The 230,686-nt window shown below is 45.5% G+C and carries 192 protein-coding genes, 2 tRNA genes and 1 pseudogene (2 of these 195 cut by a window edge); 115 read left to right on the top strand and 80 right to left on the bottom strand.

The annotated features are described in order from the left end of the window. Positions 1-999, bottom strand: the 5' portion of a protein-coding gene (locus tag ABQ275_RS20605) for a 3-hydroxyacyl-CoA dehydrogenase family protein (RefSeq protein ID WP_349315040.1). 9 nt of this gene lie to the left of the window's left edge; the window shows 999 of its 1,008 coding nt (coding positions 1-999); its start codon is at positions 997-999; the stop codon falls past the left edge of the window. 190 nt (positions 1,000-1,189) lie between these two features. On the opposite strand from ABQ275_RS20605, the gene ABQ275_RS20600 reads away from it, so the two are divergent. Continuing rightward, positions 1,190-1,837, top strand: a complete 648-nt coding sequence (locus ABQ275_RS20600; protein ID WP_349315039.1) for an START domain-containing protein — start codon at positions 1,190-1,192, stop codon at positions 1,835-1,837. On the opposite strand, the gene ABQ275_RS20595 is transcribed toward ABQ275_RS20600, so the two are convergent. The 4 genes from ABQ275_RS20595 to ABQ275_RS20580 all read right to left on the bottom strand — a co-directional run bounded on the left by ABQ275_RS20595 (position 1,830) and on the right by ABQ275_RS20580 (position 8,441). After that, a complete protein-coding gene (locus ABQ275_RS20595) occupies positions 1,830-2,468 on the bottom strand; it encodes a DUF5710 domain-containing protein (RefSeq protein WP_349315038.1) in 639 nt (212 codons plus the stop codon). The genes ABQ275_RS20600 and ABQ275_RS20595 overlap by 8 nt on opposite strands. 58 nt (positions 2,469-2,526) lie before the next feature. Further along, on the bottom strand, positions 2,527-5,217 hold the full coding sequence (locus tag ABQ275_RS20590; protein ID WP_349315037.1) for a CHAT domain-containing protein: 2,691 nt from the start codon (positions 5,215-5,217) through the stop codon (positions 2,527-2,529). A gap of 22 nt (positions 5,218-5,239) precedes the next feature. After that, positions 5,240-7,234: a PKD domain-containing protein gene (locus ABQ275_RS20585; protein ID WP_349315036.1), complete on the bottom strand. Its 1,995-nt coding sequence runs from the start codon at positions 7,232-7,234 to the stop codon at positions 5,240-5,242. Between the two features lie 118 nt (positions 7,235-7,352). Further along, positions 7,353-8,441: a hypothetical protein gene (locus ABQ275_RS20580; RefSeq protein WP_349315035.1), complete on the bottom strand. Its 1,089-nt coding sequence runs from the start codon at positions 8,439-8,441 to the stop codon at positions 7,353-7,355. A gap of 131 nt (positions 8,442-8,572) precedes the next feature. Between ABQ275_RS20580 and ABQ275_RS20575 the strand changes: the two genes are divergently transcribed. Together ABQ275_RS20575 and ABQ275_RS20570 are read left to right on the top strand one after the other, a co-directional pair. Next, a complete protein-coding gene (locus ABQ275_RS20575) occupies positions 8,573-9,151 on the top strand; it encodes a sigma-70 family RNA polymerase sigma factor (protein ID WP_349315034.1) in 579 nt (192 codons plus the stop codon). Between the two features lie 3 nt (positions 9,152-9,154). Continuing rightward, a complete protein-coding gene (locus tag ABQ275_RS20570) occupies positions 9,155-9,889 on the top strand; it encodes a hypothetical protein (RefSeq protein WP_349315033.1) in 735 nt (244 codons plus the stop codon). A 2-nt stretch (positions 9,890-9,891) separates the two neighbouring features. Here ABQ275_RS20570 and ABQ275_RS20565 read toward each other — a convergent pair whose 3' ends face one another. Next, a complete protein-coding gene (locus ABQ275_RS20565; protein WP_349315032.1) occupies positions 9,892-10,356 on the bottom strand; it encodes a VOC family protein in 465 nt (154 codons plus the stop codon). Positions 10,357-10,391: 35 nt separating this feature from the next. Then, the gene (locus ABQ275_RS20560; protein WP_349315031.1) at positions 10,392-11,462 is read right to left on the bottom strand and encodes a hypothetical protein; all 1,071 of its coding nucleotides are present in this window, start codon (positions 11,460-11,462) and stop codon (positions 10,392-10,394) included. 162 nt (positions 11,463-11,624) lie between these two features. Here ABQ275_RS20560 and ABQ275_RS20555 point away from each other — a divergent pair, with 162 nt between their 5' ends. After that, on the top strand, positions 11,625-13,235 hold the full coding sequence (locus ABQ275_RS20555; protein WP_349315030.1) for a TPM domain-containing protein: 1,611 nt from the start codon (positions 11,625-11,627) through the stop codon (positions 13,233-13,235). Positions 13,236-13,300: 65 nt separating this feature from the next. Here the strand turns inward: ABQ275_RS20555 and ABQ275_RS20550 are convergent, their stop codons facing one another. After that, positions 13,301-14,113: a DUF6515 family protein gene (locus tag ABQ275_RS20550; RefSeq protein WP_349315029.1), complete on the bottom strand. Its 813-nt coding sequence runs from the start codon at positions 14,111-14,113 to the stop codon at positions 13,301-13,303. Positions 14,114-15,587: 1,474 nt separating this feature from the next. Here ABQ275_RS20550 and ABQ275_RS20545 point away from each other — a divergent pair. Both ABQ275_RS20545 and ABQ275_RS20540 read left to right on the top strand, forming a co-directional pair. Beyond that, positions 15,588-16,484, top strand: a complete 897-nt coding sequence (locus ABQ275_RS20545; protein ID WP_349315028.1) for an aldo/keto reductase — start codon at positions 15,588-15,590, stop codon at positions 16,482-16,484. Positions 16,485-16,535: 51 nt separating this feature from the next. Next, positions 16,536-17,240, top strand: coding sequence for a DJ-1/PfpI family protein (locus ABQ275_RS20540; protein WP_349315027.1), 705 nt, complete (start codon positions 16,536-16,538; stop codon positions 17,238-17,240). On the opposite strand, the gene ABQ275_RS20535 is transcribed toward ABQ275_RS20540, so the two are convergent. Beyond that, the gene (locus ABQ275_RS20535) at positions 17,188-18,219 is read right to left on the bottom strand and encodes a fatty acid desaturase (protein WP_349315026.1); all 1,032 of its coding nucleotides are present in this window, start codon (positions 18,217-18,219) and stop codon (positions 17,188-17,190) included. The genes ABQ275_RS20540 and ABQ275_RS20535 overlap by 53 nt on opposite strands. Before the next feature lie 45 nt (positions 18,220-18,264). Continuing rightward, positions 18,265-19,146 carry a lysophospholipid acyltransferase family protein gene (locus tag ABQ275_RS20530; protein ID WP_349315025.1) on the bottom strand — a complete coding sequence of 294 codons (882 nt, stop codon included), beginning with the start codon at positions 19,144-19,146 and terminating at the stop codon, positions 18,265-18,267. Between the two features lie 153 nt (positions 19,147-19,299). On the opposite strand from ABQ275_RS20530, the gene ABQ275_RS20525 reads away from it, so the two are divergent. The 4 genes from ABQ275_RS20525 to ABQ275_RS20510 all read left to right on the top strand — a co-directional run bounded on the left by ABQ275_RS20525 (position 19,300) and on the right by ABQ275_RS20510 (position 25,584). Further along, positions 19,300-20,133, top strand: a complete 834-nt coding sequence (locus ABQ275_RS20525; protein WP_349315024.1) for an N-acetylmuramoyl-L-alanine amidase — start codon at positions 19,300-19,302, stop codon at positions 20,131-20,133. Between the two features lie 188 nt (positions 20,134-20,321). Next, positions 20,322-20,711: a hypothetical protein gene (locus tag ABQ275_RS20520; protein WP_349315023.1), complete on the top strand. Its 390-nt coding sequence runs from the start codon at positions 20,322-20,324 to the stop codon at positions 20,709-20,711. Between the two features lie 249 nt (positions 20,712-20,960). Then, the gene (locus ABQ275_RS20515) at positions 20,961-24,143 is read left to right on the top strand and encodes a SusC/RagA family TonB-linked outer membrane protein (protein WP_349315022.1); all 3,183 of its coding nucleotides are present in this window, start codon (positions 20,961-20,963) and stop codon (positions 24,141-24,143) included. A 13-nt stretch (positions 24,144-24,156) separates the two neighbouring features. Then, the gene (locus ABQ275_RS20510) at positions 24,157-25,584 is read left to right on the top strand and encodes a SusD/RagB family nutrient-binding outer membrane lipoprotein (protein WP_349315021.1); all 1,428 of its coding nucleotides are present in this window, start codon (positions 24,157-24,159) and stop codon (positions 25,582-25,584) included. Positions 25,585-25,719: 135 nt separating this feature from the next. On the opposite strand, the gene ABQ275_RS20505 is transcribed toward ABQ275_RS20510, so the two are convergent. The 5 genes from ABQ275_RS20505 to ABQ275_RS20485 form a co-directional block, all read right to left on the bottom strand. Next, the gene (locus tag ABQ275_RS20505) at positions 25,720-26,307 is read right to left on the bottom strand and encodes an LUD domain-containing protein (RefSeq protein WP_349315020.1); all 588 of its coding nucleotides are present in this window, start codon (positions 26,305-26,307) and stop codon (positions 25,720-25,722) included. Then, positions 26,297-27,697, bottom strand: a complete 1,401-nt coding sequence (locus ABQ275_RS20500) for a lactate utilization protein B (protein ID WP_349315019.1) — start codon at positions 27,695-27,697, stop codon at positions 26,297-26,299. The genes ABQ275_RS20505 and ABQ275_RS20500 overlap by 11 nt, the downstream gene beginning before the upstream one ends. Before the next feature lie 11 nt (positions 27,698-27,708). Beyond that, complete coding sequence (locus tag ABQ275_RS20495; RefSeq protein WP_349315018.1) at positions 27,709-28,452, bottom strand: (Fe-S)-binding protein; 744 nt, start codon at positions 28,450-28,452, stop codon at positions 27,709-27,711. A gap of 68 nt (positions 28,453-28,520) precedes the next feature. Then, positions 28,521-29,306: an SDR family oxidoreductase gene (locus tag ABQ275_RS20490; RefSeq protein ID WP_349315017.1), complete on the bottom strand. Its 786-nt coding sequence runs from the start codon at positions 29,304-29,306 to the stop codon at positions 28,521-28,523. A gap of 96 nt (positions 29,307-29,402) precedes the next feature. Then, complete coding sequence (locus ABQ275_RS20485; RefSeq protein WP_349315016.1) at positions 29,403-30,524, bottom strand: DUF5009 domain-containing protein; 1,122 nt, start codon at positions 30,522-30,524, stop codon at positions 29,403-29,405. Positions 30,525-30,700: 176 nt separating this feature from the next. Here ABQ275_RS20485 and ABQ275_RS20480 point away from each other — a divergent pair, with 176 nt between their 5' ends. After that, positions 30,701-31,765: a cellulase family glycosylhydrolase gene (locus ABQ275_RS20480; protein WP_349315015.1), complete on the top strand. Its 1,065-nt coding sequence runs from the start codon at positions 30,701-30,703 to the stop codon at positions 31,763-31,765. Positions 31,766-31,768: 3 nt separating this feature from the next. Here the strand turns inward: ABQ275_RS20480 and ABQ275_RS20475 are convergent, their stop codons facing one another. Together ABQ275_RS20475 and ABQ275_RS20470 are read right to left on the bottom strand one after the other, a co-directional pair. Next, positions 31,769-32,599, bottom strand: coding sequence for a YitT family protein (locus tag ABQ275_RS20475; RefSeq protein ID WP_349315014.1), 831 nt, complete (start codon positions 32,597-32,599; stop codon positions 31,769-31,771). Between the two features lie 651 nt (positions 32,600-33,250). Then, positions 33,251-33,385 (bottom strand): hypothetical protein, encoded by a 135-nt coding sequence (locus tag ABQ275_RS20470; RefSeq protein ID WP_349315013.1) that lies wholly within the window; start codon positions 33,383-33,385, stop codon positions 33,251-33,253. A gap of 52 nt (positions 33,386-33,437) precedes the next feature. Here ABQ275_RS20470 and ABQ275_RS20465 point away from each other — a divergent pair, with 52 nt between their 5' ends. The 6 genes from ABQ275_RS20465 (at position 33,438) to ABQ275_RS20440 (ending at position 42,143) form a co-directional block, all read left to right on the top strand. Continuing rightward, positions 33,438-34,271: an energy transducer TonB gene (locus tag ABQ275_RS20465; RefSeq protein WP_349315012.1), complete on the top strand. Its 834-nt coding sequence runs from the start codon at positions 33,438-33,440 to the stop codon at positions 34,269-34,271. Positions 34,272-34,532: 261 nt separating this feature from the next. Then, positions 34,533-37,109, top strand: coding sequence for a phosphoenolpyruvate carboxylase (locus ABQ275_RS20460; protein WP_349315011.1), 2,577 nt, complete (start codon positions 34,533-34,535; stop codon positions 37,107-37,109). A 281-nt stretch (positions 37,110-37,390) separates the two neighbouring features. Beyond that, a complete protein-coding gene (gene gndA / locus ABQ275_RS20455) occupies positions 37,391-38,806 on the top strand; it encodes an NADP-dependent phosphogluconate dehydrogenase (RefSeq protein WP_349315010.1) in 1,416 nt (471 codons plus the stop codon). 29 nt (positions 38,807-38,835) lie between these two features. Further along, entirely contained in the window at positions 38,836-40,341 is a 1,506-nt protein-coding gene (gene zwf, locus ABQ275_RS20450; protein ID WP_349315009.1) for a glucose-6-phosphate dehydrogenase, read from the top strand. Positions 40,342-40,501: 160 nt separating this feature from the next. Then, positions 40,502-41,227: a 6-phosphogluconolactonase gene (gene pgl / locus ABQ275_RS20445; RefSeq protein ID WP_349315008.1), complete on the top strand. Its 726-nt coding sequence runs from the start codon at positions 40,502-40,504 to the stop codon at positions 41,225-41,227. Positions 41,228-41,375: 148 nt separating this feature from the next. Next, positions 41,376-42,143: an amidohydrolase family protein gene (locus ABQ275_RS20440; RefSeq protein WP_349315007.1), complete on the top strand. Its 768-nt coding sequence runs from the start codon at positions 41,376-41,378 to the stop codon at positions 42,141-42,143. On the opposite strand, the gene ABQ275_RS20435 is transcribed toward ABQ275_RS20440, so the two are convergent. After that, positions 42,140-43,591: an FMN-binding glutamate synthase family protein gene (locus ABQ275_RS20435; protein WP_349315006.1), complete on the bottom strand. Its 1,452-nt coding sequence runs from the start codon at positions 43,589-43,591 to the stop codon at positions 42,140-42,142. The two genes, ABQ275_RS20440 and ABQ275_RS20435, sit on opposite strands and share 4 nt — an antisense overlap. Before the next feature lie 345 nt (positions 43,592-43,936). Between ABQ275_RS20435 and ABQ275_RS20430 the strand changes: the two genes are divergently transcribed. The 3 genes from ABQ275_RS20430 (at position 43,937) to ABQ275_RS20420 (ending at position 49,764) form a co-directional block, all read left to right on the top strand. Then, complete coding sequence (locus ABQ275_RS20430; protein ID WP_349315005.1) at positions 43,937-46,540, top strand: family 20 glycosylhydrolase; 2,604 nt, start codon at positions 43,937-43,939, stop codon at positions 46,538-46,540. A gap of 159 nt (positions 46,541-46,699) precedes the next feature. Next, positions 46,700-48,880 (top strand): DUF5916 domain-containing protein, encoded by a 2,181-nt coding sequence (locus ABQ275_RS20425; protein ID WP_349315004.1) that lies wholly within the window; start codon positions 46,700-46,702, stop codon positions 48,878-48,880. Positions 48,881-49,488: 608 nt separating this feature from the next. Continuing rightward, positions 49,489-49,764 (top strand): HTH domain-containing protein, encoded by a 276-nt coding sequence (locus tag ABQ275_RS20420; RefSeq protein ID WP_349315003.1) that lies wholly within the window; start codon positions 49,489-49,491, stop codon positions 49,762-49,764. Positions 49,765-49,982: 218 nt separating this feature from the next. Here ABQ275_RS20420 and ABQ275_RS20415 read toward each other — a convergent pair whose 3' ends face one another. The 7 genes from ABQ275_RS20415 to ABQ275_RS20385 all read right to left on the bottom strand — a co-directional run bounded on the left by ABQ275_RS20415 (position 49,983) and on the right by ABQ275_RS20385 (position 58,044). Continuing rightward, positions 49,983-50,690, bottom strand: coding sequence for an AcvB/VirJ family lysyl-phosphatidylglycerol hydrolase (locus ABQ275_RS20415; protein ID WP_349315002.1), 708 nt, complete (start codon positions 50,688-50,690; stop codon positions 49,983-49,985). Between the two features lie 20 nt (positions 50,691-50,710). Then, on the bottom strand, positions 50,711-53,305 hold the full coding sequence (locus tag ABQ275_RS20410; protein WP_349315001.1) for a phosphatidylglycerol lysyltransferase domain-containing protein: 2,595 nt from the start codon (positions 53,303-53,305) through the stop codon (positions 50,711-50,713). 107 nt (positions 53,306-53,412) lie between these two features. Beyond that, positions 53,413-55,005 (bottom strand): T9SS type A sorting domain-containing protein, encoded by a 1,593-nt coding sequence (locus tag ABQ275_RS20405; RefSeq protein ID WP_349315000.1) that lies wholly within the window; start codon positions 55,003-55,005, stop codon positions 53,413-53,415. Between the two features lie 40 nt (positions 55,006-55,045). Beyond that, positions 55,046-55,684: a hypothetical protein gene (locus tag ABQ275_RS20400; protein ID WP_349314999.1), complete on the bottom strand. Its 639-nt coding sequence runs from the start codon at positions 55,682-55,684 to the stop codon at positions 55,046-55,048. Positions 55,685-55,715: 31 nt separating this feature from the next. Further along, on the bottom strand, positions 55,716-56,762 hold the full coding sequence (locus tag ABQ275_RS20395) for a hypothetical protein (protein ID WP_349314998.1): 1,047 nt from the start codon (positions 56,760-56,762) through the stop codon (positions 55,716-55,718). A gap of 222 nt (positions 56,763-56,984) precedes the next feature. After that, complete coding sequence (locus ABQ275_RS20390) at positions 56,985-57,422, bottom strand: universal stress protein (RefSeq protein WP_349314997.1); 438 nt, start codon at positions 57,420-57,422, stop codon at positions 56,985-56,987. 49 nt (positions 57,423-57,471) lie between these two features. Then, complete coding sequence (locus ABQ275_RS20385; protein ID WP_349314996.1) at positions 57,472-58,044, bottom strand: TetR/AcrR family transcriptional regulator; 573 nt, start codon at positions 58,042-58,044, stop codon at positions 57,472-57,474. 849 nt (positions 58,045-58,893) lie between these two features. On the opposite strand from ABQ275_RS20385, the gene ABQ275_RS20380 reads away from it, so the two are divergent. The 8 genes from ABQ275_RS20380 to ABQ275_RS20345 all read left to right on the top strand — a co-directional run bounded on the left by ABQ275_RS20380 (position 58,894) and on the right by ABQ275_RS20345 (position 71,635). Continuing rightward, the gene (locus ABQ275_RS20380; protein ID WP_349314995.1) at positions 58,894-60,684 is read left to right on the top strand and encodes an alpha-L-fucosidase; all 1,791 of its coding nucleotides are present in this window, start codon (positions 58,894-58,896) and stop codon (positions 60,682-60,684) included. Between the two features lie 61 nt (positions 60,685-60,745). Further along, positions 60,746-62,908 carry an alpha-galactosidase gene (locus ABQ275_RS20375; protein WP_349314994.1) on the top strand — a complete coding sequence of 721 codons (2,163 nt, stop codon included), beginning with the start codon at positions 60,746-60,748 and terminating at the stop codon, positions 62,906-62,908. Between the two features lie 24 nt (positions 62,909-62,932). Then, positions 62,933-64,276: an alpha-L-fucosidase gene (locus tag ABQ275_RS20370; protein WP_349314993.1), complete on the top strand. Its 1,344-nt coding sequence runs from the start codon at positions 62,933-62,935 to the stop codon at positions 64,274-64,276. 653 nt (positions 64,277-64,929) lie between these two features. Then, a complete protein-coding gene (locus ABQ275_RS20365; RefSeq protein ID WP_349314992.1) occupies positions 64,930-65,532 on the top strand; it encodes a response regulator transcription factor in 603 nt (200 codons plus the stop codon). Positions 65,533-65,811: 279 nt separating this feature from the next. After that, positions 65,812-68,355, top strand: a complete 2,544-nt coding sequence (locus ABQ275_RS20360; RefSeq protein ID WP_349314991.1) for a glycoside hydrolase family 95 protein — start codon at positions 65,812-65,814, stop codon at positions 68,353-68,355. A gap of 5 nt (positions 68,356-68,360) precedes the next feature. Beyond that, a complete protein-coding gene (locus ABQ275_RS20355) occupies positions 68,361-70,151 on the top strand; it encodes a glycoside hydrolase family 36 protein (protein WP_349314990.1) in 1,791 nt (596 codons plus the stop codon). A gap of 37 nt (positions 70,152-70,188) precedes the next feature. Continuing rightward, positions 70,189-71,346: an alginate lyase family protein gene (locus ABQ275_RS20350; RefSeq protein WP_349314989.1), complete on the top strand. Its 1,158-nt coding sequence runs from the start codon at positions 70,189-70,191 to the stop codon at positions 71,344-71,346. 52 nt (positions 71,347-71,398) lie between these two features. Next, on the top strand, positions 71,399-71,635 hold the full coding sequence (locus tag ABQ275_RS20345) for a hypothetical protein (protein ID WP_349314988.1): 237 nt from the start codon (positions 71,399-71,401) through the stop codon (positions 71,633-71,635). On the opposite strand, the gene ABQ275_RS20340 is transcribed toward ABQ275_RS20345, so the two are convergent. Continuing rightward, positions 71,636-72,931 carry a hypothetical protein gene (locus tag ABQ275_RS20340; RefSeq protein WP_349314987.1) on the bottom strand — a complete coding sequence of 432 codons (1,296 nt, stop codon included), beginning with the start codon at positions 72,929-72,931 and terminating at the stop codon, positions 71,636-71,638. Between the two features lie 89 nt (positions 72,932-73,020). Here ABQ275_RS20340 and ABQ275_RS20335 point away from each other — a divergent pair, with 89 nt between their 5' ends. After that, positions 73,021-74,025 carry a FecR domain-containing protein gene (locus ABQ275_RS20335; protein WP_349314986.1) on the top strand — a complete coding sequence of 335 codons (1,005 nt, stop codon included), beginning with the start codon at positions 73,021-73,023 and terminating at the stop codon, positions 74,023-74,025. Here the strand turns inward: ABQ275_RS20335 and ABQ275_RS20330 are convergent, their stop codons facing one another. From ABQ275_RS20330 to ABQ275_RS20315, 4 genes are all read right to left on the bottom strand, one after another. Next, complete coding sequence (locus ABQ275_RS20330) at positions 74,026-74,499, bottom strand: MarR family transcriptional regulator (protein ID WP_349314985.1); 474 nt, start codon at positions 74,497-74,499, stop codon at positions 74,026-74,028. Positions 74,500-74,715: 216 nt separating this feature from the next. Continuing rightward, complete coding sequence (gene uxuA, locus ABQ275_RS20325; protein ID WP_349314984.1) at positions 74,716-75,891, bottom strand: mannonate dehydratase; 1,176 nt, start codon at positions 75,889-75,891, stop codon at positions 74,716-74,718. A gap of 118 nt (positions 75,892-76,009) precedes the next feature. Next, positions 76,010-77,323: a glycerate kinase gene (locus ABQ275_RS20320; RefSeq protein ID WP_349314983.1), complete on the bottom strand. Its 1,314-nt coding sequence runs from the start codon at positions 77,321-77,323 to the stop codon at positions 76,010-76,012. A 126-nt stretch (positions 77,324-77,449) separates the two neighbouring features. Next, positions 77,450-77,881, bottom strand: coding sequence for a hypothetical protein (locus ABQ275_RS20315; protein ID WP_349314982.1), 432 nt, complete (start codon positions 77,879-77,881; stop codon positions 77,450-77,452). 205 nt (positions 77,882-78,086) lie between these two features. Here ABQ275_RS20315 and ABQ275_RS20310 point away from each other — a divergent pair, with 205 nt between their 5' ends. Together ABQ275_RS20310 and ABQ275_RS20305 are read left to right on the top strand one after the other, a co-directional pair. Continuing rightward, positions 78,087-81,134, top strand: a complete 3,048-nt coding sequence (locus ABQ275_RS20310) for an amidohydrolase family protein (RefSeq protein ID WP_349314981.1) — start codon at positions 78,087-78,089, stop codon at positions 81,132-81,134. Positions 81,135-81,159: 25 nt separating this feature from the next. Next, on the top strand, positions 81,160-82,455 hold the full coding sequence (locus tag ABQ275_RS20305) for an amidohydrolase family protein (protein WP_349314980.1): 1,296 nt from the start codon (positions 81,160-81,162) through the stop codon (positions 82,453-82,455). 151 nt (positions 82,456-82,606) lie between these two features. On the opposite strand, the gene tyrS is transcribed toward ABQ275_RS20305, so the two are convergent. From tyrS to ABQ275_RS20270, 7 genes are all read right to left on the bottom strand, one after another. After that, positions 82,607-83,896 carry a tyrosine--tRNA ligase gene (gene tyrS, locus ABQ275_RS20300; RefSeq protein ID WP_349314979.1) on the bottom strand — a complete coding sequence of 430 codons (1,290 nt, stop codon included), beginning with the start codon at positions 83,894-83,896 and terminating at the stop codon, positions 82,607-82,609. Positions 83,897-84,046: 150 nt separating this feature from the next. Then, a complete protein-coding gene (gene rfbD, locus ABQ275_RS20295) occupies positions 84,047-84,913 on the bottom strand; it encodes a dTDP-4-dehydrorhamnose reductase (protein ID WP_349314978.1) in 867 nt (288 codons plus the stop codon). A 9-nt stretch (positions 84,914-84,922) separates the two neighbouring features. Next, a complete protein-coding gene (gene rfbC, locus ABQ275_RS20290) occupies positions 84,923-85,483 on the bottom strand; it encodes a dTDP-4-dehydrorhamnose 3,5-epimerase (protein WP_349314977.1) in 561 nt (186 codons plus the stop codon). Between the two features lie 7 nt (positions 85,484-85,490). After that, a complete protein-coding gene (rfbB, locus tag ABQ275_RS20285; RefSeq protein ID WP_349314976.1) occupies positions 85,491-86,546 on the bottom strand; it encodes a dTDP-glucose 4,6-dehydratase in 1,056 nt (351 codons plus the stop codon). A gap of 21 nt (positions 86,547-86,567) precedes the next feature. Then, on the bottom strand, positions 86,568-87,512 hold the full coding sequence (locus ABQ275_RS20280; protein ID WP_349314975.1) for a UDP-glucuronic acid decarboxylase family protein: 945 nt from the start codon (positions 87,510-87,512) through the stop codon (positions 86,568-86,570). A 16-nt stretch (positions 87,513-87,528) separates the two neighbouring features. Continuing rightward, the gene (locus tag ABQ275_RS20275; RefSeq protein WP_349314974.1) at positions 87,529-88,842 is read right to left on the bottom strand and encodes a UDP-glucose/GDP-mannose dehydrogenase family protein; all 1,314 of its coding nucleotides are present in this window, start codon (positions 88,840-88,842) and stop codon (positions 87,529-87,531) included. Continuing rightward, positions 88,839-89,978 (bottom strand): DegT/DnrJ/EryC1/StrS family aminotransferase, encoded by a 1,140-nt coding sequence (locus tag ABQ275_RS20270; RefSeq protein ID WP_349314973.1) that lies wholly within the window; start codon positions 89,976-89,978, stop codon positions 88,839-88,841. The genes ABQ275_RS20275 and ABQ275_RS20270 overlap by 4 nt, the downstream gene beginning before the upstream one ends. 110 nt (positions 89,979-90,088) lie before the next feature. Between ABQ275_RS20270 and ABQ275_RS20265 the strand changes: the two genes are divergently transcribed. After that, positions 90,089-91,351 (top strand): glycosyltransferase N-terminal domain-containing protein, encoded by a 1,263-nt coding sequence (locus ABQ275_RS20265; protein ID WP_349314972.1) that lies wholly within the window; start codon positions 90,089-90,091, stop codon positions 91,349-91,351. Here the strand turns inward: ABQ275_RS20265 and ABQ275_RS20260 are convergent. Continuing rightward, on the bottom strand, positions 91,321-92,217 hold the full coding sequence (locus tag ABQ275_RS20260; protein ID WP_349314971.1) for a hypothetical protein: 897 nt from the start codon (positions 92,215-92,217) through the stop codon (positions 91,321-91,323). The genes ABQ275_RS20265 and ABQ275_RS20260 overlap by 31 nt on opposite strands. An 89-nt stretch (positions 92,218-92,306) precedes the next feature. On the opposite strand from ABQ275_RS20260, the gene ABQ275_RS20255 reads away from it, so the two are divergent. Beyond that, complete coding sequence (locus ABQ275_RS20255; protein ID WP_349314970.1) at positions 92,307-92,873, top strand: thymidine kinase; 567 nt, start codon at positions 92,307-92,309, stop codon at positions 92,871-92,873. Positions 92,874-92,891: 18 nt separating this feature from the next. Here ABQ275_RS20255 and ABQ275_RS20250 read toward each other — a convergent pair whose 3' ends face one another. Both ABQ275_RS20250 and accC read right to left on the bottom strand, forming a co-directional pair. Next, the gene (locus tag ABQ275_RS20250) at positions 92,892-93,392 is read right to left on the bottom strand and encodes a GtrA family protein (protein ID WP_349314969.1); all 501 of its coding nucleotides are present in this window, start codon (positions 93,390-93,392) and stop codon (positions 92,892-92,894) included. 56 nt (positions 93,393-93,448) lie between these two features. Then, positions 93,449-94,939, bottom strand: a complete 1,491-nt coding sequence (accC, locus tag ABQ275_RS20245; protein WP_349314968.1) for an acetyl-CoA carboxylase biotin carboxylase subunit — start codon at positions 94,937-94,939, stop codon at positions 93,449-93,451. A 108-nt stretch (positions 94,940-95,047) separates the two neighbouring features. On the opposite strand from accC, the gene ABQ275_RS20240 reads away from it, so the two are divergent. The 4 genes from ABQ275_RS20240 to ABQ275_RS20225 all read left to right on the top strand — a co-directional run bounded on the left by ABQ275_RS20240 (position 95,048) and on the right by ABQ275_RS20225 (position 98,226). Next, positions 95,048-95,716: a heme exporter protein CcmB gene (locus ABQ275_RS20240; RefSeq protein WP_349314967.1), complete on the top strand. Its 669-nt coding sequence runs from the start codon at positions 95,048-95,050 to the stop codon at positions 95,714-95,716. A 144-nt stretch (positions 95,717-95,860) separates the two neighbouring features. Beyond that, on the top strand, positions 95,861-96,523 hold the full coding sequence (ccsA, locus tag ABQ275_RS20235; RefSeq protein ID WP_349314966.1) for a cytochrome c biogenesis protein CcsA: 663 nt from the start codon (positions 95,861-95,863) through the stop codon (positions 96,521-96,523). Beyond that, positions 96,520-96,759, top strand: coding sequence for a CcmD family protein (locus ABQ275_RS20230; protein WP_349314965.1), 240 nt, complete (start codon positions 96,520-96,522; stop codon positions 96,757-96,759). Before ccsA ends, ABQ275_RS20230 begins: the two co-directional genes overlap by 4 nt. Before the next feature lie 48 nt (positions 96,760-96,807). Next, positions 96,808-98,226, top strand: coding sequence for a Glu/Leu/Phe/Val dehydrogenase (locus ABQ275_RS20225; RefSeq protein ID WP_349314964.1), 1,419 nt, complete (start codon positions 96,808-96,810; stop codon positions 98,224-98,226). A gap of 133 nt (positions 98,227-98,359) precedes the next feature. Here ABQ275_RS20225 and ABQ275_RS20220 read toward each other — a convergent pair whose 3' ends face one another. Next, positions 98,360-98,866 (bottom strand): type I restriction enzyme HsdR N-terminal domain-containing protein, encoded by a 507-nt coding sequence (locus ABQ275_RS20220; RefSeq protein ID WP_349314963.1) that lies wholly within the window; start codon positions 98,864-98,866, stop codon positions 98,360-98,362. A 27-nt stretch (positions 98,867-98,893) separates the two neighbouring features. Between ABQ275_RS20220 and ABQ275_RS20215 the strand changes: the two genes are divergently transcribed. The 4 genes from ABQ275_RS20215 to ABQ275_RS20200 all read left to right on the top strand — a co-directional run bounded on the left by ABQ275_RS20215 (position 98,894) and on the right by ABQ275_RS20200 (position 103,399). Continuing rightward, on the top strand, positions 98,894-99,664 hold the full coding sequence (locus tag ABQ275_RS20215) for an AMP nucleosidase (RefSeq protein ID WP_349314962.1): 771 nt from the start codon (positions 98,894-98,896) through the stop codon (positions 99,662-99,664). A 20-nt stretch (positions 99,665-99,684) separates the two neighbouring features. Further along, a complete protein-coding gene (locus ABQ275_RS20210; protein ID WP_349314961.1) occupies positions 99,685-101,433 on the top strand; it encodes an ABC transporter ATP-binding protein in 1,749 nt (582 codons plus the stop codon). A 99-nt stretch (positions 101,434-101,532) separates the two neighbouring features. Then, positions 101,533-102,582: a tRNA preQ1(34) S-adenosylmethionine ribosyltransferase-isomerase QueA gene (queA, locus tag ABQ275_RS20205; protein ID WP_349314960.1), complete on the top strand. Its 1,050-nt coding sequence runs from the start codon at positions 101,533-101,535 to the stop codon at positions 102,580-102,582. Positions 102,583-102,718: 136 nt separating this feature from the next. Then, positions 102,719-103,399, top strand: coding sequence for a 2-C-methyl-D-erythritol 4-phosphate cytidylyltransferase (locus tag ABQ275_RS20200; RefSeq protein ID WP_349314959.1), 681 nt, complete (start codon positions 102,719-102,721; stop codon positions 103,397-103,399). Here ABQ275_RS20200 and ABQ275_RS20195 read toward each other — a convergent pair. Together ABQ275_RS20195 and radC are read right to left on the bottom strand one after the other, a co-directional pair. Beyond that, positions 103,391-104,377: a Gfo/Idh/MocA family oxidoreductase gene (locus ABQ275_RS20195; RefSeq protein WP_349314958.1), complete on the bottom strand. Its 987-nt coding sequence runs from the start codon at positions 104,375-104,377 to the stop codon at positions 103,391-103,393. The genes ABQ275_RS20200 and ABQ275_RS20195 overlap by 9 nt on opposite strands. Before the next feature lie 151 nt (positions 104,378-104,528). Further along, complete coding sequence (gene radC / locus ABQ275_RS20190; RefSeq protein WP_349314957.1) at positions 104,529-105,236, bottom strand: DNA repair protein RadC; 708 nt, start codon at positions 105,234-105,236, stop codon at positions 104,529-104,531. Positions 105,237-105,516: 280 nt separating this feature from the next. On the opposite strand from radC, the gene ABQ275_RS20185 reads away from it, so the two are divergent. From ABQ275_RS20185 to ABQ275_RS20170, 4 genes are all read left to right on the top strand, one after another. Continuing rightward, positions 105,517-106,476 carry a ribose-phosphate pyrophosphokinase gene (locus tag ABQ275_RS20185; protein ID WP_349314956.1) on the top strand — a complete coding sequence of 320 codons (960 nt, stop codon included), beginning with the start codon at positions 105,517-105,519 and terminating at the stop codon, positions 106,474-106,476. Positions 106,477-106,515: 39 nt separating this feature from the next. Next, the gene (locus ABQ275_RS20180) at positions 106,516-107,106 is read left to right on the top strand and encodes a 50S ribosomal protein L25 (RefSeq protein WP_349314955.1); all 591 of its coding nucleotides are present in this window, start codon (positions 106,516-106,518) and stop codon (positions 107,104-107,106) included. Positions 107,107-107,208: 102 nt separating this feature from the next. Then, a complete protein-coding gene (pth, locus tag ABQ275_RS20175) occupies positions 107,209-107,790 on the top strand; it encodes an aminoacyl-tRNA hydrolase (RefSeq protein ID WP_349314954.1) in 582 nt (193 codons plus the stop codon). Positions 107,791-107,843: 53 nt separating this feature from the next. Then, complete coding sequence (locus ABQ275_RS20170) at positions 107,844-108,455, top strand: fumarylacetoacetate hydrolase family protein (RefSeq protein WP_349314953.1); 612 nt, start codon at positions 107,844-107,846, stop codon at positions 108,453-108,455. Between the two features lie 136 nt (positions 108,456-108,591). On the opposite strand, the gene ABQ275_RS20165 is transcribed toward ABQ275_RS20170, so the two are convergent. Next, the gene (locus ABQ275_RS20165) at positions 108,592-109,026 is read right to left on the bottom strand and encodes a MarR family transcriptional regulator (protein WP_349314952.1); all 435 of its coding nucleotides are present in this window, start codon (positions 109,024-109,026) and stop codon (positions 108,592-108,594) included. A 68-nt stretch (positions 109,027-109,094) separates the two neighbouring features. On the opposite strand from ABQ275_RS20165, the gene ABQ275_RS20160 reads away from it, so the two are divergent. Continuing rightward, positions 109,095-111,224, top strand: a complete 2,130-nt coding sequence (locus ABQ275_RS20160) for a thiamine pyrophosphate-dependent enzyme (RefSeq protein ID WP_349314951.1) — start codon at positions 109,095-109,097, stop codon at positions 111,222-111,224. Between the two features lie 132 nt (positions 111,225-111,356). Here the strand turns inward: ABQ275_RS20160 and ABQ275_RS20155 are convergent, their stop codons facing one another. The 7 genes from ABQ275_RS20155 to ABQ275_RS20125 form a co-directional block, all read right to left on the bottom strand. Next, positions 111,357-112,664 (bottom strand): DUF4302 domain-containing protein, encoded by a 1,308-nt coding sequence (locus ABQ275_RS20155; RefSeq protein WP_349314950.1) that lies wholly within the window; start codon positions 112,662-112,664, stop codon positions 111,357-111,359. Between the two features lie 24 nt (positions 112,665-112,688). Further along, positions 112,689-114,005: a DUF4302 domain-containing protein gene (locus tag ABQ275_RS20150; RefSeq protein ID WP_349314949.1), complete on the bottom strand. Its 1,317-nt coding sequence runs from the start codon at positions 114,003-114,005 to the stop codon at positions 112,689-112,691. 35 nt (positions 114,006-114,040) lie between these two features. Beyond that, on the bottom strand, positions 114,041-114,895 hold the full coding sequence (locus ABQ275_RS20145) for a putative zinc-binding metallopeptidase (protein ID WP_349314948.1): 855 nt from the start codon (positions 114,893-114,895) through the stop codon (positions 114,041-114,043). Between the two features lie 21 nt (positions 114,896-114,916). Beyond that, entirely contained in the window at positions 114,917-116,374 is a 1,458-nt protein-coding gene (locus tag ABQ275_RS20140) for a RagB/SusD family nutrient uptake outer membrane protein (protein ID WP_349314947.1), read from the bottom strand. A gap of 16 nt (positions 116,375-116,390) precedes the next feature. After that, on the bottom strand, positions 116,391-119,981 hold the full coding sequence (locus ABQ275_RS20135) for a SusC/RagA family TonB-linked outer membrane protein (protein ID WP_349314946.1): 3,591 nt from the start codon (positions 119,979-119,981) through the stop codon (positions 116,391-116,393). 180 nt (positions 119,982-120,161) lie between these two features. After that, a complete protein-coding gene (locus ABQ275_RS20130; protein ID WP_349314945.1) occupies positions 120,162-121,133 on the bottom strand; it encodes a FecR domain-containing protein in 972 nt (323 codons plus the stop codon). A 103-nt stretch (positions 121,134-121,236) separates the two neighbouring features. Beyond that, positions 121,237-121,875 carry an RNA polymerase sigma-70 factor gene (locus tag ABQ275_RS20125; protein WP_349314944.1) on the bottom strand — a complete coding sequence of 213 codons (639 nt, stop codon included), beginning with the start codon at positions 121,873-121,875 and terminating at the stop codon, positions 121,237-121,239. A gap of 114 nt (positions 121,876-121,989) precedes the next feature. Between ABQ275_RS20125 and ABQ275_RS20120 the strand changes: the two genes are divergently transcribed. The 3 genes from ABQ275_RS20120 (at position 121,990) to ABQ275_RS20110 (ending at position 128,826) form a co-directional block, all read left to right on the top strand. Beyond that, positions 121,990-123,261: a MutS-related protein gene (locus ABQ275_RS20120; RefSeq protein WP_349314943.1), complete on the top strand. Its 1,272-nt coding sequence runs from the start codon at positions 121,990-121,992 to the stop codon at positions 123,259-123,261. Positions 123,262-124,068: 807 nt separating this feature from the next. Further along, a complete protein-coding gene (locus tag ABQ275_RS20115) occupies positions 124,069-127,227 on the top strand; it encodes a TonB-dependent receptor (protein WP_349314942.1) in 3,159 nt (1,052 codons plus the stop codon). 27 nt (positions 127,228-127,254) lie between these two features. Beyond that, positions 127,255-128,826, top strand: a complete 1,572-nt coding sequence (locus ABQ275_RS20110; protein ID WP_349314941.1) for a RagB/SusD family nutrient uptake outer membrane protein — start codon at positions 127,255-127,257, stop codon at positions 128,824-128,826. Between the two features lie 134 nt (positions 128,827-128,960). On the opposite strand, the gene ABQ275_RS20105 is transcribed toward ABQ275_RS20110, so the two are convergent. From ABQ275_RS20105 to ABQ275_RS20090, 4 genes are all read right to left on the bottom strand, one after another. After that, a tRNA-Met gene (locus ABQ275_RS20105) sits at positions 128,961-129,032 on the bottom strand. Positions 129,033-129,363: 331 nt separating this feature from the next. After that, a complete protein-coding gene (locus ABQ275_RS20100; protein ID WP_349314940.1) occupies positions 129,364-131,055 on the bottom strand; it encodes a family 2A encapsulin nanocompartment cargo protein cysteine desulfurase in 1,692 nt (563 codons plus the stop codon). Then, positions 131,042-131,965 (bottom strand): family 2A encapsulin nanocompartment shell protein, encoded by a 924-nt coding sequence (locus ABQ275_RS20095; RefSeq protein WP_349314939.1) that lies wholly within the window; start codon positions 131,963-131,965, stop codon positions 131,042-131,044. The genes ABQ275_RS20100 and ABQ275_RS20095 overlap by 14 nt, the downstream gene beginning before the upstream one ends. Positions 131,966-132,145: 180 nt before the next feature. Then, positions 132,146-132,910 carry an NIPSNAP family protein gene (locus ABQ275_RS20090; RefSeq protein WP_349314938.1) on the bottom strand — a complete coding sequence of 255 codons (765 nt, stop codon included), beginning with the start codon at positions 132,908-132,910 and terminating at the stop codon, positions 132,146-132,148. Between the two features lie 112 nt (positions 132,911-133,022). On the opposite strand from ABQ275_RS20090, the gene ABQ275_RS20085 reads away from it, so the two are divergent. After that, a complete protein-coding gene (locus ABQ275_RS20085; protein ID WP_349314937.1) occupies positions 133,023-134,135 on the top strand; it encodes a suppressor of fused domain protein in 1,113 nt (370 codons plus the stop codon). A gap of 25 nt (positions 134,136-134,160) precedes the next feature. Here ABQ275_RS20085 and ABQ275_RS20080 read toward each other — a convergent pair whose 3' ends face one another. From ABQ275_RS20080 to ABQ275_RS20055, 6 genes are all read right to left on the bottom strand, one after another. Continuing rightward, positions 134,161-134,721, bottom strand: a complete 561-nt coding sequence (locus ABQ275_RS20080; protein ID WP_349314936.1) for a hypothetical protein — start codon at positions 134,719-134,721, stop codon at positions 134,161-134,163. Between the two features lie 28 nt (positions 134,722-134,749). Then, on the bottom strand, positions 134,750-135,142 hold the full coding sequence (locus tag ABQ275_RS20075) for a hypothetical protein (protein WP_349314935.1): 393 nt from the start codon (positions 135,140-135,142) through the stop codon (positions 134,750-134,752). Between the two features lie 323 nt (positions 135,143-135,465). Then, the gene (locus ABQ275_RS20070) at positions 135,466-135,678 is read right to left on the bottom strand and encodes a DUF2945 domain-containing protein (RefSeq protein WP_349314934.1); all 213 of its coding nucleotides are present in this window, start codon (positions 135,676-135,678) and stop codon (positions 135,466-135,468) included. A gap of 70 nt (positions 135,679-135,748) precedes the next feature. Next, positions 135,749-136,705: a HipA domain-containing protein gene (locus ABQ275_RS20065; protein WP_349314933.1), complete on the bottom strand. Its 957-nt coding sequence runs from the start codon at positions 136,703-136,705 to the stop codon at positions 135,749-135,751. Continuing rightward, positions 136,702-137,037, bottom strand: coding sequence for a HipA N-terminal domain-containing protein (locus tag ABQ275_RS20060; protein ID WP_349314932.1), 336 nt, complete (start codon positions 137,035-137,037; stop codon positions 136,702-136,704). The genes ABQ275_RS20065 and ABQ275_RS20060 overlap by 4 nt, the downstream gene beginning before the upstream one ends. Before the next feature lie 3 nt (positions 137,038-137,040). Beyond that, positions 137,041-137,472: a helix-turn-helix transcriptional regulator gene (locus ABQ275_RS20055; RefSeq protein WP_349314931.1), complete on the bottom strand. Its 432-nt coding sequence runs from the start codon at positions 137,470-137,472 to the stop codon at positions 137,041-137,043. A 431-nt stretch (positions 137,473-137,903) separates the two neighbouring features. Here ABQ275_RS20055 and ABQ275_RS20050 point away from each other — a divergent pair, with 431 nt between their 5' ends. From ABQ275_RS20050 to ABQ275_RS20025, 6 genes are all read left to right on the top strand, one after another. Continuing rightward, positions 137,904-138,311 (top strand): GreA/GreB family elongation factor, encoded by a 408-nt coding sequence (locus ABQ275_RS20050; RefSeq protein WP_349314930.1) that lies wholly within the window; start codon positions 137,904-137,906, stop codon positions 138,309-138,311. Between the two features lie 268 nt (positions 138,312-138,579). Beyond that, a complete protein-coding gene (locus tag ABQ275_RS20045; RefSeq protein ID WP_349314929.1) occupies positions 138,580-140,292 on the top strand; it encodes an IlvD/Edd family dehydratase in 1,713 nt (570 codons plus the stop codon). A gap of 16 nt (positions 140,293-140,308) precedes the next feature. Next, entirely contained in the window at positions 140,309-141,076 is a 768-nt protein-coding gene (locus tag ABQ275_RS20040) for a glucose 1-dehydrogenase (protein WP_349314928.1), read from the top strand. A 108-nt stretch (positions 141,077-141,184) separates the two neighbouring features. Then, a complete protein-coding gene (locus tag ABQ275_RS20035) occupies positions 141,185-141,946 on the top strand; it encodes an SDR family oxidoreductase (protein WP_349314927.1) in 762 nt (253 codons plus the stop codon). A 230-nt stretch (positions 141,947-142,176) separates the two neighbouring features. Further along, complete coding sequence (gene ppsA, locus ABQ275_RS20030; protein ID WP_349314926.1) at positions 142,177-144,630, top strand: phosphoenolpyruvate synthase; 2,454 nt, start codon at positions 142,177-142,179, stop codon at positions 144,628-144,630. 57 nt (positions 144,631-144,687) lie between these two features. Further along, entirely contained in the window at positions 144,688-145,743 is a 1,056-nt protein-coding gene (locus tag ABQ275_RS20025) for a sugar phosphate isomerase/epimerase (protein WP_349314925.1), read from the top strand. A 25-nt stretch (positions 145,744-145,768) separates the two neighbouring features. Here ABQ275_RS20025 and ABQ275_RS20020 read toward each other — a convergent pair whose 3' ends face one another. After that, the gene (locus ABQ275_RS20020) at positions 145,769-146,659 is read right to left on the bottom strand and encodes an AraC family transcriptional regulator (RefSeq protein WP_349314924.1); all 891 of its coding nucleotides are present in this window, start codon (positions 146,657-146,659) and stop codon (positions 145,769-145,771) included. 237 nt (positions 146,660-146,896) lie between these two features. Here ABQ275_RS20020 and ABQ275_RS20015 point away from each other — a divergent pair, with 237 nt between their 5' ends. The 19 genes from ABQ275_RS20015 (at position 146,897) to ABQ275_RS19925 (ending at position 180,462) form a co-directional block, all read left to right on the top strand. Further along, complete coding sequence (locus ABQ275_RS20015; RefSeq protein ID WP_349314923.1) at positions 146,897-150,193, top strand: beta-L-arabinofuranosidase domain-containing protein; 3,297 nt, start codon at positions 146,897-146,899, stop codon at positions 150,191-150,193. A 50-nt stretch (positions 150,194-150,243) separates the two neighbouring features. Then, positions 150,244-152,613, top strand: a complete 2,370-nt coding sequence (locus ABQ275_RS20010; protein ID WP_349314922.1) for a TonB-dependent receptor — start codon at positions 150,244-150,246, stop codon at positions 152,611-152,613. Positions 152,614-152,691: 78 nt separating this feature from the next. Next, positions 152,692-153,222, top strand: coding sequence for a hypothetical protein (locus ABQ275_RS20005; protein WP_349314921.1), 531 nt, complete (start codon positions 152,692-152,694; stop codon positions 153,220-153,222). Positions 153,223-153,539: 317 nt separating this feature from the next. Continuing rightward, positions 153,540-156,698, top strand: coding sequence for a TonB-dependent receptor (locus tag ABQ275_RS20000; RefSeq protein ID WP_349314920.1), 3,159 nt, complete (start codon positions 153,540-153,542; stop codon positions 156,696-156,698). Positions 156,699-156,728: 30 nt separating this feature from the next. After that, on the top strand, positions 156,729-158,345 hold the full coding sequence (locus tag ABQ275_RS19995) for a RagB/SusD family nutrient uptake outer membrane protein (RefSeq protein ID WP_349314919.1): 1,617 nt from the start codon (positions 156,729-156,731) through the stop codon (positions 158,343-158,345). Between the two features lie 38 nt (positions 158,346-158,383). Continuing rightward, positions 158,384-159,475: a glycan-binding surface protein gene (locus tag ABQ275_RS19990; RefSeq protein WP_349314918.1), complete on the top strand. Its 1,092-nt coding sequence runs from the start codon at positions 158,384-158,386 to the stop codon at positions 159,473-159,475. Between the two features lie 15 nt (positions 159,476-159,490). Beyond that, positions 159,491-162,526 (top strand): PVC-type heme-binding CxxCH protein, encoded by a 3,036-nt coding sequence (locus tag ABQ275_RS19985; RefSeq protein ID WP_349314917.1) that lies wholly within the window; start codon positions 159,491-159,493, stop codon positions 162,524-162,526. A 17-nt stretch (positions 162,527-162,543) separates the two neighbouring features. After that, positions 162,544-163,872, top strand: coding sequence for a neutral/alkaline non-lysosomal ceramidase N-terminal domain-containing protein (locus ABQ275_RS19980; protein ID WP_349314916.1), 1,329 nt, complete (start codon positions 162,544-162,546; stop codon positions 163,870-163,872). 52 nt (positions 163,873-163,924) lie between these two features. Beyond that, positions 163,925-167,155 (top strand): glycosyl hydrolase, encoded by a 3,231-nt coding sequence (locus tag ABQ275_RS19975; protein WP_349314915.1) that lies wholly within the window; start codon positions 163,925-163,927, stop codon positions 167,153-167,155. Next, complete coding sequence (locus ABQ275_RS19970; protein ID WP_349314914.1) at positions 167,155-168,084, top strand: 3-hydroxyacyl-CoA dehydrogenase NAD-binding domain-containing protein; 930 nt, start codon at positions 167,155-167,157, stop codon at positions 168,082-168,084. Before ABQ275_RS19975 ends, ABQ275_RS19970 begins: the two co-directional genes overlap by 1 nt. Before the next feature lie 6 nt (positions 168,085-168,090). Continuing rightward, entirely contained in the window at positions 168,091-169,485 is a 1,395-nt protein-coding gene (locus tag ABQ275_RS19965; protein WP_349314913.1) for a GntP family permease, read from the top strand. Between the two features lie 2 nt (positions 169,486-169,487). Continuing rightward, on the top strand, positions 169,488-170,261 hold the full coding sequence (locus tag ABQ275_RS19960) for a 3-hydroxybutyrate dehydrogenase (protein ID WP_349314912.1): 774 nt from the start codon (positions 169,488-169,490) through the stop codon (positions 170,259-170,261). Between the two features lie 23 nt (positions 170,262-170,284). After that, positions 170,285-170,977: a CoA transferase subunit A gene (locus ABQ275_RS19955; RefSeq protein WP_349314911.1), complete on the top strand. Its 693-nt coding sequence runs from the start codon at positions 170,285-170,287 to the stop codon at positions 170,975-170,977. Then, entirely contained in the window at positions 170,974-171,633 is a 660-nt protein-coding gene (locus ABQ275_RS19950) for a 3-oxoacid CoA-transferase subunit B (protein ID WP_349314910.1), read from the top strand. The genes ABQ275_RS19955 and ABQ275_RS19950 overlap by 4 nt, the downstream gene beginning before the upstream one ends. Positions 171,634-171,638: 5 nt before the next feature. Further along, positions 171,639-172,790: an acetyl-CoA C-acyltransferase gene (locus ABQ275_RS19945; RefSeq protein WP_349314909.1), complete on the top strand. Its 1,152-nt coding sequence runs from the start codon at positions 171,639-171,641 to the stop codon at positions 172,788-172,790. Between the two features lie 290 nt (positions 172,791-173,080). Continuing rightward, on the top strand, positions 173,081-173,665 hold the full coding sequence (locus tag ABQ275_RS19940; protein ID WP_349314908.1) for a sigma-70 family RNA polymerase sigma factor: 585 nt from the start codon (positions 173,081-173,083) through the stop codon (positions 173,663-173,665). A gap of 80 nt (positions 173,666-173,745) precedes the next feature. Further along, positions 173,746-174,942, top strand: coding sequence for a FecR domain-containing protein (locus ABQ275_RS19935; protein ID WP_349314907.1), 1,197 nt, complete (start codon positions 173,746-173,748; stop codon positions 174,940-174,942). Between the two features lie 181 nt (positions 174,943-175,123). Next, on the top strand, positions 175,124-178,705 hold the full coding sequence (locus tag ABQ275_RS19930; protein WP_349314906.1) for a SusC/RagA family TonB-linked outer membrane protein: 3,582 nt from the start codon (positions 175,124-175,126) through the stop codon (positions 178,703-178,705). A gap of 11 nt (positions 178,706-178,716) precedes the next feature. Beyond that, a complete protein-coding gene (locus tag ABQ275_RS19925; RefSeq protein ID WP_349314905.1) occupies positions 178,717-180,462 on the top strand; it encodes a SusD/RagB family nutrient-binding outer membrane lipoprotein in 1,746 nt (581 codons plus the stop codon). 267 nt (positions 180,463-180,729) lie between these two features. Here ABQ275_RS19925 and ABQ275_RS19920 read toward each other — a convergent pair whose 3' ends face one another. Next, positions 180,730-181,854 carry a Fic family protein gene (locus ABQ275_RS19920; protein ID WP_349314904.1) on the bottom strand — a complete coding sequence of 375 codons (1,125 nt, stop codon included), beginning with the start codon at positions 181,852-181,854 and terminating at the stop codon, positions 180,730-180,732. Between the two features lie 131 nt (positions 181,855-181,985). Next, complete coding sequence (locus ABQ275_RS19915) at positions 181,986-182,582, bottom strand: hypothetical protein (protein ID WP_349314903.1); 597 nt, start codon at positions 182,580-182,582, stop codon at positions 181,986-181,988. Positions 182,583-182,860: 278 nt separating this feature from the next. Between ABQ275_RS19915 and ABQ275_RS19910 the strand changes: the two genes are divergently transcribed. Beyond that, positions 182,861-184,024 (top strand): hypothetical protein, encoded by a 1,164-nt coding sequence (locus tag ABQ275_RS19910; RefSeq protein WP_349314902.1) that lies wholly within the window; start codon positions 182,861-182,863, stop codon positions 184,022-184,024. A 761-nt stretch (positions 184,025-184,785) separates the two neighbouring features. Here the strand turns inward: ABQ275_RS19910 and ABQ275_RS19905 are convergent. Beyond that, positions 184,786-185,565, bottom strand: a complete 780-nt coding sequence (locus ABQ275_RS19905; protein WP_349314901.1) for a hypothetical protein — start codon at positions 185,563-185,565, stop codon at positions 184,786-184,788. Positions 185,566-186,100: 535 nt separating this feature from the next. On the opposite strand from ABQ275_RS19905, the gene ABQ275_RS19900 reads away from it, so the two are divergent. Next, positions 186,101-186,682 (top strand): hypothetical protein, encoded by a 582-nt coding sequence (locus ABQ275_RS19900; protein WP_349314900.1) that lies wholly within the window; start codon positions 186,101-186,103, stop codon positions 186,680-186,682. Positions 186,683-187,166: 484 nt separating this feature from the next. On the opposite strand, the gene ABQ275_RS19895 is transcribed toward ABQ275_RS19900, so the two are convergent. From ABQ275_RS19895 to ABQ275_RS19875, 5 genes are all read right to left on the bottom strand, one after another. Then, positions 187,167-187,805, bottom strand: coding sequence for a hypothetical protein (locus ABQ275_RS19895; protein ID WP_349314899.1), 639 nt, complete (start codon positions 187,803-187,805; stop codon positions 187,167-187,169). A gap of 187 nt (positions 187,806-187,992) precedes the next feature. Next, positions 187,993-188,808, bottom strand: a complete 816-nt coding sequence (locus ABQ275_RS19890) for an IS3 family transposase (RefSeq protein ID WP_349318787.1) — start codon at positions 188,806-188,808, stop codon at positions 187,993-187,995. A 23-nt stretch (positions 188,809-188,831) separates the two neighbouring features. After that, complete coding sequence (locus tag ABQ275_RS19885) at positions 188,832-189,119, bottom strand: transposase (protein ID WP_349314898.1); 288 nt, start codon at positions 189,117-189,119, stop codon at positions 188,832-188,834. Positions 189,120-189,584: 465 nt separating this feature from the next. Further along, positions 189,585-189,658: transfer RNA gene (locus tag ABQ275_RS19880), tRNA-Met, on the bottom strand. 88 nt (positions 189,659-189,746) lie between these two features. Continuing rightward, positions 189,747-192,296: a mechanosensitive ion channel domain-containing protein gene (locus ABQ275_RS19875; RefSeq protein WP_349314897.1), complete on the bottom strand. Its 2,550-nt coding sequence runs from the start codon at positions 192,294-192,296 to the stop codon at positions 189,747-189,749. Between the two features lie 201 nt (positions 192,297-192,497). Here ABQ275_RS19875 and ABQ275_RS19870 point away from each other — a divergent pair, with 201 nt between their 5' ends. Beyond that, the gene (locus ABQ275_RS19870; RefSeq protein WP_349314896.1) at positions 192,498-194,066 is read left to right on the top strand and encodes a glycerol-3-phosphate dehydrogenase/oxidase; all 1,569 of its coding nucleotides are present in this window, start codon (positions 192,498-192,500) and stop codon (positions 194,064-194,066) included. Positions 194,067-194,074: 8 nt separating this feature from the next. Here the strand turns inward: ABQ275_RS19870 and ABQ275_RS19865 are convergent, their stop codons facing one another. Genes ABQ275_RS19865 through ABQ275_RS19850 form a run of 4 tightly spaced genes read right to left on the bottom strand, consistent with a single transcriptional unit; the run spans position 194,075 to position 196,238 of the window. Next, positions 194,075-194,668: a nitroreductase gene (locus ABQ275_RS19865; protein ID WP_349314895.1), complete on the bottom strand. Its 594-nt coding sequence runs from the start codon at positions 194,666-194,668 to the stop codon at positions 194,075-194,077. Positions 194,669-194,682: 14 nt separating this feature from the next. Then, positions 194,683-195,123 (bottom strand): thioesterase family protein, encoded by a 441-nt coding sequence (locus tag ABQ275_RS19860; RefSeq protein WP_349314894.1) that lies wholly within the window; start codon positions 195,121-195,123, stop codon positions 194,683-194,685. Between the two features lie 20 nt (positions 195,124-195,143). Continuing rightward, positions 195,144-195,725, bottom strand: a complete 582-nt coding sequence (rdgB, locus tag ABQ275_RS19855) for an RdgB/HAM1 family non-canonical purine NTP pyrophosphatase (RefSeq protein ID WP_349314893.1) — start codon at positions 195,723-195,725, stop codon at positions 195,144-195,146. Positions 195,726-195,740: 15 nt separating this feature from the next. Further along, the gene (locus ABQ275_RS19850) at positions 195,741-196,238 is read right to left on the bottom strand and encodes a hypothetical protein (protein ID WP_349314892.1); all 498 of its coding nucleotides are present in this window, start codon (positions 196,236-196,238) and stop codon (positions 195,741-195,743) included. Between the two features lie 126 nt (positions 196,239-196,364). On the opposite strand from ABQ275_RS19850, the gene ABQ275_RS19845 reads away from it, so the two are divergent. The 3 genes from ABQ275_RS19845 to rpsG all read left to right on the top strand — a co-directional run bounded on the left by ABQ275_RS19845 (position 196,365) and on the right by rpsG (position 198,632). Further along, on the top strand, positions 196,365-197,462 hold the full coding sequence (locus ABQ275_RS19845) for a branched-chain amino acid aminotransferase (protein WP_349314891.1): 1,098 nt from the start codon (positions 196,365-196,367) through the stop codon (positions 197,460-197,462). Positions 197,463-197,754: 292 nt separating this feature from the next. Next, entirely contained in the window at positions 197,755-198,135 is a 381-nt protein-coding gene (rpsL, locus tag ABQ275_RS19840) for a 30S ribosomal protein S12 (RefSeq protein ID WP_349314890.1), read from the top strand. 29 nt (positions 198,136-198,164) lie between these two features. Then, a complete protein-coding gene (gene rpsG, locus ABQ275_RS19835) occupies positions 198,165-198,632 on the top strand; it encodes a 30S ribosomal protein S7 (RefSeq protein WP_349314889.1) in 468 nt (155 codons plus the stop codon). A gap of 171 nt (positions 198,633-198,803) precedes the next feature. On the opposite strand, the gene ABQ275_RS19830 is transcribed toward rpsG, so the two are convergent. Genes ABQ275_RS19830 through ABQ275_RS19815 form a run of 4 tightly spaced genes read right to left on the bottom strand, consistent with a single transcriptional unit; the run spans position 198,804 to position 203,985 of the window. Then, the gene (locus ABQ275_RS19830; RefSeq protein ID WP_349314888.1) at positions 198,804-201,758 is read right to left on the bottom strand and encodes a hypothetical protein; all 2,955 of its coding nucleotides are present in this window, start codon (positions 201,756-201,758) and stop codon (positions 198,804-198,806) included. 32 nt (positions 201,759-201,790) lie between these two features. Next, a complete protein-coding gene (locus tag ABQ275_RS19825) occupies positions 201,791-202,225 on the bottom strand; it encodes a hypothetical protein (protein WP_349314887.1) in 435 nt (144 codons plus the stop codon). A gap of 37 nt (positions 202,226-202,262) precedes the next feature. Further along, entirely contained in the window at positions 202,263-203,432 is a 1,170-nt protein-coding gene (gene porV, locus ABQ275_RS19820; protein WP_349314886.1) for a type IX secretion system outer membrane channel protein PorV, read from the bottom strand. A 46-nt stretch (positions 203,433-203,478) separates the two neighbouring features. Next, positions 203,479-203,985 carry a T9SS type A sorting domain-containing protein gene (locus ABQ275_RS19815; protein WP_349314885.1) on the bottom strand — a complete coding sequence of 169 codons (507 nt, stop codon included), beginning with the start codon at positions 203,983-203,985 and terminating at the stop codon, positions 203,479-203,481. Between the two features lie 548 nt (positions 203,986-204,533). Between ABQ275_RS19815 and fusA the strand changes: the two genes are divergently transcribed. Both fusA and ABQ275_RS19805 read left to right on the top strand, forming a co-directional pair. Beyond that, positions 204,534-206,678, top strand: a complete 2,145-nt coding sequence (gene fusA, locus ABQ275_RS19810; protein ID WP_349314884.1) for an elongation factor G — start codon at positions 204,534-204,536, stop codon at positions 206,676-206,678. 690 nt (positions 206,679-207,368) lie between these two features. Then, a complete protein-coding gene (locus ABQ275_RS19805) occupies positions 207,369-207,983 on the top strand; it encodes a hypothetical protein (RefSeq protein WP_349314883.1) in 615 nt (204 codons plus the stop codon). Positions 207,984-208,886: 903 nt separating this feature from the next. Here ABQ275_RS19805 and ABQ275_RS19800 read toward each other — a convergent pair. Beyond that, a complete protein-coding gene (locus tag ABQ275_RS19800) occupies positions 208,887-209,249 on the bottom strand; it encodes a hypothetical protein (protein WP_349314882.1) in 363 nt (120 codons plus the stop codon). A 531-nt stretch (positions 209,250-209,780) separates the two neighbouring features. On the opposite strand from ABQ275_RS19800, the gene rpsJ reads away from it, so the two are divergent. The 32 genes and pseudogenes from rpsJ to carA all read left to right on the top strand — a co-directional run bounded on the left by rpsJ (position 209,781) and on the right by carA (position 229,094). Then, positions 209,781-210,086 (top strand): 30S ribosomal protein S10, encoded by a 306-nt coding sequence (rpsJ, locus tag ABQ275_RS19795; protein WP_012789286.1) that lies wholly within the window; start codon positions 209,781-209,783, stop codon positions 210,084-210,086. A 192-nt stretch (positions 210,087-210,278) separates the two neighbouring features. After that, positions 210,279-210,896, top strand: coding sequence for a 50S ribosomal protein L3 (rplC, locus tag ABQ275_RS19790; RefSeq protein ID WP_349314881.1), 618 nt, complete (start codon positions 210,279-210,281; stop codon positions 210,894-210,896). 1 nt (position 210,897) lies between these two features. After that, complete coding sequence (gene rplD, locus ABQ275_RS19785; RefSeq protein ID WP_349314880.1) at positions 210,898-211,539, top strand: 50S ribosomal protein L4; 642 nt, start codon at positions 210,898-210,900, stop codon at positions 211,537-211,539. Positions 211,540-211,605: 66 nt separating this feature from the next. Next, the gene (rplW, locus tag ABQ275_RS19780) at positions 211,606-211,905 is read left to right on the top strand and encodes a 50S ribosomal protein L23 (protein WP_349314879.1); all 300 of its coding nucleotides are present in this window, start codon (positions 211,606-211,608) and stop codon (positions 211,903-211,905) included. Positions 211,906-211,993: 88 nt separating this feature from the next. Further along, positions 211,994-212,827 (top strand): 50S ribosomal protein L2, encoded by an 834-nt coding sequence (rplB, locus tag ABQ275_RS19775; RefSeq protein ID WP_349314878.1) that lies wholly within the window; start codon positions 211,994-211,996, stop codon positions 212,825-212,827. Between the two features lie 71 nt (positions 212,828-212,898). Next, positions 212,899-213,165, top strand: a complete 267-nt coding sequence (gene rpsS, locus ABQ275_RS19770) for a 30S ribosomal protein S19 (protein ID WP_349314877.1) — start codon at positions 212,899-212,901, stop codon at positions 213,163-213,165. 95 nt (positions 213,166-213,260) lie between these two features. Beyond that, positions 213,261-213,611 carry a 50S ribosomal protein L22 gene (gene rplV / locus ABQ275_RS19765; RefSeq protein WP_349314876.1) on the top strand — a complete coding sequence of 117 codons (351 nt, stop codon included), beginning with the start codon at positions 213,261-213,263 and terminating at the stop codon, positions 213,609-213,611. 61 nt (positions 213,612-213,672) lie between these two features. Then, positions 213,673-214,467, top strand: a complete 795-nt coding sequence (rpsC, locus tag ABQ275_RS19760) for a 30S ribosomal protein S3 (RefSeq protein ID WP_349314875.1) — start codon at positions 213,673-213,675, stop codon at positions 214,465-214,467. Positions 214,468-214,524: 57 nt separating this feature from the next. Beyond that, positions 214,525-214,944, top strand: coding sequence for a 50S ribosomal protein L16 (rplP, locus tag ABQ275_RS19755; RefSeq protein WP_106527847.1), 420 nt, complete (start codon positions 214,525-214,527; stop codon positions 214,942-214,944). A gap of 69 nt (positions 214,945-215,013) precedes the next feature. Beyond that, positions 215,014-215,214 carry a 50S ribosomal protein L29 gene (gene rpmC / locus ABQ275_RS19750; RefSeq protein ID WP_349314874.1) on the top strand — a complete coding sequence of 67 codons (201 nt, stop codon included), beginning with the start codon at positions 215,014-215,016 and terminating at the stop codon, positions 215,212-215,214. 87 nt (positions 215,215-215,301) lie between these two features. Beyond that, entirely contained in the window at positions 215,302-215,562 is a 261-nt protein-coding gene (rpsQ, locus tag ABQ275_RS19745) for a 30S ribosomal protein S17 (RefSeq protein ID WP_349314873.1), read from the top strand. 75 nt (positions 215,563-215,637) lie between these two features. Next, complete coding sequence (gene rplN / locus ABQ275_RS19740; RefSeq protein WP_349314872.1) at positions 215,638-216,006, top strand: 50S ribosomal protein L14; 369 nt, start codon at positions 215,638-215,640, stop codon at positions 216,004-216,006. 169 nt (positions 216,007-216,175) lie between these two features. Next, positions 216,176-216,514, top strand: a complete 339-nt coding sequence (gene rplX / locus ABQ275_RS19735; protein ID WP_349314871.1) for a 50S ribosomal protein L24 — start codon at positions 216,176-216,178, stop codon at positions 216,512-216,514. After that, a complete protein-coding gene (rplE, locus tag ABQ275_RS19730) occupies positions 216,514-217,089 on the top strand; it encodes a 50S ribosomal protein L5 (RefSeq protein WP_349314870.1) in 576 nt (191 codons plus the stop codon). The genes rplX and rplE overlap by 1 nt, the downstream gene beginning before the upstream one ends. A 20-nt stretch (positions 217,090-217,109) precedes the next feature. Further along, entirely contained in the window at positions 217,110-217,379 is a 270-nt protein-coding gene (gene rpsN / locus ABQ275_RS19725) for a 30S ribosomal protein S14 (protein WP_349314869.1), read from the top strand. 148 nt (positions 217,380-217,527) lie between these two features. Beyond that, on the top strand, positions 217,528-217,926 hold the full coding sequence (gene rpsH / locus ABQ275_RS19720) for a 30S ribosomal protein S8 (protein ID WP_349314868.1): 399 nt from the start codon (positions 217,528-217,530) through the stop codon (positions 217,924-217,926). A gap of 128 nt (positions 217,927-218,054) precedes the next feature. Further along, positions 218,055-218,609, top strand: coding sequence for a 50S ribosomal protein L6 (rplF, locus tag ABQ275_RS19715; protein WP_349314867.1), 555 nt, complete (start codon positions 218,055-218,057; stop codon positions 218,607-218,609). A 92-nt stretch (positions 218,610-218,701) separates the two neighbouring features. Further along, on the top strand, positions 218,702-219,055 hold the full coding sequence (rplR, locus tag ABQ275_RS19710; RefSeq protein ID WP_349314866.1) for a 50S ribosomal protein L18: 354 nt from the start codon (positions 218,702-218,704) through the stop codon (positions 219,053-219,055). A 51-nt stretch (positions 219,056-219,106) separates the two neighbouring features. Next, positions 219,107-219,625: a 30S ribosomal protein S5 gene (gene rpsE, locus ABQ275_RS19705; RefSeq protein WP_349314865.1), complete on the top strand. Its 519-nt coding sequence runs from the start codon at positions 219,107-219,109 to the stop codon at positions 219,623-219,625. 95 nt (positions 219,626-219,720) lie between these two features. After that, complete coding sequence (gene rpmD, locus ABQ275_RS19700) at positions 219,721-219,906, top strand: 50S ribosomal protein L30 (protein WP_349314864.1); 186 nt, start codon at positions 219,721-219,723, stop codon at positions 219,904-219,906. Positions 219,907-220,031: 125 nt separating this feature from the next. After that, complete coding sequence (gene rplO, locus ABQ275_RS19695; RefSeq protein ID WP_349314863.1) at positions 220,032-220,478, top strand: 50S ribosomal protein L15; 447 nt, start codon at positions 220,032-220,034, stop codon at positions 220,476-220,478. Between the two features lie 78 nt (positions 220,479-220,556). Further along, positions 220,557-221,900: a preprotein translocase subunit SecY gene (gene secY / locus ABQ275_RS19690; RefSeq protein ID WP_349314862.1), complete on the top strand. Its 1,344-nt coding sequence runs from the start codon at positions 220,557-220,559 to the stop codon at positions 221,898-221,900. Between the two features lie 156 nt (positions 221,901-222,056). After that, the gene (gene map / locus ABQ275_RS19685) at positions 222,057-222,857 is read left to right on the top strand and encodes a type I methionyl aminopeptidase (protein ID WP_349314861.1); all 801 of its coding nucleotides are present in this window, start codon (positions 222,057-222,059) and stop codon (positions 222,855-222,857) included. A gap of 150 nt (positions 222,858-223,007) precedes the next feature. Next, positions 223,008-223,226: a translation initiation factor IF-1 gene (gene infA / locus ABQ275_RS19680; RefSeq protein WP_012789309.1), complete on the top strand. Its 219-nt coding sequence runs from the start codon at positions 223,008-223,010 to the stop codon at positions 223,224-223,226. 72 nt (positions 223,227-223,298) lie between these two features. Then, entirely contained in the window at positions 223,299-223,415 is a 117-nt protein-coding gene (gene rpmJ, locus ABQ275_RS19675; protein ID WP_073083232.1) for a 50S ribosomal protein L36, read from the top strand. 60 nt (positions 223,416-223,475) lie between these two features. Then, positions 223,476-223,856, top strand: a complete 381-nt coding sequence (rpsM, locus tag ABQ275_RS19670; protein WP_349314860.1) for a 30S ribosomal protein S13 — start codon at positions 223,476-223,478, stop codon at positions 223,854-223,856. Positions 223,857-223,969: 113 nt separating this feature from the next. Further along, the gene (rpsK, locus tag ABQ275_RS19665) at positions 223,970-224,371 is read left to right on the top strand and encodes a 30S ribosomal protein S11 (protein ID WP_127044295.1); all 402 of its coding nucleotides are present in this window, start codon (positions 223,970-223,972) and stop codon (positions 224,369-224,371) included. Between the two features lie 155 nt (positions 224,372-224,526). After that, on the top strand, positions 224,527-225,132 hold the full coding sequence (rpsD, locus tag ABQ275_RS19660; RefSeq protein ID WP_349314859.1) for a 30S ribosomal protein S4: 606 nt from the start codon (positions 224,527-224,529) through the stop codon (positions 225,130-225,132). 67 nt (positions 225,133-225,199) lie between these two features. Then, positions 225,200-226,195 (top strand): DNA-directed RNA polymerase subunit alpha, encoded by a 996-nt coding sequence (locus tag ABQ275_RS19655; RefSeq protein ID WP_349314858.1) that lies wholly within the window; start codon positions 225,200-225,202, stop codon positions 226,193-226,195. 197 nt (positions 226,196-226,392) lie between these two features. Then, positions 226,393-226,743, top strand: a pseudogene (rplQ, locus tag ABQ275_RS19650) (50S ribosomal protein L17); the annotation flags it as partial. A gap of 270 nt (positions 226,744-227,013) precedes the next feature. Further along, positions 227,014-227,841, top strand: a complete 828-nt coding sequence (locus tag ABQ275_RS19645; RefSeq protein WP_349314857.1) for a hypothetical protein — start codon at positions 227,014-227,016, stop codon at positions 227,839-227,841. A gap of 140 nt (positions 227,842-227,981) precedes the next feature. Further along, positions 227,982-229,094: a glutamine-hydrolyzing carbamoyl-phosphate synthase small subunit gene (gene carA, locus ABQ275_RS19640; protein ID WP_349314856.1), complete on the top strand. Its 1,113-nt coding sequence runs from the start codon at positions 227,982-227,984 to the stop codon at positions 229,092-229,094. A 681-nt stretch (positions 229,095-229,775) separates the two neighbouring features. Here the strand turns inward: carA and ABQ275_RS19635 are convergent. Continuing rightward, positions 229,776-230,686, bottom strand: partial view of a pyridoxal phosphate-dependent aminotransferase gene (locus ABQ275_RS19635; protein ID WP_349314855.1) — the 3' portion only. Its footprint extends 289 nt past the window's final position; the window shows 911 of its 1,200 coding nt (coding positions 290-1,200); its start codon lies beyond the right edge, outside the window; its stop codon occupies positions 229,776-229,778.

The raw sequence follows: 230,686 nt of genomic DNA, 5'->3' as shown, positions 1-230,686 counted from the left end.
TTCCTGCTCTTTCCTGGCTGCTTCCATTTTCAGCTCTACTACATTTGCGGGGTATTGTAATGCAAGCTCCCTGATTTTGTAACTAAAGTCTGCGAAAGTTTCTTCCCACATTTTTGCTTCTTCCGGGGTGTATTTATAAAAGCCTTTTGCATTGGCAATACCTCTGCCGCCTTCCTTAACGATGTCATCGATAAGTTTTGGAACCGTAGTGGAGTTATCGAGGTCGGGGAACAGGTCTTTCATTACATTGTGATAAGCGGCTACACCTGTCAGGTCCATCCAGCGGAAAATGCCGACCAGCGTCATAAAATAGCCCGCATTATTACGGCAGGATCTGTCTACATCTTCTATGGTAGCGTAGCCATTCTCAACAAGGTGGAATGCTTCGCGGTACATGGCGTACATTAACCGGTTGGTGATAAACCCCCGGATATCTTTACGTACCAGTATTGGTTCTTTGCCCCACTGATGCGATAGCTGATATAAATATTCACCCAGTTCAATACTGCTGAGATCTCCGCAGATCACTTCCAGGAAGCGGGTAGTATGCGATGGTTCGGCCCAGTGTAGTCCGAAAAAGCGTTCAGGATGGGTAGTGAGTTTTTGCAATATGCTGATAGGAATAGCAGATGTATTACTTACCAGCAAACAGGTAGTATCAATAACAGACTCAATTTTTCCATAAACTGTTTTCTTGATCTCCAGGTTCTCGATGGTGCTTTCAATCACCAGTCTGCAAGGTTTCAATGCACCAAAGTCTTCTGTAATTACCAGCGATTCCAGCAGGTATTCCGGTTGCTTTGTAGTGAGCCCTTCCTGGTAAGCCCTTTGTAAATGGGACAAAACCCGTTTGTGTGCATGTTTCATGTCATCCGGAATGGGCGCTACAGCTATCACAGGATGGCCCGCCATCAGTAAACAGGCTGTAATACTGCAACCCATTAAACCAAGACCGGCTACACCAACAGGAATATCTTTAGTTGCCATGATTTTATTCATTTACAAATGTTTTAAAGCGTTTTAGTGGCCTAAAATATTAAAATTAATAGGGATAAGCAGGTCTTTTTTTACCGATTTCTGAGCATAAACGTTATCTGTCATCAACGATTCAAGACGATAATCTGACAGCTCATTAGAAAATTGGCTGAATAAGGAATAATGGAGGACATTTTTGCATAAAACGTTTTACGTGGGAAGTCTAAAGTTATTAATGATGACGGGTACATTCATCTCTCAGCTGCTGCCGGCCAATCAACTGGGCGGGGATGATTTCAAGCTGGTGAAAGAGGAGAGGGGAATATCCCTTTATGAAAGGTGGATTCCGGGTGCTGAAAAAGAACCGGTTAGGGAACTGAAGGCTGTTTTCTTTGTGCATGCCAATAAAAAAGACATCCACCTGCTTTTAACAGACCAGGAAAGGGGCACCGACTGGAATATGGAAGCCAAAGCCTATAATGTACTACCGGCCGGAGATGAAAATACATGGATCACCTACATCAAGTACAGTATCCCCTGGCCGTTTGATGATCAGGATTGTTGTCTTAAATATCATGTCAGGGAAGAAGGTAAAGATGGTAAGCCGGCAGAAATTACTTTTGAAAGTACTTCGCATAGCAGGTTTCCTGTTTTTAATAAAGTAACCCGCATCACAGGAGTGCAGGGGAAATGGCTCTTACATGAGCAGGGAAACGGAAGTGTGAAGGTGATCTACAGCATCTCTACCAACCGTAGTAAGAAGGTGCCACGCTGGGTTTCCGACCCTATTGTCCGGGGAAATCTCTTTGAAACGATGAACAGGTTTAAAACGCTGGTGGAGAAAGCACATGGTGTCAGGTAACATTCACCCTGGCAGCGAATTCTGTTATCAGGCGGAGATGATTGCCGTAGATGTAACCTGCATCTATGCGTGGGGCATATTTCAGGGGGAAGGTCTTTAATGTAATAAGTATGGCCGCTTCCTGGGTGACCGGGTAAAATACGCTGCCAGCTTCATCAAACAGGAACCAGTCGCCCTGAATACTTTGACACGCAGCACAGTGGTTGCTCCAATATTGTCCGGCGGTATTTTTCGTATAGCCGGTCTTGTAGTTCGGATAATGATCCTGTAACAATGCCTGCAGGTTTCCGGATACAGCAGATACCTGTTGAAACAGCGTGAAGAAGCCTTGTTCCAGCCATACCGCTTCATCGCGCTCATTGATATCTTTCTCATAAAAATAATCGCTGCCAATAGCAATGACCAGGTTGGGCTGATGACATTTCCAGCAAGGTCTTTCTGCCTGTGCGATGGTGATTTCGTTAGACAGGATAATGGCAGTATCTTTTTCCGGAATCCATTTATCTACCTCCATCAGCCGGTCGTAGTGGGCTTCCGGCAGATACCAGGTTTGCAGATTGGCATCCCATAGCGCACCCTTTGATTTTGCTTCTTCGTTTTCTGCGAAAGGAACATTCAGTTGTAATGACATAAAGCTTGTATGAAGTAATTGAATATAACGAAAAAAGGGCAATACGCCTATCGTTGTATTATATATGCCGGTTATTACTGATTTTTTTTAGCAAGATAAATACCGGGATTCCTAACAATAACAACAGCCAGTACCAATAGTTTCCGCGGGCCGGCAATACGCCTGCCTGTAGCGCCTGTGTATTGCCCTGGTAGCCGAGTGCTGCCCAGTAATAAGGGAGTTTATGCATGTCCGTTACAGCGGGATCTTTCAGCCAGCTTAGTTTTGCTTGTTGCAATGCCGCTGCTGCATTGGCCGTTGTGGAAAGTGTTTTGTAAAAGGTTTGCATCAGTTGTGGTGTGGTCGCATCATTTACATTCCATAAAGCTGCTACAACAGCGGGGGTGCCTATAGCCATGAAGGCGTGCGCCAGGCTCTGAACGCCTTCGCCGGTGACCAGCCTGCCATCGGCGGTGCCACAGGCGCTCAATACCACCATGGCCGGATGCCGCGGGAGCGCATTTAGTTCAAATAAATAAAAGGGCGCATCATAAAATGCGATATGTGGCGCCTGCATACTGTCCTGTTTAAGAAAAGCGTGTGTGCTGATATGTACAATAGCCGATTCGGTTAAGGCTTGCCGGAAACTGGCCACGGTAGCCTGTGCGTCAGGAAACCACCGGCCATTGCTGATAACGGGCGCCATCAGTTCTTTTTCTGCTTCCACCCCTTGTAAGGCGGCTAATCCGTGTTGTTGCCGGGCTATAAAAAATCCGCTAAATCCTTTTTTGTTGGTATCTCCGGATAGTTGCGCCTGCCAGGTACGTAAGGAGTAAGCGTAGGCAATGGTCGCCTGTTTTACGAGGAACGGCCACTTGCCGATGGCGGCGGGATAAACGGAATCTGTTACCAGGGCTTCTAATGGAATGGTGCTTAACACGCCGTCCGGCATAAGCATATAAGTGTTGCCGGTTTGCAATGGCTGTTGCCGGAATAGTTGCGCATAAATGCGGTAGGCTGCGTCGTAATAGGCTTTGGGCGTATTGATCATCGCCTGTGCGCCGTTTTCAAAATAATGCTGCCGGAAGTACAGGAGGCTATCATGCCACTGTGTGGTAATAGCCAGCCTGTTGGTAAAACGGATGCCTTGTTTGTCAAGCTCTATGCTATATAAACCGGTTGTACCGGCAAAGTAACTGCGGATTACATGTTTGTCAGGCAATAATTTTGTGAGATGACCGACCGATAAAGTATCATTTGCCATGACCGGCATTTTTTTACGCAAGGTAGCCAGGTCCCACGCTACCCGTTGCTGGCGTACTTTCAGCAGGCTATCCCCGCCACCATTCTGGAGGGCTTCTTTGCGGTAATAGATCTGCGCCTGTTCCAGTAACCGGATACGTTTCAAGGTGCTGTCGCCGGTATGGTACTGGGCCTGTTGCAGCATTTCTTCCCATAGCAGTTGTGATTTACTGTTTTCCATGAACTGTAATATCACTTGCTGGTAGGATGTCTGACGGGTTTTTAGCCAGCAGTTGTAAGCTGTTTCAATAGCCATCTCATAACGGGAACGGCTATCTGAAACGGCCATTTCTTTTGCGGAGGCAGATATAAACTGGCTGCGTAATTTATGCTCGGTAGCGAAACATAAACGATAGGCTTGCAGGGCTGCATCGGGCTGCTGTAGCTGGTTGTAAGCGGCTGCACGGGCAAAGAGCATATCCAGTAAGGTATATTCTCCGTACATGTCCTCTTCTTTCAGTTGCCGGAAATCCTTACCCGGCAATAGTATGCGGGCGCAGCTGTCCAGCCAGGAGAGTGCGTGCTGCGGCTCCTCCAGTGCCACGTACAGTTGGCCGAGGCGCTGGTATAATTTGGCCTGTTCCCGCTTGCGTACTACCTGTTTGCGGCGCATATAATGCAAAGCTTCCTGGTAATATTGTTTGGCGGTGATAGGGGTTGACAAATAAATATCACCTGCCTGCTGATAGGCCATAAATAGCCAGTGAGCGGCTTCCTGGTCGCCTGCCGGTTGTTGTCGCAGGATACGGATACTTTCCCGGATGCTGCTTTTGGCAATATCATGTTGCGATAGTTTCTCACAAACATCTGCCTGTTCTGATAACAGCAATCCGTATAAGGCACTTTTTTTATCGGCGACTTTGAGTCCTTCCTGGCAATATAAGCGCGCCTGTTCCAGTTGCCCCATATTGCCGGCTGTATTGGTAAGGTTGCTGTAAGTGCCGGCCAGTGCGGATTGATCCTGCAGGCTGTTAGCCAGTGCAAGTGCCTTCTGATGAATGAAAAGCGCCTGCTCATAATCACCCAGCCGCGTATAGTTGTTGCCCAGTGGTTTGAGGATGTATTCCAGTACGAGGCTTTCATCTGTGGTGGACAGGTGTTGCCTGGCCCATTCAAATGCTTGCTGGTAGGCATCTGTAGAAGATACAATGTCTCCGCTCAGTAATAACGTATAGCCTTGGTTGATCAGCAGATCCTGCCAGGCCTGTACTTCTTCAGCGGTTTTTGGAAGACGCCAGATATGCGTGGTGGCTTGTTTTAGGATGGCGGCCTTTTCCAGCGGGGTGGCGGCGGGCCATTGCAACTGTGTATAGATCCATTCTGTGAGCTGATCTGCTGCCCGGTATTTGCGCAGGGTGTCGGGTAGCGCACCGGTGGTCGGCTCCTGCCAGGCTACTGATAGCAAGGCTATCGCCAGTAACAGCAGCCACCTTTTAACCAGGAATATGTGCACGCGTGCTTCAGCCATACAAGGCTGAAGTTATGATTTATTACAGTTTATAGCTAGCATATACGAAGAAACGGTTCGGCGTATTGCCCGCCAGTTGCCGGAGGTAGCGGAGCCCTATAGCAGGACCGGTTTTTACTTTGCCTATCTGCAAATCAACGAAGGGGGCTGCATTCCAGCCGGTAAACCATTTCGTTTCTTCTTTCACTGTATTGCGGAAGGTGTGTAGGGGCACATCCGGTTGCTGGAAGTCGCTCAGGTAGATATTGGATACCGTGCTTGTTTGTGTGGATACATCTACCTGCGCTAAAGCGCCTGCGCCGATACCAATCCACTTGCTGATGTTATAGCGGAAGTGTAAGGGCACTATTTGCAGGGTATTGCGGGTCAACGTTGTTTGCTGGCCCCTGCCGGAAATCAGATAGCCCTGCCCGTTATACATCGTATCCCTTTTGTCGCGGGTGAGTTGTTCCCTGCTTATTTCTTTTTCCTGCAAACCGGCGTAAGCTTCTGCCTGGAAATAAGGACGGTCCGGCGCAAATGGCGCCAGCGCCACACCTACCTGTAACGGCCCTTTCAACGTATAGTCGCGGCTGTTAGGTGTGAAGTTGTAGCCTGCTATAATAGTAGGGGAAATGCCTTTAATGAACCTGGCGGTAGCACGGTTGGTATAAATCGGCTCGTTCTTGTCAAAGATGATGGCGGCCCTGCTGCTGAAAGGGATCTTCCGGGGTTTCTTCTTAAACAGCACGGAATAACGGACAAACCCTTTGGTAGAATCCGGGTCCATGACACCTTCCTGTTGCAGCCCGGGCAGGTAAATGTTCCGGAACACAAAGTATACACTGTCGCGCGTGCGTACGGTATCAATACAGCTCTGTTGCTGATAGGCCGAATCGCAGCTGATGCAGGCCGGACTTATCTCCAGTAGTTTGATCGTTTCTGTATTTAGTTGCCGGGGTACTGCGATGCCAATGGCTACTTTCTTCGCAGGGCCCTTGCCGGTATTCTGAAACTGGACCTTGTAGGTCAGTTCTTTTTTCTTTCCCATAAACCGGTAGTTGATCCGGTGGCGTTTCAGTTGTAGGCGATTGGGGTCATGTGATGCTACTATGGCCATTTCCAGCTGATACATTTCCGGTTGCATAGCCGGGTTGTCCGGTACCAGCATGGCCGTCATGGTAACGGTGGCATTGGTGTCCTGGATCATTTCCGGCAGGGTATGCATATTCAGGAAAAGGAATTGCTCCTTGTCGGGTGCGGCGTTGCTGTAATGTAAAACCGTGTGTCCGTTGTAAGTACTTTGCATGGACTGGATCATCGCTTTGGCTGCTTCCCCGAAAGGGGCTGCCGCTGCGGCATGAGGGCCCCGTGCAAGGGCGATGTTCATGTTATCATCCGGTGGATTCAAAGCTGCCAGCAGTGTTTGTAAGGAGCTGCTGTCTTCCCCGTGATAGCTCCTTTTTTCCGTCATATGAAAGCCGTCGTGACCGAATTGCTTCTCATTAAAAAACAATACCAGTGAACCGCTGCCCACATCTCCGGACAGGTTACGGTAGCCTATCAGTGCCATGAAATCTTCGCCGGGCTTAGGATTGCGGTTGATCTTCATTTCTATATTACCTGCTCCGTGAAAGAAGTGGGATGCCCAGGTACTGTTCTTGACGGGCTTCTTCACTTTTATAGGACGGGGACTGGTAGGCGGCGCTTTTCCATCATCATAATTGTTGGTAGCGTATAGCCGTACCTGGTAGGTGCCGGTATCTTTGTATTGTGGCACCGGGTTTTTACTGAAGCTGAAGGTGCCGTCACCCATTTCCCAGAAGTAGGTATAAAAGGCGGCGGGTGCGCCGGCTATCTGTCGCAACGGGCGCAGATTAGCCACCAGCTGCATACTGTCATCATTGCCCTGCAAGGTAATTTCAGCAGGAACGGTATCCTGTGGAAAGGCCGGTGCTACCGGCTTCGGGAGCGATTGCGCCAGGCATATTACATGAAAGAACAGGAAAAGTGCGACAGCAGTAGTGGTTTTTTGCATAAGGGGATTATCTATATAAATGTAAATAAATATTATACAAAAAAGGCAATAAGTCAACCGGAGGATTGACTTATTGCTGTTCAACTTTGGGTGTACTTGTAAACGGATAACAGGCCGGTTATTTCGAATTCATACTATTGATCAGTGCTATTAAAGAATTGGCGTCAACAGCTTGCAGGTCAAAGCTCACAGTCGTATAGTCATTACCGGTAGCAGGCGTTCCTATTGTCACATCTTTCTGTTCTGCATAGAGCTGCCCGTTTACCGCGCTGATAGCCAGGAACGTGCCTTCCATGCCAACAGGGATAGAGGATTGGTAGCTATGGAACCCTTCTTTGCCAGTTGGTGCAGCCAGGATGACGTTATAAAATTTAACCACTGTATTGCTATAGCGGGGTTTGAAGAACAGCATGCTGGGTTGTTCCCCACCGAAGCCAACACCGGTTTCTGCATTGAAGTGATTGGTGAAATAAGCCATTACAGTGGTTTTAGGATTCGGGTCATAGTACAGCCCATCACAGTTTGTCCATTTGATCAGGCTATCAAGCCGAAAGTCCATAGTGCCATTGGCGGAGTTGAAGATGGCGTAGTTGTTATCAATCTGGGTCCACATCATCCCTTTGTTGAGCGTTACCTCTGAGCTAACTGTCACCGGTTGGTTAATGTGGTTAAAACCATTTTGGGTAAGGGTAACAGTGGTATCTCCATCCCACATGGGTACTTCTTTTACACCATCTCCGGGTTTGGCAGGTACCTGTACCTGTATAGCACGCCCGTTAGCATTGGGTTGCAGCGCGAGATTCTGTTTGTTTTGTTCGGCCTTCATGAAAAATTCTCCGTATGATACCAGTATCCGGCCATCACTGGTCATGGTAGGTTTATCTGATAAGATCATGGAACTGACATTCAGGATTTCCTTGATGCTGATGGCAACGGCTCCCGTAACAGGAACTCCGCTTTTAGTAGTAAATACATTCGGAGGAATTGTATATTTCGTTCCGTTTGTGGTGGTTATTACACCACCGGCGGCGGCATCCACGGTAAAGCTTTCGAATTTAGGTGCATAGCTGCTGAGGAGTGCAGACAACATTTTTCCATCCTCGCTGGGCGAGGGAAGCGGAACTTCATTGTTGTTTCTTCTGCAGGATGATACTGCCAGTGCTGCGGCCAATAAACAGGCGATAGATTTTAAGGAAAGCGTTTTCATACAAACTATTTTTTGATGAGTAATTTTTTTGCTTGTTTGTAAGTAGATCAACCGCCTTTTTATTTTGTTACCCCCCTTTTTGAAATTTATTTTTAGAAAGATGTATTTTTAGATGTGATATACTTCTGTCAATGCATGCAAATCAGCTCCCGATGACGATTCACCCCGACCAGCGATACCTGGATGGCCTGTTAAATAATGACACCCGCCTGGTGCAGGAGATCTATGAACGCTTTGCAGGAAAGATCAGGCACCATATTATGCAGCACCAGGGATCAGAAGATGATGCAGCAGATATTTTCCAGGAATCTATTATGGACCTGTATAACCAGGCGAAACACAAGGAGTTGCAACTTACCTGTCCCTTTGAACCTTTCTTTCTGTTGATCTGCAAAAGAAAATGGCTGAATGAACTAAAGAAAAGAGGCCGGCAACCGGTAACAAAAAGGCTGGATGATTTATATGAAGTAGGAGAAGATGTTTTTGCTTCCGCAGAACAGGTGATAAAGGAAGAGGCAGAAGCAAGTATGTTCCTGGCACAGTTTGAGCGGTTGGGAGAGAAGTGTAAAGAGATCCTCCGGCAGGCGCTGGCAGGGGAGGCGCAGGAAAAGATCGCGGCAGCAATGGGCGTTACCTATGGCTATCTGCGTAAGAAGAAATCCGAATGTATGGCTACTTTGTTATCCTATGTACAGGCTCAGAAAATTTAGATTATGACTGCTTATAATAATGATGATGTTATCCGTTATGTAGAAGAGGAGATGCTGCCGGAAGAAAGGCAGCGGTTTGAGGCTGCATTGAAAGCGGATGCAGAACTGGCTGCTGCGGTAGCTGCTTTCAGAACACTGAAAGATACGTTGGTCAGGCGCTTACCACCGGATGCAGAGGCGGATCTGTTGCAGGAAGAACTGCAGCGCCGGCGGGATACCTATTTTAAACATCCCCCGAAAGTGATCTCCATGAGAAAATACCTGGTGGGCTTCGCGGCGGCAGCGGCCATACTGATCGCGGCAGTGGTGGTGTTCCGCCATAACGGCGAAATGGATTACATGGCTATCTACGGTAATATCGAAATGCAGGCGTCTGTGGAACGTGGTGATAACAAGGATTCCTTACTCCGCTCCGCTGCACTCTTTTTTAACGAACGCGCCTATACGAAAGTAATTCCCTTACTGAATGAATACCTGGAACAGGACAGCAGCAGCCAGATGGCCCACTTCTACAGGGGGGTTGCGCAATTGCGGGGAGGCAGTGTTGAAGCGGGTTTAGCGGAACTGGAAACAGTATACGCAGGCGCATCACTGTTTAAATACGATGCCGCATTTTATACGGCATTATATTATGCGCAGCAGCATAACAAGAAAGAGGCACGCACCTGGCTGGATAAAATACCCGCTGATGCGGCGATTGCTGCTAAAGCTGCTGCGCTTGAAAAGGAACTGCGATAGGATTAATATTTATCGTCATTGATTTCCAGCCAGTATCCATCCGGGTCACGGAAATAAATCTGTTGTACACCGTCCACCCTTTTATTGATGGTATTCGGTTTGCCTGGCCAGTCTTCGTAGGCTATTTTGTGTTTGCCCAGTACTACCAGGAAATCTTTCATGGAAGGTACGCTGAAACAGAGGTGCATGTCTTTTGGGTGCTCTGTGGCTTTGGCGGCACCGGAAATAATATGTAGCTGGCTATGTTCGCCTACTTTAAACCAGCTGTGGCGGCCGTCTTTAAAAGGTTCTTCCATCCCTTCCAGTTGCACCACATCCCGGTAGAAAGACGTGCTACGTTCCAGGTCTACTACATACAGTGCAATATGATTCAGTGAAGGGCTCTTCTTCGTTTGTGCGCTCATGTTGGTGGATATCCCGGTTATTGCAATCAGCAAAAGGAAACCGGCTAAAAATAATTTTTTCATACAACAATATAGTAATTCATATCTTTTTAAGGAAGTTAATTACCCTTAAACGCTACGGACTGTATCACCACGTCCAGTTTTTTCAATACGGGGAGGTCAGACCTGATCTTTTTATCGCCTGTAACCTGGTCATATTGTTTGGGATCGCCGGTATTATTGGCTTTCAGCATAATGGTTACACCTTTTCCTTCCAGGGCGCCGCCCTGCCAGTCGGTTACGATGCCGCCATTAGTCCATTCAAAGGCATTGAGCCGGAAAGGCCGGCCGTTTACTTTAATGAGCTTATCCAGCGGGTCGCCGGCTTTAATGCCGTAGGGTGATTTCCACTTGGATGGATAGTGGGAAAAGGTGAGGATATTACCGTTTTCGCCGTCGAACTGCACTTCCAGTTCATCGTCTGTTTCGGGATAGATGGCATAGGCTTCTCCTTCCTTGTCGCCTGCGAGGTCGGTCGCATCGCGCTGGGTAACATTGTCTTTTCCGAACATTTCCACCAGTTGTTCCGGTGTACGAACCTGGAACAGCGGTCTTACTTCCCAGTTCCGTGTATCCGTTACCGTGGTTGCTGCCGGGGTAGTGGCGGCAGGTGAGGCGGCGGGTTGATCACCGGTAGGGGCAGTGGTGTTGCCGGCAGTTGCCGCGGGTACTGCAGCTACGCTTGCGGGAGCTCCCTTGCCGGTAACCGGACCGGTATATGTTTTCAGAAAGTCGGCTTTATCTTCCAGCAATGCTTTTACCTCGCTTTTATATTTATTGGCGGTATAGGTAGCCAGCGGAAATACACTGCCGGATTGCAGGTTCATAGCACGCAGGTTGCCGATAAACCGTTGCCGGTTGCAGTCACTGTACTGGTAAAGGTATTTCAATGCCGCATCCAGGGCCACCGGATCTTTTTTGAGATCAAAGATGGTTGAGTCTATATCCAGGCCGGCGGCGCCGCTGCGCGTCATCTGTTCAGCGATGTATCCGGTGATAGAATCATTTCTGAGTTGGTAATGATACGCTACTCTTGCCGAAAAATCGTCCGAAACGGGCTGTGCGAGCTTTGTCTGTGCGCTCAGTACCAGCGGGAAGATAAAGGCAACCAATGCAAAAAACCTTTTCATGTGCGCTGTATTGATGATGGTGTAAGTACTTTGAGAATCACTAATTTATGTAATATTTATCATTGCGGGCAAAAATCCTGCTAATAACAGCAGCAATATCTAAAACGTATGAAAACTAAAATATAGTATTTTTAGCCCCGGAATAAAGAGTCAACCATAACTATGAGATTTGTTTTGTTAACGCTGCTGGTATCATTACTCCTGTCATGTAATGATAAGAAAGGAAAATTTGATGTGGCCAATGTGCCTGACCCCAAACAATCCGGTGGGGGATATGTGAGCAATCCCGATCATATTATTTCAGATGCGACCGTGAATTTACTGAATAGCCAGCTGTCTGAACTGGACCATGCGCAGAAGGCCCAGGTGGCCGTTGTACTGCTGCACAGTATTGGCGGCTATGACTCCAAAGAGTACGCACATAAGTTGTTTAACTACTGGAAAATAGGGAACAGTGACACCAACAACGGCTTACTGATCCTCCTGGTGGAAGATGACCACAAGCTGGTATTTGAAACCGGGCGGGGACTGGAAGCCGATATGCCGGATATTTTATGCTTCCGGATCCAGCAGGAGTATATGATCCCACGGATCAAGGAAGGTTCGTTTGACCAGGCTTTCATAGATGGTATCCATTCCGTTTCATCTCTGATGAACAGCGGCAATTATGCCTATGATGCAGTGGATATTCCGGAGCAGATGGTACTGGATCATTCACTGATGGCGTCTGCTGATTCGGTTGTAGCCGACAACGAGCCGCCAATTGTGGAAATGGCGCCTTCCGCTTTCGCAAGCACGCCTACCACACCGGCTGATGATGCCGGTTACAGTGGCGCGCGGGGACCCGGTGATTTCTCTTTTTTTGCATTGATCGCTGCGGTGGTTATTTCCGCCATTATGATGGGGGCATTTTTTGGTAAAAAATTAAAAAAGATAAAGATTGGGGAAGATGAAATGCCGGTCATCACTGGTGTATTGCCCAATGAATTTCTGAGGCCCCGGTGGTTTGGGTTGCTGCTGATTCATTTAACGGCTGGTATCATCATATCCTATCTGATATTTGAGAAAAGAAGCGATGCAGGATTCTTTCTGACCTTACTGATCTATTACCTGGTATGGACGGTTTTTATGCATGTTGCTGTGCTGATTATGGCGCTGCGTGCCGGTATTGCACTGCGCGATGCAGACAGGCACGGGAAATGGTTGCGACTGGAGCCGGTATATAAACGGCTGTTGCCGGCGGGTTATATCTTCCCGTTACCTTTTCTGTTTATCTATCTGCGTACTATGAAATCCCGGCTGAATAGTTTGCGGGATAACGTGTATGATTGTCCGCAGTGTCTGAACCCCATGCATAAACTGGATGAAGTAAGCGACGATCATTACCTGGATAAAGCGCAGGTTATAGAAGAGAAACTGGTATCAGTAGATTATGATGTATGGAGATGTGATCCCTGCGATTACCAGCTGACACTGGATTATACGAATATAAGATCAACGGTTTCCGAATGCCCTTCCTGTGTCCATAAAACATTTGAATGTAAAAAAACGAAGACGCAGAAAAGGGCTACTACCCGTTCGGAGGGCTGGGGCATAAAATCATATCGCTGTGCTGCCTGCGCATTTTCGCATGATTACCGGTTTGAAATTCCACGGATCAGGGAGTCTTCATCGTCTTCCTCCTCATCGTCCTCTTCCTCTTCGTCCTCATCGTCCAGTTCCAGCTGGGGCGGTGGTTCTTCGGGAGGTGGAGGCGCCAGCAGCAGCTGGTAATAAAAATGGCGAAGGAAGGAAATACTATCTCCTTCCTTCGCCGGGAAAATGGGTACCAACCATGGCTAATTATCGGCATTCATCTTACCAACAATTTTATATCCGGTTGTATTATTTGTTTTTACTTCCTGGTAGTACATACCATCAGGTGACAGATAATACTGTTGTCCATTAATGTTCACTGTGCGACAGCCATCAGGCAGTGCTGAAATAATATTTTCAGCGGGTGCATTGGCGTTGCTGTCGTTATTGTCTTGCGGCGCTACTACTGTATTCCCGATCTTTCCATTTTCGCCTACTACTTTAAAACGTCTACCATTGTCGGTCATTATTTCCTGGTAGTAGGTACCATTTACTTCATAGTAGGTGTTACCATTCACCTGGATTTCCTGCGCACCATCCGGTAAGTCCGGAACTGCGGCATCCATTGGAGGTTCTACTACTTTGTATCCGTTGTCGTTATCAGATTCATAGTAGGTTCCGCCGTAATAATACATTGGGCCGAAGGCGGCGCCAAGTGTAAAATATCCGTAAGGCAGCGTTGATACATAGAATCCTAAAGGAGGAAAGAATGGGTTATATCCATAGAAGTGTCTGTATCCCGGTCTGTACCAGGGGCGTCTGTAATAGCCACCACTATGGTAAACAGGAGGCCGGTAGCTATGGCTATAATAGCCCCTGTTCATCACTGCTGGTGTGTGTGGCGAAGAAAATCCCCGGCTTACACTGCGTGGAGCAGAAAAATGTGGCGCTGACATATGTACCCGGCTTCCGCCACCTCCGCCACCACCATGACCACGCTGTGCGTATGTGCTTTTCGCTGTAGTTGTGCATAATAGCCCAATCAACACAAACAGCATGTAAGTTCTGTTTTTCATTGTTTTTAAATATAGTTATTAGACAGGGATGGGAGTCTGAAGTTTAACCCGCCTGTGCCACTGTCAGTCCGTAATGTGGTATTTTAACATTCCCATTTGTCTGTCTTTTGTTATGCCGCATTTTTTAAAAATCCTCCTATTCATTTTGTTCAACCGGCCCTTGATCTGTTCATTCTCATTCATTGGAGTTTTAGGCTTATAAGCTGATTTTTACCTCAGTTTGATAATTATCTTTGCATTATAACATTGTAACTGTTAGCGTATTTATACCATATCTGTTGATCAGTTGCTTGCTTCGTAGCATATTTTGTTAATCTCGGGATAGTATATCAAGTAACGCAGCAATGCGTATACAACCAACCAATATTTAACCCCGCCGGCTATATGCCAGGCATCATTTAATTGTTTTGAAATTTTTATCATGAAAAACCGACCCACATGCAAACTTTTCTTTTTAACCGACATTTTCAAACATGTACATTTCTGGGTAAATATCATTACCACCTGTTCTGCTTCTTTATGCTGAATTAGCTGGCTGGAACATCGTTTCCCGGTCATGGCCGCGTGACGTGTATGACCGTACACCAGCAGCGTAAAGAACTGCATCGCACGAAAAGAACAGCCGGCCATTGTTTATTTATCGCGGATGATCCTGCCCAACCGGATCATACAAGCAAATATTTATCCGGAAATATAAGAAGTCCGAATAGGCAATCAAGATGAACGTGCAGGGGACTGCCTTTCCAGGTGGTCCCCATTATAAACCAGGACGTCATCGAATACCTCAAACAGGCTCATTTTTTAAAACATTATTGGAATGCCCGGTAGTTGGGAAGTACCGGCAGGGACCGTCTTAAAAAACGGTCCCACTATTACAAATCCCGGCATGCACCAGGCGTGCAGGTTGGTCCATTATATATAAATGAATAAGTACCTACAGCGGCCATAATACTTACAACAAACCTGTTGTTGATCCAGGTTGTGTTGAAGGTTGCGTGGTTTTCACAACAGGGATCGTCTTTTCAGGCAATCCCCTTTATTTAGAAAAACAGACTGCGAACACAGTCCTCATCATATTTTTTTTCATAAGTGTAATCATGGCGAACTAACGGGACTGTTTTTCCAAACAGACCCCACTTTTAAAATTATTATAGATTGAACAGGCGTTTTATGTTGTTATTGAACCAATCGGGTGGCCTTTCCAGGCCGCCCGTGATTTAAACATTATCAGTTGCCTGTCCGCTTACAGGAACAGGTGGCTGTCAGCTATACTAATAGGGTGTTAATTGTCGAATTGGCGAATCTCCGGGCTGCTTTTCCAGGCAGCCCTTGTTTATGCTTGCAGCGAGTTACAACACAATTTTATTGCTCCCGGCATATAAAAGTGCGTGAATAGGCGCTATCTTCGTGACAGGTGCTGTCTGCAAAAGTGTGCCGGAAGCATTATCTGCTTACTATTAAATCCTCCCTGATCATGCAATATCAACTACTCGGAAAATCAACACTGCGTGTAAGCGAAATTACTTTTGGCTGTATGTCGCTTGGAAATGATGATACGGGTAACGCGCAGCTCATTCACCACGCCATTGAGAAAGGAATCAATTGTTTTGATACCGCCGATCTTTATAACCAGGGACAGAATGAAATAACGGTGGGTAAAGCGTTGAAAGGAAAAAGACAGGATGTGGTCATCGCTACGAAAGTAGGTAACCAGTGGCGGGAAGATGGCAGCGGGTGGGATTGGAACCCTACTAAAAAATATATCCTGGCCAGTGTGGAAGAAAGCCTGCAGCGGCTGCAAACAGACTATATTGATCTCTACCAGTTGCATGGCGGTACTATCAATGATCCGATCGATGATACCATTGCCGCCTTCGAAACCTTGCAGCAACAGGGTAAAATAAGATACTACGGTATTTCTTCCATCAGGCCGGATGTTATCAGAACATATGTGCAACGCGCCAATATAGTGAGTGTGATGATGCAATACAGCCTGCTGGACCGTCGACCGGAAGAAACCTGTTTCTCCCTGTTGGCCGAAAACGGTATCGGTGTATTGGCAAGAGGGCCGGTAGCAAAGGGGTTGCTGGTGAGTAAGCCCCCAGTGGCGTATCTCAATTACAACCCCGAAGAAGTGGCGACAGCCGCAGCAGCCGTACAACGTTTATCCGTAACCGGTAGAGATGCTGCGCAAACAGCACTCCGCTTTGTATTGCAGCAACCGGCCGTTACTACAGCCGTAGTGGGGATGCGTACCATGCAACAACTGGAAGACGCCATCGGAGCGGTGCAGGCGCCTGCGCTGACCGCCGCAGATTTGCAGCAGTTACAGGCGGCACTTCCCATAAATAAGTACGAACAGCACCTGTAGGGTAGTGCAGGCAGAAAATTTATTATTGTACCGCATTTAAAGTTCCGTTATATGCAGCAACTCAAAATAGGCATGCTCCTCTTTCCGGACGTGACCATCCTCGATTTTACAGGCCCCTATGAACTGTTTATAAGGGCCGCCTGCTTTGAAGTGATCATTATCGGGGAAAGTATAGCCCCGCTGAAAGCAGAAGGCGGATTGATGCTGCAACCCAATTTAGCCCTGGCTGATTGCCCCCAGCTGGATATCATCTTTGTACCAGGTGGCCGGGGCATCAATGCTTTGCTGACCAATGACACCGTGTTATCTTTTCTCCGCCGGCAGGCGGTTCAGGCAAAATATATTACATCTGTTTGTACCGGGTCACTGGTGCTGGCGGCAGCCGGGCTGCTACACGGCTATAAAGCTACTACGCATTGGCGCTCGCTGGAGCTGCTGCAGATGTTTGGCGTGGATACAGCGGAAGCGCGCGTAGTAAGGGACCGTAACCGGATCACCGGTGGCGGCGTAACTGCCGGCATCGATTTCGGACTGGTGTTAACAGCATTGATAGGTGGAGAAGAAATGGCTAAAATAATTCAGTTGCAGCTGGAATATAATCCGGCGCCACCATTCCGGGCAGGATCTCCCCATACAGCCGGTATACCGGTGCTGCAATCAGCCCGGGAGATGACACGACATATGCTGGAAACAAGGAAAAAAATTATCCGTGATATACTACAGGATCAGGTGTTGCCATCCGGGAAGCCTTCCTGATAGCATTGGCTTCACGGAGACTGATCATTTTATTCAGCTCGGGGTCCCATACTTTCAGGCGGAAACAGGCGCGGATATCACGTAAGCGGAAAGTCGTTGTTTTGGCTGTTTGCAGCTCGGGGATGCCCTGCATCACTTCCGGCAAACGATAAAAAGGAATGCGCGCATTCAGGTGATGGATATGATGATACCCGATGTTAGCAGTGAACCAGGCCATAACAGGATGCATCACCAGGTAGCTGGAACTATGCATCGCGGCTTTGTCATAACACCATTCCTTATTGTCATTAAAAGTTACACCCGGAAAATTATGCTGCGCATAAAACAGGTAAGCGCCGATACCACAGGCGATGGTAAAAGGAACCGCCACAAATAACAACCAGCTTTGCCAGCCCAGGAAGTACCAGATAGCCACGCTGCCTCCTATATGTATCAGGAGTGCCAGCAGGGAGTCTTTGTGCTTGCGCGGACTGCTTACAAAGGAATGAAGGGACATCCCCAGCATGAACATAGACAAGTAGCCGGCAGCCACGGTAACCGGATGCCGGGAAAAGAGATAGCTGCGTTTTTCACCCGCCGTCATCGTTTCAAATTTCCTGCGGGTAACAATCGGATAAGAACCGATGCTGGCACTGAAAAGTTTGGAGTTATGTTTATGATGATGATCGTGTGAACGCTTCCAGATACTGGTAGGGGCCAGTATATAGACCCCGAAAATATTCATGATAGCATCTGCGAGCCATGATTTATGCAGGATGGCATGATGCTGATGATCATGATAGATGACAAACATCCGTACGATCAGTAACCCTGAAAGAATGCTGCAGATGATCCTGAGCGCCAGATAGGGTAATACGAGGGTGCCCGACAGTGATAGCACTAAAAAACATAATGTTGATAGCGTATACAGCCAGCTTTTAGCTCTCTTCTCACTTGCATATGGCCTGGTGGCCAATATTAACTCTTTACCTTCCCGCATATTCGTAACTTCTGATCGAAAAATTGTTTTGTTGATTAAGCTTTATTAAATCAGGTTTGTACGCCTGTGTTTCCATCTTTTATGTGACCACAACCATGTTGCAGGTTGCGCTACAATATCCTCTTCCAGTTTTCGTGTGTGCGCTGCCGTTATATCCCCGTCTTTTTCATCAGCGGGGGTAGCGGTCAGCAGCTTTGCCACTACGGTATAATATCCTCTTTTTTCGCGTTGTACGGTTACATACACCACGGGATAATTCATTTTTTGTGCAATCTTTTCCGTGCCTTTGAAAACAGGGGTGTCCTGGTTTAAAAAGGTAAGCCATTGCGCAGTTTTGGGCTGTGGCGCCTGGTCGGCGATGAAAGCAGTGGCATTTACTTCGTCCCGGTTCTGTACCATGTCGCGGAAAGTATCCTGCATGGCTATCAGTTTGGTACCAAAGCGGGTGCGCATGCGATACATCAGGCCATTGAAATGTTTATTGGCCAGTGGGTGATAGATCACGTACAGTTGCTGTTTGCATAAAATACTAAAGGTATTGCCGGCCCATTCCCAGTTTCCTTTGTGCCCCATCACCAATACCACACTTTTTTTATCGTCTGCCAGCTTGTTGAATAGTGCCAGCGTATCATCCGTAAAACGGCAATGTTTTATCATCGCATCTTTACTGATCGTGAGCGTTTTAAATGTTTCCAGGAAAAGATCACAGAGATAGTGATAAAAATCCTTGCAGATACGTTTTATCTCGGCTTCATTTTTGTCAGGAAAGGAATTACGGAGATTCTGCAATACCACATTTTTGCGGTAGCCCATCACATAGTATAGCAATACATATACCAGATCACTCAGGAAGTATAATACCCGGAAAGGCAGTAATGACACTGCATAAATCACAGGTAGTAACAGGAAGTAGGCTATTATGGACAATATGGCATAGGTTTTTGATACTCCGGAGAGTACTAATGAAAACGTAAATATATATGATACCGGACACTTTTCATAGTGCCTGTTAAAAAAACGGTGGATCGGTACATTTAGTATCTTTATCGCCGTATGTTTGGTAAACTTTAACACCTGCAGATGAATACTATTCAACACTTTGTAAAGCTTTGCTGCCTCGCGGCGATCGTCTGTTTGTACACCTATTGCGCACGCACGCCGTATGCACAAACCAACAAAATGTACCGGCAACAGGCCAAAACCTACGCAAAGGTACTGCGGGAGCAACCGGGCGATTTGCCCGGAGACGCTGGTGTAATGCCGGCCTGGTGGGCAGGTACGGTGAACTTCAACCTGCGCAAACCAAACCTGGTAATTATTCATCATACAGCACAGAATTCATGTGAACAAACATTAAAAACGTTTACCATGCAGCGCACGCAGGTAAGCGCCCATTACGTGATCTGCCGCGATGGCACCATTCATCATATGCTCAACGATTATCTCCGTGCCTGGCACGGAGGAGCTGCCAGATGGGGCAATCTTACGGATATTAACTCTTCTTCCATCGGTATTGAGCTGGACAACAACGGATTCGAGCCTTTTCAACCTGCACAGATCAACAGCCTGATGATCCTGCTCGATACCCTGCAACACCGCTACAACATTCCTGCGGCCAATTTTGTGGGCCATGGCGATATTGCACCCGGCCGCAAAGTGGACCCCAGTGCTTATTTCCCCTGGCAACAACTGGCACGGAAAGGATTTGGCTTGTGGTATGATGATACTACAAACACAGCCGTACCGGCATCTTTTGATAAATGGCAGGCGCTGCGGATCATCGGATATGATATAAAAGACAGCACCGCCGCCCTGCAGGCCTTTAAACGGCATTTTATGCCACAAGACACTATTGCACCTTCCTCCGAGGCTGCCCAAAAGGTTCTTTTCAACGTATTCAGAAAATATCAATGACCTGTTTGTAAGACACTTTATGATGAAGATACCCCTATTATCTCCCGCCATTTATGACGGGTATTTTGTAATACGGGTTAAATAGATTATATTAATAATAAGTTAGGGAGATAAAAAACCAAAATCGACGAACCTTACAGCAACTTGTTATATATCTATTCTCCATCGTTATAATAATTTCTCTTACTATGAAACGTTTGATAAAATTCCCGTTAATGCTCATAGTAGCAGGATGTCTGCTGCTATCTGCCGCTCAGCAAAATGCTGCAGCAAAAAGTAATGAACAACTGTTGGTAACAGATACCACCTGCCTCGTGAAAAGTGAAGTGGCCTACGATTTTCCTGACAATATGCACAAACAGGTCAATGATCTCATTGAAGATAAAATGGCCGGTGGAATCGAAGAAAAAGGGAAGATCACCTGGGAAAATTCACCCGATGCCCCTGAGTATTATCAGATTGTTCTTCGTAAAACAAATGTTTCCGTCAAGTACAAAGGCACCGTATGCGAGGATAAACTTATCTGGGAAAATGTAGAGTCCTGCAAGGCGGACCTGAAAAAACTACTGAATCAATAGTACTGCGGGAAGCGCATGTAATAATGCTATTTATATCTCCCATTATCCGTTCCTTATAATACGGATGATGGGAGATTTTTTTACTATATCTAGTCTATGAATTTTGTAGATTAATAATTGTGTCATACTTTTGCATCCTGATCGGTAGTCAAATACCCATCAATAACCGGGTATAACAACCAGCCTGGGGCAACGGAAAAAGGCCATCATCCGCATCAACCAGCACTAGCAATAAATTAACAACAAAGCATGAAATACATGAAAAGGCTTTTATGCCTGCTGCCCGGCTTACTGTGGCTGCAGCAGAGTATTGCCCAGGAAATCCGTGTGAGCGGTGTAGTAACTTCCCGCAGCGATGCACAAAGGATTCCCGGCGCTACAGTAAGGATAAAAGGTACCAACCAGGGTACGCAGGCGGATGCGGATGGTAAGTATGTGATCAGCGCGTCTTCGGCAGATACATTACAGGTTTCTTTCCTCGGCTTCCAGCAAGCATTTGTAGCAGTTAATAATAATCGTGTTGTCAATATCGCGCTGGAAAGCAGTGACAGCAAATTGCAGGAAGTAGTAGTAACCGCGTTGGGCATCTCCCGTGAAAAAAAATCATTGGGATATGCAGTACAGGAATTAAAATCGAAAGATATTACGGAAGCAAAAGAAACCAACCTGGTGAATGCATTGTCCGGAAAGATAGCAGGGGTACAGGTTACCAACAGCCAGGGCAACCTCGGATCTTCCCGGATCGTGATCCGCGGTGAAACGTCTATCGCAGGAAATAACCAGCCGCTTTTTATACTGGATGGTATTCCCGTAGATAACAGTCAGCTCGGAATAGGCACTGGCCGCGACTTTGCCAATGCCATCGCCGATGTGAATGCAGATGATATCGCTTCCATCAGCGTACTGAAAGGCCCTAACGCTGCCGCATTGTATGGCTCAAGAGCTTCTAACGGTGTGATTCTTATCAAAACAAAAACAGGAAAAGATACCAACGGCGGGTTAGGTATTACCGTTAATTCAAACGCCACTTTCGAAGATGTATTGATCCTGCCCGATTTTCAGAATGTATACGGACAAGGCGCCGGCGGACAATTTTCCTATAAAGATGGTAAAGGCGGTGGTATCAACGATGGTACCGACGAAAGCTGGGGACCGAAGATGGATGGCCGTCTCATTCCGCAATTCTTCTCCAACGGCGAAGCCGTACCCTTTGTACCGCATCCGAATAACGTGAAAGATTTCTACGTGAGCGGCTATACGTTAAATAATGGATTGTCCGTAGGTGGCAGCAACGAAAAAATTGATTACCGCTTTTCTTATAACAATACCAAACAAACAGGTATCCTTCCCAACACCGGCATTACCCGCAATACATTTACTGCCAGCAATACTTTCCGTATCAGCCCTAAGCTGACACTCAGCACCTATGCGGATTATATACGCAGCAGCGCGGATAATCTCCCCGGCATTGATGGCAAACGTGGTAACAGCGTTACCCTTCAGTTCATCTGGTTTGGCCGCCAGGTAGATGTTAGCCGTCTGAAAGACTATAAAAATGCAGATGGTACCGACTACAACTGGAACCACAGCTACTATAGTAATCCATACTGGATCCAGCATGAAAATACAGTAGGCCAGTTGCGTAACCGCTTCTTTGGTAACGCCAGGCTTTCTTACGAAATACAGGACTGGCTGACGGCTAATCTGCGTATAGGTACTGACTATTACCAGGACAGAAGAAAATATAAAGTAGCATATTATACGAACGGTACTCCTTTTGGTTCTTATACAGAAGATAATTATGCTGTAGGAGAAACCAACGGCGAGTTTACACTGAATGCAAAGAAAAAACTCAGCAGCGATTTTAGTATTGATGTACTGGCGGGTGGAAACCTCCGCACCAACCAGTTTGAACAGAACTACCAACAGGCGCCCAAACTGGCCGTGAAAGATGTATATACGCTGAATAACTCCCGTGATCCGTTGTTATCTACCAGCTACTTCAGCAAACAAAAAGTATACAGTGCTTTCGGATCAGCACAACTGGCATTCCGCAACTATGCGTTTGTGAATGTTACTGCACGTAACGACTGGTCCTCTACTTTGCCAAGTGGCAACAACGCTTACTTCTATCCATCTATAAATGGAAGCCTGGTACTTTCAGATGCCTTGCATATTCAAAGCAATGTACTGACATTACTGAAGCTCCGTGGTGGATGGGCACAGGTAGGTAAAGATACCGATCCTTATCAGCTCATCAATACCTATCCATTTAACCAGCCATTCGGCGAAAATCCTTTACTGACGGTATCTGACAAGTTCCTGAAAAAAGATCTCAAACCGGAAATCACTACCTCAACAGAGGTAGGTATAGAAGCCGGGTTCTTCGAAAACCGCGCACGGCTGGATGTTACCTACTATAACTCTAATAGCCGCAACCAGATATTACTGGCGGATGTAAGTCCTACTACCGGCTATCTCAAAAAACTGCTCAATGCAGGGGAGATTAATAACCACGGGGTAGAAGTAATGCTTGGACTAACGCCCATCACTACACGCTCTGGTTTCCGCTGGGATGTAAACATCAACTACGCACGTAACGTGAGTAAAGTTATAGAGCTGGATAGAGAAGGTTTCCTGAATGATTATGTACTGGGTAGTTCCGGTAATATCCAGGTATTGGCCAGCAAGGGTAAAAAGTATGGCGCGTTGTATGGCAAGGCTTTTCTGCGTGATGGAGAGAACAGGATTATCGTGAATGGAGATGGTACACCGGCTATTGATCCCAATAAAAAAGTATTGGGTTACTATACACCGAAATGGACAGGTGGTATCTCCAACAGCTTTGCCTTCAAGGGTTTCAGCCTGAGCTTCCTCATTGACACCAAACAGGGTGGTTCTATCTGGTCAGGTACCAACTACACCGGTATTTACACCGGCGTACTGGAAGCGTCCCTGCCCGGCAGAGATGAAGAGCATGGCGGTCTGCCTTACTATGTAGACAACGGAAAGAATATTCAATTGGCTGATCACAATGCTACCGCACCAAATAACGCCGTGGTAAAACATGATGGAATGATCTTCGACGGATATAACAGAGATGGAAGCAAGAACACCACTATTCTGCCGGCAGCAAGCTACTATAAAGGCGTATACAACAGCAGTGTGAATGAAAGCAGCGTTTACGATGCTTCTTTCATTAAGCTGCGTGAAGTAAAACTGGGTTATGCCTTACCTAAATCATTGATCAACAGATGGGGACTACAAGCGGTGAATGTGGCGCTGGTAGCCAGGAACCTGGGATACCTGCAAAAGAATGTGCCTAACATTGATCCTGAAACTGCGTTTAATACCGGTAATGGCCAGGGCCTTGAAACCCTGCAGATACCTACTACCCGCAGCATAGGCTTTAACCTGAATGTTTCATTTTAATTTTTGACCGGATATGAAAAAGTTCTTGATACCTTGCTATATATTATTCACTGCACTCTTACTGGCCGGTTGCCAGAAAGATCTGGAGCGGGTGAACAAAAATCCGAATGAACCCACCAGCCTGGAACCCGATTACCTGCTGAGTAACGGCATAAAATCGAATGTGGATACCTACTGGGGAACAGATGCTTCGATGGAAAGTTCATTGCTCTACATCCAGTATTGGGCAAAGATCCAGTATACAGATCCCGATCGTTATATACCCGCTTCTACCAGCATACAAAATGTATGGAGTAACTTTTATGCACAGGGTGTAGAAGATTTTACTACCCTCGCACAATTGAGCGACAGCCTGCAAAACCCTAACTACAAAATCCCCGCTATTGTTATGCGCTCCTGGATTTTCCAGGTGCTGACGGATCTCTATGGGGATGTGCCTTATACACAGACCGCCAATATTGAAAAATATCTTACACCGGTATATGACAGCCAGCGTGTAGTTTATAACGGTATTCTTGCAGAGCTGAAATCAGCGGTGGATCAGGCTACCGGCCCTACTGCCATACAAGGGGATGTGCTGTTGCATGGTGATATACAAAAATGGAAGAAGTTTGCGAATGGTCTCCGCCTGCGTATAGCCCTGCGTATTGCAGACCGCGACTTCGCTGCTGCCAAAGCTGTATTTGATGATGTGGCTGCCGGCGGCAACCTGCTGCTGACAGATAAGGATGGTGATGTACAGCTCAACTACCTGGCTTCTCCCAATCAGAATCCTGTAGGACGTAACCGCGAAACCCGCAACGATTACCGCGCAAGTAAAACTATTGTAGATAAACTCACCGCATTGAATGACCCACGGTTAAGCATATACGTAGCACCCGCAAAAGATACCAATGTGTTCATTGGTGTAACCAACGGATTGGCTACTGATTCTGCGGCCAGGCTGGGTTTCACTAAAACTGTTGATGCAGGTGCTGTATTTACTGCCACCATGGCGCCGGCTGTATTGTTTAGTTATGCCGAGCAACAGTTTATCCTGGCAGAAGCTGCACAACGCAACCTGATCAGCGGCAATGCGGCTGATTACTACAAAAAAGCCATCACTGCTTCTTTCGCACAATATGATATTCCTGCTACGGAAGTAATTGCTTATATCGCACAACCTGGGGTAGCATACAATGCTGCTAACTATAAAAAGTCTATCGGAGAACAGAAGTGGCTGGCCCTTTTCGGAGAAGGACTGGAAGCATTTGCAGAATGGAGAAGACTGGATTACCCGCAACTGAAGCCTGCTTACACCGGTGCTTTAAATGGTAAAATGCCTTTGCGCTTCACCTATCCATCCAGCGAACAGGCACTGAACGGTAATAACTATAAAGCTGCCGTAGCCCGCCAGGGTGCGGATCTGCTAACCACGAAGGTGTGGTTTGATATGTACTAAACCAGGATTGAAGGATTAAAGAATTTGACCTGATTGATCTGGTAGATAGAAGAGATGACCAACCATGGTTTTCCACTTGTATCTATCTATTTCAATCAGGTTTTTTGTTGCCTGTATTAAAGCACGCAGGATATTTTAAAACAGGTATACACGCAGGCTTCTGGCGCCCTGTGCGCCATGTACCAGCACAGCCCCAATATCTGCGGTAGCAGAAGGTCCCATCATGAAACAGCCATACGCGGTATCTTCGAGATGTACATGTAAGTATGCATCGTACATATCTGTTACTATTTCAGCAGGAGAGAGTAGGATCACCAGGTGCTGGGAAAGAAATCCCAACGCATTGTGAACAAGGTCTTCCTGGGTAAGCCATACCATCCCGTTTTCCGCAACGCCAAACCTGGCGCGGATAACACCTACATCTACATCTGCCAGTTCATTCGGATTTTTAACCGCATGAATATCACGGTTACCCCTGATTTCAGGGGCAGCAGAACATATCACTTTTGCGTCAGGATATTGCTGTGCCAGCAAATCCTGTGCTGCTGCGGCTCCTGCGGGATGGAAAATTTCTCCGCCGGCTTCTTTTAACCGTTCTTCAAATGCCGGTAATAATGCGGTGATGGTTGTAGTAAACACCGGAATAACGGGATAGGTTACTTTTTCTGTTGGCTGTTGGCTGCGAACAGCAGCCAATACCTGGTTGCGGGCATTACTGTCCATTATCTTTTGTTTTATATTGTAAATACCATTCGCGGAAAGTTTGCTTTGCAAAATGCGGCAACTCACGGTGACGCCCCCACGGATTTAATACCCTGTTGTACAGCAGAAAATGCGGCGTGAAGCGCATCGCGCCACTGGCCGCCGCTTCTATATTGCGGAATAATTGCGGATGCTCAAAAATTTTACCGGCAGTACCGAAAGCCAACCGCCTGTTAATGGGCAGATATTTTTTGGCTGCCATCACTTTACGCCACTTCAGGATCTGATCACTGATATCAATTTTCACCGGACATACTTCCGTACAGGAGCCACATAACGAAGAATGATAGGGAAGCTCACTATACTTCGATTCATCGAAAGTAGGATCGAGTATGATTCCGATAGGACCGGAATACGTAGCGCCATATGAAAGGCCGCCGCTACGGCGGTATACAGGGCAGGTATTCATGCATGCACCGCAGCGGATGCACTTGAGGGAAGACCAGAAATCAGGCATGCCCAGCCGCTTGCTCCTGCCATTATCGGTGAGTATGATATGCAGCTCGCCCTCTTTTTTAGGCCCGCTGAAATGTGAGGTGTATTGCGTAGCCAGTGTGCCCAGCGCGCTGCGCGATAACAACCGGATGAAGATGCCAAGGTCCGTTACTTTTGGCAACAGTTTTTCAATACCTATACTCGCGATGTGTACGGGTGGTACGGAAGTACCGATATCTGCATTCCCTTCATTGGTACAAACAACAAAGCTACCGGTTTCGGCTATGGCGAAGTTGGCGCCTGTCATACCAGCGCCGGCGCTCAGAAATTTCTTGCGGGCATTGTCGCGCATGGCCTCATTCAGGTAATGGGGATCTTCATTAGCAGGATCGGTACCAATAGTGCGGGCAAATAAGGCGGCAACGTCTTTGGGTGTTTTGTGGATGGCCGGCATTACAATATGACTGGGAGGCTGATCGTCCAGTTGCTGGATACGTTCGCCCAGATCCGATTCTGTTACAGTGATACCACGGTTTTCGAGGAAGGCCGTCATGCCACATTCTTCCTGCAACATCGACTTACTTTTAATAACGGATGTTATATTTTTTTGTTGTAGAATGTCCCACACGTGTTGGTTGTGTTCTGCTGCATCCCTGGCCCAGTATATTTTTGCCCCTCTTTTAATGGCATTGGTTTCAAACATTTCCAGGTAATGATCCAGGTGGGTAAGCGTATGTTCTTTAATCTGGGATGCCAGCTGTCGCAATGTTTCCCATTCGGGCACTTCCCTGGCGGCATCATCGCGCCGCATGCGCGCTGCCCACAGGTTTTTATCATGCATCGGTTCATGAATATCGTCCTGGTTAATAAATGCAGCAGCGTGTGCAGCGACATCTATTTTTTTTTCATCTCCCATAAAAAAAATTATTAAAAGGGCCCACCATTTAATACCTGTGCCACGTGTAAGAATTTCATATCAATACCGGCTTTGCGTGCAATGCCCTGTTGGTGCATCAGACACGACATATCCGGAGAAACGATAAATTCTGCATCATGCCGTACATAGTCATGGATCTTGTCGATGCCCATGCTGGCACTCACCGCTTCATCAGTTACACAGAAGGTGCCACCAAAACCACAGCATTCATCAGGACGGTCCATAGGCACCAGTTCCAGCCCTTCCACCATTTGCAATAACCTGGCTGTTTTGTTGAAAGGAGTACCCATTATTTCGGAAGGCAGGGCAATACCTAAACCGCGTATGGAGCTGCAACTGTTGTGTAGTCCTACCTTATAGCGGAAATAAGCCCAGGGAAAACTTTCTACTTTCAATATATCATGAAGAAATTCTACCAATTCGTATGTGCGTGACCGTACGTTAAGTACATCCTGGTCCTGTGGAATGGCGTCCAGGTGGTGTTTTACATGTTTTACGCAGCTGCCTGCGGGGCCAACGATATATTCAAATTCACGGAAATTTTCTACGAAGAGTTTTTCAGCTGCGGCAGAATGCTCCTGATCCCCTTCATTGGCCATAGGTTGTCCACAGCAGGTTTGATTGAGCGGATAAACAACTTCCACGCCGAAACGCTCCAGCAATTCCAGCGTGGCAATACCAGCTTCGGGATAAATTGCATCAATATAACATGGAATAAATAAGCCAACTTTCATATCGAGATCGTTTGGTTGGGTATGTATCCATTAACACCGGAGCAGCCATTTAGTTTAATCCGGCGACTTTACATCACCGGTGTTTTGCCCCCATCCACCGCGGTGCTGGTGCCTGTAATATAGGCGGCGGCAGGCGCGGCCAGAAAAGCTGCCAATGCGGCTATTTCATGGGCTTCGCCAAACCTGTTCATCGGAATTTCTTTCAGCCATTCTGTTGCTACTACTTCCGGTGCTACATTCCGGGCGGCGGCGCTACTCTTGAACAAGCTATCCAGCCGGGCCGTGGAAGTGGAACCCGGTAAAACATTATTTACGGTGATACCGTGCGGCGCCAGCTCGGTGGCCAGTGTTTTGGACCATGCAGCTACTGCCCATCGGGTGGTATTGGATACGCCCAGATTTTTGAGCGGTGTTTTTACAGAAGTGGAAATGATATTGATGATACGACCATAACCTGCCAGGATCATACCCGGTACCAATGCCTGCGTTAATGCCTGGTTGCATAGCACATGCTGTGAAAAGGCATCCGTAAAAGCCGTTGCGGTAGCAGATAATATTGGTCCGCTGGCAGGCCCGCCGGTATTGTTTACCAGGATATGCACCGGCTCTCTGGCTGCTATGGCGATGGCCACTTTTGTAATGGCAGCAACATCGGAAAAATCTGCCGTTTCAATGCTATGTGTTTGTCCGGATGTGGTATCCAGTAATGCTACGGCGGCTTTCAGCCGGTCTTCATTTCTTGCCAGCAGGATACAACGCGCACCCAGCAACGATAATTCTATAGCGGTAGCAAGTCCTATGCCCTGTGAACTACCGCATACGAGCGCGGTTTTTCCTTTTAAAGAAAGATCCATAATAAAATATTTACGAATTTTGTGATGTACGAATTTTGCGATTTAGTTATTTACAACAAAACTCCTAAATTCCTACATCACAAAATTCGTAAATATTTACACTCTTACGTAAATGCGTTTTTTGTCCAGTATAAATCCTACCAGCCAGCATACCAGCATAAAAGCCAGCGAGAAGAGGAGTGACCCGAATTTTCCCGGTGATAAAGGCTGGAAAATATGTTCATTGATCCAATCGTATAACGAGGAACCATTGATCATAATAAAAAAGAGCACGGTGACCAGTATTTCAGACAGGAGATAGAGGAACAACGGATTTTTACCAAATACCGTAAAAAATCCGCTCCCTTTACTGAAGCCGAGCATATCTATTACAAAGATCAGCAAGGACAGCAGCAGCAGGTCGATGCCTACTGTGAGCAGTACGTAGGAGCTGGTCCATAATTTTTTGTTGATAGGGAATACAGTATTCCAGGCATATGCCAGTGCAATAAAGAGGATGCCGGCAAAAACGAGGCGCAACAATCCGGGTTTTGTTCTTCCCTGTTGTTGTATAAACAAACCGGTATAATAGCCTGCAATAACGTTCACAACAGCTGGAATGGTGCTCAGTATCCCTTCGGGATCAAAGGCGAAGCCTTCACCATGATACATATGCGGTTCGCCCATTACCCATCTGTCTAATGCCAGTCCGGCATTACCATGTATGCCATACTGGTCGCCGGGTGTGCCGGTATACCAGAGAATAGCCCAATACCCAAAGAGGAAGAGGGTACTGATGGTCCATACCATTTTTTTTGACAGATAATGAATCATGAGAGAGCCGATACAATAGCAGAGTGCGATGCGTTGCAACACGCCCAGGATGCGGGTATGACTGAATGGCGAAAAGCTCAGACCATCGGGTGTGTTCTGAACAAATGGAAACCAGTACATCAGGTATCCCAGTAAAAAAATAATAAGTGTGCGTTTGAAAATCTTTCCTAATACAGCCGAATTGCCAATCTGTTCGTATTTCCGCATACTGAAACTCATGGCATTACCTACGGCAAAAAGGAAGGAAGGGAATACCAGATCTGTGGGTGTCCAGCCATGCCAGGCAGCATGATCCAGTGGCCAATAGGTACCACCGGTGCCTCCGGTATTCACAATGATCATGAAACAGACTGTCATGCCGCGGAATACGTCCAGCGGTAGAAATCGTTGGGAGCCTTGTGTCATTTTCCCCTAATTGAGTTGGTTGATAAGATGGTAAGGTGTGCAATTAGCGTTTGAGCGTCTACAATATAGACATCTATCTTACAAAATCCAAAAACCTTTTTTATTTATCTGCACAATATCCGCACTGCGCTGGTGAAAATTTATTATTTTAAGTGTTCCTGATAAACCCGTAAAACATGTATAAAAGATTTTTCACGTTACTGATAATAGTTATTTCCCTCCTTCAGATGGGCTGTGCCCAAGAGGAGCGAACGGTATGGTCTAAAGAAAAGGCGGAGCAGTGGTATGCCGGCCAGGGCTGGCTGCGGGGGAGCGACTTTATCCCCAGCACTGCTGTAAACCAGCTGGAAATGTGGCAGGCCGCCACTTTTGATACCACTACTATCAACAGGGAGCTGGGCTATGCGGCTTCCATCGGGTTAAACTCCATGCGGGTATACCTGCATCACCTGGCCTGGCTAACTGATCCGGAAGGATTTAAAAAAAGAGTGGATACTTATTTGTCCATCGCAAACGGTCATGGGATCTCTACCATGTTTGTGCTGTTTGATGATTGCTGGAACAAAGAGTATCATGCCGGTACACAGCCTGCTCCCAGAACAGGCATTCATAATTCAGGATGGGTACAGGACCCCGGTCCGGCTTTGCAAAGGAATATAACGTTAACGGATACACTGGAAAGATATGTAAAGGATATACTGACCACCTTTGGTAAAGATTCCCGTGTTGTATTATGGGATCTGTATAATGAACCGGGTAATGAGGGTAGCGGCAATAAAAGCCTGGTATTACTGGAAAAGGCATTCCACTGGGGCCGCGAGGTAAATCCGCAGCAGCCTTTGTCTGCCGGTGTGTGGGATTGGAATTTAAAAGAGCTGAGTACTTTTCAGCTGGAAAATTCAGATGTGATCACTTACCATAATTATGGTCCGCCGGAACAACACCAGCGGATGATAGATACCTTACGCACATTTGGCCGTCCGTTGATCTGTACAGAATATATGGCCCGCACCCGTGGCAGCCATTTTGAAAACATTATGCCTTTGCTGAAAAAGGAAAATATCGGTGCTTATAACTGGGGACTGGTAGCGGGTAAAACAAATACCATCTACGCCTGGGATCAACCAATGCCGGATGGGGGAGAGCCCAATCCCTGGTTTCATGATATTTTCAGAAAGGATGGTACTCCTTACAGCCAGGAAGAAGTGGCGGTGATAAAAAAGTTGACGGGCAAGCAATAAGGATTACATAGAGAAGCCTTTTCCCAGTACCTCGTGCACTTCGTGGATCACAACGAATGCTTCGGGGTCTGCTTGCTTTACGAGGGCTTTTAAGTGCATCAGTTCCTGTTTACCAACTATTACGTACAGTACTTCTTTGGGAGCCTGTGTGTAGGCGCCGTGCCCATGCAGTACGGTGGCGCCGCGTTTCATTTCGCCGGTGATCTTTTCCGCGATGGCTTTTGTATTGGCGGAGATGATGGTGATGGCGCGTTTGGTGTTCAGGCCATCAACGATATAATCTATTACCCTGGCGCCGATGTAAACGGCAATAAAGGTATACATCGTTTTTTCAATGCCGATAATGAAGGCAGAACTGGCGATTACCACTACGTCAAAGATCAGCATGGCATTGCCCAGGGTCCAGCCCAGGTATTTGTTGCAGAACCGGGCTACGATGGCCGATCCTCCGGTGGAGCCACCGGAAAGAAATACAAGTCCGACGCCGATGCCAACCAGGAGTCCTCCAAAGATGGCTGCCAGCATGGAGTTGGTGGTCACCGGTGTAAGGTTGTTTTCCGTCATGTATAGGAACAGTGAGCAAAACAGGATGCCCAGGATCGTATAAAACATGCCACGTTTGTCGAGCAGTTTATAGCCGGCAGCAATCAGTACGGAATTGATGACCAGGTTGGTGATTCCCGGCGACCAGCCCCAATAATAATAGGTAACGATGGTAATACCGATCACCCCGCCTTCTGATAATTTGTTGGGGATAGTAAGATAGTTGATACCTACTGCGAAGATGAACGCACCGGCTATGATGAGTAAGATGTTCTTCAAATGCTCTTTCATGGCGCAAAAGTAAGGATTACCGGAATTGAATTGAAGGTGATGAGTACTATGAATTTAATAATTACCGGGATCATTGCCGGTAGAAATTATTTCAAAAAAAAGTTACCGGGTTATTTGGAATTATTAAAACCTGATGTATATTTGTCTACCAATTCAGTAGACTAATTAAGTTTACCACCATCAGGGAGTATAAGGCAACGCTCCCGGCAACCTTTGACCACCAGCAAGGTGCTGCTGCCAATATTGAAAAGAATCGTGTAAATACAATACACTATGACATGGCACACTCCTGTTTTTGGACGGCGTTCCCACGCGCAATTATCAGTGGAAAAAAATACCTGTTCCCGTTACATTCAGCCGGCGCGCTACTATTGTAGTTGTTGCTGTTGCTAATGCAAAGACTAGCGTTCTGTATGCTGTAAATAGAATGCCTGGCTTGGCTTGCGGGGATGGTATGCTGCAAATTTATTGGTGGTAAATTTTTCAGTAACGTACCTACCCGCATCCTCCTGGCATCCCCGCAGTTGCTTCCTTACTTTTCTGTTTCAATATTTTTTCTGCCATCAGTAACCAGCCATTAATATTTAATTATTACATCGCATTATCTATGCTCATGATATAACCCTAACGCTTATACGTTTTTCGGAAAGCCTAAATACATCCAAGGAACCATCTGCTTTCAGGTAAGGCTCCAAGTGCCAGTAAGTCCCGGTCGCGTGCCGGGACTTCTTTATATAACGCTCCCGGCAATACGGATACTGCTTTTTCCCCAACCTTCTTTTTCACAAATTTTTATGGAAAATATTTCTCCCTCACATCTAATTAGAAACATATTATTATGGACTCAATTAAAATCCCGGGGAATGATTTCCTCGACATCCTTTTTGATGGAAGGAACAAAGATTATGGGGCCTATGAATTGCGCAATCGTTATGATGTGCGCGTTCGCAATGCAATAATGGGCACCACTTCCATCTTGTTAATGATCATTGGTGGATATGTGCTGAATAATAAATTAATGGCTGCTGAAAATGTTATCCGCCCATTTATAGCAGAAAAAATAACGGAATTAATGACGGTGAAATTACCGGAAGAGAACCGGGTTATTCCTCCCCCGGCGGTGCATACGCCCCCTCCTGCTGCTACCAGCGTGCGCCTCGCAAAAATGGTGGTAACACCAGATAAAGAGGTAAGACCGGAAGACGAACCACCAAAGCTCAGCGACATCGGAAATAAAGCAATTGGTCTTGAAAATAAGGTAGGCAATCCGGATGGTTTGGCAGATGGATTACCCGAGTTCGGTAAGCCGGGTGGGAGTGTAGTGGAAGCACCGCTGGCACCTGATAGGGAAGGACCACTGACCTTTGTGGATATTAAGCCGGAATTTCCCGGTGGGCAAGCTGCGTTAATGAAATACCTGCAAAAAAATATGCGTTATCCTTCATTGGCCCAGTCCAATGAAATCCAGGGCACGGTGTATATCCAGTTTGTTGTAAATCGTGATGGCAGCATCACCGATGTTAAAACAAGGGGTGCAGTCAAAGGTGGCGGCCTGGAAGAAGAAGCGATGCGCGTAGTGCGGAATATGCCTAAATGGAAACCCGGTAAACAAAGCGGGCAACAGGTGGCTGTATTTTTTAACCTCCCCGTAAATTTCATATTAGCGCAATAGTAAAATTACTTATCCCGGCCTGCATCCATTTGCTGTAATCTGTAGGAATCTTTATTCGCCATTCTAACATATCCCGGTCTGCTTTTCGCGGCCGGGATACCTGTTTTTTAAAGTCTCATTAGAAAATATTCAAACATTTAAACCATCTGTGGGAAAATAATCAAGGAATAAAGCGTTTAATATATAAACAACTAAACGGAATAATTATTAATTTAACGGCCGCTTAGTTCTCTTCTTCAGCACTATAAACGGATTTTTAGTATGGAAGCGCCGGTAAATAACTCGTTGCAACAATTCAAGAACCTTGTTGGTACAAAGTTCCAGCTTTATAATAGCCTTTTCACCTCGTTACCTTTTCACCGGGTGGAAAAGACAGGTGTTTTTCTTTCCTTATTCCTCCTGCATTGTGAGGAGGGCTATGCCAAAGGCAACAGCCCTCAGGAAATAATGGATTCCTTTTTTAAACAGTACACTACCTTCCAGCAGGAAAAGCAGAAAACGGATCTTTTATTCCGCTTTGTACAATATGCAGAAAGGCAGGTGGTATTATTTGATGCACTGGAAGATGCCGCATTCCGCTATATCCGCGACCTCCAGGGTACGGGCACTCTCCGGCACCTGCAATCAGAAGTGATGCAGGAGCAGGCGCAGGATAAGCTAAAAGAGAAGCTGAAGGATTTTTCTGTAAGACTGGTACTCACCGCACACCCTACACAGTTTTATCCCGGCGAAGTACTGGGTATTATTAATGATCTCTCTAAAGCACTGATCGAAGAAAATACTTCGGAGGTAAATATGTACCTCCAGCAACTGGGTAAAACACCCTTCTTCAAAAAAGAAAAGCCTACACCATATGATGAAGCTATCAGCCTGGTATGGTTCCTTGAAAATATATTTTACCGGGCCGGCGGACGCATCCTCTCCTTTATGCGGGCGCAGTTCCCCGGTGCCATCAGTAGCGATAACCCGGTAATCCGCATGGGCTTCTGGCCTGGTGGTGACCGTGACGGGAATCCTTTTGTGAATGCTGCTATCACCGTGGAAGTGGCCGCTGCATTGCGCGCTTCGGTGATGAAATGCTATTTCCGCGAGGTGCGTAACCTCCGGCGCAGGCTCACCTTCAAAGGGGTGGAAAACGTAGTGGCCGCACTGGAAGCCAAATTATCCCGCAACCTGTTTATACCGGGACATAAAGCCGATATCAGCCGCCAGGAAATCCTGGACACCTTAACAGCTATTCGTCAAACAATTGTAACCGAACATAACGGACTTTTTGTTCACCTGGTAGATAACCTGATCAGCAAAGTAGAGATCTTCGGACTCTTCTTCGCTTCGCTGGATATACGCCAGGACAGCTCCATTCATGAAACATTGCTGAGTGCAGTGGCAGAAAAGACGGACGCATTACCCGACAATTATGAATCATTGGACGATGCGGCAAAAATTGAAGCCCTGTTACGTATTGATCATGCTATAGATCCTTTGGTGCTGGAAGATCCGTTGCACCGGGATTGCCTGCAAACCATTGCGGCCGTTAAGCAGATCCAGGAAGTAAACGGAGAAGATGGCTGTAACCGCTATATCATCAGTCACAGTACCTGTGTGCTGAGTGTGATGGAAGTATATGGCATGTTCCTGCTGGCTGGCTGGCAAAAGGATAGCATCACAATGGACATCGTGCCCTTGTTTGAAACAATCGATGACCTGCGTATGGCTGGGCAGGTGATGAAGTCATTATACGAAAATGTTGAATACCGCAAGCACCTGAACCGTCGTCAGTGCAAACAAACGATTATGCTGGGCTTTTCGGATGGTACCAAAGATGGCGGTTACCTGATGGCCAACTGGAGCATCTATAAAGCCAAAGAAGAATTGTCTGCTATCTCTAAAGAATATGATATTGATGTGGTGTTCTTCGACGGGCGTGGCGGTCCTCCCGCACGTGGTGGTGGAAAAACGCACCAGTTCTATGCTTCTATGGGCAGAAACATTGCCAACCAGGAAATTCAGCAAACGATCCAGGGGCAAACAATCAGTTCCAACTTCGGCACCGTGGATGCTGCACAGTTCAATATGGAGCAGCTGGTACATGCCGGCATCAGCAATGAGCTGTTCTCACCCAAGACGGTCACCCTCACCAAGGCAGAGGAAGGATTACTGCAATCCCTGGCAGATGCGGGTTATGAGTCCTATAATAAATTAAAGACCCATCCGCATTTCCTGGCTTACCTGGATCATGCGAGCCCGCTTCGTTATTATGCGGAGGCTAATATCGGCAGTCGTCCCAGCAAGCGTAATTCTTCTGCCAAGCTGAATCTCAATGATCTGAGGGCAGTGCCGTATGTAGGCGCCTGGAGCCAGCTGAAACAGAATGTACCAGGTTACTATGGCGTGGGTAGCGCGTTACAGCAACTGGAAGCCCAGGGACAATGGAAAGCGTTGACACATCTTTACCAGCACTCGCTGTTTTTCAGAACATTGCTGGATAACTGTGAGATGGCGATGAAGAAAAGCTATTTCCCGTTGACAGCCTATCTGGCCAAACATCCGCAGTATGGGGAAGTATGGCAGATGATCTATGATGAATTTGAACTCACTAAAAAATACCTGCTCCTCCTGACCGGCGAATCCGAACTGATGGAGGCCAGCCCTATAGATCAGCTCTCTATACAGATGCGGGAAAGGATCGTGTTGCCGTTGCTGACCATTCAACAATACGCACTGACCAGTATCCGCGAACTGGATACTGCACCTGATAGTCCGGATAAAGAAACATACGAGAAGCTGATTATGCGCTGCTCATTTGGGATTATCAATGCAGGAAGAAACTCAGCCTAAACCAGACCAGGATTAAAGGATTAAAAGATTTACCTGATAGGTGTTTTATTTTTTAAAAATCAAACAACAAAACACCCATCAAGTAAATCTTTTAATCCTTTAATCCTGGTATTTGTTGTTTGATTGTAAAAAATCTACACTAAACCGCTGATATAGCTGAAACAGCACATATATATAACTACAACCAACAAAACACCCATCAAGTAAATCTTTTAATCCTTTAATCCTGGTCTGCAATTGGTAATTCTTTTCTACTTTTACACTCTTTAAGTAACAACATTATGGCAAACAGCTTATATGACTTTGGAATGATCGGTCTTGGGGTAATGGGTAGAAACCTGTTGCTCAATATGGCGGATCATGGCTTTTCCGTTATTGGCTTTGATAAAGACGCTGCCAAGAACGCTGCGCTGGAATCGGCCGCTACTGCCGGTACAACTGTTAAAGGCGTTGGCGAGCTGGCCACTATGGTACAGCTGCTGGAACGTCCGCGCAAGTTGATGATGCTGGTACCTGCGGGTCAGCCGGTAGATGACGTGATCGCTTCCCTCTTGCCGCTGCTGGAGCAGGGCGATGTGGTAATAGACGGCGGTAACTCCCATTATACCGACACGTTACGCCGTGTAAAGTTCCTCCGCGAAAAAGGTATCCACTTTATGGGTATCGGTGTTTCCGGTGGAGAACAGGGCGCCCGTACCGGTCCGAGTATTATGCCGGGTGGTGACCTGGAGGCATATGCCAAGGTAAAACCTATGCTGGAAGCCATTGCGGCCAAAGTAAAAGAAACGCCTTGTGTTGCCTACCTGGGTAAAGAAGGAGCAGGGCATTACGTGAAAATGGTGCACAATGGTATTGAATATTCCATTATGCAACTGATCAGTGAAAGCTATGCTTTGTTGCAAAAAGGTGCAGGATTGACCAATGACCAGCTGCACGAAGTGTTTAAAAGCTGGAACCAGGGTGCTTTACAATCCTTTCTTGTTGAGATTACCGCAGATATTTTTAAACAGAAAGACGATAAAACCGATGCTCACCTGGTAGATGTGATTTCCGACAAAGCCGGCTCCAAAGGCACCGGTAAGTGGACTTCACAGGATGCGATGGAGTTGCCGGTAGCCGTACCGGTAATTGACACTGCCGTAGCGATGCGTACCCTCTCTGGTTTTAAAGACCAGCGCCTGCAGGCAGCATCCCTGTATAAAGCACCGGATGCTACCATTCATGCGGATACCGAAATGTGGATCAAACAAGTGCATGATGCCCTGTATTTTGCCACCATCCTGAGCTATGCACAGGGATTGGCGATGCTGTATGAAGCATCCCGCGACCTGCAAATGGAAATACCGTTGCCGGAAGTAGTGAAAGTATGGAGAGGCGGTTGTATCATCCGCTCTACCCTGCTGGAAGTATTTACACAGGCATATCAGCAAAATACAGATCTGGCCAACATTCTGCTGGATAAAGGGGTTGCCTACCTCGTTGCTTCTGTGGAAAGTAATACCAGGAGTGTAGTAGCACAGGCTGCACAGGCAGGTATTCCTGCCGCCGGATTCATGTCGGCGCTGTCATACTTTGATGCTTTCCGCACCGGAAGAATGGCTACTAACCTGATCCAGGCCCAACGTGATTATTTTGGCGCCCATACCTACCAGCGTACGGATATGGAGGGCACCTTCCACACGGAATGGCAGCAATAATAAAATAAAGTTCATCTTCAATTCAATATATGCAGATCCATAAACGCCCTCCTGCTTCGATTCTCTTTATTTTCGGAGGCAGCGGCGATTTAAACTACCGGAAACTAACACCTGCGTTATACAATCTTTTTTTAGATGATTGGATGCCTGAGCAATTTGCTATTGCAGGCCTGGGTCGCAGCCCTTATAGTAACGAAGAATACCACAACCACCTGCTGGATGGTATCAGTAAGTTTTCCCGCCGGAAGGGAGAGCAGAACGGTCACTGGAAGGATTTCAACAAACATGTATCCTACATCCAGATGGATGCAGAAGATGCAGCTTCCTACAGTAAGATCACAGACCTGGTAAAAGAAAAAGAAGAAGAATGGGGTGTACATCCCAATGTAATCTTTTACCTGGCCGTAGCGCCTCAGCTGGTACCGAACATCGCTACAAGACTGGGTGATCTTAACCTGTGCAGCGACAAACACTGTACCCGCATCGTTATAGAAAAGCCTTTTGGTCATGACCTGGACAGCGCACATGAGCTGAACAAGTTGCTGGGCGTGAAATTTACAGAAGAGCAGATCTATCGTATAGATCACTACCTGGGTAAAGAAACGGTACAGAACATCCTGGCTTTCCGCTTTGCGAATGCACTTTTTGAACCGGTATGGAACCGCAATTTCATAGATAACATACAGATCACTGCCGCAGAAAGTGTGGGTCTTGAAGGCCGTGGTGGCTACTATGAAAGAGCAGGGGCCCTGCGCGATATGGTGCAGAACCATATCCTGCAAATCCTCTGTATGGTAGGTATGGAAGCGCCGGTATCCTTTGATGCCAACGAAATCCGCAACAAAAAAGTGGATGTACTGAATGCTATCCGCCGCATTACGCCTGATAAAGTGCATGAAAGCGCGGTACGCGGACAGTATTCCGCCGGCTGGATGAAGGGAGATAAAGTACCGGCTTACCGCCAGGAAAAAGGAGTAGATCCGAAATCCAATATTGAAACCTATGCTGCTGTTAAGTTTTACATAGATAACTGGCGTTGGCAAGGCGTGCCTATCTACGTGCGTACAGGTAAATTCCTGCACCAGAAGGCCACCAATATTATCCTTCAGTTTAAAGAAGCGCCTCACTACGCGTTTCCACAGGAAGCTGCACAAACATGGCGCCCTAACAGGCTCACCATCAGCATACAGCCGGAAATGGATATCCGTATCCGCTTTCAGGCCAAACGCCCCGGTCAGACCATGACCCTGGACCCGGTAGATATGACCTTCAACTATGAAGCCGCCAACGGCGAACATGCACCGGAAGCATACGAAACACTGCTCCTGGATGTAATGGAAGGCGATGCTACCCTGTTCATGCGTGGTGACCAGGTAGATGCCGCCTGGAAAGTGATCATGCCTATCCTGGAAACATGGGAGAACCGCGTACCGCAGGACTTTCCCAACTATGCACCGGATTCATGGGGCCCGGATGATGCCGATGCACTCATCGCCCGTGATGGACATACCTGGATTAATTTACCTACTAAATAAATCAGCCTACAGATTAAACTGATTTATATAAAAATGAACCTGGTTAGCAGAGATAAAAAGCTGGAGAAAAATATAATATGATCCATTTCTATCTTCACTAACCAGGTTTATCATATAAATAAATCAAATAAATCCTGGTCTGATCAGTAATTACTTTTTTATGGAATTACATATCGCAAAAGATCCCGCACAATTAAGTGAAAACGTGGCTGCGTGGATCAGCAATTATATACAGGATGTATTGCAGGAGCAGGAGCGGTTTACATTTGTGCTGTCTGGTGGCAATACCCCCAAACAATTATATGCGTTGTTGGCTAAAGCGCCCTACAATCAAATTATTCCATGGGAAAAAATACATTTTTTCTGGGGAGATGAAAGAGCCGTTCCCTTTGAGGATGAGCGCAATAACGCCCGCATGGCTTTTGATGTTTTGCTGGATAAAGTAGGCGTGAATCCGGATCATATCCACATCATGCGTACGGACATTGAGCCGGAAGCTGCTGCTGCGGAATATGAAAAGATCCTGAAAAGCTATTTCAAAAAGGAAGAAAATACTTTTGATCTGGTGTTGTTGGGTATGGGAGATGACGGGCATACCCTGTCGCTGTTTCCCGGTACAGCCGTGGTTCATGAGCAAAAATCCTGGGTGAAGGCATTTTTCCTGCAGGCACAGGATATGTACCGGATTACCTTAACTGCACCGGTAGTAAACAATGCCGCCTGTGTGCTTTTCCTTACCACCGGCGCAGGCAAAGCGTTTACCCTGAAAAATGTGATCGAAGGCACCTTCGATGCCGAAAAATTCCCTTCCCAGCTGATAAGGCCCCAGGACGGTGAACTGCACTGGTTTGTAGATGAAGCAGCAGCATCCGCCATGGAACTATAATGAGATTTTTGGATTTGATTATTTAGTGATTTAGTTATTTTGTTTCAAAGGAACATATACCATTGAAACAAAATAACTAAATCACCAAATCCCCTTCCGTCTCCAATTCATAATTATTCTGTAGCTTGTGCTACATAAGCCATAGCGTATGTTTGATAAGCCCGTATTTGATGCACATTTGCATATAACAGACCACCAGTACCCCTTGCAGCCGAACCAGGGATATTTGCCACCTTCGTTTACTGTTGCTGATTACCAGCAGCGGGCTGCCGAACTAAACATTAGCGGGGGCGCTGTTGTATCAGGATCATTTCATGGATTTGATCAGCAATATCTGCTGGCTGCACTAAAAATATTGGGGCCGGATTATGTTGGCGTGACCCAGATCCCCGCCAGCGCCACTGATGAGGAAATTATCGCTTTACATAATGCAGGCGTACGCGCCGTGAGATTCAATGTGCAGAGTGGCGGTTCTGAAAACACCAAATACCTGGAAAAACTGGGATTGCGTGTACATGAACTGGTGAAATGGCATGTGGAATTGTATGTGGATTCCAGGCAGTTGCCCGGCCTGTCCAACACCTTGCAAAAATTGCCCAAAGTTGTGATCGACCACCTCGGATTATCCAAGGCTGGATTTAAATATTTGCTGCCCCTGGTAGAAAAGGGCGCCATTGTAAAAGCCACCGGTTTTGGCCGCTGCGATTTTGATGTGTTAACCGCTATGCGGCAAATCACTGCGATCAACCCGGCAGCTTTGCTTTTTGGTACGGATCTTCCTTCTACGCGTGCTCCCAGGCCGTTTGATGTGGCAGACCTGAACCTGATCATCAATAATTTTTCACCTGCACTGGCAGCGAAAATATGCCGGGAGAATGCATTGGCATTGTACCAACCAGGAAACGGAACCGTTTAACCCTGGCCCCAGCTATCAATTTCAATCATCCCTATATTATGTTCCGGTGTTTGCCCGTTTGCAAAGCATCCCGGAACCGTGCTGGGATAAATATCTTCAAAACTACGTACCTGGTTCATGAACACGCGGCGGAAAATATGCCTGCGTGTGATCTGGTGCGGATCTTTTAATCCTGCTGCAGCAGTAAGTTCTATGGCACTTTCAACAGTATCGCGGTGGTAATTGGCAACGCGGTGTTTTTTCTCATCTACCACGAGACCGGCAGAAAGCCATTTGTCTTGTGTAGCCACACCCGTAGGACATTTATTCGTATTACACACTAATGCCTGGATACAGCCAAGGGCCATCATCATGGCGCGGGCGCTGTTGCAGGTATCCGCACCGAGTGCAATGGCACGGAGGATGTGATAACCGGTGAGCACTTTACCGGAGGCAATTATTTTTACCTGTTTTCTGATGTTGAAGCCCGTGAGGGTATCGTGTACAAATGGTAGTGCATCCATGAGTGGCATGCCCACTGAGTTGGAAAATTCCGGCGGCGCTGCGCCGGTACCGCCTTCGCCGCCATCTACTGTAATAAAGTCGGGGTAAATGTCTGTTTCTATCATGGCTTTACAGAGTGCATAAAATTCACGCTGCTGACCTATACATAATTTGAACCCTATGGGTTTGCCTTTGCTCAGTGTGCGCAGGCGTGCAATGAACAACATCATTTCACGGGGGCTGCCAAATGCTTTATGAAAAGGGGGAGAGAATACAGTAGTATGAGGTGTCACGTGCCGGATGGCTGCTATCTCCGGCGTATTTTTGGCAGCCGGTAAGATGCCGCCATGGCCGGGTTTGGCGCCCTGCGATAATTTCAGTTCAATCATTTTAATTTGTGGCAGCGCACTTTTTTCTGCAAAAAGCGTCTCCGAAAAATTACCATCTTCCTGCCGGCAACCGAAGTATCCGGTGCCTATCTGCCAGATAATATCGCCGCCCTGTTTCAGGTGAAAATCGCTGATACCACCTTCGCCGGTGTTGTGTGCAAAGTTGCCGATCTTCGCACCGCCGTTTAATGCTTCTACAGCATTGGAACTGAGCGATCCATAACTCATGGCGCTCACATTTAAAATGCTGGCGGAATAGGGCTGCAGACAGTCTTTCCCGCCGATGATAACACGTGGATCTTTCTCCATCAGATCAAAATCATGTGGCTGAATGGAATGTGCCATCCACTCATAACCTTCTGCATATACATTAAACTGGGTGCCAAATGGCTGTGAGTCCAGCTCCCGCTTGGCCCGCTGGTATATGGTGGAACGGTCTACCCGGTTCACCGGACTTCCGTCTATATCACTTTCAACAAAATACTGGTAAATTTTAGGACGCAATGCTTCCATCCAGTAGCGTGCACGCCCCACAACAGGGTAGTTGCGGATGATGGCGTGTTTGGTCTGCGTCATATCCAGGACGCCCATAATAATCACTGGCAGCACGGGAATCAGTAGCCAGAATACCCACGGAAAAAATAAACCCAAGCCAATAATCAGAAGCAGACTTACACATGAAAATCCAATAAATGCCTTTGCCATAGATCAATCTTTATTTATTTAAAGTTAAAGAATAATACAGTAGCAGTGATCCACGTATTTGCATATTTGCATTATAGTATTTATCTTACGGAGCGCCACGTAATTACCGGTGGCAGTGATAACCTGGGTATAAATACTTTCATCAACCGCCTGCATTATTTATATTGCCACTTTTTGCATTTCATTATATCGATATTTCTCAAATCTAACCAAAACATGATCAGGCATAAGTTTTTAGGAAAACTGATGACAACCGGCATATTACTGGTAAGTACAGTAGCAGGTGCGCAGGCGCAGCAAACACCGTTTGATGCTGCCAGCTTAAAGTCCAGTTGGGAAGTGGTGGAAAACCACTACGAGGGAAAGGATAATTTTTTATCGGCATTTACATTTATTAATACCGGGAAGAAAGCTTTCCCTGCAAAAGGGTGGCAGCTTTATTTCAATTTTATACGCATGGTTACCCCTGGTATCTTACCGGGCAATGTGAAAGTGGAACATATTAATGGTGACTTGTACCGGTTAACACCGGCAGATAATTTTACAGGTATTGCCCCAGGAGATTCACTGAAACTGGGGATGACAGGCGATGCCTGGGCCGTAAATTTTACGGATGCACCCACCGGCCTTTACCTGGTATGGGACGCACAACCGGAGAAAGGACTGTCAATAAAAAACTATACCATCCGTCCTTCTACTACTGCAAAACAACTGATGCGTTATCCCGGCGATAAATCTGCCGTAGTAACGCCAACGGATATATTTAAACAGAATGCCGGGATCAAAAATATTCCGGCTGCTCAATTACCTTTAATATTTCCTACACCGGCATCTTATATCGCTACGGGCGGTAAACTGGTGCTGGATGCGCCTCCCGCTGTGGTAGCGGACCCTGAGCTGGAACCCAGTGCAAAATTTCTGGGTAATGAAATGGTAACGTTACTGGGTAAACGAAATCCCGGTAAAGCCACCATTACGCTGAAACAGGATGCTACCCTCGCGGCCAATGCCTATACGCTGGATGTAACACCACAGGGTATTACTATTGCGGCAGGCAGCAACGAAGGCGCTTTTTACGGTATACAGTCCCTGAAATCCCTCATAACACCTGCGGCATGGGCCGGTGTGCAGAAATCCATTAGCATACCGGCAGTGCAGGTGAAAGACTATCCCCGGTTCGGTTACCGTGCTTTCATGATTGATGTGGCCCGCAATTTCCACGACAAGCGTGATCTGCTCCGTATCCTGGACCTGATGGCCCTGTACAAACTAAACATATTACACTTTCACTTCAGTGATGATGAAGGCTGGCGCGTGGAAATACCTTCGCTCCCCGAACTCACAGAAGTGGGCGCCAAACGCGGTCACAACACCGGCTGGAAAAATATGTTGCAACCTTCCTACGGCTCCGGCCCTGATACCGTTAATGCCGGTTCCGGTTACCTGACCCGCAACGATTTTATAGAAATACTGCGTTATGCCACGGAAAGGCATATACGTGTATTGCCTGAAATAGAAAGTCCCGGTCACGCCCGCGCAGCGGTTAAATCCATGGAATCCCGCTACTACCACCTGAAAGCAGCAGGTAAAGAAAAGGAAGCAACGGAGTTCCTGTTGACAGATCTGGAAGATAAATCTGTATATCACTCTGTACAATACTGGAACGATAATGTGATGAATGTGGCATTGCCATCTACTTACCGTTTCCTGGATAAAGTGGTGGAAGAGTTGCAGGGGATGTACAAGGAAGCGGGTGCCCCGTTGCCTTCCATCCATATGGGCGGTGATGAAGTACCTAATGGCGTTTTCGAAAAATCGCCTGCCTGTATCGCCCTGATGCAACAGGATAGCACCCTGAAAAATGTAAATGACCTGTGGTATTATTACTTCCGGAAAGTGAATAACCTGCTCAACGCCCGCGGTATAGAAGTAGCCGGCTGGGAAGAGGCAGGGATGCGAAAAACCACGCTGGATGGCGAATCACAAAGTATTCCCAATCCTGATTTTGTGAATAATAATTTTCAGTTGAACGTGTGGAATAACGTGATCGGTGATGGACAGGAAGACTTGTCTTACCGTTTGGCCAATGCCGGTTATAAAGTTATTTTATCCGGGGTGAGTAATTTTTATTTTGATATGGCTTACATGAAAGCCTTTGATGAACCCGGGTTTTACTGGGGTGGATTTGTAGATGTAGATAAACCTTTTTACTTCATTCCTTTTGATTACTATAAAAATTCAAAGGTAGATGGCAGGGGTAACCCCGTAACGCCGGAGTTGTTTCGGGGTAAGGACCGGCTAACAGGTTTTGGTCAGTCCAATATCAGGGGCATTCAGGGCTTGTTATGGAGTGAAACCGTGACGACCCCCGATCGTATGGAATATATGATGCTGCCCAAGTTGCTGGGACTTGCAGAACGTGCATGGGCACAGGACCCGGCATGGGCTACCGAGAAAGACAGTGCCAAAGCAGCGGCATTATATGACCAGGCCTGGAGTGTATTTGCCAATGTACTGGGCAAGCGGGAGATGCCCCGTCTGGACTACTACAATGGTGGATACAACTGGCGCATTCCTACCGCCGGTGCAGCTGTGGATGATGATGTGCTGAGCGCCAATGTACAACTACCCGGTTTAACGATCCGCTATACTACTAACGGTGAAGAGCCTACGAATAAAAGCACCGTTTATACCGCTCCTGTAAAGGCCGGTGGTAAAACCGTTAAGCTCCGGGTATTTGATGCCCGTGGCCGCAGCAGCAGAACAACCACTGTGAAAGTACCGCAGCCGTCGGCGCAGTTGAAAGGCAATAAAAACTAAAGAAAATATTTAGAGATTTACGAATTTAGAGATTTACGAATTTTTGGGTTTTGTTTCAACAACTTGTTTACTGTTAAAAACAAAATCCCGAAATCCCGAAATCTCAAAATTCGTAAATCTCTTTTTGTATTTTGTCCGTTAAACCCATAATTACTGATTGTGCGAATCATCCCACGTATATTATGCTGTTGTTTGCTCAGTGTGCCGGCAATGGCCCAAAAGCAAAAGAAAAACGAGTCTTATCATCTGCAGATGCGCAAGGCTTCTTCACCTGTTAAGATTGATGGTGTTGTTGATGAACAGGCCTGGAGAGATGCAGATGTAACGACCAGTTTTCACATGGTATTACCTATGGATACCAGTGGTGCTAACTTACGCACGGATGTGCGTATGACCTATGATCAGCAGAATATTTACCTGTTGGTAGAGAACTACAAACAGGGTGACGGGCCTTATATGGTGGAGTCGCTGCGGCGTGATTTCTCGTTCCTGAAAAATGATAACTTCCTCCTCTTCATGGACCCTTTTGATGACCAGACCAACGGCTTCACTTTTGGCGCTAATGCTGCGGGAGCCCAGTGGGACGGATTGATGTATGATGGTGGAAAAGTGGATCTGAGCTGGGATAACAAATGGGCATCGGTTGTAAAGAACTATGATGATAAGTGGGTGTTTGAAGCGGCTATCCCGTTTAAATCTATCCGCTACAAAAAGGGAATCACCAAATGGGGGATCAACTTTAGCCGCAATGATCTCAAGACAACGGAGAAATCGGCCTGGGCGCCTGTGCCACGACAGTTTCCCACCGCTTCGCTGGCCTATACGGGCAGCCTGGATTGGGATGCACCTCCGCCGGAAGCAGGTCCCAATATTTCATTGATTCCTTATGCACTGGGCGGTATTTCCAAAGACTATGAAAAAGGAACGGTTCCAAAATACCGTGGCGATATAGGCATGGATGCCAAAGTAGCCATTACATCTTCCTTAAACCTGGACCTTACTGTAAACCCCGATTTCTCGCAGGTGGATGTGGATAAGCAGGTGACCAACCTGGATCGGTTTGAACTATTTTTTCCGGAGAAACGGCAATTCTTCCTGGAGAACGGCGACCAGTTTTCTAATTTCGGTTATTCTACGCTCCGGCCTTTCTTCTCACGACGTATAGGCCTTGGCGTGCCCATTCATTTTGGTGCGCGGCTTAGCGGTAAAATCAATAAGGACTGGCGTTTGGGCGTAATGAATATGCAAACGGGGAAGCAGGAGGAAACAGGTTTGCCTGCGCAGAATTTTACCGTGGCTGCATTGCAGCGCCGGGTGTTTTCCCGTTCCAACCTGGGATTTATGTTTATCAATAAAGAGTCTGTAAACTATGATCCTGAGAAGGTGGTGGATAAGCCGGTGTATTCACAATACAACCGTAACATGGGAATGGAATATAACCTGGCTTCTTCCAATAATTTCTGGACGGGTAAAGCATTGTTCCTGAAATCGTATAGCCCTGGCAAGAAAGGCCATGATATGGCGCATGCGGCTAACCTGCAATATACCAGCAAGGTATGGAACATCAGCTGGCAGCATGAATATGTAGGGCGTAATTACAATGCGGAAGTGGGCTATGTGCCACGGCAGGGTTATATTAAAATGGTACCGCAGGTTACCCGCCTGTTCTTCCCGTTGTCCGGCGCTGTGTTGAGTCATGGCCCGCAGCTGAGTACTACTTACTTTATGGACGAAAACTTCAAGAGCACGGATAATGAAACGTTGCTGAATTATGGTATCGTGTTCCGTAAGCGTAATACACTAAATATATGGGGATCTAATACTTATATCAAACTCCTGCTGCCTTTTGATCCTACCAATACCGGTAAGGACAGCCTGATGGCGGGTACCAAACATAGCTGGAGTACGGTGGGTGCGGATTATGTATCCAAACCGCAAAGCCTGTTTACATACGCGCTTTCTGCGCGCTATGGTGGCTACTATGCAGATGGTACACGGCTGATGACCAATACAGAGCTGGGGTATCGTTTTCAGCCCTATGTAAGTATTGCTTTAAGCGCCAACTACAATCATATTAATCTTCCGAAGCCCTGGGGGAATAATTCTTTCTGGCTGGTAGGTCCGAGGCTGGATGTTACTATGACCAATACCTTGTTCTTTACCGGCTTTATGCAGTACAACGGGCAGCAGAAGAACATGAATCTGAATACCCGTTTCCAATGGCGTTACAGGCCGGCCTCCGACCTGTTTATTGTGTATACAGACAATTACCTGCCGGAACCTTTTTATGTAAGGAACCGTGCGCTGGTGTTGAAGATGGTGTACTGGTTGAATTTATAAGATTTTTTCCGGTGTTATATACTGATATATGCTGATCGCTTTGCTGGCAGCGGATTTCGTGTGCCGGGCGGGAAAAGTTAAAGCAAGAACGTTTAGAAATCATTAACATTCTGCCAGAATTTTATTTTTATTATTGTAAGACGAAATAAGAGATATCAAACCATATATTATTTTTCATTTACTATCGTTGTAAAATAATTCCCCCTGGTTTTTACCACGGGGATTTTTTTTGCTACCTGTTTTTTTAGCGGGTTTTGTACCGGGAAAAATACCCTTCTCCTGCTGCTTGTTTTCCCTTGTATAAACAAATCGGTGCCTGCTTGAAAAGTGAGAAGCCTCGCGCATTAAAACCCTTGTTGATATTGTCTATGCGGCATTTTTGCAGTAGATTTATTTTTCTTGATATTTCAATATTTTTCCCATCTTTGTATGAGTATTATTACACGCAAAACAATCGCATCTGCACTATTTTCCTATTCCCTGTTTTTGTGAAACCCGTTTAAATCAGTCTTTTAATATTTAAATCCAAATATATATATGAGAATCTTGGTTTAATCATACACATTATCGTATATTCAGTATATAACCGTTAAGCCCCTCTATGCCACATGCCAAAGCGTTATTTTGACCGACTTCAGACCATTGATTACCTTATCAGGATCAAAGGCACCGGTAAGCCCGCTCAGTTAGCCAAGCGGCTTCGTATTTCCGAAAGAACACTCTATGAATTCCTCAAAATGATGAAGGAGTTAGGTGCTCCCATTGAGTACGACCGGTACAAGGAAAGTTACTACTACTCTGAAAAGGGTGGATTTAACATGCGGTTTGCCAGGAACCTGGCTTCCGTGAGTATGGTACTTTTTTTCCTGATGAATTTATGGTAAACATGGTCCGCGCCATGATCTGTTAACCGGCCTTCCCGTTAGCATCGCCGCGCCCGAGCCGCCCCAGGTGGGCACATGGATTTCACCCTGACTGCCTCACCAGTCACCGCGGAATCATTTGCAACTTTCATTTCAAAGAAATGGACAGAGCGGGTATTGTACAAAATACCGGCTCTGTCCAAATCAGTTCTCTAAAAACATTGTGATGGGCTGCATTTTTATTTCCCCTGCCCGATAGCAGCCAGGATCTTGCTGGCTACACCGCTGGCATCTTCATCATAGGTATGTCCGCCTGGTAAAATAAGTTTTCTGTAATGTTGAATCGTGAGATCCATCAGGTTGAAATCTTTTTCTTCTGCCCCAAAAACAAGCAGCATCGGCTTCTCCTTGATCTTATTGATTTCTGTGATGACGCTCATCCCTTTGCTGCCCGACTTTCCCAGCATATCAGCAATATGTACTTCCATATCAGTGAAGCGGGAGGGAGATAAAAACACCACCTGCTGCACCTGGTTTTCAATATTAGCAGGCAGATGATTGTAGATAAACGGCAACACATCGGCCCCCAGTGAATAGCCGATCAGCACAACGCCATGATTATGGTTCCATGTAGCCTGATAATGCCGGATCAGTGCTGTTACATCATCAGCAGCCTGCTGTGGATTTTTTTTATTCCAGAAATATTTCAGGGCGTTAAGGGCAACTACAGGATAGTTCTGCTGATAAAAAGCTTCTATCATATTGGCAGAAAACTTTTTCATGCCACCATCTCCTGTGATGTACAGGATCAACGGCGCTGTATTGCCGGCTGCCGGCGCTTTTATCAGCACCGGTAGGTTATTGATGCTGCTTTGCCCGCTTGCGGAAAGGAAGCCGGAAAATAATAAACAAACAAGCAGCTTACATATATTGCGCATCAAGGTCATATACAACGAATATAATCAGTTTAATCCTGGTTAGGTTGCATGACCTTGCTCAACGCAGCGGGTAACTGAATCAGATCAAAATCATGTCCATAGATAAGGTATTTGTTGGTCCACTCCGTTGCATATTTATCCTTGAACTCCCGCAGTCCCTGGTAGTGACGGAAGAAACGTAATTTCTCATAGGCATACTTCACCATCTTTTCTGCCGTGTTTTGCGGCTGAATAATACCGGACATAGGTACCATGCCCAGGTTGAGGAATTGCAACCCTTTTTGTTGTGCATCCAGGATCAGTGCAATGATCAGCGCATCCATCACGCCTCCCGGCGCACTGGTACGCTTACGGATCAGGTCATAAGTGCATTCTCCCGGCGCATAATCAGGGATAATATTCAGGAATGCGGCCACACTGCCGGTTGCATCTGTCACTGTAATAATATCCTGTTCATAGATGGCCGCTTCATCAAACAGTCCTTGTGAAAAAGTCATTTCTTTTACTTCATATTGCGCCAGCCATTCATCACTCACTTCCTTCAACGCTGCGATCATTGCTGGTGTTTGCGGAGCAGGATGCAGGGCGGTGACATAACCTTTATTAGCCAGGCTGTTCAGGCCGTTGCGCAACGATTTTTTATCTTTCCCACTCAGGGTAAACGAACGGATATCCATAATCGCTTCCTGGCCTATCAGCATTTTCTTTTTCTTCAGCTGGCTGAAGTAGTAGGTGCTATCTTCATCAACCCTGTAAAACGCGGGCCGCAGGCCCATTTTACGGCATTGTTGCTCAAACTCTTCCAACAGTGGTATTTTATGTTCTTCACTACACACCGGTTCTTCCAGCACAATAGCGAAGCTGCTGGCTACCCGGTAAGCAATAAACCCTTCATACTGTTTGGATACAAATAATAATTTATCCTGTCCTACTTTAAAATAATCCATGGGAGAATCGCCATGCTGGCTCAGGTAGAACCGGGCTTTTTCAAGTGCGGTATTTGTTTGCCGCGTCACATGCAGGTAAGGCCGGATGATCGTATAAAAAAGGAAAGCCCATGAGCTCACTCCCAGGAACCGGATGGCCGACATAAACTCCCGTCCGAAACGGGTTACCGGCTGTAGCCCGTCATCTTCCAGCAGCATAAAACAATGGAAGGCATGACGAAGGGATTGCAGCCATGTAAAATCAATTCCAAAATGACGCACATTCAGAAAATAAAAACCGATAGTGCCAAAAGTTAGCACCAGCAGGAAAGTGGCAACGGCGGTTACTACGCCGATATTTACCAGCTGCGGATTGCTTTTAACACGGTACTGCTTCGCTGTTATCAGCAGGATGATACATGTAATCAGTGCCAGTGAAGCTTCTTCATAATCCAGTGCTTTACTGATATGGCCTATTACAGACAGTAACGATACCGATAAAGCTACTATCCACGCACTACGCAAGCCCCTGAAAAGGAAGGTGGCAGTCACCAGCAGGATCAGCCCGAGGAATACCACGAGCAGGTTGGAAGCGTGAATAGAAGTGCCGGGAATGTAAGCGCGCAGCAGGTGCATACGACTGGCCAGTGGTGGTGTGAGTACTGAAAAAATATTCACCATCCCCAATAAAAAGATCAGGATAGGCGGCAGCAACCGCAGTACCAGGTCGCGGCCTTTTAATGCAAAGGCCAGCATACCGGCTATCAGCGGCAGCCAGAACTCAAACAAACGGAATAACAAGGTAATCTCCAATGCCTGTAAAGTAGTAAAGCCATAATTGCTCAACAGGTAAGCCAGCGATAATTCAATGGCGCCCAGTCCGCGTAAAAAAGGAGAAATTATGAGAAAGATGGTAGCAACAATATATCCTACGCAAGCCGCTTCCAGTGAGGGTGTTACGCCTACTGCCAGCATGCTCAGGTACAGATGCGCCACACCAGCTACTTCAATCAGTACGGAGGCAATGACGGTATTCATAAAAGCAGGTACAGATAGTTGAAAGGTGAATATTTCATCTACCTGTTGGGCGGCTCCCGGAAAATATTTTAACAGCAACTGATACGCTTTCCCTTTTGATTGCATGGAGCGTACCAACCATACCACCAATCCCAGCAACACACAAATGGCGGCCAGTCCCCATACTGCACCCTGTATGCTGGTAGTGTGCAGCATGGCATACAACACTACCGGAATACCCACAAGGAATACGGATAAGATCCCCACAAATCCATAAATACCGGATGCCTGGTGTATTTGCTGCTTATGCAACGAAGTGTGACGCAAACGCTGCGGCACATAGGCCAGCGAACTGATACCTCCTGCCGGCAGGAATACGGATAAAAGATTCCGTTTCAGAAAAAGTTCTGTACTCAGATAAGTATTTAACCTGGCGCCTATGGCCCGGAAGCTGAAGACATACATGAGTGCCTGTAAAAGTATATAGATAGCCGTTACCAATACGCCCATGATTACCCAACTGCGGTTTGCACTTTTTATGGCAGGTACCAGCGCGTATAACTCATGACGCTGTGAACGAAAGAAATAGATAGCTAATAAAATGAATAATACAGCTAGCAGCTCCTTCCAGTGGAGTTTTCGCAGAAAAGTTGCAGACAGCATTTTTTTTCCTATAGGCATGGTAAATTGGTTGTTCTTTATTTTTATTTAACTGCCAAAGTTACGCCAAGATTGAAAGGATGCCCGCTTGTAGAGAGAGTTTAAGCGGATTTTAATATTACCACGGATTATTCCTGTAAGAGGATTTTCTCGACATGAATAATCGTTCCGTCTTCACCCAGGAATTGAAGGAAATAAGTGCCCCTGGCAAGCCCTGCCGGTATATTCAGTTCGTAGTAATTGCGGGTTTGCAGTGGTTGTCCGAATTCCTGCCATAAGATTCTTCTGCCTGGAACATCCATTAATGAAAGGGCTTTTACATGTTGACTGGCGCCATAATAAATGTGAATCACCCCTCCGCGGACGGGGTTGGGCCATACAGCAATATCGGCTCTTATATTTTTGCCTTTCACGATACGTATCGGGCTATAGAAAAAAGTGCCATCGCTCATGCTGACTTTCAGCCGGTAGAAAATGAAGGATTCATTGGCCGGGAGGTCTACGGCATCATAACCGGTTGGATAAAAGCTGATGCCACCGGGCGCACTGCTTTTTACAAATCCGACAGAATCGAATGTGGCGCCTCCGGCGAATTTGCGTTCTATCGTAAAGCCAAGACAAAAGTATTCCCTGCTCATGATCCAGCGAAGGAGAACGCTGTCTTCATTTGTTTGGCTGCGATAGGCTTCAAAAAAAGCCAGCGTCGTTTTACCGGGACTGTTTACGGTTTCTGCTACCAGGCTGGTGAAATAATTGGTGGCTGTAAGATGTTGAAAGGAGCGTACCTCATACGTTGATTGATGATCCGTGACACCCGTAGTATAAGGGCTGGGCGATTTTGGTGCAGCACGCCGTGCGGCAACATCCCAGGCAGTGTCTATAAACCGGGCAATATAACTGGTGTTGCGGTTGGCTTCATAGGCGGGGCCTTCGTCACCGAAGCCGTGTACCAGCGTCAGGTTGATGGCCGCATCCGGTTGTGATATAGCTATCTGCCAGGTTTTGTTGATACTGGTGAGATAGAGATTATCACCTGTGGTGAGATGCTGGTACGTACTATCTGAAACGCCTACACGAAAATCAGCGGAGGCGCCGCGATTTTCTATGATGGCAGGGGTAAAGCTGGAAGGTTTTGTTCCTACGGGGAAAACAACCTCTTTATCACTGGCGGAAATATTATTTCTGTATAAAGATCCGCTACCCGTTGTAGTGCCTGTGACGATAAAATTCCGGGAAGAATAATTACGTATATCCCCTGCCGTATGATGTCCCATCACGAGGTTCCAGCCATTGAGGAACAGGTATCCTTTACGGAGATCCAGCATGTTTACTATTTTCAGGTCACTCAGGTCGTCGAGTACAACGCCTGGTGAATTTTCTATGCTGATATTCGGGAAGCTGGGACCCTCGTTCATGACGGCGCTGAAGCCGCCGCTGATATATTGGTATACAGCCGGATTGGGTTGCAGGAAACGAAACAGTCCACCACCTGCGCTGTAACCATCTGCGCTTTCATCACGTATTACGGCATGGCTGGTATTACGCCAGCGTAGTCCGTAAAAGTTGACAACCGATCCGGTGGGAGAAAGGATATTGCCCTCATTGATCATGTCGCCAAAAACGGCTATGGTATCGGCGCCAAAGACAGCGATGTTGCCGTTGGGATGGAGCCAGGTGGCAGACTGCGCCTGCATTCCCCGGAGGGAAAGGAAAAAAAACAAAATGGTTAATATGACGTGTTGCTGTCGTATGATGAATATGTTAATAGCCTATTACCGTGACAAATATTTTTGTAGCTGCTGCTGCCGCATTGTTATGTAATTCCAGTCCTTCAGCTGTATTCAGTAGCACGATGGGAGTTGTTTTACTTTCCATCAGGATCAGGTAGAGCCTTGATAGAGTATAGCCCAATACTGCTGCTGAAGGCGCGCTTGTAACATCCGTACCTCCCCTGGCCGTAACATTAACGCTCAGGATCTTGCTGAATCCTGCGCTGGAAATATCTACCTGTGGTAATCCTGCCGGGGTATTGGATACAGAATCGGCCCATATTTTTATGCGTTTGGAAATCATCCCTGCGCCATTATAAAATACAGGCCCCGCAGTAGAAAGGCTGTCGGCCACCCGTGACCAGTAACCATTCCGTCGCACCATCAGGCTTTTCAGCGGGGTGTAGTAAATAACCATGCCGTCGGGAGAAGTATTCAGCGGCGCGAGTGTTGTGTCCAGTATCCTTGGTAATAATAATCCCTGCTTACTGGCTTTTAGTTCCAGTAAGGCGGCTTTGCTGCTGCTCCAGATGGTATCACTCAGTAACAGCTGCTGTGCCTGCGCTTGTCCGCACAACAGCAGCCATAACAGGCAAGGGAATGCGCTGTATCTAAACATTGCTTTCAGCATGTATAACAATTTAACGGGTATAATAATCTTGTTACTTTTTGATCACATACCAGTTGTTACCATCTGTTTGCAGGGTTACGTACGTGTAATTATTATAGATGATATAGGAGCTGCCGCCTTCTATTTGTCCGCCGGTAGGCTGAATGGTGACGCTGTTGTCAATAGTACCGCCTATCTTTTTGATGGTGTACACACGGCCGGTGATATTGGTACCAGGCGGTAGTGTAATGGTTACTGCTCCGCCGGAAGCATCTACCAGCAAGGTGTTATCTGTTTCTGTCAGGGAGCCGGTGGCGCTGACAGACCGGATATTCATAGACATGGAGCCGCTCACCTGCAAGGTGGAATTAGCTTTTGCTACATCGCCAATGTTGGCAGCTTTACCTACGGACAGCGTGTCCCGCAGCGTTTTAAAACCTGCAAATGTTTGGGTGGTTGTAGATACGCCACCGGGGTTGGAAGCATCGGCAGGTGCGAGATGCAGGGTCCCCGTCGTATTATCCAGCAATAGTCCGTTTGCATTTGGTGCACCCAGGAATGCGCCGATAGTGATTGCCTGCTGTTTGCTGCTGAAAGCAGCCCAGTCGGCATAAGTGAGCAACCCTGTTTTTTGAGAGGCGCCGTTTACAATGGGGACATTCATTGTGATGGTACTATCCACTGGGGAAGTGTTGACCCCATAAGCTGCATCTGCCGTATCCGCCTTGATGGTGAAGCCCTGCCGCGCTAAGCCGTTGAGGCTGCGGATGGCGTCGGAGAAGGCTGCCGTAGAAAGATCCCGTTGGTTAACTGTTCCCGTAGTAGGATCAATCACCAGTACACTGATGAGAGAGGTACTGACCGGTACCTGTTTCAGAGCAACGGTTTGGGTAGCACTGATGTTGATGGCTTCCGCTGCGTTGGTCCGGATGGAAAGCGGTTGTCCGTCGGAAGTACCCAGGTACTGGGCGGCGGTAGTACCGGCATTTCCTTTCAGCTGCCAGTTGTTGTTGGAAACGGAGAGACTGTCTGCCAGTTTAGACCAGAAACCATTGCTTCGGATCAGCAGACTTTTGGTTCCGGTATAATAAATAATCATCCCGTCGGGCGCATTATTAAGCGGGGCAAGGGTAGTATCCGGAATCCGGGAGTGTGGGCGCTGGAATAGGGGAGTGGGGATGCAGGTAATGTTTTAATTATTCGTAATAAATATAACGCTTCTGTTATTAATCAGTATAAAAAAATCCCGGCAATAAAAGCCGGGATCTGTAACAGGCAGTTGTTATAGTTATTATCAGAAGAGATTGTACGGTGTTATAAACTAGTGTTCTTCCTGGTTATAGGGTACTACGAGTACGGGTATACGTGCATGACGGATGATATATTCTGCCGTGCTGCCAACCAGCATGTGATTGAGGCCGGTACGTCCATGTGTTCCTACTACGAGCATCGCCGTTTCGCCGGCATGTGTCTGGTCAAGTATTTCGCTTTTGGCATTGCCGGTAGCCACCAGTACTTTAATATCGGCATCGGGGTAACGGCTTTTATATTGTTGGAGGATGCCTTCTACCTCGCTGATCCTGGAAGGGATATCATCTGTAAAAACAGGTCCGGCTTCAGGAAGACCAATACCAATACCTATTTCCACCACTGAAAAAAGGGTAACAGGTGCATTCATTTTCCTGGCCAGTTCAACGCCGGTGCTGATCAGGGTTTCAGATTGGCTGCTCAGATCCACTGCAATTAATATTTCTGACATATCGGATTGTATTTATTGTGAATAATTATTCATTTATTATGATCAGGTATCAGGCTTTTAAGGCATCCCAGCAAAGATCAAAAGTGATGTTGATTTTTGTGCTGTTGAGGGTAATACCACTGTAATGTGTTTGCCTTACCAGTTCATTCATCGCGCCCATCATAAAGGTGAGCAACAGTCCTGGTTCCACCTTTTTAATCAGTTGTTCTGCCTGTCCTCTTTCTATCAGTGCATAAAAGGGAGCCGCCAGCTGCTGGGCCTTCTCCCGGGTGTCTGCCGTAATATAGGGAGAGTGGTAACATTGCTCCAGGAAAACGGCCTCCTCAAAATTTTGTAACCGGTACCTGAATATATTGAGCCAGATATTTTTAAATCCGGGCTTATATGGCAGTTGTGGATTATAACCTTTGAAAGATACCTGCACCGAGTTCTCCCGGCAGGCGGCAAACAAGGCATTGATCAGCTCATCCTTACTTTTATAGTAAACATACAAAGTACCGGTGGCAATACCGGCCTCCCGGGAAATGTCGCTCATGGTAATGCCGGAAAGCCCCTTCTTAGCCACAAGGCTGAGTACAGCACGGCATATTTCCACTGATTTTTTATCGTCTTTCAGTTTCACTATACAAATATAAGTGAATAAGTATTCACTAAAGAGATGAAAAACATGTTTTTTTAAACTTCGTTATGATGGCTCTTGTCATTGTGCATCCTTGAAAAATGGCCCGGGGCTAAAGCCGCGTGGTCGTTGCTATCAGGGAAGTATAAAATCCCCGTAGTGGAAACTGCGAGGAGCTATTCATCAGGTGATGAACCGAACGAAAGCCAACGGATAAGACTCTTGTCCGGACTTACGATTTTAGTCAACCTAATAAAAATCCCATCGGCCTGGATAAGCTGACAGGGAACTACAATATTTGTTAGATGTATGCATTAACTTCTTTTCAATAGCTGTAATAATTTTTTTCAGCAGATGATCATCCCGACAAACAATATTAAGTGCAATTCAAAACCAATTGGTTAATTAAATCTTAACGAAAACAGGATTAACAGAAAATGAACCGTTTTTTCGGGAAAGCTGTATGAGCGTGTAATTGGGGGAATAGCTCATGATGAGAATGGAGCAAAAAGAAACCCTTGCTGATGACAATCCAGCAAGGGTCATTAAAAAAACATTCACATGTCATCTGCAGTATTAGAGGGCAAGCTGGCAGATGTTGATATAGAATTGACGCCTAGTAATAATATTAAAATGATTGGTTAAGTCATCCTGATAGGTAGAATAACCGATCTTTACCTAAGATAACGGTTCCTGCCGGGATAATTAGTTAACCGTTCGTTAATATCAATACATGCCTGTTCCCCGTGTTTCCTCATACCATTTTCCCTTTCCCTGATAGCATTTTCCAAGCACTTGCACATACGGGTAGTAATGTATATTTTTTATGCGTTGCTTTAAAAAACAGTCTTTATGTTCCACAAAATCCCATTAGTATTTTTATTGTTGTGTACGTGCTGGCATGCGCAGGCGCAGGACGTGCCTGATATGTGGACTAAATCCGCTGGAAATAACAATTCCCATCCTGGTTTGCAGTGGTTTCAGGATGCTAAATTCGGCTTGTTTATTCACTGGGGGCTATATTCAAAACTGGCTGGCCGGTGGAAAGACAGCAGCTACTACGGCAGCGGGGAATGGATCATGAACCGCGCCAAAGCACCGGCAGCGGAATATGCCAGGGTGGCAAAAACATTCAACCCCACCGGCTTTGATGCAACAACGTGGGCGCAGACCGCCAAAGAATCTGGTATCCGGTACATGGTGATCACCGCCAAGCACCATGAAGGCTTCAGTATGTATGATTCCAAAGTAACCGATTTTGATATCGTAGACGCTTCCCCCTATAGGAAAGACCCCATGAAAGCATTATCCCGGGCCTGCAATGCAGCAGGCATCCGGTTCGGATTCTATTATTCACAGTTCCTGGATTGGCATGAACCCAATGGTGGTGGCAACAGCTGGGACTTTACCACCAAAGAAAAAGATTACCAGCAATACTACCGGACCAAGTCCATCCCGCAATTGAAAGAACTCCTAACCAACTACGGCCCCCTGGGTCTGGTATGGTTTGATATGCCGGGCGGCCTCACAACTGCCCAGACCAAACAAATGATAGACAGTCTCCGGCTGCTGCAGCCCAACTGCCTGTTCAGCAGCCGCGTAGGGCATGACCTGGGCGATTACCGCGATTTCGGCGACTCTGAAGTGCCGCCAGTGCCCATTGCCGGCGCATGGGAATCTATCTACACACATAACGACTCCTGGGGCTATATTCAACACGATCTCAATTTTAAATCTCCGGGAGAAATCATTCATCTTTTATCCAATGTGGCGTCTAAAGGCGGTAACCTCATGCTCAATGTAGGCCCCGATGGTGACGGGAAGTGGCCGGCCTATTCTATTGCCTACCTCAAAGCTACCGGCAAATGGCTGGAACAATATGGTGAAAGCATTTATGGTACCACCTATGGATTAATCTCCGCACAACCCTGGGGTGTTACTACCAGCAAACCCGGTAAATTATTCCTGCATGTATGGCAAAAACCATCTAATGGACAGTTACGTGTGCCGGGTATTACAGCGAAAATAAAGTCAGTGAAAATATTGGGTACGGCTAAAAAATTGACCTGGAAACAATTGCCGGAAGAAACTGTGATCACGCTGCCAGCTACATTGCCGGATAGCCGCAATACGGTACTGGTAATGGAATACAGCGGCATACAACCGGACCTGTCGCAGCTACGCACCCAAACGGTGAGCAGCGATTATCCACAGGCAGAAATACCCGCTGTATGGGCCGTATTCAATGGCGCTGCTAAAAATAAACTGTTTACTTATTCCCACTACTTCGGCGACTGGAAACACGACAACTGCGCTACCGGTATGCAGGATGCCGGCGATGCCCTGGTATTTCCCCTGGAAGTACAGGATGCCGGCGACTATAAAATAATACTCGATTATGCATGCGAACCTGCCAGTGCTTCCCAACAGGGCGTGGTAACACTCTACGGGCAACAATTGTCTTTCCTGACGCTGAATACCGGCACCTACAACAGTCATCAGCCACTGCTGTTTATCCAGCACGCAGTGGGGATTATTCATATAGATAAGGCGGGTAAACAAAACCTTGCAGTAAGACCTGTAGCCGGGAACAAAAAAGAACTTTTCTGGCTGCGGAAAATCATACTGCAACCGGTAAAATAATTTATCCTGACAAATAATACTCGTGGTGAAAGCATTCTTATTAAATAAGTATCGTGACCAAATGAAAATGATCCGTAAAATTACACTCGTAGCATGTAGCCTGTACGCCACTGTGGCGGCGGCACAAACAAAGGCTCCTCCCGCAAAGGACTGGCTGATAGATCATAGCGGCTATCGTGCCGTTATTGCGGAAAAGGGAAATGAAATTGTACTCAGTAATGGTTTACTGAGCCGCAGTTTTCGTATATCCCCCAACGTAATATGCGCAGATTACCGTAACCTGGTAAGTGGTGAACAACTGCTGCGGGCTGTTAAACCGGAAGCCCGGCTGGTTATTAACGGTCACGACTATATGATTGGTGGCGCTTACGGTCAGCCTCAAAATGCTTACCTGTTGCCCGTATGGCTGGATAAGCTCACCGCTGGCAAGTCGGATTTTATGTACACCAGCCACCAGGTTACTACTATTCAACCTTATTTAAAATGGCAGCCACACGGCTGGTGCGCCAATCCAAATCAGCCCACAGGAAAGGCTATCATCTTTACCTACAAAGCACAGGCGCCGGAACTGCAAGGCATTGCTGTAAAGGTGCATTACGAGCTATTTGATGGCATTCCGCTGCTGGCGAAATGGCTGGAAGTTATTAACCATAGCGGACAAAGCATAAAACTCAACCAGGTGGTAAACGAAATACTCGCCACCCCTGAAGAAGAATCTGCCGTGGTAGGGAGTGTGAAACATATGGCCACTCCACACGGTATTTATATTGAAAGTAACTACGCTTTCAATAATGCGATGAAGGCTAACCTGAGCGATCAGACAACACATTGGAAAGCCGATAGCACCTATACTTCACAGGTAAATTATGACCTGCAAACGCCTTGCCTGCTGGAAGTACATCCTATAGTACCTGTAGGTATCAGCATGGCTGCCGGTGAACAATACGAATCTATCCGCACCTATGAACTGTTGTTCGATGGCTATGATCGTGAACGTAATGGTCTGGCGCAACGTCGCATGTACCGCACCCTTGCCCCCTGGACAACAGAAAACCCCATCTTCATGCACCTGGTGAGCACAGACCCGGTGAAGGTGAAAAACATCATTGATCAATGCGCCGCTACCGGCTATGAAGGCGTTATCCTGAGCTTTGGCAGCGGATTGAATATGGAAGATACCAGCGCGGCCAATATCGGCAAATACAAGGCCCTGGCAGATTATGCGCATAGTAAAAATATTTTGCTGGGAGGCTACTCCCTGTTTTCGAGCAGGCGTATCAGTGATGAAGATGATGTGATCAACCCCGCTACCGGCAAGCCCGGCGGTGCTTTCTTTGGCAATGCTCCCTGCCTGGGTAGCAAATGGGGACTCGGTTACCTGGAAAAGATCAGGCACTTTATTACCACCACCGGCTTCGATATTTTTGAAAATGATGGACCCTATCCGGGAGATGTATGCGCATCCGTAACGCATCCGGGACATACCGGTCTTGACGACTCCCAATGGAAACAGATGGAATTGCAGAAAGGATTATACCACTTCCTGAATGAAAAGGGTGTGTATATTAATGCACCCGATTGGTACTTTATGGATGGTACCAACAAAATAGCACTGGGCTACCGTGAAGTAAATTTCTCCCTTCCCAGGGCTGAACAGCTGATCCTCAACAGGCAGAATATTTTTGATGGCACCTGGGAAAAAACACCCGCCATGAGCTGGGGATTTGTACCGCTGAGTGAATACCAGGGCGGCGGCGCCGCTGCCACGCTGGAGCCGCTCAAAGATCACCTGGATACTTATGAACAGCTGATGATGCAATATTACGGCGCCGGGGTACAGGCCTGTTACCGTGGTCCCCGTTTATACGATGCCGTTAGTACCCAACAATTGGTACAGCGCGTAGTTAGCTGGTACAAAAAATACCGGGATATCCTCAATACGGATATTATCCACCTGCGCCGTCCTGATGGCCGCGACTGGGATGGGATCATGCATGTAAGTGCGCAGTTGCCGCAAAAGGCAATGGTGATGCTGTATAATCCAACGCAGCAGCCGGTTACCCGCGAAGTTGCGCTGCCACTGTATTACAGCGGCCTTACAAGAACGGTACGTATCCGGGAAAAGGAAGGCGCTGCTAAAACGTATACCCTTGACCGTGCCTATACGGCACATGTAACTATAACTATACCAGCTGCAGGTTATACCTGGCTTGTAGCAGAATAATCAAATCTTTAAATTTTGGATGTTATGAAAAAAATGACACTCTGTGCGATCACTTTTTTACTGTTCCTGTTGCAGGTACAGGCACAGCATAAAAAGATCTTTAATGAAACCGACCAACAGAAAGAGCAACGGCTCGGCTGGTGGTTAAATGACCGCTTTGGTATGTTCATTCACTGGGGATTATACTCCATGCCTGCCCGTCACGAATGGGTGAAGAACTATGAACGCATGACCGACAGTGCCTATCAGAAATATTTCGAGCTGTTCAACCCGGACCTGTACAATCCCAAGGAATGGGCCCGCATGGCTAAGAACGCCGGTATGAAATATGCCGTGATCACCACCAAACACCATGAAGGTTTCTGCCTGTTTGATTCAAAATTCACAGATTACAAGGCCACTAACACCCCCATAAAAAAAGACCTTATAAAGGAATGGGTGGATGCTTTCCGCGCCGAAGGGCTGAAGGTGGGCTTCTACTATTCACTGATCGACTGGCATCATCCTGATTACACCATTGACCGCGTACATCCGCAGCGCCCCAAAGATCCAAAAGAATATGACGAGCTGAATAAAGGCCGTGATATGGCGAAGTACCGTACTTATCTTCAAAATCAGCTGAAAGAACTGATGACAAATTATGGTAAGATAGATATCCTGTGGACAGATTTCTCTTTCCCCGGCGAACATGGTAAAGATCATAACGACTGGAACTCACTGGAGCTGATCAAAATGGTGCGCAAGCTGCAACCGGGCATTATTATCAACGACCGCATGGATCTGAATGAATACGATGATGGCGGCGACTTTGTAACACCGGAACAGGTCAAAGTATCAGAATGGCCTACGCGTAATGGCAAGCGTATTCATTGGGAAACCTGTCAGACCTTTTCCGGTTCATGGGGTTACTTCCGCGATGAAACTTCCTGGAAAGATAACAAGCAATTACTGGTGCTGCTGATAGAATCAGTAAGCAAAGGCGGTAACCTGTTGCTGAACGTAGGACCTACCTCCCGCGGGCTTATTGATGCGCGGGCACAAAGCAGGTTGCAGGGAATGGGTGACTGGATGAAGGTAAATAGCCGTTCTATTTACGGTTGTACAGAAGCGCCGGCAGACATCAAACGCCCTGATAATACCTTGCTGACTTACAACCCTACTACAAAACGTTTGTATGTACACTTGCTGGATTATCCGTTGCAGCGTTTCGATCTGCCAGGTTTGAAAGGCAAAGTAAAATATGCACAGTTCCTGCATGATGGTTCTGAAATCAAGATGCGTACCACCGACAAAGGCGACATAACACTGAACCTGCCGGTACTCAAGCCGGATGTGGAAATACCGGTAATTGAGCTGGTGATGGAATAAATGATTGTACGCAAGCCGTATAGCTGGCAAAGAGGCCGGATTTTATTAAATTATTTTAATAAAATCCGGCTTCTTTGCTTTCTTTTTGTCCGTATAGGAACGATCTGTAAAGTTTTAATGTATTTCTTCAATAAATGTATATTTTTATAGTCACCATTATCTTTTTTGTTAAACATTCCTGATGAAACATCCAGTTCAGTTTATTGCAGCAATATTTCTATTGGCGGGCATTTCACTTAGTTTCTATGTTGCCGGTAACACCGGCTAAGCAACCAAATTGTGGTCGTCATATTGCCGGAAAGGTGCAATTATGATATATGTAGTTAAATATAATTTGTGATAAATGAAAGAAGTGTCAACTTTCAACTGGTTGATAGCTAGTTGATTGCAAGTCTGTTAATCCATTATTATATATGAATCACCACGTTATAATTTAGTTATTATCATAATATAAAACAAATTGTATATTAATATTTATTGAAAAACCATATACGTATCCGATTGACTGCTGCTTGTAATTGTTTCAAATTTGTTTGGGTATGGGAGTCGTGTGAACTTTCCATTATACAATTAATTAGCCATACCAGCTTCCGGATTTGTCATTTCAAAAGGGAGATTTTCATACGAAATATACATAACCCAAAAGGAATAATATGAAAAAAGTGCGGGCTATAAGTGCTGGTCATTTGGGAGAAGGGAGTGTTTATGAGGTTGCAGGATTGCACAGCGGATCAACCAAAGAGTTACAACAAATAGCGAAAGATATCTGTAACCTGGTTCTTATGGATATAGAGATACCTGGATTGACTGCGATTGAGGCTGCCAGTATAGTCAAAGCTGCATACCCGGATATAAATGTGATTTTGCTTACTTTGAACGAGAAAGGAGAGTCCCTGACGCAGGTGCCAATTTTAGAAGATGGTTTTGAGGTGGAGCATATTCCACCGGTTTCCCTGTCGGAATTTATTACGCAGGTGTATGAAACTGCGCTGCAATCAAACTTGATAGCAGTAAACAAAGTATTGGCTTTTTTCCGGAAAGAGCATATAAATTATCATGATCCCTATGGGCTGTCGCCGCGTGAAAAAGAAGTGCTGCGTTGCCTGGTAAATGGAAATACCTACAAACAGATAGCCACAGGTTGTCATATCAGTGTAGGTACTGTCCGTTCACACATCATGAATATTTATCGTAAGCTGGAAGTAAATTCCCGGTCAAATGCCATTGTAAAGGCTATGAAGGAACACCTGGTTTAATCCCAAAACCCCTGTCCCCCTTTACTTGTCTACCTGTTGCCGTATTATTTTATGGATGAACACAACCCGTTAGTAGTTACCTGCTTCCTGGCAGGTGATGTCCTGTGGGGTAACATGAAACAAAAAAATACCGGTAAAAGGTAAAATAATGGATAATAAATGCAAACGATTGCATAATTTCAACATGGTGATAATTTATGGGATTACCGCCACAGTGAAAGGAATGAAAAACGGCTTCTGCGCTGTTATTAATCGTTAGAACAGCAACAATTTATACGGATGATAAAATATTTCTTAGGATTCGGATGTTTGCTTCTCTCCTGGAATGCTTACGCAGCACAGCCGGCAGACTCCCTGTTGAAATTATGGTATAAACAACCGGCCACGCAATGGGTAGAAGCCCTACCCGTAGGTAACGGACGGATTGGCGCCATGGTTTTTGGCGGTGTACAACGGGAAGAACTGCAATTAAATGAAGGCTATCTGTGGTCTGGTGTGCCACGTGAGGGCGATAATCCGCTGGCAAAAGAAACACTTCCGCAAATGCGGAAACTGCTGTTTGAGGAGAAATATATGGAAGCCGACAAGCTGGCCAAAAAGATGATGGGCACCTACAGTGCCAGGTATCTGACGCTGGGCAGTATGTTTATCGATAGCGACATCCCCCGGGACGCTGTTAATTACAGGCGGGAGCTGAACCTGAACACCGGTATCAGTAAGGTGACCTATACTGCTAACGGTGTAGACTATACGAGAGAAGTTTTTTCCAGTTACCCCGCTCAGTTGCTGGTAGTACGTTATACAACCAGTAAGCCGGGCGCACTACGTTTTCATACATCGTTTGCTAACCCCATGCCGCATGTAAATCATGTAGTGAATAACCACTACCTGGTGATGAAGGGCCGATGCCCGGAATACGTTGCCAGCCGCGCTTATGAGCCTAAACAAATTGTTTATGGCGACAAAGGCATCAACTATGAAGTACATGTTGAAGCACGGGCTACCGGCGGGAAAGTAAGTACCGACACTGCGGGCATCACCGTGTCCGGCGCTTCTGCTGCGGTATTGCTGGTATCCGTAGGCACTGGTTACAAAAGCCCGGATGATTGGGTCGGTGACCCGAATGCTGCTGCTGTGGCCCCGTTGAAACGTGCACAGTCAGTTAGTTACGCGGCGCTGTTGCAGGCGCACCTGGCCGATTACCAACGGTTGTTTAGTAAAGTATCACTAAACCTGGGCGTGGACAATTCCGAAAAACTGCCTACCGATGAACGGTTAAAGTTATACACCGCGAATGGTGGTCACCGCGACCCACAACTGACCACTTTATTGTATCAGTATGGCCGTTACCTGATGATAGCCGGCTCCCGGAAAGGTGGTCCTGCCATGACTTTACAAGGGTTGTGGAATAAAGAGATGCAGCCACCGTGGGGTTCTAATTATACCATCAATATCAACACGGAAATGAATTACTGGCCTTCCGAAACGGCCAATCTGTCGGAGTGTGGAGCACCCCTGTTTGATTTTATTGGTAAGATGGCTAAAAGAGGACGTATAACCGCTGCCGTTAACTACGGCGCAAAAGGTTGGACCGCACACCACAATACAGACATATGGGCCATGACAAACCCCGCAGGTGGTTTTGATTTTGGAGATCCCAGCGGCAATCCCAAATGGGCTATCTGGCCTATGGGTGGCGCCTGGCTGAGTCGTCACCTGTGGGAACATTACCTGTTTACCGGCGATAAAAAGATGCTGGCTCAGGTATATCCTGACCTGAAAGGCGCCGCGGAATTTATGCTGGACTGGCTGATTAAAAACAAAGAAGGACAGTGGGTAACCAATCCATCCACTACGCCGGAAAATAATTTCTTAATCAATGGCAAACGGGAAGGCTCTGTAAGCATTGCCAGCACAATGGATTTGTCTATCATCCACGACCTGTTTACCAATACGATCCGCGCTGCGGAAGTGTTGCAGCTGGATACAGACCTCGTAGTACGTATGAAAAATAAGATGAAAGATATCTATCCTTTTCACGTAGGACAATATGGACAGTTGCAGGAATGGTATAAGGACTGGGATGATCCGGAAGATTCGCATCGCCATGTATCGCATGTGTATGGCTTGTTTCCCGGCAACTTCATTAATCCGCGCCGGGATGGGGTACTAGCGGCAGCGGCTAAACGTAGTTTGCTGTTGCGCGGCGATGGCGGTACCGGTTGGTCCAAATCCTGGAAAATCAATTGGTGGGCGCGCCTGGAAGATGGCAACCACGCCTATACTATGCTGAACAAACAGCTTTTTCTGGCCGGTGGGCAGGAAATGAGTGTAGCAGATAACAGCGGCGGTTCTTACCCCAACCTGTTTGATGCACATCCCCCTTTCCAGATCGATGGTAATTTTGGCGTAACTTCCGGTATCACCGAGATGCTGTTGCAGAGCCATGACGGTGTGTTACATCTGCTACCCGCGCTGCCGGATGCATGGCCTTCCGGCTCGGTAAAAGGGCTGAAAGCAAGAGGTGGTTTTGAAGTAGATATGACCTGGAAAGATGGTAAGTTGACGCATGCCGTAATCAGGTCAGCACTGGGTGGTAACTGTCGTATTCGTACGGCCGGTACCGTTAAGGTGAACGGCATTGCAGCTACGGTAGCTACCGGCGCGAATACCAACGCCTTTTATCCGCTACCCATTCCTGTTAAAACAATTGTGAAAGATCCGGGCAAACTACCTGCCCTGTCATTAAAAAAAGTACATGAATATGATGTACCTACCATGGCAGGTAAATTATATGAGATAATCATGCAACCAAATATCTGACCACGATGAAAAAAAATTGTTTCCTGTTATCGGTTGGTTTGCTGCTGTGTAGCCTACAAACATATGCGGGCGAAACAGACCGCTTTATCCGTTCGTTGAAAGGCAGTGCTGCCACTGCTTATCAGGCAGATGGGGCTGTGGCGCCTGCTTATATTAAAGTGATCCGCAAATGGAACGGTGATGTGTGTGATGTGCGTGTAGTCAACACCGGTAGTGTGCCGGTACGGCTGAAAGAAGTGGTCGTGGGATCGGTAGGTAAAGTATTGCCATCTTCCACACCCTTTTATGCAGAAGGTTTCCAGATGCTGACGCAAACCGCGGGCACACTGGAGAAACCGGTTACCCTTGGCAACTACACGGATGTCGGTCATTATAAAATACCGCAGCCGGCGGGCTACCTCGCCGTATACAACCTGTTACGCCTGTATCCCGCAGGGGATGCGGAGTTGCTGCTGGGCTATACTTCCAGCAATCGTTTCGTTGGCAGGTTTTATTTGTCGGCGGATACTATCAAGGCAGCGATAGACCTGGAGAACCTGGAACTGGCGCCGGGGAAGGAGTTTAAGCTGGAAGAACTAATGTTGCTGAGGGGCAGTAATGGCAACCTTTTACTGGATCGTTTTGCAGACCGTATTCATCATTTTCATCCACGCCTGGAATTTAAACAGCCACCCACCGGCTGGTGTTCCTGGTATTGTTTTGGTCCGAAAGTAACGGCGCAGAACATTTACGACAACCTCGACTATATCAAAAACAATCTTCCGGCCTTAAAATATATTCAGATCGATGATGGCTATCAGCCGCATATGGGCGACTGGCTGGAAGTAGGTAATTCTTTTGGCGGTAATGTACAGCAGGTGCTGCATACTATCCGTGAGAAAGGTTTTGAGCCGGCTATCTGGGTAGCGCCGTTTATCTGTGATAGCAATTCCACTATTTATAAAACGCATAAAGACTGGCTGGTGAAAGATGCAGCAGGCAAGCCTTTGCGAAGCGATGATGTTTCCTTTGGCGGTTGGCGGATGAAGCCCTGGTATGTACTGGATGGTACCAATCCGGCGGTGCAGCAACATTTGGAGAAACTGTTCCGCACCATGCGCAACGATTGGGGCGTTACCTATTTTAAACTGGACGCCAACTTCTGGGGCGCTATTCATGGCGGTTATTTTTATGATAAAAATGCTACGCGCGTAGAAGCCTACCGGCGTGGTATGACGGCTATTCTCAAAGGAAGCAGGGATGCGTTTATCCTCGGTTGCAATCATCCGCTGTGGCCTTCACTGGGGCTGGTGCACGGCTCCCGCAGCAGTATGGATATCAACCGGAGCTGGTCTGTGTTTGAACGTTCGGGCCGCGAAAACCTGTACCGCTCCTGGCAAAACGGCCGTTTGTGGTGGAATGATCCCGATTGCCTCGTACTGACCGGCGATATGCCCGACAACGAATTTAATTTCCATGCAGCACTGATTTATGCTACCGGTGGTATGTTATTGAGTGGGGATGATTTAACAAAAATCTCCCCTGAACGCCTGAATATTTTGCGTAAGGCGGTACCGCCAACAGCCCATGCAGCGGCATTTACCAATACCGGTTTTGAAGTAGGACAGATAAATACAGTAGCAGGTAAACAGGTCGTGTTACTCAACTGGCAATCATCTCCCAAAAAATTAACGGTAAAACTGGATAAACCTTGTGAAGTGCTGGATTACTGGACAGGTAAGAGTTTGGGCAGACATAACGGTAGCTTTACACTGGAACTCGACGGACATGACGGAAAAGTATTGACATTGAAATAGCGATACGCTACGTGAACTAGCTGTTTAAAATATTTTTATGCGCGGTTACTTATTGATCCTGTTACTGGGTGTTGCTGTAGGCATACAGGCGCAGTCGCCTTATGCGAAGCAGCTTATCAAAGACACAAAATCTGCTATCATGGCGCGTGCAGGCTGGGCAATGCAGCAGGTGCCACAAACGATAACTGCGTTTAGCTGTGACCGTAGTGCCGGCGGTAAACATGATTTTTATTCGGAAGGGGACTATTGGTGGCCGGACCCCGCGCATCCGGATGGCCCTTATGTGCAGCGTGACGGGCAAACCAATCCTGATAATTTTGTAGCGCACCGGCAGGTGATGATCCGGTTTAGCCGCGTAATGGGCGCACTGGCGGCGGGATACGTGGCAAGCAAGGATAAAACATATCTGCAACAGGCATTGCTGCATGCCAAAGCATGGTTTACAGACAGCACTACCCGCATGAATCCCAGTCTGTTGTATGCGCAGGCAATTAAAGGTAAAGTTACCGGGCGTGGTATCGGTATCATTGATACCATCCATTTCCTGGAAGTTGTGCAGGCTTTGCGTATCATGGAGAAAGCGGGTGTGATTCCCCCTGCCGACCTGGTTGCCATAAGGGAGTGGTTCACTGCGTATCTGCAGTGGCTTACTACCCATCCTTATGGTAAAGATGAAATGAATGCCGCTAATAATCATGGTACCTGCTGGGTAATGCAGGTGGCGGCATTTGCGCTGTTTGTACACAGCCGGGAGTGGACGGATTTCTGTATTAACCGCTACAAAACAGTGTTGTTACCGGCGCAAATGGCTGATAATGGCAGCTTTCCGCTGGAACTAAAAAGAACTAAACCTTACGGCTACTCGCTGTTTAACCTCGATGCCATGAGTACCATCTGCCAGCTGTTGAGTGATGCAGATCATGACCTGTGGCGCTATACGGCAGATAAAGAAAAGAATATGCGTAAAGGAGCGGCTTTCATGTATCCTTTTGTAAAAGATAAGAATACCTGGCCCTATGCAAAGGATGTGATGTACTGGGATGAATGGCCGGTAGCACAACCCTTCCTGATTTTCAGTGCAGCCGCTTTTAAAAACAATGATTATTACCAACTTTGGTTATCCGGGAACCATGATCCGCAGGTGGAAGAAGTTCTGAGAAATATCCCTGTCAGGAATCCGATAATATTTTTATGAAATAATGAATTTTATTAATATATTTAGGTTCCTATGAAAAAAATGTAGCGATATGAGCTGGATAAACCACTTGTATGTTATTTACCAGAAACTGGATGCTCCCGGTTGCGAAGAGGTAAAACATAACATTCTTAAAGCCCAGATTGATGGCTGTAACAGGGGCGAGATTTATTTCTCTGTATTACAGCAGCTGGTGCACATTAAAGTAGAAAAGGCGCCTGTATACGAACTGATTAAAGGAGAGGTAGAAAATATCATCCAGTACAGCAGGGAACAATACCTGAACTGATCACTTTAGTTCTTCTATCAGTTTCTGTACTTTGAGATAATTAGCAGCGCCCGGAGGAATTTTCATCAACCAGTCCAGGCACTCCTGCTTATGTCCTTCTTTCAGATAGCTTAATGCCATGTAAAACGCGGCTTCATAACGGAGGTCGGTGCTGTTGTTGTAAACAACGGCCAGGTCTGTGCGTGCAGGCTGCTGCTGGTTCAGGTCTATCAGGGCCACGCCGCGGTAATACCGTGCGTAGAGGTTGCCGGGATTTGCCTGGAGGGTTTTGTTGAGTACAACCACTGCATTATCGAAATGTCCGTGATTGAACTGGCTGATGGCTTCATCAGGCACTTGCAGGCTATCGATGTCAGGGATCTGCATTTCTGTGGAGGCAAACTGGCGGTAAATATTTTTCCGCCACGGGCTTACATATAACATGATCGCCAACCCTGCTGCAATGATAGCCGTCAGTATCACGAAATTGCGTATAGGCGTTGGCGTACTTCCTTTCAGGGTATACCAGGCGTTGCGGTGGGAGAACAGTTGTTGCATCAGTTCATCCCGGGCATTGTCGTTGCAGATCTTTTGTGAAAGCAGCTGCCGGAGCAGATCGAAACGTTTCACCTGCTGGTTGAGTGCCGGTTCTGCCTTGATACGTTCACCAAAGGCTTTCTTTTCACTTTCATTCATTTGCCCAGCGAGGAAACAGTCGCTGGTACGCAGATCTTCGGCAGAAAGACTACCTGTCTTGAGTTTCGTATCCAGGTTATTGAACAGGATACTATAGCAATCACATCTTTTAGCGGGTAAATCTTTTACGGGGATCTTTGTTTCTACGGAAATATCTTCCTGTAAACAGTCGGTGAGTGACCAGCGGAGGAGTTCTTTACAGCTATCGCTTAACTGGAGAAAATAGTAATAAACGAGTCTTCTTTTTTCGCCTTCTTTCAGAATATCTTCCACATCTTGGAGGTCTTCGCGGCTAAGGGCGGCATTCTCTTCTGCTTCCATGCCGGCTATACGTTGTCCCCGCCGTTCCAGTTCCCGCTCCCAGATGCGCTTGCACAGCAGTTGCAGAAAGGGTTCAAAAGAGCTTACTTTTAGTGTATGCTGGCGGGCGTAGAAATAGATATCCATCAGCGCCTCTTCAAAAATATGAGCTGCGTCTTTTACAGTACCGCTCTTTTGCAGGATGAAACGTTTTTCCTTGGAGGCAAAACGCTGGTAAATATTTTCAATTACTACCGGTGTATGATGCAGCAATCCCTCAATATATTCCTGGTCATTATTTAGCAAAGTTTCAGGTGACATATTTATCGTTTTTGCCTGTTCCGCTGCATTAAAAATATTAAACCTCACTGAGGTGACCTAATTATTTATTCTTTGCGAAGTTAAGTATCTTGCAAATCATCTACAGCATTGTACGGGACAGCACTATGGATCAACCTTCACCAGAAATAAATGAGCTGATAACACGCTTCATTCAATCACCGCAAGATCCTGTATTACAGGAACAAATTGCTGTATTGAAAGCTAGTGGACCAGCTCAATCGCGTTATCTGGAAAGCAGGCTGGAAGCCTGGTTGAAAGATGATGCGGGTGCTGTTATCACAACCGGTACATTGAAAAAGCGTGCCCCTTCCCGTGGCCGCAATCCCTTTACACATCGCTTTCCTGCCTATTCCCGCTGGTTGTGGATAGCAGCGGCTGCTGTTATCCTTGTAGCGGGCGGTATTACTTTTTATCACCTGCAGGCGCCCCCGAAAATGGCGGTGCGCAACAATACAAGCGATCATCTTGATTCCTTCCTGCTGGCTGATGGCAGCAAGGTTGTGCTGAATAAAAATGCGATTATCTCTCATGGTGTACGGCCGGAGAATGATCATGAGATAGCGGTATTGGCCGGAGATGTATATTTTGATCTGAAGCAGCAATCGGCTTGCAGGGTAACGGCCGATTCGCAAAACATCCTGCTGGCTACAGGCGCTGCTTTCAACGTTCATAAAACAAAAACAACCACCGGCGTTTTTGTTGCACGGGGAAAGCTGACAATCGTAAAGGAGGATGGAAAGGAAACGGTGCTTTCCACCAACATGCAGGGAAAGCTTGCTGATGCACAACCGTTGAAAACGCAACTGCTGAAAAGCCAGGCGCCGCTGGCCTGGAGAACAGGCGCCCTCCGTTTCAGGAACGTGCCGCTGGAAGAAGTACTGGATGCGGTAAGCGGCTACTATTCCATTGATATCCATGTGCCGCCGTCTGCTGCCAGGAAGCTGTATAAGAAAAAGCTGACCGTTGATTTCAGGACGAAATCTGAAAAAGAAATGATAGCGCAGTTGCAGAAAAGCTTGTTGGTATATATCGTTAAAGACAGTACCAATGCGTATTATGTAACCTTGAAATAATTACTTTTCATCCAGGCTGTTATACAGTTTTGCCATGATGCGCTTCAGCTGTAACATATCTTCTTCCCCGATCATGGCTGTATAACGGGCATGAATTTCTTCTACCGCATCTGATGCATTGATCATCAGCTCCTTTCCTTTTTCTGTCAGGAAAATGATACTGGCGCGATTGTCTGTATCGTGTTTGCGGGTACTGATATAACCTGCTGCCTCCAGGCTTTTCACCACCTTACTCATGGCTTGTTTGCTGATACGGGCCTTTTTGGCCAGTTCATTATTGATGGTGCCCTGGGCGTCTATATTTACCAGTAACACCATTTCTCCCAGCTTAAAATTGATGTATCCACGTTCCTGGATCTTTTCTATGAGGCGGAGGTCCACATCTTTTTTAAGGAGGTTTAGCAGGCGTGCGAGGCTATTGGGCCTTCTGGCAAGAGACGCCTCGTACTTTGCATCAATTGAATTGCTCATCATGTTGTAGGTTTAGTAAGCTATTAAAGAGGAAAGGGCTGACGTTGTGTCAACCCTTCTCCCTAATTATTTATTGGCAGTGCTTTTTGTACACGTAATCAGCCATTACGGTATTGTTTCAAAAACGCTTTCTGCCCTGGCATAGCATCTCAGTCCGACGATGGTATTGCTTATCCCCACCTTTACACGTTGTGTGGACCTGATGCTGGTAGATGTCAGTCAATCAACGCCTAAAGCTCCGGCAATGCCCATTTCCAGACCACGTATCTCTGCCAGGCCACGCAGACGGCCAATACCGCTGTAGCCTGGATTTGTTCTTTTATGTAAGTCATCCAGCATCTGGTGTCCATGATCGGGCCGCATCGGAATGGATACACGGCGTCTTTTCATGGTGGTGAGGATGTTCTTTACTACGGCAAACATATCGACGTTGCCTTCCAGGTGGTTGGCTTCGTAGAAGTTACCCTGTGCATCGCGTTGGGTGCTGCGCAGGTGAAGGAAGTGAATATGATCGCCCAGGCGTTCAATCATGCCGGGAAGATCATTATCCGCACGTGCGCCATAGGAGCCGGTACAGAAGCACAACCCATTGGCAGCATAAGGCGCTGCAATCAGCAGTTCTTTTGCATCCTGTTCCGTGCTTACCACACGGGGTAGTCCGAAGATAGGGAATGGAGGATCATCCGGGTGGATGGCCAGTTTCACGCCCACTTCTTCCGCTACGGGAGCTATCTGCTGTAAAAAATAAAACAGGTGTAGCTTCAGCTGTGTAGCGTCAATGCCTTTATATTTATCGAGAGCTGCCTGAAACTGCTGCAAACCAAAGCTCGCCTCTGATCCGGGCAATCCGGCAATAATGTTTTTCTGTAATAAAGCGCGGGCTTCTTCCGTCATGCTGTCGAAATGTTCCTTCGCACGGGATATTTCCTCGTCGGTATAATCTTTTTCAGCAGCAGGTCTTTGCAGGATAAACAGGTCGAAAGCCATGTAGGCGGCCTTTTCAAAGCGCAGTGCTTTGGACCCGTCGGCTACGGTGTAGGCGAGATCAGTGCGTGTCCAGTCAAGAACAGGCATAAAATTATACGTAACCACGGGGATGCTGCAGGCAGCCAGGTTACGCAGCGTTTGCTGATAATTGGCAATATATTCCCGGAAACGGCCGCTCTGCGTTTTAATATCTTCATGTACGGGCACGCTTTCCACAACGGACCAGGTAAGGCTGGCTGCTTCAATGATTGCTTTACGTTGTAATATCTCCTCTTTCGTCCACACTTCCCCATTTGGCACATGGTGCAACGCTGTAACAATACCGGTAGCTCCTGCCTGTTTAACATCAGACAAGCTAACCGGATCATCAGGCCCGAACCATCGCCATGTCTGTTCCATTCTCAGCATAATGCATATTGATTTAGTAAATCCAAAACAAAATTGATGAATTCAAGACCCAAAAATAAAATCTATCGGCAGATATTCAAACTTTAAATGAGAAAAGCTAAAAGCCGGCTACAGAAAGCTATTCAATTAATACGATCATGAGGTCCATTACATTGGTTTGTGTAGGGCCTGTAACGATCAACCCGCCTGCTTTTGAGAAGAAATGCCAGGCATCGTTGTTGTGTAAAAAACTATTTGCGTCGAGTTGTAATGCCGCCGCATTTTTCATGATGGCTTCATTTACCAGTGCGCCGGCTGCATTCGTTGGACCATCCGTACCATCGGTACCACCACTTAAAACGGTGATGTTGGCGTGGCCGGATAAGGCTATTCCTGCTGCCAGTGCCAGTTGCTGGTTACGACCGCCAACACCTGTACCGGTAACATTCACAGTAGTTTCGCCCCCCATCAGCAAACAGGCAGGCAGGGGGCCTTTATAGTCAATAGCTTTTTTTACCAGGGCTGTTGCCACCGTATGTACTTCACCGGTAGTACCGGAAGATAATACCTGCGGATGATATCCCAGCTCACGGGCTTTATCAGCCGCGGCTTCCAGCGCAATGTGGTTGGTACCGGTAAGATAATTGTGTACGTGCCGGAATCCTGCTGCCCCCGGTTTGGGGGTGTCGGGCAGTTTTCCCGCAACGCCTTTCTCGATATGTTGCTGTAAGCTATCAGGTATTTTTCCGGTGAGATGATATTTGCGGAGGATAGCCAGGGTATCAGCAAAAGTAGAGGGGTCGGGCACGGTAGGACCGGAGCCGATGATACTCATATCATCTCCTACCACATCGCTCAGTATCAGCGTGCATAACGTTGCCGGATATATGCTTTTTGCCAGCTGCCCGCCTTTGATCTGTGAAAGATGTTTGCGCACTACATTCATCTCCTGTATTTCGGCCCCGCTTTTCAGCAGCAGGTCAAACAGTTGCTGCACTTCCGCTAAATTGCTTCCCTCGGGGAAATCGGCCAGCAGGGCAGAGGCACCACCAGACAAAAGAAAGATCACCAGGTCGCCGGATTGCGCCTGTGCGGCTATTTCCAGCAGCTTAACGGTAGCGGCTACACTGTTTTCGTCCGGTACCGGGTGCCCTGCTTCCAGCAACTGAATGTATTGTAATGGTAAGGCGTGTTCATATTTGGTCACCACCATCCCTTGCAGGGGAAAGTGCGCGCCCAGGAGATATTCCAGTTCCTGCGCCATTGCTGCCGCCGCCTTGCCCGCCCCGATAACCAGGACCCGGCCATTGGCAGGCAACACATATTTATCTCCCGAAATAAAAATGATATTATCCTGTACGCGCACATTATTACGCATCAGCTGCGCCGGATGCACCGCTGCCACCGCATGAAGGAAAATGGATTGGATGTCCTTTATTGGCTGAAACCCCATGTGGAGATTTTTTGATTTAGTTATTTACGAATTTAGGGATTTGAAATGCAGCGGAGACCTAATTGATCATCTTCGCTGCATTTCAAATCCCTAAATTCGTAAATAACTAAATCTCTAAATATTTTTTTACTCCTGGATGCCCTCTTTTTTCTGTCTTTTCTTTTCCATTTTGGCTTCCAGTTGTTCTTTCTTGTTTATTTCCCAGTCGTTCCATTTCTTATACTGGGTGGCTGAAAACACATCTTTGAAACGTTGATTACGCTCTGTATCCAACACTTTCAGCTGTTGCATCCGTTCTTTTTTAGAGAGGATTTTATTAGCGTGGATGGCATCTGTGCGACGGATGATGTCTTCATTGATGACATATATTTTTTTATACTGGTCTTTGTTTAACCCCACCTGGCGTGATATCTTATCACTGATTTTGTCTGCTCTTCCTTCCACCCCCCAGCGGCGGCCGCCCGCGTTGGCGCTATCAGCGATTTGTGCTGTAGCCTGGATACTGATGCCGGAAAGCAGGCAAAAGAGCATCCCTGTAAAAACGGAAAATAACTTCATAGTCAGCAGTATTATAATAATTAGACAAACTTACTGGATAAACCCTTGTCAAATTATTTCTTTTTAGTGTGAATGCAAAAAACTCATTACAGCAAGATTGATACCATTCATAAAAAAAAGCGGAAATAAGCGGAACCTGCTTTAATGATTTCCTACATTTAACATTACAACTAAATCTGGATCGAAATAAAATAAAAAAAAGTACATGAAAAAAGCTTTTGAGAAACCCTGGATGGCCCTGTCATGCAGGGGTGTAGCCTATGCCTTGAACCGGCACCGCAGTAAATTGCTGCTGCTGTCGTTCTTGTTGGCAGGCTCCTACGTCCGTGCACAGGAAACCTATCCGGTCAACGGGATTGCAGACCCAAAAGAAGGGTGCTTCGCCTTCACCCATGCCACCATCGTAAAAGACGCACAAACAACGTTTAATAACGCTACGCTGGTGATCCGCGACGGCAAAATTGTAGCGGCCGGCCCTGCTGCCACCATTCCAAAAGATGCAGTAGTAGTGGATTGTAAAGGGAAGTATATCTATCCCTCTTTTGTAGATGCTTACAGCAGCTACGGCTTGTCGGAAGCCAAACACGGGGCCGCTGCCTGGAATGCGCCGCCGCAGTTTTTATCAAATACCAAGGGTGCGTACGGCTGGAACCAGGCCATTAAAAGTGAAGTGAATGCCGTAGAATTGTTTAATACAGACGAAAAAAAGGCTGCCACATTGCGGGAAGCGGGTTTCGGCATGGTGCTCACCCAGCAGGCAGATGGTATTGCACGGGGCACCGCAGCCCTGGTAACACTGGCCACTGCCAAAGAAAACAAGGTGATTATCCGGGAAAAAGCGGCAGCAGCCTATTCGCTTGAAAAAGGTAGCTCCACACAAAATAACCCAAACTCATTGATGGGGTATATCGCCCTGCTGCGCCAGACTTTCCTGGATGCCCGGTGGTATAAATCACAACCCGCAAAAGAAGGGGTAAACCTGAGCCTGGAGGCCTGGAATGCCAACCAGCAACTGCCACAGATCTTTGCCGTAACCGATAAATGGGATGCGCTGAGAGCAGATAAAATAGGTGATGAATTTGGTGTTCAATACATTATCAAAGCAGGTGGCAATGAATACCAGCGGATACCTGAGATGGCCGCTACCAAAGCCACCTTCATCCTGCCACTGAACTATCCTGGTGTTATAGATATGGAAGACCCCGGAGATGCACGGTTTGTATCGCTGGCAGCCATGAAAAACTGGGAGATGGCGCCCTCACAACCCGGCGCTTTTGAAAAAGCCAATATCCCGTTTTGTTTAACCGCCGCTGATCTGAAAGATGTGAAATCTTTTCCGGGCAACCTGCGCAAAGCCATTGAATATGGCCTCAGTGAACAGAAAGCTTTGGAAGCACTGACAAAAACGCCTGCCACCATTTTAAAGATATATGACAAAGTAGGTAGCCTGGAAGCCGGTAAACTAGCTAATTTCCTGATTACTTCCGGCCCGGTGTTCAAGGAAAATACCATCCTGTTTCAGAACTGGGTACAGGGCAACCGCTATGTTATCAAAGAGGATGGATGGAATGACATCCGGGGTATTTATACCGTGCGGCTTACACCCGGTAATAACGTCACCATTGAAATAAAAGGTACAGCTACCGCACCTTTGCTGGCAGTAATACAAAAGGATACCCTTTCAGGCCGCATTGATGTGGATGGTAAGCTGGTGTCTTTGTCTTTACCGCTGGCAAAGAACAGTAAAAAAAATGTACGCCTGAGTGGTGTGATCAGCGATAACGGCTGGACAGGTACCGGCTCGGATACAACCGGCACACCGGTAAGATGGGACGCCGTATTCGTAAAAGCCGGTTTGCCGAAAGCAGATTCCATCAAGAAAACGGAACCGGTGGAAATGGGTGCACTCTATTATCCGTTCAATGGTTATGGCTGGGATAAATTACCACAGCAACAGGATCTTATCATCAAAAATGCCACCGTATGGACCAGCGAAAAAGAAGGGAAGCTGGAGAATACAGATGTACTGGTGCGCAACGGCAAAATAGCGCAGATAGGTAAAAACCTTTCTGCCGGTAATGCCCGCGTAATTGATGGTACCGGTAAACACCTGTCTGCCGGCATCATCGACGAGCACTCACACATTGCCATTTCCAATGGTGTTAATGAATCGTCGCAAGCGGTTACCTCAGAAGTGCGCATCGCGGATGTAATCAATCCGGACGACATCAACATCTACCGGCAACTGGGCGGTGGCGTCACCACCTCGCATATATTGCATGGCAGCGCCAACCCCATCGGCGGACAGTCACAGCTGATCAAGCTCCGCTGGGGACAGAATGCAGAAGCGATGAAAGTAACCAACTGGGACCCATTCATCAAGTTTGCACTGGGTGAAAATGTGAAGCAATCCAACTGGGGCGAGCGTAATACCGTACGTTTCCCGCAAACAAGAATGGGAGTAGAGCAGGTGTACGTAGATGCGTTTACCCGTGCCCGTGACTATGAAAAACAAGGCGCTGACAAACGCCGTGATCTGGAACTGGATGCGTTGGTGGAAATATTGAACAGCAAACGTTTTATTACTTGTCATTCTTATGTACAGAGTGAAATTAATATGCTGATGCATGTGGCAGACAGCTTCCATTTTAAGGTAAATACTTTCACGCACATCCTCGAAGGATATAAGGTCGCTGATAAGATGAAAGCGCATGGCGCCGGCGCCGGTACCTTCGCCGACTGGTGGGCGTATAAAATGGAAGTACAGGATGCTATTCCTTACAATGCCGCTATCATGAGCCGTGTGGGGATTGTTACCGCGATCAATTCCGATGATGCGGAGATGGCCCGCCGCCTGAACCAGGAAGCCGCCAAGATCGTGAAATACGGTGGTGTAGCGGAAGAAGATGCGCTCAATATGGTCACCATCAACCCCGCGAAACTGCTGCATGTGGATAACCGCATGGGAAGTATCAAGGTAGGCAAAGATGCGGACCTGGTATTATGGAGTGATCATCCGCTGAGTATTTACGCAAAAGCAGAGAAGACCATCGTAGATGGTATCGTGGAGTTTGACCTGGATTACGATATACAACTGCGCAAACGTATTGCAGCAGAGCGTAACCGGCTTACCCAGAAACTGCTGGGCGAAAAGAAGAAGGGTACCCCTACACAGAAAGCAGCTTATGAACCGGATGAAACATACCACTGCGAAGATTTGCAGGGCGGTCATCAACTGGGTATTATCCGGTAAGCGTTTATCTTAAATAAATAATAACATGAGAAAATACAACTTATTATATCTGATGGTACTGGCTATGGGCTTACAAACGGCCCGGGCACAGGAAACCATCTCGCCGGCGCCTCCGCAGGATAAACCCGTGTACCTCACCAATGCTTTTATTCATGTAGGCAATGGACAGGTGATAGAAAACGGCACCATCGCTTTTGAAAAAGGAAAGATCACCGCCGTGGGCACCAATGTTCCCGCTGCGGGTAACAACGCTACTATACTGGATCTGAAAGGACAACATGTATATCCCGGCATCATCGCACCGGAATCCAGTCTCGGTCTCGTGGAGTTCGGAAGTGTACGTGCAACCGTTGACGTGAGGGAGGTAGGAGAGATCAATCCATCTATCCGGTCCATCATCTCCTATAATACTGATTCCAAAGTTATTAATACACTACGTTCCAATGGAATCCTGCTGGCACAGATTACACCGGAAGGTGGGATCATAAGCGGCACTTCCTCCGTAGTACAGCTGGATGCCTGGAACTGGGAAGACGCAGCTTATAAAACAGATAATGCCCTGCATTTTTATATTCCAAGGCTCATCAGCGTCGGCAACAATCGTAGTGCCACGCCACCCGCCATCGATCCGCTGAAGGTCAAAATGGAGCAGATCGAAAAGGTGCGTGTCTTTTTCCGGGAAGCAAAGGCGTACCTGCAAGAGAGCAAGCATGCGGCCACCAACCTGAAGTATGAATCCATGCGTAAACTGTTTAACAAGGAACAGCAACTTTTTATTCACTGTGAGCTGGTAAAAGAGATGCTGATTGCGCTCGATTTTGCGAAGGAATTTAATGTGAATGTGACCATTGTAGGCGGGTCTGATTCCTGGCTGATAGCGGATCTCCTGAAACAGCACAATATCCCGGTCATATTAACACAGCCGCATAGTTTACCATTGATGCAGGATGATGATGTGGACCAACCCTATAAAACGGCGGCGCAACTGCAAAAGGCGGGCGTATTATTTTGTATCAGTAATGAAGGCTTCTGGCAGCAGCGTAACCTGGGCTTTGAAGCTGGTACCACCGCCGCTTATGGCCTCACAAAGGAAGAAGCTTTATCTGCCGTCACCCTGAATGCCGCTAAAATATTAGGTATTGATAAAATGACCGGTTCCCTTGAAACAGGTAAGGATGCTAACATTGCAGTCAGCACCGGTGATATGCTGGATATGAAGTCGAGCAACATTACCCATGCATTTATCCAGGGCAGGGAAATTAACCTGGATAATAAACAGCATCAGTTGTATGAGAAATATGAGAAGAAGTACAGACCATGATTAAAGGATTAAAAGATTTGCCGGATGGGCGTTTTGTTGTTTACGGACCAGGATTAAAAGATTACAGGATTTAAAAGGATGGGTGTTTTGTTGTTTGTCTTTTTAAATTTTCAAACAACAAAACACCCATCCTTTTAAATCCTGTAATCTTTTAATCCTGGTTCGTTTTTACGAGATAATAATTCTTTTTCCCTTTCTGGAAGAGAATGTATTTACCGCGTAACAAAGCGGAAGTATCCACGATGGTATCGATGCTTTCTATTTTGTTTTTATTCATGCTTACGCCACCGCCCTGTACTGTTTTGCGGGCTTCTCCCTTACTTGGGAAGATGCCTGTTTCAGCAAGGAGGCTGATGATGTCTTTACCTGTTTCCAGTGCAGATTTTGCAATCTCATACTGGGGAACGCCTGACATCACATCCAGTAATTGTTCTTCTGTGAGTGATGCCAGCAGTGCTGCGGTGTCATTGCTGAATAATATGGAGGATGCTTTTACCGCAAAGTTGTAGTTTTCTTCGCCATGGATGAAAACAGTTACTTCTTGTGCGAGTCGTTTTTGTAGTTGGCGTTGACCCGGATTGAGCCGGTGTGCAGCAATCAGTTCTTCCACTTCCGGTTGTTCCATGAAGGTGAATATCTTGATATAGCTTTCCGCATCCGCATCTGTTGTGTTGAGCCAGAACTGGTAAAACATGTAAGGAGAAGTCCGGCTGGCATCGAGCCATACTGTGCCTTGTTCTGTTTTACCGAATTTGGTGCCATCTGCTTTTTTGATAAGCGGACAGGTGAAAGCAAAGGCTTCTCCGCCAGCTTTACGACGCACCAGTTCCGTACCTGTAACGATATTACCCCACTGGTCGGAACCACCCATTTGCAGCTTACAGTTTTTGGCTGTATACAAATGAAAGAAGTCGTAACCCTGAATGAGCTGATAAGTAAATTCAGTAAAGGACATACCGCTATCGCCTTCGATCCTTTTTTTAACGGAATCTTTGGCCATCATATAGTTAACGGTAATGTGTTTGCCGGTATCGCGGATAAAGTCGAGGAAGGAAATATGTTGAAACCAGTCGTAGTTATTCACCATTTCCGCCGCATTGGGTTTGGCAGGATCGAAGTCCAGGAAGCGTTCCAGCTGTTTTTTGATGCCGGCTACATTTATCTGCAGGGTATCGTTGTCCAGCATTTTCCTTTCTTCCGCTTTGAATGAGGGGTCGCCTACCATACCGGTAGCACCGCCTACCAGCGCCAGGGGCTTATGTCCTGCCTTTTGCAGGTGCACCAGCAGCAAGATAGGTACCAGGCTGCCAATGTGCAATGATGCTGCAGTAGGATCAAAACCTATATATGCAGTAGTCATTTCTTTTTGCAGTTGCTCTTCAGTGCCAGGCATCATATCCTGAAGCATACCCCGCCAGCGCAGTTCTTCTATCAGATTCATGATTTTAATAACAATTTTTGCAAACCTACACAAAAAATGTCTGAACTGCCGGATGATGGGGGAAGTTATCTGCCTGAAATTATATTTAATTGGTATTTGAATATCCATGTACGTTTCCTTCAGCAGGAAGCCGTACATGGATATTGCATGTTACATATTCTTCAGACACTTCGTGAGGCTGTCTCTCCAGTAAGGAATAGCGATGCCGAAGGTGTTTTTTATCTTTTCTTTGTTCAGTACACTATATGCAGGGCGTATTGCCGCTGTTTTGTATTTATCTGAAGTAACAGGGAGGATCGTGGTGGTGGCGTTGGTCATCTCTTTGATGGTAACGGCAAAGTCGTACCAGCTGGTAACGCCTTCGTTGCTGTAGTGATATACGCCACCAATGGCAGCATCAGGGTGTTCAGCCTTGTACAGTAACACATCCAGGATAGCAGCGGCCAGATCACCGGCATAAGTAGGGGTGCCGGTTTGATCAAATACTACATTCAGTTCCTGTTTTTCCTGCATCAGTTCGCGCATGCGTTTTACAAAGTTGACAGCATACTCAGAGTACAGCCAGGAGGTACGGATGACGATGGTTTCAGGGTTGTAGCCGGCAGCAGCTGCTTCCCCGCGCAGTTTGGATGCACCATAAATACTTTGCGGATCGGTGTCGTCTTCTTCTGTGTAGGGCACATTCTGTTTTCCGCTGAATACATAGTCGGTGGAGATCTGAACAAGCTGGGTATTGTGTTCCGCACACACTTCAGCCAGGCTTAATGCGGCCTGGAAGTTGAGCTGGAACGCTTTTTCTTCATCTGTTTCTGCTTTATCCACCGCCGTATAGGCGGCACAGTTAATACAGGCGTCAATGGTTTGGGCAGAGAAGTAACTGGCCAGTGCAGCAGCATCCGTAATGTCCAGGTCCTGGTAATCAGTATACAGCAGGTTGAACTGTGGATAAGCGTCAGCAGCCTTTTTCAGGGCTTGTCCTAATTGTCCGTTTCCGCCGGTAACAAGAATATTTTTCATAGCAAATAATCAGCTGTTAAAAACAAAATTATGGGTAATATCTGCCAGCTTTGGCAGGATCAGGTCTTTCTCTGATACTACGGCATCTTTGAGGTCAATACCCCAATCGATACCCAGTGCAGGATCATTGAAGATGATACCTCCTTCGCTGCCTTTCTGGTAGAAGTTATCGCATTTGTACATCACTTCTGCTGTATCACTGATAACGGCGTAGCCATGTGCAAAACCTTTAGGCACGAGCAGCTGCAACTTATTGTCAGCATTCAGTTCAATGGTAAATGATTTACCATAGGTGGGTGATCCTGTACGGATGTCTACCACTACATCAATGATACGGCCTTCGAGTACGCGGATTAGTTTCGTTTGGGCATAGGGTTCCAGCTGGTAATGCAGTCCCCGTAACACGCCGTAAGTAGAGCGGGCCTGGTTGTCCTGAACAAAGTTATAGTCAATACCTTCCGCCTGAAAGGTGTTGGCGTTATAGCTTTCAAAAAAATATCCGCGATGATCACCAAACACTTTCGGTTCATAAATTAAAAGTCCCGGTAATCCTGTTGCTGTAAAAGGCATAATAGTGCTATCTCTTTTGGTATTGGTCCTGGTAATACTTCGTATAGTCGCCACTGGTAACATGATCCAGCCATTCTTCATTGGCCAGGTACCAGTCTACTGTTTTTTCCAACCCTTCTTCAAACTGGAGGGATGGCTCCCAGCCCAGTTCCTTATTCAGTTTGGTGGCATCAATGGCATAGCGCAGATCATGTCCTGCACGGTCTTTCACATAAGTGATGAGCTGTGCAGAAGTACCTTCGGGACGTCCCAGCTTTTTATCCATGATGTTGCACAGGAGGTGAATAAGGTCGATGTTCTTCCACTCGTTAAATCCGCCGATGTTATATGTTTCGCCGGTTCTGCCCTGATGGAAGATGGTGTCGATGGCCCGCGCATGGTCATTTACAAATAACCAGTCGCGGACATTTTCACCTTTACCATATACCGGTACCGGCTTATTATTTTTGATATTATGAATCGCCAACGGGATCAGCTTCTCCGGAAAATGGTGAGAGCCGTAGTTGTTAGAGCAATTGGAAATGATGACAGGCAAATGATAAGTATGATAATATGCCATCACAAAGTGATCAGAACTGGCTTTGGAAGCAGAATACGGAGAGCGTGGGTCGTAGGCGGTTGTTTCATGGAAGAAACCTTCTTCGCCCAGTGAACCATACACTTCATCGGTAGACACGTGATAGAATAGCTTACCATTCATATCATCTTTCCAGTATTTCCTGGCTACATTCAACAATACAGCTGTACCCAGTACATTGGTTTTAATAAATGCCAAAGGCTCCATGATAGAGCGGTCTACATGGCTTTCTGCTGCCAGGTGTATCACCCCGTCAAATTTATATTGCAGGAAAAGCTGATCGATGAAAGCCTCATCTGTGATATCTCCTTTCTCAAAAATATAATTGGCCTTATCTTTTACGTCTGCCAGGTTTTCCAGGTTACCGGCGTAGGTAAGCGCATCCAGGTTCACAATCTGGTAGTCGGGATATTTGTTGACGAATAGCCGCACCACGTGTGAACCGATAAAACCTGCTCCGCCTGTAATTAAAAGTGTCCGCTTCATGCCGGTAAAAAGATTTAGAATTTATTTTAACAATGCTTCTTTAAAGTACTCATAGGTGATTTTTAATCCTTCCTGTCTGTTTACCTTCGGCTCCCATCCCAGTATGGCCCGGGCTTTGGTGATATCAGGCTGGCGTTGTTTCGGATCATCTTTTGGCAACGGATGATAAACAATTTTTTGTTTGGATCCTGTTAAAGCGATGATCTCTTCTGCAAACTGGTTCAGGGTGATTTCCTGTGGATTGCCAATGTTTACAGGCAGGTGATAGTCGCTCAGTAGTAAGCGATAAATACCTTCTACCAGGTCATCTACATAACAGAAAGAACGTGTCTGGCTACCATCACCAAAAACGGTAAGATCCTGTCCGTTCAGTGCCTGGCTCATAAATGCCGGTAAGGCGCGGCCATCATTGAGGCGCATCCGCGGACCGTAAGTGTTGAAGATACGGATGATACGTGTTTCCACACCATGGAAATTATGATAGGCCATCGTGATGGATTCCAGGAATCTTTTTGCTTCATCGTATACACCTCTTGGACCTACCGGGTTTACATTTCCCCAGTATTCTTCCGGTTGCGGATGTACATTAGGATCGCCATATACTTCAGAAGTAGAAGCTACCAGTATCCTCGCCTTCTTTTCCTTTGCCAGTCCCAGCAGGTTGTGTGTGCCCAGGGAGCCTACTTTCAGGGTCTGTATGGGCATCTTTAAGTAATCTATCGGGCTGGCCGGAGAGGCGAAGTTAAGGATGTAGTCCAGTTTACCGGGAACATGTACGAATTTGGTTACATCGTGATGATAGTATTCAAAATCCGGTGAAGGGAAAAGGTGTTCTATGTTTTTGATATTACCGGTAAGGAGGTTATCCATGCCAATTACATGAAAGCCTTCTTTTATAAAGCGATCACACAGATGTGATCCCAGGAAGCCGGCAGCACCAGCTATCAATATTCTTTTTTTCTCCATGAGGTAAGTTATAATATTATGATAAAACGGGTGTGCGGCCTACACTTTCATAGTGATATCCCAGTTCCTTCATGCGGGCCACTTCAAAAAGATTTCTGCCATCAAAGATCACATTATTGTTCAGTGAAGCAGAAATTTTATTGAAATCGGGCGTTCGGAAAACGCTCCATTCGGTGGCTATGATCAGTGCATCCGCATTATCAAGACATGTATATTGGTGATCTGCATAGGTGATTTTATCTCCCAGCAACTGGCGTACATTCTCCATTGCTTCCGGATCAAAAACGCTTACAGTAGCACCTGCTGCCAGTAAGGCATCAATAATATACAACGCCGGCGCTTCGCGGATGTCATCTGTATTCGGTTTGAAAGCCAGGCCCCACAAGGCAAAATGTTTGCCTTTAACGTCGCCGTTGAAATAGGCTTTTATTTTAGGGAGAAGAAAAAGTTTTTGTTTCTCATTCACATCCATTACGGCATTCAGTATTTTAAAGTCGTACTCTGCGTCTTCGGATGATTTCACCAGTGCCTGTACATCTTTTGGAAAACAACTTCCGCCATAACCGATGCCTGGAAACAAAAAGCGTTTACCTATACGGTCATCACTACCCATTCCCTTGCGTACCATGTCTACATCGGCACCCAGTTTTTCACACAGCACCGCCACTTCATTCATGAATGAAATTTTGGTTGCCAGGAATGAATTGGCGGCGTATTTGGTGAGTTCGGCCGACTTTTCATCCATGTATATGATTGGGTTTCCCTGTCTTACAAATGGGGCATACAGATCGCCCATTACTTTGCGGGCACGTTCTGAATTGGTACCTATTACCACACGGTCAGGTTTCATGAAATCATCCACGGCAACCCCTTCCCGCAAAAATTCAGGATTGGATACCACATCAAATTCCGTTTTGCAGTTTTTTGCCACTGCGGCGATTACTTTATCTGCGGTACCTACCGGCACGGTGCTTTTATCTACGATTACCTTGTAGTCGGTAAGGATAGTTCCCAACTGTTCTGCTACCCTGAGTACGAAAGAAAGGTCTGCCGATCCATCAGCACCCGGAGGTGTAGGGAGTGCCAGGAAAATAACTTCAGCGTCTTTAATGCCTTCTTCCAGACTGGTGGTAAAAGATAAACGCCCTTCTTTCAGGTTACGTTCAAATAGTTTTTCCAGTCCCGGTTCATAAATCGTGATCTGACCGGCGGATAGTTTTTTTACTTTGTTGGCATCTATGTCTACGCAGACTACTTCGTTTCCTGTTTCGGCAAAACAAGTGCCCGTTACCAGGCCTACATAGCCGGTGCCTACTACTGTGATCTTCATGCGGGGTGAGAGTTTAGGAATGATTTAACGGATTGAATAATGTGATCGAGTTGATCAGTGTCCATTTCAGTATGTATCGGTAAGGAAATCACCCTGGTGGTGAGATTATCGGTTACGGGTAAGTTGAAAGCAGCGCCGCCAAAATGTTCAAACATTTTCTGACGGTGAGCCGGTACAGGGTAATAAATCATGGCAGGTACCTGTTTTTCCTGGAGGTACTTTTGCAGTTCATTCCTGTCTGCTCCATCCAATTGAAGCGTATATTGGTGAAATACATGGTAGCTGTTAGCTGCCCTGTAAGGGGTAATGATCTGTGGGATACCGGCAAATGCAGCATCATAGGCATCGGCTACAGCACGACGGGCAGCCACGTATTTATCCAGTAAGGGTAGTTTAATACGTAATATAGCCGCTTGTACAGTGTCCAGGCGGGAGTTACAGCCTACTACATCATGATAATAACGGGCGGATTGTCCGTGATTGGCAACCATCCTGATCTGAGCGGCCAGTGCATCATCATTGGTGAATAAAGCCCCGCCATCGCCATAACAGCCCAGGTTTTTGGAGGGGAAAAAGGAGGTACAGCCAATGTGGCCAATAGTTCCTGCTTTCTTTTTGCTGCCATCTTTAAAAGTATAATCGGCGCCTATGGCCTGTGCGTTATCTTCAATTACATAGAGATGATGTTTTGCAGCTACGGCCATCAGCGGTTCCATATCGGTCACATGTCCGTAGAGGTGTACCGGCACAATTGCCTTTGTTTTAGGTGTGATGGCCCTTTCTACAGCCGCTACGTCCAGGCAGTAAGTCAGCGGATCAATGTCCACAAATACCGGTTTCAGTTGTAACAGGGCAATTACTTCTGCCGTAGCTATAAAGGTAAAAGAAGGAGTGATCACTTCGTCGCCGGGTTGCAGACCCAGTGCCATCATGGCTATTTGTAGCGCGTCGGTGCCATTGGCGCAGGGGATTACGTGCCTGATATCCAGGTACTGCTGCAACTCTTCCGTAAATTTTTGCACCGCCCCGCCGTTGATAAAAGCGGAACTTTCCAGTACTTCCTGGATGGCAGCATCAACCTGCGGTTTAATTTTCGCGTACTGGCGTTTCAAGTCGACCATCTGAATAGGCACCATATGAAATGTATATTTTTATTTTGTTTAAAGTGTGCAAATTTACAAATTTTGAGATTGGCTGGGGATTATCTTTGTAACACAATAAAAATTCAGTAAAAGTACGCAGGCGGATGATAGCAACAGCAATTTATAATGCAGCGATTCAATTATACAAAGGAGGCGTACGGCTGGCTGCTTTCAGCGGCAAGACCAAAGCGGCCCGCTGGCTCAAAGGCAGGCAGCACTGGCAGTTGCGTATGCAACAGGACGGGATAGGTACGCATCCGCTGGTATGGGTCCATGCGGCCTCCCTGGGAGAATTTGAGCAGGGAAGGCCCGTGTTGGAGGCTATCCGTGCCCGGTATCCGGCCTATAAAATTTTATTAACTTTCTTTTCTCCCTCCGGCTACGAAGTGCGAAAAGACTATAAAGGGGCTGATTTTGTGTATTATCTCCCCCTGGATACCAAAGGCAATGCCCGTGATTTCATGGATATTGTGAAGCCGGCGCTAGCCATCTTCATAAAATATGAATTCTGGTATCATTTCCTCACGGACTTGCATATACGTCAGGTGCCTACTTTGCTGGTGTCGGGGATCTTCCGGCAGGAGCAGGTATTCTTTAAAGGCTATGGCGGCATGTTCCGGCGCCTTTTGCAGCAGTTTACGCACATTTTTGTTCAAAATGAGGCTTCTCTTCATTTGTTGCAGGGTATCCGGCTCACTAATGTCAGTATCAGCGGGGATACGCGGTTTGACAGGGTATCGGCCCTGCCGATGGAACGCCAGACCCTGCCGCTGATTGAACAGTTTGCCGGTGACAGTACACTGATCGTTGCGGGCAGCACCTGGCCGGAAGATGAGCAGTTGCTGTCGGAATGGTGGTACCTGAGATCCCAGGCGGCGGTAAAGCTGATCATCGCCCCGCATGAAATCCATGAAAATCATATCAGCAGTATCAGAAGCCGGTTTCCAGGGGCTATTACCTGGTCGGAGCTGAGCAGCGCGGCTGCCGGAGCAGCAACTGTATTGATTATAGATAATATCGGGATGTTGACAACCCTGTACCGCTATGCCCATATTACGTATGTAGGTGGGGGATTTGGAAAAGACGGTATTCATAACCTGCTGGAACCAGCTGCCTATAGTAAGCCGGTGCTGATAGGGCCGGAGTTCAGTAAATACTTTGAAGCGGTGGAACTGGTGGCACTACACGGCGCCCTGGTGGTAAGCGGGCTGTCTAACTTTCATGCCTATATGAATTTGCTGCTGGACGATAGTGCCTTTTATCAGAAAACAGCTGCCATCGCCGGTAACTATGTACACGACAATAAGGGGGCAACAGCAAAAATATTAGATTATATTCAGGAAAACCGCTTTCTCAGCAATGAGTAGAAGTGTTGAACGAGGTGATGGTCATCCTGCCATCCCTGTATAATTTTTATTTCCCGCTGGATCCAGTAATCCGCTTCCTGCATGGAATTGCATTCGTTGATGGTTTTTACAGAACGTTCGTAAAGGTCTTTATCACCCCGGAAAAGTTCCTGGATAAACTGGTATTTATCATTGATGCCGATGGCATGACGCAGGTCGTTGATAGGCATTTCGCCCAGCTTTTGCGCTACTTCCACTTTTTGCTGCTGCCGCAGCTGGTCATTGATGGAGGCGTTGCTATTGCCAACGAGATCATTCAGGTCTTTGCGGATAGCCTTGGCGTCCTGGCCTTTATAGCCGTTTTTAGCGGGTGCTTCTGCCAGGTCAAAAAGGGTGGAAGTTGTGGCTGTTCTTTCTCTCTCCGTGGGAGGCACAGGTTTATGTGCTGCCAGCGTAGGTATGGGTTGCGGTGTCACTACCGGTTCCGGTTTGGCGGGTATTGGGTCCGCAGCTGCCGGTGCTTGTGGCAGATCTGTGGCTGGTACCGTCGTTTTTTCTGCTGGTAAAGTTGTAGTTTGCGCTGCGATAGTAGCAGGTGTATTTACAACTGGTTCCTCGGCCGGAGCCACAGGTGCTGGCGTTACAGGTGTAGTGGCCACAGGTTCCGCGGCGGGTGTAACAGGCGCAGGTGCCGGCACGCTATGTTGTGCAGGCATGATCACAGCGATCTGACCTTGCCTTTCCTGCATATCCTGCTGATGCTGCCGGTTACGGACATGTAACACCTCGGCCTGTAGCAATTGTACATAGTACGATATTGCCTGCAGGTCTGCGCCGGAATTTTTCAATTCCTGCAACTTCTCAATTAATGCACTTATTTTCTCCATGCCTTAATTGTTAACGCTTTGTGAGAGAATTTATTTTATTTGCATAAAATTAGAATTTTTTAATTAATTAATAATCAAAATACTACAATATGTTTATTGAACCTTCTCTTGCAGGAGGACGGAGGGGCTGGATAGAAGTAATTTGCGGCTCTATGTTCTCGGGAAAAACCGAAGAACTGATCCGCCGGCTGAAACGTGCGCGCATTGCCAATTTAAAGGTGGAAATCTTTAAACCCGCTGTGGACACCCGTTACGAGGAAGGTAGTATTGTATCTCACGATGAAAATAGAATTATATCTACCCCGATAGATAATTCTCAGCAACTTTTATTACTGGCGCAGGACGCAGATGTGATCGGTATTGATGAGGCGCAATTTTTTGATGCAGAACTCCCGAATGTATGTGATCAACTGGCGCTGCATGGCATCCGCGTAATTGTAGCGGGGCTGGATATGGACTATACCGGCAAGCCTTTTGGGCAAATGCCTTTCCTGCTGGCAAAAGCCGACTATATTACCAAGCTGCACGCTATTTGTGTAAAATGCGGCAATATTGCCAACTACTCTTATCGTAAGTCGGCAGAAACTGAAACCTTATTACTGGGAGAAATGGATCTCTATGAGCCCAGATGCCGGCATTGTTATTATCAGCAATAGTTTTCACGTTAGCTGATTTCAGGAAGATAATTTCCCGGGATGTGTTTGTTTTACTTTAAACGTAAATTTCTTTTGTGTGAGATAGCTGAACGTTACTACCAGGGCTGTAGTACAGATCTTGCCTACTGTAGGATAAAAGTGCAGGTGGTCTACAAACAGCTTCATAAAGGCATAATTGAGCAGGATACAAATCCCTACCAGCACAAAATAGCGGAAAAGCTGCGTGTGTCCGCGCAGGTTGGATTCGGAAAACACCACATATTTACTCAGGAGGAAACCGGTAGGAAAAGTAACTGCCATAGACATAAACAGGGCCGCAATGTGCGCACTCATATTGACGAAAGGCAGGTGTACCATTTGTTGATGCAATACAAAATTATAGCAAACAAAATAAAGTAATATATCCAATGCGGTATTTCCTCCGCCACAGGCAAGGTAGCGGAATGTTTGCAGCGGCATTACCTTTGCAAACGGCTGATAAAAAAAGTCAATTATCTGAAGTATGATCTTGCGTATCATATGTAAAATTGGCGCAAATTTAGTTGATTCCGGGTTTTATAGCAGCACTTTTAATCTTATCTTAACATATTTCTTTTTTTCCAGGCAGCGGGTTGTTGGTTTTCTGTACCGGCGGCCTGTTGTAAAGTTATCATTTGCTGCTGCCATACCTGTGCAGCCAGGATGGCTGCCAGTTTATCCACCTCTTCAGATCGCTCCTGTAGGGCTTGTGGCGTAAAATATTTCCCTATAAAATTAGTGTCGAAATTTCCTTCAATGAAAGCAGGTTGCTGCAATGCCCAGCGGCCAAAGGGAAGCGTGGTACGGATCCCTTTTATCTGGTATTCTTCAATGGCACGCAGCAGGCGGTGACGCGCTTCTTCACGGTTGCTGCCCCAGGCAATGAGTTTGGCAATCATCGGATCATAATAAATGGGAATGTCCATACCTTGTTCGTAGCCATCATCTACCCGTACACCATAGCCTTGCGGGCGGATATAGGTTTCCAGTTTACCCGTATCCGGTAGAAAGTTGTTGGCCGGATCTTCCGCACAGATACGTAACTCAATAGCATGACCGTTTATTTTAAGGCTTTCCTGTGTAAAGGAGAGCTTTTCACCACGGGCAATCTTTATCTGTTCCTTCACCAGGTCCAGACCCGTGATCAGCTCTGTTACCGGATGTTCTACCTGTAAACGGGTATTCATCTCCAGGAAATAAAAATTCAGTTTTTCATCTACCAGAAATTCTACCGTGCCTGCCCCGTAATAATTACAGGCTTTGGCTACCGCTACGGCACATTGCCCCATGGCGGCACGGATATCCGGTGTAAGCGAGGAAGAAGGGGCTTCTTCTATCAGCTTCTGATGACGACGCTGAATAGAACATTCTCTTTCAAAGAGATATACACAATTGCCCTGCTGGTCGCCCAGCACCTGTATTTCTATATGGCGGGGTGATCCCACGTATTTCTCAATAAAAACGGCATCATCTCCAAATGCGCTCAGGGCTTCACTTTTAGCCATCCTGATCTGTTCATCCAGTTCCTCCGGAACATTTACCACCCGCATTCCTTTACCACCACCACCGGCAGAGGCCTTGATAAGAATGGGGAATCCGGTTACCTTCACTACTTCGTGGGCTTCTGCTACACTGCGCAACGGTGTTTCTGTTCCGGGTACCATCGGTACACCAAACTTTTGTGCCGCCTGTTTGGCTGCCAGCTTGCTACCCATCACCTCAATAGAAGCCGCTGAAGGACCAATAAAAGTAATCCCGGCAGCAGTTACCTGTTCAGCAAAACGAGCATTCTCACTTAAAAAGCCGTAACCCGGATGAATGCCATCCGCGCCCTTTTCCTTTGCTACAGCGATGATCTTTTCTCCCAGCAAATAAGACTGGTTGGAAGGAGCCGGGCCAATACATACTGCCTCATCGGCGTATTGCACAAAAGGCATGGTACGATCGGCTTCAGAATATACCGCTACAGTTTTAATGCCCATCTCACGTGCAGAGCGCATAATCCGCAATGCTATTTCACCACGATTGGCAACCAGGATTTTTTCCATGCAAAAAATTTAAACCAACGGCTAATATACTATTAAACGGCTAATCATTAAAATCAGGCGGATCCCGGTCTGATTCGTAATCCGTAATTCCTATCTTTGCCGCTGATCATGAAGTCTACAAGTATTATACATCAGACGTTTACCCTTGTTAAAAAGGATTTATTGCTGGAATTACGCCAGCAGTATGCTTTTTACGGGGTGCTGCTCTATATTTTGTCTACCGTTTTTATCATTAACCTGATGACGGGCAAGCCGGAAGAGAAAATGTGGAATGCCCTTTTCTGGGTGATCCAGTTGTTTGTGGCGGTGAATGCGATTGCCAAAAGTTTCATGCAGGAAAGCCGGGGACGGTTGTTGTATTTCTATTCGTTGGTCCATCCCCGTTGTTTTATTGCTGCCAAGCTTATTTATAATGTAGTGCTGATGACGTTAATGAGCCTCATTGCACTGGTATGCAGCCTGATGTTCCTGGGCAACCCGCTCACGAATGCCCCTTACTTTATCGGTATTGTGCTGCTGGGAGGAGCCAGTTTATCGTTTTTATTCACCGTACTGGCGGCTATTGCGGCACAGGCCAACCATAATGCAGCCCTGATGGCGGTGATGGGGTTCCCCCTTATTATGCCGGTACTCATGTTGCTGGCAAATATCTCTTTGTCTGCTTTTGTAACCGTATATCAGCCAGGATTGCCAAAAATGTTCCTACTATTGGGTGGCATGGATGTGCTGATAGTCGCGCTCACGATGGTGCTCTTTCCTTTCCTGTGGAAGGACTAATTCGAAATATCCAATAAAAGGATCACTTATGTAAAGGATTTTTAATCAGGATTTAAGGATGTTTGATACACTTAAAATTCCTTAAAATCTTTGTGATTAGGTATAAAACGTGTAGGTTTGCCCCCGAATATAGCTGTTAAAAAAATGCCCAGACATTGGTGGAAAGCATTAGCGATACTGCTCCTGATTTACGTAATTATCGCCGGGTTTACTGTTAAGATACCTATAATAGGAACCAATGGACAATCATCCCGAGGATTGTTTTTTCATGTACCGATGTGGATATGTATGTATACCATGTTTAGCATATCTGTTGTAAACTCTTTACGTTACCTTTCAAAATACGACCTCCGGAGGGATGTGTATGCATCCAGTGCCGCTAACGTAGGTATTTTCTTTGGGGTATTGGGATTTGCAACGGGTTCCCTCTGGGCCACCTATACCTGGGGAGGTACGCTGACAGATGATCCCAAGCAGATTTGTACCGCTATTGCGCTGCTGATCTACATGGCATACCTGGTATTGCGGATGTCTATTCATGATATCGACAAACGGGCACGCATCTCCGCAGTTTTCAACATCTTTGCTTTCGCATTGCTCATTCCCCTCACTTATATTATTCCCCGTATGGTAGAATCCCTGCATCCGGGAAGTGCCAGCACACCGGGTTTTGCATCAAAAGATACCAGTGGGTCCATGAAAATGGTACTGTATCCGGCATTCATTGGTTGGACCTTGTTAAGTGTGTGGATCTATACCCTTATGGTACGCTTCAAAAAAATTGAGCTTAAAAATATTTTTAAATGATTAATAGAGCGTTTTCATTTTGCTTTACCCTGGCGCTGTTGTTTATATCAGTGCTGGCAAATGCACAACAGCAGGATACCGAATCAGGAGCCGTGAATGAATTTTTCCGGAGCAATGGTAAAATTTATGTGATTGTAGGTGTATTGTTGATCATCTTCCTGGGTATCATATTATTCCTCATCAGGTTGGAAAGAAAGATTAACAAGCTGGAACAGCGCGAGAAGAACACGCCATGATCTGAACAACTGTGATCATCTAATCGTTATACCAAAACAATACATATTATGTCGCAAGATCAGCATTATAGCTTTTTCCAGAGTGTGGAAAAGAGCTTCGACAAAGCAGCTGCATTCACCAAATGGGACAAGGGTATCCTGGAGCAGATCAAAGCCTGCAATGCGGTATACCAGATCAAGTTCCCGGTGAGGATAGGCGATTCCGTTCAGGTTATTGAAGCATACCGCGTACAACATTCCCATCACAAACTGCCTTGTAAAGGCGGGATCCGTTTCAGCGATGAAGTGAATCAGGATGAAGTAATGGCGCTGGCTGCCCTGATGACCTATAAGTGCGCCATCGTAAACGTGCCTTTTGGCGGCGCCAAAGGCGGTTTAAAGATCAATCCCCGCAACTATACCCCCTTCCAGCTGGAAGCGATTACCCGTCGCTACACCGCCGAACTGGTAAAGAAAAACTTCATCGGACCCGGTACAGACGTTCCTGCTCCTGACTACGGTACAGGTGAAAGAGAAATGAGCTGGATACTCGACACTTACATGAGCTTACGTCCCGGCGAAATTGATGGTTATGGCTGCGTTACCGGTAAACCTGTTTCCCAGGGTGGCGTGCGTGGTCGTACCGAAGCTACCGGCCTGGGTGTATTCTACGGTTTGCGCGAGCTGTGTAATATCAAGGAAGATATGGACCGTTTGGGCCTGTCTACCGGCATCGAAGGTAAAAGAGTGATTGTACAGGGGATGGGTAACGTAGGTTATCACGCTGCCCGGTATTTTCATGAAGCAGGTGCTAAAATTACCTGCCTGATAGAATGGGATGGCGCTATCTACAATGAAGCCGGCATCAACCCCGAAGAAGTACAGAAACACAAGAAAGAAACCGGTTCTATCGTCAACTTCCCCGGCGCTACCAACCTGAATAAAAATACCGATGGCCTGGAACTGGATTGCGAAATCCTGATCCCTGCCGCACTGGAAAATGTGATTGATCAGCACAACGCCCCTAATGTAAAGGCAAAGATCATCGGAGAAGCCGCCAACGGCCCTATAACACCGGAAGCCGATGAAATCCTGAATAAAAAAGGCGTGATCGTAGTACCGGATATGTTCCTGAATGCAGGTGGTGTAACCGTTTCATACTTCGAGTGGTTGAAAAACCTGAGTCACGTACGTTATGGCCGTTTAGGTAAACGTTTCGACGAGAATATGAATATTCATATCCTCCAGACAATCGAAGAGCTGACCGGTAAAAAAGTTTCAGACCAGGAAAGAAAATTCATAGCACATGGCGCTGATGAAGTAGACCTGGTTTACTCCGGCCTGGAAGAAACCATGCACACCGCCCTTCATGAAGTACGTGATGTAATGATTTCCCATCCACAGATCCATGATATGCGCACAGCCGCTTATGTATGCGCCATCAATAAAGTAGGCGCCGCTTACGAGCAACTGGGCATCTTCCCATAACATTTAGGGATTTTTTGATTTACGAATTTTTTGATTTTGAGATTTGAAATGCAGCGAAGATTAAATATTACAAATATCAGTCTTCGCTGCATTTCAAATCTCAAAATCAAAAAATTCGTAAATCAAAAAATCTCTAAATATTATACGGTGGTAACTCCTCCAGAAACCGCCACTGTTTTTCCCTGGCTTCGTAGTTGCCGCAAAAGGTATGGATGCCATTTGTAATGACCAGGTAGGTGGCCGGTATTACCATATTGTAGCGTATTACCTGCTGCATGGTTGCCTCAGTGAGAGGCACCTTCATTTCTTTGCATTCTACCAGCATCCAGGGCTGCATATTGCGATTGTAGATGATAATATCAAACCGCTTTTTCATCTCCCCTAAGTAAATTTCTTTTTCTACCCCTATCAATGCCTGCGGATACGATAATGTATGAACGAGATAGTTGAGAAAATTTTGTCTTACCCACTCTTCCGGGGTAAGTACTATATACTTTTTCCGGTAGCGGTCAAAGATCAGCTGCTTATCACCTTCTCTGGTAATTTTAAAATCGGGTGGCGGAAAGTTAATAGTAATCAATACGCAAACGTTTAATAGTGTTGCGAAGATAGGGATCATATTATTGAGAATAGTGAACAAAACCTTATATTTGCTTGTCAAAAGGCTATGAAGACAAAAGAAGAAATTGTAGCTAATTGGCTCCCCCGCTACACTGGTGAAAAGCTGAATCAATTTGGTTCACACATCCTCCTCACCAATTTCAGTAACTACGTAACAATGTTTGCAGAATGGAATGAGGTGCCGGTTGTTGGTATCGGCAAACCTATGCAATGCGCCACTGCCGGAGATATTACCATCATTAATTTTGGTATGGGTAGTCCGGGTGCAGCTACTGTTATGGATCTGCTCAGTGCTATCTCTCCCAAAGCGGTATTATTCCTGGGAAAATGCGGCGGTATTAAAAAGAAGAATAACATCGGTGACCTGATCCTGCCTATTGCGGCGATCCGCGGAGAAGGTACCTCCAATGATTATTTCCCTCCGGAAGTGCCTGCACTGCCGGCTTTCGCCTTACAAAAAGCAATTTCCACCACTATCCGCGATTCCGGTTACGATTACTGGACAGGCACCTGCTATACTACCAACCGCCGGGTATGGGAGCATGACGGCGTATTCAAACAATACCTGGAAAGTATCAGGGCGATGGCCGTGGATATGGAAACCGCTACCATCTTTTCGGTGGGCTTCTATAATAAAATCCCGACGGGTGCACTGCTGCTCGTTTCTGATCAGCCCATGGTACCGGAAGGTGTGAAAACAGAAGAAAGCGACCGGAAAGTGACGACCAAATTTGTAGAACGCCACCTGAAAGTAGGTATTGATTCCCTGCAAAAGCTGATTGACAGCCACATGACGGTGAAGCATCTGCGTTTTTAGAATTGTTGTATCTTCCGGGTATGCATTCCACGCGGGTAGAGATACAGGACATGGAAGTGACCTTCCAGACCAATAACACCATCACAACGGCTGTAAATCATCTTTCCCTTTCTATCGGAAAGGGGGAAATTGTTGGCGTTGTGGGAGAATCCGGTTCAGGGAAATCTGTTACCGCGCTCTCGCTGATGCGCCTGGTGCAGGCGCCGGGAAAAATTGCCAATGGCAAAATCATGTGGCATACTACCGCCGCTGCGCCGGTAAACCTGCTCCAACTCACTGATGCCGGCATGCGCGCTTATCGTGGCAATGAAATAGCCATGATTTTTCAGGAGCCCATGACCTCCCTCAATCCCCTGCATACCTGCGGTGCACAGGTAATAGAAGTGATCCGTCTGCATAAGCATATCTCCCGGAAAGCCGCCCGTATACAAGCCATCACATTATTTGAAAAAGTAAAATTACCTGATCCTGCTACGATCATGGATCGTTATCCACATGAATTATCGGGTGGTCAGAAGCAACGGGTGATGATTGCCATGGCAATTTCCTGCAGTCCGCGGCTGCTTATCGCCGACGAACCTACTACTGCACTGGATGTAACCGTACAAAAAACAATACTGGCGCTGTTGAAAGAACTGCAACAGCAAATGGATATGAGTGTGTTGTTTATTACACACGACCTGGGCGTGGTGGCTGAAATCGCCGAAAGGGTGGTCGTGATGTATAAGGGTGCTATTGTGGAAGAAGGTAAGGTGCAGGAGGTGTTCCTCCGTCCGCAGCACCCTTACACCAAAGGGTTGCTGGCATGCCGGCCCCCGCTGGATAAACGTTTGATAAGACTTCCTGTGACCCGTGATTTTATGGAGACAGACTCACAGGGACAGATATACGAAAAGGCCGGTGCCATCAATGAGCTGGTCAATACGCTGGTGGTCAGTGATGCCGCGTTGCGTGCCCGTCAGCAGGCTCTGGCTGTGGCCGAACCATTGCTGGAAGTACATCATTTGCAGACCTGGTTTCCGGTGAAGAGAAGTTTTACCGGCAAAGTATTGAAGTGGGCCAAAGCAGTGGATGACGTCAGTTTTTCAGTGGTAACCGGTGAAACATTGGGGCTGGTAGGGGAGTCGGGCTGTGGTAAAACTACGCTTGGCCGTTCTTTATTGCGGCTGATAGAACCAACCGGTGGAAGTATTGTTTATAAGGGACGGGAATTGCGGAGTTTATCACCCGGTGAAATGAAGGGGTTACGAAAAGATATGCAGCTTATTTTCCAGGACCCGTATGCCTCCCTGAATCCACGACAGGCAGTAGGAGCGGCTATCCTGGAGCCCATGCAGGTACATGGGCTGTATGGTAATGAGCGGGCACAAAAGGAAAAAGTGCTGGAGTTGCTGGAGAAGGTAAACCTGCAACCAGCACATTTCGACCGGTATCCGCATGAGTTTTCCGGCGGACAGCGGCAACGGATCGTTATTGCAAGGGCACTGGCCGTGAATCCTTCTTTTATTATCTGTGATGAATCAGTGGCGGCACTGGATGTGAGTATCCAGGCACAGGTGCTGAATCTCCTGATCCGCTTGCGGGAGGAGTTTGGGTTCAGTTGTATCTTTATTTCACATGATCTGTCGGTGGTGCGCTTTATCAGCGACCGGATGATGGTGATGCAGCAGGGGCGTATCGTGGAAACGGGGCAGGCTGATGATGTTTACAACCATCCGCAGCATGCCTACACGCAACAGTTGATTGCAGCTATTCCGAAGGGAATGTAATATATAACTATTTGATTATTATTAATTAACTATCATTTTTTGCTAAAATAGATAATAATCGATACCTTTGCACCCTCTAAAATTTATTCATACCGTAATATGAAACTATCACAGTTCAAATTCGATCTTCCTTTAAATCTGATCGCACAGCACCCTACCAAGACAAGAGATGAATCACGTTTAATGGTGGTAAATCGCGCTACTGGTAAAATTGAGCACAAAGTATTCAAAGACATCCTGGGTTATTTCAACGATAAGGATGTAATGATTGTGAACAATACCAAGGTATTTCCGGCAAGGTTGTATGGTCGTAAAGAAAAAACGGGAGCAAAAATTGAGGTATTCCTGTTGCGTGAGCTGAACAAGCAAAACCGCCTGTGGGATGTAATTGTAGACCCGGCGCGTAAGATCCGCGTGGGCAATAAATTGTATTTTGGTGACGATGAGTCACTGGTAGCAGAGGTGATTGATAACACCACTTCAAGAGGCCGCACAATCCGTTTCTTATTCGAAGGCAATGATGAGGAATTCAAACAGGTATTGGATACACTGGGTGAAACACCGCTGCCTAAGTATATCAAACGTAAACCGGAAGATGAAGATAAGGAACGTTATCAGACCGTGTATGCCAAGTACGAAGGCGCTGTTGCTGCCCCTACTGCGGGTTTGCACTTTAGCCGTGAGCTCATCAAAAGACTGGAAATCAAAGGTGTCAAGTTTGCAGAAGTAACGCTGCACACTGGTTTAGGTACTTTCCGCCCTATCGAGGTAGAAGACCTGAGCAAGCACAAAATGGATGCAGAGTATTTTCACATTGAAGAACATGCTGTAAAAACGGTGAATAAAGCGAAAGAAGAAAACCGCAGGATCTGCGCTATCGGTACTACTTCGGTACGTGCTGTAGAATCTTCCGTAACTGCACAGAACCTTTTGAAGGCTGCTGAAGGATGGACGAATACATTCATTCACCCACCTTACGATTTTTCTATTCCAAATGCACTGGTAACCAATTTCCACCTGCCTAAAACCAGCTTACTGATCATGACCTGTGCTTTTGCAGGATACGATCTGATCATGGATGCTTACCAGCAGGCAATCAAGGAGAAATACCGTTTCTTCAGCTATGGCGATGCCATGCTGATTATCTGATAAACGACCAGGATTAAAGCATTATAAAGGATTATCAGGATTTAAATTTTATCCCTGTTGTGTGAACAAATCACATGTGGAGCTAAGTAGAAATCCCGGTAATCCTTTTACATCTTTACATCCTGGTCCTTTTTTTATGGAATCACGAAAGAAAATAGCCATCATCGTAGCCGGCGGCTCCGGTACCCGGATGCAGAACGCCGTACCCAAACAGTTTCTCGAACTGGCGGGTAAACCGGTATTGTATCACAGTATGGCCGCATTTGCCGGCGCTTACCCCGATATGCAGATAGTGCTGGTATTACCGGAGGCACATTTCGGCTATGCCGATAACCTTTTACAGGCTTTTGATTCTATCCCGGCTGTTACTATAGTAAAAGGCGGCGAAACCCGCTTTCATTCCGTAAAGAATGGTTTGCAACAGGTAACCGGTAATGCAGTTGTGTTTGTACATGACGGCGTACGGCCACTTGTATCAACTTCGTTGATCCATACCTGTTATGAGGCCACTTTGAGCCATGGTAGTGCTATTCCGGTGATTGATATGAAAGATAGTATCCGGGAGATAACGGGAAACGCCAATGCTGCTGTTGACCGGGACCGGTTTAAAATCATACAAACGCCACAAACCTTTCTCTCCGAGCTGATCTTACCCGCTTTTGATCTGCCATACGATCCTTTATTTACAGATGAAGCCACGGTAGTGGAACGCCTGGGCCACACTGTACACCTGGTGGCAGGAGAAGAAGCAAATATAAAAATTACCAAACCACTGGATCTTGTGGTAGCAGCATCACTGTTGAAAATATCAAAATGATTTTGCTGTTTCGCTGAGGCCTTTATTGATTTTCTGAAGGATCTGGTGCGCTACATCCAGTGCCTGGAGGCCATCGATAGCGTTTACGGCTACTGGTTTATTTTCCAGGATGCTGTCGCGGAACATTTCCAGTTCCATGCGGATGGCATTGGATTGTTTCACCTGTGGGTTATCGATGGCGATAGTTTTTTTGCCGCTGTTGGTTTCGATATCCAATGTAAACAGCCCTTCGTCTTCGGGTGTTTTTAATTTGATGATCTCTGATTTTTTGTCAAGAAAATCGATGCCGATGTAGGCATCTTTCTGGAACAGGCGCATTTTGCGCATTTTCTTGAGGGATATCCGGCTGGAAGTGAGGTTGGCAACACAGCCATTATGAAATTCTATGCGTACGTTGGCAATGTCGGGCGTATCACTCATTACAGCGACGCCGCTGGCAGAGATACGGCTTACGGTAGATTTTACGATGCTGAGTACGATGTCTATATCATGGATCATGAGATCCAGGATCACACTGACATCGGTACCGCGGGGATTGAATTCCGCCAGGCGATGTACTTCAATGAACATGGGTTTCAGGTCATATCCTTTGAGTGCCAGGAAAGCGGGATTAAAGCGTTCTACATGTCCTACCTGGAATTTGATATTCGCTTCATCCACCAGTTTTACCAGTGTTTTCGCTTCTTCCATGGTATTGGTCATCGGTTTCTCTACAAAAATATGTTTGCCGTTGCGGATGGCCAGTTCACACAATTTGTAATGCATCGTGGTGGGAGCAACAATATCAATGGCGTCTACCAGCTGTATCAGCTCTTCCGCCAGGGTAAAACGGGGAATGTGATACTGCTCTGCAATGCTCTCTGCATTGGCATTGCTGGGGTCATAAAAGCCTACAACTTCCACATCCTTCATGGTTGTCAGTTGAGAGAGATGTATTTTGCCTAAATGTCCTACCCCGAAGATTCCTATTTTGAGCATAATGGAACTGAATAAATATTTTGCGAAAGTAATCACATTTAGGGATTTTTTGATTTACGAATTTAGGGATTTGAAATGCAGCGAAGACCAACGCGATAATCTTCGCTGCATTTCAAATCCCTAAATTCGTAAATCAAAAAATCCCCAAATGTTATATAACCCCTTCTTCCACGAGGCTATAATAGCCGGTTTCTGAAACGATGATGTGGTCAAGTACGTCAATATCAAATAGTTGTCCCAGTTCTTTTATTTTATGAGTGATGCGGATATCTGCCTGGCTGGGGCGTAGGCTACCGGAGGGGTGATTGTGGCAGAGCAGTAGTTTGGTAGCGTGTGCTTCGAGTGCTTCCCGGAAGATGATTTTGGTATCTACTACGGTGCTGGTCATGCCGCCGCTGCTGATACAGCGGTAATGGAGTACTTTATTGGCGTTATTGAGGAACATTACATAGAATGTTTCGAAATATTGATCTGCGAGCATGGGTTTGAAGAACAGAGCGGCATCTGATCCGTTGTGGATCACTGTTTTTTTGTCGATGGTGCCTGCCTGTCTTCGCCGGGCCAGTTCCATAGCGGCCATGATGGTGACGGCTTTTGCGCTGCCCATGCCTCTGAGCTTCCGGAGTTGTGTGAGATTAATTTTACCTAGTTGTGAGAGGTTGTTGTTGGCCAGGAGCAGGATCTCTTTTGCCAGGTCCAGGGCGGATTTCCGCTTATGGCCGGTATTAAGTAATATGGCCAGCAGTTCTGCATCGTTTAATGCGGAAGGGCCTTTACTGACGAGCTTTTCCCTGGGTTTTTCGCTATCCGGCCATTTACGGATGGCCAGGTGTGTGGGTGGGGTAACAGTAACAAACATGACTTCATTCCATTTAACCAAATATACGATTCCGTTGCCGGATAAATGTTCTTTCCCCCACATTTTTCTCCCACATTTTCCCTGCGTTCTTTATAAAAATGTTATATTTAGATTACGTCGTTATGGAAAAAATTAACTGCTATGAATGTTCTTTATGTATTTGGTATACATGTACTTATGCGTGTGTAATTAGCTAGATAAGCTTTGAACATGAAAAAAAAATCATGCTTATAGTCCCAAAAATCATAGTTTTGCCACCTCTTTTCCACTAGTATCTAGTATGCAACCTTCAGTAAAAATCTTCACAGGCAACAGTAATCCAGCATTGGCCGAGAAAATTGCCAAGAGATATGGCAATGGGCTCAATAGTCTTGGTAAATTAAAGATCCAAAAGTTCAGTGATGGCGAGTTTCAGCCCGTTTTCCTGGAAAGTATCCGTGGTGACTATGTTTTTCTTGTCCAGTGTACGAATGCGCCTTCAGACAATCTGATGGAGCTGTTGCTGATGATTGACGCGGCAAAGCGTGCATCGGCAGGGTATATCACGGCTGTGATCCCTTATTTCGGGTATGCACGGCAGGATAGAAAAGATAGGCCCCGTGTGGCCATCGGCTCCAAACTGGTAGCAAACCTGCTCACGTCAGCAGGTGCTAACAGGGTGATTACGATGGACTTACACGCACCGCAGATCCAGGGATTCTTTGATATTCCCGTAGATCACCTGGATAGTTCAGCTATTTTTATTCCTTATATAGAGAATTTAAAGCTGGAAAATCTTACCTTTGCGTCCCCTGACGTAGGTAGCACTAACCGTGTGCGCGAAGTAGCGTCCTACTTTAATGCTGAAATGGTGATTTGCGACAAACATCGCAAACGCGCCAATGAAATAGCATCAATGGTAGTGATCGGTGATGTGAAAGACAGGAACATTGTGCTCATTGACGATATTTGCGATACTGCCGGCACGCTGTCCAAAGCAGCGAATCTCTTAAAAGAGAAAGGCGCCAAAACCGTTCGTGCTTTTTGTACGCATCCCGTTTTCAGCGGTAAAGCATACGAAAATATAGAGAACTCGGTGCTGGAAGAGATAGTGGTATGTGATACCATTCCTATCAAAGCTGAAAGTTCAAAAATTAAAGTGATTTCTGTAGCAGAGCTTTTTGCTGTGGCCATCCGCAATATGCACGAGAACAAATCCATTACCAGCCTGTTCATTCATAGTCAGCGCCGGCAGGATTAAGACGACGTATTTTTATAATCAATATAAATTGTTTAAGCAATGAAAACAATAACCATCGAAGGACAACTCAGGAGCGAATTCGGCAAAAAAGCCACCCGCCAGATCCGTTCTGAGGAAAAAGTGCCTTGCGTTATTTATGGGGGTGCAGAAACTGTTAACTTTTCAGCTCCTGCAAAAGCATTCAAAACCCTGGTGTACACACCTGCATTCCAGATCGCAGAAATTAAACTGGGTGCTAAAACCTACAGATGCGTATTGAAAGATATGCAGTTTGATGTAGTGACGGATGCACTGGCTCACATCGATTTCATGGAGCTGGTAGAAGACAAAACGGTATCAGTTACCCTGCCTATCAAACTGGTAGGTTCTTCCGTAGGTGTTAAAGCCGGTGGTAAACTGGTTAGCAAACTGAAAGCACTGAAAGTAAAAGCATTACCTAAGTTCCTGGTAGAAACGATCGAAGTAAACATCGATAACCTGGAACTGAACGAAAACATCCGCGTTGAAGACGTGAAAGTAGAAGGTATCGAAATTACCAACTCTCCACGTATTCCTATCGCTTCTGTGGTAATGACCCGTCAGCTGCGTCAGGAAGAAGCAACTGCTGAAAAAGACACTAAAAAGAAATAATCTTTTAGCAATATTTTTCTTAAAAAGCCTCTCTTTTATAGAGAGGCTTTTTAATTTTGAAAAATTACGGATTGCAAACCTGTAATTAATTAAAATTGTACCATGAAATATTTAATAGCAGGGTTAGGTAATATTGGGGAGGAATACAAGCATACCCGCCACAACATCGGGTTTGATGTGGCAGATGCCTTTGTAGCCAAACACAATGCAACCTTTACAAACGACCGGCTGGCAGATGTGGCGGAATGCAAATGGAAAGGAAAAGTGTTCATCGTGATCAAGCCTACCACCTATGTGAACCTGAGTGGCAGGGCACTCAAATACTGGATGGACAAAGAAAAAATACCTGTTGAAAATATACTGGTGATTGTGGATGAACTGGCACTACCGCTGGATGTACTACGTCTCCGGCCTGGCGGCAGCGATGCGGGGCATAACGGCCTTAAAAGCATCCAGGAATCCCTGGGCACCAATCAATATCCGCGCCTGCGCTTTGGTATCGGTAATAATTTCCCCAAAGGCCGGCAGGTAGAATTTGTGCTGGGCAAATGGAAAAATACCGAAGTGCCTGTTGTACAGGAAAAGATCGATAAATGCACGGAAATTATTGAGAGCTTCGCCAGTATCGGTCTGTCACGCACCATGAATGACTGTAATAAACTTACTTTCCCTTCTGTAAAGTAAATTTGTAAATCTGACAGCTATCTGCTTAATTTATCTTTTAAAATAAACGCATTATGAAAATTATTTGCGTAGGTAGGAACTATGCCGACCATGCCAAAGAGTTAAAAAATGAAGTGCCGTCCGAACCCGTGTTGTTCATGAAACCCAAGAATGCATTACTTCAGAATAGCCATCCTTTTTACTACCCGGAGTTTACCAAAAATCTGCATTATGAATGTGAACTGGTACTGCGTGTGAGCAAAAACGGGAAACATATTCAGGAGAAATTTGCAGATAAATATTATGACCAGATGTCTGTAGGGATAGACTTTACAGCGCGTGACCTGCAGGATCAACAAAAAGCAAAAGGACTTCCCTGGGAAATAGCCAAAGCGTTTGATAACTCGGCGGTAGTAGGCAATTTTATGCCGATTACACCAGACATAGATAAGAAAGATATTAACTTCTGCCTCTATAAAAATAAAACACTGGCGCAACAGGGCAATACCAAAGACCTGCTGTTTTCTTTTGACTTCCTGGTTGCTTATATTTCCCGCTTTTTTACCCTCAACATCGGAGATCTTATTTTTACGGGAACGCCTGCTGGCGTTGGTCCTACTGAAATAGGAGACGCTTTTGAAGCATTTATAGAAAATGATAGCCTGCTGGAATTCTCCGTCAAATAAGACCAGGATTATAAGGACATAAAAAGATTAGCAGGATGGGTGTAGTAGATGGGTATAAGAAGAACAACAAATTTTGTTCTGCTACCATAGCTACTACACCCATCCTGCTAATCTTTTTATGTCCTTATAATCCTGGTCAGGGGATATTTTCATAAATCGTATCCAGGATTCTTGTCAGTTCCACGTAATCCGATTCGGAGAGCGTTTTCCAGCCTATTTTACGCATGTCATGCACCAGTGGTTTGGCTACTTTATACTTTTCTATCCCATCCGGGGTGAGTTGCAGGTATACTTTGCGACGGTCATAAGTATCGGCTTCCCGCCTTACCAATCCTTTTTTTACAAGCAGTTCAATGATCCGGGAAATGGTGGTGATATCCTTGGAGGTGTTACGGGCCAGCTCGTTATGCGTGGTTTTTTTGTGTTTGTACAGGTTTTCTATCAGCAGCCATTGGTCTACTGTGATGTCCATCTGTTGGGCGTCAAACATTTTTTGCCAGTAATTGCGCAGTTTTTTTAAAGTAGCATCCAACTTAAAAAAAGAGGGATTACTGACGAAAGTATCAGTCATATTAATTAATTTGCATTAGCAATAGTTGTTATAGCAACTATATAGCGTCACCACCAAAACAGTTTTACGTGTTTAAAGATAGTACAAGCGTTTCAACTTTAAAAACGCCAGGCAATAGCCAGGATGAAAAGAGGGACGAACTGGCTGAATTATTAACCGCTTACCGGCTGATGTGCCATGCTAAAAACATGACAGACATCTATGAAGCTAACCGGTTGGTGTGTAAATACGTACATTCTACCTCCCGCGGACATGAAGCTATACAAATAGCTACCGGTTTGCAACTACGGCCCTGGGACTTTGTAAGTCCGTATTACCGGGACGAAAGTATGTTGCTGGCCATGGGCTTTGAGCCCTACGAACTCATGCTGCAATTACTTGCCAAAGCAGATGACCCTTTTTCTGCCGGAAGATCCTATTACAGCCATCCAAACAGCTGCCGGGAGGACAGGCCGCGGATACCGCACCAAAGCAGCGCCACGGGCATGCAGGTGATCCCTGCCACCGGTATGGCACAGGGCATCCAGTACCTGGAGCAGATCCGTTCCGGCTTACTTAAAACCGGCCCGCAAGGAGAACTACCGGTTGTTGTATGCTCCCTGGGCGATGGCAGCGTTACAGAAGGTGAGGTAAGCGAGGCCTTTCAATTTGCCACACTCAAACAATTACCGGTTATTTACCTGGTACAGGATAACGACTGGGGCATTTCCGTAACCGGCGCAGAAGCCCGTGCCATGGATGCCTGCGAATATGCCGCCGGCTTCAGGGGACTGGAACACATGCGGGTGGATGGCAGCGATTTTACCGCCAGCTACGCCGCCATGGAAGCTGCCATCGGTTATGTAAGACAGGAACGCAGGCCCATACTCGTTCAGGCAAAAGTGCCCCTGCTGGGACATCACACTTCCGGCGTACGCAAAGAATGGTACCGCACCAAAGAAGATCTGGAAAAGCATGCTGCCAACGATCCCATTCCTAAAATGCGGGTGCTGTTATTGAAACATGGTATTACAGAAGATATTTTAACGGAGATAGAAAATGCTGCTGTTACAGACATAAAAGATGTCTTTGACAGAGCAGTGAAGGCAGCGGACCCGCTACCGGAAACCATTGAGGAGCACGTATTTGCGCCTGCTGCGATTACCGTGGAATCCGGCACACGTACACCTGTTGGTGGCAGCAAAGTAGTGATGGTAGATGCAGCCCTGCACGCCATCGAAGAAATTATGCTGCAATATCCCGAAGCCATATTTTTTGGACAGGATGTAGGCCGCAGACTGGGCGGCGTTTTCCGGGAGGCAGCTACCCTGGGCGATAAATTCGGTGATCACCGTGTATTCAATACGGCTATCCAGGAAGCTTATATTATTGGCGCCACGGCAGGATTATCAGCCACCGGCGTGAAACCAATAGTGGAAATACAATTTGCAGATTACTTCTATCCGGGGTTTAACCAGCTGGTAACGGAGATCTCCAAATCCTGCTATCTCAGCAACGGAAAGTATCCGGTGCAGGCACTGATCCGGGTGCCTATCGGCGCTTACGGCGGGGGTGGTCCCTATCACTCTGCCAGCATAGAATCTACCCTGCTGAACATTAAAGGCATCAAAGTAGTGTACCCCTCCAATGTGGCAGACATGAAAGGCTTGCTGAAAACAGCTTTCCTCGATCCTAACCCTGTTGTGATGCTGGAACATAAAGGACTCTACTGGAGTAAAGTACCCGGTACCCAGGACGCCATGATGATAGAACCCGCAGCGGATTACCTGTTGCCAATGGGTAAAGGAAATATCGTGTTGCAGGCACATCCCAGAGATATACAACAGGGAAATTCTCTCTGTATCATTACTTACGGTATGGGTGTATACTGGGCAAAGGCCGCAGCCAAAGCATTTCCGGGTAATGTGGAAATTGTAGACCTGCGTACTTTATTTCCGCTGGATGAAGAACTGGTATTTAATACCGTGAACAAACATGGTAAATGCCTGCTTCTCACGGAAGAACAACTGCATAATTCATTCACACAGGCATTGGGAGGACGCATTCAAAAAGAGTGTTTCAAACAACTGGACGCACCGGTGTATACACTGGGCGCCATGGACCTACCCGCCGTACCCCTGAATATCGGGCTGGAAGCCGTTATGCTACCAGACCCTGCAAAAGTGGAAGCAGTGATAAAGGAGTTGTTGGCCTACTAGACCAGGATAGACCAGGATTAGCAGGATTAAACAGATTAGCAGGATGGGTGTTATGTTGAATTGTTATTAATAAACAACAAAATACCCATCCTGCTAATCTGTTTAATCCTGCTAATCCTGGTCTATTCTGGTTTATTGGGGATCCGCATAAGACCCAAAGAATCCGGTACAATAAATCGCCGGGTTCTCTACACAAATTAATTTGCCTAATAATTGTTGTCCTGCAACGTCATCGTAATAATCTACCGTGAAATGATTCTGTGAAACCAGGTTGGTAAAATTTGTTACCAATGGTGCAAAGTAAGCAGCATTGCCACTTGTAGGCTGTGGTACAAAAGTATAAACACCCGTTGCCGACTTCGTATATTTATAAGGGTAAGTGGCCCTGTAAAGATCATTCCCTTCAGCAATGTACATATTCAGGTTGAGCTGATTAGTAGCCGTAAGGAAAACAAATTCCATCGTATACAGCAGGAACCCGTTATCGGAGAGGTCGTTGTGTGTTTGTATCCACATATTCATGAAGGTGGAAGACCACCCCGGAAGATCTTCATAAAGCGGTGTTACTGCAGATATCACGCCGGGGAAATCGTTGCCCAGCAGGTAGTGTAGCGGTGTAACAGGTAATCGTTTGTACATCACATATACCTTTTCTGAGCCTATCTGTACATATAAACCCTCCTTTGCTTCATCCCATAAAATCTCGCTGACTGCCTGTCCCGCTACGGTTAACGGCCTGCGTAGCCTGATACCGTTGAGGGTATAGGCAAAGTCTGTTAATGATTTATCCAGGGATAAGCCACTGTTAACGATATAAAAACCAAAGAACCGGATGGATTCACTCATCAGCACCAGCACCGAATCTTTGCCGGGGTATATGGCCATAAAATTTGCCTGTTGCAGGAAGGTACTGATGTCTGCAATGCTGGATGAGAGTTTCCCTGTTGTAATAGCGGCCTTGGTTTGCGAGGATGCTTTTACCAGTTTCAGCTCATCACCATAACGGTTTCCCAGCAGTACTACCGTATCTCCGGCTGCATATCTGAAAGCATAGGCAGTATCTACGCCGCGTTTACTATTTAAAACGATATGTTGTAACAGGGAACCATTGCCGAAGCTGAGTGTTGGATTTACTGATCCGGAAATACCGAGTGTATAGCTGGTCTTGCTTGGTTTGGAGGCGGCGTCTTCATTCTGATCGGTGTAAAGGGTCACCTGGTTGTTGTCCAGCTGAAAGTACACATGGAATATTTGTGCGCCCTGCGGTGTGAGCCAGCCTTCCCAGCCATCGGGCGCGGCACTCATGATTTGGATGAAGGAATCCAGGCTTTCCTGGGGAACAGGAAAGGATTTTTCTACCTCGTTACCGGTCATTTTATCTTTACGGCATGCCGTAAAAATAAGTGCAGAGAGGAGGATATATAAAGCTGTCTTTTTCATTACGTTTGATTAGGGTTGATAGATTTATTTGAGCGTACCACCAATAGCAAACTGCGGATCATCTATACTGATCAGCTGACCCATTTTTCCTGCACCGGGTGCGGTGAAATAATCCAGTTTAAATTTCTCTGTGTTGATTTTATTTAAGATGGTAGCAGCAGATGGGTACATGATCTCACTCAGCTGTCCCTGTACCCGTTGCATGGCAAATGTATAGGTGCCATCATCCGTTTTGGTATAGTCAAAAATGAAGGGCGCCGGAAATGAATTGCCGAGCTGTGTAAACCGGAAGGTGAAAGTCATCTGATTGGTATTGATATCAAACATAATGGTCAGATCCTCCAGGGTAAGCGGGTATGTATAGGGCTCTGCGGCCAGAGCGGCTTTGGCATCATTCCACATTGTTTTGTAGGAAGGAGAGAAAGCGACGCTGGTGGCATCTGATGTAAATATCTGCTTGAAGCTGATGCCCATTAAGAGATGCATCGGGAAAACAGGTACATTACTGGTGAGAATGTTCACAGTGTTGTTACCGGATTTCAGGTACAGGACATCTTTGGCATCATCATAAATAAGTTCCTGGAAAGTGTAGGCATCAATGGTGACTGGCTCTTTGAAGAAGATCCCCTTTATGGAATGTGCATAGGGATATGTTTTGGTTTTAAACATCCCGCTGTCCAGGTAAACCTGTGAAAATTCCCTGAAGTTGGCATCAATGCTCAGTTGCACCTGTTTATTATCCGCTGTTTTAAGGTATAAGGTATTATAGCGGTTGTTATAGGCATCCAGTTTTTGCTGGATGTCGTTCAACGCGCCTGCCTTATAGCTGCTTTCTTCGGGTGCGGCAGCCTTGATCATGATCATTTTACTCTGGTTGTAGTTACCGGTGAGAAAGATCGTGTCATTATGAGTGGAGTCATATCCGAATTCGAAATCTGAATCGTACCCGCGGCCACGTAGTCCGCCGTAAATATTCTCATCAGGATCTGAGAGCATGTGCAGATAGTTATAAGTGTCGAACACCAGGGAAGGCCGTTGCTGCGCTGCCAGGCGGTAGGAGCTTTCCTTCAGGTCGGTGGCGGTATTGGGAAGCAAATCTCCCAGCATGCTCACGCGGTTATTGTCGGTAAACTTAAAGTAGAAGCCGAAGCCTGCACCACCTTCGGGGTATACGTAGGCTTTCCAGCCGTTGGCGCCGGTGGTGAGCTGTGTTTTATATTCAGCGAGTTGCTTGTTCATCCGTTCCTCCGGCTTTTCACCGAAGATGGATGTATCATCCTGTTTACGGCAGGCTGTTGCAAGTGTAAACAACAGTAACCCGGCTATGATAATATTTTTCATATATGCGTATCTGTTATAGTCAGTATTCAAATGGGTTATCTGGTAGCTTCAACAATAGCTGTATATGTTTTTAGTTGCAGGCTGTCGAAGTTTATTTTCCAGGTATTGAAATAGTAATTCTTTACGATTTCAGCCTTTTCCCTGATCAGTGATTGTCCGTTGGCATCAGGAATATTATCCAGGATCGTTTCAAAACCATCTTTGCCTTCTGTAAGCATGGTAGAGGCCATTTCCACAAAATCCTCATCGGTGCTGGCCCTGGCATATGGCGTGATGAAACCCATGTTCAGCGCATCTTCTTCCGATGTATTATTCCAGTTGCCGGTATAGCCTCCCGGTGTTACCTGTTTAAATTCCCTGGGATAAAAAATTGTCTGATGCAGGATGTGTGCAAATTCATGATGAATAGTATGCAGCATCTGCTTCACGAATGCCTGGTCCTTCTGATCGAAATAATTTAACAGGAGCAGCTGTATGGTTTTCCCGCTTTCTGCTTCACCCAGGGTAATGGTACCATTGCTATTGTATTTGGCGCTGCCTACGAGTACAAATTGCTTGGGAGAATATTTCAGGAAGAAGTCGAGTCCCGCTTCTTTTATATAAGGTTCTATCCAGGTAAGCCGGATAATATCCATGACGGGGATTACCTTTTCTTCCTTTATCGGTACCATCGTTTTATCCGTTGCCAGTTCAAATGGTTGCCAGCGGTATTTTACGGCGATATTATATGGTTTGGTATAATTGGCGGTGATCCAGTTGTCGATAGCAGAGGGCGTCTCCGTTTCTTCCGGAAACAAATTGGAGATATCAAGGTCTTCTTTTTTCCTGCAACTGGCCAGTATGCCCAGGAGGCAAATAGCTAATACAGTTTTAAAGTATGTTGATTTCATCTTGTTAATTTTAAGCAATGATTATCTGGGATTTAATTCAAGTCCTGACAACTGGGCTTCCTGTGGTATTTGCACCATGCGGCGCGGGTCATTAGGACCCAGTACCAGCCTGGTTTTGCCGTCAAAGGAAATGTGGTTTACAGGGAGCTTGTGCCGGAGTATATCAAACCATCTCAGTCCTTCAAAGACGAACTCCATACGTTTGAAGTCCAGGATAGTACTGATAAGCCCGGCTTTAATATCCAGTGTCTGGTAGTAATTGCTGATTTTATCCGGTGTAAGGTTATGTTCAGCCGGATCGTAGTCAACGGCCCGCTGGCTCACAAAATCATTCAGGTCTTTGATGGCTGCATCGAAATTACCCAGTTCTGTATTGGCTTCTGCACGGTTAAACAATACCTCTTCTGCGGAGAACAGGGGAACCATATCATAAGGGTCACCGATGTTGGCATTCTGATCTACCCGGATAAACAGTTCGTTAAATTTGGGCAAGAAGAAATCTTCCGGATCACTATAATAGAAAGAATAATCAAAGCCGGTGCCGCAAACATTATTCGCTACGATGAAATTCCGGGCGAGGGAAGGCGTGCATCCATACCGGTTTGTTACAAGATCCCGTGCCCATACGGATTTTGTTTCAACCAGCAGCAGGTTAGCTTTGGTAGTAGCTTTGGTATACTCTGCCTGTAATACCAACCGCTCCATCTGTGCGTAAAGTGTATTTACAGGGCGCAGGTAGGGGAGCGCCTTTGTACCCACGAAAGTAAGATTGGCATGTTGCACTACTTTAGCATATTCTTTTTTAAAGAGATAAAAGCGGGAAGCAAAAGCATGCGCCGCTTTTGTGGTGAAATGAAAGGCGGGTGCACCGGTGTACGAGTTATCATCTATCAGTGATAATCCTTCCAACAGGTCTTTTTCTATCTGTTCATACACATATGCTACTGTTTTACGCTCATATTTTTCAATGACTACTTTTTCGGTTTTGGTAACATAGGGGATACCGGGATCTTTTCCGGCAGTAGCTGGATCATATGCTTTTGCAAAGATGGTTACCAGCATAAAATGTGCGTAAGCACGTGCCACCAGTGCTTCCCCGCGGGAAGCAGCGTAGGCTGACTGGTCTGTGGCATTGTCTATTACTTCCAGTGCCTGGTTAGCGGCCGCAATGGCAGCATAGGCGCTGTGCCAGTAGAAGTCCGGTGTATCTTCGTCCCTGTTTGTTACATCCTGAAAAAACCAGGGTTGGCGGTTAATGAGTGCATTCACATCTGTGCCTTTGTCTTCCGCATTGTCAGACATGGCTTCCAGAAAAGGAATATAATTGGCGCGGGGATAGGCGGTGCTTAGCAGCTCGGCCACCTTCACCGGGCTATTTACTTCTGTACGCTGGTCCGGCAATTGTTCCAGGTATTTTTTACATCCCGGAGTTATGGCCAGTATTGCTAACGTTGATATATATACGATTTTGTTTTTCATGTCAGAAACTTTCAGGTTAGAAACCAACTTTTACGGATAAGGTATATTGCTTGGGTATAGGCAATGCCACACCACCGGACTGGAAGAACTCAGGATCCTGCCCTTTCAGTTTAGGATCAGCATATATCAGCCAGGGGTTGTTAGCCACCAGGCTTAATGATGCATTGTTCAGTCCCACTACACTGGTGTACTTTAATGGCAGGCTGTAATTCAGCGATACCTGTTTCAGTCGTATAAACCCGCCATCCGCCACGCGCGGAGTGGAATAGTTGTAAGTATAGTAAGGAGTAACACCCCCCAACTTATTAATGACACGGAGATCCGATAAAGCCGGTATGTCTGTGATACTTTCGTCGCCGGTCATCATCCAGCGATCCAGAAATTCACGCGGCATGGTGGAGAGATCTGTATACTCCTGGCTGAAAGCAGGATTCAACCGGATCACATTACCTGCGCTGAATGTAAGTAAAGCAGACAGCGTAAGATTTTTGAAGCGGATGGAGTTGTAAAATCCGCCGGTTAGTTTGGGATCAATCGCACCATTGTATTTGAGGTTATCGATGACATCACTCTGTAAATTTACTTCGCTGATCTTTTCACCTTTTTCATTTACAAAAACCGGTGTACCATCGAGGGCCGACAGTTGATAGAGGTCAATGGAGTAAAGCCCTCTGTAAGGATGATCCAGCATGGGGCCACCATCCGGTGATACAAGGTCCCATATATTGGGATTGGTTTTAAGATTGGTGATCTTGTTTTCGTTCCAGGCCATCGTGAGCTGGCTTCTCCACTGCCAGTCTTTTTGCTGGATAATATTACCGCCCAGCGTTACTTCCACCCCATGCGATTTCATATCTGCATAGTTCGCATTTTTGATGAACTGTCCGCCAATACCGGAAGTACGAATAGGACTGATCAGGTCAAAACCATCCCGCTTGTAGCCATCGATGGTGAGTGATAGTCTTTCCTGGAACATACCGATATCAATACCGATGTTGGTTTCATATTGTTTTTCCCAGGTAAGTTCTGCGTTTTCCAGGTCTTCTATATTGATGACGGTTTCTATTTCCGGGAGATAAGGACGATAGCTTCTGCTGCTGCGTGTGATAAGACTGGAGTTGGTAGCTTTGCCCTGAAGACTGGCGGTAAGACCATAAGTAGCACGCAGCGTTAAGCGGTTGATCAACTCCTGATGCTTCATGAATTCTTCGGTGTCCACATTCCAGGAGCCGCTGATATTCCAGGTGGGTAGCCAGCGGGCATTCCGGGATTTGCCCAGCAGGTTGGAACCATCATATCTCACTGTACCGTTCAGGTTATATTTTCCTTTGTAGGAATAGGCCGCATTGCCCATGTAGGCGAGGAAGCGGTCGTAATAATTCTTCATACCATAAAAATCAAAATTACTTTCTACGGCTTGTTTGATAATCCTGGGATCTACATAAGGCACACCGCCTTTATCGTACTGGTAGCCATAGCCGTTGGAGAATTTATTCTGCCGGTCGGCATAGCGTAATTCCTGCGAAGCATATACCACAAACATGTGTGTGTCATGATAGGTTTTGTTCCATTCCAGGGAGTTGCGTACGTTATAGCTAACGAGATAATCATCGTTGGTATTGTAGAAACCGCCGTAAGGCAATACTACAACAGGATATGCTTCCGGATCGTCCGGATCACGGTACAGGAATTTATTCCGTTGGATCACATCTGCATTGTCTGCCGCCCGGTAGGCCATGGGCATGTTGGAATTTTCTCTTACTTTATGTTCCCTGTTTGTTTTGGCGTAGCGCAAAGCGCCGGTGAATGTATATTTCAGGGTAGGTGTTATTTTGTAAGCAGCTTCGCCCTGTAATTTCAGATCCACCATGGTGAGGTCCAGCGTATTATTATGCAGCTCATTGATGATGTTGAAGGGTGCATAGTTACGTCTGAAATATTCCAGTTCACCATTCTCATCGTAGGCCGTCATGGTGCGGCTGGTATTCAATGCATAGCTGAATGGATTGATATCGAAATCGCGGTCGTATTTACCTTCTACGGCATTGCTGACGCGGCCTACGCTGCCGGGAGCACGCTGGTCGCGGATAGAACCCTGCGTAATCAGGCCCACAGTCAGTTTCGGTGTGATGTTGAAGTTTGCACGGGCATTACCGGTGAAACGTTTCACCCGGTCGCCGATGGTCCAGCCGTTATCATCGAGGAAGCTGGTAGAGAAGTACAGCTGTGATTTTTCTGTACCGGAAGAGATGGAGAGGGAATGTTCCTGCATCAGTGAGTTGCGGAACAATACATCAAACCAGTCGGTATTAGCCAGCGCATATCTCTTCAGAAATTCGTTCTTTGATTTCTCGTCATTGTATACTGTTCTGTCGTTTATTTTTTCCGCCAGTTTGGTGAATACGCCTCCATCGGCTTTGGTGGCAATGTTGCCGTAATTCAGCCAGCCCCTGCTTTCCATGGATTTGTATACCGACATCTGATCGGCTGAATTCAGGATGTTATAATCGTTGTAGGTAGGTTTGATATAAGTAGAAAAATTACCGGTGTAGGAAACGAGTGGTTTACCGATACGTCCTTTCTTTGTGGTGATAACCACCACGCCGTTCATGGCGCGTGCACCGTACATGGCTGTTGCGGCGGCATCTTTCAGGATCTGAAAGCTTTCGATATCATCAGGGTTCAAACCTGCTACAGAGGAGCCCAGGAGGGTGGTGGGGTCTCCGGTAGATAATTGTTCATTGGACACATTTACCACATCTTCCAGTACAATTCCATCTACTACCCATAGTGGTTTGTTGTCGCCGGTGATGGACGTAGCACCACGTACACGGATTTTTGGGGCAGCTCCGAAAGTACCGGATACGTTTTGTATAGAAACGCCCGCTACGCGACCTTCCAGCATCCGGCTCACATCAGTGATGCCTTCGCGTTTTACATCGGAGGCTTTCAGGGTGGCGGCGGAACCGGTAAACAGTTTGCGGTCAATGGTCTGGTAACCTGTTATTACTACCTGGTTAAGGTTTGTTACGTTTTCTTCCAGGGTGAGTATGATGGGTTTGTCGGCAGTGGCTTTGGCTTCCTGTGATTTGAAGCCCACCATGCTGAATACCAGGGTGGCGCCGTGTTTTACTTTAATGGTAAACTCTCCTTTGGTGTTGGTAGCCGTTCCGTTGGCAGTACCTTTTTCCACTACGCTGATACCTGGTACGAAGCCGGCATCGCCGTTTTCAGAGCGGGTGCCTATCCTTCCTTTCACGATGATCTGTTCCTGTTGCCGGATGATGTTTTCGGCCGGGCGGGTGAGTACTATTTTATCACCGATCACTTTGTAGTTGATACCTTTATTTTCAAGTAAGGTGAGGGCCTGCTGCATAGACAGTTTATCGGGATCTATTTCCACGTTCATGTCTTTGTTGATGACAGCAGCATCATACACAAATACGACATTATACTTTTTCTCCATCCTGCCAAGGATGACTTCCAGTTTCTCTCTGATCTGCTCATTGGTAACAGGCATGGCCTGGCTTTCCAGGCATACCAGGGAAAGGAGTACGAGGAGTAACTTCGATTTTGGTCGCTTCTTTTTGTAAAGGATTTCAAACATCGTATTTGTTATTATAGGTTAAGCGTTGTTGTATACCGGTGGTGGCTGCGCTTCCTTCTGAAGCGCAGCTGCAGGCAGCGGATTTGGATGTTGGTTGCATTTACTGTACTATCTGCTTAAATGATTTCAGTTGACTGCACGGGTTTAAAAAACAATGTTGAAAGGCCAGCGGCTGCAGTATTACCTGCCCGTTATGATGATGTTATTGTTATGCTGTACTACTGATACCGGGTAAGTGGCCTGTAATATTTCCAGCACTTCTCCCAGCTTATTATCTTTAAAGGTTGCATTGAGTTTTTTTAGCGGAATCTTGCCTTCCAGTGTTATTTTTACCTGGTAAAGGGATTCCAACTTTTTGCATACTTCCGACAGGGATGCATCTACAAATACCAGTTCATGTGTGATCCAGGCATCTTCGTTGTTGTTGATGGCGTTGAATGCCTGTAATGTGCCGGTGGCGGGTGTATACTCCATTCCTTCTCCGGCAGTGAGGATCATTTCGTGTTGCCTGTTTTCTCCTGCTGCAAATCTTATCTTACCGGATTTAACGGTAACGCCTACACTATTTTCTTTCAGTTGGATATTAAATGAAGTACCGAGTACCGTAATGCTGGAGTGGGCGAGTTTTACAACGAAGGGATTAGCGGCTTCGTTGGTTACTTCAAAAAAAGCGGTGCCTTGTTCCATGAACACGGTCCGGTTTTTATCCATTTTATCGGGGTAGCGGATACGACTGTCTTTATCAAGGTATACGCGGGAGTTGTCGGGGAGCTGCACGGAATCAATGTTACCGGCGAGGGTACTCTTTTCCGTATAGGTGACACTGTTAGTGCTGTAGAGCCACGATGCAGCCACGATCACCGGTATGCCGATGGCGGCTACCCGGAACCACTTATAGCGGCGTTGCGGCAGTTCATAGACCATTTCTTCGGGCAGGGTGGCCTGCAGCCGTTCGGTTGCGGCCTGTATGTTCAGCTGGTCCAGTATTTTCAGATCGGGCGTCAGGTGCCAGACCTGTTGCAATTGCAGGAACGTGGCCTCATTTTCCGGCGATGCAGCCCGCCATTGCCGCACTTCCTGCTCCAGGGCAGGATCTCCGGGGTTGTCGAGGTGTTGTGCCAGCTGTTGCCAGTGAACCGGTTCTATTTTCATTTGCAATGCCTTTGTTACTTATACAAATAACGGAAACGGTTACCCCTAGTCTGGTAAGCATAATTATTACATATTTATTTGCTTAATGTGTTTTTAGGTGTTTTTACAATTGGGTCAGCAGTTCACCGGCAACGAGGAGGAATAGTTGCATCAGCTTTAGATTAGCGGTGTAGTCGCGGGAATTATGCTGCCTGTAAAACAGGTTTTCCCGCAATACCTTCAGTGCGTGAATGATGTGATTTTCCACTGTTTTTTCGGAGAGACTAAGCTGATCGGCTATTTCACGGTATTTGAGTCCATCGAAGCGACTCATTTTAAACACCTTGCAGCATTGCCTGGGGAGTTTTTCTATTTCCTGATAGATCAGCAGTTTCAGTTCCTGTTCTTCCTGGAGATCCTGTAGGTAGCTGTCTGTAAGAGATGCTGCGATGAGTGAATGATGGCGGGCAATATTTTTTTCTCTTTTGAGATAGTTAATGGCGTGGTTGATCACCGCCTTGTACAGATAGGCGCGTAGCGCGCCGTTTTCATCCAGCAGGGCGGGTTGTTCCCATATTTTTATAAATACTTCCTGTACCAGTTCCTGGGCGATGCCGGCATCTTTTACGTAGCGAAACGCTGTCATGGCCAGTTCCTGGAAATGACGTTCGTAAACAAAGGTAAAGACCAGCCTGTTTTTTGCATGGACTTCCCTGATCAATGCCGCCTCACTCAACTGGTTAATATCGCTGGTTTTCACCATTAGGTCGTCTCTTTTCCAGGTATTCAGACTATAAGATATAAAAAAAATACCAGGATTTAACGGATTAATTTGAGCGACTCGGGTCCCGGCATAATTCCTGCTGTAGGGGGGCTTATGCATCATGTTACTGACCTTGAAATCGAAAAGCAGTTGCTCCCGCTGTTAGACTTTACGGGGAATCCCTATGCCCTGCAACAGCTGAAGGATTTGTTGCTCCATTTGCCCGGAAGCAGTGCTGCGGTATATGAAAGACAAGCGATCATAAAGGCCCTGATAAATAACGGTTACGTATTAACAGGACCGAATTATTCCCGGCAGGATTTTGAAGAAGTGTACGCCTTTTTCGGGCGGTTGAACAGCCAGACCATTTATTATGACAGTAACCCCGCTATTGCCGCTTTCCAGCTGGCATGGCGCCGCCGTTACCGGTATGAAGTAAAGGGGAAGCTGATCCAGCTGGTATTGATGATGGAGCGCCTGCATCAATATTTTGATGGGGTGGAAGCAACCGTGTTTCCGGATGTATTGGCAAAGCGGATAACCGCGATGAAGGTCTTTCTGCAACAGTTCCGGGCAGCAGAAATGGCGGACCATATCCGCAACGATGCATTCGGCCTCCGGGACCAGGTATTTTTGCTGGATTTACTGAACCGGCAACTGGAAGAGGAAGAAGTGAAAATCCAATGGGAAACTTTTTTCCTATATGAAGCGTGGCTGTCGCTGGCGAAGGCGATGGTGAAACATAACTTCTCTTTTCCTGAATTTCAGGAAGGTGGGTTGACAATGAAGGCGTTTTATCATCCGTTGTTAAAGCAACCGGTAAAGAATGACCTTACTGCCACCGGTAATGTAATGTTGCTGACGGGGCCGAATATGTCCGGGAAGTCCACACTGCTGAAGGCTATCGGGCTATGTGTATACCTGGCGCATGCCGGTATGGGCGTGCCTGCTGCTTATTGCCGGTTACCTTTTTTCGGTAGTATTACCATCAGCATAAATTTATCGGATGACCTGAAAAACGGGTACAGTCATTTTATGATGGAGGTACAGCAGCTGAAGCAGGTACTGTTGCAGGCTAGTGCCGGAAAAAAATGTTTTGCCATTTTCGATGAGCTGTTCCGTGGTACCAATGTGGATGATGCGCTGGATATTTCCCGGCAAACAATCAGCGGCCTCGCTGCTTTTAACAATAGCTTTTTTGTTATCTCCACGCACTTGTATCAACTGAAACCTTTTGTCACCAGCGCCAGCGCCTATTATATTGATTGTGTGCTGCATGAAAACATGCCCCGTTTTTTGTACACGCTGAAGCCGGGATGGTCTGATCTTAAAATCGGCTGGATTATTTTTGAACAGGAAGGATTACCAGCTTTGTTGGGAATTTGATTGGTTATTTTTTATTACGGGAGATAAATATTCGCGGATATCATAAGTTGACTGTCCGGAGTTGTTTTTTTTAAGAAGATAATACCAGTTATTCCACTAAAAGAGGCACTTCCATGGTAAAATTATATCATCTTCGAAAAAAAATGCAAAATCGTTTTAGTTATCTGAAAATAATTATATTTTTATGTCCGGGCTGTGGTGCTCTCCCGGAATTATTTTTACAAAAATGCCAGCTCAGAAGCCTGAATCTAAAAATTATTCACTTGTTCATTTAAAGCTAAATCTAAAATTATTCACGTATTTAATTAAATAGTGCGGAAAGTAACAAACCGCTACGCTGGCCATAAATGCTAAATCGATTGTGCTAAGCGTATTTTCACGTTGAATGTAAACCTGTTTTTTCAAGTTATTTGTTTACTGTTTGTATTGTAGTGTTATGATGTACTGTAGTTATATGACAGAACGGGTTGGTATGCCTGGTAGTAGCAGCATGCCACTGTAGTTAACAACAACTTTTAGTTTAGTGGTACGCGTTATGAGAAAGGTTGCTATAACTCAATGGCGGCACGTCCATTGACTTCTTTCATTCATTCACTATTTATTTTTGCAGGATGGTATCGTCCTGCACTTGTTATTAACAAAATCAAGTTATGCCAAAATGTATGTAGTGTAATTAGCCGACTTATCTACGCCACGTAGTCCTGATGATTTATTTAAACTCATTCCAGCAAGCACGGAAGGGGTACTGTCCTTTCTATGAAAAATCGTTTTAGCATTCACTTTTTATAAACCAAAAAAACCAAACGTATGAAGAAAAAATTGACACTTCTAATGCGAACTGGCCTGCAAAGCACCTTGCTGTTGCTCATAACTTTGCTGGCCTTTTCGCAGGAGAGAAAAATTACCGGAAAGGTGTTTGATTCAAGGGACAACTCACCGCTACCTGGTGTATCTGTACAGATCAAAGGCACTTCTTCCGGTACATCTACCGGAGTAGACGGTAGTTACAGCATCACCGTTCCGGGAAACAACACCACACTCATATTTTCATTTATCGGTTATACATCCATCGAAAAACTGGCAGGTAACAATGCCAGCTTAAATGTGGCATTGAGTACAGATGTTACATCGCTGGAAGACGTTGTGGTAGTAGGTTATGGTACCCGGAAAAGATCCGATCTCACCGGCTCCGTTGCTTCTGTAAGAGCTGCTGCATTGCAGGAACGCCCGGCACCATCTGTAAACCAGGCATTGAGTGGCCGTATTGCCGGTGTACAGGTAAGTACTAACTCCGGTCGCCCCGGTGGTCAGACGAAAGTCCGTATCCGTGGTTTCAGCTCTATCAATACTACAAACAACCCATTGTATGTAGTAGATGGCGTAGCACTTCCCGTAGGTGCACAAACACAGAACAGTAACGCCATCGATTTTATTAACCCTAATGATATCGAATCTGTGGAAGTATTGAAAGATGCTTCTGCTACCGCTATTTATGGTGCAAGGGGTGCAAATGGTGTGGTACTCGTTACTACTAAAAAAGGAACCGCTACAGGTGGCAGGGTTACTTATGATACTTACCTGGGAGCCAACACCATCGGGCCTCACCGTGTAAAAATGCTGAATGCAAAAGAGTACATGGCTGTAGAAGATCTGGCCTGGAAAAATGCAGAAATATATGATCCGGCAGGATGGGCAAATGGTGACTATGTATCAAAAGATCCCAAACTGAAAAGAACCGATGAGCGTTTATTTGATAAACAAGGTAATCCGCTCTACGATACTGACTGGTTAAAGGAATCCGTACAGCATAAACTGTCACAGAGCCATCAGCTTGGATTTACTGGTGGAAACGCAGATACACAATATGGTTTGTATCTGGGCTACCTGGATGATAATGGCCTGTTATTAAACTCTTACCTCAAACGTTACTCTGCCCGTTTCAGCATCGACACAAAAATAAAAGAGTGGCTGAAAGTAGGTGGTTCACTGAGCTATAACAACCAGGAAGAAAACATTGTAGATATAGGTACCGGTGGTTTGAACTCTGTTCGTATGATTACGGAAGGATTACCTTTCCTGCCGATAAAATTTGAAGACGGTAGCTGGTCTAATAATAAAGTATATCCAGGTGCTGAAGGTGGTTCAAATCCCGTACAGATCTTAACGGACCGTAAGTATATCCTGAATACACAGAACCTGCTGGGTAATGCTTATGCAAATATCTCCCTGGCTAAAGGACTGGAATTACGCAGTGTACTGGGAACAAACGTGGTTACCCGTGGCCGCAATGAATATATGGGCAGATCATTGCTCGATATTTCTGCTTCACAGGGTGGTATCGCTATCCTTGATAACGGAAGGGAAAGTTTCTGGTCATTCGAAAATTATCTGACCTATAATAAAAAATTCGGTAAAGATCATTCCTTTAACGGTATGTTAGGTTTATCCTGGCAGGAGAACAATATGTTCGGTTTTAATACCCGTGCAGAAAACTTCTCTACCGATTATTTCCAGGAAAATAAACTGGGCGCCGGTTCTAATATCCCCGCCAGTGGTACCGATTCACGTCGTAACCGGTATGCATTTAATTCTTATTTCGGCAGGATTAACTATACTTATAAAGACCGTTACCTGTTAACATTAACAGGTCGTGCAGATGGTTCTTCCCGTTTTGGTAAAAATCACAAGTATGCGTTCTTCCCTTCTACAGCCCTGGCATGGAGAGTATCAGAAGAAGATTTCTTGAAAGGGAATTCCGTACTATCTAATCTGAAACTGCGTACCAGCTTTGGCGTTACAGGTAACTCAGAACTGGATCCGTATAAGTCACTGGCTACATTGGCTGCAAATACAAACTATGCTGCTGTGCTGGGTGGTGCAAAAGTACAGGGTGTAGGTACCAACAGGTTGGCCAATCCGGATCTGAAATGGGAAAAAACGGCACAATATGATTTTGGTGTGGAAGTAGGCTTACTGAATAACCGCATCAACCTGGAAGCGGATCTGTACTACCGCAAAACCACAGACATGTTGCTGGATGCGCCCGTGCCTTCCACCAGTGGTTACACCACTATCACAAGGAATATCGGTTCCATGGAAAACAAAGGGGTGGAACTGTCAATAAACGCCCTGGTCATCAACAAACAAGATTTCTCCTGGAACAGTACTTTTAATATCTCCTTCAACAGGAATAAAGTATTGTCACTGGCTACTCCTGCTGACATCTTCGGTATAGGTGGTCCTAACTTCACTAACCAGACCAACATTATTCGTGTAGGCGAACCCGTTGGATCATTCTGGGGCCTTGTGCGCCTCGGTACCTGGAGCACTGCTGAAGCAGCTGAAGCAGCGAAATTTAAAGACTACCGTGGTGGCAAACCCATTTTACCGGGTGATATCAAATACCTCGATGTTAATGGTGATCACGCTATTACAGATGCGGACCGTATGATTATTGGTAACGGTAACCCTAAAGGATGGGGCGGTTTTATCAACACCTTTAAGTACAAAAATTTCGACCTGACCATTGAGTTGCAATACATGTATGGCAATGATGTACTGAACATGACACACCACTCCGGTGAAGACCGTACCGGTCTTGCTAACAGCTTCAGCTCTGTGCTGGACTACTGGACACCTGATCATCAGAACACCATGATTGCTGCACCACGTAATCCATCTGCCGGTTATGTAACCAATGTGGATACACGCTGGGTAGAAGATGGTTCCTATCTCCGTGGCAAGAACCTGTTGCTGGGTTACACTTTCAACAGTTCAGTGGTGGAAAAATTACACCTGAGCCGTCTCAGGATCTATGGTTCTGTACAGAACTTCTTCCTGAAAACCAAGTTCAGCGGAAACGATCCGGAAGTAACTACTTATGGTGATGCATTTGCACAGGGACAAACCTTCTTCGACTATCCCAAACCAACTACTTACATGGTGGGATTAAATGTGGCGTTTTAATTTGTTCGTACTCAAAAAGATTAACTTATGAAGAGAAATATCATCAATAAAACATTGCAGCTGGTACTTAGTGGTGCCATGCTGATAGGCATGGGCAGCGGGTGCCAGAAATTCCTGGATGAGCAGGATCCTTCCAACCTGAGTCCGGACAGTTATTTTACCTTACCTGAACATGCGGATGCTGCTGTATATGCCGCTTATGCGCGTACCAGGCTGGTAGGATACGGCGCCGGTATATTTTCCAATAACTTTCAGCTGCTGGATGCACCTACCGGTACAATGACTACCGGTACTGCGCAGAACTCTGATCTGAATAACCTGTTAGGATTGGTGTACAACGGGGATAACCTGCATATCGGTCAGTGGTGGAAAGAGTTGTACCGCGAAATTGCACAAACCAACCTGGTGCTGGATAATGTGCCTAATATTAATCCTATGGATGAAGCACGGAAGAAAGCTGTGCTGGGAGAAGCTCATTTCCTGCGTGCCTGGGCTTATTTTTATGCTGTCAGACTTTGGGGAGATGTACCCTTGATCCTGAAATCGCAAACGCCCCTTTCAGAGGATTTTAATCCTTCCCGCGCCAAAACGGAAGATGTATACGCTTCTATTGTACAGGATCTGCAGACTGCTGAAGCTGCTGGCTTATCCTGGACTAATACCAGTGGTCGAGTAGGACTGGCCGCTGTTAAAGCGGAACTGGCAAAAGTATACCTGACCATGGCAGGGTTCCCGCTCAACAAAGGAGCTGCTTACTACAAGCTGGCTGCTGATAAAGCGAAGGAAGTAATTGATTATGCGAATGCACATCCGGGTGAAATAGGATTGTTTGCCAACTATAGTGATCTGCACAGTTCAGCTATGAATAACAAACTGGAACACCTGTTCCAGGTGCAGTACCTGACCGGTGTGGAAGAAAATCCGCTGCAATCAATTATGCTGCCTAACAACTCCCTGTCTAAAAACATCTCTGCTACCGGTAGTGGTGTAGGTAGTTCTATGCCTACTCACTCTTTCTATGACTCTTACAAAAAATTTGAGCCGACAGATAAACGCACAGATGAACAACAGTTCTTCTATACTTCTTATTTTGTTGATGGTAGCGGTGCCGCCTTTCCTTTAGGCGCTCCCTATATCTTCAAACATTTTGATGTGGAATCACATGGTATGCCTGGTAAACCTGGTACCAAACACAGTAACCTGAATGTACCGCAGATCCGCTATGCAGAAGTATTGCTGATATATGCAGAAGCACAGAACCGTTCAGAGGGAGCTGCTAACATAGATGCATACAAGGCTTTGAATGCTATCCGTCAGAGAGCTAACCTGTTACCGCTTGCTGGTTTGTCACAAACAGCATTTGAACAGGCAGTATGGCGTGAACGCTGGCATGAATTCTGTTTTGAAGGCATTATCTGGTTTGATATGGTGCGCCTGCAAAAAGTATACAATGAAGATACCAATGGCTTTGATGCCTTCATTGGTCACATCAATAAAAACTCGGGTTCTGCATTGGAGAAGAAACATTTACTGTTCCCGCTGCCAATATTTGAAATGAAGAACAACCCGAACCTGACACCACAGAACGAAGGGTACTAGCCATAATTGTTGAGGAATAAGAAAAGGGAGATGATTGTTTTCATCTCCCTTTTTTATTTTTAAAAAACGGGAATAGGAAAGGAGTAGGCGCCATAAAAAAGTCCTGAACAACCGTTCAGGACTTTTATTTTTTGTAGCGAGGAGCGGATTCGAACCACTGACCTTCGGGTTATGAGCCCGACGAGCTACCTCTGCTCTACCTCGCAATGAGGTGCAAATGTAGACAAATAAATCATTCTACAAAATTTAATACAAATATTTTTTGCAGTGAATAGAAATGGAGGATGTTTTTATGCCTGCTTTGTTTATGAAGATAATAATTTTTCTGAGCCTGATGTAACCCTTTATTAACAGGTGTTTCGGCAGATTTTAAAAAAGATATTCACCATGCTGATCAAAGACTTGCTATCCGGAAAAAAATCGTGGAAAATATTTTTCCGGATAGCATATTATCAGGAAAGACGGAATACATGCGAACTAACTGGGATGTATACACGCTTATTTAATTTATTTTTTCAGCGGCTCCCATAAAGAAAATCATATTCTGCTTCTGCGCAATCGCAGCAGCACATTCACTAATGCGTCAATATCGCCGCAGGTATTATAAAATGCGAGCGATGGCCGTACTGTGCTTTCCACACCAAATCGCCGGAGAATGGGCTGTGCGCAATGGTGCCCAGATCGTACGGCGATCCCTTCCTGGTTGAGTGCCGCGCCTACCTGTTCCGTCGTGAAGTCTTTAAAAACGAAAGACAGCACACTGGTCTTGTCGGGTGCGGTGCCTATCAAACGCAGTCCGGGTACCTCTTTCAGCAGTTGCGTGGCGTATAGCAGCAGGTAATGTTCGTACTGTTGGATTGCGTCAATGCCGATAAGGTTTACATAATCGATGGCGGCGCCTAAGCCAACAGCATCGGCTATATTACCGGTACCTGCTTCAAAGCGGGTAGGGGTGTTTTGATATTGCGTGTGTTCAAAGGTTACGTCTTTGATCATATTCCCGCCACCTTGCCACGGCTGTGTTTCATTGAGAAGGGCTTCCTTGCCGTAGAGCACACCGATGCCGGTAGGACCAAATATTTTGTGTCCGGAGAATACGTACCAGTCGCAATTTAGCAGTTGCATATCCGCACGCATATGAGACACCGCCTGCGCGCCGTCTACCAGTACCTTGGCGCCTGCGTGGTGTGCCATTTCCACCATTTTCTGTGCAGGCGTAACAGTACCCAGTGCATTGGATACCTGTGTGAAGGCTACCAGCTTGGTTTTGGGACCAAGCAGTTTGGCATATTCATCCAGCAGTACTTGTCCGTCATCATCCACAGGAATCACTTTAATGAGCAATCCTTTCCTGGTGGCCAGTTGTTGCCATGGTACGATGTTGGCGTGATGTTCCAGGTGGCTGAGAATAATTTCATCACCGGCTTGCAGGAACTGTTCCCCCCAGCTTTTGGCTACGAGGTTGATGGCTTCCGTAGCGCCGCGTACAAACACAATTTCACTGACGGAAGCCGCATGCAGAAAGGCGCGCACTTTTTCGCGGGCGCCTTCGTAAGCGTCGGTGGCGCGGGCTGCCAATGCATGTGCTGCCCGGTGGATATTAGAGTTTTCATGCGCATAGAAGTGGCTGATGCGGTCAATAACATGTTGTGGTTTCTGGGTGGTGGCCGCATTGTCGAGCCATATCAACCGGTGTCCGTTCACATGTTCCTGCAGGATGGGGAAGTGCGACCTGACCAGGTTTACGTCCAGCGGCGCGGTAGTGGCGCCGGTGGAGGCATGCTGAAAATCTGTCTGTGGCCGTGCTGCGATGCCGCTTGCCGGCACATGATCGGGCAAAAAATAATACGGTGCGCCATAGCCCTGTAGCTGACTGGAGAGGGGAGGCGACTGTATCTGTTTCAACGCCTTGTGCAGCTCCTCTTCAAATGACGGATCAAAAGAAGCGGGACGTTGCTGTATGGCGGATGGAGAGCTGCCGCTACCGGCTACAGATGCGGGTACCTGTCCGGTACCGGCAAAATGGGGGTCCGGTAAACTGGTGGGCGCTTGTGTAACATCGGCTACGCTGCCCTGCTGTAGAAGCGGGTCACCGGCTGCCACCGATGGCGGATATTGCGGTGTGGGCTGATCGTTACCGCTTTGCATCGCGCGGAATAACTGGTTAGCCAGTTGTTCCAGGGCTTTGGTATCCGGTAATCCATCTGCCTGAAAATTATTTGTATTCATGGTATTTTCCTATTTCTACATCATCGAGCACAGCGATGGCATCATCTACCAGTACCGCCAATGAACAGTAAAGAGAAACCAGGTAAGAAGCGATGGCCTGGTGGTTGATACCCATAAAGCGGACAGACAGACCGGGTGATTGCTCGCCGGGTAAATCAGGTTGATAGAGTCCGATAACACCCTGTCTGCTTTCGCCGGTACGTAACAGGATGATTTTGGATTTACCTTTATCAACAGGCACTTTGTCGGATGGGATCAACGGAATGCCACGCCAGGTAAGGAACTGCGAGCCGAATAAAGAAACCGTCGGCGGGGGTACCCCCCTGCGGGTGCACTCACGGCCAAAAGCGGCTATCGCCAAAGGATGCAGCAGGAAAAAGCCCGGCTCTTTCCATACTTTGGTGATCAATTCGTCCAGGTCGTCCGGTGTGGGAGCACCGGTACGGGTCTTAATACGTTGCGATGAGGTAATGCTGTGCAGCAGACCATACTCTTTGTTGTTGATCAATTCACTCTCCTGCCGCTCTTTGATGGTTTCAATGATCAGACGCAACTGTTCACTGATCTGATTGTAGGGCTTGCTATAGAGGTCGGATACGCGCGTATGTACGTCCAGCACTGTATTTACGGCGCTCAGATTGTATTCCCGCGGATTTTCTATGTAGTCCACATAGGTCTGGGGAAGTTCGCGTTCATCTCTGCCGGAACAATCTACGGTTACATTGCGCTCGTCTTTTACTTTGTTGAGACGGTACACACCAGACTCCACAGGGATCCAGCTCATTAAACGGGTGAGCCACCGGGGTGTGATGGTGGACATCTGCGGCACCGTACGGGTGGCAATGGCGAGTTGTCTGGCGGCAACATCACCCAGCGCCGTCTGTGTTTTGTTCTTACTTACTTCGGCCATGTGGAGATTGGTTTTTTAAGTTAAGAGAATAGCAGTCTTTAATCTTAGAGAGCATTGTGGTGGCTTGTCTCTCTTCCGATCGGCAGGTGTTGAATTATAATTTAATTTAAGCCTTTTTTAGTAGAAATAAAAAACCCCGTAAGTACATTACTTACGGGGCGCAAAAAGTTTATTTTTCTATCAGAGATCAGAGTAGTCGGTAGGCGTCAGAAACAGGATATCCGATTTGGACACATTGTGGCTGTACTCCGGTAAAGCGGAAAGCTTTTTCCATCTCTCATCAGCGGAAAATGATTTCCAGTGGGCATCCCTGTCTGCTTTATTATTAAAGGTGGTCATATACATCAGGTTGGGCATTCTGCCGCCAGACAATACTTCTCCATAAAAAACAGCATTAAAACCAAGACTTTTAAAGATACCTACTTCATCGCCATCATTAAACATTTTCACTTTGTTAACATAGTATTTCTCGGTCGGACCTTCATAACTGCGTAGTTCGTATACCCGTTCACTTTTAGGACCTGTCAATGCAGGGGCGGCCATCACCGGCATTCCGGAGAATGCCCGTAGTAAAATCGATTCTACACGCACGAAAGGTACATCATCATATACGGCATCGATATAAGATTGTCCGTCGCGCTGGAAAACCTTATCGGCGTTCAGTATATTATCTATGCTGTTAAATTGTTCCAGGCTGCGGAAAGGAATCAGCACATAGATCAGGATACCGGAAGTATCGCTGTCCACCGGTTTAAAAACACCTACCTGTTTGATGCCCGCACGATGTAAGGCCGGTAAATAGGCCGTTTGGAGAAAACTGTCTACACGCGCTTCCTGGCTGGCAGTTTTCAGGTGATAAATTTTAATCTGATAAAATTCTCTACCTTTTGCAAAGAGAGAAGAGCAACACAACATGAATGAAAAAGCGAGCGTTGAGATTTTCATGGTTTAATTGTTAAGTAGACAACAAAATAATCGAAAAAGTTCAGGTTTAATAGTCCTGAGATTTATGCCTTAATTTTGGGCAGTCAAAAGCTGTAAATTTTAAACTTATTATATGTCTGATCCGGTAATGTTGATAGAACAGGCTAACAGCCGTGGTACACTTTACGCCGTGGTTGAACAGGATGACAGGGTGGCTTATTTTTACCTTTATCCTTCCGAGTTGCTGAGTAGTAAATATTCTCCGCGGCCTTGCTGGTTGCGTAACCTGCAACCCGCGCCGGAAAAAAAGGATGTAGCGGCCATGAAAGAAGGGATGGCGCCAATGATGGAAAGGCGCTTCTGCAATCATCCGGAAGGAAAGGAGCCATTGCAGAAAGAACTGATCACAATTGTATGGATGGAAGAAGGCGATGGCGCCGCCATGATGTATGACGGTGAGCTACTGGGTGTTATTCCGGGCTGGGGGCTGTATTCAGAAGAAAAGGCAGTGGCCTATGCCGCAGATTGTATTGGTGCTGATGACGATGACCTGATTTTTCCGCTGGGCACTCCTGCTACCAATATATTGCATAAAAGAGTCACCCAGGCTATCGATTTCTGGAAGGGATGGGTGGAAGAAACCAGCCAGCAATGGAGCATTTTACAGGACCAGTTTATCCAGGCCTATGAGGCGGCATTCGGTAAAACACAGCAATACTATGCCATTGATGGCGGACAATGGCCGCCGATGGCATTGGCTAAATACGAACAGGATGACATCGTATACCTGATCACGTTAGGTGTCAGTATCCGCCCGATGCCGTGGGTGGAAATCCTCTACAGTGAGCGCGCGCCCGGCTTCCGGAGAATGGAACTGGCCATGGCCATCAGCAAAAAGGATTATCCCGAGGAAGAGATCATGAAGATGGCGGAAATCATGTCCGGCCTGGCAGACCGCCCCTGGAAACAAATTACCTGGCTGGGAGAGGGACATACAGTGAGTGCAACAGAGCTGCCTGATCCCTATGATAGCCTGATCCTTTCCGCCGCCTTGTACACCGGCCCTGTTATCAACCTGCCGCCTATGTATGGCGACGCGGTGAATTTATACTGGTTGGCGCCGGTTACAGAACTGGAACGCGCCTACGCACATCATAAAGCCAACGCCGGTTATGACCTGCTGGAGAAAATGATCAACAGCGGAATCACGCATTTGGTGAAGAAAAGAGAAGAAGTGGAGATTTAATATGGGTAGATAAAAGGAATACCGTTTATTGTGTGGGTGCAGTAGCCACGGGAGGCACATCTACCTGCTTGCCCGTGGGCTGACCGGTATCCACATTTATCGGATACACGAAATGCAGGTAGAAATAAAAAAAGATAATAGACATCGCGAGGATAATAACACCGAAAATGGAGGAGCTGAATTCTATGCCATCCTTTGATAATTTAAAAGTTGTGGGCTTATCTTCCGTGGCGGTATCCTGTTGTTCTGTTGTTCCCAGTACCTTTTTATTATGTCTTATTTTGAAATTAAAGGATTTGAGGCTGATGAAAAACTGAATCCCCGAAAATATCAGTCCCGCCCCAACAATGATCAGTACCATCCAGAAAATGATATTTGAATTCCGGTGATGGAGGTCATATGCTTTGATCAGGTGATTATAAGTGTATACGTGATAGGTATATTCCACCAGTTGCGCCTTTGCATAGTTAACCTGTAGCTGTCCATTATAATATTGTACACTGTCTGCCCAGTTCACAGCAACGGGTTTATCCTGCCCGTTTAGTGGCATAACGGCCCATAGCAGCGCCATTACACAAAAAAACATTTTTGAAGTACTTGTTTTTAGCGGGGTTTTATGCAGTGGCATGTGGTGTGTTATGTTTTTTATGTTTGGGTTTAGGAGGTGTTACGGGAGCGGGTTTGGGAATTTCCTTTCCTGCTGCCGGAAGAGGTGGAGGTGTTATCGTTGAATCTTCTGCTACCAGATCCGCTTTCGGTGCTGCCGGCGGCATTGAAATAGAGGTTGGCGGCTTTAGTCCCTGTGGTTTTGGTATTCCTTCCATAGTAGGAGCTGGTTTGGGCTCAGCTGCCGGAAGTGGTTGCGGGTAGGCATGCGCATCTTTCGGCCGGGATGCTGTGCTATCAATATGAGGGGACTTTACGGGTCTTTTTTGCGCCATAACGGTACTGCCGGTCAGTAATAAACAAGAACCGGTAAATATTATGAAGAGGAAGAGCGGTTTCATTGTTGAAGGATTTACTTCGTTTAGGGGATACCGAAACCTTACAATCTTACATATTATTGGCTCAGTGCTATCTGGGGGTAATAAATCCTGACTTATTTATAAGAAAGTTACGCATTTAAAAGGATTTTTCCAAATGAAAACCTGCCACTGGAGCGGATAAACGATATGAGAAATATTTTTCAGGAAACCTGTAACAAAATGAATTAACCACTTACTAACGCTATAAATAAAAACTAAAAAACGATGAGGAGTAGGTGAGATGTTCCGGTGATATTTAAAAGCGCAGTCTGCAAAGGGTGCGCTTTTTCGTGGGTAACTATCCTTCAATATTTTTTCAACGCCGATCCTTTGTGTGCCGCAATGTGATCTGTTTTATCACTCTTTATTTCATACTGTGGATCTTCTTTGGTGGCGTGATGTGTATATCCTTTGTAATCAAAATCCTTTGTATGTATTTTAATGATTGTGCCGGATACATGACCAGCCTCTGAATTCCAGGTAACATGATCGCCTATTTTGAATGTTGTTTGCATCATGATTTTTTATAGATTATCAGCACAAGTATTATACCATTTGAGTGATTGCTGCATGAGGCGTGCATCAACATTAAGCAAGTAGCCCGATTTTCTGTGCATTTCTGATCATCATAGCTTTATAGGCATCTTTCAGATCGGATGGCAGAAAGGAGATGTTGACAAATTCATTCAGTTGCGTTAAACGGGTTGAGAAACGTTTATAACTATTATTCATTGCTTTTTCATTAATGCCAAGGTTCCTGGCTAAACTATCAAAATCTCCTTTTTTAATTTTGTTCTTGCGGGCATTCAGGGTAAGTGCCATTTCCTCTTTATCTGCTGGCATGGCCAGGTGAGTAGACAATAAATCATATACGGGTGCAAGCCTGGTTAGTTGTTCTTTATCTGTTAAGAGGGAAAAATTCTTCAAATGCATATCTGCATTACCGGTAAGGAAACAAAATAATGTCAGATCAAAGAACTGAATGATATCTATTCCGGGTTGGCCGGAATAAGCATTGATAATTTTCCCCACTTTTTCCATGGAGCTCCTGTACTTATCTTCTGTGAGTGTTTCAGTAAGCTGGCACATGTCTTCCAAAGCGAGTTTGTTACCATTATCCCTGTCAAATCGCTTAGTGAGGTAAGCCAGTTCTCCTGATTTTAAACGAATGAGACTATGCGTTGCCGTTGGTATTTTCATTAACTGTGAGAGGTGCATCGTGAGGTCCTCATTTTCTGGTAATGAAGGAAACGATTGCGTTGGTGGTTTTAGAATAAAATCACCCCACATGCCTACAATAGTAAGCCTGTTTTTTCCCCGGCTGTCCGGTTTCTTTTCCAGGTTTAAAGAAAGCTTTGGTTGTACCCCGGTGACTGCAATGCTTTTTATTACGATCTCTTTAGCCAGCTGCTTCATTTGCTCATTATCATAATCCAACGCAGGTGGTGTAGGCGTTCCAAAGAACATCTTGCTGCATCGGGGATGAAAGTCTTTTTCTTCATCAGACAATGGTAAATAGCAATATAAACACCTGTTTTCTTTCATGTGATTTCATTTGATTCAATAGCCTGAATGCTTACTGCTCCGATACAATCACGACAAGCAGATAATAATAAACCCATCCGATCCCGTTCGTTCAACTTCCAGTTTTTTACAGCAATGTCGAGCAACCAACCTTCTGGTATCAATCCATCAAAAAAAGGAATCATGGTATTACTTCTGTATGCTTCACTGCGCAGGGGAAGTGTAAAGCTCACTGGTATCGGGTTTGCTGATTGAAGATACTGTTCGTCGTAGACAAATCCATAACCATCTTCGTCCTGCCAAACAATTCCTGCTATTATATCTTTGAAGAATACCTTTCCGGCCCTTTGCATAAATTATATGTTTACAATTCTTTCAATTTCGTGGTGGGGAATGGTTGTTATTAATTGTACATCTTTTGTTTGCTGATATTTGATGATATCATTTTTTTTCACAAACTGCCATGCTGATATTATTCCCCCTTCCTTGATTGTTCCGGTTATAAACCCATCCCAAATAGATTTATTCTTTAATGAAATACGCACATTCTGATTAAAGTTTTTTTCATAAACGTCAAAAGGATCTAATTCTTTCCCGGGGATCAGTCCATAACCGAAAAGCGATAGCACCTGGTTTACCTTATCCATTCTCAATGTGGTTTTCCCCTGTTCCAGTTCACGTATGAAACGTAAACCAACTCCGGCTCTTTCTGCCAGCTCAACCTGTGTTAAACCCAGGTTACTTCTGCTATGTCGAACGAAATTTGATAAATAATGTGTGTTAATCATCGCTTTAATATACCTTATAGGGTATAAATATAAGTAGAAAATATTAATTTATACCCTATGAGGTATAAACCTGTTTATTCTCGTTGTATTATACCCGATAGGGTGCAGTGTCGTTAGCAACCCTCTCCAGACTTCTCCATTAACTATATATTCCGTATCTTCGCAAGTCGTGAAAAATCTATATTCCATATTCGTCTTCTTTTCATCGGCCAATCTTCTTCAATTGGTCGGTGTGACCCCGTTTACCTGCGGACGACTGTACTTCTTTTCAAACTTTAAGGATTTCAATAATTTATCCCCGCTCCGTTAGTTTCATTTGCGGTTCGGGGTACTTTATGTTGCCGGAATAAATATTCCGGCGGATGAAACTTGCTGTTGCTTCCTCATTGGATAGCATCAGCATTCTTATTGTATTTAAATAAATCAGGACTATGACAACAGAAAATAACGAGCAACTCTTGATGCTGAAGGAAGACCACGACATTTTAACCCAATATCTTAAAAGTAATTCACCGAAATTGATGTATGATCAGCATCTGCAAAAAGAACATCTTGAAAAGATGAGTAAAGCAAATGTGCTGAGCAATGATGATTTCCCGAATACGGCTTCCCGCCTGTATTCTACCGTCATTATACGGGACACCATCACCAGAACAAATCTTGAATATAAACTGGTGCCTCCCAATGAAACCGACGAATGGAATGGCAATATATCTGCACTGACCCCATTTGGATTAGCATTGATGGGCCTGAAAAAAGGAGAAAGCTTTGTATGGCAACTCTCTAAAAAGAAGAAATTTTACTCCGTAGTAGAAGTCAGAAATTCTACTTTCGTATAAAAGAAATTTATAGCAGTTTCCTCCTGCTGAGAACAGAACGGGCTTTCTACACGGTGGGAATCCCGTTCTTTTTTTATAGCCATATTTAACCCTGCAACAGAAAGCTTGTTTTTAGCAACTCCCTGAAAAGCAACCGGGATTCCGTTATGGCGCGGAAAGATGATATAGTTAATAAGGTTACAAATATGGATAAGCCAGTAACATTTTTAACGCTTGCCAGGAGATACTTTTATTCGATGAATTTTTTATTTCGAATAAACTGTAGCAAATGCAAGGATCATTAAGAAGTCAACAATGGTTTGGAAAAGAGGGGAAAGACGGGTTTATATACAGAGCCTGGATGAAAAATCAGGGTATTCCTTCCGATGAATTTAAAGGGAAGCCTGTTATTGGAATTTGTAATACCTGGTCTGAGCTGACCCCTTGCAATGCGCACTTCAGGGAATTAGCGGAATCTGTAAAAAGAGGTATCCTGGAAGCCGGTGGTTTTCCTGTTGAATTCCCGGTGATGTCTTTGGGCGAAACCCTCATGAAACCTACTACCATGCTTTTCCGCAACCTGGTAAGCATGGATGTGGAAGAATCCATACGTGCCAATCCACTGGACGGTGTCGTATTATTATGTGGATGTGATAAGACCACTCCTTCCCTCGTTATGGGAGCCTGTAGTGTAAACCTGCCCACCATCGTGGTATCCGGCGGCGCTATGCTCACCGGCAAATACAATGGCAGGGATATCGGTACCAGCGATATCTGGCGCTTTGCCGCTGACCTGCGTTCCGGCGCAATGACGGAAGAAGACCTTAACATCGCTGAATCAGGTATGTGCCGCAGCCGCGGACATTGTGCCGTAATGGGCACCGCTTCTTCCATGGCCTGCATGGTAGAGGCATTGGGTCTTTCACTTCCCGGCAATGCTGCTATTCCTGCCGCAGACGCCAACAGGAAAGTATTAGCCCAGCTTTCCGGCAGACGCATTGTAGATATGGTGCGCGAAGATGTGAAACTCTCTGATATCTTAACCCGCAAAGCCTTCGATAACGCCATAAAAGTAAATGCTGCTGTAGGCGGTTCCACCAACTTTGTGATTCACCTCACGGCTATCGCCGGAAGGATCGGCGTACCGCTGGACATCCTTGATTTTGACAGGCTATCTGCCGCCATCCCGCTGATCGTAAACCTCCAGCCTTCCGGAAAATACTTTATGGAAGATCTTTATTATGCCGGCGGCTTACCTGCTGTCATGAAGGAATTGACGGAATACCTGGATACAGACCTCATGACGGTAAATGGTAAAACGATCCTGGAAAACATTCAGCGGGCATCGGCTATCAACCGGGAAGTGATCGCTGCTTTTGATGAACCGTTCAATCAGCAATCCGGCATCGTAGTTCTCAAAGGAAACCTGTGCGAAGCAGGCGCTATTATCAAACCCTCTGCCGCCAGCCCGCACCTGATGCAGCATACCGGCAAAGCAGTGGTGTTTGAAGATATTGAAGATTATAAGAAAAGAATAGATGACCCCGAATTGCCGGTGGATGAAAACAGTATCCTGGTATTAAAAAATGTTGGACCAAAAGGATATCCCGGTATGCCGGAAGTGGGGAATATGAGCCTGCCCAAAAAAGTGCTGGCAAAAGGTATTACGGATATGATCCGGATCTCTGATGGCAGGATGAGCGGAACAGGTTTTGGTACCGTTGTATTGCATGTTTCGCCGGAAGCCGCTGCCGGTGGTACATTGGCGCTGGTAAAAGATGGCGACATCATTGAACTGGATGTTCAGGGCAGAGTATTGAATTTACAGGTAGATGATCAGGAGCTGGCACAAAGAAAAGCTGCATGGGTAGCAACGGTTAGTCCACATGACAGGGGATACGTGAATATGTATGTAAACAACGTAGAACAGGCACACCTGGGCGCCGACTTAGGATTTTTGAAAGGAGGTTCCGGTAGCCAGGTATTAAGAGATTCACACTAAATAATATTAAACGGCAATGAATATAAAAGCATTTGAGGGAAAGGTGGCCATCGTTACGGGCGCAGGACAGGGAATCGGTTTTGAAATAGCTATGCAGCTGGCCGTTGAAGGCGCTGCGGTAGTATTGAACGACATTGATCCCGCCCTGGCAGAAAATGCGGCAGAAGAGATCCGGAAAGCACAGGGGAAATGTGTAGCTGTACCTGGTAATACAGCGGATCTCGGCATTATAAAAAAGATGGTGGCCACGGCTGTTGAAAAGTTCGGGCGGCTGGATGTAGCGGTTGCCAATGCAGGCATTACGCTGTTCGGTGATTTCCTCACCTACCCCATTGAATCTTTCAATGAAGTATTGAAAGTGAATCTCGGTGGTACTTTCTTCCTCGCACAGGAAGCTGCCAAACAAATGATCTGGCAGGGATTCGGCGGATCTTTGTTATTTACTTCTTCCGTAACAGGCCACCAGGCGCATAAACAACTTGCTGCTTATGGAATGACCAAAGCCGCATTGGAAATGCTGGCGAAGAGCCTCGTAATAGAATTGTCTGAACACAAGATCAGTGTGAATGCCATCGCACCCGGTGCAACGCTCACGGAAAGAACGATGGATGATGCCAATTATGAAAAGGTCTGGTCTACTATTACACCAATGGGAAGACCGGCTAAAACACGTGATATTGCTGATGCCGCGCTGTTTCTCGTGTCTGATAAAGCAAGACATATCACAGGTCAGAGCCTCATCATTGATGGTGGCTGGACGGCTGTGAGTTTGTCTCCTTTTTAGTTAAAATACTTCAACGCGAAAAAACACTTTTTTAGCCATTGCACTTCTGCCGATGTGGTGCAGGGCGGAGAAATCCGTTATAAATAATTAACCAGTAAATAAGCAACAATGTTTAGTTTGAAAAATAAAACGGCCCTGATAACGGGTGGTGGCAGTGGTATCGGTGCCGCAATTTCTATTTTGTTTGCCAGTCAGGGTGCAAATGTTTTCATCATTGATGTAGATGAAACCGGCGCCTCAAAAACGGTGGCTGAGATCCAGGAAACCGGTGGCAGCGCAACGTTCAGACAATGTAATATCAGCAACCAATCTCTCGTACAGCAACTCGTACAGGAGATCGGGAACGTGGATATCCTTGTCAACAATGCCGGTATTGCACACATCGGTAATGTGGAAAATACCACAACGGAAGATATGGACCGCTTGCTGGGCGTGAATGTAAAAGGCGTTTTTTATATGGTGCAAGCCGTCATCCCGTTTATGAAAAAACAAGGCGGCGTGATCCTCAATATGGCCTCTGTTGCTTCGCAGGTAGGACTGGCAGACCGTTTTGCCTATAGCATGACGAAAGCCGCTGTAGTTGGAATGACATTATCCATCGCCAAAGATTATCTGTCATACAATATACGCTGTAACTGCATTTCTCCCGCCCGCGTACATACACCATTCGTGGATGGATTTCTGCAAAAGAATTACCCCGGTAAGGAGGCAGAAATGTTTGCAAAATTATCTGCTACACAACCGATTGGCCGCATGGGCCGCCCGGATGAAATTGCTGCATTGGCCTTATATCTCTGTGCCGATGAAGCAGGTTTTATCACCGGTTGTGATTATCCTATTGATGGCGGTTTTATCAAACTTAATTCCTGATTTTAATCTTTAACTATTACCACCCCGTACATCCTCTTTGTTGACCCCAACAGTAATATAACGTTAATGGATAAACGTAACACGTAATGAGATAACTATATCGCAATAAATCAACAAAAAATAGACGTCAATTCTACATTCCGTACATGCATGACATAAAAGATAAGCATGTGAAAAAAGCGGGTAATACCAAGACATTTCTTTATATCAATCCCAATTAACTTTGAAAAATGAACACCAAAAGTTTTATCGTACCATTAAGCCAGGTAGGTATTAATAACATCGATTTTGTAGGAGGAAAGAATGCATCTCTCGGTGAAATGCTGCAGCATCTGAGTCCGCTCGGCATCAATATCCCCGATGGTTTTGTAATTACGGTGCACGCTTATAAAACGTTCCTGCAATCCAATAATCTTGAACCTGCCATTAAGGAGATCATCAATACTATCGACTTCGAAAATATTGAATCGCTCCGTAAATGTGGCAAGAAGATCAGGCAACTGATCAGGAATACAAAGTTTCCGAAAGAGATCGTTGAATTGATCATCGATGCCTACCATCTTTTATCCGAACAGTACAAGATTCCTGATACGGATGTAGCCGTACGATCTTCTGCTACCGCAGAAGACTTGCCTGATGCGTCTTTTGCAGGGCAGCAGGAAACATACCTGAACGTGAGAGGCCCCGGCGCCCTGATCGATGCCGTGCGGAATTGTTTTGCATCCTTATTTACGGATCGTGCTATCAGTTACCGCGAGAATTTCGGCTACCCGCATTTTGAATTGGGCTTGTCTGTTTGTGTACAAAAAATGGTGCGTTCTGATCTCGCCTGTTCCGGTGTTGCTTTTTCACTGGATACGGAAAGCGGTTTCAAAGATGTAGTGGTGATCAACGGTACATATGGTCTTGGTGAAATGGTGGTGCAAGGAACGATCTCGCCGGATGAATTTATTGTCTTCAAACCAAAGTTAACCGATTCCTTTCTCCCCATCATCGAAAAGAAACTGGGGAATAAAGATAAGATGATGATCTATGGTGATAACCCGGATGAAAGGGTGAGTGTGATACCGACAGAAAAGATCATGCAATCGAGATTTTGTATTGATGAAGAACGTGTATTGCAGATAGCCCGGTGGGTAACCATCATTGAAGAATATTATTCAACATTAAAAGGACATTGGTGCCCGATGGATGTGGAATGGGCGATTGATGGTAAAACAAACCAGTTGTTCATTGTACAGGCGCGCCCTGAAACCATTCACTCCCGCAAACGCGATAACATCTTTACGGAATACCATATTCATGATGAAAACAAAGCGGACAAACTGCTGGTGAAAGGTATTGCAGTGGGCGATAAAATGGGCGTGGGGAAAGTTAATATTCTCTATTCCCTGGATAAAAGAGTAGCGGAAGGGAGTGAGTTCATGCCTGGTGATGTATTGGTTACTGATATGACGGATCCTGATTGGGAGCCCATCATGAAAAAAGCATCCGCCATCATCACCAATAAAGGTGGCAGAACCTGTCATGCTGCTATTATTGCGCGGGAAATGGGCGTACCTGCTATTGTGGGTTGTGGTAATGCTACAGATATACTGAAAGATGGCCAGATGGTTACCGCCTCCTGTACAGAGGGTGATGTGGGCTATATTTATGATGGTGTCATTGAGTTCACGAAGTCAACTTTCGATCTTGCAGACCTGCCGGAAATAGCCACTTCCATCATGTTCAACGTGGGTTCTCCGAACATGGCCTTCCAGTTCTCACAACTGCCGAACAAAGGCGTGGGATTGGCACGGGAAGAATTTATTATCAATAATTATATCCAGGTACACCCGCTGGCATTATTGCGGCACCGGCAGTTGAACGATCCCGCTTTAACAGCGCGTATCAACCAGGTGATTGCAGGATTTGAAAATGAAGAAGATTATTTTATCAAGAAACTGTCTTACGGTGTTGCAAAAATAGCGGCGGCATTTTATCCTGAAAAAGTAATCGTTCGTTTTTCTGATTTCAAAAGCAATGAATACTTCAATATGCCGGGGGGCAAATATTTTGAGCCTTCAGAGGAAAACCCGATGCTGGGATGGAGAGGTGCATCACGTTATTATTCTCCGCAGTATAAAGAGGCATTCGGCCTGGAATGTAAAGCCATCCAGGAAGTAAGGGAAAAGATGGGACTATCCAATGTGGTGATGATGATCCCCTTTTGCAGAACGGTAGAGGAACTATTGCGTGTGCAGGCGGTGATGGCAGAATATGGACTGGAAAGAGGAAAGAACGGATTGGAAATATACCTGATGGCAGAACTGCCTTCCAATATTATGATGGCCGATGAATTTGCGCAACATATTGACGGGTTCTCTATCGGCTCCAATGACCTTACACAGCTGACACTGGGACTGGATCGTGATTCTGCCCTCGTTTCACACCTGTTTGATGAAAGAAATCCTGCTGTGAAAAGGATGATCAGTTCCCTGATCAAATCGGCTAAAGCGGCCAATGTAAAAGTAGGGATCTGTGGGCAGGGGCCTTCTGATTATCCTGATTTTGCACAATTCCTTGTGGAGCAAAAGATCGATAGTATTTCCGTGACGCCCGATTCATTGGTGAAAACGGTGCATGCTATCCGGAAGATCGAACAGCAGATGGCGAAAGAAAAAAGCGCATTATTATATGAATAGAAAACGCCACATCGGGATGAGCGGTGGTGGCGGTGATTTTCACTAAAATTCCACGTTATGAAAACAGTAAAAGGTCCAGGTATTTTCCTGGCGCAATTCATGAGCGATGCAGCGCCTTTCAACACCCTGGAGTCGATCTGCACCTGGGCGAAAAGTATTGGATTCTCCGGCGTGCAGATCCCTACCTGGGATGCACGCTGTATCAACCTGCAACTGGCTGCGGAAAGCAAAACGTATGCAGAAGAGATCAAAGGCGTTGTAGCAGCAGCAGGATTGTCGATCACCGAACTTTCCACACATCTGCAAGGGCAGCTGGTGGCGGTGCATCCCGTTTACAATGAAATGTATGACAGTTTTGCGCCTCCCGAATTGCATGGTAACCCCAAAGCCAGGACCAGCTGGGCTGTGCAGCAATTGAAATATGCTGCAAAAGCTTCTGAGCACATGGGCCTCACCGCCCACGCTACGTTTAGCGGCAGCTTGCTGTGGCACACGTTATACCCGTGGCCACAGCGGCCGGCCGGATTGGTGGAAACCGGGTTTACTGAACTGGCCAACAGGTGGTTGCCCATATTGAATGAATTTGATGAGTGTGGGATAGACCTTTGCTATGAAATCCATCCCGGTGAAGACCTGCACGATGGTACCAGTTACGAACGGTTCCTCGAACATGTAAACCACCATGCGCGGGCCTGTATTTTATACGACCCTTCGCATTTTGTACTGCAATGTCTCGATTACCTCAGCTTTATTGATCACTTCCACGACCGCATCCGCATGTTCCATGTAAAAGATGCAGAGTTTAATCCTACCGGGAAACAGGGCGTGTATGGCGGTTATAGCAACTGGACAGAAAGAGCAGGACGTTTCCGTTCACCAGGTGATGGACAAGTGGATTTCAAATCCATTTTCAGCAAGCTGACGGCATATGGTTTCGATGGCTGGGCAGTGATGGAATGGGAATGTTGCTTAAAACATCCTGAAGATGGCGCCCGCGAAGGCGCGGCCTTTATCCGTGACCAGATTATACGGGTAACCGAAAAAGCATTCGATGACTTCGCCGGTGCAAGCGGTGATGATCACTATAACCGGAAATTACTTGGGTTGATCTAATGGTAAGGAAAAAAATAACGCCGGATCAGACAAGGCCCTTTTTGATACTGCATTTGTATTGATAAGGGCTTTGTCCGTTGTGGTCCTTAAAAACCTTGCAGAAATGGGAGCTGGAATTATATCCGCAGGCATAAGCAATGTCTGAAATAGGATTATCAGATTCAATCAACAGCTTACGGGCATGCTCCATACGGAGGTCTTCCAGGTATTGGGAGAAACTCTTTTTTGTTCTGTTCTTAAAATAACGACAGAAAGATTGTTCTTTCATGCAGGCCACTTCCGCCACTTGTTTCAGCGAAATGTGTTCGTGCAGGTTATCTTTGATAAATTTAATCACATCAATCAGCCGGTCTGGTTCTGCCATTCCATACTTGCTCGTTTCGTTGTTAACGATAAAGCTTTTATCTTCTGAAATGGAAATAAGGTGCATGATCTGCAAAAATCCATCTACTTTTTCAAAACCGGTTTTGGAAGAAAGCGCCAATAGTTTCTCTGCTATGATATTCCGGGTCTCCCCCTGGATCTTGATGCCTTTGGAAGCCTGCCGGATCACTTCCCGGATACCGTCAAACTCTTTTACATTATCCAGGAACTGCTGGAATACTTTTGGATGGAAATAGGTTACAATTACTTTTGACTGAAGTGTGGAATCTTCTTTGTAGAAAGCAGCATCACTTAACCAGACGTGTGGTACAGAGGACCCGATGAATACCATATCACCCGATTCGAAAGGTTCTACCTTATCGCCAATGATCCTTTTCCCGAACCCTTCCACGATAAACACCAACTCTAATTCAGGATGGGCATGAAAGGAAGGTTGCGCGTGGAAGGGGGAAGCCAGGAAAGACTGACTTCTCATATCTACGTGCAAAAAATCATTGATCAGTGGTGTAATTTCCGTTTGTAAAAGCCTCATGTCTGAATAATTATTATCACACATTTCAAGTTGACGAATCGATGATAAGTGTACAGGATACCCCTTTGGGTATCAACGTTTTCCAATAGCCGAGTGTTGCCAAAATAGTCATTTTCCCTCATACTTGGACGAATCCTTTTTTAACGCATCCCTCCCTACCGGTATAATGTTAAAGTTATAGTATATGTGGTTAAGTAAATGATACTTTAATTCGCTTGTTAGTACTTATTTTATTGGATGAAGCGTTACAATCCTGTCAGTTTGCTACTTGTTATTGGTTTGTTATTGAGCAGTTATGTTGACGCAATCCCACATATGCAACCGGGCGACTGGTGGAATAATGCATGGAAATACCGCCAATTGATCACTATTGATGCCGCCACTTTGAAAGAAGACCTGCATGATTTTCCACTTTCCGTGCGTTTGCAGGATGCGGTTTTTGCCAGAACGCTGGCTAAAAACGGCGGGGAAGATGTGCGTGCAGTGGATATGAATGGTGCCCTCCTGGATGTGGAAGTGGTGTTATGGGCCATCAATGATGTACGCTTGTATGTGAAAATGCCTGTCATCAGTGCTGGTAAAGGAAAGCAGGGATTTTATCTTTATTTTGGCAATCCCCGTGCGGCAGCGGTAACAGCAAATATGTGGGCGTCATCTTATGTAGCCGTATTGCCACTGGCCGGTAATGTACATGATATTTCAGCCCGTAAACAGGCCGTTGCTAAAGTGGGCTTTGTTGTACAGAATGGCTGGACGGCCGGTTTGATCATGGGAAATTCTTTTCCATGGATCACCTTTGACAGCAATTATAAAGGCTTCCTGGAAATCGATGCGCCTGTTGGGCCTGATCTGACTTTTGTTTGCCGGTACCGGACGAATAAAAACAGGGAGCAGGTTTTGCTGGCCGGACAAGGGTTTCGCTTTGCTACAGTTGATAGCACTGCCTGGCAATCTGTTGTTTTTTCTTTGAACAGCACTACCGGCGTTCGTACCATTTGTTTTGGTGATGGAGATCCCGTAACGGATAAAGTTTCCCTGTCCCCGATCCAACCTGGCCGTATACGCATCGGCAGGGATATAACAGATGATGCCAAAACACAGTTCGACGGTGATATAGAAGATGTACGTATTATGAACAGTGCACCGGCTGCTGCCTGGATCAAAGCCACCGCGCTCAATCTCAGTCAGCTGAATCCTTTGGTACAACCTGGGGCGCTGGAAGGGTTGGGACAATCATATGCGCCACCTCCGCCACCTCAACTCATGCAGCCGGCAAATGGTGCGCAATCCCATAAATCCACGGGTGTGAAACTGGAATGGCTGCCTGCAACCGGTGCAAAAAGTTACCGGGTATTGGTGTTTAAAGATGCCCGTGGAGAGCAGTTGCTACATACATTCCACACAGGTATTCATCCTTCCTTTAATCTTACGCTTGCATTGGCAGACACACGGGATGTTTACTGGACCGTGGCAGCTATTTCTGATCAAGGGGAAACCCGCGCAAAGGAATTATATCACCTGACTTTTTATAAAAATGGAATGACTACCGGCAAACCGGTGGCGCCGCAACTTACACGTGCCCGTAATGTGCACATTCAGTTGAAAGGCTACATGGGCGCGAGGGTAGACAGCATGGCGCAATACATGATTGATTATCCCCTCCGCAATCCCGGGCTACTGCGGATGATGCGGGAGCGCCCGGAAAAAGGCGTGCCGGATTGGGCGGGCGTTTTCCCTGGACAATACCTGAGTTCCGCGCAATTGATCTGGCGTCTTACCCGCCACCCACTCCTTAAAAAAAGTATTGATACCTATGTACGCGACCTGCTCAAAACCCAGGGTGCTGACGGATACCTGGAGCCCTTCGAAAATATGAACAGGTCATTGTCTTTATGGAATCATTATGCCATGCTCTGCGGATTGATCAGTTATTATGAAGATACCCGCTACAAGCCCGCCCTGGATGCGTCCCGCAAAATTGCAGACCTGGTGATCAGCACGTTTGGGCCGGATGGGAAACTGTTACCCAAAACCGGTGGTGGTAGTGAAGCCATCAGCCACGCTATTGTAATGCTCTATCGTGAAACAGGAGACACCCGCTATCTTGATTTCGCTAATTATATTATGGGAGAAGTATGGAATGAACCGGGCGGTGTGGCCTATTCCAGGCTGGGCAGGGAGCGGTTGCCGGTGCGTGATTTTCCTGTGCGCAGGTGGGAAGGGGTACACAATATCATGGCCCTTTCTGAAATGTACTGGTTAACAGGAGATACGTCCTGTAAACAGGGATATGAACATCTCTGGCGCACGTTACGCAGAACGGAACGTCATAGTACAGGCGGTTTTTCTACCAACGAAGGATTGCTCGGTACACCGTATAATCATGGCACTATAGAAACCTGTTGTACAGTGGCCTGGTCATTACTCTCTACTGATATGCTAAAGCTTACCGGTCAGTCATCCGTTGCGGACGAACTGGAATGGAGCGTATTCAACAGTGCGTTGGGTTCCATCCCCGGTAATGGCGGCTGTTCTACTTACGGTACACAACCGGAAGGATACAGGTCGTTCTGCGAGTTGCACCAGGGCCCCGCGGATGGGCATGAACTGAGTTGTTGTTCCTCCAATGCACCAAGGGCTATCGGGGATATTGCCAACTGGGCGCTGATGCAGCGGCCCGGTGGGTTGGTGCTGAACTATTACGGTCCTGCTGTGATGTCGGCACAATTGCCTTCCGGCCAACGTGTACAGCTTGAACAACGCACCGCATATCCTGCAAAAGGAGCTATTCTGCTGAACGTATCTGTTTCAACACCGGAAACTTTTACGCTTTATCTCCGCATTCCAGGCTGGTCAAAACAAACAAAAGTGCTGGTCAATGGAAAGGCATATGATATGCCACAGGCGGGCCATTATATGCCCATTCGCAGGGTTTGGAAGAAAGGTGACCACATCTCCCTGGCGCTGGATTTTACGCCGCGTTTTCGCATCGGTGAAGAAGATTATGCCGGTAAGGTTTCCATCTACCAGGGGCCTGTTCTTTTTACCAGTGATGCACACTATGTTCCGGGTGAACAAAAGCATCCGGGTATAATCAATCTGAAAGGACTGACAATAACACCGGTAGATAAACAGCATGAAACCGATCATCCTTTTGTATTGGCCCGCATGACGGATGGTGACGGGAAACAACGGATGGTTTGTGATTTTGCCAGTGCCGGAATGTATGGCGATTACTACCGTTCCTGGTTTGATGCCGCCGCCCTGCCGCCGGCTCCTTTCTACCAGGAAGCACCGCTGCGGCAGGATTCAGGACTCACACTCAGCTGGGAAGCCCGTAGTGGCGCGGAGAACTGGACCGTCCTGATTTCCGCGACGCCTGATTTCAAAGAAGCTGTACGCTATGAAGGATTGAAGCGTCCGCAGCTGTTGCTGCCTTCACCGGCAAAAGGGAACTATTACTGGACGGTAGTGGCCTATAACGCAAACGGGGAAACGAAAGCAGAGAATGCGGGAGAATTGCTAGCTGATTAAAAAATAAAAGTACCTTTATTAGTCATGGCTAACACAAATCTGGTAGGAAAATGAAACGATATCTCAGCTTTTTACTCTTGTTCAATTTATATGCATTGCTTGCAACAGCACAGCAAACGGGTACTTTTTCCGGTCAGGTACTGGATAATAGATCAGCTCCCATAGCCGGCGCGGTAGTACGGTTATTGAATACAAATAGTCAGACCAATACAGATATAAACGGACATTTCAGTTTGGGCAAACTGGCCGCTGGCGCCTATAACGTGGAGATTTCCGCCGAAGGCAGCGCCACGATCAATCAAATAATTAATGTACCCCAACAGGTGGCATCGCCCGTATTCAAACTGGCAGCAGCCAATGTTCAGCTGGATGAAATCATTGTAACCGCACAGAAAACGGAAGAAGAATTACAGCAGGTGCCGGTCAGCATTACTGCTATTTCGGCTGCACAGGTACGGGAATACGGCTTACAGAATATCAAGGATATTACCGCCATTGTACCAAACCTCTATTCTGCAAATCCCGGCGATAACAGGAATGTAACGTCTATCCGGGGCATCACCACTACTTCTTATGATCCTGCTGTAACCACTTATGTGGACGGTGTAAACCAGTTTGGCCTGGATACTTACATCAGCCAGTTGCTGGACATAGAACGCATAGAAGTATTACGCGGGCCACAGGGCATGCTTTATGGTCGTAACGCGATGGGTGGCGTTATTAATATCATTACCAGGAAACCGGATAATTCAATCCGCGGATTTGCCCGTGCAGATGTGGGTGAATATGGCCAGCAGCGTTATAGCCTGGGCGTAAGCGCCCCGCTGATAAAGAACAGGTTGTTCTTCGGCGTATCCGGGTTATATGCGAAACAGAATGGTTTTTATATCAATGATTTTAATGGCAAACGGTTTGACCGCCAGGAAAATATCATGGGTAATTATTACCTGAAATATCTTTCCCTTTCCGGTCTGTCTGTAATCCTCAATGTGAAAAATAACGAAAACCGGAACGATGGAACTTTCCCGCTGGCATCGAGTATGGAAGAAGCTTTAACGCATCCGTTCAGGGTGAACCAGGATGCAGTGACCCGCATGACGGATAATCTTTTCAACGCATCACTTTCTATTAATCAGGCGGGAGATAAAGTTAATTTCAGTTCACAAACAGCCTACCAATCCAATTACCGCTTTTATAAAGATCCGATAGACGGAGATTTTTCGCCACTTGATGCTATCTCGATTGTCAACAATTTTGGGAAAGATTTTAATAAAGTGAAAGTGGTATCCCAGGAATTCAGGTTGATGTCTGCAGCGGCGGAATCACCTTTTAAATGGTCGGCAGGCGCATATGGTTTTTACCAGGACAACCCGGTGAAACAGGCCATCCGCTTTGGAAAGGACGCATTACTCACCGGTGCACCAGACACAGATTTCTCGCTCATCAGCACCAGCAAGGGAAAAGGTTACGGGATGGCAGTGTACGCACAGGGCACCTATACACTGGCAAAGAAATGGGCACTGACACTGGGCACGCGGTATGATTATGAGCATAAGCAACTCAATGTGCTGGGTGAATATGAAAAAGGAAATGACCTATTTGCCACAAGACCGGATACCTCCGGCAGCGCAGGATTCAATGCTTTTTCCCCGCATGCAGGGCTGCAATATTTTGCTTCCGGTAATACCAGTTTATTTGTCACCTATAGCCGCGGTTTCAGAGCTGGTGGTTTAACACCGCTCTCCTCTGACCCTACCGGTGAACCACCATTATTTCCCTATCAACCGGAATACAGCAATAATTTTGAAGTGGGCGCTAAGAACAGGTTGCTGGATGATCGCCTGAGCATCAACATCTCTGCTTTCTATACCAAAGTGAATAACGCACAGGTACCTACGCTCATTCTTCCGGACGCAGTAAATATTACCCGGAATACCGGTAGCTTAACAAGCAAAGGCGCTGAACTGGAAGTAGCAGCAAAACCAGTGAAAGATTTCACAGTAGCCTATAATTTTGGTTTTACCAATGCAAAATTTGATAGGTTGAAGATTTCGCAGAACGGTGCCGAAGTTGATCTTGGCGGGAAATATCAGATCTATACACCGAAAGTAACTTCTATGCTCGCCCTGCAATATGAATATGCACCGTGCAAAACGAAGAAACTGAAGATCCGTGCCCGTGGCGAATGGAGATACCTTGACAAGCAATATTTCGACCTGGCTAATACCCTCGCACAACCTGCCTATAGTTTGTTGAACGCCAACCTGGGTCTTATCACCAAACAATATGAAATCATCTGCTGGATCAGGAACCTGACGGATAAACGATACATTGATTATGCGTATGATTTCGGCGCCGCTCATCTGGGCAATCCAAGAAATATAGGCGTTACCGTAAACATAAGGTTAAGCACGTTATAATTCTTGTTAAGCAAGGGGTATTTTTATCACACAATTACGCATAAGTTTAGTACATCTTTTAGTATGTAATTCAAACTTATGTTCAAACCATTTATTCAAACTGTTGCAGTCTCTTTTTTCCTGCTGTCAGGCGCGCTGTTTACAACGCAGGCAGTTCACGCGATACCCGTTACTGTAAGAGATACCACGCTTCCGGTTAAAAAAGTTGTTACCGAAAATGATGGTTCGCTCTTGCTGTCTGCAGAAGCAGGTTACGCGATCGGCCCTTCTATTAAATACATGCCGGAATGGAAAGCTTTCGGATGGTTCCGGTCAGCAGACAGGGTAGAATGGGATGTTACCATAAATAAGAAGGGTACATATGACGTTTACCTGGAATGGTCCGTTTCAGATGAAGATGCCGGTAAACCATTTATAGTACAGGCCGGCAAACGGCAGCTAAAGGCATTGACCGGTAAAAGCGGTTCATGGGAAACATTTACCAGCAAAAAGGTAGGAATTATTCGTTTATCAGCCGGTAGTCAGAAAGTGATTTTCAAAGCTGCTACTGCATTTAAAGAAGGTGCACTACTGGATTTGCGGGAAATCAGGCTGGTTCCCGTTAAATAAGATCAGTGGGTTAATTCCATGATAGTTCCTGCAAAGAACAAGACATTTTTATGTATTTGTTTGATTAAGTTTAGAAAAGATTACCAGCATTATTTTATCAACCGTGTGAACATTAAAATTTAAAAAGACACCAATTTTTAAGGACTTTAAGGGGATGCATCATTAAACCGGGTTTCTACCAAAATATCCCGGTAAATAATAAGCGTCAATTATCAATCATTCTTTTCGGCAACGAGGTACCCCATCACTGTGGCCTACGTCTGCTCAAGGCACTGTATGCGTAATAATCAACTAATTTTTTTTAAATCTCCTGTAATATGAAATTATTTTACTTTTCTACAATAGCCTGTTTGCTATGCCTGTTCTCGGGATATACAACAGCGAATGCGCAGGATAAGATAATCAAGGGGACTGTTCAGGATGAGAACAGTGATCCCCTCCCCAACTGCGCGGTCAGGGTAAAAGGTACACAGATCGGGGTGCATTCCGATGCAGCTGGAAATTTCAGTATTACGGTTCCGAAAGAACGGAACGTACTGGTCTTTTCTTTTATGGGCATGAAAACGGTGGAAGTATCCGTTACTGTCTCCACTACTATGACCATTAAAATGCAGTCTTCCCAGAGTGCACTCGATGAAGTGGTAGTCATTGGTTATGGTACCGTGAAACGCCGTGACCTTACGGGTTCTGTATCTTCTGTTTCGGGGGAAGACCTGAGAAAGGGTGCACCCGTAGACGTTATATCCGCTCTTCAGGGCAGGGCAGCCGGCGTAATGGTGAAAGCCAATGATGGTGCACCGGGCGCTGGTCTGAACATTCAGATCAGGGGCGCCAACTCCTTCAGCAGCAGCAATCCTTTATATGTAATTGACGGAATACCCTTTGGTGGCAGCAATGGTTCCAACACACCATCTTCCAGTGGAGGAAGCCTCCAACGGGTGAATGCACTTGCTGCCATTAACCCCAACGATATTGAATCTATCGAGATTTTAAAGGATGCTTCGGCTACCGCTATTTATGGATCGAGAGGGGCAAACGGTGTGGTGATCATCACTACCAAAAGAGGAAAGGTTGGTCCTGATAAAGTGGAATATGCTGGTAACATCAGTTCCAGTCAGCCTACGAAGAAACTGAAAGTACTGGACGCCTATCAATTTGCCCTCATGAGAAATGAAGGACAAAGAACCGCGAATACATTGGCCGGTACCAGTGAACAATTACCTTTTGATGGGGAAATGCATTTCTATCCTATTGCCAATTCATTCATCAGGGCCCCGTTGCCGGAAGAATTTATTGGTAAAGGTGTCAACTGGCAGGACATTATTTTCAAAAAAGCGATGACCAATAATCATACGGTAACCGTTTCCGGTGGCTCCGCAGCAGGTAATCACCTGTTGTCCCTTTCCTATGTGAATCAACAAGGGATCATCATAGGTTCGCAATATGAAAAATTAACGCTGCGTACTAACCTGAACAGGAATATCAAAGATTGGCTGGTAATAGGTACCAATATCCTCTTCTCCAGCGAGACCAATGATTTCGTGAAAACAAATACGAACGATAATACTTTCGCGGCAGGCGTGACCCGCTCTGCGCTTACTTATCCGCCAACAGTAGCCGTGATCGATACTGTGACGAATACAGAAACGCAGATCGCCAATCTTGTTAATCCTTACCTGTACACTGCGCAGATGTACAACAAAGTGAAAAGTACTTCCATCTTTACCTCTTCTTATTTTGAAGCTACTTTAATGAAGGGGCTGAAGTTCAGGCAGAACTTCGGTTATGGCCTGTTCAATGGTAAGAGGGATGAATATATTCCGACGGTAGTCAGCATAGCAGATAAAGGCATTGCTTTTGTGTCTCAGGATTCATGGACCGCTGTCACTTCAGAAAGTGTGTTGAACTACCTGAAAACATTTAATACAAAACATAACCTGGGCGCTACGCTGGGTAGTACTTTTGAAAAATGGGTGTCTGAATCCAGGTATAATAAAGTGACTAACTTTCCTTCGGATGTCTTCCTGACCAATAATTTCGGTGCTGCTACCGGTATTCCCATCATCGGAAATGGTAAAGGCCAGTCTACTTTATCCTCCGTGCTGGGAAGGGTTAACTATAATTATGATCAGCGTTATTTCGTGACTGTGAGCTATCGTGCAGATGGTTCCAGTAAATTTTCAAAGAATAATAAATGGGCTTACTTTCCTTCCGCCGGTTTCTCCTGGAACATCAAAAATGAAAGTTTCCTGAAAACATCCAAATCAGTGGATGAGCTGAAATTGCGCCTGAGTTACGGCAAAACCGGTAACCAGGCGATCGGCTCTTATTCTACACAGAATAAGCTGACTCCTTCTTTGTACCCTATGGATGGTGCGCTTACTTCCGGTTTTGCTGATAACCAACCGGGTAACGACAACCTGAAATGGGAAACAACAGACCAGTACGATGCAGGAATAGACCTCGGATTTATGAATAACAGGCTGGGTTTTACCGTGGATTATTATTTCAAGAGAACAAATGATCTGTTGCAATCCATCATCATTCCGGGTAGTTCCGGTTTCACTTCCAAAAAGGTGAATTCAGGTGCTATCGAAAACAAGGGCCTGGAAATAAGTGTAAGAGGTGTACCGGTGACCAACAAAAATTTCTCCTGGAATGTGTCTGGTAACATCTCCTTCAATCGTAACAAGATCATTGCGCTTACAGATGGTACAACGGAACAATTTGCCGGTGCATTGGATTACAGAGCTTCCAGTGTTCCGTTTATCCAGAAGATCGGTTATCCTATTGGAACGCTGTACGGCAGGGTAGAAGAAGGAATTTACAGGAACGAAGCAGAAGTAAGATCAGTACCTCAGAATGCTGGCCTGACGGATGCCGCTATTAAAGCACTGATAGGTGAGGTCCATTATGCAGATCTGAACGGTGATGGTATAGTAGATGATAACGACAGAAAGATCATCGGTGATGTAAATCCTGATTTCTTCTTCGGGATCAATAATGATTTCAAATACAAAAAATTCGATCTGAATATTTTTATCAATGGTGTAGTGGGTGGAGATGTTATCAACATGAACAACACTTTCCTCAATGATATAGGTACCATGTACAATACCACACAGGAAGTGTGGGATAACCGCTGGACACCGGAGAATTGGGAGCATGCCAAATATCCGAAAGCATGGACTACCTATACCCGTAACTTTTATATCACGAAAAGATTTTTTGAAAGCGGCACCTTCTTACGCCTGCGGAACGTCGTACTGGGTTACACGTATGACTTCCCGAAATTTAAGTCAATAGACAGAGTGCGGCTCTATGTGAGTGCCACCAATTTGTTGACGATCACACAATATAAAGGCTTTGATCCTGACGTGAATGCTTATGGCGACGACCCTGCAAGACGCGGGGTGGATTTTGGATCTTATCCTACTTCTAAAACCTGGAACGTGGGTGTTCAGGTTACCTTTTAAATCAAGTCCGTTCTTCTTAAATCTGTACTCATGAAAAAAAGGATTATTCTATTAATAGCAGGATCACTCGCTGTTTTTACATCCTGTAAGAAAGAGCTGATTGAAAAATCATACGATTTCCTGGTTCCTTCTTCTTTCTATAAAACGGAAGCAGATGCTAATGCAGCTATCATCGGCGTTTATAATACACTGTTGTCAAATGGTTTCTACGGAAACTTCTGGCAATATGAAAATGATTCTGACCATGCCTCCGGACCATCCTGGTTTTTCGGTCATACCGGGCAGGGTAACTTCCTCGGTTTCTGGGGAACAGATACACCCTGGAATGATCGTTATGTGATGATCTCCCGGACAAATTCCGTACTGGAAAATGTTGGAGGTATGAATATCTCGGAAGATGTAAAGCAACGTGTATTAGGTGAAGCCTATTTCTTCCGTGCCTTTGCTTATTTCGATCTCGTAAGATTGTATGGCGGCGTACCACTGCACCTGCATACCGTGGCTTCCGGCGTGGAACCTGCTTCTATGCCCCGCGCTTCCGTAACAGAAGTATACGCGCAGATTATTGCGGACCTGAAACAGGCCGAAACGATGCTTTTCCCATATAAAGATCCCAAATCCGGCGGTCTCGGGCATGTAACAAAAGACGGTGCTTCCCTGTTGTTGGCCAAAGCTTATGCTACCATGGCATCCGGGGCTTTAAACGGGGTTACCATCTATGTATGGACAGAACGTATTGCCGATGGCGATAACCGGTCCTACGCCAATTATCCTTTTGTTAAAAAAGTAGTGGCCGGACTCGAAGGTGTAAACAGCGAAGAATATTTCAAACTGGCCATGGAAAAAAGTGCGGAAGTAATTGCGACCAGCGGCCGCACCTTATTCCCCAGCTTCATGGATAACTTCAAACTGTCTAACAAACACCGTGAAGAGAATATGCTGATGGCTGAATTCTTTGGCGCTTCTCTTACAGAAGGTGCGCTGGTACAGGTGTATAGCGGATTCCAGTTGTATGGTCCTGCTACCGGTGGCGGATGGTGCTGGGCAACAAAAGCGTTTTATAATAACTATCTCAACGAAGGTATCAAACAGGATGAAAGGGCGCTGTATGGTATTAATCACCGGCCGGACATCCTCGGTAAATTCTATTTCCCCCAACAGGACCTGGAATATGCTACGGATGGATATAGCTGGCGTAAAGAAGAAGATAAAGCCTATACCACCAAGTATGATGATGTAGCGCAAAAGGTATTGGGCGCCGGTAATGCACGGTATCCCATCATGCGCCTGGCAGATGCTTACCTGATCAATGCGGAAGCCAATAACGAATTAGGCCACTCAGGGGATGCTTATACTTCGCTGAATGCTATACGCAGACGCGCTAAAACACTGGATGCCCCTGGAGGGATGAACAAGGATGCACTCCGCTCTTTTATACTTGAAGAGAGAGGCAGGGAATTCCTCTTTGAAAGCAACCGGCGTTACGACCTGCTGCGTTGGGGCATTTATCTGGGTGTCATGAATTTTATGAATGTAGACAGGTTCAATATCGTAAAGGCCAGGGACAACCGGTCACAGTTATTACCTATCCCGCTTTCTGAAATCAATTCAAATACCACCATGGAGGTGAATAACCCCGGTTGGTAATGGTACACAATATCATTCCATCATTAATACAGCACAGCATGAAAAGGAATACTATATTTTTGATCGCTATACTGTTACTGGCCACATTTGTTTCCTGTAAAAAGGAAACAAATGAGGTGGCTGGGACACCCAGCATTTCCAGGGTCGCACTTTCCGTGGACCAAAATGCTGATCTCTCCAATGGTGATATCAACCAATGGATCGTTATTATCGGGGCTAATCTGAAAGGCGCCACCACTGTGTTCTTCAGCGACCTGGAAGTGGTGCAGAAAGACATCTATTCCACAGATTCTTCCTTAACAGTAAAGATTCCAAGACAGATACCTGCACAGGTTACCAATAAAATTACCGTGGTAACACCGGGTGGTACGGCCAGTTATGATTTTGTACTGAATACACCTCCCTTCACTTTTATAGGTTTAAAAAATGAATTTACACCAGAAGGAGATACCCTCGTGATCCTCGGTGATTTCTTCGACCTGTATTTTAAAGAAGAAGGAACCGTGGTAACTTTTACCGGTGGTAAAACCGCCAACCTGGCGGGTTTTAGCGCCAGCTACATGAAAGTAGTGGTGCCTGCCGGTGCTGGTGTAGGTCCGCTTACCATTAAAGGTCCTGAACCTTTAAACTCCGAAATCGTCACCAACAGCAGCTGGTATAAAGACAACCGCAACCAGATCATCAATCAGCCGATACTGGTGCCTGCTACCGGCCTGATAACATCCAGCCCGGATTTTCCGAAAAATCCTGCACCGTTTTTTATAAAAAGTGGCCCTTATGCCGCCTGGGGATGGGATGCTTTTTTCTCGACCTATATCGATTATCCAGCTGCAGCGAAAGGTGCTAACAGGTCTGATTACGTACTGAAATTTGAAATGAATACGAAGCAACCTATTACAAAAGGAGATATCATATTCAACATAGGCCCCAGCAATTATTACCGCTGGCCTTATAATTATTTCGGACCAACACTGGATACCAAAGGGGAATGGGTAACCATGGCACTTCCTATGAGCCTGGTGGGACATCCGGATGATGATAACTCTTATATCAGCCTGATATACTCTGATGGTGAGTCAAGGGAAAGCAACTACGCCATGTGCAATTTCAGGGTAGTGCCCAAAAATTAACACTATAATTTTTTTATGAAGAGAAGAATATTTGCCGAAGAATTCACCGCGAAACAGACTGCTGCTCTTTTGCTTGCTATACTGATGGTTGGTGCAGGCTGTAACAGTAAATCAGGATTGCAAGCGGGATTAACACCGGAAGAAGCGTTAAAAACATTTGAACTGGAACCGGGGTTCAAGATAGAATTGGTGGCCAGCGAGCCGCTGGTAGCCGATCCTACGGATATGGAGATTGATGAATACGGCAGGATGTACGTGGTGGAAATGCACGGATACCCGCTGGATCAGAGCGGTACCGGTAAAGTGAAATTACTGACCGATGAAGATGGGGATGGAAAGATGGATAAAAGTACCGTATTCGCAGATGGACTAAATCTGCCCAACAGCTTAATGCGTTGGAAGAAAGGTATTGTCGTAACAGATTCCCCCAACCTTTTATATTTTGAAGATACTGACGGAGATGGCAAGGCAGATGTACGCGATACACTGCTGACCGGCTTCGCATTATCCAATCCGCAACATAATGTAAACAGCCCTGTGTATGGATTGGATAACTGGATCTATTTAGGGCATGAAGGAGCTGTGGCAACGAGGGATTACAAAGAGGAATTCGGAGATCAGGGCCGGGAAATTATGTTCCCGGCTCATCCGGATGCGCCCCGGTTGTCAAAGAATGCAGATGGTCGTACCGTCCGCTTCCGCCCCGATCAGCGCCTGCTGGAAACGACTTCCAGCAACACACAGTTTGGGCATACGTTCGATGCCTGGGGCCGGCGGTTGCTGGTAAGCAATGCCAATCACGTCTTCCAGGAAGTGATAGCGGCTACTTACCTTAACCGTAATCCTGATCAGGCGGTACCAAATGCTACACAGTCCATTTCTGATCATGCGGATGCCTGTGAAGTATTTCCTACCACCAAAAATCCACAGAACCAACTGCTCACAGATGCAGGCGTCATCACTTCTGCCTGTGGTATCACTACTTATCTTGGCGGCGCTTTCCCCGATGCTTATAATAATAACGACATCACTTTTGTAGCGGAACCGGTGAGTAACCTGGTACACGTTGACAGGTTGAAAGATCATGGCGCCAGCTTTATAGCCAGCCGCCTGCAGGCAAGAAAAGAATTTCTTACCTCTACAGATGCCTGGTTCCGTCCTGTAAATATTTATATAGGACCGGATGGCGCGCTATACATAGTAGACTACTACCGCCAGATCATTGAACACCCCGAATGGATGGGCGATGATGTGATCAAATCCGGTGAGCTTTATAATGGTACCGATAAAGGACGTATCTATCGTATTTCAAGAACAGATGCAAAACCAACCGACTGGACGAAAAACCTGAAACTCGGTGATGCTTCCAATGAAGAATTGACCAAAGAACTGGCTAATCCGAATATCTGGTGGAGAATGAATGCACAACGTCTGCTCGTGGATCGTGCAGATAAAGCCGCTGTGCCTGCGCTGGCACAAATGGCGCGGAATACTGCGTCTCCTTTTGGTCGCCTCCATGCCCTGTGGGCACTGGAAGGTATGGGAGCCCTTACACCGGACCTCATCTTACAGTCATTGAAAGACTCCGTTGCAGGTGTACGGGAAAATGCCATCAAACTGGCAGAACTGCATTTATCAGCGGCGCCTGAATTGGCCAAAGCATTGCTACCCTTACAAAATGACAACAATGTAAAAGTGCGTTTCCAATTACTTTGTACCCTCGGATTTATCAATACACCCGAAGCTGCTGCGGTAAGGAATAAATTGTTGTTACAGGATGTGGAAGATAAATGGGTGCAGATCGCGGCTTTGTCTGCTTCTGCTTCTCAAACAGCTTCCCTGTTAAATGTAGTGATGGAAAAATTCAAACCGGATGTTCCTGCCTATGCATCGCTGATTCAGCGCCTTGCTACGATGGTGGGCACCGGCGGCGATCCGAAAATTATCCGTACACTGGTGGAGAAGTCAACAAAAGCAGGGTCCAAAGAACAGGGCATCTGGCAGGCAGCTGTGCTGGAAGGGATTGCACAGGGATTGAAAACATTGACTTCGGTATATGAAGGAGAACAGGCATTGTTGATCAATACCAGTTTTGAACATCCTTCCGGTCAAGTGAGAAAAGCGGCTTTCCGTTTATTAAAGACAATTGGTGTACCGGATGAAAAGCAGGCTGCTACAGCCGTACAAAGAGCGGTTGCGATTATCGGTAACCGTAGTTTACCGGATGATAAACGCGCTGAAGCAGTAGATTTTATTACGTTACGTAATCCTGCACCACATGTTGATCTCTTAAAAGGACTGATCGTTCCACAGGAACAATTATCGATACAACTCGCGGCATTGCGCACACTCGGCGCTATACCCGATCTTTCTGTATGTAATTATTTATTGAAACAATGGGAAGTACTCACCCCTGCTTTACAGGATGCCTCTCTTGGCCTGTTCATGGCCAATACAGAGCGATCTGCTTTATTGCTGGGCGCCATTGAATCCGGCAAAGTATTGCCAACAAGCCTGGGCTGGCCCCGTACACAACAATTGCTGGGTCATCCTGATTCAACGATCCGTAGCCGTGCCAAACCTTTGTTTGTAAAAAGCGATAACGTAGCTCTGAGTAAAGAATATGAGCAGTCGCTGGAACTAAAAGGAGATATAGAAAAAGGAAGAATAGTATTTGCCGATAACTGCGCGCTTTGCCATCAATTGCGCGGTGCCAATGGAATCAGCTATGGGCCGGATCTCGGCACTGTGCACAACTGGTCAGCCAAAGCAATCATGGATAACCTGCTGGCGCCACAATTATCTATCTCTCCCGGCTTTGATCTCTGGACAGTGGAATTGAATGGCGGAGAATCGTTGCAAGGGATCATGTCCTCTGAAACACCTACCACCATTACCTTACGCACTGCACCGGGGGTAGAAAAAAATATCCTCCGTAAGGATATCGTTGTGTTGAGAGCTATGAATATGTCCGCTATGCCGCCAGGTCTTGAAAAGAAAATCAACAAGCAGGAAATGGCAGACCTGCTTACATTCCTTAAAGAAAACTAACGATAATAGAATAAGCGATGATATTGAATAAAAGTATAAGCATTTTCCTGGTAGCAACTACACTGCTACTGGGAAATGATGCTTTCTCCCAGCAACAATTCCGCGCTTCTGTGGTAAAGAAGAACATCACACCTTCCAACTCCCAGCAACTGCTCGGTTACCAGGCGCGGAAATCCACTAGCATACATGATAGCATTTATCACCGTATTGTGGCCATGGATGATGGTATAACTCAATTCTACCTCATTTCTACAGACATCTGTATTCTCTCTCCCTATCAATATGATAAAACCACTGCCCGCCTTAAAAAAGAACTGGGCATTGATCCGCTGAGTGTATGGTGGACCACCACACATACACACTCCGCCCCTGAATTCGGGCCACCTGATGTTACCCAGGTGTTCATGGCCGAAAGATATCTGCATGCATTCGATACGGTGTATACAGATATGACAGAACAACTACTGATAGATGGTGTGAGAGAAGCACAAAAGAACTTAAAACCAGCACGCCTCGGCACAGGCTGGGGATACTCACAGGCAAACATCAACCGCCGTGCACAGAACATGGATGGGAAATCCTCTCTTGGTATGGACCCGGACGGGCCGGTGGACCGCCGCATAGGCATGATCCGTATCGACAATGCCGATGGTTCCCTGCTGGCTACTATTGCTAATTATGCCATGCACGGTACCGTGCTGGGTGGCAACAACATGGCCATCAGCGGAGATGTGCAGGGAATTGTATCCGAATATGTAGAAAAGCAATCGGGCGCGCCCATGTTATATATTAACGGTGCTGCCGGCAACCTGGCGCCACTGTACAGCGGTATCAACACATCCGTACTCACGCAGTTCAATGTTATGCTAGGTGATAAGATCCTGGATGCCAACAAAAAGATCGTCACCTCTCCCGACATTACGCTGAACGTAGGTGCACTCACGGTAGAAACACCAAGGCGCAAGGATATGGGCTGGCCTGTGAATATGGCCAAATACACGCGCACCACCAAAGCTGGTGTGAATATGGTATTACTTCCCATCCGCTTTTTCAAGATCAATGATGATGTGGCTATCTGGAACGCTCCGCTGGAACTGTTCTGCGAAATATCTAATGAAATAAGAGATCGTTCTCCTTTTCCGTTCACCTTCTATTTTGGATATGCCAACGGATGGATGGGATACTTACTCTCGGAGAAAGAATGGGAACGTGGGGGCTATGAGCCAACCGTGTCATCCTTTACGCCGGCTGCTGACAGTGATTTGAAAGAAGCTGTAGTTACTTATCTCAAAGGAGAAATGCTGCAACTCGCTCCCCGTACTAAAGGGAAAAAAAGTAAGCGTTGATGAAAAGCAGACATACCCGCTATTTATTCAAGGGAAGAATTAAGTACAATTAATGATTATAAAAAGAAGATTTTATTTCACGTTACTGTTATGTTTCACCAGTGTATATCCTGCCATTGCGCAGGATATTGCTGTATTCAGTAACTGGACAACCACGGAGTTAGTTAAAGGCGGAAGGATCGATGCCATACGTGCACTGGAAGGGCCGGTAGTACTCTGTGCCACCCGTGGGCAAAACAGGGGGATGTTATTTATCAGTGAAAACTACGGACGTAGCTGGAAATTTCTGGCGAAGCCTACAACATCCGAAATTACCTGCATAGGGGAAACCGGTAACCGGCGCGAGTTTTATATCCTCACCGGCAATGCGGAAGTACTTGGTACAAAGGATGGTGGCCGGTCCTGGAAAAAACTCACTACACTGACTACCAATAAAAACCGCGATGGTGCACAAGCAGCCTATGCAATTTTTTATACGGTGAAAGGTACCCTTCTGGTGACAGACACCGATTCGGACGGCGGACATATCTACCGTTCAGTCGACAAAGGCAACACCTGGACCGACCTCGGAAAAATCGGCGACAATGCATTATACCGTCTGGAAAAAACAGCGGACGGGGTGATCGTAAATGGCTTTGATGGCAACGTATATAAAAGTACAGATGATGGGCTTAACTGGAGAAAAACAGGCTCGCTCAGCACCTCCGCCTTATTCGCAACCACTTCTTTGAGTGGGGCTGCGTTACTGCAGGCGGATCAGGCAGGCAATATTTACAATAGCCGTGATCACGGTAATAGCTGGCATAAGACCGGCATGTTGAACGGTGCGGCGGATGATTTTATTCATGCCGGAGAAGGGGTGGTATACTATTCAACGTACACAGATAAACGATCCGTGTACGTTTCATTAAATTACGGAAAAGACTGGCAGGACATCGGCCCCGTTCCAACAAAAGCCGAAGGCGATTGGTTGGATCATGGGATTAGTATGGATACAAAAGATTCTGTTGTTATACTGGCAGGAACCGGCAAAGGGTTTATGATCCGGAATGTGATCGATAAAAAAACGATGTATGCCAGGGCGGCAAAAGATTCTATTATACCAAGGCGTAATCCCCGGGTGTTGTACACCGGGGCAAAGAACCTGCTGCCGAATGCATCCTTTGAAGCGGGACCAGCAGGCTGGTCTTCCATGGGAAAATATACCGGTTGGGGAGGAGACCTGGTGGGTCTTTACGGCGATGTCGTGAGCGATGAAGCCCACGATGGAAAACATAGTTTGCGGATTGAACTCGGACCCGGAAAAACCCCGGTTACTTTTTACGATGTATGGCCTATAGCTCGTAATGTACAGAATGCCCCGCTGGCAGCCAACATTGGTTGGGTGAATGCCATCCCCGGAAACGAATATACGCTGTCCGCCTGGATGCGTGCTGACCGCGCCGGCGTTCCAGCAAAACTGCTTTTCTCCCGTGGTCTCGAACCAAGCTTGGGCTACCATCCTACGCAGGTGTCAAAGGAAGTGGTGCTGACCGAAAAATGGGCACGTTATAGCTTCACCGTTACTGCCATAGAGCAGGACCTGTACGTGGCCGTTGGACCTAATCTGTTGCGGGATGATGATGAAGCAGTGGTATGGATAGATGCCATACAACTGGAGCAGGGGGCAAAAGCTACTTCGTTTGTTATAAATGAAGCCGTGGAATTGGGTGTCAGCTCCAAGGCGTTCGGCAATATTTTTCATACTCCTTCAGCCGCGAAAGTTTGGTTGGTAGCAGCTAATCGTACAAAACGCCCGGTGACCGTTCCGGTAACGGCGGAGATCAGTGATTATTTTGGAAAGCAGGTATCTGCTGTTACCAAAAATATCCGGATCAGCGGAGGTAGCTCGCAGGAAATGGAGTGGCCGCTTGCTTTAACAGACAATGGATATTACCAGGTGAAATTCTCCTGGCGTTTTAATAACTTGGATCAAGAACGTATCCTCCGCATGGCCGTAATAGACCCTTATAACAGCCCGCATGCTGCTTTTGGCATTAATCACGCCCCCACCACAAAGGAGGCGGGTAAAGCATTGCACCAGGCAGGCGTTACCTGGGCGCGTAACTGGTCTATCAACTGGGGATTACTGGAACCGGTAAAAGGACAACTGTCCTTCGCGCCTGCCGACGAGCAGGTAGACCGGGAACAGGCGGAAGGCTATAATGTACTTGCGCTGATGCCACCATTGCCCGCTCCCGCATGGGGTTCTACTGCGCCCGATTCGGTGAAGAATGTTGGTTGGCAGCGGATGTCTTATATGCCCAAAGAACGTGCGGGCCTTATGGATTTTATCAGTAAAGCAATTGGACATTATAAGTCAAGGATTCGATATTTTGAATTTCTGAATGAACCGGTGTGGACACAATTCTGTCTGCCGAACGAGGCATATAAACTTCCCGGTGCAGCTTATGTTCCCGAAGATTATATTGGGTTATTGGAAGAAGCTTACCTCGTGATGAAAAAGGCAGATCCCACCTGCCAGGTTATCGGAGGATTCAGTGCAGAACCCTGGCGCTATATGAAAACATTTTTTGATGCCGGTGGTATGAAGAGTATAGATATCCTCAACATTCATAACTATGGTATGCTGAGAACACCGGAATCGTTTATCCATGAAATGGATACGCTGCTGGCGCAAATGGAGCGGCAGGGTCCCCGTAAGCCGATATGGATTACGGAGTATTCCTATTATGCAGCAGACAACCTGCCCTGGAGCCCCTGGGTAGCACCGCCACATCACTCCTCCGCTAATCTTTTGCTTTCCAATGAAAAGCAATGTGCCGACTGGTCCATTCGTTATAACGCCATCATGCTGGCCCGTGGCGTAGAGAAAATATTCTATCACCAGGGAGGGGAAGGATTTGTAAACGATGCATCACCGCACCTGGAATTCGCATTGCTGGGAGAAGGCGGGGAACCTCGCAAACTGTATCCCGCACAGGCGGTAATGGCAAAGATGATAGGCCCTGATTTTAAGTATGCCGCCGCCATTGAAAAAGATAGTGTACAAGGATATTCTTTTCAGTGTGGTAATAAGGCCGTACTGATTGCCTGGGTTACAGAAAAAGAAACCCGTCAACTGAGCCTTGACATACCGGAAGGCGTGAAGGCTTACAACATCATGGGAGCGCCGATCAGGACCGGTAATAAAATCGCGCTGGACATCTCTCCCGTATATCTTGTATCTGATTCGCTATCTGCAACTGCATTGGCGCAATCCTGTAATATAAAAAGTAACTGATGGAAAGATTAACGATAATCGGCTGTGGTACCATGGGGCATTCTATTGCCTTGAATGCCGCCTGGGCGGGGATTTCCGTGCAACTGCATGGTATCAGTCAAAGTGATCTCAGACTCGCCGACGCCGGCATCCAGTCAAAGCTGGATGTGCTGATAAAAAATGAACTGTTACAGGAAACAGATCGCGCGGTGATCATGAACCGGATCCAGGTGACTACTTCGGTGAAGGATGCGGTGAGCACAGCCACCTTTGTGATTGAAGCGATCCCTGAAAATATGGAACTGAAACAGGAGCTTTTCAAACACCTCGATACCCTTTGCGATGATACTGTGATCCTGGCCAGTAATACCTCCGGGCTTAGTCCGGCTGCCATTGCCAGCGTAATGCAATATCCGCAACGGTTTGTGGTGACGCATTTCTGGAACCCTGCACACCTCACCCCCCTGGTAGAAGTACTCCGTCATGAAAAAACAACGGATGCTGTGATGGAACGTGTACTGACCCTGTTAGACCAGATGCATAAAAAAACGATTGAAGTAAAAAAAGAAATCCCCGGGTTTGTAGGCAATCGCCTGCAAGCTGCTTTGCTCAGGGAAGCGCAATTCCTGCTGGAAGAAGGCGTAGCCTCTAAAGAAGATATTGATGCTGCTGTTGTTTATGGTATTGGCCGCCGGCTGCCGGTTACCGGTCCGCTTGCTTCTGCCGATATGGGCGGACTGGATATTTTTGCAGCTATTTCAGATTACCTGTTCCAGGATCTCAGTAATGCTACCGGCGCATTCCCTACTTTAAAAAAATTAGTGGCAGCGCAAAAATTCGGTATTAAATCCGGTGAAGGCTATTACCAATGGAATACTGCTTTTGCGGAGATGATGAATACCAAAAGAGAGACTGAATTAATCCGCTTTATGAAAGCAGATCTTAAATAATTATTTATGGACATCATCATTATATTACTGGCGTTATTATTCCTGATGTTTGTTGCCTACAGGGGTTTCAGCGTGATCTTGTTTGCACCGGTAGCCGCGTTGTTTGCCGTATTAATGACCAGTCCTGACCATGTGCCTGTTTTTTTCTCTGGCATCTTCATGGAAAAAGTAGCGGGGTTTATCAAACTGTATTTTCCCGTTTTTTTATTGGGCGCCATCTTTGGTAAAGTGATTGAAATGTCAGGCTTCGCAACATCTATTACGCGGGCTATTATCAATGTGATCGGGGAAAACAAATCAATGCTCGCTATTGTATTTGTGGGGGCGGTACTGACGTATGGCGGCGTGTCGCTTTTCGTAGTGGCGTTTGCGTTATATCCGTTTGCAGCAGAATTATTCAAAGCAGCAGACATTCCCAAGCGGCTGATCCCGGGCACGATTGCACTGGGTGCATTTACTTTCACCATGGATGCTTTACCGGGGTCGCCACAGATCCAGAATATCATTCCCACCACCTTCTTTAAAACTGATACCTGGGCAGCGCCCTGGCTGGGGCTGATCGGGAGTATTTTTATAGGCATCATCGGGATGTCTTATCTCGAATGGCGGAGAAGAAAAGCCCGGAAAAAAGGAGAGGGGTACGGTGATACATCAGGTTCCGGAACAACGGAAGTAAACCATGAAAAGTTGCCGCCTGCATTACTCGCCATCTTGCCTTTATTACTGGTAGGTATCTGCAATAAGATATTTACCGTACTGATTACCCGGCATTATGGATTGAGCTTTGATTTTACCAGCATCGGCATCAGTAATGTGGCGCCTGTTGAAATACCAAAACTGGCGGCCATTTGGGCCGTAGAAGCGGCACTGCTGGCAGGGATAACATTGGTTTTGCTGACTTCTTTCAAACGGATAAAAACAAATTTTAAATCCGGTATTAATATTTCCATTAGCGGCGCGTTGCTGGCCACTTTAAACACGGCATCGGAATATGGTTTCGGCGGCGTTATCGCCGCTTTGCCAGGGTTCCGGCATATCAATACGGGGCTGGCATCTGCCATCAAAGATCCGCTGGTAAATGAAGCGGTAACCACTACTGCGCTGGCTGGTATTACCGGCTCCGCTTCCGGTGGTATGAGCATTGCATTGGCCACCATGAGCGAAACCTACCTGGCGCAGGCCGCGAAAGCAGGCATCAGCCCGGAAGTATTACACCGGGTGGCTGCGATGGCCAGCGGTGGTATGGACACCCTGCCACATAATGGCGCAGTCATCACATTGCTGGCGGTAACAGGATTGACGCATAAACAATCTTATATCGATATTTTTGTGATGACCCTTATCAAAACGATGGCCGTATTCCTGGTTATCGCGCTCTATTATCTTACCGGAATTGTATAAATATGAAAAAGCGAACAGTACTTATAACTGGCAGTACCAGCGGGATCGGGCTGGGTATCGCCAACGGGTTTGCCCGGAAAGGCTATAATATTATTTTCAACGGTCTTGAAAAGAATGGCGCGGCCATCGCAGCAGAGGTGGCAACATTCCACCAGGTGGAGCATCTTTACTCACCTGCCAATATGCTTGATCCGGCATCCCTGAGATCACTGGTACAGGAAGCAGCGGCGCAATTCGGAACGGTTGACGTGTTAATCAATAATGCCGGTATTCAACATGTATCTCCCATAGAAGATTTTCCGGAAGATAAATGGAATGATATTATTGCTATCAACCTCACATCCGCCTTTCACCTGATCAAGGCAGCATGGCCGCTTATGAAGGCGCAGCAATTCGGGCGGATCATCAATATTGCTTCGGCACACGGACTATTCGCCTCCGAATTTAAAAGTGCATACGTGGCAGCCAAACACGGATTGATCGGTCTTACCAAAACCATCGCCCTGGAAGGTGCGCCGCATAACATTACCTGCAACGCTATTTGCCCGGGTTATGTAAAAACACCACTGGTAGAAAAACAGGTAGCAGACCAGGCAAAAGCACACCACCTCCCTGAAAACGAAGTAGCGGCAAATATTTTCCTGGCCAAACAGGCCGTTAAATCCTTTGTGCCGGTAGAAGTGATCGCAGACACGGCCCTGCTCTTTGCATCGGAAGGAGCCACCACCATCACCGGCGTTGCATTACCTGTGGACGGTGGCTGGTCTGCACAATGATTCAGTATAGCTAAATAAAAAGTATGATCAATAAAGTTGTTGCAAATGTAACCGAAGCCATCAAAGATATCAGCGACGGTATGACGCTCCTGATCGGGGGATTCGGGTTATGTGGCATTCCGGAAAACTGCATTGCTGCACTCGTGAAGAAAAGGGTCAGTGGTCTTACCTGTATTTCCAACAATGCCGGTGTAGATGGTTTTGGGATCGGAATGCTGTTGGAAAACCGCCAGGTAAAAAAAATGATCGCTTCTTACGTGGGTGAAAATGCGGAATTTGAACGCCAGCTGTTGAGCGGAGAATTAGAAGTAGAGCTCATCCCGCAGGGTACTTTGGCTACCCGTTGTATGGCCGCCGGTTACGGCATGCCGGCTATTTTTACCCCCGCAGGTGTAGGCACTGAAGTGGCGGACGGTAAAGAAATCAGGAACTTTTCAGGAAAAGATTACCTCATGGAATATGCTTTCGATGCAGATTTTGCCATCGTAAAAGCATGGAAAGGTGATACAACCGGTAACCTTATATTCAGGTCTACCGCCCGGAACTTCAACCCACTGATGGCCATGGCAGGTAAGATCACCATTGCGGAAGTAGAACATCTCGTACCGGTGGGTACACTTGATCCGGATCAGATTCATACGCCCGGCATTTATGTACACCGGATTTTCCAGGGAGATAAATATGAAAAACGTATTGAACAGCGAACTACAAGATGATAGATAAAACAGGTATTGCGAAACGGATCGCAAAAGAAATAAAGGACAACTCTTATGTAAATCTCGGTATCGGGATACCCACGCTGGTGGCGAATTACATTCCTAAAGGGATGAACGTGGTACTACAGTCAGAGAACGGCCTGCTAGGCATGGGACCTTTCCCTTTCGCCGGAGAAGAAGACCCCGACCTGATTAATGCAGGCAAACAAACCGTTACCACTTTACCGGGATCTGTGATATTTGATTCTGCCATGAGTTTCGGAATGATCCGCTCACAGAAAGTAGACCTCACCATTTTAGGCGCCATGGAAGTCGCTGAAAACGGCGATATCGCCAACTGGAAAATTCCGGGGAAAATGGTCAAAGGCATGGGTGGTGCAATGGACCTGGTGGCATCAGCAAAAAATATCATTGTTGCGATGCAGCATGTCAACAAAGCTGGGGAGAGTAAACTCTTACACCGCTGTACCCTTCCTTTAACCGGTGTAAGATGTGTAAAAAAGATCGTCACGGAATTAGCGGTGCTCGATATTTTACCGGAAGGTGGTTTCCGGTTATTGGAGCGTGCGCCCGGTGTTACCGTAGAAATGATCAGAGCCGCTACAGCGGGCAGGCTGATCGTGGAAGGGGATATTCCTGAAATGCAGTTAGATTGATTTTTATGAAAGATGTATATATTATGTCGGCAGTACGTACGCCGATCGGAAGTTTTGGCGGAAGCCTCGCTTCATTTACTGCACCCGCGCTGGGAGGCATTGTTATTAAAGCGGCGGTAGTACGGATAAATATAGACCCCGCACTCGTACAGGAAGTTTTTATGGGCCATGTATTGTCTGCCAATACAGGGCAGGCGCCGGCTACACAGGCTGCAAAACTGGCTGGTCTGCCTGACTTGCCTGCTACAGCTGTCAATAAAGTTTGTGCTTCCGGAATGAAAGCGATCATGCTGGGCGCACAGAGTATCGCATTGGGTCAGCAGGAAACTGTTGTGGCGGGTGGCATGGAAAGCATGAGCAATGTTCCCTATTACCTCGATAAAGCCCGGAATGGCTACCGGTTAGGCCATGATAAGATCGTTGATGGTTTGATCAAAGACGGCCTGTGGGATGTTTACCACGATTATCATATGGGCGTAGCGGCAGAACTGTGTGCGGAAACCTTCAACATAAGCCGTGAAGCGCAGGATGCATATGCTATTTCCTCCTATCGGCGCGCACAGGAAGCACAGATAGCCGGGAAGTTTGATGCAGAAATAGTGGAGGTAGGGGTGAAGGAAGATGAAGAGATTAAAAATGTAAAATTCGAAAAGATCCCTCACCTGCGGGCTGTATTTAAAGCAGGAGGTACTGTTACCGCCGCCAACGCCTCTTCCCTGAGCGATGGGGCCGCCGCCTTGGTATTGATGAGCAAAGAACAGGCGGACAGATCTGGCCTGAAACCCATGGCCCGCATACTATCCTATGCCGATGCACAACAGGCCCCTGAATGGTTTACAACCGCCCCCGCGAAAGCCATTGCCCTCGCACTTAAAAATGCTGCGCTTACTGCCAGCCAGGTAGACTACTACGAGATCAATGAAGCCTTTGCTGTGGTAGCACTGGCCAACAATAAATTGTCGGACCTGGATGCTGATAAAGTAAACGTGAATGGAGGAGCTGTCGCTTTAGGACATCCGCTGGGCGCCTCCGGTGCCCGGATCATCACTACTTTACTGCATGTGCTGCAACAACGGCGTGGCAGAATAGGCGTGGCCGCTATCTGCAATGGTGGTGGTGGCGCAAGTGCTATCGTGGTGGAATACTGTTATCCTTAACTGCTTTTTATCAGGTATTGCGCTAATGCCTTGATCGCGTTTTTGGCGCTTCCTGCATTTGTTCATAACATACTTCAATTCTCTCCCCAGCTATCATCTGCCCGGATGATCTTATTGTTAATATATTTACCCCTGTAAGCACGCAAATGCTGAAGGGAATTGAGTTTCACGTCAATGATCTTTATTCCTTTTGTTTTAAAATGTGTGTCTGTACTATAATTTAGCACCCGTACTACGTTGCTACAATTTTTTGTTATAGTTTGTGATGGATATTTAAACTCATTAATTCATTGTCGACCAGGCATACTTACGAGGAAAAGGAGCTACTACAACGGGTATCAGAAGGTGATGAATCGGCCTTCACGGCCCTTTTTAGTCAATATTCAACCTCGCTGGGGGCATTAGCCAATAAAGTACTCCAGGATGAAGCTGCAAAACAGGATGTATTACAGGAAGTATTTATCAAGTTATGGTTGCACCGCGATCAGCTACCAGAGGTCCATTTCTTACGGGCATGGTTAAAAAAGATAACGCTCAACGAATCGCTGATATACATCCGGAAAAATGCGGCTTATGACAAACGTCTGTCTGCCTTAACATTCCATGAATATATAGAAAATGGGGCCCTGCAATCCCTCGGGGTCAAAGAACTGCAGCAGCGTGTTGGTGAATTTATTAAGCGCATGCCCGAACAACGGAGAACTATCTTTGAACTGAATCGGATAGAAGGTCTTTCCACCATGGAAATAGCAGCAAAAATGAATTTGTCTTACGGGCATGTCAGAAATTCATTGAGTATCGCCGTTAAAAGCATCCGGGAGCACCTGGAATTAGTTGTTTATTTGACCGTTTTATTCCTGGCATTGCGGTTTTAAGCCGGTTTCCCACTTTTTTTAAAAAAATATGGCTACCGGGCATGACAATGCTGCTATCAGTTGCATCTTTATAAAGGAACATGGATCAACCAAAAACATATCACTTAGTCCGGAAATTTATAGCAGGTCAGTTGAGCCCTCTGGAGCAACAGGAATTTTATTCCTTGTTGCAGGATGAGGAGTACTCCGCTGAGATGATAGCCGCATTGGAAACCCTGACCGGAGATGTATATACGGCGGATGTTATGGACGAAACCTTGCTGCCCTTATTGCAGCGGGCTACCCAAACAGACAAGCCGCATCCGTTGCAGGTAGTATCACCTGTACGCATACATCGTTTGCATTTTCTGCGTGGATGGGGCTGGGCGGCTGCATCTATTATGGTATTGTTTTCAGCCGGAATTTATTTCTGGTGGCAACATAGCAGGGATCATATACCGGTAAAGGACACCAGTTACCTGGCAATAGATATTGCCCCGGGTACCAACAAAGCCATTCTTAACCTGGCGGACGGTTCTTCTGTTACACTTGATAGTGCAGGTAACCAGACGATCACACAGGGCGCCACCACCATCAAGCAATCAGGTGGCCAGTTAGTGTATGATGTACATGATGGCAACACGGCCGTTAGTTATAATAACCTGGTTACACCGCGTGGCGGCAATTTCAGGGTGCAGTTGCCGGATGGGTCCATGGTATGGCTGAATGCAGCTTCTTCTTTACGCTACCCCACTGCCTTTAAAGGAAAGGAACGTAGGGTGGAGCTTACAGGCGAAGCCTACTTTGAAGTGGTGAAGAATGCGGAAATGCCTTTCCGGGTAACTGTGAAGGACCGGATGGAAATTGAAGTGCTGGGAACCAGCTTTAATATAAATGCCTATACGGAGGAAAATAGCCTGAACGCAACATTACTGGAAGGTGGTGTGCGGGTGCTTCCTCTTCATACAAACGAAATGGCGGTAATCCTGGACCCAGGCCAGCAAGCACAGATCAGACCATCCGAAAAAATGAAAGTAGTCAGCAATGTTGACGTTGAAAAGATCATGGCCTGGAAGAACGGACTGTTCAATTTTGAAAATGCCAGCCTGCAGGAAGTGATGCAGCAGTTGGAAAGGTGGTACAACATTGAGGTGGTATATGAAAAAGGTATTCCGGAGATGAATTTTGGTGGAGAGGTCAGCAAAAATGTAAGTTTGGCCGGACTGCTTAACGGATTGGGAAAAGCAGGCGTCCATTTCCGGATAGAAGAGGGCCGGCGGTTGATCGTAATGCCCTGACCGGCTAAATGTGTTTTGTTCATCATTAAAAATCCTTAACCATGAGAACGAAGAATCTGTAGTTTTTTATTGATCAGCTGAAAAAAAAAGCCGGAAATGGTGAAGCACTTCCGGCAAGACATTCGGTTGAAGAAAATCTCGTCTTTCACAACAATCGTTATCAACCAAACAAGTGCAATTTATGCAAAAAACTGTTCATGGGCACCGGGCTGCCTGGTGGAGGTCCCGGTATCTTACCAAAACACTGTTAGTGATGAAACTAGCTCTTATTTTATTATTCGCTGCTCTACTGAATGCGCACGCCAGTGCCGTTTCCCAAACTATTACCTTTTCCGGTAAAAATGTGGAGCTAAAAAAGATTTTCTCGGCCATAAAAAAACAAACCGGCCACGTTGTTTTTTACAATACCTCAGACCTGGATGGTACGGTTCCCGTATCGGTCTCCGCGTATAATATGTACTTGGGCGATTTCCTGGAAATCGTTCTCAAAAACCAGTCTTTAAGCTATACCATTGAAGACAAGACTATAATGCTTTATGTTAAAACGGATAGCCGGTCTGCGCCAAAGAAAATTATTTCGGACCAGCATATTGCGGATACTTCCATTACTGGTAAGATCCTTTCTGCCGATGGCTTGCCGCTGGGCAGGGCATCAGTGACGGTAAAGGGTAATAACTCCAGAACGGTTACGGATGAGGAAGGGAATTTTAAAATAAGGGCCGCCGTCGGCGAAACAATTGTTGTCAGTTATGTTGGTTTCCAATCCAGAGAGATTGTAATTAGAAGTAACGGCCCGCTTAATGTGGAGCTTACACCGCGGGAAAAGGAACTGAGTGGAATTGTAGTGACTGCCCTGGGAATCGGAAGGCAGAAAAGATCGCTTGGATATTCGGTAGGCGAAGTAAAAAGTGAGCAAATGTCTAAGGTGCCGCAGGAAAATGTCGTGAATGCGCTCACGGGCAAAGTAGCCGGTCTTAAGATCAGCAATCCAGGTATGGATATAAACAGCGATCCCCAGGTCGTTATTCGTGGAATAAAATCGCTTTCAGGAAATGATGCGCCGCTTATTGTCGTAGATGGTTTGCCCACCGGCAACGATGCAGGTGTATTGTCCAACCTGAGCGCCGATAACATTGAGAGCGTTTCTGTTTTGAAAGGCCCCAGCGCGGCGGCACTGTATGGATCCCGTGCCGGAAGCGGCGTATTGCTGGTTACCACTAAAAATGGATCGGGTATAAAAAGAGGAATAGGCGTTACCGTAAATTCTTCCTACGCTACAAGCGTACCCTATCACTTCGTGCGGCAGCAGAATCAGTTCGCCAATGGTAGCAATGGTGCATTTGATGCAGCACAAACAGGATGGTGGGGGCCCGCCATGGGCACGCCTGCGATCCAATGGAATTCCAACGGGCAGGCAGTTCCCTTAAAGGCTTATCCTGACAACGTAAAGAATTTTACGCAAACGGGTAACAGCTTTATTAATGATGTGAGCGTTCGCGGTTCTAATGAAAAAGGCAATTTTAGTTTGTCTATGACCGACACCAGGGCAACTGGCACCTACCCGGGCGTGGAACTGAAAAAGGATGCCATCGCTTTTTCCGGATCGTACAACATCACCAAGAAAGTAAAAGTAAGTACCAATATTAATTATTCATATTCAGGATCAGACAACTTCAGATCACAGAGCTGGGATAATTATCCGTTTGAAGATATTTATTTTATGCCTAATTATATTAACGTTAACGACGTTAAGGATTATTGGAAAGTGGATGACATACAACAGAATGTATGGGATGATCATTTCAATAACCCATGGTTTACGGCTTATGTGGACGTCAATAAATTCCAGAAAGTAAATCCTTACGGGAATATCAAATTTGACTGGACCATTACATCGCAATTAAGCCTTATGGCGCGCATAGGTACGTTTAGTCAAACCTACATAACTCAATCCCAGCACGGCTGGTCAGAAGTGCGAAACCGCCAGGGAAGTTATAATTATGCTTCAAGCAATAACCAGGAAACAAATGCGGATTTTCTGCTGACCTATAAAAAAGGGTTCGGTAATTTTTCCCTGAATTTATCCGGCGGTGGTAACTTATTGTACCAGCATGGTTCCAGTTCTTCCATAGGAGGCCAGAACCTTGTGTTGCCGGGATTATATACGTCAAGTAATGTGGACAAGGGCTTCGTAAATTATGGTAGCTCTTTCTATAAAAAAAGGATAAACAGCTTGTATGGCGTGGCCTCACTGGACTATAAAAAAGTGGTTTACCTCGATCTGACCAGCAGAAATGATTGGTCCAGCACACTGCCGGAAAATAACAGGTCCTATTTTTATCCGTCATCCTCGCTGAGCCTCATTATCTCTGATATGCTTCGTTTGCCTTCATTCGTATCGTTGTTGAAACTCCGTGGCGGTTGGGCACAGGTGGGAAAGGATACGAATCCTTATCAACTGTCTCAAACACTTGTCAAATCCACCTGGGGAGCAAACACTATTTATTCCCTGCAAACGACTATGGCAAACAACAATTTAAAGCCTGAAAGTATTGTCTCTTCAGAAGCGGGAGTTGACTTGTCTCTGTTTAATGACAGGTTAGGGTTTAATATTACTTACTACAAGGTTGACGACAAAGACCAGATCATGAATGTAAGCACACCTTCTACGACGGGGTATACTTTTGCAAATGTCAACGCGGGTGTGGTGAGCAATAGTGGCGTAGAGATCGGGCTTCACGGCGTGCCTGTGAAAACCAAGTCGCTTACCTGGGATGTTAATCTCGTTTACACCAGGGACCGCAGCAAGCTAAAGACCCTTCCTGAAGGAATATCAGTGTTTCAGTTCTGGGCCGCTCAGAATGCATACAACCAGACCCAGGTGGGCGATAATATAGGAGATGTTTGGGGAAATGATGTGGTTCGCGTAGCAGATGGGCCTTACAAGGGTTGGCCAGTGCTGGACGGAAACGGGTATGTTCAGCGCGAGCCAGTGCTGAAGAAAATAGGAAATGTCATCAATGATTTCACATTAGGGTTTCAGACAAACGTTTCATATAAAAGGTTTACCGTTTCTGCCAGCTTAGACTGGAGGCAAGGAGGTAAATATTATTCTGAAAGTATGCTGCGCATGACCAGGGATGGACGTCAGGAAAGTTGGTACAAAGGCGATGGTTCAAGCACATTTACCGGAATCCTCAGCAATAATTCTTTCAGTGGCAACAAAGACCAGTTGGCCCAGGAAATTAAAAACAACCCGTCGAAATACAATGCAACCAATGGCCTTACGTGGGTAGGTGGAAGAACAGAGAACCTGGGTGGATTTCCCCTGGCCAGTACAGGACTTTCCAACGGTGCGTTTTTCCCAGGTGTCCGCTCGGATGGTAACGGTGGATACGTCGAGAATTTCGGTGGTGCAGATACCAAATATTTTGCTGCCGATAATATAGCCGGTGGCTCCGGATATTGGGATCAGGGTGTTCAAACCTGGATGTACGATGCTTCCTTTATAAAGCTGAGAGAACTGGCCGTTGCCTATAGTTTTTCCCCTGCAATAGCAAGCAGCATAAAGGCGCAGGCGTTATCGCTTTCTGTTTTCATGAGAAACCTGATCGTGTGGACCAAAGCCAAAAATAATATTGACCCTGAGTCTGCAGGATATTTCAAAACGGATCCTGGAGCTCCTTATGAACTTGGGTATGATCGTGCAAACATGGCTCCATGGACAGCGGTAATGGGTCTTAAACTAAATGTTCAATTCTAGAACTATCGACAATGAAATCATTACATCTATTTTATAAAGGGATTCTTTTTTTATTCGTCCTTTCGGGTTGCGGAAAAACGCTGACAGATACCAATATAAGTCCTAACACATTATTGGCTGAGCAGGTAAATCCCGCATTTATCATGACCCAGGTTATTTCGGGTTCTACCATGACGATGGGGCTGACAGAGTTTGCAGGAAATACCACCCAGAGTGTGCTTTCGGCGGCGATGCAATATGTCCAGCAGGATTTTTCAGGGATTGCCATCACGAACACATTCGGCTGGAAGTCGGGTGACTGGGCATACAGGCAATTTTATTTGGCCCTGTCCAATGCGGCCTATCTGGAAACGCGTGCGACAGGAGCAGCGGATTCTGCTTTTTTCCGGGGAGTTGCGCTTGTCATGAAATCTTACTGGTTCGGATATTATACTTCGAGCTGGGGAGATATTCCCTTCAGCGAAGCGATGAAAGGAACTGAAGGTGTGTTGAAACCCGTTTATGACAATCAGAAGGATGTATTCAAGGGTATATTGAATGATTTGGAAACGGCTAACGCTACTTTTAAGAAGGCCACTTCCGTAACTACTTTCACCCAATCGGCTGATATTTTGTTTAAAGGAGATGTGCAGAAATGGAGGGCCTTTGCCAATTCTCTGCATATCAGGTTCCTGATGCGGTTATCCGAAAAAACAAACGATATGCAGGCAATAGGGGTCGATGTAAAGTCGGAGTTTAACAAGATCGTTGCAGACCCGGTTAATTATCCTCTTATCGTAAACAGCAGCGACAACGCAGCTGTTTATTTTCCGGGCACTTCTGCTTTGGATAGCTGGCCATTGGGTTCTTTTAACCAACCCGATCCATCTGTGTATTACAGGTTGAAACCCGGCGAGCCGATCGTTAACTTCTTAAAGAATAACCATGATCCAAGACTGACTGTGTGGTTCAAACCAGTGGATGTGCCAACCATCATCAGGGATGCAGGTGCCGATGAAGTGATCATGAAAGATACCGATGGGAAAGTAAAACGTTTCCTGAAGACTTACCAGGAAGGAGTGGACACTTCCCTGTATGTGGGCCTTAAAGTTGCCCTGCCCAACCCGGACACCTACAATAAAAAAACACCTGCTGCCGTGAATACGGTTAAAACATTGGATCCTTCTATTTATACAGCGGGTGCAGCCAATCCGTTTGTTTCCTACCTGGCAAGCATGTTTAGAGATAATACAAATACCAACCTGCCTGTTGTATTCATTTCTGCGAGTGAGGTCAATTTCACCCTGGCTGAAGCGGCGGTAAGAGGATGGATATCCGGTTCGGCAGTTAATTATTACACACAAGGTATCAGCGCATCCTTTAGCCAATATAAAATTTCCGATGGTGATAACAAAGTGTATAACCCCGGAACTCATCAGATCGAAGCGTTCGATAAGAACGGTTTTCTGGCCAAGGCAGCCGCTGCTTTTAATAATGCACCGGATAAAATACTGCCCATCATGGAGCAGGTGTGGGTAGCAGATTTCACTTCAGTAGAAGCATGGTTTAACTGGAGAAGAACAGGTTATCCCAACCTGGGCAAAAATATAGTTAGCGGTCCGCAGGGAGAGAAAATACCCGTGAGGTTTTTTTATGGCGCCAATGAGAAGAATTTCAACGGCGATAATGTGAATGCTGCCATACAAAACCTGCAACCGGCCGTAGATGATCAATGGTCGAAGATGTGGTTGATTCAAGGTACAGGGAAACCCTGGTAAAAATTTAATTGAAGAGAACATAAAAAGCAGGTTTTATTTTTTATTCAGTGGGTCAACCTCGGTACACCCAAGCCCGATTTTCATGTAACCACTTCATTTGAGAGGTTTTACCTGGAATATATGCCGGGAAAGTAAGATTGTTGAAATGCTGTCCTGCAAACGAAGAAAGCTGCCGATAAGGCAGCTTTCTTCGTTTGCAGGCACTTGGTAGTTATGAAAGGATGATTATCCGTAAGTTGATGTATTGGATGTTGTTCAAGTATCAATTTACAAAGACGGCTCTTCCTGTTTTAAGATATAGCTTGTACTTCTGCCGCCAGCAGGTTCTTTCATGAGAATATCTTTTGCAATTAAATCCTGTATATCGCGTGTAGCTGTATCCTGAGAACATTTGGCAATCTTTGCCCATTTAGAAGATGTGAGTTTTCCATCAAAACCATCCATCAATTTATTCAACATTAATTTTTGCCTGTCATTAAAAGTTGCTGCTAACGGATTTTCCCAGAAACGTGCTTTTTTCATGACACCAGCAAGTGTTTCATCTGTAGTAGCTAAAGCTCTGGCCAGGCATTGCAAAAACCATTCAAGCCATTTCGTTACATCTAAAGAACCTTTTTGGGTCTTCTCTAGTATATCGTAATAAGCATTACGCTCCGCCTTGATTTGTGTGGACATGCTGTAAAAACGCTGGGCACTGTTATCTGCTCTGGCAAGTTGCATATCTGCAACTGCACGGGCAATACGACCGTTACCATCGTCAAAGGGGTGGATTGTTACAAACCATAAATGAGCGATTGCTGCTTTTAAGACTGCATCTATATTTTTTTTAGCGTTAAACCAATTTAAAAACCGGATCATTTCTTTATCCAGTAATGCTGAATCAGGAGCCTGGTAATGCACTTTCTCTTTTCCCATGAAACCAGAAACAACCTGCATGGGATCATCTTTGGTATTGTCTCGCCAGCCACCTACAACGATTTTATACATCCAGCTTCTTCCCGTCGGAAATAAAGCAGCATGCCAGCCGAATAAACGGTCATCTGTAAGCGGTAACTGATATTGTTGGGTTGCATCCAGCATCATTTCAACAACGCCATCCACATGACGGTCAGAAGGAACAAGCCCGGCAACGTCCATTCCCAGACGGCGGGCGATGGATGAGCGGACTTGATCAGGGTTGAGAATTTCGCCTTCGATCTCACTGGATTTAAGAACATCAAGTGTAAGGGTTTGAAGACTAGCCTCGGCTCTCAAACTAAAACCAAGACCTTCCATGCGGCCAAGCAGCCGCCCTTGACGGTAACGTATATCAGCCAGGAGAGAACTTATAATTTGCTCATCCCATTGAAAATCAGGCCACTGGGGCTGCTGGTATATATATATTCGGTTCATTCTCCGCATTCTTTGCGTCGAATATACTACTTATTCTCCGCAAAAGTCAGGTAATACCCGCAAATTATGCGGAGAATAAGTCTTCTAATCTCCGCATAGGGCCATGAAATTTCATTCGGGTAAAATTATTTTCATCCTACCAGGCTATAACCTTCAATTTGTACTATTTCATCCTTCTCATATTTTCTTAATTTTAAAACATGGCTTCCTGACTTTAGAAAAGCTCTGATGGCCTCGTGAGGATAAGAATGATATTCAACGATATTTCCCAAAGTGCCACTATATTGTTGTCTCAGTTTGTTTGATGCTGAACGATATTCTTTATTTGTAATTTTTTTCCGGTTTAAGGAATAAGCAACATGAATGCCATCGCTTCTGTTCTCAATGGGATATTCGCTGGTTATCTTTATATAAGCCACATAATCAGGATACTGTTTCGAAGAATTAATTATCTCTATTCTTTCTATAAGCTCTTTTAAATGTTTTCTCAAAGTATCCACCTTAAATTCCTGAGTAAATCTTTTATTAGATAATAATTTACCTTTAAACGATTGTTGCCAGAGTTGTATGTTTCCTACTTTTTCAATAAAGCCCTGGGTTTCTAAATAAGTTAGTGTTTCAATGGTTTTTTTACCATCCAGCTTTAAGATCTGTGAGGCCATATTTTTTGAAATGAATTTGTTTTCAGCCTTTCTTAGCAACACACGTATTTCTTTTTGACTAATCATTATATTTGAATCATGGGCGTTAAAGAGATGATTTTCGGAATTCTCCTGAATTTTCTTTCCAGTTACATTTACGAAAGATTATCACAATTTCGAAAAAAAGTGCTCTTTTTGAAATAAAAGAATCAGATGCTCATACCTCTTCTCTCCGCTTAGTAATACACTGATATTCATTACTTTATTCTTTGGGTATAATTACATTCTACTTATATTGACGTTATAATTACAACGGACTCTAAGATGTTTTTCTACAAAAAAATTGATTATTAACTATTTACAACATGGATTCGTTAAAGTTAGCAGATTTTTTATTTGATAGAATACACGAAACAATTGATTATAAAGAATATATAGCAGAAGTTAATATTGGTTATGAATATTCTGAGACTTATGGGAATAAATATATACGAATTTCCTATAGTATTTTGTGCAATGAAATTTTTGATGGATTGACTTACAACAAACAACAAACCCTTTTTCAAAAGCCACCGAATTATACGTTCTCATTATCAACAAATAGAGGCAGAGAAAGGTACGATGAAAAGAAAAGATTACTACGTATCATAGAGTTCAGGCATCTTTACGAAAGTCTTGCATCATATGCAGTAATACAATTTGAAAGATATTTAAATCCTGAAACTTCGATTAAAATTAAGGGGATAGATTTGTGGCCGGAGGCAAATTATGCAGAAAAATATCTTCTTACAGATTTAGGGGGCAAATATAAAAGTGTTATGCATTCCGATTTTGAATTGGATGTAGCACAATTTCTCAATCTACATCAACTGGCTGACAAATCAAGAAGAATATATGCAAGAGAAAAGAAACTATTTAGCATAACGGATATCGAAATAAATAAATTATTTGGATTAAAACTGTGTTCAATTCGATTTATATTGTTGAGTTGTGATGTACCTATTAAAATTAAAGGTGCCAAAACAATTGATGAGATTCATATTCATATAGGAAAATTTGTTGAAGCCCTTGAAAAGGAAATCAAAAGTGAGTATGGACATAATAAACTTATTTATAAGGAATTATTTATATATATATACGATAACTATTTACTATCAGAGAAAATAAAAAATATCAATTACCAGCAATCAGAGTTTTTAGAGCATTTCATTATTCAGAAAGGAGATATACTACAGCTGAAGGACATGCGGATAGTGATAGTAGACTCGGTATTATTTGTTCAGCAGAATGTAATCAATATAAGATATGCAATTCTCAAAAACAATTTGCAAGCTGGAGAAAGAACAAGAATTATAGGCACCGGAGACATTTTATATATTCTTAAAGGGCATGACTTTTTAGAATACACAAATACAATCCAGGTCAAACATCTATCGCTTTTGGAGAAATGGATGTCAAAAAGAAAAATGAAGTTAAAATATAGACCGTTCGAACTTGATCGAACTAAAGTTGATCATAGGGAAAAGTAAAGATGTTTATAGGAGATACATGGTTTTCTATAATTCATTATATTTGAATAATGAGTATTACAGAAATTATTCTCGGAATTATTTTTAATCTTCTTTCGAGCTACATCTACGACCAATTAGCTCCTTATCTAAAAAGTACTCATTTTTAATTTTAGAAAGGATTCGAACCCAGGACCCATACATTATTTTATAACTCTTTGAAAATAAATAGATTAAAACAGCAGATGCAAGCCGGTTTTCAATAACTTATATAAAAATTTACAATATATTTTGTTTAAATAAAATAAAAACATTCTAAACAATTGATAATAAGAGTATTATAAGTTAATTTGAGTGAAATTAAATATAAGTTGGTGGGGAGTTAGATTTGAATTATTCACAATAAATTAATATTCAATGGATTATAAGGGAAGTTGATTTTGTGAATTTTGTGATTTTTGGTTTTATAATTTATACCTGAAGCAAACTTAAAAATATAATGTGGGAATTACTGTCTAGGGGCTAAAGGGAAAAGGATAATGTAATGGTACCTCTGAAGAGCCTTTGGTAGAATCCACACTTAAAAAATACGAACCCCAAAAGGACAGCTCGATAAGAGGGGCTTCAAATTGAGTTGGAAGAACCTCTTTCTTGTGAGGCTACTAGATGGATTTGGAACTTGTAATTTTATTATTGTCTGAAGTGCAGAGGATAATCGAGTGTAATTTTAACCGTCAACTTTTTTTAGGACGATTCATAATGTATTCAAGATTTACAAAAGGCTACTCCCAAAGTTCATGAGGTCTTCTCCACATTAATCCTCTTATATCATCACCTCGCTCAATAGATGCCAGTAGCTCGGCCTTCCCGATTCCATTTGGTAGTTCATGGGGGCGCACAATAGCATATATTTCTGTTTTAGACCCAAGGATCATTTTTATTTTTCCAGGTGTTAAATCCTTTTTAAGCTCGGATAGCTCTAGTGAAAACGATTGACGTTTATTGGGCACGATCACATTTTCGACTATGCCAATTCTCAGCGGACTACCTCTCCATTGTCGTGTCGCAATAAGTTGGCCAACTTCAGGAGACACTGTATCCACGGCGTCTTCGATAAGATTTCTTTTCTGCTGCCATTTTTCATCTTGTTCCTGCCGTTTATTCCTTAAATGCCATTGGCTTTTAAACATCTCTTCTTTTACCTTAATGCCATCTTTTTGAAGATGCCAATATAGCAGGTTCCAAATATAATCATAATGAGTATGCTCCCTAATGTTTTGCAGAAGCTCTTCACTATCCCTCCAGCCTGTCCTAAGGTGGAAGGAAAAGTAGTCTTTCTCTCCATATCTATAAAAATCATTCTGAATTGATTGGTACAATTTGTAGCTATTTGTTGAATCTTCTTTTAATTCAATATTAATATATACCCTGCAATATGTCTTACCGAAATGTTCTTCAATCTCATTACTCACGTTAATTCCCTTTATATCATCTTTGAACTGCCTGGTAATATTTACGTATAAAGCGATTTTCCTAAAAATATCTGCATGAATTTGATACATATGAATTATTTGATAGAGTAGTAGTACTAAAAATTGTATGGTATTATTATATCAATATACCTATAATTTAGCAAAATTTAAATCGTGATCTTTTCGTTTTTCAGATGTAGAATCTCTTTTTTATAACAGTCGTAACGGCACCATGAAATGACCGATGAAATGAACCGGTTTAATTACATCAGTTTATGTTATATCTACTTGAATTCGGAAAAAATGAGTTTAAAAGAAGAGGAAATAATAGATATAGTGGAACATATCTACTTGTTCTCTTCATATAAGGAGGCTTGAAAAATCCTTAAGTAATTGTTAGACATCTGACTGACCAAAATTTTTGTATTAAATGAGAGATGATATTATAACTAAACTTTCAGATTCTACTGTTGAATCCCAAATTGAACTTATTACATATTTTATAAAACGAGCAGAGAAGCAAATGCTATAAAGGACTTTGACCTGTACTAAAGACTATATGCGCAATTGTAGTTTGTTAATCTTTGAGAATTTGTTATATTAGAATGCAAACAAAATACCACATATGAGAACTGTTAACCACCTCCTGATTACGTGTTTATTGTTTCTTCTTTATAGCTGTAGTGATAAGTTGAGCACTGGTAAGGCTGAAAAAATGATCAAAGAACATTCTACCTTTCCCGAAATCAACGATGTGAATATTGAATATGGGTTTATTGCCTATGATAAGGATTCATTGCCCAGCTTTTATTATGTTTTACAAGAAAAGGGAATGTTTAAGGTTGAATATCTGGGTTCTGGTGGCTTGTTTGTTATCAACTATCGTTTTCGGGTTACTCCGACACCAGAAGCAAAGAAATTTATAACTGAGGAAGACAACAATCCTCGTAAACAGGGGAATACGGGTGAATTTATGTATAATAGCAGGTTTAAGACCTGTGAAGTCGACTTTAATAAAGTTGAAAGCATACAGGAAATTCCTGCTTTCAATGCTGCAGATATTACCTACACAGTAAAACGGCATAGTTTTACACCATTTTGGAACTACTACCTGGATGAAGATAAGAAAATGCCGGATACTATTCAGCAACGAAAATTTGGTGTAGTGAAAACCAACGACGGCTGGAAGCCTGCCAAATTCAAGTAACTAAATAAATGCGCTAGGGATCTGTATGATTCTGGCCTTGGTAGCAGAGACTGTATTGTAATAATTCCTATAATGGCCTCGATGGGTCTGCTTTGCATTATTTCATCAAGTAGCGAAATAACTTAAAGTAATGAATTTTTTAAATTTTATAGATGGAGAAATTCAAAGAGCATTCCCTCCTGATTGTAAACGCATTGTATCTAATAAACTATTAGGTAGGGAGCTGGTTAAAAAAAGATAGGCATTCCATACCTTGTCGACATACGCTAATCAAAGTTAGTTAATATCCTGGTGCTACCTTCAACTCTCAGAGTAGATAAGTAATAGGATGGTGAAGCTCTGCTGATGTTTTAGAGTAAATGATCCCTATAAAGTTATTCAGCATCTGTGCAATCCTTTAAGTCATATTTATTGTTTCCCCCATGCTAATTGCTTAATACCATTGCCTAATAACTCTATGCATGAAAAGGATAATTTATCTTCATCATTTGAAATTTCTAAACATTGGGAGAACCAGGTACTTAAAGAAGCTAAGGACTTCTGCACAATCCATTCGGCCCTTTTGGTTAGCTTTTCTAAATAACCCTTCCATTAGGGGAAGTATAAACGTTTGCAACTGAAAAGCAAGTGCGCGAAATTTACTATGAGTTTCTCGTTCTTTCTCAGATTGTAAAGTTTTACTGTTATTATTCTTATCAAAAATACTAACCCGGAACATTGAGGATGTTCCGTTATCATCCGAAGGTAATTCTTCTTCAGGTTTTAAAAATTCTTTATTGTGAACAAGGAAAACATAAGGAAACGTGGGTTCTTGGTCCAGTAGCCGATCTATTAAGTTCTTTATTTCATTAAAATACCTCTTAGTAGGTAAGTCCGATATTTCTATGCTGACTTTTTGAAGTACAACTTTCTCTTTTTGGTCAGCATATAGATTTCTTGCTTCTTGATGCTTAGCCTCATTTTTGGCATGTTTAAAATACACAACGGCACTTTGATAAGAAGCAAGAGGTACCATACCGGCTTTATCATCTGCTAGTCTTTTTTGAGCAAGAAGGAGTTCATTATGACCTAACAATTCATAAATTTCTTGATTCCCAACTTTTTCTCTTTGTGCTAATTTCAAGCAAGTATTTAAAACATCTTTCGTGAAGGAATAAATAGTTTCTGATTTTTTACTTCTCCTACTACGTAGACTGTTTATAATGGTCCCCAATGTCAGGACCGATAATTTGTCGATCTAAGCTTTATCAAGTGCTTACAAAATAGATGCGCTTGCGCATCTGTTTTGTAAGCACCAGCCCCACCAGGGGCTAGGCAGCAATCGTTTTATAAAGATCCGCTGGCGTTTTGTATCCCAGTGATTGATGGAAGCGCGCCGTATTATAAAACTCAAAGTACTGTTGCAATCCTTGATACAAACTTACTCCGTCTTCGTATACGTTCAAATAAATATTTTCATATTTAACACTTTTCCATAACCGCTCAATGAAAATATTATCAATCGCTCTGCCCTTCCCATCCATACTGATCTGTATTTCATGATTTTTCAGCATGCCGGTAAATATCTCGCTGGTGAATTGGCTCCCTTGATCAGTATTGAATATTTCAGGTTTACCACTTGTCGTTATTGCTTCTTCAACTACGCTTTTACACCAGTCTGCGGTCATCGTATTACTGACACTCCAATTTACTACGTACCGGGTATGCAAATCAATTACCGCACAAAGGTACATGAAGCCTTTACGCATAGGCACATAAGTAATGTCTGTTGCCCATACCTGATTGGCCCTCGTAATCGCTAACCCTTTAAGTAGATAGGGGTATACCTTATGCGATGTATTCGGATCACTCGTACCTGGTCTTTTATATAGTGTCTCCCAGCCCATTAGCTGCATTAGGCGGCGAAGCCGCTTGCGGTTGACGAAATATCCCAGGCCACGCAACCAGATCTTTAACTTCCGTTCCCCGAAAAACGGGGTCTTATAGTACTGCTCATCAAGCAAGCGCATAATGGTCATATTCTCCTCCGTTTCGGCAAGCGGTTGGTAGTACAATCCACTGCGATGCAGGCTTAATAACCTACATTGTTGCCGAACACTTATCAATGGATTTGAAGATTCAATCATTCCCCTACGGGAGACTAATGACTTCAACGCAACTTTTTTTTCAAAAAATCATTCTCCACCTTTAACTGACCAATTTGGGCATATAGTTTCTCCATTTGGGCCTCCTGGTCTTCACTAGTGCTTGTGGGAGTATCAGAGTCAAATGCTCCAGCCAATTTCGCGGCCGCCTCCCGCTTCCACGTGTTTATTTGTGTTGGGTGTAATTCATACTTCTTCGCCAGCTCCTCAATTGTGCTGCGCTCCTTGAGGGCTTCTAATACTACTTTTGCTTTGAAGTCCCCGGTAAATTTACGTCTGCTCTTTTTTGTCATTACTTGGCAATTTAAGATGATTTTTTATATCTTAAATACCGGACCTTTTTTCGGGGACCATTATAGTTATCCCGTTAAAATCATCTTTTGAAAATAATGGTGATTCAATGATGTTTTTTATTACTTGAGGTTTGCTGATAAGTGATTATTCTTTTTTTCGTATATTATTTTAATTAAATATGTTTTATAGTCGTCTGTTTTGATATGATTTAAGCAATCCAATAAATTAACAAACGCCAAAAAATTGTATTCATAATCTATTTTGGCATCTATGAATGACTAGGGTGAGGCTAATAATGAGAGACAAATTAGCTATTCTAAATAAGGGGAATGAGGAGAGTTATTAACAGGTGTGGAAAGAGTATAATTGGGGGCTGTCAATTAATCTGACCACCAAACCGACTACCCCACCCAAACAAAAAAGCCGTAAACTCTTTTATCAAGAATTTGCGGCCTTTTTCCTTGTAGCGAGATCGGGAGTTGAACCCGAGACCTTTGGGTTATGAATCCAACGCTCTAACCACCTGAGCTACCTCGCCATCTGCGTTTCTACAACGCGCGTCCCCAAAACGGGAGTGCAAAGATAACGGCTTATAAATGAAAATTCAAAATGTATGATGCGTTTTTTTATAACTTTTTTTCTTCTTCCTCTCCGGATCTGTTGTCGGGCTTCATGTTCCGGAGTATATCGGCATCTACGGACTTAATATGCAGATCCCTTTGGGGATAAGGTAGATCGATCCCTGCTTTGTTCAGTTCTGCATAAATATAGGTGAGTACTTCGCTTTGTTTCGTGCCTGCTGTGCCGAGGTCCGGGATCCAGAAATATACCTGAAAATCTACGGAGTTGTCGCCAAACCGGTAGAGTTGTACTATAGGTTCAGGCACACTGAGTATCCCTTCGTGGTTGGTGAATGCACTTTTTATGATGTCGGTCACCTGTTGAATATCGCTGCCATAGGCTACACCGAGTGTGAAGTTTACCCGGCGGGTGCGGTTGGTCATGGTCCAGTTGACCAGCTGCTGGGAGATAAGATCACCGTTGGGGACTACTACTACGGAACCGTCATAGGCGGATATTTTGCTGGAGCGGATACCGATTTCTTTTACTACACCGGAGCGGGTACCCAGTTCTATAACGTCTCCTACTTCTATGGGCTTTTCAAATGCCAGTATCACACCTGATACGAGGTTGTTGACTACATTCTGCAAGCCGAAGCCGATACCTACACCCAGGGCTCCTATAACGATGGTGAGTTTATCCATCGGTATGCCGGAGGCGGCGAAAGCCAGTAGTACACCACCTCCCAGCACTGCCAGGCGAAGGAGCAGCAGCACAGATCCGAGTTTGCTTTTTGTGGCGGGCGCTGTACTCTGACCCGTGCTGCCAAACATATACGCAATCAGTTGTGAGGCTGCAAAGGATACCCATATTACCAGTAAAAAAATAATGACACTGCTAAAGGTGAAGTCTGAATTACCAATATGGTGGCTGGTCGACAGGAAGTCACTGATCACTTCATAAATAGCATCATAGACATAAAGGTTGCGTAAAACAATCACCAGCCAGGCAATGGTAGCCATAACTGTCAGGAAAGTTTTCAGCTTTCGCTGTACATCCTGGTAGTCCATGAAAGAAATAAAAGTGCTGGAATTTTTATTCGCTTCTACCTGTAGGTAAACGGCTTCCAGTAATATTTTTATCAACACAAACAGGTTGAGCGCCATCACGGTATTTACTACGGCGCTGGAGCCTATGATCTTTGCCGTGCCTACCCGCGCCAGGATGACCAGCAGGAGCGACAATGCGCTGGTGCCGATAAATAGCTTTATTACCGGTCGGGTATATTTCGGTTGGGCGAAAGTAGTGAGTGCGGTCTCCTGTAAAAATTTATATCCCAGTATAATGGCTAGTACAGCGCATATCAACAATCCCCATTGTTCCACATAGGTAGCTTCTATGAGCAGGTTATTTAAACAGTATACGGAGAATAACGCCATCAGCAACAGCCATTTCCTGAATAATGTTTTAGGGAGATGAGAACGAAATATAAATGTTAGGGCGATCATTGTCAGCGCCCAGTTGATTTCAGTAAAAAGGATCGGGTAGCGCACCGATAAAACAGACGATAGGGTAGTGATATATACCACTGTGCAGGCGATGGGGAAGCGGTACAGATACCGAGCATGCTGCAGAATAGCTTCACCTTCTTCGGCAGGATGATTTTGTCGGATACGCCGGATATTATTCAGTACCCACCATGCAAATACAGCTGCTACCAGTAGCCAGATAATAAATACCGGCCATTGAATGGAGAAAAAGATAGCCAGTACACGCGCACTTTTATGCAGTGAGTTTTTTACAACAGGAATAAATTCGAGCGGATTGATACTGTCGCGGTGTGGCCTCCAGATATAACGGTAATCGCGATAAAACATATGTGCCGAAAACTGATCCAGCCGGTAGTCCATATCTTCCAGCAGGTTGGATACCTCAATATAACGGTTGGCAACCTTGTTCTGTAGTAATCCCATCTTGATAAGACTGGCCCTGTTGGCGCTGTCTACCGCCCGATATTTAATAATAAGTCGTGTCAACTGACCTACATAAGATCCATACAGCTCATCTTCTGCAGGGATGCTGTGCATGGAGGTGTCGCGGCGCAGGCTATGGATGGTATCATCGATGTTTACCAGCTGATCGTAATAGGAAAAAAGATTGCTCTGCCAGGAACTCAGCTTACGTTCCAGCTGCTCCAGCATCACCTTGTTGGTATAAATATCGTTGATGTTAGGGGTGCGCCCCAGCCCTGCAATATTATATTTTATGAGTTCCAGCGAGGTGTCTACCAATGGCACACCTTCGCTGATGCGGCTGGAGTCAAAGCCGCGTTTGAGGGAGGTCATTAACCGGTTTAGCAGCATGGTATAGCCTTCTATCCGGATGATGAGGATGGCCACCGAAGTATCCGATTTTTTTACCTTCGAAGTATCTTTAGCCAGGTTGGTGATATTTTTACTGATGGTAGCACTGTCTACAGCTACCAGGTGCAGGGTGTCCGGTACAACATTGCTTTTCCTGCGCTGTGCATCTGAAGGGAGGCTGGCAAGGATCAGGTACAACGGTAGCAGAAAGTACCATAAACGCTGATATCTCAATATAACCTGAATGGACATATGGTTTAATATGGTTTAGCTATCCGCTGAAAACGGATTTCCTTATTCAGGAACATTTTTTGTGCCTAAATGTTGCAGTATTTCAAACATTTATCCTGCTGAGCCGTTAATTTTGCTGAAGCAATCATCCGTAGCTTTACGCCGGAGATATTACCCCTTGTAATTTGTTTTTGTATTGACAGATTACCGAAAACCTTGACTATGAAAAGAGAAGCTATTGTTACTATCTTAAAGGAAGACCTTAAGCCCTGGGATGTTGTTGTGATAGGTGGCGGAGCCACTGGCCTGGGAGCCGCACTGGAAGCGGTAACCAGGGGATACCGCACCTTATTGCTGGAACAAACGGATTTTGCAAAATCCACCTCCAGTAAAAGCACGAAACTGGTACATGGGGGCGTTCGTTACCTGGCGCAGGGCGATATTGCCCTGGTACGTGAAGCCAGCATTGAACGTGGTTTGCTCACCCACAACGCCCCACACCTGGTACGCAACCTGGCCTTTGTAATCCCTACCTTTAGCTTATGGGAAAATTTTAAGTATACCATCGGCCTCAAAATGTACGATTGGCTCGCCGGACATCTCAGCCTGGGCAAGTCGCTTCATATTTCCAAAGCAGCCACGCTTGAACGGCTGCCCGCACTGAAACCGGATCGCCTCACCGGCGGTGTATTGTACCACGATGGCCAGTTCGATGATAGCCGCCTTGCGGTAAACCTCGCACAAACCATTGCAGACAAAGGCGGTACGGTGCTTAACTATATGCGTGTAACAGGACTGCGTAAAGATGAAAAGGGAAAGATCAGCGGTGTAACGGTGAAGGATACACTGAATGGGGGAGAGGAGCTGCATCTCGCTACCCGTGCTGTTATCAACGCCACGGGTGTATTTGCTGACGATATTCTGGAAATGGATAATCCGCAGGCGCCCAGATCTATCGCTGCCAGTCAGGGTGTACACCTGGTACTGGATAGCACTTTCCTACCCGGACACAATGCGCTCATGATCCCTGCTACCAGTGATGGCCGCGTACTCTTTGTGGTGCCCTGGCATAATAAAGTGGTGGTGGGAACTACCGATACGCCTGTTAATCATATCAGCCTGGAGCCGCGTGCACTGGAAGCGGAAATAAATTTCATCCTGCGTACTGCCGGTCAATACCTCGCACACCAGCCGCAACGCAGCGATGTACGCAGTGTATGGGCTGGCCTGCGCCCATTGGCAGCTCCCAAGGCAGAAGGACATAAAACCAAAGAAATCTCCCGCAGTCACAAGATCATGGTGGCCGGCTCGGGGCTGGTGACGATCATCGGTGGCAAATGGACAACTTACCGTCGCATGGCAGAAGATGTGATCCACCGGCTGGAACAGGCGCTTCACTGGAAAGAAACGTCTTCCGTAACGCATCAGTTGAAAATACACGGCGCCGCTAATGTTGTAAACTGGGATGATCCCTGGTATTTCTATGGCAGTGATAAGCTGCATATCCACCAGATGGTGGCCACCCAACCCGATTTACAGGAAGTGCTCAGCGCAACATATCATGTCATTAAAGCGCAGGTAGTTTGGGCGGTAAGAGAAGAAATGGCCCGTAATACAGAAGATTTCCTGGCCCGCCGCATACGCCTCCTTTTCCTGGATGCACGGGAAGCTTTACGTATAGCCCCTGCCGTAGCCGCTATCATGGCCGCAGAATTAAACAGGGATGACCAATGGATCGCAGATCAGATAGAAAGCTTTACCAAGGAAGCAAGCGCCTACTTATTGGATTAGATCAAAACCTACATCCACTTCACCTTGTCTCCCAGTGGCTTTAACCGGCGTCCTGGTTGTACGGGTTCATCGGTATAGCCCAGGTAAAAGAATCCAAGTACCTGGTCTTCATCTCCCAAACCTAAATAATCCTGCATGGCAAAGTGGTAGGTCATGCCACCAGAGCCCCAGTAGGCGGCAAGATTGTGGGCGGTAGCACCCAGCCACATGTTTTGTACGGCGCAGGAAACGGCGGCAATCTCTTCTGTTACCGGTACCTTGGGATTGTTACCCCGCTTCATGCAAATGGCAATCACATGGGAGGCCAGGTTACCCTGGTTTTTCAGTTTTTCGTAGTTACCGGAAATGTATTTGTCTGCCGGTGTGAATTGTTTGTATAGATCAGCATGATCAGCACAGAATTGTTGTGTCTTGTCACCACTGTAAACGATAAAGTACCAGGGTTCTGTATGTCCGTGTGTAGGCGCCCAGTCGGCCATCTGTAGCAGATGTTGTATCGTTTCATCTGCTATTTTACGGCCGTTCATGCTGGTTGGTTTTACCGTGCGGCGCGCGGCTACTATTTTATCGATGTTGGTAACGGTTGTATTTAATTCCATCATTATTTTTTTAGTTTTTATGCTCCCTGCTCCATCACAGCTTTCATCTCTGCGGGAAGTTTCATCACTTTATGGTTTTTATAATCAAAACATACCATACCGGTTTTAGCTTCCACAATGGTGATGGTTTTGGTGTCGCGTTGCGTGGTAATCCGGTAAAACAGTTCAAAACCGAAAGCACTGTATTCGCCGGCTGCTATTGCTATGGTAAAAGTATCGCCATGAAAAGCTTCGCCTTTGTAGGCTATTGCTACATCAGACATAATCAGGCCGGTGCCGGCTTCCTGATCCAGTTCTTTATAACCGATACTGACCAGGTATTGAATCCTGGCTTCATGCATTACAGACAGGATAGCGTCGTTGCCCACGTGTCCGCCGTAGTTAACATCCTGGATACGTACCGGGATCTGTGTGTTGAAAGGGAATTGTGCAGGTAAATCTATTTTTATTCTTGCCATTATTATTTTTTAGGGAGATGCTAAACAGGTATTGTTTTAAGAAACGCTACAAATTCTTTGAAGGCCCTGGCCCGGTGACTGTACTGGTTTTTTTCTGTGAGATCCATTTCGGCGAATGAGCGTGTTGCTCCTTCCGGTATAAAGATCGGATCGTAGCCAAAGCCTTTACCACCTTTTAGTTCGGTAGAGATTTGCCCCTTGCTGATTCCTTCAAACTGGTATTCTTTTCCATCCAGTATCAGGGAGATGACTGTACGGAACTGGGCGCTGCGGTCGGCTACTGTGGCCATTTCTTCCAATACCTTCGCAATATTGTCTGCTGCCAGCTTTTGTTCGCCGGCATACCGGGCGCTTAGTACCCCGGGTGCCCCATTCAGTGCAGCGATTTCCAGGCCGGTATCTTCTGCAAAACAGTTCTGTGCTGTCATCCGGTGGATGGTAACTGATTTTTCGCGGGCGTTGGCTTCCAGTGTATCGTGTGGTTCCGGTATATCAATGTCGATACCGGCTTCCAGCAGGGTAATGATCTTGCATTCGTCTCCCAGCAGCGACCGGAATTCTTTTACCTTGTTTTCGTTGTTTGTCGCAAATATTAATGTCATTCTTTCACCATTGTTTTAGATACCCAATAATTGTTTTAATCCTGCCCATAGTTTGGCTTTTAGTACTTTATCGGTACCAATCAGCTGCAACTCGTCAGATAGCAGTAAGGTTGTTCCGTTTACTGTTACCAGTTGGTACATGGGAATGTCGTTCAGGCCGAGCTGTGCGGGTGCGGTACCAAATACGACGGCCTTTTCCGTTTTTACGGCAGTTTGCCAGTCGGGAAAGCTCAGCTGAGGGTAGTGCGACACATTGATAAGTGATACATCCTGCATACCCAGTTTACAGGCGTTTAATATATTGGTGAGCAGGTTGAATAATTCTTCGTTTAAGTACGCTTCGTTTTCATTTTGTATGAAGAGCGCAATGTTTTTTTGATTTTCTCCTAAATATTTAACTTTGGGGGCCGTTTTTTGCTCCGCCGCAACAGGGGTGCTTTTACCGGGAATGATTGGCTGGGTATATATTTTAGCCAGAAAATACGGATCCAGTTCCAATTGCTCGAGCGACATATTTTTAAATATTTAATTTATGAATTCCCCGTCGTGGGGAAAAATCAGTTTATTTGCAAAGCCATCCGCGAAGGTGGATGAACTTAGCAATAAAATGTAAAAATATTGAGATAAAATTGATTAACCATGATGGTAGATAAATCAACAGTAAAGGAAGAAGCATTAAAGAGGATTAAAATCACCAAAACAGCCCACAGCAGGTTGGGGGAAGTGGATTTTAATAACCTGGCATTTGGTAAAACATATACCGACCATATGCTGGTTGCTGATTTTGATGGAAAGGAATGGAAAAATGCAGAGATCCTGCCTTTCCAGAACCTGTCTGTAAGCCCGTCCAATGCTGCATGGCATTATGGTCAGGCTATTTTTGAAGGGATCAAGGCCTATAAAGATCCCCAGGGTAATCCCATGATCTTCAGGCCATACGACAACTACAAACGCCTGAACCTGTCTGCTGAAAGGATGGGGATGGTAGAAGTGCCTGAGTGGCTGTTTGTGGGCGGACTGGATTTGATGATAGACCTGGACCGCGACTGGATACCTACGAACGAAGGTAGTTCCCTTTATCTGCGTCCTTTTATGATTGCGGCAGACGAATATATCGGAGTAAGACCTTCTGAAACGTATAAATTCATGATTATCAACTCTCCATCTGGTCCTTATTTCAATCAGCCTATTAAATTACTGGTACAGGATAAGTTTGTGCGCGCCTTCCCCGGCGGCGTAGGATTTGCAAAAGCGGCCGGTAACTATGGCGGCACCATGTATCCTACCATGCAGGCTAAAAAGCAGGGCTATGACCAGATTCTGTGGGTAGATGGCTTTGAACATAAATACCTGCAGGAGTGTGGTACGATGAACGTATTTGCCATTATCGGCAATACAGCGATTACGCCGGACCTTTCCCAGGGAACTATCCTGGAAGGGGTTACCAGATCCAGTGTAATGGAGGTATTGAAAGATATGGGCCTTACCGTGGAAGAAAGACCTATCTCTATCGATGAAATTGCTGCTGCCTATAAAGCAGGTACGCTACGTGAAGTATTTGGTACCGGAACTGCTGCCAGTGTTGCCTATGTGGAAGAGCTGGACTATAAAGATCTACAGATCCGTATGGATAGCACCAAATATGAAATAGGAGCTGAAGTGATCCGCCGCCTGGATGCGATTCGTACCGGCCGTGCAGCTGATACACGCCATTGGAATTATCTAGTTGGCAGATAATAAGCATTTTACATATTATTATAAGAGTTACAATAGGGTCGGTAAAACGATCCTATTTTTTTATGGTAGTTTCTAACGGAAATCATACCTTTGCAATCCGGTTTTTGGTATTCTATGTTTATACCAGAATAGCAAGTAAACCAGTTCCTGTCTTAAACAGGAAAACATACCGGTAAAAAATATTCGAAACAATTTTGTTATTCACACTTATAGTTTTACCTTTGCCCTCCCAAAATCCCATATGGGAAATTTGGATGTCATTGTAAACCGACATAAAAAAACTAGGTAAAGAATGCCTACTATACAACAATTAGTAAGAAAAGGAAGAGAAATTATCCGGGCTAAGTCTAAGTCCAGGGCACTGGATAGCTGCCCTCAGCGTCGCGGTGTTTGTACACGTGTGTACACTACCACGCCAAAGAAACCTAACTCCGCTTTGCGTAAAGTTGCAAAGGTGCGTTTGACCAACAAAATTGAGGTGATTGCATACATCCCCGGTGAAGGTCATAACCTGCAGGAGCACTCCATCGTACTGATCCGTGGTGGAAGGGTAAAAGATTTACCAGGTGTTCGTTACCACATCGTTCGCGGTTCCCTGGATACTGCTGGTGTGAAAGACAGAAAGCAGAGCCGTTCCAAATATGGTACTAAGAAGGAAAAGGCTAAGAAATAACAATTATAAATAGTCGTAATTTTCAATAAATGAGAAAGCAAGCTGCAAAAAAATTGCCTCTGTCTCCGGATCCAAGGTTTAATGACAAACTGGTAACCCGCTTTGTTAACAACGTAATGGAACAAGGAAAAAAGAGCATTGCCTATAAAATTTTCTACGATGCTGTGGATAAGGTAAGCCAGATGACCGGTGAAAACGGTTACGAGGTTTGGAGAAAAGCATTAACCAATGTTACTCCTGCTGTTGAAGTTAGAAGCCGCCGTATCGGTGGTGCTACCTTCCAGATTCCTGCGGAAGTTCGTCCTGATAGAAAAGTATCCCTGAGCATCAAGTGGTTGGTTCGCTTCGCTGGCGAAAGAAACGGTAAGAGTATGGCTGATAAGCTGGCGAATGAAATCGTAGCAGCAAGCAAAGGTGAAGGCGCAGCATTCAAAAAGAAAGAAGATACTCACCGTATGGCGGAAGCGAATAAAGCTTTCTCTCACTTCAGAGTATAGTTATAGCCCCAACGGGCAACTCAATATATTTTGGCAAACAGTTCCTTTCCGGAGCTGTTTGCCTTTTTGTGCCTACCATACCCAATAAAATAAATTAATAAAAAAGGATTCCAGGGATTAACAACAACAGTTAAATCCCTGGAATCCTTTATAATCCAGCTAATCCTGGTCCTATTTCACGTTTACCAGCACCTTGATCTTTCCGGTTGTACCGCTGAATTCCTGTAAAGCCTTTCCAATTACCTGCCCCGGCTTTACTTTATCCGGATCCGCTTTCATTGCATAACCAGCCTTGCCGGAGGTAACCAGCAAATCGCCCCGGCGGATCGCCCCGTTCTCATCACAAACTTTAGTAGGAATAACCCCTACCATACCCATTGGCACTTCCGCGGAAAGGTCCGTATCAATATTATCTTCGGTTAATAGTAAACCCGGTTTAGTAGCAAATACGCCTGCTACCAAGGTAGAATAGGCTTCGGAAGATTTTTCTACCATACGGTCCGTATGCGTAGCGATCACCAGTACATCGCCCGGCTCGTAGGCGTCACGCTGCCCGGTTACGGCAAATGATTCTGCCACATCCGCGCCGCTGTTCTGTGTGCCGCCGTTAAAGAAACCTCGTCCGGCTTTGTTAATACGGGCTACATTGGCGGCGGCACTCTGGAAAACGGCGATATTACCGGAAGCACCGGTATGATTAATTAATAACCCCGTACCCGTACCGGCATTACTGATCAATAACACCTCGTTGGAATTTGCGGCATTGAAGTTGGAAAAACGGCCGCCGCGACCGGTACCAAAATTAGGTATCCAGCCATAAATTGCGTTACCAGTGCCATTTGCCGTGGCCTCCACGCCATCGCCGCCTTTGGCGGCATTGGCCGTAATGCCATTGCCGTTGCCGCTTGCAAGAGCTATCAACGCCGGTCCATTCCCTGCGGGGTTGGAGGCGTAGAATAGCCCTCCAAACCCTCCTGTTCCGGCAGATTCGCCATATATGCCCGCAGTACCAAAATTGGCAAACTGTGAATTCACTTTGCCATGCACTGCCGGGTTAATACCTGATACATTGTCTACCTCAAAGTAGCCGGCGGTAGCCCTGGCAACTGTTTTGGCAGTAAGCACGGTATTCGTATTGGCATCATTGAAATTTTGAAAATCTGCTGCCTGACCCAGGCCAAAAGTAGGAACCCAGCCATATATTGCTTTACCGGTTCCATTTACACTAGACTCCACGCCGTTGCCATCTTTAGAAACATTGGCTACAATGGCATCGCCGTTGCCTTTATTCAGTGCTACCAGCGTATTCCCGTTACCGCTAGTATTGGAAGAATAAAATAATCCCGCAAAACCGCCGGTACCGGCAGATTCAGAGAAGATACCGCTGGCGCCAAAGTTGCCAAATATGGTATTGACTTTGGCCTTAACAGCGGGCGATACGGAATTGGTATTGTTTACTTCAAAACTTCCCGCAGCCCCTGCACCAACAATACCCGGATCTCCTTTAGTGACAGTATAGGCCACCATGTTATCAGAAGCATTGTCCACATTATTATTTTCAAAACGCCCGGAGCTACCGGTACTGCCGGATAGTCCTATCTGACCAAATACACCTATGGCAGTGCCTGTATTATTGGTCGCAACAAAGCCTCTCACCCCATATCCGCCACCATCATTACGGCCCACTACAGCGCCTGCAATATCGCTGATAGTACGTCCTACGACGGCTTCACCCCCGCCATTGTTATTACCTATTACACCAGCTGCAGTTTGTACAGCAGTAGTGCCCTGTACACCCGTATTACTGGCACTGCTGGCATTTACCCCATAACCGGTTCCTCCGGCTGTGGCTGTAACCACCGTTCCACTGCCCAATGTACTGGCAGTAAGCACATCATTGGCATTTGCATTATTGGAAATAGTGATATTGGCCGGTATACCATTGTTGCTGGTGGCAAACAAGCCGGTACCGGTATTGCTGTTGGCAAATACGCCATACCCTGCTCCACTGGAGTTGCCGTATACACCAATTCCATTAGGCGTTACACCATAAACGCCCCATCCGGAGCCATTTTGAGAACCCCATACCCCGATACCTAACCCCCCTGTACCATTGTTAATACCTTTCACCGCAGATGAAAAGCCACCGGGAGAAGTGGAGGTAACAGTGCCAAGAATTGCTGAAATACTGGACGTAGTGGAATTATTGACGCCCTCCAGCGAAGTGCCATCTCCCTGGTTAGTGATACTGAAAAGGGTAGCAGCATTATTTTCAGTGGCAACAAAAGGAAGGGTAAGCCCGCCACCTGGCGCTGCCCCGGCTACCCATTTGGTACCATCATATTTAAGGATCTGGTTAGCTGTGGGGGCTACATTACTTACTGGTTTGCCCTGCAATCCTGCTACCTGCGGATCAGGATAAGTTCCGGCCAGATCTCCACCGGCAGGCGTACCACCGATAATGCCGGCAGGTCCCTGTATACCCGCTGGTCCTGCTGGTCCAACAGGACCTGTAACGCCCGCCGGTCCTGCCACACCCGGGTCACCTTTGGCACCCTGTATGCCCGCTGGTCCAATGGGCCCCATAATGCCTGCCGGCCCAGCTATACCCGGATCACCTTTAGCGCCTTGTATACCTGCTGGCCCAACGGGGCCTGTAGGACCCTGTGGCCCTGCTACACCCGGATCTCCCTTGGTGCCCGCCGGCCCTGCCGGTCCCGCTACACCGTTGGCCGCATATAACGCATACGGCACACTCATTAATTGTGAGGTACCTAGCTCGCTGTAGTTGCTGCCATTAACGGATACTTCTACTTTCAGATACTGGTTGGCATTTGCCCAGGGCACAGCACTGTAAGTACCGGTTAGTGGATCACCTTTACCTATCTGTAAAGTGAACAAACCTACGTTATTAGTTGTGGTACTATGTGTTTCCTGGTATTGTACAGGACCGGAGGCGGAGCCACCCAGTATAGAAAAACGCACCGTCAGCGCCTGATTTCCGAGAGCAAGGCCATTCGTATTACGTGCCACAGCCTGGTAGTTAGTTCCGGCAAGCCCGCTCTGAGCACTTGCATATTGAAATGATATCGTTAGAAGCACTATCAGGTAGAATATCTTTTTCATAATAGTCATTTTTGAAATATTTTATTGCGGGCTTAGTTTTTTTTCTTTGCAGGTACGTTATTGACTTCATCGCCCTGTGCAGGTATTGCAACTGGCTTAACCGGGTGCGCCGCCTGCGCTGTTTTTAGTTTCTCCATCGCTTCTTTCACCGATATATCGGATGGAGAAGTAGCCGCCGCCGCAGGTTTTACTGAACGCGCGTTTGCATTCGTTCTTGAAACGGGTGGCCTGTAATTGGTAAAAAGACGGTTTTCAACAGGAGCGGAAATGATGGACTGGTCAGGCTTGGGCTTGATTTCCCTGGCCTGCAGGTTTGATATATCCCGCTGTAAATCAGGGAACATAGTTTTTCTTATATCCTGGCCCTCTTTTACCGTGTTATTTGCAGGCTGTGGCTGTACCTGTGCAGCTGCATAGGGGATTGCTCCTGCAACCAGGAGAAATAAAAATAAGATCAATGATTTCATATGATTGCGTATTAATAGGTGCATAAATGATGATTGATTATGGTTGTACCGCTTTGCCAATATTGTATACCAGTGAAAATTTGAGCGTTTTCTTTTCCCGTAAACTGCCATCTGTAGGAATCAGGTAGGCAATGTCCAGTCCAATGTCGGATATGCGCACACCCAGACCTGCTGCAAAATGTTGCCGGTAGCCTTTATTGGGGTGCTCGTAGAAGTAACCGGTACGCACAAAAAAGGCCTGCTTGTAAGCATACTCAATACCGGAACCGATGGTGTATTCCCTGATTTCTTCATTAAATCCTCCCGGCGCATCTCCGAAAGAACTAAAGATGGCATCTACCACACCCCTGTTGGGATCTTTCCCTTTCAGAATCTGGCTGGTTTCATTGCCATTTGCATCCAGTACATAGGTGGGTGGTGTAGGCACCATCAGCTTATTAATATCTGCTGCAATGGTGAATTCATGTTCGTGTGTATGCACAAACGTATAGCCGCCACCGATACGAAGGTTCATCGGCAGAAAACTCTTGCGGGTATTGTCATCGGTATACTGAAGTTTGGTGCCGATATTGGTAACGCTCACGCCTAAACTATAACGATTACCGAAATCCAGTTTATCTACACTGTTCTGATAATAATAACTAACATCTCCAGCTACTGCTGAAGCAGGTTTTTGCTGTAAACTATTAAAGGAACCCTGTCCCAGCTGGCTACGTATATAGCGGGCCGTAATTGCCAGCGACATATGTTCTCCCAGCTTGCGTGCATAAGCGGCATCAATGGCAAATTCCCTGGGGTTAAAATCCTGCATAACGGTGCCGTTATCATCCCGGAATGTAACCTGGCCGTAGTTGAAATATTTCATGGATACACCTATTCCCTCCGTGGTATTCCATGTTTTGTAGGCAGATACATATGCCATGTTGGATTGATTGTTATTCAGTTCCCACATCCAGGGAGAATAGTTGGCGCTCACGCCCCAGTCTCCTGCAAAAACTATTTTCGCTGCATTGGAAAACAGGGCATTGGGATCCGGGTCCAGCCCGGTGGTAGCATCTCCTGTGCCGCTGCTCCTGGCATCGGGGTTTACCAGCAAAAAGCTGGCGCCGATATTAGGTGGTTTTTGTTGGTTTTTTTGCGCTGCCAGTGGGAGAGCAGCCATCAGTAGTATGCCTGTAAAGAGTATAGTAGTATAACTTTGTTTCATGATTTCGGCGTTTAAAATAGTGAGCTGGTTACTATTGCCTGAAGTGTTATTGTATGACGAGTTTTTCGAAGTAGATACTTGCATTTACTTTGAGTACAACCGTGTAAATGCCCGCAGCAAAACGGTTTACAGGCAATACAATGGTTGTTTTGCCAGCCCCCATTTCCTGGAATTGATTGTAAAGTGATTGCCCGGCGGGGTTGATAACCTCGATGGTTACACTGGCATTTGTTAGGAGGTCGAACTGAACCTTCACATTGGATACCGCCGGATTTGGGAAGAGGATATAGTTTTTAACAGGACTGCTCCCCGGCGGTATCTTGGGCGATTCTTCCGGTTGCTGGAAGCCTTGGGTAAGCAATACCCGCCCATCTGTAATGGGCATGATCACTGCTTCTCCTATTGTATATTGGAACTGGATGTTGTTGATAACACCGCTGCCGCCGTTGCTGGCTACTACCTGTCTGTTCAGGACAACCTGCGCGCTGGCTGTAATGCATAGTCCTGTCAGCACTAATAGCGCCAACACGCATTTAGAAATAAATGAGTTCATATAGATTGGTTAAATATGTAACGATGCTGGATTTATGGAACTGTGTTCATCTTTTTCAGGAAGGAAATACAGCTATGGTCCTGGATAAATAACTGGATAAATAATAGGTAATAAGTACAGTTTTTCATTCATAATCATCTGGTTTTAATTTTAGGTATTTATTGATCTGAACCCTGGTGGGGAAGGATAACAATACAGGAACAATAACCTGCGATAACAAAACAGCACTATATGACAGCAGCTTTAGAAGCTCTCTTATGTTATGGGAAAAATACTCAGGTATCACTGAATACTTATACCAAACTACAATAATTAATATAAATTTTAAATGATTAATTAGTGGCTGGCAGTATTTATTGAGAAAATGGTAGAGACCAGGCAAAAACTGGTTGGGAGCCATTATACTTATTTGGATTAAGTTTAATGTAATAAGACAACTACGTTTGTTAAAAAGAAATAACAATTTGGCAATCTATTGTCGTTAGATTTATTGGCAAAAAAAAGTTACCTTTGCCCCCCAAATTGCATTATTTAGTCATTTTAATATTATGGCAGACTTAAGATTTCAAAGGAACTTTGGTATTGCGGCGCACATTGATGCGGGTAAAACCACTACCACAGAGCGTATCCTGTATTATACAGGTAAATCCCACAAGATTGGTGAGGTGCACGAGGGTGCTGCTACCATGGACTGGATGGCACAGGAGCAGGAAAGAGGTATTACCATCACATCTGCTGCTACCACTTGTTTTTGGAATTTCCCAACCCTGCAGGGTAAAGTACAACCTGATACCAAGCAATATAAATTCAACATCATTGATACGCCAGGTCACGTGGACTTTACCGTAGAGGTAGAGCGTTCTCTCCGTGTGCTGGACGGTCTGGTGGCATTGTTTTGCGCCGTATCCGGTGTTGAACCACAGTCTGAAACCGTTTGGCGTCAGGCTAACCGCTACCGTGTACCACGTATCGGTTTCGTAAATAAAATGGACCGTTCCGGTGCCGACTTCCTGAACGTTGTTAAGCAGGTAAAAGAAATGCTGGGTGCAAACCCCGTTCCTTTAGTACTGCCTATCGGCGCTGAAGAGTCTTTCAAAGGCGTGGTAGATCTGATCACCATGAAAGGAATCATCTGGGACGAAGAAGGTAAAGGCGCTACTTACCAGGAAATTGAAATTCCTGCCGACATGAGAGCTGAGGCAGAAGAATGGAGAGCTAACCTGGTTGAAGCAGTAGCTGAATATGATGATAAACTGATGGAGAAATTCTTCGACGATCCAAATACGATCTCTGAAGCGGAAATCCACGAAGCTATCCGTAAGGCTACCATCGATATCGCTATCATTCCGATGATGTGCGGTTCTTCCTTCAAAAATAAAGGTGTTCAGAAAATGCTGGATGCGGTTTGCCGTTACCTGCCTTCTCCAATGGACATCGAAGCCGTAAAAGGTACCAACCCCGACAGCGGTGAGGAAGTTTTACGCAGACCAGATGCAAAGGAACCATTCGCTGCACTGGCCTTCAAAATCATGACCGATCCTTTCGTAGGTCGTCTGGCGTTCTTCCGGGCTTACTCTGGTCACCTGGATGCTGGTTCTTACGTACTGAACACCCGTACCGGTAAAAACGAGCGTATCAGCCGTATTATGCAGATGCACGCTAACAAGCAGAACCCACTCGAATTCATCGAAGCCGGTGATATCGGTGCTGCTGTTGGTTTTAAAGATATCAAAACAGGTGATACCCTGTGCGACGAGAAGCATCCGATCGTACTGGAAATCATGACCTTCCCGGAACCCGTTATCCACATCGCCATTGAGCCTAAAACGCAGGCAGACGTTGATAAAATGGGTATGGCTATCGCTAAACTGGTAGAAGAAGATCCTACCCTGAAAGCAAAAACTGACGAAGAAACCGGCCAAACCATCCTGAGTGGTATGGGTGAACTTCACCTGGAAATCATCGTTGACCGTATGCGTCGCGAGTTTAAGGTAGAAGTTAACCAGGGAGCTCCGCAAGTTGCTTACAAGGAAGCCCTGACCGCTAAAGTTGAACACCGTGAGGTATTTAAGAAACAAACCGGTGGTCGTGGTAAATTCGCTGACATCCAGATAGAACTCGGACCTGCCGATGCTGAATGGCTGAAAGAGAACGAAGGCAAATCATTCCAGTTCGTAAATGATATCTTTGGTGGATCTATCCCTAAAGAATTCATCCCTGCGGTACAGAAAGGATTTGAACAGTCGCTCAGCCAGGGTGTACTGGCAAACTTCCCGCTGGTGAACCTGAGAGTACGTCTGTTCGACGGATCTTTCCACCAGGTGGATTCTGATGCGATGTCATTTGAATTGTGTGCCAAATCGGCTTTCCGTGAAGCAGCCCGCAAAGCTAAACCAGTATTGCTGGAGCCTATCATGAAAGTGGAAGTATTAACACCAGACCAGTACATGGGTGATGTGACAGGTGATCTGAACCGTCGTCGTGGTATGCTGGAAGGTATGGACTCCAAAAACGGTGTACAGGTAATCAAAGCTAAAGTGCCACTGAGCGAAATGTTCGGTTATGTAACACAGCTGCGTTCACTGTCGTCCGGTCGTGCAAGCTCTATCATGGAATTCTCCCACTATGCTCCGGCTCCAACCAGCGTGGCGGAAGAAGTGGTAGCTAAAGTGAAAGGCAAAGTAAACGCTTAATCATAGCTTCTTTTATAGGAAAGGTTGTTCTGCTCACGCAGAGCAACCTTTCTACTTTTAAGGAACATCCGGGAAAGTCTTCACATGAACATGCTATTGCCGGGAAAACTTTTTTCGATATTTTCGGTGCTGATAACCTACATACTGTAATTTACTTTTTGCGAGATGCCAGGTCCTGTTCCAACAGGACCTTTTTTTATTTTACCCTGTAAGGGGCGCATAATCCCTGTATCAGCCATCGGATGGATGAGGTGTTGCCTGGCTTAAAACAAGCAATGCAAGGGCCGGATAAAGCGGAATTAATATGCCTGGGAAAAGTGTTCCGGAAAAAATAATGGGTCAGCACCTTTTTTTATACAACAACATGGAAGTTGTGAATGTTATAGGGTTATAAAACGGAAAGACTACGCTTGTACAGTATGATTTTTTATATATTTTTTTTAGAGAGATGAATACTTATTACGTTCATTTTCAGTAGTTTTGCTTCATCAGCAGGTTTGCTGTTTAAAAATGTTTGTGATTGTTTGAAGTTTCGAAGACTACCCATTATCCCCCTGCCTCTATTAAATCAGTTCATTACCAGGTAGCGAAAATGCTGCCATAGCCGCAAAGAGTAATTGTCATGGCCGTTTTGCCTTGCTTATTAGTATTCATTCAGCATGTTTAATTGTTAAAACTAAAAATCACACTATGAAAAAAACTCGTCTATTAACCCTCGTTACAGTAGCATTATTATTGGGGTCAACCGTTAAGGCACAGATTCAGAAAGGTAATATTATGGTGGGCGCCGATCTCACAAATATTAACTTCATTTTCCAGAAGGAAGGGAATGCTTTCAATTTAAACCTTTCCCCGAAGGTGGGCTGGTTTATTAAAGACGGGCTGGCTATTGGTGCGTATGTTGATTTCGGATTGGCTACCACAAAGGATAAGACTACGGATGTAAAAACATCCAGCACCAATTATGGCATTGGTGGTTTTGCCCGTTATTTTGTGGAAGATAAAAATGTAAGGAAACTGGAATTTTCCAAGAGAGTCCGCTTCTTTGCAGAAGGCAATGTAGGATTTGCTGGTAAAAACCCTGCCAGTGCGGCTTCTACCAACGGTTTTAATATTGGGATCGGGCCTGGTATTTCTTATTTTATTACCCCTAATATTGGTTTGGAAGGATTGTTGAAATATGACCTTACCGTTGGTGGAGGTAATTCTACGACTGCCAGTCAGTTGAGTCTGGGTATAGGTTTCCAGATCTATCTGCCATCTGCCAAAGCAAAACAGATTTATAAAGAAGAAAGAGGTAAATAAATAGTTGAACTGGCAAGTAAAAAAGTAAAGGTTCCGGTAGCAATGATAAATTGCTTCGGAACCTTTTTAATTAGGCTTCCTCACTAAGGGATGGGGCGCTGGTAGCCTGCTGAACAAAATGAACAGGGAGTGTGAGAATGAACCAATTGAACAGACATTTTTTAAACGGAAGCATTTATTTTAGAGGCATGACTAAACTGGCTTAGTCAATGGGGTTGCTGAAAACCAATAAAAGAGTAGGCCTCACATCCATCAATCACTCCCTTATGTTAGACACTATTCTCCTGGCAATTATTAAGTTTCTGAACACGGTAACCGGCGCGCTGTAAGTGCCTGGCTGACAGTAACCTTATAGGAACACCGGTGCAGGACCGGCGTTTTTATGCATGGAATAATGCTGTAATACGGTTGATGACATACTTGTTATCCTCACGGAATTACAGCATATTCTACCATTGATAGTAGCCACATTCAGCTGATGGGATTGTCGAAAACCATATAAAAGAGTAGGCAGATTTTTTAAACAGCATATTATGATCACTGACGCATTAAATACCTTTTTGAAAGGTTTACTGGCATTACTGATGTCTGCCCTCGGGGGGATATAAACCAGTTATTTCGGGTTGTTTTGCTCCGGTAGTGATACCGGAGTTTTTTTGTGCATACCTGAAAATGCATCCGCTGCCGGTGTTTTTTCGTGCAGCAGCAATCGCTGAAACCCCTTCCTTCAGCGGAATGAACGCACAGGATAGTAGTAATCCTGATTGAATAAAATGAACGAACGGATTTTTCTGAATAGCCTTTACTTTTAGCGGATGCTTGTATATATAAGCTTTGGGATTGCCGAAAACCAAATTTAATAGAGTAGGTATAACCAGTAGTAAAACCATCTTATGAATTTACTCAACCAACTGCTGGCAACGCTTGTTGCCCTGCTGCAATCGCTCCTGGGAGGACTGTAATCAGCTCTTCATCCGTAAGGGGACGATTCAGCCTTTTTAAGCGTGCTATCTCCCTTACAATCTCTATGGCTCCGGGCAGTGTGTCCGGAGCTTTTTCATGCCGCAAAATCCCCTTCTCATTGATAAATGGTTGCTTCCGGCAGATCGGGGCTTCATCGGGATGATAAATGCACGCGCCCGCTTCTCTGATCCGCCAGGGTGTTACAATGAACAATCTGATCAAAAGCATTGAGAATGAACAAAATGAACGAACTGGAATCCAGGTATTGCCTTTAAATTTAATCCTGGGGTTAACCATATTCATTACCCGCTGGGATCGCCGAAAACCAGGAACAGAGTAGGCATTACATGAAAACCTATTTAAAATGGATTTACTCAACCAATTACTGGCACTAGTCTTAGGATTAGTAAAATCATTATTAGGCGGAATCGGTGGCGGCTTACCTCTGTAAGAGGGGAGCCGGTTATGCCGGTATCGTTTTAATTATTCAAAAAGGGGGTTGTTCCGGGTTTTGCCGGGAACAACCCTTTTTTTCGGCCGCAGGATAAAAAATGTTCAGATTTTTTTTGGTTTTTTTGGTTTTGAATTTTGTTTTCCTATATTTGTCAAAACGAGCATGTTAACTTAACATAAGGCTTAACATCCACAGAATGAATCTCTTCTACGGCCTTATTTTTTGATTATTGCATTTTATACCCCAACTTCTCCCCGGCTGTGGCAAGCTTTTGCCCGGTATCTTTTATTTTTTCCAGATAATAATTTGACAAATAAAAAAAAGGGGTTACCTTTGCCCTCCCAAATTGTAAAGGGAAAAAACGAAGAAGTTCATTGCATATGTCTCAGAGAATAAGAATCAAGCTGAAGTCCTACGATCATAACCTGGTAGACAAGTCTGCTGAGAAGATCGTCAAAACCGTGCGTAACACGGGCGCCGTGGTAACAGGTCCGATACCTTTACCTACAGAGAAGAAAATTTTTACGGTACTGCGTTCTCCGCACGTAAATAAGAAAGCGCGCGAGCAGTTCCAGTTGTGTACTCACAAGCGTTTGCTGGATATTTACACGTCCTCTTCCAGGACGGTAGATGCACTCAGTAAACTGGATTTACCTTCTGGGGTAGAAGTTGAAATTAAAGCATAGGACAACAGCAAGGCAGGGCAAAAGGCCCGCCTTTAATTGATTTATGGTTATTTGCTGATTATCAGTGAGTAACAATTTTAACAAAGTCACATAGGTCGCGCCTTCTGGGCGGCCGCCCAATAAATGTATTTAAACCGCCCATCCTGGGGATAGCTCGAAATCCCCCAGGCGCTGGGTAAAATCATATAAAAAATGAAAGGTATTATTGGTAAAAAGATTGGTATGACCAGTATCTTCGAGTCCAATGGTAAGCAAACAGCTTGTACCATTATCGAAGCAGGTCCCAACGTTGTAACACAGGTAAAAAGCCTGGAATCAGACGGTTACAATGCAATACAGGTTTCTTTCGGTGAGAAGAAAGAAAAACACACCACTAAAGCAGAAAGTAATCACTTCGCGAAAGCAAGCACCTCTCCCAAACGTTTCGTAAAAGAATTCCGTAACCCGGATGTACAGAAAGCCCTCGGTGAATCTATCACATGCGAAATCTTCGCAGAAGGCGAATCAATTGACGTTGTAGGCACTTCCAAAGGTAAAGGTTTCCAGGGTGTTGTAAAACGCCACGGTTTCAGCGGTGTGGGTGAAGCTACCCACGGTCAGCACGATAGAAGCAGGGCTCCTGGTTCTGTTGGTGGATCATCTTACCCTGCCCGCGTTTTCAAGGGTATGCGTATGGCCGGCCAGACAGGTAACGAAAGAGTGAAAGTGAAAGGTCTGAAAATCCTGAAAATATTCCCTGAAAAGAATTATATCCTGGTAAGTGGTTCCGTTCCCGGCCACATTGGTTCAATCGTTTTAATCCAGAAGTAACATGCAAGTCGATATTTTAAATATAGAAGGTAAGAAAACCGGAAGGTCAATTGAACTTCCCGAGGAGATCTTTGGTGTTGAACCGAACAACCACGTAATTTACCTGGCTGTGAAACAATACCTCGCTGCTCAGCGTCAGGGTACTCATAAAGTGAAAACCAGAGCTGAAGTACAAGGTGCTTCCCGTAAACTGCACAAACAAAAAGGTACCGGTGGCGCCCGTAAAGGTAACATCCGTAACCCATTGTATAAAGGTGGTGGTACCATCTTCGGACCAAAACCGCACGGTTGGGGCTTTAAACTGAACAGAAAAGTGAAAGATCTCGCTAAGATCTCCGCCCTGTCAGTAAAAGCTAAAGAAAACAGCATCATCATTATTGAAGATCTGGCCCTGCAAACACCTAAAACCAAACAATTCGTTGGTATTTTAAAGAACCTGAACATCAATGTAGACGGTAAGAAGACTATGTTCATCACACCGGAATACAATGACAATGTTTACCTGTCTTTAAGAAACATCCCTACTGTAGACGGTGCTATGCTGAGTGATATCAACACTTATGATATCATGAACAGCAATTACATTGTGTTTACAGAAAGCGCAGCTAAAATCTTCACAGAAGAAGAGCCGGCTGAAGCGTAGGACGTTGAAACCAATTTAAATAACAAAGCTAAAGGCTAACAGCTAACAGCTATAAGCTATAAGAAGATGAAACTTTCAGACGTTTTAATCAAACCGGTAGTATCCGAAAAGGTGAATAAAGCCACCGAAAAATTCAACCGCTACTACTTCATTGTTGACAAAAAAGCCAACAAACTGGAGATCAAAAAAGCAGTAGAAGAATTTTACGGTGTGACTGTAGCAGATGTGAATACTGCCGTAATGCCGGGTAAAGCAAAATTCCGCTTTACAAAAGCCGGTTTCGTGTCAGGGAAAAAACCGTCTTACAAAAAGGCGATCATTACCCTCGCATCAGGTGAAACTATAGATCTGTATGCTAACATGTAGTGCCGTTCCGGCCTGAACAGCCGGGATGTGGATGTATATGCAGATCACGATTAATATTTATCAATAACATTTAACTTTTTAGGAAGTAATGGCACTGAAGAAGTTCAAACCAATGACGGCAGGTACCCGCTGGAAAATAGGCAACGCTTACGCGGAGCTGACCTCGGATACCCCCGAAAAAAGCCTGCTGGAGCCCAATAAAAGGAGCGGCGGTAGAAATGCACAAGGTAGAATGTCTATGCGCTACATAGGTGGCGGTCATAAAAAGGCATACCGTGTCATAGATTTCAAACGCGATAAAACAACTATTCCTGCTACTGTTAAAACGATCGAGTATGATCCTAACCGTAGCGCGTTTATCGCTTTGTTGCACTATGCGGATGGTGAAAAACGTTACATTATCGCCCCACAGGGCCTGCAGGTTGGCGCTACCGTTGTAAGCGGTGCTGAAGCTCCTCCTGAAGTAGGTAACGCGTTACCCCTGAAAAACATGCCTTTGGGTACTGTTGTGCACAATATCGAGCTGCAACCTGGAAGAGGTGGTGCTATCGCAAGAAGCGCCGGTGCTTACGCACAGCTGTCCAACAAGGAAGAAAAATATGCCGTACTGAAAATGCCTTCCGGCGAACTGCGCAAAGTATTAAATACTTGCATGGCTACCGTAGGTACTGTTTCTAACTCCGACCACGCACTGCAATCCGTAGGTAAAGCAGGTGCTAACCGTTGGAAAGGCATCCGTCCCCGCACCCGTGGTGTGGCGATGAACCCTGTAGATCACCCGATGGGTGGTGGTGAAGGTAAATCTTCCGGCGGCCATCCAAGATCCAGAACAGGCAAATATGCGAAAGGTCTGAAAACCAGGAAACCGCAGAAGAGCTCTGATAAACTGATCATCAGCAGGAAAAACGGTAAAAAATTATAATATTTCGGAATTCGGATTCCGGAAAGTAAAGATCCGGAATCCGAAATTGGAAAAATCATAAATAAGAAGACATGGCTCGTTCCATAAAAAAAGGTCCTTACGTAGACCAGAAACTAGAGAATAAGGTGGAGAAAATGAATGTGGGCACCAAGAAAACAGTTATCAAAACTTGGAGTCGCCGTTCTACTATTACGCCTGATTTCGTTGGTCACACTTTCGCTGTACACAATGGCAACAAATTTATTCCTGTTTATGTAACGGAATTTATGGTTGGTCATAAACTGGGCGAATTTGCACCCACACGTAACTTTAGAGGTCACGTAAATAAGAAAATGTAAATTATAGTCTGGCGTTTGAGGTTTGAAGACAGGTTTCAAACCAATCCATCAAACATCAGGCATCAGACACTAAATAATAAAAGAAATTAATAACAATGGAAGCAGTAGCTAAGCTGAACAACAATCCGACATCCACCCGCAAAATGCGTTTGCTGGCAGACTTAATCCGTGGTCTGGATGTGGAGAAGGCTTTGAATATTTTGAAATTCCATCCAAAGCACCCGAGCGTACCTTTAGAAAAACTGCTGGTATCTGCTATCGCAAACTGGAAAGTGAAGAACGAAGGTGCCAGGGTTGAAGATGCTAACCTGATCGTAAAAACCATTTTTGTAGATGGCGGCCGCACCCTGAAAAGAATGCGCCCGGCTCCACAGGGAAGGGGTTACCGTATCCGCAAGAGAAGTAATCACGTTACGATTGTGGTGGATGGTAAAAGTGCTCAATAAGCGTTTCATACCACAGAGATAGAAATTAAAACTATTAAACTAATAGACAAATAACCAGAACATGGGTCAGAAAACAAATCCTATTGGTAACAGGTTAGGTATCATCAGAGGATGGGACTCTAATTGGTATGGCAGCAAAAAAGATTATGCTACCAAACTGATCGAAGATAACAAGATCAGAACTTATCTGAACGCCCGTATCAATAAAGGCGGTATCTCAAGAGTTGTGATCGAAAGAACTTTAGGTAAGTTGATCATCACTGTTCATACGTCTAAACCAGGTATCATCATTGGTAAAGGTGGTGGAGAAGTTGATCGCATCAAAGAAGAGCTGAAGAAACTGACTGGTAAAGAGGATGTACAGATCAATATTCTCGAAATCCGTCGTCCTGAAATGGATGCCAACATCGTTGCTGAAACAATCGCCAAACAAATTGAAAGCCGTATCAACTACAAACGTGCTATCAAAATGGCTATTGCTACTGCACTGAGAATGGGAGCAGAAGGTATCAAAGTGAAAATAAGCGGCCGTTTAGGTGGTGCTGAAATCGCCCGTTCAGAAGAAATGAAGCAAGGTCGCGTACCTTTGCACACTTTCCGTATGGACATCGATTACGCTTCCCTCTTCGCTTTAACCGTTTACGGTAAAATCGGGATCAAAGTATGGATCTGTAAAGGTGAAGTACTGGGTCAACGCGATCTGAACCCTAACGTGTTAACCGGCAAAGAAGGTGACAACCGCGGCGGTGGTCGTGAACATCATCATGGTGGAGAACGCAGAGATCATGGCGACAGAAATCACCGCGGTGGTGGTGACAGAAGAGGCGGTGATAACCGTGGCGGTGGCCGCAGATAGTATATCTGTGGGTAAAGCAAACATTAACAATTACTATTAACATTAACAACATAGACGATGTTACAGCCAAAAAGAACGAAACACAGGAAGATGCACAAAGGCCGCATCAAAGGGAACGCTAAAAGAGGCGCTACCCTCTCCTTTGGTACTTTCGGTCTTAAAGCATTAGAACCTAAGTGGATCACAGACAGGCAGATCGAAGCTGCCCGTGTGGCCCTGACTAGGCATATGAAACGTGAAGGTAACGTTTGGATCCGCATTTTCCCTGACAAGCCTATCACAGCTAAGCCTTTGGAAGTGAGGATGGGTAAAGGTAAAGGTGCTCCTGACCATTGGGCAGCAGTAGTTAAACCAGGTAGAATTTTATTTGAAGCAGACGGCGTTTCCTTACAGGTAGCGAAAGAAGCGATGGAACTCGCAGCACAGAAACTGCCCATCAAAGTAAAATTTGTAACCAGCCGCGATTTCGTTGCTTAATTACAGGTATACAATAACTAATAAATCCGGTGAGCTGCTCCGGTAGCAAACTGAATCAAATTAAATACAATGGCAAAAGAAAAGCTGGATCTGAAAGGCCTGAGCGAACAAGACCTCAAAGAGAGAATCTCTGCAGAGGAACTGCGCTTAAAGAAGATGACATTCGGTCATGCAATCACGCCTATCGAAAATCCGATGAGCATCCGCTCCGTGAGACGCGATATTGCACGTATGCAAACTGAATTGCGCAAAAAACAACTGGGCTTCTAAATCCTCCCCGGCATCGCCGGGATTGCTAGACAGCATTAGTATAACACATTTATGACCTCTGTAAAAGAGGGTTAAATACTTTCAACAATGACGACCGAAAGAAAATTAAGAAAAACCAGGATTGGTGTGGTTGCCAGCAACAAAATGGATAAAACCATCACTGTTAAAGTGGAGCGTAAGGTAAAGCACCCCATCTATGGTAAATTCGTTAAAAAATCTACCAAGTTCATGGCGCATGACGACAAGAACGAGTGTAACATAGGGGATACCGTAAGAATTGCGGAAACACGTCCTTTAAGCAGAAACAAATGCTGGAGACTGGTAGAAGTAATCGCTAAAGTAAAATAATTATTTATTTTGTTTCAAGCTGTATCCGGCAACCCCGGTTACAGCCGCTGATTAAACAAATTCAAACTCATTACGATGATACAACAGGAATCAAGGCTGAGTGTGGCTGATAACAGTGGTGCCAAAGAAGTTCTTTGCATCCGCGTGTTAGGTAACTCCGGCCAGGACTACGCTAAAGTAGGCGATAGGATTGTAGTAACTGTAAAGGATGCTATGCCTGGCGGTGGTGTAAAAAAAGGTATGGTTACGAAAGCCGTAATCGTAAGAACCAAAAACAAATTACGTCGTAAAGATGGTTCTTATATCCGTTTCGACGACAACGCGGTTGTACTGCTGAACAACTCAGACGAACCTCGCGGTACCCGTATTTTCGGTCCGGTTGCACGTGAGCTGAGAGACAAGGGTTATATGAAAATTATCTCCCTGGCTCCTGAGGTGTTATAAGAGATTTACGGATTCCCTGATTTTGGAATTTTTTGATCTACATCAAAAAATTCCAAAATTCCAAAATTCATAAATGTTTCTTATCTTTGCAGCCCGTTTGCAAAACGAGACAAAACATTAATCAAGCGAAACAGCTGTTTCGCTTGGCGTTTATAAATAAATCAAAGTAATGAAAACTAGATTTAAGCCTAAATTCAACATTAAAAAGGGCGACCTGGTTGCGGTAATTGCCGGCGATGATAAGGATCGGACCAAAGCACGCAAAGTGCTGGAAGTAAATCCTGTGAAGGCCCGCATTCTTGTAGAAGGCGTTAACATTATTACCAAACATACGAAGCCTACCGCACAGAATACCAAAGGTGGTATTGTAAAGCAGGAAGCGCCTATCGCTATTTCCAACGTAATGTTGTGGGATGCAAAGGCGGGTGCACCTACCAGGGTGAACAGGCAGAGAGATAATGGTAAATTAATTCGTATCGCTAAAAAATCAGGGGAGGTAATTAAATAATGGCTAACTCTAAATATACTCCGAGACTGCAAACTAAATATCACCAGGAAGTTGCAGGTGCACTGATGAAGAAATTCAATTACAAAAGTGTAATGCAGGTACCCCGTCTGGTAAAAATTTGCCTCAACCAGGGTATCAATGGTGCTGTGGGTGATAAAAAACTCGTAGACATCGCTGTAGACGAAATGTCCCGTATTTCCGGACAGAAAGCTATCGCTACCATGTCTAAGAAAGATATCTCCAATTTCAAACTGAGAAAGAACATGCCTATCGGTGCACGCGTTACATTGCGCAGCACTAATATGTACGACTTCCTGGATCGTTTGGTATCTGTTTCCCTGCCACGTGTACGTGACTTCAAAGGTATCAACGAAAAAGCTTTTGATGGTCGTGGTAACTACACAATGGGTATCACAGAACAAATCATCTTCCCTGAAATCGATATCGATAAAGTAACAAAAATGTCCGGTATGGATATCACTTTTGTTACCACTGCAAAAACCAACGAAGAAGCTTACGAGCTGCTGAGAGAATTGGGTATGCCGTTCAGGAACATGAAAAAAGATAATCAGTAAATCGAAACGATAATATAATTATGGCAAAAGAATCCGTAAAAGCCAGACAAAGGAAAAGAGAAGCAATGGTAGCAAAATTTGCTGAAAAGCGCGCTGCCCTGAAAGCTGCCGGTGACTATAGCGCACTGGATCAACTGCCTAAGAACGCTTCCCCTGTTCGTCTGCACAACAGATGCCAGCTGACCGGTCGTCCTAAAGGATACATGCGTCACTTCGGCCTTTGCAGGAACATGTTCCGCGACCTGGCCCTCGCAGGCAAAATCCCTGGCGTAACTAAAGCCAGCTGGTAAAATCAATATTTTTTGATTTTTTGATTTTCGTATTTAGGAATTTAAATCCGTAAATCACAAAATCAAGAAATCCGAAAATGAAAGTTATTTGATTCCCATCTAATACGATTGGATATCGCATTGTAAACATTATCAAACTATTTCAACAATGGTTACTGATCCAATAGCAGACTTCCTGACAAGAATCCGGAACGCGCAAATGGCCACCCACAGGATCGTGGAGATTCCGGCATCCAAGCTGAAAAAACGCATTACAGAAATTCTGTACGACAAAGGTTATATCCTGAAGTACAAATTCGAAGAAGATACGAAACAAGGCGTTATCAAGATCGCTTTGAAGTATGATCCCTTAACTAAAGTGCCCGCTATTAGAGATCTGCAACGTATCAGCCGTCCAGGCCTGCGTCAGTACTCTAAACCTGAAGATTTTAAACGTGTGAAGAATGGTTTAGGCGTGGCTATCATTTCTACTTCCAAAGGTGTAATGACCGATAAGGAAGCCAAAGCTCAAAATGTAGGTGGCGAAGTAGTTTGCTACATCTATTAATATATTGGTTTATTGGTTGTTATGCAACCAATAAACCAAACATAAGTTATCTGACAATTAAGCTTTCTATACGGCGCTGAACACGGATAACCGGTAAATAAATCTCAAATAAACTTTAAACAGAAGTTATGTCACGTATAGGTAAAGCTCCTATCAAATTAGCAACTGGTGTTACAGTTACTGTATCCCCTGCTAATGAAGTAACCGTAAAAGGCCCAAAAGGTGAACTGAAAAAGGACATCGACCGGGAAATGAAGATCGAAGTGAAAGACGGCGTATTAACAGTAATCCGCCCCACAGAACAGATTCGTCACAAAGCACTGCACGGTCTTTACCGCGCTTTACTCGCTAACATGGTTGAAGGTGTTACAGTAGGTTATAAAAAACAACTGGAACTGGTGGGTGTTGGTTATAAAGCTGTTAACAACGGTCAGTTACTTGATCTCGCATTGGGTTACTCTCACAATATCATTATCGAAATTCCAAAAGAACTGAAGGTAGCTACCTTAACAGAAAAAGGTCAGAACCCTAAGATCATGCTGGAAGGTATCGATAACCAGTTACTGGGTCAGGTAGCTGCAAAGATCCGCAGCCTGCGTAAACCAGAGCCTTACAAAGGTAAAGGTGTTCGCTACAGTGATGAAGTGGTACGTAAGAAAGCTGGTAAATCAGCTGGTAAATAAAAAAATCTTTAATTAGCTAGTCAGCTATCCCGCTGATTAGCTAATTTTAACAGTATATCCCGGCAGTATCGGGGTAATAAAATAAAACTCAAATGAGCACAAAAGTTAACAGGAGACAGAAGATCCGCTACCGCATCCGTAAAAAGATCTCCGGTACTGCACAAGCGCCAAGGTTGTCTGTATTTCGCAGCAACAGCGATATCTACGTGCAATTGATCGATGATACCAATGGTACTACCCTGGCATCAGCTTCTTCCCGTGACAAGGATATTAAAGCACAACAAGGAACCAAGTCTGAAAAGGCTAAACTGGTTGGCGCAGCAGTAGCAGTGAAAGCTGTTGCACTGGGTATCACCGGTTGCATCTTCGACAGAAGTGGTTATTTATATCATGGCCGCGTGAAAAACGTAGCTGACGGAGCAAGAGAAGGTGGTCTCCAGTTTTAATCACCTGGGTCCTAATTTTTAATTCTGAACAAGTAATTCTTATAAAATAAAATGGCAAAGAATTCATTCAATAAAGTAAAGGCCGGTGATCTGGAGCTGAAAGAGAAAGTTGTGGCTATCAACCGTGTTACTAAAACCACCAAAGGCGGTCGTACATTCAGTTTCTCCGCACTGGTAGTAGTAGGTAATGAAAACGGCGTGGTAGGTCATGGTCTTGGTAAAGCAAAAGAAGTGCAGCAGGCTATCACTAAAGGTATAGATGATGCTAAGAAGAACCTGATCAAGGTTCCTGTTATGCACGGTACTATTCCTCACGATCAGTTTGCGAAAGAAGGCGCTGCCAAAGTACTGATTAAACCAGCTGCTCATGGTACTGGTGTAATCGCCGGAGGTTCTATGCGTGCTGTGCTGGAAAGCGTAGGCGTTACCGACGTTCTGGCTAAATCTTTAGGTTCTGCTAACCCGCACAACGTGGTAAAAGCTACCTTTAAAGCATTGGGCATGTTACGCGAACCCATCAGCATCGCCAGAACCAGGAACATTTCCCTGAAAAGAGTTTTCAACGGTTGATCCTCACAGACATCCGAAACGAAAATATTTGTCCGGGAGATTTGAAACTAATTCATTAACAATTAAATTACTCCGCCTTAGGCGGATAGGGGTTTATGGCAAAGATTAAAATCACTCAAGTGAAAAGTGGGATAGACCGTTCCGAAAGGCAGAAACTGACCTTGAAAGCACTGGGCCTGACTAAAATGCACGCTACTGTTGAAGTAGAAGCAACTCCTCAGATCCTGGGAATGGTTCGTAAAGTAGATCACCTGGTAAAAGTAGAAACAGTTAACGCTTAGTAAATAAGTAACACTGCTGTGGGATTGTCCTGTGATAATCTTACTTTTACATTTGTAACTTTACATCACACACACTTTTATTTAAAGCGAGCGGTTAATTTCCGCGTAAGTAAAAACAATTAATCATGAATCTGCATTCATTAAAGCCTGCAAAAGGCGCTGTACATAAAGTGAAACGTCTCGGACGTGGTGAAGCCTCCGGTAAAGGTGGTACTGCTACCAAAGGTAACAAAGGTGGTCAGTCACGTGCCGGTTATTCCAGCAAAAGAGGTTTCGAAGGCGGCCAGATGCCAATCCAACGCCGTATGCCTAAACGCGGCTTCAAAAATAATAACCGGGAAGAATACACTATCTTCAACCTGGGCCAACTGGATCACTTAGTTGAAAAATACGGTCTCCAGGATTTCAACATGGAAAACCTGTTTATGAACGGTTTGGTTAACAGAACTGCCAAAGTTAAGATTCTGGCTAATGGCGAACTGAAAACCAAGGTCTCTGTCAAAGTGAACGCGATCAGTGAGAAAGCTAAACAGGCCATCGAAACAGCAGGTGGATCAGTAGAACTGGTATAAGACTTTACGACTGAGGAGACGCCTACGGAGTAGTGCGTCTTTTCATATTTAATAGCGCTATAAAACCTTTATCTTCCTGTGAAGAAATTTATCGAAACGATTAAGAATATCTGGAGTATTGAGGATTTGCGTAATCGCATCTTAACCACCCTGCTCCTGGTCCTCATCTACCGTATAGGATCCTATATAGCTTTGCCTGGTATTGATGCAAACGCCCTCACTGACTTTGAAAAGAATTCCAATCAGGGAATCCTGGGGCTGTTTAACATGTTTGCCGGTGGATCGTTTTCAAGGGCCTCTATCTTTGCGTTGGGTATCATGCCCTACATCTCCGCATCCATTGCTATCCAGTTATTAACGATAGCAGTGCCTCACTTCCAGAAACTACAGAAGGAAGGAGAGAGCGGCCGCAAAAAGATCAATCAGTTTACACGTATCCTCACGGTAGTGGTAACTGGCTTCCAGGCAAGTGCTTACGTGGCATATCTGCGTAATCAATCCGGTGGCGCTATTATCCCTGAATACGGCGTCTTCTTCTTCTGGCTTTCTACCACTGTTGTACTTACTGCAGGTACCCTGTTTGTAATGTGGCTTGGTGAAAAGATTACAGATAAAGGTATCGGTAATGGTACTTCCATCATCATCATGATGGGAATCCTTGCCCGCTTACCAGAAGCGTTAATTGCAGAATTCTATACCAAGGTTGCAGGTGACGCGGGTGGACCGATCCTCTTCCTGCTGGAAATTGCCATCTTTATTATTATTACGGTGGGGCTTATCCTGCTGGTGCAGGGTACCCGGAAAATACCGGTCAACTACGCCAAACGTATTGTAGGCAATAAACAATATGGTGGTGTACGCCAGTTCATTCCCCTCAAGGTGAATGCGGCAGGTGTAATGCCGATCATCTTTGCCCAGGCTATTATGTTCATTCCGGCTACTTTAATAGGCTTCGCTACTTCTTCTGAAAGTGCGTCCGGCTTCATACGTATCTTCAGTGATCATACAAATGCCTGGTATAACCTGATTTATGCCATACTGGTAGTTGTATTCACCTACTTTTATACTGCGTTGATCTTCAATCCTACCCAGATGGCGGATGAAATGAAACGTAATAACGGGTTCATTCCCGGTGTTAAACCCGGTAAATCTACCGCCGATTACATCGGTGCAGTAATGGACCGTATAACCCTGCCTGGTGCATTTTTCCTGGCTATAGCAGGTATTATGCCCGGTGTAGCAGCTGCATTCAGGATCAATAGTAACTTTGCTACCTTCTTCGGTGGTACTTCCCTGTTGATCATGGTGGGCGTTATCCTGGATACTTTACAACAAATAGAAAGCCAGCTGCTGATGCGCCATTACGATGGTCTGATGAGCACTGGACGTATCAAAGGCAGATCAGCTCCGGCTAATGTATAAAATGATTGTACGCCCCGGCGTGTAACCGCAATAAAATAGCCACAGAAGCTTTTATGCTTTAGTGGCTATATTATTTTGAATAAAGCTATTGACCCCCGGCAGCCGGCTTTTAGCGAAGACCTGTCTGCTAAGTGCCAAGGCTACAGAAGGATTGTTATGATTCATTATAAGACGAAGGAAGAAATAGAACTGGTGCGCAAAAGTGCGCTGCTCCTGAGTGCAGCCCTGGCAGAAGTAGCCAGAACGCTGAAACCGGGAATGAGCACGCTCGATGTAGATGCAGTAGCAGACAAGTTTATAGTGGAGAATGGGGCAGTACCCTCTTTTAAAAACTATAAAGGATTTCCAAACGCCTGCTGTATCTCTGTCAATGAAGCAGTAGTGCATGGCATTCCGAATAAATATGTGCTGAAAGACGGTGATATTGTAACAGTGGATGTAGGTGTGTATATGAATGGTTATCATGCAGATAGCGCCTATACTTTTGCGATTGGCAATGTGGCGGAAAATGTACTCCGTCTCATGAGTGCTACCAAAGCATCGCTCTACAAAGGTATTGAGAAGGCGATCATCGGTAACCGGATCGGTGACATCTCTTACGCAGTACAGGAATATACAGAGAAAGAGCGTGGATACGGCGTGGTAAGGGAACTGGTGGGCCATGGGCTCGGCCGGCACCTGCACGAAGATCCGCAGGTTCCTAACTACGGTAAACGCGGAAGCGGTCCTGTAATCAAGGAAGGCCTGGTAATAGCCATTGAACCCATGATCAATCTCCGTTCAAAAGACGTGGAATACCTGGAAGATGGCTGGACCGTAGTTACCCGCGACAACAGCCCGTCTGTTCATTTCGAACATACCGTGGCCGTTGGAAAAAGTAAAGCGGACGTATTATCTTCTTATACAGAGATCGAAAAAGAAGAAAAAAACAACCCTGAACTGAACGCAAATTACTAGCAGTTGCCAGTGTATTTGTCGGAAATAACAGGGGCTTTTAGCAGGAAAAATGCCGGATTTTGGCAGGAAAACCGACAATTATAATAATAATAAAGGTAAATTTTTCTATTTCAAAAGATAAATGCTATCTTTGCAGTCCTAAAAATTTTTATGGCAAAACAGGCACTCATTAAACAGGATGGAATAATATTAGAAGCCTTGTCGAACGCTATGTTCCGTGTAAAATTGGAAAATGGGCATGAAATCCTGGCCACCATTTCTGGAAAAATGAGAATGCACTATATCCGCATTCTGCCAGGAGATAAGGTGGGAGTGGAGATGAGCCCATACGATTTGTCAAGAGGCCGTATAATTTTCAGATACAAATAAGTGCGGCGGGGAATAAGTGAAGATTGGACGTATAAGTTAAAAATAACATAACCTTTTTATAAAATAATAATCATGAAGGTAAGAGCTGCAATCAAAAAAAGAAGTGCGGATTGTAAAATAGTTCGTAGAAAAGGTGTTTTGTTGGTTATCAACAAAAAGAATCCTCGTTTTAAACAACGTCAGGGTTAATCGGTTCCCCTAAACGGAATTTGATTTTTTAATCAGAATCATAAAATCTAAAATAGAAATATGGCACGTATAGCCGGTATAGATCTTCCTAAAAATAAAAGAGGAGAAATTGGCCTCACCTATATCTTTGGTATAGGCCGTTCTACCGCCCAATATATCCTTAACAAGGCGGAAATTGATTTCAATAAAAAGGTGAAAGATTGGAATGACGATGATCAAGCTGCCATCCGTAATGTTATTACAGGTGAGTTTAAGGTAGAGGGTCAACTGCGTTCTGAAGTACAGATGAATATCAAGCGTTTGCTGGATATTGCCTGCTACCGCGGTCTGCGCCACAGGAAAGGCTTGCCGGTAAGAGGTCAGCGTACACGTACTAACAGCCGTACCCGTAAAGGTAAACGTAAGACAGTGGCTGGTAAGAAAAAAGCAACTAAGAAATAGTAAATAAAATCCCAGGTTGAAATCCCAAATTCCGGATTAGCGGAGTTTTAAGGACGGAGATCGTTCGATTACAATTTGGGAGCTGGAATTTCATATTTGGAATTTAAATAATTATGGCAAAAGCAAATAATACAAAAACTGCTGCTAATAAAAAGAGGGTAGTAAAAGTAGATAACTACGGAGACGTACATATCTCTGCTAGCTTTAACAATATCATCGTAAGCATCACCAACAAGCATGGTCAGGTTATTTCCTGGTCTTCTGCTGGTAAAATGGGCTTCAGAGGTTCTAAAAAGAACACGCCATATGCAGCTCAGCTGGCTGCACAGGATGCTGCGAAAGTTGCTATGGACGCTGGTCTGAAAAGAGCAGATGTATTTGTAAAAGGCCCGGGAGCTGGTCGCGAAAGTGCTATCCGTGCTATCGCCAACTCCGGTATCGAAGTGAGCATGATTAAAGACGTTACGCCTTTACCGCATAACGGTTGCCGTCCTCCTAAGAAAAGAAGAGTATAGGAATATAAACTATCAGACTCCAGATACCGGATTTCTTATGAAGTCAGGTATCTGGACTTTGTAATTTATTATTTATAAATTGGGTGTATGATCAGGTTTTCAGATTTTTTGAAGAGCATACATCATTAACTAAAAAATCTAAAGTATATTCAATCATGGCAAGGTACACAGGCCCAAAGACCAAAATTTGCAGAATTTTTGGCGAACCCATTTTAGGTAATGGTAAATATTTAAGCAAGAACAGCAACCCTCCGGGTATGCACGGCGCTAACCGTAAACGCAAGCAATTAGGCGAATACGCGCTGCAGCTGAGAGAAAAACAGAAAGCAAAGTATACCTATGGTCTGATGGAACGTCAGTTCCGTAATCTGTTTGACGAAGCTACCCGTAGAAAAGGTGTTGCCGGTGAGGTATTGATTAAACTGCTGGAAGCCCGTCTGGACAACACCGTGTTCCGTCTCGGTATCGCTCCAAGCCGTCCTGCTGCCCGTCAGCTGGTATCTCATAAACACGTTACCGTTAACGGTATAGTGGTTAATACCCCTTCTTACCAACTGAAACCAGGTGATGTTGTTAGTCTGAAGAACAAAACAGCAAACAATACCGCATTAACCAGCGTTATTCGTGGAAAAAACCCTAAGTTTAGCTGGTTGGACTGGAACGAAAAAGAAATGAAGGGTATATTCATTGCTTACCCTGAGAGAGAGAGCGTTCCTGAAAACATCAAGGAACAACTGATCGTGGAATTGTACTCTAAGTAATAAATATTAGTCCATGGCTCCGGCCATGGACTAACTTCATATTTAAACTAATAAATCTATCATATCAATGGCAATTTTAAATTTCCAGAAACCTGATAAGATCGTATTGCAGAAGTCTACCGACTTTGAAGCTCAATTCGAATTCCGTCCATTAGAACCAGGTTATGCTGTGACTATCGGTAATGCGTTACGTCGCGTACTGTTGTCTTCTTTGGAGGGCTATGCCATTGTGGGTATTAAGATTGAAGGAGCAGATCACGAGTTCGCTACACTGAAAGGTGTTACTGAAGACGTTACAGAGATTATTCTGAGCCTGAAACAGGTTCGTTTCAAAAAAATCTCTGAGAGTGATGTAACGAACGAAAAGATCACGCTGTCGATTAAGGGCAAAACAGAATTTCGCGCTGACATGATCGAAAAAGCCACCAGTGCTTTCCAGATTATGAATCCTGAGCTGTTAATCTGTACCCTGGATCCTTCTGCCAAGCTGGATATCGAACTGACCATCGGCAAAGGCCGCGGTTATGTTCCAGCTGAGGAAAACAAACCCAAGGATGCAGTATTCGGCTACATCGCTATCGACTCTATCTTTACACCTATCAAGAACGTAAAGTACAGCATAGAAAATACCCGTGTGGAACAAAAAACGGATTATGAGAAACTCATTATGGAGTTGATCACAGACGGTACTATCCACCCGGAAGAAGCAGTAAAACAAGCTTCCCGCATCCTGATCCAGCACCTGATGATCATTACTGATGAAAACATCAGCTTTGATACCAAGGACACGGAAAAAGAAGACGTGGTAGATGAACAAACACTGCAACTGCGTAAGATCCTGAAAACACCACTCGAAGATCTCGATCTGAGCGTACGTGCTTTCAACTGTCTGAAAGCAGCTAAGATCAATTCACTGAGCGAACTGGTACAATACGAACAGGAAGAACTGATGAAGTTCAGAAACTTCGGACAGAAATCCCTGAGCGAAATTGAACAGGTATTAGGCGAAAGAGGTCTGCACTTCGGTATGGATCTGTCTAAACTGAAACTCGAAGAAGAATAAAATCATTTTCGAATTTTCGAATTTTTTGATTTTGGAATTTTGAGATTTTGTTTTAGTAAGAGATTTTCTTTTGAAACAAAACCCCGAAATCAAAAAATCAAAAAATTCGGAAATCCCAAAATGACCGTATAGTCACCCACTTTAACAATGTACCTTACAATTCCTGACACGGTGTAAGGGGTAAAACAAAAAATGTCATGCGTCACGGAAATAAATTAAACAAATTAAGCAGAACAGCTTCCCACCGTAAAGCCCTGATGTCCAATCTGGCTTGCGAATTGATCAGCCACAAACGTATCAACACTACACTCGCAAAAGCAAAAGCACTGCGCGTTTATGTTGAACCATTGCTGACAAGAGGAAAAAACGATTCTACCCACAACCGCAGAATCGTGTTCAGCTATCTGCAGGATAAAGAAGCTATCAAAGAATTGTTCGGTACCATCAGTGAAAAAATAGCTACCCGTCCCGGTGGTTATACCCGCATCATTAAGCTGGGTAAACGTCATGGGGATAACGCAGAAGTAGCCATGATTGAACTGGTTGATTTCAACGAAATCTACGGTGTAAGCACTGAAAAAGCAGCTGCTAAGAAAACCCGTCGTGCCGGTGGTGCAAAAAAGAAAGCTACTGACGAAGCAACAGAAGCTACAGCTGCAGATACTACTGCAACTGAAGAAAAACCAGCTGAGTAATCTTATAGTACGATATGAAAAAGGACAAAGCCCCGCTTTGTCCTTTTTTTATGCCAAAATAAATGCATAAATTTCGTAATATTATTACCGGATCCTTTCGGAGAAACTTTTAATGAACCTCCTATGAAATACCTGCCGTGCGAAAGCTGTGGTCATGCCAACGCATTAAAATCGGAATACCTTACTTTTTGTGATGCCTGCGGCAGGAAACTGCCGAATAATTTTGCGGAATGGCGTAAACGTTATCCCCTGGGCTCCTACCCCGAATACCGTCAAGCGGTAGGCATCTTCATAAAAAAAGAAAAACCCGGCAGAACTGCCGCCTGGATGAAAAAACAATTCCAGCCGGGCAACCGGGGAAAAGTGATCCTCTTTTTTTCACTGGTGTTTGCATTGATGGTAACGGCAGGAACCTTATTTGGTAAAAGGGCCGTCTTTACCCTGCTGTATGCCAAAGTACCGAAGTCAAGTTTGTATAGTAACTGGCAGACGGCCACTATAGGCCGGCAGGCGCTGGAGATAAGTACGCCGGTGAAGCTGTGGGTACACGACCAGCCACTGGGCACAGAAGGGGCTAAAACCATTGAATACGCGAAGAGCTACCGGAACCAGGATGGCGATGGTATCCAGATTGCCGTAAATATGTTCAGCTACTGGAATAATGTGGCCAATGGACTGGAAGGTGCGGTAGAAGAATCACATTATGCTTTACAGGCAGGCGGACAAATAACCGATATGCGTTGCAAATCGGTACGGGTGCTGATATCTGGTATGCCCGGCATACTGGAAGATGGGAGCTATCTGTATAAAGGCGCTATCAGACTGGCTTTCTGCAACCTGGTGATGGTCAGGGGAAACAGCCGCTGGCTGGTCCATATTAATTATAGGAACGACGACCCCGTAGGCCGGCAGGTAGCGCAGCGGGTACTGAAATCTATAAAAATCAGGTAAATATCTGCTTACTGAGAAAAAAATTCTGCAATTAACTGTTGCATTTCATAACTTTGCACGGTTTTTTATCCGAACCTTCAGGGCCTAATACACCCCTTGAAGGTTTTTTTTAAAATATAAAACAAGAACAGATACCACAAATGCCTCAGACAAGAACCATCCAGCCTGCCATACTGTTGCTAGACGACGGTACGGTTTTTCAGGGAAAAGCTTTTGGGAAAATTGGCACTGCTGCCGGTGAATTAGCTTTCAATACCGGTATGACGGGTTACCAGGAAGTGTTTACTGACCCTTCTTACAAAGGACAGGTGCTTATCATGAACAACTGCTACATCGGTAACTATGGCACCAAGAAGGACGACGTGGAAAGTAGCAGCGTTAAAATCAGTGGTCTGATTGCGAAAAACATCTCGTATAACTATTCCAGGCATATGGCTGATGAGTCGCTGGAAAAGTTCCTCACTGACAATAACCTGGTAGCCATTTATGACGTTGATACCCGTGCACTGGTTTCCCACATCCGTAGTAAAGGAGCGATGAACTGCATCATTTCTTCTGAAACACTTGATGTGGAAAAGCTGAAAGCAGAACTGGCGAAAGTCCCTTCCATGGAAGGTCTGGCTTTATGTCAGGAAGTAAGCACCAAGGAAGCGTACAACATTGGAGATCCCAATGCGGATATTCGTATAGCCGTACTGGATAATGGCGTAAAAAGAAATATGCTGAAGTGTTTGTCTGATAAAGGCGCATACCTCCAGGTGTTTCCTACAGATACCAAGTTTGAAACCTGCGAAGCGTTTAAGCCGCATGCCTACTTTATATCCAATGGTCCCGGTGATCCGGCTCCGCTGACATATGCCGTGGAAACCGTAAAGCAGATCCTCGCAGCAGAAAGGCCCATGTTTGGTATCTGCCTCGGACATCAGTTGCTGGCGCTGGCCCACGGTATCCCTACTTATAAAATGCACCATGGTCACCGCGGGTTGAACCATCCGGTAAAGAACCTGAAAACTGGTTTGTGTGAAATCACTACCCAGAACCATGGTTTCGCAGTAGATCCTGCAGCAGTTGCCGCCAGTGAAAATGTGGAAATTACCCACATCAACCTGAATGATAATTCGGTAGAAGGGATCCGTATTAAAAACAAACCGGCTTTTTCCGTACAATATCATCCGGAAAGCACACCAGGCCCGTTTGACTCCCGCTATTTATTTGATGATTTTTTTGAGATGATCAGAGCGAACAAGCAATAATCATTGTTTACATAAGGAATTGAACCAGGACGGTCCCGAGGAATCGGGACCGTTGTATTTTAAAATTCCACGTTATGAAAACAAACGAAATGGCTATGCAATAAGGCAATAGCGTATCCGCCGTTTTATTACATAACAATATTATAAAAAAAAGGTGTGTTAATGTGAATTCAGGTGCTGAATATTTTCGATTACCGGTGGAGGCGATAGTATTCTGCCGGTTTTAGGAAGAAAACGGGGAATAAAGATAAAAAAATACGGCTCTGTGATCAGAGCCGTTTGCCTTTATAAATTCCACGTTATGAAAAACTGATACAAAAATACGATATTTTGCTAAAACGTTTTAGTTAATCTTTGATTTTGACAGATGACTGATAAATCATCCGTTGTAATAACAAGTCAAAGGTCGCACCAAAAAATCGCTTCCTGAAATTCTCCAGGTTAAATTTTTCTTAAACAAGTTTAGATTTTGTAGCTCATCGTATATGTAAATATTTTTGTTTTGTAGTTATTTTCTGTTTATTCGTAATTATAGATCAAATGTACAAAATAAAACACGATAAAAACAAGAGGTAAGTGTTAAATAATTGCATTTTGCTGAAAAAAAACACACATATATTTATATGTAATATATTTGATCTTCTTTTCTATTTTCTTTTAAATACCCGTTTTACCCGAAAATTATTTGTTGGTACGGCCCGGATATACTTCCAGTGCTTTTTGGAGACAGACCATTGCATGACGAATGTCCTCCTTATTCAATACATAAGCCAGCCTTACTTCATCCTTGCCTAATCCCGGCGTAGCATAAAAACCGGTAGCAGGCGCCATCATCACTGTTTGCTGCTCATAAGAGAAGGACTCCAGGATCCACTGACAGAACTTATCGGTATCATCAATGGGTAAACGTGCCATCGCATAGAAGGCACCACCCGGATTGGGGCAATACACACCCGGAATGGCATTCAGCCTTTCTACCAGGGTATCGCGGCGGCTCATATATTCAGCCTTGATCACGTCGAAATAGTCAGCTGGCAGGTCCACTGCGGCTTCACCGGCAATCTGTGCAAAGGAGGGAGGGCTCAGGCGGGCCTGCGCAAACTTCATCACCGAATCCAGTACCGACTGGTTTTTAGTGACCAGCGCGCCTATACGTCCGCCACAGGCACTATAACGTTTGGAAATAGTATCGATCAGGATCACATTTTCTTCCAGCCCTTCCAGGTTCATAGCTGATAAATGCTGGCCGGTATAACAAAATTCACGGTAAGCCTCATCAGAGAAAAGAAAGAGATTATATTTCAGACACAACTGTCTCAGCACCTCCATTTCTTCCTGGCTATATAAATAACCGGTAGGATTATTCGGGTTGCAGATCAGGATAGCCCTGGTATGTGGCGTGATGGCTTTTTCAAAATCGGCCATAGCCGGCAATGCAAAGCCGGTTTCAATATTGGAAGTGATGGTTGTGATCTTTACGTCTGCCTCTGCGGCAAAGCCATTATAGTTTGCATAAAAAGGTTCGGGTACAATGATTTCATCTCCCGGATCCAGGCAAGCCATGAAAGCGAAAATGATGGCTTCGGAGCCAC

It is taken from the genome of Chitinophaga sp. MM2321 (assembly GCF_964033635.1).
GTDB lineage: Bacteria > Bacteroidota > Bacteroidia > Chitinophagales > Chitinophagaceae > Chitinophaga.
Note: the sequence above shows the minus strand (reverse complement) of the source record. Positions and strands in the feature narration are given on the sequence as shown.

Excerpts from the sequence above, each read along its gene's own strand:
- ABQ275_RS19825 (WP_349314887.1), bottom strand. The coding sequence starts at position 202,225 with ATGAAATCATTGATCTTATTTTTATTTCTCCTGGTTGCAGGAGCAATC.
- ABQ275_RS20565 (WP_349315032.1), bottom strand. The coding sequence starts at position 10,356 with ATGAAAAAATTATTTTTAGCCGGTTTCCTTTTGCTGATTGCAATAACC.
- ABQ275_RS20110 (WP_349314941.1), top strand. The coding sequence starts at position 127,255 with ATGAAGAGAAATATCATCAATAAAACATTGCAGCTGGTACTTAGTGGT.
- ABQ275_RS20065 (WP_349314933.1), bottom strand. The coding sequence starts at position 136,705 with ATGAAAGAAAACAGGTGTTTATATTGCTATTTACCATTGTCTGATGAA.
- ABQ275_RS19830 (WP_349314888.1), bottom strand. The coding sequence starts at position 201,758 with ATGAAAAAGATATTCTACCTGATAGTGCTTCTAACGATATCATTTCAA.
- ABQ275_RS20150 (WP_349314949.1), bottom strand. The coding sequence starts at position 114,005 with ATGAAAAATATTATCATAGCCGGGTTACTGTTGTTTACACTTGCAACA.
- zwf (WP_349315009.1), top strand. The coding sequence starts at position 38,836 with ATGCAGATCCATAAACGCCCTCCTGCTTCGATTCTCTTTATTTTCGGA.
- ABQ275_RS20145 (WP_349314948.1), bottom strand. The coding sequence starts at position 114,895 with ATGAAATCAACATACTTTAAAACTGTATTAGCTATTTGCCTCCTGGGC.
- ABQ275_RS19865 (WP_349314895.1), bottom strand. The coding sequence starts at position 194,668 with ATGATGGAATTAAATACAACCGTTACCAACATCGATAAAATAGTAGCC.
- ABQ275_RS20255 (WP_349314970.1), top strand. The coding sequence starts at position 92,307 with ATGTTTATTGAACCTTCTCTTGCAGGAGGACGGAGGGGCTGGATAGAA.
- ABQ275_RS20260 (WP_349314971.1), bottom strand. The coding sequence starts at position 92,217 with ATGGAGAAAATAAGTGCATTAATTGAGAAGTTGCAGGAATTGAAAAAT.
- rfbB (WP_349314976.1), bottom strand. The coding sequence starts at position 86,546 with ATGAAGCGGACACTTTTAATTACAGGCGGAGCAGGTTTTATCGGTTCA.
- ABQ275_RS20380 (WP_349314995.1), top strand. The coding sequence starts at position 58,894 with ATGTTCCACAAAATCCCATTAGTATTTTTATTGTTGTGTACGTGCTGG.
- ABQ275_RS20480 (WP_349315015.1), top strand. The coding sequence starts at position 30,701 with ATGTATAAAAGATTTTTCACGTTACTGATAATAGTTATTTCCCTCCTT.
- ABQ275_RS19960 (WP_349314912.1), top strand. The coding sequence starts at position 169,488 with ATGAAAAAGCGAACAGTACTTATAACTGGCAGTACCAGCGGGATCGGG.
- rpmC (WP_349314874.1), top strand. The coding sequence starts at position 215,014 with ATGGCAAAAGAAAAGCTGGATCTGAAAGGCCTGAGCGAACAAGACCTC.
- ABQ275_RS19975 (WP_349314915.1), top strand. The coding sequence starts at position 163,925 with ATGATTATAAAAAGAAGATTTTATTTCACGTTACTGTTATGTTTCACC.
- ABQ275_RS19920 (WP_349314904.1), bottom strand. The coding sequence starts at position 181,854 with ATGAACCGAATATATATATACCAGCAGCCCCAGTGGCCTGATTTTCAA.
- rpsN (WP_349314869.1), top strand. The coding sequence starts at position 217,110 with ATGGCAAAAGAATCCGTAAAAGCCAGACAAAGGAAAAGAGAAGCAATG.
- ABQ275_RS20370 (WP_349314993.1), top strand. The coding sequence starts at position 62,933 with ATGAAAAAAATGACACTCTGTGCGATCACTTTTTTACTGTTCCTGTTG.
- ABQ275_RS20435 (WP_349315006.1), bottom strand. The coding sequence starts at position 43,591 with ATGACGCAGACCAAACACGCCATCATCCGCAACTACCCTGTTGTGGGG.
- ABQ275_RS20365 (WP_349314992.1), top strand. The coding sequence starts at position 64,930 with ATGAAAAAAGTGCGGGCTATAAGTGCTGGTCATTTGGGAGAAGGGAGT.
- rplN (WP_349314872.1), top strand. The coding sequence starts at position 215,638 with ATGATACAACAGGAATCAAGGCTGAGTGTGGCTGATAACAGTGGTGCC.
- ABQ275_RS19970 (WP_349314914.1), top strand. The coding sequence starts at position 167,155 with ATGGAAAGATTAACGATAATCGGCTGTGGTACCATGGGGCATTCTATT.
- ABQ275_RS20305 (WP_349314980.1), top strand. The coding sequence starts at position 81,160 with ATGAGAAAATACAACTTATTATATCTGATGGTACTGGCTATGGGCTTA.
- ABQ275_RS20155 (WP_349314950.1), bottom strand. The coding sequence starts at position 112,664 with ATGAAAAAGACAGCTTTATATATCCTCCTCTCTGCACTTATTTTTACG.
- ABQ275_RS20570 (WP_349315033.1), top strand. The coding sequence starts at position 9,155 with ATGACTGCTTATAATAATGATGATGTTATCCGTTATGTAGAAGAGGAG.
- ABQ275_RS20330 (WP_349314985.1), bottom strand. The coding sequence starts at position 74,499 with ATGATGAGCAATTCAATTGATGCAAAGTACGAGGCGTCTCTTGCCAGA.
- ABQ275_RS20180 (WP_349314955.1), top strand. The coding sequence starts at position 106,516 with ATGAAAACAATAACCATCGAAGGACAACTCAGGAGCGAATTCGGCAAA.
- ABQ275_RS20535 (WP_349315026.1), bottom strand. The coding sequence starts at position 18,219 with ATGCGGGAAGGTAAAGAGTTAATATTGGCCACCAGGCCATATGCAAGT.
- ABQ275_RS20095 (WP_349314939.1), bottom strand. The coding sequence starts at position 131,965 with ATGGCCGAAGTAAGTAAGAACAAAACACAGACGGCGCTGGGTGATGTT.
- ABQ275_RS20475 (WP_349315014.1), bottom strand. The coding sequence starts at position 32,599 with ATGAAAGAGCATTTGAAGAACATCTTACTCATCATAGCCGGTGCGTTC.
- rplX (WP_349314871.1), top strand. The coding sequence starts at position 216,176 with ATGAAAACTAGATTTAAGCCTAAATTCAACATTAAAAAGGGCGACCTG.
- rpsM (WP_349314860.1), top strand. The coding sequence starts at position 223,476 with ATGGCACGTATAGCCGGTATAGATCTTCCTAAAAATAAAAGAGGAGAA.
- porV (WP_349314886.1), bottom strand. The coding sequence starts at position 203,432 with ATGAAACAAAGTTATACTACTATACTCTTTACAGGCATACTACTGATG.
- ABQ275_RS20550 (WP_349315029.1), bottom strand. The coding sequence starts at position 14,113 with ATGAAAAACAGAACTTACATGCTGTTTGTGTTGATTGGGCTATTATGC.
- ABQ275_RS20060 (WP_349314932.1), bottom strand. The coding sequence starts at position 137,037 with ATGCAAAGGGCCGGAAAGGTATTCTTCAAAGATATAATAGCAGGAATT.
- ABQ275_RS20495 (WP_349315018.1), bottom strand. The coding sequence starts at position 28,452 with ATGAAAGTTGGCTTATTTATTCCATGTTATATTGATGCAATTTATCCC.
- rpsD (WP_349314859.1), top strand. The coding sequence starts at position 224,527 with ATGGCAAGGTACACAGGCCCAAAGACCAAAATTTGCAGAATTTTTGGC.
- rpsJ (WP_012789286.1), top strand. The coding sequence starts at position 209,781 with ATGTCTCAGAGAATAAGAATCAAGCTGAAGTCCTACGATCATAACCTG.
- ABQ275_RS20055 (WP_349314931.1), bottom strand. The coding sequence starts at position 137,472 with ATGATTAACACACATTATTTATCAAATTTCGTTCGACATAGCAGAAGT.
- rplV (WP_349314876.1), top strand. The coding sequence starts at position 213,261 with ATGGAAGCAGTAGCTAAGCTGAACAACAATCCGACATCCACCCGCAAA.
- ABQ275_RS19905 (WP_349314901.1), bottom strand. The coding sequence starts at position 185,565 with ATGTATCAAATTCATGCAGATATTTTTAGGAAAATCGCTTTATACGTA.
- ABQ275_RS19990 (WP_349314918.1), top strand. The coding sequence starts at position 158,384 with ATGAAAAGGAATACTATATTTTTGATCGCTATACTGTTACTGGCCACA.
- ABQ275_RS20360 (WP_349314991.1), top strand. The coding sequence starts at position 65,812 with ATGATAAAATATTTCTTAGGATTCGGATGTTTGCTTCTCTCCTGGAAT.
- ABQ275_RS20040 (WP_349314928.1), top strand. The coding sequence starts at position 140,309 with ATGAATATAAAAGCATTTGAGGGAAAGGTGGCCATCGTTACGGGCGCA.
- ABQ275_RS20420 (WP_349315003.1), top strand. The coding sequence starts at position 49,489 with ATGCCAAAGCGTTATTTTGACCGACTTCAGACCATTGATTACCTTATC.
- ABQ275_RS19860 (WP_349314894.1), bottom strand. The coding sequence starts at position 195,123 with ATGGCAAGAATAAAAATAGATTTACCTGCACAATTCCCTTTCAACACA.
- ABQ275_RS20585 (WP_349315036.1), bottom strand. The coding sequence starts at position 7,234 with ATGCAAAAAACCACTACTGCTGTCGCACTTTTCCTGTTCTTTCATGTA.
- ABQ275_RS20575 (WP_349315034.1), top strand. The coding sequence starts at position 8,573 with ATGCATGCAAATCAGCTCCCGATGACGATTCACCCCGACCAGCGATAC.
- ppsA (WP_349314926.1), top strand. The coding sequence starts at position 142,177 with ATGAACACCAAAAGTTTTATCGTACCATTAAGCCAGGTAGGTATTAAT.
- ABQ275_RS20250 (WP_349314969.1), bottom strand. The coding sequence starts at position 93,392 with ATGATACGCAAGATCATACTTCAGATAATTGACTTTTTTTATCAGCCG.
- ABQ275_RS19910 (WP_349314902.1), top strand. The coding sequence starts at position 182,861 with ATGGATTCGTTAAAGTTAGCAGATTTTTTATTTGATAGAATACACGAA.
- ABQ275_RS20210 (WP_349314961.1), top strand. The coding sequence starts at position 99,685 with ATGCATTCCACGCGGGTAGAGATACAGGACATGGAAGTGACCTTCCAG.
- rplP (WP_106527847.1), top strand. The coding sequence starts at position 214,525 with ATGTTACAGCCAAAAAGAACGAAACACAGGAAGATGCACAAAGGCCGC.
- carA (WP_349314856.1), top strand. The coding sequence starts at position 227,982 with ATGCCTCAGACAAGAACCATCCAGCCTGCCATACTGTTGCTAGACGAC.
- ABQ275_RS19915 (WP_349314903.1), bottom strand. The coding sequence starts at position 182,582 with ATGATTAGTCAAAAAGAAATACGTGTGTTGCTAAGAAAGGCTGAAAAC.
- gndA (WP_349315010.1), top strand. The coding sequence starts at position 37,391 with ATGGCAAACAGCTTATATGACTTTGGAATGATCGGTCTTGGGGTAATG.
- ABQ275_RS20075 (WP_349314935.1), bottom strand. The coding sequence starts at position 135,142 with ATGAAACCGCTCTTCCTCTTCATAATATTTACCGGTTCTTGTTTATTA.
- rfbD (WP_349314978.1), bottom strand. The coding sequence starts at position 84,913 with ATGAAAAATATTCTTGTTACCGGCGGAAACGGACAATTAGGACAAGCC.
- ABQ275_RS20465 (WP_349315012.1), top strand. The coding sequence starts at position 33,438 with ATGGACTCAATTAAAATCCCGGGGAATGATTTCCTCGACATCCTTTTT.
- ABQ275_RS20140 (WP_349314947.1), bottom strand. The coding sequence starts at position 116,374 with ATGAAAAACAAAATCGTATATATATCAACGTTAGCAATACTGGCCATA.
- ABQ275_RS19815 (WP_349314885.1), bottom strand. The coding sequence starts at position 203,985 with ATGAACTCATTTATTTCTAAATGCGTGTTGGCGCTATTAGTGCTGACA.
- ABQ275_RS20440 (WP_349315007.1), top strand. The coding sequence starts at position 41,376 with ATGTTTGATAAGCCCGTATTTGATGCACATTTGCATATAACAGACCAC.
- ABQ275_RS20540 (WP_349315027.1), top strand. The coding sequence starts at position 16,536 with ATGCAGCAACTCAAAATAGGCATGCTCCTCTTTCCGGACGTGACCATC.
- rpmD (WP_349314864.1), top strand. The coding sequence starts at position 219,721 with ATGGCAAAGATTAAAATCACTCAAGTGAAAAGTGGGATAGACCGTTCC.
- rpsE (WP_349314865.1), top strand. The coding sequence starts at position 219,107 with ATGGCAAAGAATTCATTCAATAAAGTAAAGGCCGGTGATCTGGAGCTG.
- ABQ275_RS20340 (WP_349314987.1), bottom strand. The coding sequence starts at position 72,931 with ATGTCACCTGAAACTTTGCTAAATAATGACCAGGAATATATTGAGGGA.
- rplO (WP_349314863.1), top strand. The coding sequence starts at position 220,032 with ATGAATCTGCATTCATTAAAGCCTGCAAAAGGCGCTGTACATAAAGTG.
- rplR (WP_349314866.1), top strand. The coding sequence starts at position 218,702 with ATGAGCACAAAAGTTAACAGGAGACAGAAGATCCGCTACCGCATCCGT.
- rplC (WP_349314881.1), top strand. The coding sequence starts at position 210,279 with ATGAAAGGTATTATTGGTAAAAAGATTGGTATGACCAGTATCTTCGAG.
- ABQ275_RS19930 (WP_349314906.1), top strand. The coding sequence starts at position 175,124 with ATGCAAAAAACTGTTCATGGGCACCGGGCTGCCTGGTGGAGGTCCCGG.
- ABQ275_RS19645 (WP_349314857.1), top strand. The coding sequence starts at position 227,014 with ATGAAATACCTGCCGTGCGAAAGCTGTGGTCATGCCAACGCATTAAAA.
- ABQ275_RS19800 (WP_349314882.1), bottom strand. The coding sequence starts at position 209,249 with ATGAATATGGTTAACCCCAGGATTAAATTTAAAGGCAATACCTGGATT.
- ABQ275_RS20320 (WP_349314983.1), bottom strand. The coding sequence starts at position 77,323 with ATGGGGTTTCAGCCAATAAAGGACATCCAATCCATTTTCCTTCATGCG.
- ABQ275_RS20560 (WP_349315031.1), bottom strand. The coding sequence starts at position 11,462 with ATGAAAAGGTTTTTTGCATTGGTTGCCTTTATCTTCCCGCTGGTACTG.
- rplB (WP_349314878.1), top strand. The coding sequence starts at position 211,994 with ATGGCACTGAAGAAGTTCAAACCAATGACGGCAGGTACCCGCTGGAAA.
- ABQ275_RS19890 (WP_349318787.1), bottom strand. The coding sequence starts at position 188,808 with ATGATTGAATCTTCAAATCCATTGATAAGTGTTCGGCAACAATGTAGG.
- ABQ275_RS19935 (WP_349314907.1), top strand. The coding sequence starts at position 173,746 with ATGGATCAACCAAAAACATATCACTTAGTCCGGAAATTTATAGCAGGT.
- ABQ275_RS20005 (WP_349314921.1), top strand. The coding sequence starts at position 152,692 with ATGTTCAAACCATTTATTCAAACTGTTGCAGTCTCTTTTTTCCTGCTG.
- ABQ275_RS20045 (WP_349314929.1), top strand. The coding sequence starts at position 138,580 with ATGCAAGGATCATTAAGAAGTCAACAATGGTTTGGAAAAGAGGGGAAA.
- ABQ275_RS19900 (WP_349314900.1), top strand. The coding sequence starts at position 186,101 with ATGAGAACTGTTAACCACCTCCTGATTACGTGTTTATTGTTTCTTCTT.
- ABQ275_RS20355 (WP_349314990.1), top strand. The coding sequence starts at position 68,361 with ATGAAAAAAAATTGTTTCCTGTTATCGGTTGGTTTGCTGCTGTGTAGC.
- rpsG (WP_349314889.1), top strand. The coding sequence starts at position 198,165 with ATGAGAAAGCAAGCTGCAAAAAAATTGCCTCTGTCTCCGGATCCAAGG.
- rpsL (WP_349314890.1), top strand. The coding sequence starts at position 197,755 with ATGCCTACTATACAACAATTAGTAAGAAAAGGAAGAGAAATTATCCGG.
- ABQ275_RS19995 (WP_349314919.1), top strand. The coding sequence starts at position 156,729 with ATGAAAAAAAGGATTATTCTATTAATAGCAGGATCACTCGCTGTTTTT.
- ABQ275_RS20505 (WP_349315020.1), bottom strand. The coding sequence starts at position 26,307 with ATGGACAGTAATGCCCGCAACCAGGTATTGGCTGCTGTTCGCAGCCAA.
- pgl (WP_349315008.1), top strand. The coding sequence starts at position 40,502 with ATGGAATTACATATCGCAAAAGATCCCGCACAATTAAGTGAAAACGTG.
- ABQ275_RS19875 (WP_349314897.1), bottom strand. The coding sequence starts at position 192,296 with ATGTCCATTCAGGTTATATTGAGATATCAGCGTTTATGGTACTTTCTG.
- ABQ275_RS20555 (WP_349315030.1), top strand. The coding sequence starts at position 11,625 with ATGAGATTTGTTTTGTTAACGCTGCTGGTATCATTACTCCTGTCATGT.
- ABQ275_RS19655 (WP_349314858.1), top strand. The coding sequence starts at position 225,200 with ATGGCAATTTTAAATTTCCAGAAACCTGATAAGATCGTATTGCAGAAG.
- rpsQ (WP_349314873.1), top strand. The coding sequence starts at position 215,302 with ATGACGACCGAAAGAAAATTAAGAAAAACCAGGATTGGTGTGGTTGCC.
- radC (WP_349314957.1), bottom strand. The coding sequence starts at position 105,236 with ATGTTTGTTACTGTTACCCCACCCACACACCTGGCCATCCGTAAATGG.
- ABQ275_RS20225 (WP_349314964.1), top strand. The coding sequence starts at position 96,808 with ATGTCGCAAGATCAGCATTATAGCTTTTTCCAGAGTGTGGAAAAGAGC.
- ABQ275_RS20265 (WP_349314972.1), top strand. The coding sequence starts at position 90,089 with ATGATAGCAACAGCAATTTATAATGCAGCGATTCAATTATACAAAGGA.
- ABQ275_RS20510 (WP_349315021.1), top strand. The coding sequence starts at position 24,157 with ATGAAAAAGTTCTTGATACCTTGCTATATATTATTCACTGCACTCTTA.
- ABQ275_RS20070 (WP_349314934.1), bottom strand. The coding sequence starts at position 135,678 with ATGATGCAAACAACATTCAAAATAGGCGATCATGTTACCTGGAATTCA.
- ABQ275_RS20115 (WP_349314942.1), top strand. The coding sequence starts at position 124,069 with ATGAAGAAAAAATTGACACTTCTAATGCGAACTGGCCTGCAAAGCACC.
- ABQ275_RS20590 (WP_349315037.1), bottom strand. The coding sequence starts at position 5,217 with ATGGCTGAAGCACGCGTGCACATATTCCTGGTTAAAAGGTGGCTGCTG.
- ABQ275_RS19965 (WP_349314913.1), top strand. The coding sequence starts at position 168,091 with ATGGACATCATCATTATATTACTGGCGTTATTATTCCTGATGTTTGTT.
- ABQ275_RS20500 (WP_349315019.1), bottom strand. The coding sequence starts at position 27,697 with ATGGGAGATGAAAAAAAAATAGATGTCGCTGCACACGCTGCTGCATTT.
- pth (WP_349314954.1), top strand. The coding sequence starts at position 107,209 with ATGAAATATTTAATAGCAGGGTTAGGTAATATTGGGGAGGAATACAAG.
- ABQ275_RS20125 (WP_349314944.1), bottom strand. The coding sequence starts at position 121,875 with ATGGTGAAAACCAGCGATATTAACCAGTTGAGTGAGGCGGCATTGATC.
- ABQ275_RS20280 (WP_349314975.1), bottom strand. The coding sequence starts at position 87,512 with ATGGAGAAAAAAAGAATATTGATAGCTGGTGCTGCCGGCTTCCTGGGA.
- ABQ275_RS19925 (WP_349314905.1), top strand. The coding sequence starts at position 178,717 with ATGAAATCATTACATCTATTTTATAAAGGGATTCTTTTTTTATTCGTC.
- ABQ275_RS20410 (WP_349315001.1), bottom strand. The coding sequence starts at position 53,305 with ATGCCTATAGGAAAAAAAATGCTGTCTGCAACTTTTCTGCGAAAACTC.
- ABQ275_RS19845 (WP_349314891.1), top strand. The coding sequence starts at position 196,365 with ATGATGGTAGATAAATCAACAGTAAAGGAAGAAGCATTAAAGAGGATT.
- ABQ275_RS20010 (WP_349314922.1), top strand. The coding sequence starts at position 150,244 with ATGAAACGATATCTCAGCTTTTTACTCTTGTTCAATTTATATGCATTG.
- ABQ275_RS20580 (WP_349315035.1), bottom strand. The coding sequence starts at position 8,441 with ATGAAAACGCTTTCCTTAAAATCTATCGCCTGTTTATTGGCCGCAGCA.
- ABQ275_RS20080 (WP_349314936.1), bottom strand. The coding sequence starts at position 134,721 with ATGTTTTTTTGTGTAATGGCGCTGCTATGGGCCGTTATGCCACTAAAC.
- fusA (WP_349314884.1), top strand. The coding sequence starts at position 204,534 with ATGGCAGACTTAAGATTTCAAAGGAACTTTGGTATTGCGGCGCACATT.
- ABQ275_RS19985 (WP_349314917.1), top strand. The coding sequence starts at position 159,491 with ATGAAGAGAAGAATATTTGCCGAAGAATTCACCGCGAAACAGACTGCT.
- ABQ275_RS20000 (WP_349314920.1), top strand. The coding sequence starts at position 153,540 with ATGAAATTATTTTACTTTTCTACAATAGCCTGTTTGCTATGCCTGTTC.
- rpsS (WP_349314877.1), top strand. The coding sequence starts at position 212,899 with ATGGCTCGTTCCATAAAAAAAGGTCCTTACGTAGACCAGAAACTAGAG.
- rfbC (WP_349314977.1), bottom strand. The coding sequence starts at position 85,483 with ATGCCTTTTACAGCAACAGGATTACCGGGACTTTTAATTTATGAACCG.
- ABQ275_RS20020 (WP_349314924.1), bottom strand. The coding sequence starts at position 146,659 with ATGAGGCTTTTACAAACGGAAATTACACCACTGATCAATGATTTTTTG.
- ABQ275_RS20215 (WP_349314962.1), top strand. The coding sequence starts at position 98,894 with ATGAAGACAAAAGAAGAAATTGTAGCTAATTGGCTCCCCCGCTACACT.
- ABQ275_RS20490 (WP_349315017.1), bottom strand. The coding sequence starts at position 29,306 with ATGGATCTTTCTTTAAAAGGAAAAACCGCGCTCGTATGCGGTAGTTCA.
- ABQ275_RS20345 (WP_349314988.1), top strand. The coding sequence starts at position 71,399 with ATGAGCTGGATAAACCACTTGTATGTTATTTACCAGAAACTGGATGCT.
- ABQ275_RS20310 (WP_349314981.1), top strand. The coding sequence starts at position 78,087 with ATGAAAAAAGCTTTTGAGAAACCCTGGATGGCCCTGTCATGCAGGGGT.
- ABQ275_RS20515 (WP_349315022.1), top strand. The coding sequence starts at position 20,961 with ATGAAATACATGAAAAGGCTTTTATGCCTGCTGCCCGGCTTACTGTGG.
- ABQ275_RS20195 (WP_349314958.1), bottom strand. The coding sequence starts at position 104,377 with ATGCTCAAAATAGGAATCTTCGGGGTAGGACATTTAGGCAAAATACAT.
- ABQ275_RS19950 (WP_349314910.1), top strand. The coding sequence starts at position 170,974 with ATGATAGATAAAACAGGTATTGCGAAACGGATCGCAAAAGAAATAAAG.
- ABQ275_RS20165 (WP_349314952.1), bottom strand. The coding sequence starts at position 109,026 with ATGACTGATACTTTCGTCAGTAATCCCTCTTTTTTTAAGTTGGATGCT.
- ABQ275_RS19955 (WP_349314911.1), top strand. The coding sequence starts at position 170,285 with ATGATCAATAAAGTTGTTGCAAATGTAACCGAAGCCATCAAAGATATC.
- rpsK (WP_127044295.1), top strand. The coding sequence starts at position 223,970 with ATGGCAAAAGCAAATAATACAAAAACTGCTGCTAATAAAAAGAGGGTA.
- ABQ275_RS20120 (WP_349314943.1), top strand. The coding sequence starts at position 121,990 with ATGCATCATGTTACTGACCTTGAAATCGAAAAGCAGTTGCTCCCGCTG.
- ccsA (WP_349314966.1), top strand. The coding sequence starts at position 95,861 with ATGCCCAGACATTGGTGGAAAGCATTAGCGATACTGCTCCTGATTTAC.
- ABQ275_RS20185 (WP_349314956.1), top strand. The coding sequence starts at position 105,517 with ATGCAACCTTCAGTAAAAATCTTCACAGGCAACAGTAATCCAGCATTG.
- ABQ275_RS20270 (WP_349314973.1), bottom strand. The coding sequence starts at position 89,978 with ATGGTGCCTATTCAGATGGTCGACTTGAAACGCCAGTACGCGAAAATT.
- ABQ275_RS20415 (WP_349315002.1), bottom strand. The coding sequence starts at position 50,690 with ATGACCTTGATGCGCAATATATGTAAGCTGCTTGTTTGTTTATTATTT.
- ABQ275_RS20375 (WP_349314994.1), top strand. The coding sequence starts at position 60,746 with ATGAAAATGATCCGTAAAATTACACTCGTAGCATGTAGCCTGTACGCC.
- ABQ275_RS20390 (WP_349314997.1), bottom strand. The coding sequence starts at position 57,422 with ATGTCAGAAATATTAATTGCAGTGGATCTGAGCAGCCAATCTGAAACC.
- ABQ275_RS20035 (WP_349314927.1), top strand. The coding sequence starts at position 141,185 with ATGTTTAGTTTGAAAAATAAAACGGCCCTGATAACGGGTGGTGGCAGT.
- ABQ275_RS20200 (WP_349314959.1), top strand. The coding sequence starts at position 102,719 with ATGGAATCACGAAAGAAAATAGCCATCATCGTAGCCGGCGGCTCCGGT.
- ABQ275_RS20485 (WP_349315016.1), bottom strand. The coding sequence starts at position 30,524 with ATGACACAAGGCTCCCAACGATTTCTACCGCTGGACGTATTCCGCGGC.
- infA (WP_012789309.1), top strand. The coding sequence starts at position 223,008 with ATGGCAAAACAGGCACTCATTAAACAGGATGGAATAATATTAGAAGCC.
- rplE (WP_349314870.1), top strand. The coding sequence starts at position 216,514 with ATGGCTAACTCTAAATATACTCCGAGACTGCAAACTAAATATCACCAG.
- rpsH (WP_349314868.1), top strand. The coding sequence starts at position 217,528 with ATGGTTACTGATCCAATAGCAGACTTCCTGACAAGAATCCGGAACGCG.
- ABQ275_RS20395 (WP_349314998.1), bottom strand. The coding sequence starts at position 56,762 with ATGATTATTTATTATACCGGAACCAAAAGTCTGCTGATCCGAAGCAAT.
- ABQ275_RS20085 (WP_349314937.1), top strand. The coding sequence starts at position 133,023 with ATGTCTGATCCGGTAATGTTGATAGAACAGGCTAACAGCCGTGGTACA.
- rdgB (WP_349314893.1), bottom strand. The coding sequence starts at position 195,725 with ATGACATTAATATTTGCGACAAACAACGAAAACAAGGTAAAAGAATTC.
- ABQ275_RS20240 (WP_349314967.1), top strand. The coding sequence starts at position 95,048 with ATGAAGTCTACAAGTATTATACATCAGACGTTTACCCTTGTTAAAAAG.
- ABQ275_RS20015 (WP_349314923.1), top strand. The coding sequence starts at position 146,897 with ATGAAGCGTTACAATCCTGTCAGTTTGCTACTTGTTATTGGTTTGTTA.
- ABQ275_RS20315 (WP_349314982.1), bottom strand. The coding sequence starts at position 77,881 with ATGAAGTTATTTTCCGTTTTTACAGGGATGCTCTTTTGCCTGCTTTCC.
- rpsC (WP_349314875.1), top strand. The coding sequence starts at position 213,673 with ATGGGTCAGAAAACAAATCCTATTGGTAACAGGTTAGGTATCATCAGA.
- ABQ275_RS20595 (WP_349315038.1), bottom strand. The coding sequence starts at position 2,468 with ATGTCATTACAACTGAATGTTCCTTTCGCAGAAAACGAAGAAGCAAAA.
- ABQ275_RS20025 (WP_349314925.1), top strand. The coding sequence starts at position 144,688 with ATGAAAACAGTAAAAGGTCCAGGTATTTTCCTGGCGCAATTCATGAGC.
- rplF (WP_349314867.1), top strand. The coding sequence starts at position 218,055 with ATGTCACGTATAGGTAAAGCTCCTATCAAATTAGCAACTGGTGTTACA.
- accC (WP_349314968.1), bottom strand. The coding sequence starts at position 94,939 with ATGGAAAAAATCCTGGTTGCCAATCGTGGTGAAATAGCATTGCGGATT.
- ABQ275_RS19945 (WP_349314909.1), top strand. The coding sequence starts at position 171,639 with ATGAAAGATGTATATATTATGTCGGCAGTACGTACGCCGATCGGAAGT.
- ABQ275_RS20520 (WP_349315023.1), top strand. The coding sequence starts at position 20,322 with ATGAAACGTTTGATAAAATTCCCGTTAATGCTCATAGTAGCAGGATGT.
- ABQ275_RS19980 (WP_349314916.1), top strand. The coding sequence starts at position 162,544 with ATGATATTGAATAAAAGTATAAGCATTTTCCTGGTAGCAACTACACTG.
- ABQ275_RS20230 (WP_349314965.1), top strand. The coding sequence starts at position 96,520 with ATGATTAATAGAGCGTTTTCATTTTGCTTTACCCTGGCGCTGTTGTTT.
- ABQ275_RS20400 (WP_349314999.1), bottom strand. The coding sequence starts at position 55,684 with ATGCTGAAAGCAATGTTTAGATACAGCGCATTCCCTTGCCTGTTATGG.
- uxuA (WP_349314984.1), bottom strand. The coding sequence starts at position 75,891 with ATGCTGAGAATGGAACAGACATGGCGATGGTTCGGGCCTGATGATCCG.
- ABQ275_RS20525 (WP_349315024.1), top strand. The coding sequence starts at position 19,300 with ATGAATACTATTCAACACTTTGTAAAGCTTTGCTGCCTCGCGGCGATC.
- ABQ275_RS20135 (WP_349314946.1), bottom strand. The coding sequence starts at position 119,981 with ATGTTTGAAATCCTTTACAAAAAGAAGCGACCAAAATCGAAGTTACTC.
- ABQ275_RS20130 (WP_349314945.1), bottom strand. The coding sequence starts at position 121,133 with ATGAAAATAGAACCGGTTCACTGGCAACAGCTGGCACAACACCTCGAC.
- ABQ275_RS19885 (WP_349314898.1), bottom strand. The coding sequence starts at position 189,119 with ATGACAAAAAAGAGCAGACGTAAATTTACCGGGGACTTCAAAGCAAAA.
- ABQ275_RS20350 (WP_349314989.1), top strand. The coding sequence starts at position 70,189 with ATGCGCGGTTACTTATTGATCCTGTTACTGGGTGTTGCTGTAGGCATA.
- ABQ275_RS20100 (WP_349314940.1), bottom strand. The coding sequence starts at position 131,055 with ATGAATACAAATAATTTTCAGGCAGATGGATTACCGGATACCAAAGCC.
- queA (WP_349314960.1), top strand. The coding sequence starts at position 101,533 with ATGAAACTATCACAGTTCAAATTCGATCTTCCTTTAAATCTGATCGCA.
- ABQ275_RS20545 (WP_349315028.1), top strand. The coding sequence starts at position 15,588 with ATGCAATATCAACTACTCGGAAAATCAACACTGCGTGTAAGCGAAATT.
- ABQ275_RS20430 (WP_349315005.1), top strand. The coding sequence starts at position 43,937 with ATGATCAGGCATAAGTTTTTAGGAAAACTGATGACAACCGGCATATTA.
- rplW (WP_349314879.1), top strand. The coding sequence starts at position 211,606 with ATGAAACTTTCAGACGTTTTAATCAAACCGGTAGTATCCGAAAAGGTG.
- ABQ275_RS20460 (WP_349315011.1), top strand. The coding sequence starts at position 34,533 with ATGGAAGCGCCGGTAAATAACTCGTTGCAACAATTCAAGAACCTTGTT.
- ABQ275_RS19870 (WP_349314896.1), top strand. The coding sequence starts at position 192,498 with ATGAAAAGAGAAGCTATTGTTACTATCTTAAAGGAAGACCTTAAGCCC.
- ABQ275_RS20050 (WP_349314930.1), top strand. The coding sequence starts at position 137,904 with ATGACAACAGAAAATAACGAGCAACTCTTGATGCTGAAGGAAGACCAC.
- ABQ275_RS20090 (WP_349314938.1), bottom strand. The coding sequence starts at position 132,910 with ATGAAAATCTCAACGCTCGCTTTTTCATTCATGTTGTGTTGCTCTTCT.
- ABQ275_RS20170 (WP_349314953.1), top strand. The coding sequence starts at position 107,844 with ATGAAAATTATTTGCGTAGGTAGGAACTATGCCGACCATGCCAAAGAG.
- map (WP_349314861.1), top strand. The coding sequence starts at position 222,057 with ATGATTCATTATAAGACGAAGGAAGAAATAGAACTGGTGCGCAAAAGT.
- ABQ275_RS20275 (WP_349314974.1), bottom strand. The coding sequence starts at position 88,842 with ATGAAGATCACAGTAGTAGGCACCGGCTATGTAGGCCTGGTAACGGGC.
- ABQ275_RS19805 (WP_349314883.1), top strand. The coding sequence starts at position 207,369 with ATGAAAAAAACTCGTCTATTAACCCTCGTTACAGTAGCATTATTATTG.
- tyrS (WP_349314979.1), bottom strand. The coding sequence starts at position 83,896 with ATGAATCTGATAGAAGAACTGCGCTGGCGGGGTATGCTTCAGGATATG.
- rplD (WP_349314880.1), top strand. The coding sequence starts at position 210,898 with ATGCAAGTCGATATTTTAAATATAGAAGGTAAGAAAACCGGAAGGTCA.
- ABQ275_RS19850 (WP_349314892.1), bottom strand. The coding sequence starts at position 196,238 with ATGTCGCTCGAGCAATTGGAACTGGATCCGTATTTTCTGGCTAAAATA.
- rpmJ (WP_073083232.1), top strand. The coding sequence starts at position 223,299 with ATGAAGGTAAGAGCTGCAATCAAAAAAAGAAGTGCGGATTGTAAAATA.